The sequence below is a fragment of the Mesorhizobium sp. M8A.F.Ca.ET.208.01.1.1 genome, assembly GCF_004791315.1.
Taxonomy (GTDB): domain Bacteria; phylum Pseudomonadota; class Alphaproteobacteria; order Rhizobiales; family Rhizobiaceae; genus Mesorhizobium.
In genome coordinates this window covers 913,240-1,136,689 of sequence record NZ_SRUT01000001.1, presented here as the reverse complement: position 1 = coordinate 1,136,689, position 223,450 = coordinate 913,240, and the positions used below count along the sequence as shown (strand labels likewise).

General features: G+C 62.0%; 227 protein-coding genes, 3 tRNA genes and 3 pseudogenes (2 of these 233 running past the window's edge). 110 read left to right on the top strand and 123 right to left on the bottom strand.

The genetic code is table 11. The features are described 5' to 3' along the window. The 5 genes from EN851_RS05645 to EN851_RS05625 all read left to right on the top strand — a co-directional run. Positions 1-32: the final stretch of a Dabb family protein gene (locus EN851_RS05645; RefSeq protein WP_127280091.1), read on the top strand. Its footprint begins 259 nt before the window's first position; 32 of the gene's 291 nt are visible here — the last part of the coding sequence; the start codon falls outside the window, past its left edge; its stop codon occupies positions 30-32. Positions 33-170: 138 nt separating this feature from the next. Further along, the gene (locus EN851_RS05640) at positions 171-1,058 is read left to right on the top strand and encodes a VOC family protein (RefSeq protein WP_135928750.1); all 888 of its coding nucleotides are present in this window, start codon (positions 171-173) and stop codon (positions 1,056-1,058) included. After that, positions 1,055-1,915, top strand: a complete 861-nt coding sequence (gene kdsA / locus EN851_RS05635) for a 3-deoxy-8-phosphooctulonate synthase (protein ID WP_127869339.1) — start codon at positions 1,055-1,057, stop codon at positions 1,913-1,915. The genes EN851_RS05640 and kdsA overlap by 4 nt, the downstream gene beginning before the upstream one ends. 85 nt (positions 1,916-2,000) lie before the next feature. After that, complete coding sequence (locus EN851_RS05630; RefSeq protein ID WP_127281030.1) at positions 2,001-2,204, top strand: dodecin family protein; 204 nt, start codon at positions 2,001-2,003, stop codon at positions 2,202-2,204. A gap of 83 nt (positions 2,205-2,287) precedes the next feature. Then, complete coding sequence (locus tag EN851_RS05625; RefSeq protein WP_127281031.1) at positions 2,288-2,653, top strand: PRC-barrel domain-containing protein; 366 nt, start codon at positions 2,288-2,290, stop codon at positions 2,651-2,653. A 56-nt stretch (positions 2,654-2,709) separates the two neighbouring features. Here the strand turns inward: EN851_RS05625 and EN851_RS37670 are convergent, their stop codons facing one another. Beyond that, entirely contained in the window at positions 2,710-2,835 is a 126-nt protein-coding gene (locus EN851_RS37670; protein ID WP_127281032.1) for a hypothetical protein, read from the bottom strand. Between the two features lie 201 nt (positions 2,836-3,036). Between EN851_RS37670 and eno the strand changes: the two genes are divergently transcribed. The 12 genes from eno to EN851_RS05560 all read left to right on the top strand — a co-directional run bounded on the left by eno (position 3,037) and on the right by EN851_RS05560 (position 13,619). Beyond that, positions 3,037-4,311 carry a phosphopyruvate hydratase gene (gene eno / locus EN851_RS05615; RefSeq protein WP_135867754.1) on the top strand — a complete coding sequence of 425 codons (1,275 nt, stop codon included), beginning with the start codon at positions 3,037-3,039 and terminating at the stop codon, positions 4,309-4,311. Between the two features lie 152 nt (positions 4,312-4,463). Continuing rightward, positions 4,464-4,787, top strand: coding sequence for a septum formation initiator family protein (locus tag EN851_RS05610; RefSeq protein ID WP_127280535.1), 324 nt, complete (start codon positions 4,464-4,466; stop codon positions 4,785-4,787). A 191-nt stretch (positions 4,788-4,978) separates the two neighbouring features. Beyond that, on the top strand, positions 4,979-6,016 hold the full coding sequence (pdhA, locus tag EN851_RS05605) for a pyruvate dehydrogenase (acetyl-transferring) E1 component subunit alpha (RefSeq protein ID WP_135928749.1): 1,038 nt from the start codon (positions 4,979-4,981) through the stop codon (positions 6,014-6,016). Positions 6,017-6,030: 14 nt separating this feature from the next. Next, positions 6,031-7,431, top strand: coding sequence for a pyruvate dehydrogenase complex E1 component subunit beta (locus EN851_RS05600; protein ID WP_135928748.1), 1,401 nt, complete (start codon positions 6,031-6,033; stop codon positions 7,429-7,431). A 12-nt stretch (positions 7,432-7,443) separates the two neighbouring features. Next, entirely contained in the window at positions 7,444-7,731 is a 288-nt protein-coding gene (locus EN851_RS05595) for a hypothetical protein (RefSeq protein ID WP_127280532.1), read from the top strand. A 3-nt stretch (positions 7,732-7,734) separates the two neighbouring features. Further along, on the top strand, positions 7,735-9,135 hold the full coding sequence (locus EN851_RS05590) for a pyruvate dehydrogenase complex dihydrolipoamide acetyltransferase (protein WP_135928747.1): 1,401 nt from the start codon (positions 7,735-7,737) through the stop codon (positions 9,133-9,135). A gap of 86 nt (positions 9,136-9,221) precedes the next feature. Continuing rightward, complete coding sequence (locus EN851_RS05585; protein ID WP_245520694.1) at positions 9,222-9,563, top strand: hypothetical protein; 342 nt, start codon at positions 9,222-9,224, stop codon at positions 9,561-9,563. A 4-nt stretch (positions 9,564-9,567) separates the two neighbouring features. After that, positions 9,568-10,203: an SGNH/GDSL hydrolase family protein gene (locus EN851_RS05580; RefSeq protein ID WP_135918542.1), complete on the top strand. Its 636-nt coding sequence runs from the start codon at positions 9,568-9,570 to the stop codon at positions 10,201-10,203. 15 nt (positions 10,204-10,218) lie between these two features. Next, positions 10,219-11,664, top strand: coding sequence for a dihydrolipoyl dehydrogenase (lpdA, locus tag EN851_RS05575; RefSeq protein WP_135928745.1), 1,446 nt, complete (start codon positions 10,219-10,221; stop codon positions 11,662-11,664). 99 nt (positions 11,665-11,763) lie between these two features. Next, entirely contained in the window at positions 11,764-12,021 is a 258-nt protein-coding gene (locus tag EN851_RS05570) for a GlsB/YeaQ/YmgE family stress response membrane protein (RefSeq protein ID WP_027142753.1), read from the top strand. 137 nt (positions 12,022-12,158) lie between these two features. Next, the gene (lipA, locus tag EN851_RS05565; protein WP_127872368.1) at positions 12,159-13,124 is read left to right on the top strand and encodes a lipoyl synthase; all 966 of its coding nucleotides are present in this window, start codon (positions 12,159-12,161) and stop codon (positions 13,122-13,124) included. Between the two features lie 36 nt (positions 13,125-13,160). Beyond that, positions 13,161-13,619 carry a type II toxin-antitoxin system RatA family toxin gene (locus tag EN851_RS05560; RefSeq protein WP_135928744.1) on the top strand — a complete coding sequence of 153 codons (459 nt, stop codon included), beginning with the start codon at positions 13,161-13,163 and terminating at the stop codon, positions 13,617-13,619. Here EN851_RS05560 and EN851_RS05555 read toward each other — a convergent pair. Both EN851_RS05555 and EN851_RS05550 read right to left on the bottom strand, forming a co-directional pair. Next, positions 13,595-14,104 carry a CinA family protein gene (locus tag EN851_RS05555; RefSeq protein ID WP_135928743.1) on the bottom strand — a complete coding sequence of 170 codons (510 nt, stop codon included), beginning with the start codon at positions 14,102-14,104 and terminating at the stop codon, positions 13,595-13,597. The genes EN851_RS05560 and EN851_RS05555 overlap by 25 nt on opposite strands. After that, the gene (locus EN851_RS05550) at positions 14,101-15,330 is read right to left on the bottom strand and encodes a bifunctional 2-C-methyl-D-erythritol 4-phosphate cytidylyltransferase/2-C-methyl-D-erythritol 2,4-cyclodiphosphate synthase (RefSeq protein ID WP_135928742.1); all 1,230 of its coding nucleotides are present in this window, start codon (positions 15,328-15,330) and stop codon (positions 14,101-14,103) included. Before EN851_RS05550 ends, EN851_RS05555 begins: the two co-directional genes overlap by 4 nt. A 141-nt stretch (positions 15,331-15,471) precedes the next feature. Between EN851_RS05550 and dusB the strand changes: the two genes are divergently transcribed. The 8 genes from dusB (at position 15,472) to hflX (ending at position 25,598) form a co-directional block, all read left to right on the top strand. Beyond that, a complete protein-coding gene (gene dusB / locus EN851_RS05545) occupies positions 15,472-16,500 on the top strand; it encodes a tRNA dihydrouridine synthase DusB (protein ID WP_135917930.1) in 1,029 nt (342 codons plus the stop codon). Beyond that, complete coding sequence (locus EN851_RS05540; RefSeq protein ID WP_135917931.1) at positions 16,497-17,639, top strand: nitrogen regulation protein NR(II); 1,143 nt, start codon at positions 16,497-16,499, stop codon at positions 17,637-17,639. The genes dusB and EN851_RS05540 overlap by 4 nt, the downstream gene beginning before the upstream one ends. Continuing rightward, positions 17,636-19,096 carry a nitrogen regulation protein NR(I) gene (ntrC, locus tag EN851_RS05535; protein ID WP_027142746.1) on the top strand — a complete coding sequence of 487 codons (1,461 nt, stop codon included), beginning with the start codon at positions 17,636-17,638 and terminating at the stop codon, positions 19,094-19,096. The genes EN851_RS05540 and ntrC overlap by 4 nt, the downstream gene beginning before the upstream one ends. Before the next feature lie 129 nt (positions 19,097-19,225). Further along, the gene (locus EN851_RS05530; RefSeq protein WP_167531435.1) at positions 19,226-21,511 is read left to right on the top strand and encodes a PAS domain-containing sensor histidine kinase; all 2,286 of its coding nucleotides are present in this window, start codon (positions 19,226-19,228) and stop codon (positions 21,509-21,511) included. Continuing rightward, a complete protein-coding gene (locus EN851_RS05525) occupies positions 21,501-22,862 on the top strand; it encodes a sigma-54 dependent transcriptional regulator (RefSeq protein ID WP_015317919.1) in 1,362 nt (453 codons plus the stop codon). Before EN851_RS05530 ends, EN851_RS05525 begins: the two co-directional genes overlap by 11 nt. A 96-nt stretch (positions 22,863-22,958) precedes the next feature. Continuing rightward, positions 22,959-23,822, top strand: a complete 864-nt coding sequence (locus EN851_RS05520) for a D-amino-acid transaminase (protein WP_127279996.1) — start codon at positions 22,959-22,961, stop codon at positions 23,820-23,822. 144 nt (positions 23,823-23,966) lie between these two features. Continuing rightward, complete coding sequence (hfq, locus tag EN851_RS05515) at positions 23,967-24,212, top strand: RNA chaperone Hfq (RefSeq protein ID WP_006202172.1); 246 nt, start codon at positions 23,967-23,969, stop codon at positions 24,210-24,212. Beyond that, positions 24,213-25,598 (top strand): GTPase HflX, encoded by a 1,386-nt coding sequence (gene hflX / locus EN851_RS05510; protein ID WP_135928741.1) that lies wholly within the window; start codon positions 24,213-24,215, stop codon positions 25,596-25,598. Between the two features lie 62 nt (positions 25,599-25,660). On the opposite strand, the gene mazG is transcribed toward hflX, so the two are convergent. After that, on the bottom strand, positions 25,661-26,485 hold the full coding sequence (gene mazG / locus EN851_RS05505) for a nucleoside triphosphate pyrophosphohydrolase (protein ID WP_127872376.1): 825 nt from the start codon (positions 26,483-26,485) through the stop codon (positions 25,661-25,663). Between the two features lie 88 nt (positions 26,486-26,573). Then, complete coding sequence (locus tag EN851_RS05500) at positions 26,574-27,758, bottom strand: amino acid aminotransferase (RefSeq protein ID WP_135929160.1); 1,185 nt, start codon at positions 27,756-27,758, stop codon at positions 26,574-26,576. A 129-nt stretch (positions 27,759-27,887) separates the two neighbouring features. Between EN851_RS05500 and EN851_RS05495 the strand changes: the two genes are divergently transcribed. The 5 genes from EN851_RS05495 to EN851_RS05475 all read left to right on the top strand — a co-directional run bounded on the left by EN851_RS05495 (position 27,888) and on the right by EN851_RS05475 (position 31,706). Continuing rightward, the gene (locus EN851_RS05495) at positions 27,888-28,499 is read left to right on the top strand and encodes a histidine phosphatase family protein (protein WP_135928740.1); all 612 of its coding nucleotides are present in this window, start codon (positions 27,888-27,890) and stop codon (positions 28,497-28,499) included. Between the two features lie 102 nt (positions 28,500-28,601). Then, positions 28,602-29,120, top strand: coding sequence for a sigma-70 family RNA polymerase sigma factor (locus EN851_RS05490; protein ID WP_245520693.1), 519 nt, complete (start codon positions 28,602-28,604; stop codon positions 29,118-29,120). Beyond that, on the top strand, positions 29,117-29,890 hold the full coding sequence (locus EN851_RS05485) for an anti-sigma factor (RefSeq protein ID WP_127872379.1): 774 nt from the start codon (positions 29,117-29,119) through the stop codon (positions 29,888-29,890). Before EN851_RS05490 ends, EN851_RS05485 begins: the two co-directional genes overlap by 4 nt. A 24-nt stretch (positions 29,891-29,914) precedes the next feature. Next, positions 29,915-30,631: a Bax inhibitor-1/YccA family protein gene (locus EN851_RS05480; protein WP_135928738.1), complete on the top strand. Its 717-nt coding sequence runs from the start codon at positions 29,915-29,917 to the stop codon at positions 30,629-30,631. A gap of 190 nt (positions 30,632-30,821) precedes the next feature. Further along, on the top strand, positions 30,822-31,706 hold the full coding sequence (locus EN851_RS05475; RefSeq protein WP_135928737.1) for an aldose 1-epimerase family protein: 885 nt from the start codon (positions 30,822-30,824) through the stop codon (positions 31,704-31,706). 49 nt (positions 31,707-31,755) lie between these two features. On the opposite strand, the gene EN851_RS05470 is transcribed toward EN851_RS05475, so the two are convergent. The 10 genes from EN851_RS05470 to EN851_RS05425 form a co-directional block, all read right to left on the bottom strand. Beyond that, positions 31,756-32,667, bottom strand: a complete 912-nt coding sequence (locus EN851_RS05470; RefSeq protein WP_135928736.1) for an agmatinase — start codon at positions 32,665-32,667, stop codon at positions 31,756-31,758. Between the two features lie 550 nt (positions 32,668-33,217). After that, entirely contained in the window at positions 33,218-33,490 is a 273-nt protein-coding gene (locus EN851_RS05465) for a helix-turn-helix transcriptional regulator (protein ID WP_095773171.1), read from the bottom strand. Positions 33,491-33,584: 94 nt separating this feature from the next. Next, positions 33,585-33,875, bottom strand: a complete 291-nt coding sequence (locus EN851_RS36180; RefSeq protein ID WP_135894015.1) for a DUF983 domain-containing protein — start codon at positions 33,873-33,875, stop codon at positions 33,585-33,587. A gap of 617 nt (positions 33,876-34,492) precedes the next feature. Next, complete coding sequence (locus EN851_RS05455) at positions 34,493-35,032, bottom strand: NADH-quinone oxidoreductase subunit B family protein (protein ID WP_135864840.1); 540 nt, start codon at positions 35,030-35,032, stop codon at positions 34,493-34,495. A gap of 12 nt (positions 35,033-35,044) precedes the next feature. Further along, entirely contained in the window at positions 35,045-36,562 is a 1,518-nt protein-coding gene (locus tag EN851_RS05450; protein ID WP_135929159.1) for an NADH-quinone oxidoreductase subunit C, read from the bottom strand. Positions 36,563-36,572: 10 nt separating this feature from the next. After that, positions 36,573-38,024 carry a hydrogenase 4 subunit F gene (locus EN851_RS05445; RefSeq protein ID WP_135928735.1) on the bottom strand — a complete coding sequence of 484 codons (1,452 nt, stop codon included), beginning with the start codon at positions 38,022-38,024 and terminating at the stop codon, positions 36,573-36,575. Further along, the gene (locus tag EN851_RS05440) at positions 38,021-38,683 is read right to left on the bottom strand and encodes a hydrogenase-4 component E (RefSeq protein WP_127872386.1); all 663 of its coding nucleotides are present in this window, start codon (positions 38,681-38,683) and stop codon (positions 38,021-38,023) included. Before EN851_RS05440 ends, EN851_RS05445 begins: the two co-directional genes overlap by 4 nt. Further along, positions 38,683-39,639, bottom strand: coding sequence for an NADH-quinone oxidoreductase subunit H (locus EN851_RS05435; RefSeq protein ID WP_127278786.1), 957 nt, complete (start codon positions 39,637-39,639; stop codon positions 38,683-38,685). Before EN851_RS05435 ends, EN851_RS05440 begins: the two co-directional genes overlap by 1 nt. Next, entirely contained in the window at positions 39,630-41,648 is a 2,019-nt protein-coding gene (gene hyfB / locus EN851_RS05430; protein WP_127872562.1) for a hydrogenase 4 subunit B, read from the bottom strand. The genes EN851_RS05435 and hyfB overlap by 10 nt, the downstream gene beginning before the upstream one ends. After that, complete coding sequence (locus EN851_RS05425) at positions 41,648-41,962, bottom strand: helix-turn-helix transcriptional regulator (protein WP_127872387.1); 315 nt, start codon at positions 41,960-41,962, stop codon at positions 41,648-41,650. The genes hyfB and EN851_RS05425 overlap by 1 nt, the downstream gene beginning before the upstream one ends. Positions 41,963-42,256: 294 nt before the next feature. Between EN851_RS05425 and EN851_RS05420 the strand changes: the two genes are divergently transcribed. Then, positions 42,257-42,982 carry a fused MFS/spermidine synthase gene (locus EN851_RS05420; protein ID WP_135928734.1) on the top strand — a complete coding sequence of 242 codons (726 nt, stop codon included), beginning with the start codon at positions 42,257-42,259 and terminating at the stop codon, positions 42,980-42,982. Positions 42,983-43,058: 76 nt separating this feature from the next. Here the strand turns inward: EN851_RS05420 and EN851_RS05415 are convergent. Together EN851_RS05415 and EN851_RS05410 are read right to left on the bottom strand one after the other, a co-directional pair. Continuing rightward, positions 43,059-43,799: pseudogene (locus EN851_RS05415) on the bottom strand (YoaK family protein); the annotation flags it as partial. Positions 43,800-43,936: 137 nt separating this feature from the next. Then, positions 43,937-44,209, bottom strand: coding sequence for a helix-turn-helix transcriptional regulator (locus EN851_RS05410; RefSeq protein ID WP_127280787.1), 273 nt, complete (start codon positions 44,207-44,209; stop codon positions 43,937-43,939). 309 nt (positions 44,210-44,518) lie between these two features. Here EN851_RS05410 and EN851_RS05405 point away from each other — a divergent pair. Continuing rightward, a pseudogene (locus EN851_RS05405) lies at positions 44,519-44,596 on the top strand (PhnA domain-containing protein); the annotation flags it as partial. Here the strand turns inward: EN851_RS05405 and EN851_RS05400 are convergent. After that, a pseudogene (locus EN851_RS05400) lies at positions 44,563-44,721 on the bottom strand (agmatinase); the annotation flags it as partial. The pseudogenes EN851_RS05405 and EN851_RS05400 overlap by 34 nt on opposite strands. Before the next feature lie 332 nt (positions 44,722-45,053). On the opposite strand from EN851_RS05400, the gene EN851_RS05395 reads away from it, so the two are divergent. From EN851_RS05395 to EN851_RS37000, 3 genes are all read left to right on the top strand, one after another. Continuing rightward, positions 45,054-45,713, top strand: a complete 660-nt coding sequence (locus EN851_RS05395) for a DUF1629 domain-containing protein (RefSeq protein WP_127872390.1) — start codon at positions 45,054-45,056, stop codon at positions 45,711-45,713. A 144-nt stretch (positions 45,714-45,857) separates the two neighbouring features. Next, entirely contained in the window at positions 45,858-46,256 is a 399-nt protein-coding gene (locus EN851_RS37005) for a hypothetical protein (protein ID WP_245520692.1), read from the top strand. Positions 46,257-46,270: 14 nt separating this feature from the next. After that, entirely contained in the window at positions 46,271-46,633 is a 363-nt protein-coding gene (locus EN851_RS37000; RefSeq protein WP_245520691.1) for a GNAT family N-acetyltransferase, read from the top strand. A gap of 25 nt (positions 46,634-46,658) precedes the next feature. Here EN851_RS37000 and EN851_RS05385 read toward each other — a convergent pair whose 3' ends face one another. The 3 genes from EN851_RS05385 to metG are packed head-to-tail and all read right to left on the bottom strand — an operon-like array spanning position 46,659 to position 49,827. Then, positions 46,659-47,477, bottom strand: a complete 819-nt coding sequence (locus EN851_RS05385) for an MBL fold metallo-hydrolase (RefSeq protein WP_127872392.1) — start codon at positions 47,475-47,477, stop codon at positions 46,659-46,661. Continuing rightward, positions 47,474-48,274 (bottom strand): TatD family hydrolase, encoded by an 801-nt coding sequence (locus EN851_RS05380; RefSeq protein WP_135928733.1) that lies wholly within the window; start codon positions 48,272-48,274, stop codon positions 47,474-47,476. The genes EN851_RS05385 and EN851_RS05380 overlap by 4 nt, the downstream gene beginning before the upstream one ends. Further along, positions 48,274-49,827, bottom strand: a complete 1,554-nt coding sequence (metG, locus tag EN851_RS05375; protein WP_135928732.1) for a methionine--tRNA ligase — start codon at positions 49,825-49,827, stop codon at positions 48,274-48,276. Before metG ends, EN851_RS05380 begins: the two co-directional genes overlap by 1 nt. 408 nt (positions 49,828-50,235) lie before the next feature. Between metG and EN851_RS05365 the strand changes: the two genes are divergently transcribed. Beyond that, complete coding sequence (locus EN851_RS05365) at positions 50,236-51,282, top strand: aminotransferase class I/II-fold pyridoxal phosphate-dependent enzyme (RefSeq protein WP_189521770.1); 1,047 nt, start codon at positions 50,236-50,238, stop codon at positions 51,280-51,282. After that, positions 51,279-52,142, top strand: a complete 864-nt coding sequence (locus tag EN851_RS05360) for a hypothetical protein (protein ID WP_127872396.1) — start codon at positions 51,279-51,281, stop codon at positions 52,140-52,142. Before EN851_RS05365 ends, EN851_RS05360 begins: the two co-directional genes overlap by 4 nt. Positions 52,143-52,203: 61 nt before the next feature. On the opposite strand, the gene EN851_RS05355 is transcribed toward EN851_RS05360, so the two are convergent. From EN851_RS05355 to EN851_RS05340, 4 genes are all read right to left on the bottom strand, one after another. Continuing rightward, on the bottom strand, positions 52,204-53,259 hold the full coding sequence (locus tag EN851_RS05355; protein WP_127872397.1) for a DNA polymerase III subunit delta': 1,056 nt from the start codon (positions 53,257-53,259) through the stop codon (positions 52,204-52,206). Then, positions 53,256-53,930, bottom strand: coding sequence for a dTMP kinase (tmk, locus tag EN851_RS05350; protein WP_127872398.1), 675 nt, complete (start codon positions 53,928-53,930; stop codon positions 53,256-53,258). The genes EN851_RS05355 and tmk overlap by 4 nt, the downstream gene beginning before the upstream one ends. Before the next feature lie 82 nt (positions 53,931-54,012). Next, positions 54,013-55,176, bottom strand: a complete 1,164-nt coding sequence (locus EN851_RS05345) for a D-alanyl-D-alanine carboxypeptidase family protein (protein ID WP_189521769.1) — start codon at positions 55,174-55,176, stop codon at positions 54,013-54,015. A gap of 94 nt (positions 55,177-55,270) precedes the next feature. Beyond that, complete coding sequence (locus tag EN851_RS05340; RefSeq protein WP_135928728.1) at positions 55,271-56,494, bottom strand: septal ring lytic transglycosylase RlpA family protein; 1,224 nt, start codon at positions 56,492-56,494, stop codon at positions 55,271-55,273. A gap of 265 nt (positions 56,495-56,759) precedes the next feature. Between EN851_RS05340 and EN851_RS05335 the strand changes: the two genes are divergently transcribed. From EN851_RS05335 to EN851_RS05315, 5 genes are all read left to right on the top strand, one after another. Beyond that, positions 56,760-56,849 (top strand) — tRNA-Ser (locus EN851_RS05335). 423 nt (positions 56,850-57,272) lie between these two features. Further along, complete coding sequence (locus EN851_RS05330; protein ID WP_135928727.1) at positions 57,273-57,488, top strand: hypothetical protein; 216 nt, start codon at positions 57,273-57,275, stop codon at positions 57,486-57,488. A gap of 50 nt (positions 57,489-57,538) precedes the next feature. Further along, entirely contained in the window at positions 57,539-58,507 is a 969-nt protein-coding gene (locus EN851_RS05325) for a nucleotidyltransferase family protein (protein ID WP_245520720.1), read from the top strand. A gap of 93 nt (positions 58,508-58,600) precedes the next feature. Continuing rightward, the gene (locus EN851_RS05320) at positions 58,601-60,394 is read left to right on the top strand and encodes a radical SAM protein (protein WP_135928725.1); all 1,794 of its coding nucleotides are present in this window, start codon (positions 58,601-58,603) and stop codon (positions 60,392-60,394) included. Positions 60,395-60,409: 15 nt separating this feature from the next. Further along, positions 60,410-61,438 carry a hypothetical protein gene (locus EN851_RS05315; protein ID WP_210234919.1) on the top strand — a complete coding sequence of 343 codons (1,029 nt, stop codon included), beginning with the start codon at positions 60,410-60,412 and terminating at the stop codon, positions 61,436-61,438. On the opposite strand, the gene EN851_RS05310 is transcribed toward EN851_RS05315, so the two are convergent. Continuing rightward, entirely contained in the window at positions 61,435-61,986 is a 552-nt protein-coding gene (locus EN851_RS05310; protein ID WP_135928723.1) for a nucleoside monophosphate kinase, read from the bottom strand. The two genes, EN851_RS05315 and EN851_RS05310, sit on opposite strands and share 4 nt — an antisense overlap. 1,708 nt (positions 61,987-63,694) lie before the next feature. Between EN851_RS05310 and EN851_RS05300 the strand changes: the two genes are divergently transcribed. Next, positions 63,695-63,928, top strand: a complete 234-nt coding sequence (locus EN851_RS05300; protein WP_127872417.1) for a hypothetical protein — start codon at positions 63,695-63,697, stop codon at positions 63,926-63,928. A gap of 98 nt (positions 63,929-64,026) precedes the next feature. Here the strand turns inward: EN851_RS05300 and EN851_RS05295 are convergent, their stop codons facing one another. Then, positions 64,027-64,725: an SDR family NAD(P)-dependent oxidoreductase gene (locus tag EN851_RS05295; RefSeq protein ID WP_245520690.1), complete on the bottom strand. Its 699-nt coding sequence runs from the start codon at positions 64,723-64,725 to the stop codon at positions 64,027-64,029. A 114-nt stretch (positions 64,726-64,839) separates the two neighbouring features. Here EN851_RS05295 and EN851_RS05290 point away from each other — a divergent pair, with 114 nt between their 5' ends. Then, positions 64,840-65,136, top strand: coding sequence for a hypothetical protein (locus EN851_RS05290; RefSeq protein ID WP_135928720.1), 297 nt, complete (start codon positions 64,840-64,842; stop codon positions 65,134-65,136). 42 nt (positions 65,137-65,178) lie between these two features. Here the strand turns inward: EN851_RS05290 and EN851_RS05285 are convergent, their stop codons facing one another. After that, positions 65,179-65,412, bottom strand: coding sequence for a hypothetical protein (locus EN851_RS05285; protein WP_135928719.1), 234 nt, complete (start codon positions 65,410-65,412; stop codon positions 65,179-65,181). Between the two features lie 331 nt (positions 65,413-65,743). Between EN851_RS05285 and EN851_RS05280 the strand changes: the two genes are divergently transcribed. From EN851_RS05280 to rimO, 6 genes are all read left to right on the top strand, one after another. Then, on the top strand, positions 65,744-66,610 hold the full coding sequence (locus tag EN851_RS05280; RefSeq protein WP_135928718.1) for a sterol desaturase family protein: 867 nt from the start codon (positions 65,744-65,746) through the stop codon (positions 66,608-66,610). A gap of 117 nt (positions 66,611-66,727) precedes the next feature. Further along, positions 66,728-67,534, top strand: coding sequence for an alpha/beta hydrolase (locus EN851_RS05275; RefSeq protein WP_135928717.1), 807 nt, complete (start codon positions 66,728-66,730; stop codon positions 67,532-67,534). A gap of 101 nt (positions 67,535-67,635) precedes the next feature. Beyond that, the gene (locus EN851_RS05270) at positions 67,636-68,334 is read left to right on the top strand and encodes a DUF2161 family putative PD-(D/E)XK-type phosphodiesterase (protein WP_135928716.1); all 699 of its coding nucleotides are present in this window, start codon (positions 67,636-67,638) and stop codon (positions 68,332-68,334) included. A gap of 56 nt (positions 68,335-68,390) precedes the next feature. Continuing rightward, positions 68,391-68,798 (top strand): DUF930 domain-containing protein, encoded by a 408-nt coding sequence (locus EN851_RS05265; RefSeq protein ID WP_189521767.1) that lies wholly within the window; start codon positions 68,391-68,393, stop codon positions 68,796-68,798. A gap of 181 nt (positions 68,799-68,979) precedes the next feature. Then, complete coding sequence (locus EN851_RS05260; RefSeq protein WP_135880350.1) at positions 68,980-69,666, top strand: TerC family protein; 687 nt, start codon at positions 68,980-68,982, stop codon at positions 69,664-69,666. 158 nt (positions 69,667-69,824) lie between these two features. Further along, positions 69,825-71,138 carry a 30S ribosomal protein S12 methylthiotransferase RimO gene (gene rimO, locus EN851_RS05255; protein WP_135928714.1) on the top strand — a complete coding sequence of 438 codons (1,314 nt, stop codon included), beginning with the start codon at positions 69,825-69,827 and terminating at the stop codon, positions 71,136-71,138. Between the two features lie 76 nt (positions 71,139-71,214). Here rimO and EN851_RS05250 read toward each other — a convergent pair whose 3' ends face one another. The 8 genes from EN851_RS05250 to EN851_RS05215 all read right to left on the bottom strand — a co-directional run bounded on the left by EN851_RS05250 (position 71,215) and on the right by EN851_RS05215 (position 79,553). Next, on the bottom strand, positions 71,215-72,282 hold the full coding sequence (locus EN851_RS05250) for a BMP family ABC transporter substrate-binding protein (protein WP_135928713.1): 1,068 nt from the start codon (positions 72,280-72,282) through the stop codon (positions 71,215-71,217). A 51-nt stretch (positions 72,283-72,333) separates the two neighbouring features. Then, positions 72,334-73,254 carry an ABC transporter permease gene (locus EN851_RS05245; protein WP_135928712.1) on the bottom strand — a complete coding sequence of 307 codons (921 nt, stop codon included), beginning with the start codon at positions 73,252-73,254 and terminating at the stop codon, positions 72,334-72,336. Next, a complete protein-coding gene (locus tag EN851_RS05240; protein WP_127872425.1) occupies positions 73,254-74,384 on the bottom strand; it encodes an ABC transporter permease in 1,131 nt (376 codons plus the stop codon). Before EN851_RS05240 ends, EN851_RS05245 begins: the two co-directional genes overlap by 1 nt. Then, positions 74,381-75,958: an ABC transporter ATP-binding protein gene (locus EN851_RS05235; RefSeq protein WP_189521766.1), complete on the bottom strand. Its 1,578-nt coding sequence runs from the start codon at positions 75,956-75,958 to the stop codon at positions 74,381-74,383. Before EN851_RS05235 ends, EN851_RS05240 begins: the two co-directional genes overlap by 4 nt. A 216-nt stretch (positions 75,959-76,174) precedes the next feature. Beyond that, complete coding sequence (locus EN851_RS05230) at positions 76,175-77,152, bottom strand: quinone oxidoreductase (protein ID WP_135928710.1); 978 nt, start codon at positions 77,150-77,152, stop codon at positions 76,175-76,177. 27 nt (positions 77,153-77,179) lie between these two features. Further along, complete coding sequence (gene pcsA, locus EN851_RS05225) at positions 77,180-78,022, bottom strand: phosphatidylcholine synthase (RefSeq protein ID WP_127280773.1); 843 nt, start codon at positions 78,020-78,022, stop codon at positions 77,180-77,182. Continuing rightward, complete coding sequence (locus EN851_RS05220) at positions 77,995-78,609, bottom strand: DUF1326 domain-containing protein (protein ID WP_135928709.1); 615 nt, start codon at positions 78,607-78,609, stop codon at positions 77,995-77,997. The genes pcsA and EN851_RS05220 overlap by 28 nt, the downstream gene beginning before the upstream one ends. 14 nt (positions 78,610-78,623) lie before the next feature. Then, positions 78,624-79,553, bottom strand: a complete 930-nt coding sequence (locus EN851_RS05215) for a DUF2182 domain-containing protein (protein WP_135928708.1) — start codon at positions 79,551-79,553, stop codon at positions 78,624-78,626. 71 nt (positions 79,554-79,624) lie between these two features. On the opposite strand from EN851_RS05215, the gene EN851_RS05210 reads away from it, so the two are divergent. Both EN851_RS05210 and hspQ read left to right on the top strand, forming a co-directional pair. Then, a complete protein-coding gene (locus EN851_RS05210) occupies positions 79,625-80,839 on the top strand; it encodes a UbiH/UbiF family hydroxylase (RefSeq protein ID WP_135928707.1) in 1,215 nt (404 codons plus the stop codon). 147 nt (positions 80,840-80,986) lie between these two features. Further along, the gene (hspQ, locus tag EN851_RS05205) at positions 80,987-81,310 is read left to right on the top strand and encodes a heat shock protein HspQ (protein WP_027142695.1); all 324 of its coding nucleotides are present in this window, start codon (positions 80,987-80,989) and stop codon (positions 81,308-81,310) included. A 78-nt stretch (positions 81,311-81,388) separates the two neighbouring features. Here hspQ and EN851_RS05200 read toward each other — a convergent pair whose 3' ends face one another. Next, positions 81,389-82,018: an invasion associated locus B family protein gene (locus EN851_RS05200; RefSeq protein ID WP_015317881.1), complete on the bottom strand. Its 630-nt coding sequence runs from the start codon at positions 82,016-82,018 to the stop codon at positions 81,389-81,391. Positions 82,019-82,250: 232 nt separating this feature from the next. Between EN851_RS05200 and EN851_RS05195 the strand changes: the two genes are divergently transcribed. The 4 genes from EN851_RS05195 (at position 82,251) to mgtE (ending at position 88,785) form a co-directional block, all read left to right on the top strand. Next, the gene (locus EN851_RS05195) at positions 82,251-84,071 is read left to right on the top strand and encodes an extracellular solute-binding protein (RefSeq protein ID WP_135928706.1); all 1,821 of its coding nucleotides are present in this window, start codon (positions 82,251-82,253) and stop codon (positions 84,069-84,071) included. A 16-nt stretch (positions 84,072-84,087) separates the two neighbouring features. Next, a complete protein-coding gene (locus EN851_RS05190; protein ID WP_127278994.1) occupies positions 84,088-84,768 on the top strand; it encodes a DsbA family protein in 681 nt (226 codons plus the stop codon). A 489-nt stretch (positions 84,769-85,257) separates the two neighbouring features. Further along, the gene (locus tag EN851_RS05185) at positions 85,258-87,150 is read left to right on the top strand and encodes an ABC transporter ATP-binding protein/permease (RefSeq protein WP_189521765.1); all 1,893 of its coding nucleotides are present in this window, start codon (positions 85,258-85,260) and stop codon (positions 87,148-87,150) included. Positions 87,151-87,420: 270 nt separating this feature from the next. Next, complete coding sequence (mgtE, locus tag EN851_RS05180) at positions 87,421-88,785, top strand: magnesium transporter (protein ID WP_135928704.1); 1,365 nt, start codon at positions 87,421-87,423, stop codon at positions 88,783-88,785. A gap of 56 nt (positions 88,786-88,841) precedes the next feature. Here the strand turns inward: mgtE and gor are convergent, their stop codons facing one another. The 3 genes from gor to rpiA all read right to left on the bottom strand — a co-directional run bounded on the left by gor (position 88,842) and on the right by rpiA (position 91,697). Next, positions 88,842-90,233, bottom strand: coding sequence for a glutathione-disulfide reductase (gor, locus tag EN851_RS05175; protein WP_135928703.1), 1,392 nt, complete (start codon positions 90,231-90,233; stop codon positions 88,842-88,844). 119 nt (positions 90,234-90,352) lie between these two features. Beyond that, positions 90,353-90,979 carry a DUF2059 domain-containing protein gene (locus tag EN851_RS05170; RefSeq protein ID WP_135864805.1) on the bottom strand — a complete coding sequence of 209 codons (627 nt, stop codon included), beginning with the start codon at positions 90,977-90,979 and terminating at the stop codon, positions 90,353-90,355. Then, complete coding sequence (rpiA, locus tag EN851_RS05165; protein ID WP_135918497.1) at positions 90,966-91,697, bottom strand: ribose-5-phosphate isomerase RpiA; 732 nt, start codon at positions 91,695-91,697, stop codon at positions 90,966-90,968. The genes EN851_RS05170 and rpiA overlap by 14 nt, the downstream gene beginning before the upstream one ends. A gap of 248 nt (positions 91,698-91,945) precedes the next feature. Between rpiA and EN851_RS05160 the strand changes: the two genes are divergently transcribed. The 5 genes from EN851_RS05160 (at position 91,946) to EN851_RS05140 (ending at position 94,828) form a co-directional block, all read left to right on the top strand. Further along, the gene (locus tag EN851_RS05160) at positions 91,946-92,629 is read left to right on the top strand and encodes a phosphoglycolate phosphatase (protein ID WP_127280103.1); all 684 of its coding nucleotides are present in this window, start codon (positions 91,946-91,948) and stop codon (positions 92,627-92,629) included. A 137-nt stretch (positions 92,630-92,766) separates the two neighbouring features. Further along, positions 92,767-92,841: transfer RNA gene (locus EN851_RS05155), tRNA-Val, on the top strand. A 272-nt stretch (positions 92,842-93,113) separates the two neighbouring features. Next, positions 93,114-93,371 carry a PepSY domain-containing protein gene (locus EN851_RS05150; RefSeq protein ID WP_127280102.1) on the top strand — a complete coding sequence of 86 codons (258 nt, stop codon included), beginning with the start codon at positions 93,114-93,116 and terminating at the stop codon, positions 93,369-93,371. Between the two features lie 121 nt (positions 93,372-93,492). Continuing rightward, entirely contained in the window at positions 93,493-94,236 is a 744-nt protein-coding gene (locus tag EN851_RS05145; RefSeq protein WP_135928702.1) for a lysozyme inhibitor LprI family protein, read from the top strand. Between the two features lie 115 nt (positions 94,237-94,351). Next, complete coding sequence (locus tag EN851_RS05140; protein ID WP_135864800.1) at positions 94,352-94,828, top strand: hypothetical protein; 477 nt, start codon at positions 94,352-94,354, stop codon at positions 94,826-94,828. A 3-nt stretch (positions 94,829-94,831) separates the two neighbouring features. Here EN851_RS05140 and EN851_RS05135 read toward each other — a convergent pair whose 3' ends face one another. Beyond that, on the bottom strand, positions 94,832-96,718 hold the full coding sequence (locus EN851_RS05135) for a murein L,D-transpeptidase (protein ID WP_127872444.1): 1,887 nt from the start codon (positions 96,716-96,718) through the stop codon (positions 94,832-94,834). Between the two features lie 211 nt (positions 96,719-96,929). After that, complete coding sequence (locus EN851_RS05130; protein WP_135928701.1) at positions 96,930-97,676, bottom strand: 3-oxoacyl-ACP reductase family protein; 747 nt, start codon at positions 97,674-97,676, stop codon at positions 96,930-96,932. 100 nt (positions 97,677-97,776) lie between these two features. Here EN851_RS05130 and EN851_RS05125 point away from each other — a divergent pair, with 100 nt between their 5' ends. Beyond that, positions 97,777-98,391 (top strand): TetR/AcrR family transcriptional regulator, encoded by a 615-nt coding sequence (locus EN851_RS05125; RefSeq protein WP_135864798.1) that lies wholly within the window; start codon positions 97,777-97,779, stop codon positions 98,389-98,391. Positions 98,392-98,454: 63 nt separating this feature from the next. Beyond that, positions 98,455-98,853 (top strand): rhodanese-like domain-containing protein, encoded by a 399-nt coding sequence (locus tag EN851_RS05120; protein WP_127279940.1) that lies wholly within the window; start codon positions 98,455-98,457, stop codon positions 98,851-98,853. Positions 98,854-98,860: 7 nt separating this feature from the next. Here EN851_RS05120 and EN851_RS05115 read toward each other — a convergent pair whose 3' ends face one another. After that, positions 98,861-99,772, bottom strand: coding sequence for an alpha/beta fold hydrolase (locus EN851_RS05115; protein WP_135928700.1), 912 nt, complete (start codon positions 99,770-99,772; stop codon positions 98,861-98,863). Positions 99,773-99,819: 47 nt separating this feature from the next. Here EN851_RS05115 and EN851_RS05110 point away from each other — a divergent pair, with 47 nt between their 5' ends. Then, positions 99,820-100,272, top strand: a complete 453-nt coding sequence (locus EN851_RS05110) for a MarR family transcriptional regulator (protein WP_135928699.1) — start codon at positions 99,820-99,822, stop codon at positions 100,270-100,272. A gap of 24 nt (positions 100,273-100,296) precedes the next feature. Here EN851_RS05110 and EN851_RS05105 read toward each other — a convergent pair whose 3' ends face one another. Together EN851_RS05105 and EN851_RS05100 are read right to left on the bottom strand one after the other, a co-directional pair. Beyond that, positions 100,297-100,908, bottom strand: coding sequence for a pyridoxamine 5'-phosphate oxidase family protein (locus tag EN851_RS05105; protein ID WP_135928698.1), 612 nt, complete (start codon positions 100,906-100,908; stop codon positions 100,297-100,299). Between the two features lie 63 nt (positions 100,909-100,971). Then, a complete protein-coding gene (locus tag EN851_RS05100) occupies positions 100,972-101,325 on the bottom strand; it encodes a DUF971 domain-containing protein (protein ID WP_135915939.1) in 354 nt (117 codons plus the stop codon). A 192-nt stretch (positions 101,326-101,517) separates the two neighbouring features. Between EN851_RS05100 and moaA the strand changes: the two genes are divergently transcribed. The 14 genes from moaA (at position 101,518) to EN851_RS05030 (ending at position 111,916) form a co-directional block, all read left to right on the top strand. After that, positions 101,518-102,513: a GTP 3',8-cyclase MoaA gene (gene moaA / locus EN851_RS05095; protein ID WP_127279945.1), complete on the top strand. Its 996-nt coding sequence runs from the start codon at positions 101,518-101,520 to the stop codon at positions 102,511-102,513. A gap of 76 nt (positions 102,514-102,589) precedes the next feature. Next, positions 102,590-103,042 (top strand): hypothetical protein, encoded by a 453-nt coding sequence (locus EN851_RS05090; protein ID WP_245520689.1) that lies wholly within the window; start codon positions 102,590-102,592, stop codon positions 103,040-103,042. A gap of 137 nt (positions 103,043-103,179) precedes the next feature. Then, positions 103,180-103,539 (top strand): hypothetical protein, encoded by a 360-nt coding sequence (locus EN851_RS05085; RefSeq protein WP_127279947.1) that lies wholly within the window; start codon positions 103,180-103,182, stop codon positions 103,537-103,539. A gap of 178 nt (positions 103,540-103,717) precedes the next feature. Next, positions 103,718-104,638 (top strand): DMT family transporter, encoded by a 921-nt coding sequence (locus EN851_RS05080; protein ID WP_135928696.1) that lies wholly within the window; start codon positions 103,718-103,720, stop codon positions 104,636-104,638. A gap of 167 nt (positions 104,639-104,805) precedes the next feature. Beyond that, the gene (locus tag EN851_RS05075) at positions 104,806-105,228 is read left to right on the top strand and encodes a hypothetical protein (protein WP_135928695.1); all 423 of its coding nucleotides are present in this window, start codon (positions 104,806-104,808) and stop codon (positions 105,226-105,228) included. 142 nt (positions 105,229-105,370) lie between these two features. After that, entirely contained in the window at positions 105,371-106,003 is a 633-nt protein-coding gene (gene mobA / locus EN851_RS05070; protein ID WP_135880375.1) for a molybdenum cofactor guanylyltransferase MobA, read from the top strand. Beyond that, positions 106,000-106,509, top strand: a complete 510-nt coding sequence (gene mobB / locus EN851_RS05065) for a molybdopterin-guanine dinucleotide biosynthesis protein B (RefSeq protein ID WP_127279909.1) — start codon at positions 106,000-106,002, stop codon at positions 106,507-106,509. Before mobA ends, mobB begins: the two co-directional genes overlap by 4 nt. 158 nt (positions 106,510-106,667) lie before the next feature. Next, entirely contained in the window at positions 106,668-107,453 is a 786-nt protein-coding gene (locus tag EN851_RS05060) for an ABC transporter substrate-binding protein (protein ID WP_135928694.1), read from the top strand. Positions 107,454-107,528: 75 nt separating this feature from the next. Next, positions 107,529-108,245 carry an ABC transporter permease gene (locus EN851_RS05055; protein WP_127872456.1) on the top strand — a complete coding sequence of 239 codons (717 nt, stop codon included), beginning with the start codon at positions 107,529-107,531 and terminating at the stop codon, positions 108,243-108,245. After that, positions 108,242-109,066 (top strand): ABC transporter permease, encoded by an 825-nt coding sequence (locus EN851_RS05050; RefSeq protein WP_135928693.1) that lies wholly within the window; start codon positions 108,242-108,244, stop codon positions 109,064-109,066. Before EN851_RS05055 ends, EN851_RS05050 begins: the two co-directional genes overlap by 4 nt. Positions 109,067-109,190: 124 nt before the next feature. After that, the gene (locus tag EN851_RS05045; RefSeq protein ID WP_135928692.1) at positions 109,191-110,060 is read left to right on the top strand and encodes an NAD(P)-dependent oxidoreductase; all 870 of its coding nucleotides are present in this window, start codon (positions 109,191-109,193) and stop codon (positions 110,058-110,060) included. A 6-nt stretch (positions 110,061-110,066) separates the two neighbouring features. Further along, complete coding sequence (locus EN851_RS05040; protein WP_135918758.1) at positions 110,067-110,771, top strand: DNA alkylation repair protein; 705 nt, start codon at positions 110,067-110,069, stop codon at positions 110,769-110,771. Continuing rightward, a complete protein-coding gene (locus EN851_RS05035) occupies positions 110,731-111,306 on the top strand; it encodes a GNAT family N-acetyltransferase (protein WP_135928691.1) in 576 nt (191 codons plus the stop codon). Before EN851_RS05040 ends, EN851_RS05035 begins: the two co-directional genes overlap by 41 nt. A 46-nt stretch (positions 111,307-111,352) precedes the next feature. Next, complete coding sequence (locus tag EN851_RS05030; protein WP_135918489.1) at positions 111,353-111,916, top strand: DUF3299 domain-containing protein; 564 nt, start codon at positions 111,353-111,355, stop codon at positions 111,914-111,916. A 9-nt stretch (positions 111,917-111,925) separates the two neighbouring features. On the opposite strand, the gene EN851_RS05025 is transcribed toward EN851_RS05030, so the two are convergent. The 4 genes from EN851_RS05025 to EN851_RS05010 all read right to left on the bottom strand — a co-directional run bounded on the left by EN851_RS05025 (position 111,926) and on the right by EN851_RS05010 (position 114,407). Beyond that, positions 111,926-112,417: an Lrp/AsnC family transcriptional regulator gene (locus EN851_RS05025; RefSeq protein WP_006205209.1), complete on the bottom strand. Its 492-nt coding sequence runs from the start codon at positions 112,415-112,417 to the stop codon at positions 111,926-111,928. A 108-nt stretch (positions 112,418-112,525) separates the two neighbouring features. Continuing rightward, the gene (locus tag EN851_RS05020; protein ID WP_127277777.1) at positions 112,526-113,200 is read right to left on the bottom strand and encodes a uracil-DNA glycosylase family protein; all 675 of its coding nucleotides are present in this window, start codon (positions 113,198-113,200) and stop codon (positions 112,526-112,528) included. Further along, positions 113,140-113,751, bottom strand: coding sequence for a glutathione S-transferase (locus EN851_RS05015; protein ID WP_127277776.1), 612 nt, complete (start codon positions 113,749-113,751; stop codon positions 113,140-113,142). Before EN851_RS05015 ends, EN851_RS05020 begins: the two co-directional genes overlap by 61 nt. 32 nt (positions 113,752-113,783) lie before the next feature. Beyond that, the gene (locus EN851_RS05010; RefSeq protein WP_127277775.1) at positions 113,784-114,407 is read right to left on the bottom strand and encodes a thermonuclease family protein; all 624 of its coding nucleotides are present in this window, start codon (positions 114,405-114,407) and stop codon (positions 113,784-113,786) included. A gap of 76 nt (positions 114,408-114,483) precedes the next feature. Between EN851_RS05010 and EN851_RS05005 the strand changes: the two genes are divergently transcribed. Together EN851_RS05005 and EN851_RS05000 are read left to right on the top strand one after the other, a co-directional pair. After that, positions 114,484-116,004 carry an ATP-binding protein gene (locus tag EN851_RS05005; protein WP_127872463.1) on the top strand — a complete coding sequence of 507 codons (1,521 nt, stop codon included), beginning with the start codon at positions 114,484-114,486 and terminating at the stop codon, positions 116,002-116,004. A 52-nt stretch (positions 116,005-116,056) separates the two neighbouring features. Further along, complete coding sequence (locus EN851_RS05000) at positions 116,057-116,584, top strand: GNAT family N-acetyltransferase (protein ID WP_135928690.1); 528 nt, start codon at positions 116,057-116,059, stop codon at positions 116,582-116,584. 20 nt (positions 116,585-116,604) lie between these two features. Here EN851_RS05000 and EN851_RS04995 read toward each other — a convergent pair whose 3' ends face one another. After that, positions 116,605-117,603: a nicotinate-nucleotide--dimethylbenzimidazole phosphoribosyltransferase gene (locus EN851_RS04995; RefSeq protein ID WP_135928689.1), complete on the bottom strand. Its 999-nt coding sequence runs from the start codon at positions 117,601-117,603 to the stop codon at positions 116,605-116,607. A 198-nt stretch (positions 117,604-117,801) separates the two neighbouring features. On the opposite strand from EN851_RS04995, the gene EN851_RS04990 reads away from it, so the two are divergent. After that, complete coding sequence (locus tag EN851_RS04990; protein WP_135928688.1) at positions 117,802-118,032, top strand: DUF1289 domain-containing protein; 231 nt, start codon at positions 117,802-117,804, stop codon at positions 118,030-118,032. Between the two features lie 10 nt (positions 118,033-118,042). Beyond that, positions 118,043-118,747, top strand: a complete 705-nt coding sequence (locus tag EN851_RS04985) for a TIGR02281 family clan AA aspartic protease (RefSeq protein ID WP_135928687.1) — start codon at positions 118,043-118,045, stop codon at positions 118,745-118,747. A gap of 2 nt (positions 118,748-118,749) precedes the next feature. Here the strand turns inward: EN851_RS04985 and dusA are convergent, their stop codons facing one another. The 9 genes from dusA to EN851_RS04940 form a co-directional block, all read right to left on the bottom strand. After that, positions 118,750-119,838, bottom strand: a complete 1,089-nt coding sequence (dusA, locus tag EN851_RS04980) for a tRNA dihydrouridine(20/20a) synthase DusA (protein ID WP_135928686.1) — start codon at positions 119,836-119,838, stop codon at positions 118,750-118,752. A 318-nt stretch (positions 119,839-120,156) separates the two neighbouring features. Then, positions 120,157-120,459: a DUF982 domain-containing protein gene (locus tag EN851_RS04975; RefSeq protein ID WP_127276844.1), complete on the bottom strand. Its 303-nt coding sequence runs from the start codon at positions 120,457-120,459 to the stop codon at positions 120,157-120,159. Positions 120,460-120,600: 141 nt separating this feature from the next. Next, the gene (locus EN851_RS04970; RefSeq protein WP_135928685.1) at positions 120,601-121,587 is read right to left on the bottom strand and encodes a dipeptide ABC transporter ATP-binding protein; all 987 of its coding nucleotides are present in this window, start codon (positions 121,585-121,587) and stop codon (positions 120,601-120,603) included. 8 nt (positions 121,588-121,595) lie between these two features. Further along, the gene (locus EN851_RS04965) at positions 121,596-122,555 is read right to left on the bottom strand and encodes an ABC transporter ATP-binding protein (protein WP_127276848.1); all 960 of its coding nucleotides are present in this window, start codon (positions 122,553-122,555) and stop codon (positions 121,596-121,598) included. Continuing rightward, complete coding sequence (locus EN851_RS04960; RefSeq protein ID WP_135928684.1) at positions 122,552-123,523, bottom strand: ABC transporter permease; 972 nt, start codon at positions 123,521-123,523, stop codon at positions 122,552-122,554. Before EN851_RS04960 ends, EN851_RS04965 begins: the two co-directional genes overlap by 4 nt. Continuing rightward, on the bottom strand, positions 123,523-124,539 hold the full coding sequence (locus EN851_RS04955; RefSeq protein WP_135928683.1) for an ABC transporter permease: 1,017 nt from the start codon (positions 124,537-124,539) through the stop codon (positions 123,523-123,525). Before EN851_RS04955 ends, EN851_RS04960 begins: the two co-directional genes overlap by 1 nt. A gap of 39 nt (positions 124,540-124,578) precedes the next feature. Then, positions 124,579-126,240 (bottom strand): ABC transporter substrate-binding protein, encoded by a 1,662-nt coding sequence (locus tag EN851_RS04950; protein WP_135928682.1) that lies wholly within the window; start codon positions 126,238-126,240, stop codon positions 124,579-124,581. A 17-nt stretch (positions 126,241-126,257) separates the two neighbouring features. Next, the gene (locus EN851_RS04945) at positions 126,258-127,163 is read right to left on the bottom strand and encodes a proline iminopeptidase-family hydrolase (protein WP_135928681.1); all 906 of its coding nucleotides are present in this window, start codon (positions 127,161-127,163) and stop codon (positions 126,258-126,260) included. A gap of 39 nt (positions 127,164-127,202) precedes the next feature. After that, on the bottom strand, positions 127,203-128,717 hold the full coding sequence (locus EN851_RS04940) for a leucyl aminopeptidase (protein WP_127278962.1): 1,515 nt from the start codon (positions 128,715-128,717) through the stop codon (positions 127,203-127,205). Positions 128,718-128,978: 261 nt separating this feature from the next. Here EN851_RS04940 and EN851_RS04935 point away from each other — a divergent pair, with 261 nt between their 5' ends. Beyond that, complete coding sequence (locus EN851_RS04935) at positions 128,979-129,881, top strand: LysR substrate-binding domain-containing protein (RefSeq protein ID WP_135928680.1); 903 nt, start codon at positions 128,979-128,981, stop codon at positions 129,879-129,881. A gap of 251 nt (positions 129,882-130,132) precedes the next feature. Next, the gene (locus EN851_RS04930) at positions 130,133-131,590 is read left to right on the top strand and encodes an NCS1 family nucleobase:cation symporter-1 (protein WP_135928679.1); all 1,458 of its coding nucleotides are present in this window, start codon (positions 130,133-130,135) and stop codon (positions 131,588-131,590) included. Between the two features lie 93 nt (positions 131,591-131,683). Here the strand turns inward: EN851_RS04930 and EN851_RS04920 are convergent, their stop codons facing one another. The 5 genes from EN851_RS04920 to tpiA form a co-directional block, all read right to left on the bottom strand. After that, positions 131,684-132,223: a DUF1697 domain-containing protein gene (locus EN851_RS04920; protein WP_135928677.1), complete on the bottom strand. Its 540-nt coding sequence runs from the start codon at positions 132,221-132,223 to the stop codon at positions 131,684-131,686. A gap of 8 nt (positions 132,224-132,231) precedes the next feature. Beyond that, positions 132,232-133,869, bottom strand: a complete 1,638-nt coding sequence (locus EN851_RS04915; RefSeq protein WP_127280485.1) for a CTP synthase — start codon at positions 133,867-133,869, stop codon at positions 132,232-132,234. Between the two features lie 269 nt (positions 133,870-134,138). Continuing rightward, complete coding sequence (locus EN851_RS04910; protein ID WP_127280484.1) at positions 134,139-135,269, bottom strand: L,D-transpeptidase; 1,131 nt, start codon at positions 135,267-135,269, stop codon at positions 134,139-134,141. A gap of 212 nt (positions 135,270-135,481) precedes the next feature. Then, the gene (gene secG / locus EN851_RS04905) at positions 135,482-135,958 is read right to left on the bottom strand and encodes a preprotein translocase subunit SecG (RefSeq protein ID WP_127280483.1); all 477 of its coding nucleotides are present in this window, start codon (positions 135,956-135,958) and stop codon (positions 135,482-135,484) included. A gap of 167 nt (positions 135,959-136,125) precedes the next feature. After that, positions 136,126-136,896, bottom strand: coding sequence for a triose-phosphate isomerase (gene tpiA, locus EN851_RS04900; protein WP_135928676.1), 771 nt, complete (start codon positions 136,894-136,896; stop codon positions 136,126-136,128). A gap of 143 nt (positions 136,897-137,039) precedes the next feature. Here tpiA and EN851_RS04895 point away from each other — a divergent pair, with 143 nt between their 5' ends. From EN851_RS04895 to glp, 5 genes are read left to right on the top strand one after another with little or no spacing between them, the layout of a single operon-like run. Further along, the gene (locus EN851_RS04895; protein WP_135864631.1) at positions 137,040-138,932 is read left to right on the top strand and encodes a peptidyl-prolyl cis-trans isomerase; all 1,893 of its coding nucleotides are present in this window, start codon (positions 137,040-137,042) and stop codon (positions 138,930-138,932) included. After that, on the top strand, positions 138,929-139,939 hold the full coding sequence (gene trpD, locus EN851_RS04890; protein ID WP_127872478.1) for an anthranilate phosphoribosyltransferase: 1,011 nt from the start codon (positions 138,929-138,931) through the stop codon (positions 139,937-139,939). Before EN851_RS04895 ends, trpD begins: the two co-directional genes overlap by 4 nt. Before the next feature lie 3 nt (positions 139,940-139,942). Next, positions 139,943-140,755, top strand: coding sequence for an indole-3-glycerol phosphate synthase TrpC (gene trpC / locus EN851_RS04885; RefSeq protein ID WP_127872479.1), 813 nt, complete (start codon positions 139,943-139,945; stop codon positions 140,753-140,755). After that, positions 140,755-141,237 carry a cyclic pyranopterin monophosphate synthase MoaC gene (gene moaC / locus EN851_RS04880; RefSeq protein WP_127281213.1) on the top strand — a complete coding sequence of 161 codons (483 nt, stop codon included), beginning with the start codon at positions 140,755-140,757 and terminating at the stop codon, positions 141,235-141,237. The genes trpC and moaC overlap by 1 nt, the downstream gene beginning before the upstream one ends. Next, positions 141,237-142,442, top strand: a complete 1,206-nt coding sequence (gene glp / locus EN851_RS04875) for a gephyrin-like molybdotransferase Glp (protein WP_135928675.1) — start codon at positions 141,237-141,239, stop codon at positions 142,440-142,442. Before moaC ends, glp begins: the two co-directional genes overlap by 1 nt. Before the next feature lie 46 nt (positions 142,443-142,488). On the opposite strand, the gene EN851_RS04870 is transcribed toward glp, so the two are convergent. Beyond that, the gene (locus tag EN851_RS04870; RefSeq protein ID WP_135928674.1) at positions 142,489-143,319 is read right to left on the bottom strand and encodes an alpha/beta hydrolase; all 831 of its coding nucleotides are present in this window, start codon (positions 143,317-143,319) and stop codon (positions 142,489-142,491) included. A 310-nt stretch (positions 143,320-143,629) separates the two neighbouring features. Between EN851_RS04870 and EN851_RS04865 the strand changes: the two genes are divergently transcribed. Together EN851_RS04865 and kynA are read left to right on the top strand one after the other, a co-directional pair. Beyond that, on the top strand, positions 143,630-145,255 hold the full coding sequence (locus EN851_RS04865; RefSeq protein ID WP_135928673.1) for an AMP-binding protein: 1,626 nt from the start codon (positions 143,630-143,632) through the stop codon (positions 145,253-145,255). Beyond that, on the top strand, positions 145,252-146,088 hold the full coding sequence (gene kynA / locus EN851_RS04860; RefSeq protein WP_135915912.1) for a tryptophan 2,3-dioxygenase: 837 nt from the start codon (positions 145,252-145,254) through the stop codon (positions 146,086-146,088). Before EN851_RS04865 ends, kynA begins: the two co-directional genes overlap by 4 nt. A 58-nt stretch (positions 146,089-146,146) precedes the next feature. On the opposite strand, the gene kynU is transcribed toward kynA, so the two are convergent. From kynU to EN851_RS04840, 4 genes are read right to left on the bottom strand one after another with little or no spacing between them, the layout of a single operon-like run. Further along, positions 146,147-147,394 (bottom strand): kynureninase, encoded by a 1,248-nt coding sequence (kynU, locus tag EN851_RS04855; protein ID WP_135916028.1) that lies wholly within the window; start codon positions 147,392-147,394, stop codon positions 146,147-146,149. A gap of 19 nt (positions 147,395-147,413) precedes the next feature. Then, positions 147,414-148,337 (bottom strand): ABC transporter permease, encoded by a 924-nt coding sequence (locus EN851_RS04850; RefSeq protein ID WP_135915911.1) that lies wholly within the window; start codon positions 148,335-148,337, stop codon positions 147,414-147,416. A gap of 5 nt (positions 148,338-148,342) precedes the next feature. Then, on the bottom strand, positions 148,343-149,122 hold the full coding sequence (locus EN851_RS04845; RefSeq protein ID WP_135928672.1) for an ABC transporter ATP-binding protein: 780 nt from the start codon (positions 149,120-149,122) through the stop codon (positions 148,343-148,345). A 60-nt stretch (positions 149,123-149,182) separates the two neighbouring features. Further along, positions 149,183-150,169, bottom strand: a complete 987-nt coding sequence (locus tag EN851_RS04840) for an ABC transporter substrate-binding protein (RefSeq protein ID WP_127280509.1) — start codon at positions 150,167-150,169, stop codon at positions 149,183-149,185. Positions 150,170-150,322: 153 nt separating this feature from the next. Between EN851_RS04840 and EN851_RS04835 the strand changes: the two genes are divergently transcribed. After that, complete coding sequence (locus EN851_RS04835) at positions 150,323-151,096, top strand: GntR family transcriptional regulator (protein WP_135915909.1); 774 nt, start codon at positions 150,323-150,325, stop codon at positions 151,094-151,096. A 410-nt stretch (positions 151,097-151,506) separates the two neighbouring features. After that, positions 151,507-152,250, top strand: a complete 744-nt coding sequence (gene lexA / locus EN851_RS04830) for a transcriptional repressor LexA (RefSeq protein ID WP_127280511.1) — start codon at positions 151,507-151,509, stop codon at positions 152,248-152,250. Here the strand turns inward: lexA and EN851_RS04825 are convergent. Further along, positions 152,244-154,700, bottom strand: a complete 2,457-nt coding sequence (locus EN851_RS04825) for a ComEC/Rec2 family competence protein (RefSeq protein ID WP_127872483.1) — start codon at positions 154,698-154,700, stop codon at positions 152,244-152,246. The two genes, lexA and EN851_RS04825, sit on opposite strands and share 7 nt — an antisense overlap. Positions 154,701-154,803: 103 nt before the next feature. On the opposite strand from EN851_RS04825, the gene gltX reads away from it, so the two are divergent. Together gltX and gltA are read left to right on the top strand one after the other, a co-directional pair. Beyond that, a complete protein-coding gene (gene gltX / locus EN851_RS04820) occupies positions 154,804-156,228 on the top strand; it encodes a glutamate--tRNA ligase (RefSeq protein WP_135928671.1) in 1,425 nt (474 codons plus the stop codon). A gap of 183 nt (positions 156,229-156,411) precedes the next feature. Further along, positions 156,412-157,734, top strand: coding sequence for a citrate synthase (gene gltA / locus EN851_RS04815; RefSeq protein WP_135928670.1), 1,323 nt, complete (start codon positions 156,412-156,414; stop codon positions 157,732-157,734). 42 nt (positions 157,735-157,776) lie between these two features. On the opposite strand, the gene lpxB is transcribed toward gltA, so the two are convergent. From lpxB to EN851_RS04750, 13 genes are all read right to left on the bottom strand, one after another. Further along, on the bottom strand, positions 157,777-158,949 hold the full coding sequence (gene lpxB, locus EN851_RS04810) for a lipid-A-disaccharide synthase (RefSeq protein WP_135918466.1): 1,173 nt from the start codon (positions 158,947-158,949) through the stop codon (positions 157,777-157,779). Beyond that, positions 158,939-159,841 (bottom strand): UDP-2,3-diacylglucosamine diphosphatase LpxI, encoded by a 903-nt coding sequence (gene lpxI, locus EN851_RS04805; RefSeq protein WP_245520687.1) that lies wholly within the window; start codon positions 159,839-159,841, stop codon positions 158,939-158,941. Before lpxI ends, lpxB begins: the two co-directional genes overlap by 11 nt. Continuing rightward, positions 159,828-160,661 carry an acyl-ACP--UDP-N-acetylglucosamine O-acyltransferase gene (lpxA, locus tag EN851_RS04800; RefSeq protein ID WP_135918465.1) on the bottom strand — a complete coding sequence of 278 codons (834 nt, stop codon included), beginning with the start codon at positions 160,659-160,661 and terminating at the stop codon, positions 159,828-159,830. Before lpxA ends, lpxI begins: the two co-directional genes overlap by 14 nt. A 13-nt stretch (positions 160,662-160,674) precedes the next feature. Next, positions 160,675-161,142, bottom strand: coding sequence for a 3-hydroxyacyl-ACP dehydratase FabZ (gene fabZ, locus EN851_RS04795; RefSeq protein WP_015317790.1), 468 nt, complete (start codon positions 161,140-161,142; stop codon positions 160,675-160,677). Continuing rightward, entirely contained in the window at positions 161,135-162,190 is a 1,056-nt protein-coding gene (gene lpxD, locus EN851_RS04790) for a UDP-3-O-(3-hydroxymyristoyl)glucosamine N-acyltransferase (RefSeq protein ID WP_135918464.1), read from the bottom strand. Before lpxD ends, fabZ begins: the two co-directional genes overlap by 8 nt. A 73-nt stretch (positions 162,191-162,263) precedes the next feature. Beyond that, a complete protein-coding gene (bamA, locus tag EN851_RS04785) occupies positions 162,264-164,639 on the bottom strand; it encodes an outer membrane protein assembly factor BamA (protein WP_127277855.1) in 2,376 nt (791 codons plus the stop codon). Between the two features lie 217 nt (positions 164,640-164,856). Then, positions 164,857-165,999 (bottom strand): RIP metalloprotease RseP, encoded by a 1,143-nt coding sequence (gene rseP, locus EN851_RS04780; protein ID WP_127277854.1) that lies wholly within the window; start codon positions 165,997-165,999, stop codon positions 164,857-164,859. A gap of 97 nt (positions 166,000-166,096) precedes the next feature. Then, the gene (locus tag EN851_RS04775; protein WP_135918463.1) at positions 166,097-166,912 is read right to left on the bottom strand and encodes a phosphatidate cytidylyltransferase; all 816 of its coding nucleotides are present in this window, start codon (positions 166,910-166,912) and stop codon (positions 166,097-166,099) included. Then, positions 166,909-167,643 carry an isoprenyl transferase gene (locus EN851_RS04770; RefSeq protein WP_127277852.1) on the bottom strand — a complete coding sequence of 245 codons (735 nt, stop codon included), beginning with the start codon at positions 167,641-167,643 and terminating at the stop codon, positions 166,909-166,911. The genes EN851_RS04775 and EN851_RS04770 overlap by 4 nt, the downstream gene beginning before the upstream one ends. Positions 167,644-167,675: 32 nt before the next feature. After that, positions 167,676-168,230, bottom strand: coding sequence for a ribosome recycling factor (frr, locus tag EN851_RS04765; RefSeq protein ID WP_027142617.1), 555 nt, complete (start codon positions 168,228-168,230; stop codon positions 167,676-167,678). Positions 168,231-168,338: 108 nt separating this feature from the next. After that, the gene (gene pyrH / locus EN851_RS04760) at positions 168,339-169,061 is read right to left on the bottom strand and encodes a UMP kinase (protein WP_027142616.1); all 723 of its coding nucleotides are present in this window, start codon (positions 169,059-169,061) and stop codon (positions 168,339-168,341) included. Between the two features lie 152 nt (positions 169,062-169,213). Next, positions 169,214-170,323: an aldo/keto reductase gene (locus EN851_RS04755; RefSeq protein WP_127277851.1), complete on the bottom strand. Its 1,110-nt coding sequence runs from the start codon at positions 170,321-170,323 to the stop codon at positions 169,214-169,216. A 35-nt stretch (positions 170,324-170,358) separates the two neighbouring features. Next, on the bottom strand, positions 170,359-170,886 hold the full coding sequence (locus EN851_RS04750) for a nuclear transport factor 2 family protein (protein WP_135915901.1): 528 nt from the start codon (positions 170,884-170,886) through the stop codon (positions 170,359-170,361). Positions 170,887-171,002: 116 nt separating this feature from the next. Here EN851_RS04750 and EN851_RS04745 point away from each other — a divergent pair, with 116 nt between their 5' ends. After that, positions 171,003-171,938: a LysR family transcriptional regulator gene (locus tag EN851_RS04745; RefSeq protein WP_135915900.1), complete on the top strand. Its 936-nt coding sequence runs from the start codon at positions 171,003-171,005 to the stop codon at positions 171,936-171,938. A 13-nt stretch (positions 171,939-171,951) separates the two neighbouring features. On the opposite strand, the gene tsf is transcribed toward EN851_RS04745, so the two are convergent. From tsf to EN851_RS04720, 5 genes are all read right to left on the bottom strand, one after another. After that, positions 171,952-172,872, bottom strand: a complete 921-nt coding sequence (gene tsf, locus EN851_RS04740) for a translation elongation factor Ts (protein WP_027142611.1) — start codon at positions 172,870-172,872, stop codon at positions 171,952-171,954. A 110-nt stretch (positions 172,873-172,982) separates the two neighbouring features. Continuing rightward, on the bottom strand, positions 172,983-173,765 hold the full coding sequence (rpsB, locus tag EN851_RS04735) for a 30S ribosomal protein S2 (protein WP_023777441.1): 783 nt from the start codon (positions 173,763-173,765) through the stop codon (positions 172,983-172,985). 177 nt (positions 173,766-173,942) lie between these two features. Then, complete coding sequence (locus EN851_RS04730; protein ID WP_135928668.1) at positions 173,943-174,554, bottom strand: LysE family translocator; 612 nt, start codon at positions 174,552-174,554, stop codon at positions 173,943-173,945. After that, positions 174,551-174,829: a DUF4031 domain-containing protein gene (locus tag EN851_RS04725; RefSeq protein WP_127277856.1), complete on the bottom strand. Its 279-nt coding sequence runs from the start codon at positions 174,827-174,829 to the stop codon at positions 174,551-174,553. The genes EN851_RS04730 and EN851_RS04725 overlap by 4 nt, the downstream gene beginning before the upstream one ends. A gap of 36 nt (positions 174,830-174,865) precedes the next feature. Continuing rightward, positions 174,866-175,696 carry a cell envelope integrity EipB family protein gene (locus EN851_RS04720; RefSeq protein WP_135928667.1) on the bottom strand — a complete coding sequence of 277 codons (831 nt, stop codon included), beginning with the start codon at positions 175,694-175,696 and terminating at the stop codon, positions 174,866-174,868. A 138-nt stretch (positions 175,697-175,834) separates the two neighbouring features. Here EN851_RS04720 and EN851_RS04715 point away from each other — a divergent pair, with 138 nt between their 5' ends. The 5 genes from EN851_RS04715 (at position 175,835) to EN851_RS04695 (ending at position 180,242) form a co-directional block, all read left to right on the top strand. After that, a complete protein-coding gene (locus EN851_RS04715) occupies positions 175,835-176,299 on the top strand; it encodes a RidA family protein (protein ID WP_135880413.1) in 465 nt (154 codons plus the stop codon). A 14-nt stretch (positions 176,300-176,313) separates the two neighbouring features. Then, positions 176,314-177,042 carry a glycerophosphodiester phosphodiesterase gene (locus tag EN851_RS04710; RefSeq protein WP_135929158.1) on the top strand — a complete coding sequence of 243 codons (729 nt, stop codon included), beginning with the start codon at positions 176,314-176,316 and terminating at the stop codon, positions 177,040-177,042. Between the two features lie 55 nt (positions 177,043-177,097). Further along, positions 177,098-178,312, top strand: coding sequence for a GNAT family N-acetyltransferase (locus EN851_RS04705; RefSeq protein ID WP_135928666.1), 1,215 nt, complete (start codon positions 177,098-177,100; stop codon positions 178,310-178,312). Between the two features lie 128 nt (positions 178,313-178,440). Continuing rightward, positions 178,441-178,875 (top strand): HIT family protein, encoded by a 435-nt coding sequence (locus EN851_RS04700; RefSeq protein WP_127278897.1) that lies wholly within the window; start codon positions 178,441-178,443, stop codon positions 178,873-178,875. Positions 178,876-178,982: 107 nt separating this feature from the next. Next, on the top strand, positions 178,983-180,242 hold the full coding sequence (locus EN851_RS04695) for a phosphatase PAP2 family protein (protein ID WP_135928665.1): 1,260 nt from the start codon (positions 178,983-178,985) through the stop codon (positions 180,240-180,242). Here the strand turns inward: EN851_RS04695 and EN851_RS04690 are convergent. The 4 genes from EN851_RS04690 to EN851_RS04675 form a co-directional block, all read right to left on the bottom strand. Further along, positions 180,197-180,838, bottom strand: coding sequence for a chloramphenicol phosphotransferase (locus EN851_RS04690; protein ID WP_245520686.1), 642 nt, complete (start codon positions 180,836-180,838; stop codon positions 180,197-180,199). The genes EN851_RS04695 and EN851_RS04690 overlap by 46 nt on opposite strands. A 64-nt stretch (positions 180,839-180,902) precedes the next feature. Further along, complete coding sequence (gene clpA, locus EN851_RS04685; RefSeq protein WP_127872496.1) at positions 180,903-183,371, bottom strand: ATP-dependent Clp protease ATP-binding subunit ClpA; 2,469 nt, start codon at positions 183,369-183,371, stop codon at positions 180,903-180,905. Between the two features lie 6 nt (positions 183,372-183,377). Beyond that, entirely contained in the window at positions 183,378-183,707 is a 330-nt protein-coding gene (gene clpS / locus EN851_RS04680; protein WP_010909565.1) for an ATP-dependent Clp protease adapter ClpS, read from the bottom strand. Between the two features lie 278 nt (positions 183,708-183,985). Beyond that, a complete protein-coding gene (locus EN851_RS04675; RefSeq protein ID WP_095774324.1) occupies positions 183,986-184,315 on the bottom strand; it encodes a phasin family protein in 330 nt (109 codons plus the stop codon). 285 nt (positions 184,316-184,600) lie between these two features. On the opposite strand from EN851_RS04675, the gene EN851_RS04670 reads away from it, so the two are divergent. Continuing rightward, a complete protein-coding gene (locus EN851_RS04670; protein ID WP_135928663.1) occupies positions 184,601-186,049 on the top strand; it encodes a D-alanyl-D-alanine carboxypeptidase in 1,449 nt (482 codons plus the stop codon). Between the two features lie 46 nt (positions 186,050-186,095). On the opposite strand, the gene EN851_RS04665 is transcribed toward EN851_RS04670, so the two are convergent. From EN851_RS04665 to EN851_RS04655, 3 genes are all read right to left on the bottom strand, one after another. Beyond that, the gene (locus EN851_RS04665) at positions 186,096-186,797 is read right to left on the bottom strand and encodes a DnaJ domain-containing protein (protein WP_127280383.1); all 702 of its coding nucleotides are present in this window, start codon (positions 186,795-186,797) and stop codon (positions 186,096-186,098) included. Positions 186,798-187,038: 241 nt separating this feature from the next. Further along, positions 187,039-187,476, bottom strand: coding sequence for a DUF1489 family protein (locus tag EN851_RS04660; protein ID WP_135915894.1), 438 nt, complete (start codon positions 187,474-187,476; stop codon positions 187,039-187,041). A gap of 76 nt (positions 187,477-187,552) precedes the next feature. Next, positions 187,553-188,956 carry an L-serine ammonia-lyase gene (locus tag EN851_RS04655; RefSeq protein WP_135928662.1) on the bottom strand — a complete coding sequence of 468 codons (1,404 nt, stop codon included), beginning with the start codon at positions 188,954-188,956 and terminating at the stop codon, positions 187,553-187,555. Positions 188,957-189,129: 173 nt separating this feature from the next. On the opposite strand from EN851_RS04655, the gene EN851_RS04650 reads away from it, so the two are divergent. Then, positions 189,130-189,849 carry a DUF599 domain-containing protein gene (locus EN851_RS04650; RefSeq protein ID WP_135928661.1) on the top strand — a complete coding sequence of 240 codons (720 nt, stop codon included), beginning with the start codon at positions 189,130-189,132 and terminating at the stop codon, positions 189,847-189,849. Here EN851_RS04650 and EN851_RS04645 read toward each other — a convergent pair. From EN851_RS04645 to EN851_RS04620, 6 genes are all read right to left on the bottom strand, one after another. Then, a complete protein-coding gene (locus EN851_RS04645) occupies positions 189,822-190,619 on the bottom strand; it encodes a YdcF family protein (RefSeq protein WP_127872502.1) in 798 nt (265 codons plus the stop codon). The genes EN851_RS04650 and EN851_RS04645 overlap by 28 nt on opposite strands. A gap of 109 nt (positions 190,620-190,728) precedes the next feature. Then, positions 190,729-192,294 (bottom strand): amidase family protein, encoded by a 1,566-nt coding sequence (locus EN851_RS04640; RefSeq protein ID WP_135880422.1) that lies wholly within the window; start codon positions 192,292-192,294, stop codon positions 190,729-190,731. Then, the gene (locus EN851_RS04635) at positions 192,294-192,749 is read right to left on the bottom strand and encodes a GNAT family N-acetyltransferase (protein WP_135880423.1); all 456 of its coding nucleotides are present in this window, start codon (positions 192,747-192,749) and stop codon (positions 192,294-192,296) included. Before EN851_RS04635 ends, EN851_RS04640 begins: the two co-directional genes overlap by 1 nt. 7 nt (positions 192,750-192,756) lie before the next feature. After that, positions 192,757-193,044 (bottom strand): Asp-tRNA(Asn)/Glu-tRNA(Gln) amidotransferase subunit GatC, encoded by a 288-nt coding sequence (gene gatC / locus EN851_RS04630; protein WP_127280125.1) that lies wholly within the window; start codon positions 193,042-193,044, stop codon positions 192,757-192,759. Positions 193,045-193,132: 88 nt separating this feature from the next. Then, positions 193,133-193,549, bottom strand: coding sequence for a hypothetical protein (locus tag EN851_RS04625; RefSeq protein WP_135880424.1), 417 nt, complete (start codon positions 193,547-193,549; stop codon positions 193,133-193,135). A gap of 24 nt (positions 193,550-193,573) precedes the next feature. Continuing rightward, on the bottom strand, positions 193,574-194,281 hold the full coding sequence (locus EN851_RS04620) for a metal-dependent hydrolase (protein WP_135880425.1): 708 nt from the start codon (positions 194,279-194,281) through the stop codon (positions 193,574-193,576). Between the two features lie 123 nt (positions 194,282-194,404). Here EN851_RS04620 and ruvX point away from each other — a divergent pair, with 123 nt between their 5' ends. Further along, positions 194,405-194,911, top strand: coding sequence for a Holliday junction resolvase RuvX (gene ruvX / locus EN851_RS04615; RefSeq protein WP_127872508.1), 507 nt, complete (start codon positions 194,405-194,407; stop codon positions 194,909-194,911). Here ruvX and EN851_RS04610 read toward each other — a convergent pair. From EN851_RS04610 to EN851_RS04600, 3 genes are all read right to left on the bottom strand, one after another. Further along, positions 194,829-195,170 carry a DUF6105 family protein gene (locus EN851_RS04610; RefSeq protein ID WP_135880426.1) on the bottom strand — a complete coding sequence of 114 codons (342 nt, stop codon included), beginning with the start codon at positions 195,168-195,170 and terminating at the stop codon, positions 194,829-194,831. The two genes, ruvX and EN851_RS04610, sit on opposite strands and share 83 nt — an antisense overlap. Beyond that, on the bottom strand, positions 195,170-195,712 hold the full coding sequence (locus EN851_RS04605; protein ID WP_127872509.1) for a hypothetical protein: 543 nt from the start codon (positions 195,710-195,712) through the stop codon (positions 195,170-195,172). Before EN851_RS04605 ends, EN851_RS04610 begins: the two co-directional genes overlap by 1 nt. Positions 195,713-195,835: 123 nt before the next feature. Beyond that, positions 195,836-197,464: a DNA alkylation response protein gene (locus EN851_RS04600; protein WP_127278351.1), complete on the bottom strand. Its 1,629-nt coding sequence runs from the start codon at positions 197,462-197,464 to the stop codon at positions 195,836-195,838. Between the two features lie 170 nt (positions 197,465-197,634). Here EN851_RS04600 and EN851_RS04595 point away from each other — a divergent pair, with 170 nt between their 5' ends. Genes EN851_RS04595 through dprA form a run of 4 tightly spaced genes read left to right on the top strand, consistent with a single transcriptional unit; the run spans position 197,635 to position 201,670 of the window. Beyond that, on the top strand, positions 197,635-198,615 hold the full coding sequence (locus tag EN851_RS04595) for an aspartate carbamoyltransferase catalytic subunit (RefSeq protein WP_135880427.1): 981 nt from the start codon (positions 197,635-197,637) through the stop codon (positions 198,613-198,615). Further along, on the top strand, positions 198,612-199,898 hold the full coding sequence (locus EN851_RS04590) for a dihydroorotase (RefSeq protein WP_135864586.1): 1,287 nt from the start codon (positions 198,612-198,614) through the stop codon (positions 199,896-199,898). Before EN851_RS04595 ends, EN851_RS04590 begins: the two co-directional genes overlap by 4 nt. Positions 199,899-199,952: 54 nt before the next feature. After that, entirely contained in the window at positions 199,953-200,540 is a 588-nt protein-coding gene (plsY, locus tag EN851_RS04585; RefSeq protein WP_135928660.1) for a glycerol-3-phosphate 1-O-acyltransferase PlsY, read from the top strand. Next, on the top strand, positions 200,537-201,670 hold the full coding sequence (gene dprA, locus EN851_RS04580; protein ID WP_135928659.1) for a DNA-processing protein DprA: 1,134 nt from the start codon (positions 200,537-200,539) through the stop codon (positions 201,668-201,670). The genes plsY and dprA overlap by 4 nt, the downstream gene beginning before the upstream one ends. A gap of 7 nt (positions 201,671-201,677) precedes the next feature. Here dprA and EN851_RS04575 read toward each other — a convergent pair whose 3' ends face one another. From EN851_RS04575 to EN851_RS04555, 5 genes are all read right to left on the bottom strand, one after another. After that, on the bottom strand, positions 201,678-201,890 hold the full coding sequence (locus EN851_RS04575; protein ID WP_127278356.1) for a hypothetical protein: 213 nt from the start codon (positions 201,888-201,890) through the stop codon (positions 201,678-201,680). 16 nt (positions 201,891-201,906) lie between these two features. Further along, positions 201,907-202,689 (bottom strand): trehalose-phosphatase, encoded by a 783-nt coding sequence (otsB, locus tag EN851_RS04570; protein ID WP_135928658.1) that lies wholly within the window; start codon positions 202,687-202,689, stop codon positions 201,907-201,909. Further along, the gene (locus EN851_RS04565) at positions 202,689-204,479 is read right to left on the bottom strand and encodes a trehalose-6-phosphate synthase (protein ID WP_135929157.1); all 1,791 of its coding nucleotides are present in this window, start codon (positions 204,477-204,479) and stop codon (positions 202,689-202,691) included. The genes otsB and EN851_RS04565 overlap by 1 nt, the downstream gene beginning before the upstream one ends. A 106-nt stretch (positions 204,480-204,585) precedes the next feature. Next, complete coding sequence (locus tag EN851_RS04560; protein WP_135929156.1) at positions 204,586-206,748, bottom strand: amylo-alpha-1,6-glucosidase; 2,163 nt, start codon at positions 206,746-206,748, stop codon at positions 204,586-204,588. Between the two features lie 45 nt (positions 206,749-206,793). Further along, positions 206,794-207,855, bottom strand: a complete 1,062-nt coding sequence (locus EN851_RS04555) for a glycosyltransferase family 4 protein (RefSeq protein WP_135864578.1) — start codon at positions 207,853-207,855, stop codon at positions 206,794-206,796. Positions 207,856-208,032: 177 nt separating this feature from the next. On the opposite strand from EN851_RS04555, the gene EN851_RS36175 reads away from it, so the two are divergent. Further along, positions 208,033-208,518, top strand: a complete 486-nt coding sequence (locus tag EN851_RS36175) for a hypothetical protein (RefSeq protein ID WP_189521764.1) — start codon at positions 208,033-208,035, stop codon at positions 208,516-208,518. Between the two features lie 639 nt (positions 208,519-209,157). Here the strand turns inward: EN851_RS36175 and EN851_RS04540 are convergent. Further along, a tRNA-Lys gene (locus tag EN851_RS04540) sits at positions 209,158-209,233 on the bottom strand. A 258-nt stretch (positions 209,234-209,491) separates the two neighbouring features. Between EN851_RS04540 and EN851_RS04535 the strand changes: the two genes are divergently transcribed. After that, positions 209,492-209,959 (top strand): BA14K family protein, encoded by a 468-nt coding sequence (locus EN851_RS04535; protein ID WP_135915863.1) that lies wholly within the window; start codon positions 209,492-209,494, stop codon positions 209,957-209,959. Between the two features lie 72 nt (positions 209,960-210,031). Here the strand turns inward: EN851_RS04535 and glpK are convergent, their stop codons facing one another. The 13 genes from glpK to EN851_RS04470 form a co-directional block, all read right to left on the bottom strand. Beyond that, positions 210,032-211,522: a glycerol kinase GlpK gene (gene glpK / locus EN851_RS04530; RefSeq protein WP_135880434.1), complete on the bottom strand. Its 1,491-nt coding sequence runs from the start codon at positions 211,520-211,522 to the stop codon at positions 210,032-210,034. A 92-nt stretch (positions 211,523-211,614) separates the two neighbouring features. Next, complete coding sequence (locus EN851_RS04525) at positions 211,615-213,342, bottom strand: ABC transporter substrate-binding protein (RefSeq protein ID WP_127278378.1); 1,728 nt, start codon at positions 213,340-213,342, stop codon at positions 211,615-211,617. A gap of 80 nt (positions 213,343-213,422) precedes the next feature. Continuing rightward, the gene (locus EN851_RS04520) at positions 213,423-213,710 is read right to left on the bottom strand and encodes a DUF2160 domain-containing protein (RefSeq protein ID WP_127278379.1); all 288 of its coding nucleotides are present in this window, start codon (positions 213,708-213,710) and stop codon (positions 213,423-213,425) included. After that, on the bottom strand, positions 213,707-214,045 hold the full coding sequence (locus EN851_RS04515; RefSeq protein ID WP_127278380.1) for a hypothetical protein: 339 nt from the start codon (positions 214,043-214,045) through the stop codon (positions 213,707-213,709). The genes EN851_RS04520 and EN851_RS04515 overlap by 4 nt, the downstream gene beginning before the upstream one ends. Then, positions 214,045-214,962: a carbohydrate ABC transporter permease gene (locus tag EN851_RS04510; RefSeq protein ID WP_135864495.1), complete on the bottom strand. Its 918-nt coding sequence runs from the start codon at positions 214,960-214,962 to the stop codon at positions 214,045-214,047. Before EN851_RS04510 ends, EN851_RS04515 begins: the two co-directional genes overlap by 1 nt. Before the next feature lies 1 nt (position 214,963). Continuing rightward, complete coding sequence (locus tag EN851_RS04505; RefSeq protein WP_127280974.1) at positions 214,964-215,830, bottom strand: sugar ABC transporter permease; 867 nt, start codon at positions 215,828-215,830, stop codon at positions 214,964-214,966. Further along, positions 215,831-216,898: an ABC transporter ATP-binding protein gene (locus tag EN851_RS04500; protein WP_135864493.1), complete on the bottom strand. Its 1,068-nt coding sequence runs from the start codon at positions 216,896-216,898 to the stop codon at positions 215,831-215,833. It abuts the gene before it with no gap. Positions 216,899-216,908: 10 nt separating this feature from the next. Beyond that, positions 216,909-217,988: an ABC transporter ATP-binding protein gene (locus EN851_RS04495; RefSeq protein ID WP_135928657.1), complete on the bottom strand. Its 1,080-nt coding sequence runs from the start codon at positions 217,986-217,988 to the stop codon at positions 216,909-216,911. A 41-nt stretch (positions 217,989-218,029) separates the two neighbouring features. Then, positions 218,030-219,556 (bottom strand): glycerol-3-phosphate dehydrogenase, encoded by a 1,527-nt coding sequence (gene glpD / locus EN851_RS04490; protein ID WP_135918450.1) that lies wholly within the window; start codon positions 219,554-219,556, stop codon positions 218,030-218,032. A gap of 138 nt (positions 219,557-219,694) precedes the next feature. Continuing rightward, positions 219,695-220,462, bottom strand: coding sequence for a DeoR/GlpR family DNA-binding transcription regulator (locus tag EN851_RS04485; protein WP_127281059.1), 768 nt, complete (start codon positions 220,460-220,462; stop codon positions 219,695-219,697). A gap of 128 nt (positions 220,463-220,590) precedes the next feature. Then, a complete protein-coding gene (locus tag EN851_RS04480; RefSeq protein WP_135928656.1) occupies positions 220,591-222,003 on the bottom strand; it encodes an aspartate aminotransferase family protein in 1,413 nt (470 codons plus the stop codon). A 115-nt stretch (positions 222,004-222,118) separates the two neighbouring features. Further along, the gene (locus EN851_RS04475; protein ID WP_127280448.1) at positions 222,119-222,850 is read right to left on the bottom strand and encodes a peptidase; all 732 of its coding nucleotides are present in this window, start codon (positions 222,848-222,850) and stop codon (positions 222,119-222,121) included. Between the two features lie 31 nt (positions 222,851-222,881). After that, positions 222,882-223,450, bottom strand: the 3' portion of a protein-coding gene (locus EN851_RS04470; protein ID WP_127872522.1) for a transglutaminase family protein. The gene runs 226 nt beyond the window's last position; only the last 569 of its 795 coding nucleotides appear in the window; the start codon falls outside the window, past its right edge; the stop codon is at positions 222,882-222,884.

The following is a 223,450-nucleotide window of genomic DNA, read 5'->3' as shown; positions in this document are numbered from 1 at the left end:
GTTATTCGGCCGATGTCGTGGCCGGACGCTGATCCGGCGCCTGCTCCAGAAGGTGCCGTTTGCAGCGGCGACTTTCCCGATAGAGCGTGCTGTGCGAACCATGCGCCGCCGCCGGCGGCATTGCGATCAAGTCTTGAACCGACCTTCGGAATGATGCACATCGCGCCTGCATGACCCCAACCACATCAGCCATTCATCCGCTCGATCATCTGGTTCTGCCGACGCAGACCGTCGACACCGCGCGGATCCGGCTCACCGCGCTGGGCTTCGTCGTCGCTCCGACCGGCATCCATCCCTTTGGCACGGAAAACTGCTGCGTGTTCCTTGCCGACGGCACCTATCTGGAGCCGCTCGCGATTGGCAGCGAACAGGCTGCGACGGAGGCTGCCGCCGAGGGCAACGTCTTCGTTGCGCGCGATCGCCTCTATCGCGAAAGCCTTGGTAACGAGGGATTTTCCGCGGTGGTTCTTGGCACTGACAATGCCGATGACGACCATGAACGCTATGTCGAAGCCGGCCTGTCGGCGGGAGACACGCTGAGCTTCTCGCGAGCCTTCACCGACACGGCTGGCAAAAGCGATACCGCCTCGTTCAAGCTCGCTTTTGCTTCGGCCAATCATGCCAGGGACGCTTTTCTTTTTGCCTGCCAGCGCATCAACGCGCCGAAAGTGGACCGCGCGGCCTTGCAGGCTCATCCCAACGGCGTCGATGGGGTCGTCGAGGTGATTGCAATCAGCAGTGCGCCCTCCGAACAGCACAGGCTGATCGCGGTGGCGGTCAATGAACCGTCCGCCGGCGGTCCGGACGGCGCGTTCGCCTTGCCGAACGCAACATTGCGTGTGCTCGATCCCGCGTCTTACGCCGCGCGCTTTGGCATCCCGACCGGCCCGGCGACGGAGCTTCGTTTCGCCGCCGTGGTATTTGCGATCCGAAGCGCCGATGCCGCTGCGAGGCTGCTTGCAGCCAACTCAATCCAGCACGATATAGCGGGCACCGACATTGTCGTGCCGCCGGCAGCCGGCCAAGGCGCGGCTTTCATCTTCCGGGAGACCAAATGAGCAAGTCCCAAGCACCAAATTCGACGGCGCCCAATTCTTCGGTAACGGTCGGCAATGTCATCTTCGACAATGCGGCACCCTTGGCGCTGATCGCTGGCCCGTGCCAGTTCGAATCGCGCCAACACGCCTTCGACATGGCCGGTGCGCTGAAGGAGCTGACCGGCAGGCTCGGCATCGGCCTCGTCTACAAGACCAGCTACGACAAGGCCAACCGCACCTCGCTGTCGGCGACGCGCGGTGCCGGCATGGACGCCGCACTTCCCGTGTTCGACGAGTTGCGAAAGGAATTCTCGCTGCCGGTGCTGACCGACGTTCACACGGAGGAGCAGTGCGCCATCGTTGCACCGCATGTCGATGTGCTGCAGATACCGGCCTTCCTGTCGCGCCAGACCGACATGCTGGTCGCCGCCGCGAGGACGGGCAAGGTCATCAATGTGAAGAAAGGACAGTTCCTCGCCCCCTGGGACATGAAGAACGTGGTCGCCAAGATCACCGGTTCCGGCAATGCCAATGTGCTGACCACCGAGCGCGGTGCTTCTTTCGGCTACAACACACTGGTGTCGGATATGCGCGCTCTGCCTATCATGGCCGAGATCGGCGCGCCGGTGATCTTCGACGCCACCCATTCGGTGCAGCAGCCGGGCGGGCAGGGCGGGTCGTCTGGCGGGGAGCGCCGCTTTGTCGAGACGCTGGCCCGCGCGGCCGTTGCCGTCGGCGTTGCCGGCGTCTTTATCGAGACTCATCAGGACCCCGACAATTCGACCTCCTCCGACGGTCCGAACATGGTGCCGCTGAAAGATATGCCGGCGCTGCTCGAAAAGCTGATGGCGTTGGACCGGGTAGCGAAGGGCCACTAATCCTAGGCTTTCTGCCCGTGCTTGTGGTTGCCAGGGGCCAGTTGTACGCTCGGCAGGCAAATGAGCGTTTTGGCAGGAGGAAGCCATGTCCGTCGCCCGCGTCACCGAAATCACCTCATCGTCGAAGAAGAGCTTTCAGGACGCCATCGAGCAAGGAATCGCCCGCGCCGCCAAAACCCTGAAGAATGTCGAAGGGGCCTGGATCCAGGATCAGAAGATCGTTGTCGTGGACGGCAAGATCGCGGCCTATCGCGTCAACATGAAGGTGACTTTCATCCTCGCGGAGTGATCGGGCAGCCGCCAAAAAGTCGGGAACTTTCGCCCGCGCGCCTCATTGTCAAAGTGCAGATTAACGACAACGAGGAGCAAACAATGACAACGCAAACAGGCCACACCGAAGCCATTGCCGCTTCGCGAGTGATCGGCACTACCGTCTACAATACCCAAGGCGACGGCATCGGCAGCATCGAGGACGTCATGCTCGATAAGACGTCGAACGGCATCATGTTCGCGGTGATCGGATTTGGCGGCTTTCTCGGTATTGCCGAGAAGTACCATGCCATTCCCTGGGCGAGCCTCGACTACGACGAGGACAAGGGCGGCTATGTCGTACCCTTCACCAAGGAACAGCTGAAGGCAGCGCCCGCCCATTCGATCAACGAGTTGGCCGGCGCCGATGGCGAGAGCGTGCGCGACGAGTCCTACGAATATTATAAGGTTACGCCCTACTGGCACTGACGCCACAACCGAAAAGGGGGCCGTTTCGACGGCCCCCTTTTCGATTCGAGGCAACGCTACTCGCTAATGTGCAAGGCCGGCAAAGGCGCAATGGCCTTTGGCGGTGGCTGCTGATTGTCGCACGACGTCAGGAACGCCGCCGCGATCAGGAACAGACTGACGATACCGCTCAACTCGGACATGGCGAAACTCCTCCTGTTTCGCCCCGCGCGACAACAGCCTTAACCCGGAATGCGCCCCTTGTGGCATGACTTATGATGACAGAAACTTGCGCTTCGTGAATCGCGCGGGCGGCAATATTCGGCCAGGGCCCGATTGCCTTTTGCGTCGCTTTGGCTAAGACGGGCGCGACGTTTTCTCCAGATCAAATCGAGGACATCGCAATGACCGCCATCATCGATATTGTCGGGCGTGAAATCCTGGACAGCCGCGGAAACCCGACCGTCGAGGTCGATGTCGTTCTCGAAGACGGTTCAATGGGCCGCGCCGCGGTACCGTCGGGCGCCTCGACCGGCGCCCATGAGGCCGTCGAACTGCGCGACGGCGGCGCCCGCTACCTCGGTAAGGGCGTGCTCAAGGCCGTCGAAGCGGTCAACGGCGAACTGTTCGAGGCGATCGGCGGCATGGAAGCCGAAAACCAGATCCATATCGATCAGATCATGATCGAGCTTGACGGCACGCCTAACAAGAGCCGGCTCGGCGCCAACGCCATTCTGGGCGTTTCGCTGGCGGTGGCGAAAGCCGCGGCCGATGCCGCCGGCCTGCCGCTCTATCGCTATGTCGGCGGCACAAAGGCGCATATCCTGCCCGTGCCGATGATGAACATCATCAATGGTGGCGCGCATGCCGACAATCCGATCGACTTCCAGGAATTCATGATCCTGCCGGTCGGCGCGCCGACGCTGCGTGAAGGCGTGCGCTGGGGTTCGGAAGTCTTCCACACGCTGCGCAAGAAGCTGAAGGATGCCGGCCACAACACCAATGTCGGCGACGAGGGCGGCTTCGCGCCGAACCTGAAGAGCGCGCCGGTGGCGCTCGATTTCATCATGGAATCGATCGAGAAGGCCGGTTTCAAGCCGGGCGAAGAGATCGCGCTCGGCCTCGATTGCGCCGCGACCGAATTCTTCAAGGACGGCAACTACGTCTATGAGGGTGAGAAGAAGACACGCGATCCCAAGGCGCAGGCCAAGTACCTCGCCAAGCTCGCCGCCGATTACCCGATCATCTCGATCGAGGACGGCCTTGCCGAAGATGACTGGGAAGGCTGGAAATACCTGACCGACCTGATCGGCAAGAAGACGCAGCTTGTCGGCGACGATCTTTTCGTCACCAACACGGCGCGGTTGCGCGACGGCATCCGCATGGGCGTTGCCAATTCGATCCTGGTCAAGGTCAACCAGATCGGCTCGCTGACCGAGACGCTCGACGCGGTCGAGACCGCGCACAAGGCAGCCTACACCGCCGTCATGTCGCACCGTTCGGGCGAGACCGAGGATTCGACCATCGCCGATCTCGCCGTCGCCACCAATTGCGGGCAGATCAAGACCGGCTCGCTGTCGCGCTCCGACCGCATGGCCAAATACAACCAACTGATCCGCATCGAGGAAGAACTCGGCAAGCAAGCGCGCTACGCCGGCAAGTCGGTGATCAAGAGCTGATCCGGCCGCGCATCTTTGGTATCGAAAGGGCGGGACATCCCGCCCTTTTTCATTTCAGGCTGGGCTGGGCCGCCGCCCGTAACCGTCCGTTAAGCACAATCAGGCGAAAAAGGCGTCGAGCCGTTTGAGTTCGCGGCCACGGGGAATCGGTCATGTGGACGCGTCAGCACAAGCAGAGAAATACCGGGCGGCTGATCATTCCTTCGCTGTGCGTGGTGTTCCTGGCCTATTTCGGCTTTCACGCTTATCACGGCGAATTCGGTATCAATTCCAAATACAAGCTGGAGGCCGAAACGGTCGCGCTGCAGGGTCAGCTCGAGGCGATCAGGGCGCGCAGGATGGAACTCGAACGGCGGGTCAAGCTCATGCATGATGGCACGCTGGAGAGGGACATGCTCGATGAGCAGGCGCGTAAAGCGCTTAATCTGTCCCAGGCCGACGAGATCACCATCATGCTGCCGGTTTCGGAGAAGTAACCGGTTTTCGGTTAATCAGCAATATTTTCAATGATTTTAATCGCTTAGGCGCATGCCAGCTATGCAATTTCGACATGGCGGAACGCCTTTCTACGTGTTAGCCTCCCATAAATCGAAGGGGAGGGCGATCTCCCCGGAGCAGGTTGATCTTGCTCCAGTGTCCGCAAAGAGACGCCAACAGGGAGTGATGCATGGCCACCGCAGCCAGAAAAGCGCCTGCCAAATCGAAATCCGACGGCAAATCCGGCCTGTCAGCACCCAAGCCTGCTGACTTCACCAAGGACGAAGAGCTTGCCGCCTACCGGCACATGCTGCTCATCCGCCGGTTTGAGGAAAAGGCCGGCCAGCTCTATGGCATGGGCTTCATCGGCGGCTTCTGCCACCTCTACATTGGCCAGGAGGCGGTCGTCACCGGCATGAAGATGGCGCTGATCGACGGCGACCAGATGATCACGGCCTATCGCGATCACGGCCACATGCTGGCGATGGAGCTTTCGCCGCGTGGCGTGATGGCTGAGCTGACCGGACGCCGCGGCGGCTTGTCCAGGGGCAAGGGCGGCTCCATGCACATGTTCTCCAAGGAGAAGCATTTCTATGGCGGTCACGGCATCGTCGGCGCGCAGGTGTCGCTCGGCACCGGTCTGGCCTTCGCTAACCGCTACCGCGACAACAACAATGTCTCGCTGACCTATTTCGGCGACGGCGCAGCCAACCAGGGCCAGGTCTATGAGAGCTTCAACATGGCCTCGCTGTGGAAGCTGCCGGTGATCTACATCATCGAGAACAACCGCTACGCCATGGGCACCTCGGTGTCGCGCTCTTCAGCGGAGACTGACTTCTCGCACCGTGGCGCTTCCTTCAAGATTCCCGGCATCCAGGTCGACGGCATGGATGTGCGCGCGGTCAAGGCCGCCGGCGATCTCGCCACCGAATGGTGCCGCGCCGGCAATGGCCCGGTGATCCTCGAAATGCAGACCTACCGCTATCGCGGCCACTCGATGTCCGATCCTGCGAAATACCGGTCGAAGGAAGAAGTGCAGAAGATGCGCTCCGAGCATGACCCGATCGAGCAGGTCAAGGCGCGGCTGATCGAGAAGAAGTGGGCGACCGAGGACGAGCTCAAGACCATCGACAAGGAGGTTCGCGACATCGTCGCCGACGCCGCCGAATTTGCCCAGAACGATGCCGAGCCGGATCCGTCCGAGCTCTGGACCGATATCGTATTGTAAGGGAGGGCCAGGACATGCCGATCGAAATTCTCATGCCCGCTCTCTCGCCGACCATGGAAGAGGGCAATCTTTCCAAGTGGTTGAAGAACGAGGGCGACAAGGTCGTCGCCGGTGACGTCATCGCCGAGATCGAGACCGACAAGGCGACGATGGAAGTCGAAGCCGTCGACGAAGGTACGCTGGGCAAGATCCTGATCGCCGCCGGCACCGAAGGCGTCAAGGTCAACACGCCGATCGCCGTTCTGCTCCAGGACGGCGAGAGCGCCGCCGACGTCGGCAAGTCCGCGGCGGCTCCCGCCAAGGCCGAAGCACCGGCAAAGGCGGAAGCGCCGGCCGAGGACAAGGCGGAGGTGCCAAAGCCGGCCGCTGCACCAGTCGCGGCCGCACCGAAAACGGAAATCGCCGCCGATCCGGATATTCCCGCCGGTACCGAGATGGTCTCAACCACGGTGCGCGAAGCGTTACGCGACGCCATGGCCGAGGAAATGCGCCGCGACGGCGATGTCTTCGTCATGGGCGAGGAAGTTGCCGAATACCAGGGCGCCTACAAGATCACGCAAGGCCTGCTGCAGGAATTCGGGCCGCGTCGCGTCGTCGACACGCCGATCACCGAACATGGTTTTGCCGGCGTCGGCGTCGGTGCTGCGATGGCGGGCCTCAAGCCGATCGTCGAGTTCATGACCTTCAACTTCGCCATGCAGGCGATCGACCAGATCATCAACTCGGCCGCCAAGACGCTCTATATGTCCGGCGGCCAGATGGGCGCGCCAATCGTGTTCCGTGGGCCGAACGGCGCGGCCGCCCGTGTCGCCGCACAGCACTCGCAGTGCTATGCCGCCTGGTACAGCCACATTCCAGGCTTGAAAGTCGTGATGCCGTATACGGCCGCCGACGCCAAGGGCTTGCTCAAGGCGGCGATCCGCGATCCGAACCCGATCATCTTCCTCGAGAACGAAATCCTCTACGGCCAGTCCTTCGACGTGCCGAAGCTGGACGACTTCGTGCTGCCGATCGGCAAGGCGCGCATCCACAAGACGGGCAAGGATGTCACCATCGTCTCCTTCGGTATCGGCATGACCTATGCGGTCAAGGCGGAAGCCGAGCTGCGCGGCATGGGCATCGACGCCGAGATCATCGACCTCAGGACCATCCGTCCGCTCGATCTCGACACCGTCATCGCCTCGGTCAAGAAGACCAACCGGCTGGTCGTGGTCGAAGAAGGCTACCCGCAGAATTCGGTCGGCGACCATATCGCCAACCAGGTGTCGCAACGCGCCTTCGATTTCCTCGACGCGCCGGTCATCACCATTGCCGGCAAGGACGTGCCGATGCCCTATGCGGCCAACCTCGAAAGGCTGGCATTGCCGAATGTCGGCGAGGTCATCGAGGCCGTCAAAGCCGTCGCATATCGCTAGGGAGCAATGCGGATGCTGTCTTTCTGGACGTTGGCAGCCATCATTGTTCCCACTGTCGTGGTCGCCTTTCTCGTGCGATCGATGACGGGGAAGTTCGATGCGGTTCTGTTGATGCTCAGCGGTGCCGCGTCGCTGGTTCTTGCTATTGTGGCAACTGCTTCCGCAAAGGTCGACCAGACCGGCAGCATGATGACGCTCGAGATGGGCAAGGGTAGCTACCATTTCGGTGTCTTGCCACCTGTGTTCATCGTCGCCACGCTGACCGTCATGCGCGGCCTTTTCAAATTCATCCAGGAGTGAGCGATGCCTATCAACATCACCATGCCGGCCCTGTCGCCCACGATGGAAGAAGGCAATCTGTCAAAATGGCTGGTCAAGGAAGGTGACAAGGTTTCGCCGGGCGATGTCATTGCCGAGATCGAGACCGACAAGGCGACGATGGAAGTTGAAGCCGTCGATGAGGGCACTGTCGCCAAGCTGGTCGTGCCGGCCGGAACCGAAGGGGTCAAGGTCAACGCGCTGATCGCCGTGCTTGCCGCCGAAGGCGAAGATGCGGGCGCTGCCGCGAAAAGCGGTGGCGCACCGGCGAAAGCCGAGGCCAAGCAGGACAGGGCGCCAATCTCCCCACCCGTGGGGGAGATGTCGACGAAGTCGACAGAGGGGGGCGCTGTTCCTCCAGCAGCCAAGAGCGAGGCGCCCCCCTCTGGCCTGCCGGCCATCTCCCCCACAAGGGGGGAGATCAGCCAATCGGCCGAGCGCACCTTTGCGTCGCCGCTCGCGCGCCGCATCGCCAAGGAGGCGGGGGTCGATGTGTCGGCCGTGACCGGCACCGGTCCGCATGGCCGGGTGGTGAAGGCCGATGTCGACGCCGCGATCGCCGGTGGCGGCGCCAAGGCAGCACCGGCAGCCAAGGCTCCGGCTGGTGCGCCTTCCGCTGCTCCGGCTGTAAAGGCAATGTCGGACGATCAGGTGCTGAAGCTGTTCGAGCAAGGCTCTTACGAACTCGTCCCGCACGACAATATGCGCAAGACCATCGCGCGGCGCCTAGTCGAGGCCAAGACCACCATCCCGCATTTCTACCTGACGCTCGACTGCGAGCTCGACGCGCTGCTTTCGCTGCGCACGCAGCTCAATGCGGCGGCACCGGTGAAGAAGACCGACAAGGGTGAGGCGCCTGCCTACAAGCTGTCGGTCAACGACATGGTGATCAAGGCGATGGCCATGGCGCTGAAGGCGGTGCCGGACGCCAATGCCTCGTGGACCGAAAGCGCCATGGTCAAGCACAAGCATGCCGATGTCGGCGTCGCAGTCTCGATCCCCGGCGGCCTGATCACGCCGATCATTCGGCACGCCGATGAAAAGACGCTGTCGGTCATTTCCAACGAGATGAAGGATCTCGCGAGCCGTGCCCGTAGCCGCAAGCTGAAGCCGGAGGAATATCAGGGCGGCACCACGGCGGTGTCCAACCTCGGCATGTTCGGCATCAAGGACTTTGCCGCGGTCATCAACCCGCCGCACGCGACGATCCTGGCGGTCGGCGCCGGCGAGCAGCGGGCGGTGGTCAAGAACGGCGAGATCAAGATCGCCACCGTGATGTCGGTGACGCTGTCGACCGACCATCGTGCGGTTGACGGAGCGCTGGGGGCCGAACTCTTGGTCGCCTTCAAGAAGTTGATCGAGAACCCGATAGGCATGCTGGTCTAGGAAAGGGAAGGGCTGTGCGAATATTCTTCACCAGCCTTTTCGCTTTTTTCATTTCCGGGTTGGCTGGCGGTCTGATCGCGCAATGGTTGGCTGTCGCCACAGTCGCCGAGGAAGAATACATCCTCGTTTTCATGTTCTCGGTGCTGGTGACCTTGGTCGTCACCTTCGTCTTCTTCGTGGCGCAATTGACGAATGATCCGGTCGCGGTCGTGGCGAGGGCGGGCAAATGGACGCTGATTGTTTTTGTGCTGCTGCTCGTCCTCTTGGTCGCGCTGATCCTCTACAGCGACGGCAGCGCCGCGTTGGTCAGGAAAGACATGCCGATGGTTGCCGGTCTCGGTCTGCCGGGCTTGGTGACGATCATCATCCATTGGTTGTTCGTGCGCTGGCGCGTGAAGCGCGGCGTGGCCGACATAAAGGCGGGTTGAACGGATGAAGACGGTTCTTTGTTACGGTGACTCGCTGACTTGGGGCTACAATGCCGAAGGCGGGCGTCATGCGCTGCCGGATCGCTGGCCAAGCGTGCTGCAGGCCGGCCTCGGCGAAGGCGTTCAGGTCATCGCCGACGGCCTCAATGGCCGCACCACCGCCTTCGACGATCATCTGGCCGGAGCTGACCGCAACGGCGCGCGGCTGCTGCCGACGGTGCTGACGACGCATGCGCCGATCGACCTGATCGTCATCATGCTCGGTGCCAATGACATGAAACCATGGATCCATGGCAACCCGGTTGCCGCCAAGCAAGGCATCCAGCGGTTGATCGACATCGTGCGTGGCCACGACTATCCGTTCGACTGGCCGGCGCCGCAGATCCTGATCGTTTCGCCTCCTCTTGTCAGCCGCACGGAGAATGCCGATTTCAAGGAGATGTTCGCCGGTGGCGACGACGCCTCGAAGCAGCTTGCACCGCAATACGCAGCACTCGCCGACGAAGTCGGTTGCGGCTTCTTCGACGCTGGCACGGTGGCGCAAACAACACCTCTCGATGGCGTCCACCTCGACGCCGAAAACACGCGAAACATCGGCAAGGCGCTGACACCAGTCGTGCGCGTCATGCTGGAATTGTGATTGAAGGAGAAAACCGTGGCTGAGAACTACGACGTCATCATCATCGGCTCCGGTCCCGGCGGCTATGTCACCGCGGTCCGTTCCGCCCAGCTCGGCTTCAAGACGGCGATCGTCGAGCGCGAACATCTCGGCGGCATCTGCCTCAACTGGGGCTGCATTCCAACCAAGGCGCTGCTGCGGTCGGCCGAGATTATGCACTATTCGGATCACCTGAAGGATTATGGCCTGAAGCTCGACGGCAAGGTCAGCGCCGACACCGCGGCCGTGGTCGATCGGTCGCGGAAAGTGTCGCTCAGGCTCAATGGCGGCGTCGCCTTCCTGATGAAGAAGAACAAGGTCGATGTCATCTGGGGCGAGGCCAAGTTGTCGAAGCCCGGCGAAATCGTTGTTTCCAAGACGGCCAAGAAGCCGATGGAACCGCAGCCGCCGGTGCCGAAAGGCGTCAAGGGTGACGGCACCTATACCGCCAAGCACATCATCCTGGCGACCGGCGCCCGGCCGCGCGCGCTGCCCGGCATCGAACCGGACGGCAAGCTGATCTGGACGTACTTTGAAGCCATGGTGCCGAAGGAGATGCCGAAGTCGCTGCTGGTGATGGGTTCGGGCGCCATTGGCATCGAATTCGCCTCCTTCTACCGCACCATGGGCGCCGAGGTGACGGTGGTCGAACTGCTGCCGGCGGTCATGCCGGTCGAGGACGCCGAAGTCTCGAAATTCGCGCAAAAGCAGTTCGAGAAGCAAGGCATGAAGATCATCCTCGAGGCCAAGGTGACCAAGGTCGAGAAGGGGGCGAACTCCGTCACCGCGCATGTCGAGATGAAGGACGGCAAGGTCGAGAAGATATCAGCCGATCGCATGATTTCGGCCGTCGGCGTCCAGGGCAATATCGAGAATCTCGGCCTTGAGGCCCTCGGCGTCAAGACCGAGCGCGGCTGCGTCGTCATCGACGGTTATGGCAAGACCAATGTGCCCGGCATCTACGCCATCGGCGATGTCGCCGGTCCCCCGATGCTTGCCCACAAGGCCGAGCATGAGGGCGTCGTGTGTATCGAAAAGATCGCCAATTTTCCCGGTGTTCACGCGACGGACAAGCTCAAGATTCCCGGCTGCACCTATTGCAACCCGCAGGTTGCCTCGGTTGGCCTGACGGAAGCGAAAGCAAAGGCCGAGGGCCGGGATATTCGCGTCGGCCGCTTCCAGTTCGCCGCTAACGGCAAGGCCATCGCGCTTGGCGAGGACCAGGGCTTCATCAAGACCATCTTCGACAAGAAGACCGGTCAGTTGCTCGGCGCGCATATGGTCGGCGCCGAAGTCACCGAATTGATCCAGGGCTTTGTCGTGGCGATGAACCTTGAAACGACCGAGGAAGAGCTGATGCACACGATCTTCCCGCATCCGACGCTGTCGGAGATGATGAAGGAAAGCGTGCTCGACGCCTATGGTCGCGCCTTGAACGCATGATAGATTCGCCGCAGGAGACTCAGCTTCGAAGGCCGCGAGATCGCGACGGCGAGGCAGTTCGTTTCCGGATGCATTTTTACGCGCGCAAGGAGAAGGCATATGCACCTGAACGGCGTGGGCTGGATCGCAGCCATCATCATCGGCGGCCTGGCAGGCTGGCTCGCCGAAATGGTCATGAAGAGCAACACCGGCATATTCATGAACATTATCATGGGCATCGTTGGCGCGGTGGTGCTGAATGCCATCCTACAGGCGCTCAACATCGGCGTGTTCGGCGTCGGCTGGACCGCCTATCTGATCACCGGCTTCATCGGTGCCTGCCTGCTGATCTGGGTCGGTCGCCTGGTGCGCCGCTAGTCGATATCCTTCCCGGCTATGCGAAAACGGTTGTGGCGGCATGCGCCTCCGCAGCCTTTTTCTTTGTGTTGAAAAGTCCTAGATGACGTAAACGTGACGATCGCCGACGGGCGGTCGCGAGAAAAGCCAGGGTTCAGATGGTCACTGTCCTCGACACGATCGCCAACGCGCCGCGGCTGCGGCATCCCGAGAAAGCGCACAAGCCCGACCAGGAGGTGTTGCGCAAGCCGGACTGGATCCGCGTCAAGGCGCCGGTATCGAAAGGCTATGCCGAGACACGCGAGATCGTCAAATCCCACAAGCTGGTGACTGTATGCGAAGAGGCCGGTTGCCCGAACATCGGTGAGTGCTGGGAAAAGAAGCACGCCACCTTCATGATCATGGGCGAGATCTGCACGCGCGCCTGCGCCTTCTGCAATGTCGCCACTGGCATTCCGACCGCGCTCGATCCGGACGAGCCGGCCCGCGTCGCGCATGCCGTCAAGCAGATGGGCCTTACCCATGTCGTCATCACCTCGGTCGACCGCGACGATCTCGCCGATGGCGGCGCGCAGCACTTCGCCGATGTCATCCGTGCGATCCGGGCGGCAACGCCTCTGACGACGATCGAAATCCTGACGCCGGATTTCCTACGTAAGGACGGGGCGCTGGAGATCGTCGTGGCGGCCAGGCCCGACGTCTTCAACCATAATCTCGAAACCGTGCCGTCGAACTATCTGAAGGTCCGGCCAGGCGCCCGTTATTTCCACTCGATCCGGCTGCTGCAGCGGGTCAAGGAACTCGATCCCTCGATCTTCACCAAGTCCGGCATCATGGTGGGACTGGGTGAGGAGCGCAACGAAATCCTGCAGTTGATGGATGATCTGCGTTCGGCCAATGTCGACTTCATGACCATCGGCCAGTATCTGCAGCCGTCGAAGAAGCACCACCCGGTGATCCGCTTCGTCACGCCGGAGGAATTCAAGTCCTTCGAGACGATCGGCAAGACCAAGGGTTTCCTGCTGGTGGCGTCGAGCCCGCTGACGCGCTCGTCGCATCACGCCGGCGACGATTTCGCCAGGCTGCGCGCGGCGCGCGAAGCACAGCTCGCGAAATCGCTCTGATGCGTCTTCGACGCGACGCCCTCTAGAGCCGGGTTCATGCCGAAATTCGAAGCCACCCGCCGCGTTGCTCACACGCCGCAGCAGATGTTCGCGCTGGTCGCCGACATCGAAACCTATCCGCAATTCCTGCCGCTTTGCGAGGCGCTGACGGTCCGCTCGCGCAAGGAACGGGATGGGCGCACCATCCTCGTCGCCGACATGAGCATCGGCTACAAGGCGATCCGTGAGACCTTCACGACCCAGGTGCTGCTGAAGCCCGACGAAAACGCCATCGATGTGAAGTACATCGATGGCCCGTTCAAATATCTGAGCAATGTCTGGCGTTTCGAGCCAGACGGCGCCGGCTGTGCCGTGCGCTTCTTCATTGACTATGAATTCAAGAGCCGCATCCTGGGCGCGCTGATGGGCACGATGTTCGACCGTGCCTTCCGCATGTTCGCCGAGGCTTTCGAAAAGCGCGCCGATGTCATCTACGGCAAGACACCGGCGGCCTGACTCTCGCCAAGCGCCCGCAAGCCAAGCTCGAGTGCATGGTTGACCGTTTCGCGGCGGATGAAGTCGCGACCATTGTCGGCAAACAGCCTTCGTTCAGCCGTCACGGGTTGGCCGTTCACGGCAACGCCGAACCAGACCAGCCCGACTGGCTTTTCCGCAGAACCGCCGCCTGGACCGGCAATGCCGGTGACGGCCAGGGCGAGGCCGGCGCGCGATCGGGCAAGCGCACCGGCTGCCATCTCGATCGCCGTCTCGCGGGACACCGCGCCATGCCTGTTGAGCGTGGTGACGCGAACGCCGAGCATGTCCATCTTGGCCTCATTGGAATAGGTGATGAAGCCGCGATCGACCACGGCGGAGGAGCCGGCAATGTCGGTCAGCGCGGCAATGATCATGCCGCCGGTGCAGCTTTCCGCCGTCGCCAGCATGATGCCGCGCTCGCGGCAGACCTCAAACAGGGCGATTGCCAGTTCGCTGTTGGTCATTCCGGAACCTCGCCGGGAAACACCACGCTGGCTGTGGCGATCGCCGCTATGCCTTCCTCGCGGCCGACAAATCCGAGCTTCTCGTTGGTCGTCGCCTTGACCGAGATGCGGTCGGCGGAAATGCCCAGCATCTGCGAAAGGACTGACGTCATCGCCTCGCGGTGCGGGCCGACGCGCGGTGCTTCGCAGATTAGCGTGATGTCTGCATTGGCGATGCGCCCGCCGCGCTCGCGCACTAGTCTTGCCGCATGTTCGACGAATATCCGCGACGCAGCGCCTTTCCACTGCGGATCGGACGGCGGAAAGTGCGTGCCGATGTCGCCGGCCCCGCAGGTCGCCAGCAACGCGTCGGTCAGGGCGTGCAGGCCGACATCGGCGTCGGAATGGCCCGACAATTTCCTGTCATGCGGGATGGCCACGCCACAGAGCGTGACATGGTCGCCGGGCTCGAAAGCATGGACATCGTAGCCATTGCCGGTGCGGATATCGGGGAAGTGTGCCCGTTCGCTGGAAAGCCGCTGGTGTGCCATGGCGATGTCCCGTGCCCAGGTGAGTTTGACATTGTCCGGCGAGCCGGGAACGAGCTTTACCGGCATTTGCATCCATTCGGCGATCGATGCGTCGTCGGTAAAGTCGGTCTTGCCTCTGTTGTAGGCTTCCTCATGCATCATCATGATCGCGAGGAAGGGAAAGCCTTGCGGCGTTTGCGCCGCGTGCAGCCCGCTCCTGGGGACTGTTTCGCCGACGGTGCCGGTGGCCGATTCGCGTTTCAGCGTGTCGGCGACGGGCAGGGCGGGAAGCGCGCCCTCGCGTTCGCCGATCGCCGCGATGGTGCGGTCGATCAGATCCATGTCGACAAAGGGGCGCGCGGCGTCGTGAATGAGGACCTTGTCGGGCGCGTAGCTTCTCAGCGCCTGCAGCCCGAGCCGAACCGAATCCTGCCGGGTCGCGCCTCCGGCGATTGCCGTCACCCGATCGGCATCGGTGCCCACGGCTTGCCGAAAAAGCTCGCGGTCCTCCGCATGAATGGCCACGACGATCCGGCCGATGAGCGGGTGCGCGAGAAAAATATCGATGACGCGCGCGATGACGGCGCGCCCGCCAATTCGTTGATATTGCTTCGGGCCATCGGTCTGTCCGGCGCGCGCGCCGCGACCGGCCGCGACGATAACCACCGCGACTTTACCACCCGGATCCGAAGCCTGATTTTCAGTTGCGCCAATCATCCAAGTCTGGTCCTAGTCGCGGCCAAGGCCGAAGGCCAGCATTTTCCCAATTGCGCCTCAATGTGGCGTCATTCCGCGTTGCACATTTCTCTCGATCTGGCTAGAGAATGTGCAACGAATGGACATGCTTGGTTTTTGTGCATGGTTAACTTGATCAGATTGGCCGCGCCTCTCGACGTCGGCGGCGTGAGAATCCGCAACCGCGTCTTCCTCGCGCCGATGTCCGGGATTACGGATGAGGCGTTCAGGCAGCGCGCCCATTCGCACGGCGCCGGCCTGGTCGTATCCGAAATGGTTGCCAGCGGCGAACTCGCCAAGGGCAGGGCTGGCTGCGACCTGCGCATACGTCATTCCGGCCTGCCCGTCCATATGGTTCAGCTTGCCGGCCGAGAGGCGATGCATATGGCCGAAGGCGCTCGAATCGCCGCCGGCGAGGGCGCCGACATCATCGACATCAACATGGGCTGCCCGGCCAAGAAGGTCACCGGCGGCTATGCCGGCTCGGCATTGATGCTGGACCTCGACCACGCGCTCTCGCTGATCGAGGCCGTGGTCGGCGCCGTCAAGGTGCCGGTGACGGTCAAAATGCGGCTCGGTTGGGACGAGGCGGCACTCAACGCTCCCGTCCTTGCGCGCCGCGCCGAGCAGGCGGGCGTCAGGATGGTCACGGTCCATGGCCGCACACGCTGCCAGTTCTACCAGGGCAAGGCGGACTGGCGTGCCATCGCTCGCGTCAAGGAGGCCGTTTCCATCCCGGTCGTCGCCAATGGCGATGTCTGCTCCCCGGCTGAAGCCTCGGTCATTCTCGAACAGTCCGGCGCCGACGCGGTGATGGTCGGCCGCGCCCACTATGGCGCGCCGTGGGTCGCCGGCAGCATCGCTACGGCCGCCGCTGGGACATTTTCGCCCGGCGTTCCCGAGACCCGCCAGGCGCTCTCCGACTATATCATTGCTCATTACCAGGACATGCTGGCGCTTTACGGCATCGAGAGCGGCCTGCGCCAGGCGCGCAAGCATCTGGGCTGGTATCTCGATCGACATGCCAGGGGTGTCGCTGGCGACAGTAGAAAAGCGATAATGACCGCGTTCGAACCCGCTCGCGTCATTGCCTTGCTGCGCGATGTGTTTTCGCGCGATCCGCAAACCATGAACCTGCGGAGCGCCGCATGACCGCCACTGCTGGCCAAGGCACCGAAATAGCGGATGCCGCCCAGATCGTGCTGAATACGATCCGTCGCCCGGTGATCATGATCAGCGAGGAAGGGTTCATCATCTTCGCCAACGCCGATGCCGAGGATTTCTTTCGCTCCAGCGCGACCATGCTGGCGCGCAACACCTTGTCCAAACTCATACCTTTCGGCAGCCCGTTGCTGACGCTGGTCGACCAGGTGCGCGAGCGCCGCGCGCCCGTCAACGAATATCGGGTCGACGTCTCGTCACCGCGCCTCGGCATCGAAAAGGTCGTCGATCTCTACGTCGCGCCGGTGCCGGAATTTCCGGGCTCCGTCGTGGTCATGTTCCAGGAGCGGTCGATGGCCGACAAGATCGACCGGCAGATGACGCATCGGGGCGCGGCGCGCTCGGTGACCGGCCTGGCGGCGATGCTGGCGCATGAGATCAAGAACCCGCTGTCCGGTATCAGGGGGGCGGCCCAGCTGCTCGAACTGTCCGCCTCCGATGAGGATCGCGCGCTGACGCGGCTGATCACCGACGAGACGGACCGCATCGTGTCGCTGGTCGATCGAATGGAGGTGTTTTCCGACGAGCGGCCGATCGATCGCTATCCCGTCAACATCCACGTCGTGCTCGATCACGTGAAAGCAATCGCAAAGAACGGTTTCGCGAAGAAAATCAAGATATTGGAGGACTATGATCCATCATTGCCTCCAGTGTTCGCCAATCGCGATCAACTGATCCAGGTGTTCCTCAACCTGGTCAAGAACGCCGCCGAGGCGATCGGTAGCGATCCCCAGGGCGAGATCGTGCTGTCCACCGCCTTCCGGCCCGGCATTCGCGTTTCGGTTCCCGGCACGCAGGACCGCGTATCGCTGCCGCTGGAGTTCTGCGTGCGCGACAATGGTTCGGGCGTCTCGGAAGACATCCTCCCGATCCTGTTCGATCCCTTCATCACCACCAAGCCGAACGGCTCGGGGCTGGGGCTGGCGCTGGTCGCCAAGATCGTCGGTGAACATGGCGGCATCATCGAGTGCGATTCGACGCCGCGCGCAACGACGTTCCGGGTGCTGATGCCGGCCTGGAAGGAAACGGCGCTAGGCGCCGATCAAGACGGCGAAGGAGATCGCAAATGACCGTTCGCGGCAACATTCTCGTCGCCGATGACGATGCGGCGATCCGCACCGTGCTCAATCAGGCCCTGTCGCGTGTCGGTCACGAGGTGCGCGTCACCTCCAACGCCTCGACCCTGTGGCGCTGGGTGGCGGCTGGCGAGGGTGATCTCGTCATCACCGACGTCGTGATGCCGGACGAGAACGCCTTCGACATGCTGCCGCGCATCAAGAAGGCGCGGCCGGAACTGCCTGTCATCGTCATGAGCGCCCAGAACACCTTCATGACGGCGATCCGCGCTTCCGAAACCGGTGCCTACGAATATCTGCCGAAGCCTTTCGACCTGACCGAACTCCTCAACATCGTCAACCGCGCGCTGTCCGAGCCCCGGCGCCCCAAGATCGATGCGCGGCAGGAAGAGCAGCCCGAAACGATGCCGCTGGTCGGCCGTTCGGCGGCCATGCAGGACATCTACCGCATGCTGGCGCGCATGATGCAGACCGACCTGACGGTGATGATCTCGGGCGAATCGGGCACCGGCAAGGAACTGGTGGCGCGCGCGCTGCATGAATATGGACGCCGTCGTGGCGGTCCATTCGTTGCCATCAACATGGCGGCGATCCCGCGCGATCTCATCGAATCGGAATTGTTCGGCCACGAGAAGGGCGCCTTCACCGGCGCGCAGAACCGCTCGACCGGCCGCTTCGAGCAGGCAGAGGGCGGCACGCTGTTCCTCGACGAGATCGGCGACATGCCGATGGAGGCGCAGACGCGCCTGCTGCGCGTCCTGCAGCAGGGCGAGTACACGACGGTCGGCGGCCGCACGCCGATCAAGACCGATGTGCGCATCGTTGCCGCAACCAACAAGGACCTGCGCACGCTGATCAACCAGGGCCTCTTCCGCGAGGACCTCTTCTACCGTCTCAACGTCGTGCCGCTCAGGTTGCCGGCGCTGCGCGAACGCTCCGAGGATGTGCCCGACCTGGTGCGCCATTTCTTCAAGCTTGGCGAGATGGAGGGGCTGCAGACCAAGCGCATCTCTTCCGGCGGCATCGAGCTGATGAAGCGCTATCCCTGGCCAGGCAATGTGCGCGAGCTGGAAAACCTCGTTCGCAGGCTCGCCGCGCTGTATTCGCAGGACGAGATCTCCGCCGAGATCATCGAGGCGGAACTCAAGACAGGCGAGCGCCCGGTGGTACCGGGCGCCGGCAACCTCATTCCCGACGATCTTTCCATCGGCCAGGCGGTGGAGCACTTCCTGCAGCGCTATTTCGCCTCCTTTGCAGGCGAATTGCCGCCCGCCGGTCTCTACGAGCGCATTCTGTCCGAGGTCGAATATCCCTTGGTGCTGGCTTCGATGACGGCAACCCGCGGCAACCAGATCAAGGCCGCGGAGCTTTTGGGCCTCAACCGCAATACCCTGCGCAAGAAGATTCGCGAGTTGGGCGTCAACGTCTACAAGTCCTCCCGCCAGACCTGAGCCCGCGCCAAGCACACGATCTTTTCAGGGGACCGAACGGGGAAAGAGTCCCGCTGCTGTCACACTTGTTGCATAATCGCCACAATGCATTGCATAGATCCGACGCAATCACTGGCTCTAGACGGCGACATGGCTCCGCAGGCACCTGTACTCAACAAACCGCTTTTCAGCGAACCTGGCGCGCGCGACGGGCGCCGGCTGCTGGCGCTGCCCGGCGTGGTGGCGGTCGTCGGTGCCCTGGTCATGGCGGCTATCTCGTTCGCCATCCTGGTCGGAGCGACGCCGATTGCGCCTGACGCCAAGACGACCTGGGCGCTGATCGCGCTCAACGCCGCCTTCGTGCTCGTTCTCATCGCGTTGGTCGGGCGGGAGGTGCATCGCATCGTCATGGCGCGCCGCCATGGCAAGGCGGCTTCTCGGCTGCATGTGCGCATCGTTGCCATGTTCGCGCTGGTTGCCGCCATTCCCGCCATCATGGTGGCGATCATCGCCTCGATAACGCTCGATATCGGCCTTGATCGCTGGTTCGAGATTCGCACCAAGACGATCGTCAATTCTTCACTGTCGATCGCCGACGCCTATGTGCAGGAGAACGCCCGCAATCTGCAGGGCACGACGCTGTCGATGGCCTATGATCTCGATTCGTCCCGCACGCTCTACGGCCTCGATCGCACCGGCTTTCTCGACCTCATGAACAAGGAAGCCGTGGGCCGCTCGTTGGCGCATGCCGCGCTGATCAAGCCCGACGGCTCCTTCGTCATGAGCGCCAAGACCGATGCCGATTTCGCCATGCCGGAACCGCCGGAAGGAGCGGTTGCCACCGCCACAGACGGCAAGCCGGTGCTGATCGAGCCGCGCACGCGCAACATCATGGGCGCCATCGTCAAGCTGCGGGAGATCGAGGGCCTCTATCTCTACACAATCCGACTTGTCGACCCCGAGGTGATCAAGGCGCGGCAGATCGTCAGGTCCAACACCGACGAGTATCGCAATCTCGAGGATAACAGGCGCACCTCGCAAGTGGCATTTGCGCTGCCCTATTTGTCACTCACCTTGATCATCATCCTGTCGGCGATCTGGACCGGCATCGCTGTTGCCGACCGGCTGGTGCGGCCAATCCGTCAGCTGATCGGCGCTGCCGACGAAGTCGCGACCGGCAATCTCGACGTTGCGGTGCCGGTGCGGCCATCCGATGGCGATGTCGCCTCGCTTGGCGATACGTTCAACAAGATGCTGCTGGAGCTCAAATCACAGCGCAACGAGATTCTGTCGGCGAAGGACCTGATCGACGAGAGGCGGCGTTTTTCCGAAGCCGTGCTTGCCGGTGTCACCGCCGGCGTCATTGGCGTCGACCCTTACGGCATCATCACCATCGTCAACCGTTCTGCCGAATCGATGCTGGCCATTTCCGCCAGCGCGGCGCTCGGGCAAAACCTTTCCGCGGTCCTCCCGCATGTCGGCCGTGTCTTCGAGATCGGCCGCAAGTCCGGCAAACCTGTCTATCGCGAGCAGGTGACTTTCTATCGAGCCGGCGCCGAGCGGACCTTTAACGTGCAGGTCACCATCGAGGCAGGCGATGACGGCTCGGAGGAAAAATCCTATGTCGTGACGGTGGACGACATCACCGATCTGGTTCAGGCCCAGCGTTCGTCCGCCTGGGCAGATGTGGCGCGGCGCATCGCCCACGAGATCAAGAACCCGCTGACCCCGATCCAGCTTTCCGCCGAGCGTATCAAGCGCCGCTACGGCAAGGTCATCACCGAAGACCGCGAAGTTTTCGACCAGTGTACCGACACCATCATCCGGCAGGTGGAGGACATCGGCCGCATGGTCGACGAGTTCTCGGCCTTCGCGCGCATGCCAAAGCCCGAGATGAAAGCCATCGACCTGCGCGAATCGCTGCGCGAGGCCTCTTTCCTGGTCGAAGTCAGCCGTGCCGACATCACCTTCGAGCGGATATTCGGCAACGAACCGCTCAAGGGCACTTTCGACAGCCGGTTGATGGCTCAGGCCTTCGGCAATGTGATCAAGAATGCCGCCGAGGCGATCGACGGGCTGGAACAGAAGGACGGTTCGCACGGCATAATCCGGATTCAAGCCGGCCGCCAGAATGGCGCGATTCGCATCGACGTCATCGACAATGGCAAAGGCCTGCCGCGCGAGAATCGCCAACGCTTGCTGGAGCCCTATATGACCACACGTGAAAAGGGCACTGGGCTTGGTCTCGCTATCGTCAAGAAGATCGTGGAGGACCATGGCGGCAGGCTGGAACTCCATGACGCGCCCGCGGATTTCCATGGCGGGCGCGGCGCGATGATCAGCATCGTCCTGCCGCCCGCGACCGGCGCGCCGCCGCGCGGCGAAAGCAGGGCGGACCACGAAAGAGAAACTGAAAAGGTCGGTAATGGCGTCTGATATTCTCATCGTCGATGACGAGGAAGACATCCGTGAACTCGTCGCGGGCATCCTGAGTGACGAGGGTCATGAAACCCGTACGGCATTCGATGCCGACAGCGCCCTGGCGGCCATCGCCGATCGAGCGCCGAGGCTGATCTTCCTGGACATCTGGCTGCAGGGTTCGCGCCTGGACGGGTTGGCGTTGCTCGACGAGATCAAGACCATGCACCCCAACCTGCCCGTGGTGATGATTTCAGGCCATGGCAACATCGAAACGGCGGTTTCCGCCATCCGTCGCGGCGCTTATGACTTCATCGAGAAGCCGTTCAAGGCCGACAGGCTGATCCTCATTGCCGAACGCGCGCTCGAGACCTCGAAATTGCGCCGCGAGGTTTCCGACCTCAAGCTGCGCAGCGGCGAGACCTTCGACCTGATCGGCATGTCGTCGGCGATGAGCCAGTTGCGCCAGACCATCGAGCGCGTCGCGCCGACCAACAGCCGCGTGATGATCGTTGGCCCCTCCGGTTCGGGCAAGGAACTGGCGGCGCGCGCCATCCATACGCTGTCGACCCGCAAGGGCGGGCCGTTCGTGACGCTGAGCGCCGCCAACATCACGCCCGAGCGCATGGAGATCGAATTGTTCGGCACCGAATCGAACGGGGTCGAGCGCAAGGTGGGAGCGTTGGAGGAGGCCCATCGCGGCATTCTCTACATCGACGAAGTGGCCGACATGCCACGCGAGACGCAGAACAAGATCTTGCGCGTGCTGGTCGAACAGCAGTTCGAGCGGGTGGGCGGCACGAAGCGGGTCAAGGTCGATGTCCGCATCATTTCCTCGACCTCGCAGAACCTGGAGGCAATGATCGCCGACGGGCGTTTCCGCGAGGATCTTTACCACCGGCTCGCCGTGGTTCCGGTCATGGTGCCGGGGCTGGCCGAGCGGCGCGAGGACATCCCCTATCTCGTCGACAATTTCATGAAGCAGATCGCCCGCCAGGCCGGCATCAAGCCGCGCCGTATCGGCGATGACGCGCTGGCCGTGCTGCAGGCGCACAACTGGCCGGGCAACGTGCGCCAGCTGCGCAACAATGTCGAGCGGCTGATGATCCTGGCGCGCGGCGAGGACGTCGACGCGCCGATCACCGCCGATCTGCTGCCGTCCGAAATCGGCGACGTCATGCCGCGCACGCCGAACCAGTCGGACCAGCACATCATGGCGCTGCCGCTGCGCGAGGCGCGCGAACAGTTCGAAAAGGACTATCTGATCGCCCAGATCAACCGTTTCGGTGGCAACATTTCGAAGACGGCCGAGTTCATCGGCATGGAGCGTTCCGCCTTGCATCGCAAGCTGAAGTCGCTGGGCGTCTGACGCGGCGTCCATCAGCCGCGCCTGGGCCAAGCATTTGCCGGTTACGGCGGCGGCGGAATCGCATAAGAAAGCCCGAGAATTTTCCAGGGGTCGCCAATGCCGCGCATTGCCTATGTCAACGGGCGCTACGTCGCTCATGCTGACGCTTCCGTGCATATCGAGGATCGCGGCTATCAGTTCGCCGACGGCGTCTACGAGGTCTGCGAGGTGGCGCGCGGCTTCATCGTCGACATGCCGCGCCACCTTGCCCGCCTGAACCGCTCGCTGACCGAGCTGTCGATCGCCTGGCCGGTGACACGCAATGTGTTGCCGCTGATCCTGCGCGAGGTGGTCAACCGCAATCATGTCGTCGACGGTCTGGTCTATGTTCAGGTGACGCGCGGTGTCGCTAGCCGCGATTTCGTTTTTCCGTCGGCGGACACGAAGCCGGCTTTGGTGGTGACAGCCAGGAAGGCGGATCCTGCCGCCGGCACGAAACGAGCCGAGACCGGTATCGCGGTCATTACCGTGCCGGAGAACCGCTGGGACCGTGTCGACATCAAGACCGTCGGGCTGCTGCCCAATGTATTGGCCAAGCAGAAGGCCAAGGAATCCGGCGCCCAGGAAGCCTGGTTCGTGGACACGGATGGCAATGTCAAGGAAGGCGGCTCGTCGAATGCCTGGATCGTTACCAGGGACGGCGTTCTGGTCACCAGGCCGGCCGAACATGGCATTCTGCGCGGCATCACGCGCACCACCATGTTCGAAGTCGCGGCAAAGCTCGGCCTGAAGATCGAGGAGCGTGGATTTTCCGTCGCCGAGGCCAAGGCGGCTCGCGAAGCATTCATCAGTTCGGCGACGACTATTGCCATGCCAATCGTGGCCATTGACGGTGATCCCATAGCCAATGGACACCCCGGCTCAATAACACTTTCGTTGCGGCAAGCCTTTTTTGACATTGCGGAAAAAAGTCCAGCCTGATAACCGCACAGGTGGAATGAACATCAATATATCTCGTTCTGCTTGTCGTTACTGACGGCAAGAGGGTGTTTGCGCGCTTGACATGTGCCCGCTAATTTGGCGCATTGGCTGCAAACCGAAGGGGATCGGCGAAAGACAAAAACAATGGCGGAACGATCGCAAAACCTTCAGGACCTGTTCCTGAACTCAGTTCGCAAGAGCAAGAACCCGCTCACCATCTTTCTCATCAACGGCGTGAAGCTGACCGGCGTGGTCACTTCCTTCGACAATTTCTGCGTCCTGTTGCGCCGCGACGGCCACTCCCAGCTCGTCTACAAGCACGCCATTTCCACGATCATGCCGAGCCAGCCGGTTCAGATGTTCGATGGCGAGGAAAGCCAGGGCGCCTGATTGGCACGTGAGAAGGACGCGGACGGCACGGTTCGCGGAAAACCAGCGCATCATCCCGGGGCGGCCGAAGCCCCGACCCGGGCCGTTGTCATCGTACCGGTGCTTACCCGCCAACCGCGTAATGACGATGACACGAGCCGTCCCCGGCTGACGCGCTCGGCCGAGGCGCGCCACGACGAAGCAGTCGGCCTTGCCCGCGCCATCGATCTTGATCTGATCCATACGGCCGTCGTGACGGTCAACGACCCGCGTCCGGCGACATTGCTGGGCAGCGGCAAGGTCGAGGAATTCGCCGAAATCGTCAAGGAGGGCCACGCGGAAGTGGTCATCGTCGACCATCCGCTGACGCCGGTGCAGCAGCGCAATCTCGAGAAGGAATTCAACGCCAAGGTGCTGGATCGCACTGGCCTGATCCTGGAGATTTTCGGCGAGCGGGCGCGCACCAAGGAAGGCACGCTGCAGGTCGAGCTTGCCCATCTCAACTACCAGAAGGGCCGCCTGGTACGCAGCTGGACCCACCTGGAGCGTCAGCGTGGCGGTGCCGGCTTCCTCGGCGGCCCAGGTGAAACGCAGATCGAATCCGATCGGCGTCAGTTGCAGGAAAAGATCATAAAGCTGAAGCACGAGCTGGAAACCGTGCGCCGCACCCGCGACCTGCATCGCGCCAAGCGCAGGAAGGTGCCGTTTCCGGTGGTGGCGATCGTCGGCTACACCAACGCCGGCAAGTCGACGCTGTTCAACAAGCTGACCGGGGCAGGGGTGCTGGCGCAGGACATGCTGTTTGCCACGCTTGATCCGACATTGCGCCGCGTACGCCTGCCGCATGGCACGCCGATTATACTTTCCGACACGGTGGGCTTCATTTCGGACCTTCCGACGCATCTGATCGCTGCTTTCCGCGCGACCTTGGAAGAGGTGGTCGAGGCCGATCTCGTCATCCATCTGCGTGACATTTCCGATCCCGATACGGCGGCTCAGGCCGAGGATGTCGAGCGCATCCTCGCCGACCTCGGCGTCGATGCCGGCGACACCAAGCGCGTCATCGAAGTCTGGAACAAGATCGACCTTCTGGACGAAGGCAACAGGCACCGGCTGCTTGCCGACGGCGCCGACGGCAGCAAGGAACCGCCAATCGCCGTATCGGCGGTATCTGGCGAAGGCATCGATGTGCTGAAAGCGGTCATCGAAACGCGAATGGCCGGCGAGCTGCAAGACCTGACGGTGACGATCGAGGCCCAGTTTGGCTTGGTCGATTGGCTTTATCGCAATGGTGACGTCGTTTCGCGGACCGACAATGACGACGGCAGCGCCACCATTTCACTGAAGGCCACGCAAAGCGCTCGCGAAGAGATCGAAAGCCGATTGCGGCGCAAAAACAACGGCTAACGCGCAGCAACTCCAGGAAAAGTGTATCGCGGTTTTTCGCCCGGCATTGCCGAGCTATAGGCTTACGTCGCGGTTTTCGCTTCCTGCCAGAGCGCTTCCATTTCCTCCAGGGTCGCTTCCTCCAGCGTGCCGCCGGATTTCTCCACGGCCTGCTCGACGTAGTGGAAGCGTGAGCGGAATTTCTCGTTGGTGCCGGCAAGCGCCGCTTCCGAGTCGAGCTTCAAGTGACGGCCGAGATTGACGACGGCAAACAGCGTGTCGCCGAACTCGTCCTTGATGTCAGCCGTTTCGCCCTTGGCCAGAGCCTCGCGCAACTCCCCGATCTCTTCCTCGATCTTGTCCAGGATGGGAACGGCCTCGCTCCAGTCGAAGCCGACACGGGCAGCCTTTTCCTGAAGTTTCAGCGCTCGCGTCAAGGCGGGCAGGGCGACTGGAACACTGTCCAGGAAGCCTTTGCCATTATCCTCGGGGTCGAGGCCACGCGCGAGGCGGGCTTGCCGCTTCTCGGCCTTCTCCTGCGCCTTGATCTTCTCCCACATGCCCTTGGCCATGCCGGCGCTGCGAGCCTTCTCGTCGCCAAAGACATGCGGATGGCGGCGGATCATCTTGGTGGTGATGGCCTGGACCACGTCGCCAAACGCGAACTCTCCGGCCTCCTGCGCCATCTGCGCGTGGTAGACGACCTGCAGCAGGAGGTCGCCGAGTTCGTCGCGCAGGTCGTCGAGATCGCCGCGCGCGATGGCGTCCGCCACCTCATAGGCCTCCTCGATCGTATAAGGGGCTATGGTCGAGAAATCCTGCTCGATGTCCCACGGACAGCCGGTCTTCGGCGCGCGCAACGCCGCCATGATCTCGATCAGGCGTGAAATGTCTTTGGATGGCGTCATGCGGCGAATGCTATCGCGCGAACCGCCGCGCGGCCAACGCTGTCAGCCGGCGAGGGGACCTTGTCCACAGTTGCACGTACCCGTTTCGTCAGTCCAGCACGGAAACGATCGCCTTGGCGAGGTCATCCATGCCGTCCTCGGGCAGGCCGGCCACGTTGATGCGGCTGTCGCCGACCATGTAGACGGCGTGCTCGGCGCGCAGCCGTTCGACCTGCGCTTCCGTGAGGCCAAGCCGGGAGAACATGCCGCGATGGCTGGCAACGAAGTCGAAACGATCGGAATTGGATTGCCGGCGCAACGCCTCGGCGAACGCGACCCGAAGCCTCAACATACGCAGGCGCATCTCTTCGAGCTCGGCTTCCCAGTCGGCACGCAGCGCGGCGTCTTCCAGCACGATGCGCACCGCGGCCGCGCCATGGTCCGGCGGCATCGAATACATGGCGCGCGCCGCCGACAGCATCTGGCTCATCGCCACGTCGGCCTGCGCGCCGTCCCTGGCCAGCACCATCGCCGCCCCGACACGGTCGCGGTAGACGGCGAAATTCTTCGAACAGCTCGACGCCACGACCATTTCCGGCACCTTCGCGGCCAACAGCCGCAAGCCGAGCGCGTCCGCCTCGAGGCCGTCGCCAAAGCCCTGATAGGCGATGTCGACAAATGGCAGCAGGCCGCGCTCGACGACCAGATCCGTGACGGCCTCCCACTGAGCCGCGTCGAGATTGGCGCCGGTCGGGTTATGGCAGCAGCCATGCAGCAGCACCACGTCGCCGTTGTTGGCGCCCCGTAGCGCGGCCAGCATATCGTCGAAACGAACCGCGCCCGAGGCCGCATCGAAATAGGGATATTCGCGGATCTGCAGGCCGGCGGCACGCATCACCGGCATATGGTTCGGCCAGGTCGGGTCGGGGACCCAGACCGTCGCGTCCGACCGTGTGCGCTTGAGCAGTTCCGCCACCAGCCGCAGCGCGCCGGAGCCGCCAGGCGCCTGTGCTGCCCGGATACGCGACAGGTCGGCACCCGGACCGAAGGCGAGCTTGGCCATCACCGTGTTGAAAGTGGTATCGCCCGCAAGGCCGAGATAGGTCTTGGTATCCTGTCCCTGCAGCAACCGCTTCTCGGCCTCGCGCACGGCGCGCATGACCGGCGTCTTGCCGTCGCGATCCTTGTAGACGCCGACGCCGAGGTCGACCTTGCCAGGGCGTGGATCGGCGCGATAGAGGCCGATCAGCGCAAGAATCTTGTCGGCGGGAGCTGGCTGCAGGTCTTCGAACATCATTATGGTTCCGTTGGCGCGGCGGAGTGATACGCAAATTGGCGACGTTTCACCAGCGGTTTCGGTGCGCCGGCATGAAAGGCGGCACTGTTGGTACAGCTTCCACCCACTTCAGAGAAAGCATGCTCCATGCTCGTCCGCCTGACCATGATCTGCGCCGGCGCCACGGCGGCGACCCGGAACGGATCGTTTCCTTCGGATGACCCGCTGGAGCCACGATCGCTGGCATTGGCAAACGCGATGCGCGGGACGCTGCGTCGCGCCGACCGTGTGTGGACGGCGCCGGCGCTTCGCGCCCGTCAGACCGCGCAGGCGCTATCGCTGGATGCATCTGTCGATCCGGCGCTGGCGGACCAGAACTACGGACGATGGGCAGGCAAGAGCTTTGACGAGGTGGAGGCGCGACAGCCCGACGAGATCGGCGCCTGGCGCACGGATCCGAATGCGGCCCCGCATGGTGGCGAATCGCTGGCCGAGGTTGCCCAAAGGGCGGCTGGATTGATGGATCGATTGATCGCCGAACGTGGTCACACGATCGCAGTAACGCATGCCAGCGTCATCCGCGCCGCGATCCTGCATGTTCTCGGCGCGCCGCTTGCCGCCAGTTGGAAGATCGACGTCGAGCCGCTGAGCATCACGGATTTTCGCAGCGATGGCCACAGGTGGATGCTCCGCGCCTGCGGCGTAACGCTTCCCAAACCGGCAAAACACTTTGGACCAGAGGGCGCCTACGACAACTGAGCGAGGTGAGGGCAGCCGCCGACATATCCTCGAGCGAAGAAAAAATGGCGCCAGCGGGATTAAAGTCCCCACATGCTCCGTAAACAGGGCATGAAACCGTCGATGCCACGCTTTGACATCATAGGACAGCTCGGGTCGCTGCGGCGCTATGCGCGCTCGCTGACGCGCGACGGCGTCGAGGCCGAGGATCTCGTGCATGACGCGCTGGTGCGCGCCTATGAGCGGCGCGGCACCTTCCGCTCGCGAGGAAACCTGCGGGCATGGCTGCTGTCGATCGTCCACAACACCTTCATCGACCGCGTGCGTTCGCGCCGTTCGGAAGCGGCGCGGCTGGAACAGGCCGGATATCTGGCCGACGGCAGCACGCCGGCGCCGCAGGAACATTCCGTGCGCCTGGCGCAGGTGCGCGAAGCCTTTTTCAGCCTGCCGGAAGAGCAGCGCTCGGCGTTGCATCTGGTCGCCATCGAGGGCCTCTCCTACCAGCAGGCGGCAAATGCCAGCGGCGTGCCGCTGGGCACGCTGATGTCGCGTATCGGCAGGGCGCGCGCGGCTTTGCGCCAAATGGAAGAGGCGCCCGCCCGTGGCAAAAATCATCTCAGGATCGTGGGAGGCGGCTCATGACCGCTCTTGTCGACCCGGTTACGGACGCCGATCTCGACGCCTATGTCGACGACCAGCTCGACGTCACCCGCCGCATCGAGGTCGAGGCTTTCCTGGCCGCGCGTCCGGCGGCGGCCGCGCGCGTGATGTCCGATCTGCGCACCCGCGACGAACTGCGCGTGGCGTTGGCTGGCTCCGGTGGCATGGCGCGGCCAGCAACGGCCGATGCCGCACGGCGGCTGGAGAGGGGACTTGGCCGGGGCCGTATCTTCGGCGTGCTGCAACGCGCGGCGGCGGTTGCTGCTTTCGTTGCCGCCGGCTGGCTGGCCAACGGCATCATCGGGCCGATATCGGTGACAAAGGTCGTCGCTTCGCCGCAGCCGCCCGCCTATGTCGACGAGGCGGTACAGGCACATAGGACAACGCTGCTGCGCGAGAACATGCCCTCGCAGACCGAGGCGCCCAATTACAATGCCGGCGAGATCCGCGCCGCCACCGCCATTGTCATGCCATCCCTGCCGACGGACTGGAAAGTCCGCGACGTGCAGATCTATCCGTCGCGCTTCGGCCCGAGTGTCGAGATTGCTGTTGAAACGAAGGAGATGGGCCTGGTGTCGCTGTTCGCAATCCGGCCGGGCACTTTCGATGTGGTCAAACCGACCGTCGCGCCCTCCGGCGATATCTCCTCGGCTTACTTCCAGATCGGCGATGTCGCCTACGCGGTTGTCGCGAAGAGCGAGGTTCATGATCTCGACCGCGCCGCCGAAACGCTCGCCAGAACGCTTTACTGACCGATCCACAAAGGAGACCTGAAAATGAATACGCCGAATCTTGGATACCGCGTGGGCACAGGCGCCCGGACCGGAGCCGTCTACGACGAGGGCCAGCGCCAGCACATGCTGCGCGTCTACAATTACATGGGCCTCGGCCTGGTGGTTACGGGCCTTGTCGCCTTGCTGGTGTCGTCGACGCCGGCTCTCTACGTGCCGATCTTTTCCAGCCCGCTGAAATGGGTGGTGATGCTGGCGCCGCTCGCTTTCGTGCTGCTGTTCTCGTTCAAGATGCAGACCATGTCGGCGGCAAGCGCGCAGGCAATGTTCTGGGCCTTCTGTGCCGTCATGGGCCTGTCGCTGGCCTCGGTGTTCCTGGTCTTCACCGGAACCAGCATCGCGCGCACCTTCTTCATCGCCGCCACCATGTTCGGCGCCACCAGCCTCTACGGCTACACGACCAGGCGCGACCTGACGCAGTTCTCGTCCTTCCTGATCATGGGCTTGATCGGTGTGGTGATCGCCAGCATCGTCAACATTTTCCTCGGCTCGACCGCGCTGCAGTTCGCCATCTCGGTGATCGGCATCGCCGTGTTCATCGGCCTGACCGCCTGGGATACGCAGACGATCAAGGAGCAGTATGCGGAGAATTTCGATGCGGAGTCGCGGCAGAAGCTCGCCGTCTTCGGTGCGTTCTCGCTCTATCTGAATTTCATCAACATCTTCCAGCTGCTGCTGAATTTCACCGGCGAGCGGGAATAGTCCGAACCGTAGCAGGCAACACCTGGCATTCTGCCGTGGCCGGAGGAAACCTCCGGCCACTTTTTCATTCGAGACGACGCTTGGCCCGCGGCGCCGTGGATGTTCATAAATGCAAATGGATCGGCCGCCTTGAGTTCGAGCCCGGCCATTTGCTAGCCTGCTGGCCACACCAGACAAACCGCGAGGACATATGGGACAGGACAGCCTGACGCTCGACGGTGACGGCATATCGGCAACCATCGTCGCGGATGGCGCGGAACTGGTTTCGCTGCGGGATGCACGAGGATTTGAGTTCCTGTGGCAGGCCGGACCGGCCTGGCGACGCCATTCGCCGGTGCTGTTTCCGATCGTCGGCCGGCTGAAGGGCGATCAGCTGCGCCATCGCGGCCAGACCTATCCGATGACGCAGCACGGCTTCGCGCGCGATAAGCCTTTTGCGTGGGCGGAGAGGGGGCCCCGGTCCTGCACGCTGGTGCTCACCGATGACATGGAAACCCGAACGCACTACCCGTTCGCATTTCGCCTGGCCGTGACCTATACGCTGGGCGAGAGGCAGCTCGACATAGGATTAGAGGTCACCAACACTGGCGACGACCCGTTGCCGGCCTCGATCGGGGCGCATCCGGCATTCAACTGGCCGCTTCTGCCCGATGTAGCCAAGGATGCCTATCGCCTGACGTTCGCCGAAGCAGAGCGCGCTCCGATCCGCCGGCTGAAGGATGGCCTGCTCACCGCGACGCCGCAGCCAACGCCTGTCAAAGGCAATATCCTCGAGCTGTCCGAACGGCTGTTTGATGGGGACGCCGTGATCCTGGACCAGCCGGCCAGCAGCAGCGTTCGCTACAGCGCCGATCGCGGTCCGGCGATCGAGGTCTCATGGCAGGGATTTCAAGAACTGGGCATTTGGTCCAAACCCGGCGGCGCACCGTTCCTGTGCATCGAGCCTTGGCACGGCATTGCCAGCCCGCTGGATTTCGATGGCGAGTTCACCGACAAGCCGGGCCTGATGCTGATCGCGCCGGGCGCGAAGCGTTCGCTGAGTTACCGGATCAGGCTGGAGCAGGGGCCTCGGTAAGGTTCCTGCAAGCCGCGGACCGGAGCCGTATTCGACCTCAGGTCGAGGTTCAAACCTGCCGGACCACGGCGCCGATCACATTGACGAGAAGGCGCGCGGCGGTGAGCGCCGACAGGCCGTCAATGTCGGCTGGCGGATAGAGCTCCACAAGATCGAATCCGGCGATCCTCGCCCGCTTGCCGAGGCCTGCGATGAGGTCGATGATCTGCGTATAGGTGAGGCCGCCCGGCGTACGCGCGGCCACGCCAGGCATGATGCCTGGGTCGAGACTGTCGCAGTCGAAGGTGACGACGACCCGCGCGCCTTCCGGAATATGGCGCAGGGCGTCTTCGACACCCAGGGCGTGAACCTCGCGGGCGGTGACGAAACGGCTGCCATAGTGCCGCGCTGCTTCGATTTCCGCGAGGCGTGCGCTGCCGACGCTGCGCAATCCGACCTGCACCATGCCGGCGACATGCGCCATCTCGCTCGCCCGGCGCATCGGGCTGGAGTAGCCGTAGCGCTCGCCATGCACTTCGTCACGCCAGTCGATATGGGCGTCGATCTGCAGGATCCAGACAGGCCCGTGATCCGCGAAGCCGGCGAGGAAGGGACTGACCACGGAATCGTCGCCGCCGAGCAGGATGGGCACGGCCGGCGATGACAGGATCTGGCGCGTCTTCGCCTCGATCCGGGCACGGTTGCCGGCATTGTCATGCATGATGGTCAGGATGTCGCCGGCGTCGACGCAGCAGATCGGCCTGCCGTCGAACAGCGGGCCGCCGAGATCGAAATCCCAGTGCTCGACGAGCGGGGCATCACCCTGGCTCGCAAAGCGGATGGCCTCGGCGGCCAAGGCATGACCGCTGCTGTCTTTGCCGGGATAGGTGCTGCCGTGACCAGTTCCGAAGATTACCGCGCGGGGCGCCGTGCCATCGGCGAGGCGATCGGGCAAGCCTAGAAAGGAAGATCGAGTGGTCATTTCTGATCGCCTTCAGTTCCGCCGACGCATGATGAGTGGATTGGAGCAGGGTGTTGCCTTGTATGCCGGATTCCATCGAGCGCATCCAGATCCATCGCATCCTGCTCGAAGCTGCGCTGATCCGATCCGGATATAGGAACACACATGGAGAGCATCGCGCGGCACCGCCGCGTCATCTACAGTGATATGTTGGGTGCGGGCGGTCCGCAAAACGGATGTATTGTCTTGATCGACGCGCCGGTATCGGCGGCGTGTTCGAAAATCCGCTGCGAGGCCGAAGACCTCAGGAGGTGAGCGGCATTAGTGGGCTTCACTGCCTGGAGCGGACGAGGGTCAGGAGGTCGGGTGAAGATCTATGTTCCGAGTGTAGTGGAGGGGCAGGAATGGGTTCTTCCCGAACAAACCGACCGACCAGCTACCAGTTGGCTCCTGATGTTCTGTGTATCGTCGCTTCATTGGCCCATTGGATGATACGTGTTCATCTTTCCTGCTTCTCAGGTCGAGACCTCGCCGATTGATCGGTGCCGTCCTTACGACGCCGTCGGGGCAATCAATGCGTCCGGCCTGCCAGACCGACAGGATGCGCCAGGCGCACGCCTCGGCCTCCGCCGCCACTGCGCTCATGATCGCCAATCAGCTCGATCCCTGCTGCTCTGAGGGCGATTACGACGTTCTTCTGCATGTCAAACGCGCCGGGTAGATCGCTCTCGCCGGCCTCCATTCGTTGGATGGCTGACAGGGAAATGCCGGCACGCTCAGCTAGGCTTTTCTGGTCGATTCCAAGCAATGCCCGGGCTGCGCGAATCTGCGAAGCGCTAATCACATTTTGGTCTCCAGGCTACGCTGCTCCGCATTGAAACAGTCATCGACCAACGCGACGGCGTATGGAAAGACGGCAATTGTGATCAGTAAAGGGATCATCCCGGCTCGTCGTTTTTAAGCCGCGAAAACCAGAACGCGCTGATCAAAGCGCCTTTTATGCGGGGTAACAAAAGCAGTATCAGCGCTACAATAATAAGAGAGATCAATACCATTGTGACGGCGAAGTATGACAGAAGAAGCCCTTGGAACAAGAAATACAAGGGGGCTGCAAAGACGCCCGCAATGAGGATAGTGAACCAAGGCGCCGCATCGTCAGATTCTATGTCACCAAAGTGTTCTCCACAAACCGCGCAACGCTCCACCTGCTTCAGGTAGGTGCGATACAATTTCCCCTGACCACAGTTAGGGCATCGGCCCACCAAGCCTCGTGAAAGGGCGACTGGCAGAGTCGGCCGTGCAAATATGTCGCTTCCTTTGTCCATCAATGATAATGTATAATACATGACACTCAATGGTTCAACACCTAGATATACACTGTCTGACATGATGCTGCACGGGTCCAGCGTTAGGTTGCGGGGCTGCTGCGCCATCAGATGGACACTGTCTGACCATGCGCGCCTTGCGGACTGTCATTTCAGATGATCGGCCAACTCGTAAGGCCCACTAGGACGCCTGAGCGTTGCACTCAAGCCTGCCGCGGCTATCTCGCCGACAGTTCACGGCGGAGGGCATCGGTTCCGTGAGGAACACCGGAAGCTAGCTGCCCGTCGGGTGATGGTTCCTGCCCGCTTGGCTGATGCAGTCCAGCGCGCTCATCACTTCCTGATCTCGGCCTGCTCCCTTGCAATCTGCGGCAGCCCGTCGACCAGTTTGCCCTGCTTCTGCTTCACGCTGCGATCGTTCAAGGCTCCGTTTTCACATCGAAACCTGGTTAGTCGGGATGCCATTTTAGGCCTGGAGGCTTTTGCTCCCCTTGTGGCGGAAGAGCCCTCCACATCGATAGTCAACTTCGAGCAACGCCAGCCTTTGAACTCACTCCCTCAAGCAAGGCGAGCAGGCCTTTCAGAATTTCGATGGGCGGCGGTGGGCAGCCTGGAATATGCAGGTCGACGGGCAGCGCCTCCGACACTCCGCGCATCACGGCATAGCCGCCGGCGAAACAGCCGCCGTTCTTCGCGCAATCTCCGAGCGCGACCACCCATTTGGGATTAGGAGTTGCGTCGTATGTCCGCTTCAATGCCTCGCGCATGTTTTTTGTGACCGGACCCGTGACGAGCAGCACATCGGCATGGCGCGGCGATGCGACGAACCGGATCCCAAAACGCTCGATGTCGTAGAAAGCGTTGTTGAGCGCATGCATCTCGAGTTCGCAACCGTTGCAGGAACCGGCGTCGACAGCCCGAATGGCCAGGCTTCTCCCCAGCCTTTTGCGAGCGGACCCGTTGAGGGCACGCGCCAATTCCTCGACTGCCGAGTCGCGTGCCACCGGTGGACGCTCGGTGAGAGGGGGGCGTATCAGGCTTTCGAAGAGAAGCTTGCGCATGACGACGTGCCTTCAGAGATCGTGGCCGGAATAGGAGCAGTTGAACGATTTGTTGCACAGCGGGAAGTCGGCGACGATGTTTCCCTCGATCGCAGCCTCAAGAAGCGGCCATTGAAACCACGACGGATCACGCAGGTGACAGCGCTCCACCAAGCCGCCCTTGCCGATGCGCAGCCAGGCCAGAATGTCGCCCCGGAAACCTTCGACAAGCGCCATGCCTTCATGCGGCCCGCCTGTCTGCGCGAAGTCGACACGGATCGGCCCATCTGGCAGTTGTGCCAGGATTTGCTCGACCAGGGATAGGCTCTGTTCAACCTCGTGGATACGAATCCAGACACGTGCGTTCACATCGCCCTCCTGGAGGACAGGCACATCGAAGGCGAGCTTGTCATAGGGTGGATAGGCGACATTGCGGCGGGCATCGAAGTCCCGGCCGGAGGCCCGCCCGACATACCCTCCAGCACGATATTGGCGAGCAAGCTCCACCTTCAGCCGGCCAGTTGCGACTGTCCGATCCTGGAGCGACGCCGTGTTGTCGTAGAGTTCGACCAGTGCGGGAAACCGCCGCCTGATCTCTGCGATCAGAGACCTGACCGCTGTCGCCCCCTCATCGCTGAGGAAGCTTGCCACCCCTCCCGGCACGATGCGGTCGCGCATCAAACGATGGCCGAAGGCTATATCGCTTGCCCGCAACACACGCTCACGCAGCACTCCGCAGTGGGCATGCATCAGGGCGAAGGCGGCGTCATTGCAAATGGCTCCGATGTCGCCCAGATGGTTGGCCAGGCGCTCCAACTCGGCCATGAGCGCTCTCAACCAGATTGCTCGTGAGGGAATCTCGACACCCAGCGCCGTTTCGACCGCGCGGGCAAAAGCCAGTGAATACGCCACGGTGCTGTCGCCAGAGGTCCTGCCCGCCAGTTTGGCTGCACGGTCGATATCGGACCCCGCCATCAAGCCTTCTATGCCCTTGTGCGTGTATCCGAGGCGCTCCTCCAGCCGGACGACCGTTTCGCCGCTCGCTGTGAATCGAAAATGCCCTGGCTCGATGATGCCGGCATGCACGGGCCCGACCGGAATCTGATGCAGGCTTTCCCCCTCGGCTGACAGGAAAGGGTACGGGGACACCGTTGCAGCAGACGTCCGGACGTGGGTATTCAATGGATAGCTGACACCCCAGTGGCCATGATCAAGCCACGGTCGCGTATCAGGCGCGCCTTGTGGCAAGAGGCCGAAAAGGTCAGCGGCCGCACGTTCGAGACGCAATGCCGGCGGATGCAGCCGACCGACCGATGGGTAGCGGCCGTCCGGGCATTTCAGGCTGATAACGCCGATGTTCCCGGCCGTTTCGTCAAGAAGCGCCATGTGGACGACGCTTGGCTCACCCCAAAGACCGAGCAAGCTCCAGTGACTCACGACCAGCTTTTCAACAGCAAAGTTCCATATTTGGGGGGTCACCACGGCGCGTGGCCAGGGGAGATGCTTTTTTACACGTCGGCCATCAAGTATGAGATCGATCAGCTCGGGCATGGTTTTTTTCTCATCCCAGGATACTTGCGACATGCTGGAACCATGTGACCAGCGATGCCGGCAGATAGATGCCGGCGACAAACACCAGCGCCAAGTGGGAATACATCGGAATGTAGGACGCCTCGGCGGGTGCGGTGCTGCCGCGCGGTTCGCCGAAAGCGACGCCGGTCAGTCGAAGCAGCAGGGCTCCGAAAGCGAGCAGAATCCCGAACACCAATGGCATCGCCAAGAGGGGGTGTCTGGCAAATGTCGAACTCACGACCAGGAATTCGCTCATGAAGATGCCGAGCGGAGGGAGGCCGGCAATGGCAACGACCCCGATGACGAGCGCCCAGCCGAGCCCCGGATGCGTCTCCGTCAGCCCCCGGATCTCGGCGATGTTCTGTGTTCCCTTGACCTGGGCAATGTGGCCTACCGTGAAAAAGATCGCGGACTTGGTCAGGCTGTGCATGACCATGTGCAGCAGACCGGCAAAATTGGCGAGCGGGCCACCCATGCCGAAAGCGAACACGATGATGCCCATGTGCTCGATCGAAGAGTACGCGAACAGACGTTTGATGTCGCGGCGGCGGTAGAGCATGAAGGCCGCGAAAACAAGCGACGTCAGCCCCATCGTGATCATCAATGGCCCAGGCGCGATCGCTTCGGGGCTAGCCGCAAGCAGCAGCTTGAAGCGCAGCACGGCATAGAGCGCGACGTTCAACAGCAGGCCTGACAGCACTGCGGAAATCGGCGTCGGGCCTTCCGCGTGCGCATCGGGCAGCCAGGCATGCAAGGGCGCAAGGCCAACCTTCGTACCGTAGCCGAGCAGCAGGAAAACGAAGGCGACATTCAGCAAGGCCGGGTCGAAGTGCGCCGCATGCTCGATGAGCACCGTCCAGACCATGGCATTCGTGCCCTCGCCGACAACCGGCTGCGCGGCCATATAGACGAGGATGGTACCGAAGAGCGCAAGCGCGATGCCGACGCTTCCCAGAATGAAATATTTCCAGGCGGCTTCCAGCGCTTCGTGCGTGCGGTAGATCCCGACCATGAGCACGGTGGTCAGTGTGGCAAGCTCCACCGCCACCCACATCAGGCCGATATTGTTCGACACGAACGCCAGGTTCATGCCGAACATCATGATCTGGTACATAGCGTGATAAAATCGCAAGTTTGGTACGGTCAGCCGCCCTGTCTCGAGCTCGTGCGCAATGTAGGAGGCGCTGAAGACGCTCGTGGTGAAACCGACGAATGCGTTGAGCACGATGAAGACGATATTGAGATCGTCGACGAGCAGGTATTGGCCCGGCAGCGGCCGATCCGTGACGAAGAGCGACACCGCGGCGAGCAAGGTCAGCAAGCTCGCGCCGACATTGAGGCCCGCCGATATCCGGTAGTTCGGCAGCGACGCCAGAAGTGCGGCCGCGCTGGCTGGTATCAGCAAAACGGCAGCCACCGCATCGAGGGATAACGCGGTCAACGGTGTTCTCCCCTGTAATCGTCGAGCGCGCCGACATCCACCGAGTCGAACCGTTCGCGTATACGGAACAGGAAAACCCCGATGACGATGAAGGCGATCAGGATCGAGAAGGCGACACTTATCTCGACGACCAGCGGCATGCCCTTTGCCCCCGTGGCGGCAAGGACCAGACCGTTCTCGAGCGACATGAATCCGACAACCTGGCTCACGGCATTCCGGCGGGTGACCATCACCAGAAGGCCCAGCAGTATGATGGACAGCGCGAAGGCCAGGTCCTCGCGGGCGAGGGGGTCAGCTTCGGGCGTGACGCGTAGCATCAACACCATGGACAGGGCCACCAGGCCTATTCCCGCAAGCATCGTCGGACCGATCCCGACGGCTGTCTCGATGTCGCGATGGATACCGAGCCGCTGGATGATGCGATGAAGCCCGACGGGAATGACGATCGCCTTGAAAACGAGAGCGATCGCCGCGGTGACGTAGAGATGATGGGCGTCCTGAATGTAGGCCTGCCAGGCTACCGACAGCGCAAGCACGACGGCATGCAGCGCAAAGACGTTGATCAGCGCGAAAAGGCGATCCTGATAGAGCATCATGAAGCTGACCAGCACCAGGCCGCCGGCGAGCAAATGAGCGATGTCGAAGGTGAGACCGTTCATCACAGACTCCGCGAGACGAACAGCAGGAGCGTGCCGAGCAGCGCCAGCATGAGTGCGGCGCCCAAAAAATCCGGGACGCGGAAGACGCGCATCTTGGCGATGGCAGTCTCAAACACGGCGAGCAGAATGCCGCAGACGGCAAGCTTGCCGATATAGGCAACGACACCTGGAGCAAGGGATTCCGGTCCTGCCTCGGCGGTCGCCTGTCCCCAAGGTAGGAAGACGCAGCAAATCAGCGACATATAGAGCAGGAGCTTGAGGAAGGCCGCGAACTCGATCATCGCCAGATGGCGACCTGAATATTCCAGCACCATCGCCTCGTGAACCATGGTGAGTTCCAGATGGGTCGATGGGTTGTCCACTGGTATGCGGGCGTTTTCGGCGACCGCCACCATCACCAGGGCGATGAGGGACATCCCGAGCGATACCCGCAGCCCAACTTGCGGCGAGCCCATGAAGGCGGCGACCGTGGACAGCTGCGTCGCTCCGGCAACAAGCGCCAGGCTGAACACGATCAGAAGCATTGCGGGCTCGGCCAGGGAAGCGATCATGACCTCGCGGCTCGAACCTATGCCGCCAAAGCTGGTGCCGACGTCCATCCCCGCCAGCGCCAGGAAGAACCGAGCGCTCCCAAGCAGTGCAACGATGGCTATGAGATCCGCAGTCCAACTGAAGGTGAGCCCGGTAGCGAATGTCGGGATGAGCGCAGCCGCGACCCAGGTCGTGGCGAAGATCAGATAGGGCGTCACGCGAAACAGCCAGGAGGCGTTATCCGCCAGGACGACCTCCTTGCGCATGAGCCGTAGGAGGTCGCGATAGGGCTGGACGAGAGAGGGACCCTGGCGCCGCAGAAGTCTCGCCTTCACTTTGCGCACGAAGCCAGTCAGGAGTGGCGCCAGTAAAAGCACCAGGATCATCTGTGCGCCCTGAACGGCCAACTCAAGGATCAGGGCCATAGTGCGAGCACCAGGAGCAAGACAACGAGAAAGAGAAAGACGAGGGTCAGGTAGCGCCTGATCGTCAGGAACTGGAGATGGTTCAGGTGGTCGGTCGCAAAGTCGAGGGCCTTGCCGATGGGCAAATACAGCGTCTCCCAGATCACATCATGCATTTCGACATCCAGGCGAGCCGGACCGGTTTGGCCGGGGGGCGGCATTTCGACGGTTTCCCTCGCACGGAAAGCGAACGTGCCGAAGACGCGGCGGATAGGCTGTGCGAAGCTGACGGCCGTGTATTGCGAGCTTGGGGTCACATCCGCGAAGCCACAACCCCAGGCAGGACCCCGACGGATTGCATGCGACGCGAAACGGTGGATGACATATGCTGCTGCGGATGCTGAAAACGCAATGAACAGAAACACCAGCAGGCCGTTGTAGGAACTGCGGCTTGTCGCAATCGGCACGATCGACAGCCAGGGCTGCGCCATCTGCACCGGCATCCGGCTGCCAATCAGCGGGAGAGTCACCGATGATAGGCCGTCTATGACAAGGCCTGGAACGATGCCGGCAAGCAGACACAGGGCCGCGAGGCTGAACATTGCAGTCAGCGAGTAGCGGTCGACCTCGTGCGCCGGTTCCACCGCGGCCGAGCGCGGCCTGCCGAGGAATGTGATCCCGAACGCCTTCACGAAGCAGGCCGCGGCCAGCGCCGCCGAGAGTGCCAGCAGACCACCGACGGCGGGCACCATGACCTTCAGTCCCCATTGTGGCAGGTCGGGGCTCTGCAATATGGCCTGGAAGGCTAGCCATTCGGAGACGAACCCGTTGAAGGGTGGAAGAGCCGAGATCGCGACGCAGCCGACGAGAAAGGCAAAACTTGTAAGGGGCATGCGATGGATGAGGCCGCCCAGCTTCTCCATGTCACGCTCACCGGTTGCCGTCAGCACGGCGCCCGCGCCAAAAAACAGCAGGCTCTTGAAGAAGGAATGGTTGAGGACGTGGAACAGCGCGGCGGTGAGCGCCAGCGCCGCGGCCGATGGCATGGCATTCGCCCTGAATGCTAGCGCAAGGCCAAGGCTCACGAAGATGACGCCGACATTTTCAATGGTGCTATAGGCAAGCAGCCGCTTCAGGTCCTTTTCCATCAGCGCGTAGAGGATGCCGAGAACCGCCGTTAGGCCGCCGAGGAAAAGCACAACAACGCCTGACCACCATGCCGGCTCGCCGAGGAGGTCGAAAATAACGCGTATGAAGCCATAGACGGCGACCTTGGTCATGACGCCGCTCATCAGAGCCGAGACGTGGCTCGGCGCGGCCGGGTGAGCGAGTGGCAGCCAAACGTGCAGCGGTACGAGGCCAGCCTTGGAGCCTGCGCCCAGCAGCATAAGAGCCAGGACGAAAGCGGTGGCGAGCGGGGTGGGGGAGGCGGCACGCATCGCTTCGAACGTGTAGTTCCCGCCAGGGCCTGACAGGAGACCGAACGCAAGCAGCAGTGCGAGCGTTCCGAAACTCGCCATCACGAGATAGATGTAGCCCGCCCGCGCATTGTCCTGTTCGCGATGGTGCGCCATGACGAGCGCCCAGGAGGCGAGCGACATGAATTCCCAGGACAGCAGAAAGGTGAAGGCGTCGTCTGCCATCACGACAAGGTTCATTGCGGCAAGGAAGGCCGGGAAGAACGGCAGCACGCGATGCGGCGCGGACTCGTGCCTGCCGTAGCCGAGGCCGTAAAGACTGGCCATGGCGCCGCCGAAATTGACGACGGCAAGGAAGAAAGTCGAGAGCGCATCCAAGCGGAAATGAGCGCCAATCCATGGCAACCCAAGAGGCAGCGCGGCAGTCGACGGGGTGACGGGATCATTGGCGATGCGGCTCGCGAGAACCAGGAGCACGGCCGCCGATATGCCTAGCGTCAAGCCGTAGATCAGGCGTGTTCCCGAGCCAGATCTACGGCTTTCCGAAACCGCAAGCACCGCGGTCCCCAAGAGCGCAGCAACGCCCCACAGGAGGACCGCGGCGCTCGAAATCACGCCACGCTCCTCACGGGGAGTTTGGCGTCCGTATCGATCCCGCCCAGAATTTTGGCGGGATCAAAATCTGCTTTCAGTCGCACGCCGCGCCCACCGATTTGGCTGGAGGCGCCTTCAGCAATCAATTCCACGCCGGCAAGGTCAAGAGCCCCAATCAGCTTCATGAGGGAATCGACGTTGCCTCGGATAATCGACTCACTGGCTTCCATACGTTGAATTGTCGGCACCGAAAGGCCTGATAATTCGGCAAGCCTGCGCTGGTCGATGCCAAGGAGCGCCCTCGCGGCACGCAACTGTGGAGCAGTTATCACGGTCGCATCCCCTTTTCGATCAGCTTTGACGTATTATCTCTAAGCGCTGCAGCATATATTAAAATGCGGCGCATTCAAATAATGATGCGTGACGCATCTGTCTCGAAGTTGTAGAAAACTGGGAGATACGAGTTGGGAGGCGCTGAGCCTCGCCGATTGGGTTGCCCTGCAGCTGGAAGCGGAGCCTGCTGCGATGACGGAGGAATCCCTGGGCTCCGGGTGAGTGCTGACAGAAAGAAAGTTCGTGAAACCGGCGGTACAGCGGACTTAGGAACTCAGCTGTGGTGACAAGGCATGATCCGGGTTGCGAAATATCATACCGATTTCGGCAACATCGAGGTTCTGCGGGCCAAGGACTCCGGTTCGTTCATTTATCGCCAAGGTGGCTGCTATCAAAGTGAGTGCGATCCGAATGGCGTCAGCGTCGTGCCCTACATCCACGCGATCTTTGGCCTCCTCGCGCAAGCGCAGGCGTCCGATGTCTTGATGATCGGTTGTGGCGGCGGCAGCCGGGGGACGATGCTGGATAGGGTTGGCGTGCGTGTCACGATCGTCGACATCAACCCGAAGGCTTTCCAGATCGCCCAGAAATATTTTGGACTACCCCATGGAGTTCGCTGTTGCATCTCCGACGGGCGGGATTTTCTGCGCGCCGGCCGTCATCGCTACGATGCGATTGTTCTGGACGCATATTCCGGGAGGCGCATTCCAGACCACTTGTGTGCCGAGACATTCTTCGGCTTGGCGCAGACGCGTCTCAGCTCGTCCGGTATTCTGATCGGGAACGTTCATGCTCGACACGACCTTGACATCATGCCGGATCGTGTTGCTGCCAAACTCAGTAATATATGGGAGAACGTGAGACTGCTCGACACGCGCGGTATTCCGGATCGCAACGCGCTCGTCATGGCGGGTAAGGTGCGGGACCTCGTCCAGCCAATATTGTTGATACCGCCAGCGGTCGGAGCCGACGAGATCGCAAATGACCTCAGCCAATTGGTGTTCAGGCCTTGGCGCTAGCGCAACAGACAGCGTAATCCTTGGGGTGTGACCGGGCAGGTGCAAAAACTCCGCTGAGCTACTGCCAGAGTTGCTTCATGCGAACGGAGATATCTTCCAGGACTGGCATGGAGGCCAGCACGAGGAGAATGGCTGCGAGAAACAGCGTCGCTGCAAAGCCAATGTGCTTGAAACCCACAGCGCCGATGACACCGCCGACAAAGAACAATGCGACAAGCGATGCAAGCAGTCTCAGCTTTCTTCGATCTGCCTTCACGAACAGCTCGTCCGAGTCACTTCTTGAGATGTTCCAATAAAGCAGCTTGCCGAGTTCGATGCCCATGTCCGTCACCAGGCCAGTGATATGCGTCGTCCGGATTCTGGCTTCCGATAGCTTTGTAATGATGGCGTTCTGCAACCCCATGATGAAGCAAAGCAGCATCACCGTCATTGGTACAAAAAGCGCTTCATGACGCGCGAGATGGCCGCCGAGAAGGCCGAAACAGATCAGCAAGATGGCTTCCAGGACAAGCGGAAACGCATATTCGCTCTGCAGATGCTGCCGTCGCCCCCAATTGATCAGCATCGCTGAACAGGCCGCGCCAGAGACAAACGACAGCAAGGCTCCGAATCCGGAAAGCGCGAGCTCGACGTTGCCGAGTGCCAAGTGATCAGCCATCAACGAAACGATGCCTGACATATGGGACGTATACTGCTGGACCGCCAGAAATCCTCCAGCATTGGCCGCCCCCGCGACAAAGGTCAGGAAACGGGCGAGATGTCGATCGGTCCTGTCGCTCCGTTCCTTCCCGGCAAGCCGACGCAGATAGAGGATCATGGGCGAACCCTGCCTTTCCGTGTGGAAAAGCGGAACCACAAGTTGACGTGCAGGGAGAGGCTCATTGGGTGTTTCTGGAAGGAAAAGGAGACGAAAGACGGTGATTGCGCGGGCGCCGGAGGTCCACTTTGTATGGTCTAGTTCGGCTTGCCCAATAGCGTGTCCGGATGCCGGAACCTCACGCCACGACCACCATCGTCGCTGCGCATATGTTCGCTGAGAAGTTCAACGCCGGCGCGGTTCAGCGCGTTGATCACTTTCATCAAACTGTCGACAACGCCTCGCACATTCCCTTGGCTGGCCTCCATTCGTTGGATCGTTGGCAGCGAGACGCCTGCCATTTCCGCCAGGGTTTTCTGGTCGATGTTGAGAAGGGCGCGAGCGGCGCGAAGCTGGGAAGCCGTGATCATCGAGGAATCATCGTCTTGGTATGAGAAATGATATCCTCTATCGTATCATTGATGCATAAAACATCAATACAGGGCGAAAAAATAATGATTTGATCTTGGCAGGGAGAGCCTTGGCGACTATCCTGTGCCAATGACTCATCGTTACGAACCTTTTCAGGAGCCGACTGGCACCTGGGCCGTCAATGATGCTCGGACCGGGCGGCCCGCCGAGATGGGGAGTCGGACCATCGTTGGAATGAACCGACCCGATGCCGAGGAACTCGCCGATCTCCTCAACGGGCTGAATGCACAAAGGCAGGAAGTGAAACCATGAAGGTCAAAGACAGCAACGGCACACCTCTGAGTGACGGAGATTCCGTGACGCTCATTAAGGATCTCAAGGTCAAGGCGTGACCGCTGCTGTCTTTGCCGGGATAGGTGCTGCCGTGACCAGCACCGAAGATCACTGCGCGGGGCACCGTGCCATCGGCGAGGCGATCGGGCAAGCCTAGAAAGGAAGATCGAGTGGTCATTCTGATGGCCTTCAGTCCCGCCGACGCGTGATGAACGGATTGGGACAGGTAGTTGCTTTGTATGCCGGATTCCATCGAGCGCATCCAGATCCATCGCATCCTGCGACCGGCGGAGGTGCACTGATCCGACCCGGATACAGGAACAGAGCATCGCGCGGCACCGCCGCGTCATCTACAGTGATATGTTGGGTGCGGGCGGTCCGCAAAACGGATGTATAGTCTCGATCGACGCGTCGGTATCGGCGGCGTGCTCGAAAATCCGCTGCGAGGCCGCTGTGCGCAGCGTTAGGGGGGCTTCACTGCCTGGAAGCGTGCGAGGGTCGGGAGGTCGGGTGAAGATCTATGTTCCGAGTGTAGTGGAGGGGCAGGAATGGGTTCTTCCCGAACAAACCGACGACTACCGGCTATTCGCGACCCTCGGCGGCCGGAGCCAGAAGCGATGGCGTTCGCCCCGGATGAAATTCCTGCACGAGCAAGAAGACGGAACACCCCGGTTATATTCGGATTTTCCCTGGCTTGGCGAGCATGTGCTCATTCTGAGGGCCACGGCGTTGAAGTCGCTACGGCCGATTCTCGAACGGTATGGCGAATTCCTGTCGCTTCGTGGTGACGAGCCCATATGGCTCTTCAACGTCACCACTGTGGTCGATGCGCTGGACGAAGAGCGTTCAAGAATCGTCCGCTTTGACGATGGCGGCATCATGACGATCGAAAACCTCGTCCTTCGGGCGGAGGCTATCGGCGGGGCCGAGATATTCAAATTGCCGGAGCGTGCCGATGGCGTGCGAGTATCCGATATCTATCTGCAAGACACCATCGTGCGTCAGATCGGGGAACTCGGGCTCAAAGGCATCGCCTTTGAGTTGGTCTGGAATGACGAAACGGTCGGTCGCGACAGGATCGAATACCGCGGCGTGGAGCGTGCACCTGTCTCATCCGCGAATTCGCTCAGAAGTTTTTGGGCCGGTCTGCGTCGGAAGGCAGGTCTGTAAGGCAGGGCTGCGAGATGGATTCGAGACGCTTTCACGTTGCGACAAAAGTCGCATAAGATAGATTATGGAACTGGTGCATAGGCCCGCAGTTGGAAATTGCGGCTGATTTTCATAGGCTTGAACCATCAATCCGTGTTGCCTTGAGTGGATGGCCAACGCTACGCTGCGCGGATGACAACAGCCAAGCGTGAGCTGGAATCCGCGATCGAGGTGTTCGTGCATGGGTACAGCACCGACAAGAGCCGCACCTTTCCCTACGAGGCCATCCGGGTCGGGCCATTGTGGCTGATGCGCGATGCCGTGCGCAAGAATCCTCGCGATTACCGCAGCGAGGAATGGGTCGTCCACGACGTTGCCGTCCCGAAAGCCGACGCGGTCGTGCGGCGGCATGCGCGGCCGGGTTTCGCCATTTCCGTCGTGATCGCGAACGACGAACCCGATGAGCCGACGCGAACCGCATACAAGGCTCTCGGCTACCGGCTGCTTCGGACGAAGGCTTTTTCATCCAGCGATTGCGCCAGATTCCCAGCCCGCCGGCCATAGTCTCGATCGAACGCGTGCAGACAGTCGAACGCGCGGCGCAATTGGGAAAGATCATGCGCAGGCGTCCGATCGCCGACGATCTGCTCGGCGACGGCGCGCCGTTCCGCCAATATGTGGCGGTCGATGGCGACGATATCGTTGGCCGCGTGCGCAGCGTGGGTGCCACGGGAGCCACGTGGTGCGCGGACATGTATGTCGACCCTTCACACCGACGTCGCGGGATTGGTCAGGCTCTGCTGTCGAAAATGCTGGGCGATGATCGTGCCCATGGATCGAGGTGCTCGGTGCTGACGGCAACCCACACAGGGGCGCTGCTGTATCCTGGCATGGGCTACGAGCGCATTGGCACGCTGCTGATATTCCAGCCGAAGAAGTGAACAGCGGAAGAAACAAGCGTGTTCATCACGCTGATTCATAAGGAGTTTCGATCACCATGCCGTCGTAGGCCGGCACCACGGTCTCCGGCGTCTCAGTCATCACCGTGGCATAATCCAGCGGCACGTGCATATGCGTCAGGACGGCGTGTTTGGGCGCCAGCCGTTCGATCCATTCAAGCGCCTGGCCAAGCGATATGTGGCTCGGGTGGGTCTTGTATTGCAGCGCGTCGATAATAAGCACATCGAGGCCGCGCAGCCGCTCGACGGTGGCATCGGGAAAATCGCTGATATCGGGACAGTAGGCGAGCCCGCCGATGCGGAAACCCAGCGAAATGATGTCGCCATGGATCTGGGGCAGCGGCTCGAAGGTGAGGGCACCCCCCTCTCCTTCGATCACAACCGGCCTGGCATGGTCGATGATGTGGGCATCGACGATCGGCGGATAGGAACTGCCTGGCGGCGTCTCGAAGCAATAGCCGAACGCCTCGCGCAGCCGCAGCATGGTCGGCTCGTCGGCATGGATGGCGATGCGATGCCGTTGTTCCAGCACATAGCCGCGCAAATCGTCGATGCCGTGGATGTGGTCGGCGTGCGGATGCGTGTAGATCACGCCATCGATGCGCCTGACTGAAGCCATCAGCATCTGCTCGCGGAAATCCGGCCCGGTGTCGATGACGACCGTGGTGCGGCCGCCATCGGCGGCAATGCGCTCGACAAGCGCGGCCGTGCGCATGCGCCGGTTCCTGGGATTGGTGGGGTCGCAATTGCCCCAGTCGCCGGTGATGCGCGGCGTGCCTGGCGACGATCCACAGCCGAGAATGGTCAGGCGCAGCCGGTCGCTCATGCCTCGGGCGCCCGCTGGTCCGGGCGTGGCATTTTTCCAAACAGCCGAAAGAAATTGTTGGTCGTCAACGCTGCGATTTCAGCCTCGCTGATGCCAATTGTTTCAGCCAGCACCTTGGCCGTCTGCGCGATATAGGCCGGCTCATTTCGCTTGCCGCGAAACGGTACCGGCGCCAGATATGGCGCGTCCGTCTCGACCAGCAGCCGGTCATGCGGCACATCGGCGGCGATGGCGCGCAATTCGGCTGAGTTCTTGAAAGTCAGGATGCCCGAGAACGACACATAGCCGCCTAACGACACGCCAATTTCGGCGAGCCGCCGTCCCGACGAAAAACAATGCAGGATGAATGGGAAGGCGCCCTTCCCTGACTCGTCCTCGAGAATGGCGGCCATGTCATCGTCGGCATCGCGCGAGTGGATGACGAGAGGCAGCCCGGTCTCGCGGGCTGCGGCGATATGAGCGCGAAAACCCTGCGCCTGCGCCTCGCGAGGTGCCTTGTCGTAGAAAAAATCGAGCCCCGCTTCACCGATCGCCACCACCTTCGGGTGAGCAGACAGGCGGACAAGGTCGGCCGTGGTGACGTCGAGTTCCTCGGCGGCATTGTGCGGATGGGTGCCGACAGAGCAATAGACTTCGTCGAAAGTCTCCGCGATCTCAAGGATTTGCTGAAACCGCTTCACGCGCGTGGAGATCGTCACCATGCGGCCGACACCGGCCGCCTTGGCGCGGGCGACAATGGCCGCCCGCTCCTCGGCAAAGTCCGGAAAGTCCAGATGACAATGGCTGTCGACGAGCATCAGGCGTTCGCGTCCGTCTGTTCGGCATAGCGCGGAAACACGCCCTCCGGCGCAGGCAGCTGCGTGCCGGACACAAGCGCATGGTCGGCGTGGACATGCACGAAATCGCGACTGTCCGCCGGCACCGCCAGGAGGTCGAGCAGCTTGCCGGCCGAGCCCGGAATGAAGGGCTGGCATAGAACCGCCACGCGCCGGACCACTTCGGCCGTCGTCCACAGCACAGTTTCCATGCGCTCCGGATTGGTTTTCTTGAGCGCCCAGGGTTCCTGCCCGGCGAAATACCGGTCCGCTTCCGCAACCACGCCGAAGATCGCCGCCAGTGCCAGATGGATGCCTTGCTCAGCCATTGCCTTGCGCGCGGTGACGAGGGCGTCGATCGCCTGATCCAGGATCACCTTGTCGGCTTCCGCCATATCGCCGCGCTTCGGCACCACGCCGCCGCAATTCTTGGCGATCATCGACAGCGAGCGCTGCGCCAGATTGCCGAGACCATTGGCCAGATCCGCATTGGTGCGGTTGACGATCGCTTCATGGCTGTAGCTGCCGTCCTGCCCGAACGGCACTTCGCGCAGGAAGAAGTAGCGCACCTGGTCGAGGCCGTAATGGTCGACCATGGTGAACGGGTCGATGACGTTGCCGACCGATTTCGACATCTTCTCGCCGCGGTTGAACAGGAAGCCGTGGCCGAAGACACGCTTCGGCAGCGGAATGCCGGCCGACATCAAAAAGGCCGGCCAATAAACCGCGTGGAAGCGCACAATGTCCTTGCCGATGATGTGCGCATCAGCCGGCCAAAAACGCCAATTATCAGCCTTTTCATCGGGATAGCCGACGCCGGTGATGTAGTTGGTCAGCGCGTCGACCCACACATACATGACATGCTTTTCGTCGCCAGGTACCGGCACGCCCCAGTCGAATGTGGTGCGCGAGATCGACAGGTCCTTCAGTCCCGACTTGACGAAGCTCATCACCTCGTTGCGTCGCTCGGCCGGGCCAATGAAGTCGGGCTGGCCTTCGTAAAGCGCAATGAGCTTGTCCTGATAGGCCGACAGCCGGAAGAAGTAGCTCTCTTCCTCGACCCATTCGACCGGCGTTCCCTGCGGCCCGTAGCGGACATTGTCGGGACGGACCTCGGTCTCCTCCTCGCCGTAATAGGCTTCGTCGCGCACCGAGTACCAGCCGGCATAGCCGCCTTTGTAGACGTCGCCGTTGGCGGCCATCGCCTTCCAGATCGCCTGCGAAGCCGCGTAATGCCGCTCCTCGGTGGTGCGGATGAAATCGTCGTTGGAGGCGTTGAGCGCGGTCGCCATGCGCTTGAACTCAGCCGAGTTGCGGTCGGCCAGTTCGCGCGCCGAAATGCCTTCGCGCTTGGCCGTCTGCAGCATCTTGATGCCGTGCTCGTCGGTGCCGGTGAGGAAGAAGACCTGCTTGCCGTCAAGCCGCTGGAAGCGGGCAAGCGCGTCGGTGGCGATCAGCTCGTAGGCATGGCCGATATGCGGCTTGCCGTTCGGATAGGAAATCGCGGTCGTGATGTAGAATGTGTCGCGTGACATGAATGAACCGTCATGAATGTCTGAATGGGAGCCGTGGCGGTGGATATCGCATCGGAATGGCGATTGCCATCCCGAGACCAATGCATGCCGCCCAAAAGCTGCCCCGGTTTTGGGGGCAACGGCATGCACCAAAAAAGGCCGTCACATTCGCATTGCAGAATTCAGGCGGTCGGTCATGGTCGGGGCGTGCTGCTTCTTGTCGAGATTGCAGGGTGTCGGCCTCAGATATAACGTCCAGGGCCTCATGCCAAGTCCAGACCGCTTGCCTGACCTGCGCATTCATCACGATGGTCTGGCGGCAGGCCGTTGCAAAGTCGGGCCACGTTCCCTTAGGGTCGTGACGGGCAAAGGCAGATCCGCATGGCCACGACCACACAATATGATCCGCGACCGAATCTCGATCTGCGCTTGCGCCAGGCCGGCGCGAGCAAAACCGTCTACGCCCTCGTCACCCCCGAGATCGAGGCGGTAAAGGCCGAATTGCTCGGCAACAATACCGGAAATGGCCCTGATCCGGTCCGTGCGGCCTATCTCGATCAGTTTCGCCATGCCTGGACCGGAAAGCAGAACGCGCTGCACAAACGGTTCTTCGACACCTGGCTCGGTTGGGCGAAGCCGATGGCGCCGTTGAACACGGCTGACTTTCCATTCAGCTATCCGACCGCGGGTGCAAGCGAGCCGCTTTTTCACCTGATTGCCGATTACGGCAACCGCGCGCGCCTCGACGGGTTCTCCCCTCGCCTTGCAATCTTTCGTGGCGAGTATGAGGGCTACAGAGCCTATGCTGAAGCCTGCGGCATTCCGGTGACGGAATATGACCGCCACGACTGGCGCGATATGGCCGACACCATCGATCCCCAGCATCTGCTGTGTCTCAGCCAACCCTCGGCCATTGACGGCATGTTATGGCCCGAAGCCAACGCATTTCTTCGCCGGCTCAGCGGGCGCGCGAACCCGGCCCAGGTCGTCTTGGATTTGACCTATGTCGGGGCAACCGCCGAGCCACCGCCGGAAACGATCCTCGCCGACGCCCCTTGCGTGAGTGCCGTGGTGATCAGCCTGTCCAAACCGTTCGGCACCTATTACGACCGCATAGGCGGTGTGTTTTGCCGATCGGAGAATCTCGGCCTGTTCGGCAATCAATGGTTCAAGAACCTGACGTCGCTGCAACTGGGAATCCGGCTGATGGAGCGGTTCGACGTGTTCGCCATGGCGCGCCGCTACGCCGCGGTTCAACATAGCGCTGCGGAACATGCCGGCCAGGCTCTCGGCCTCGCCCTGGTGCCGGCGGACGTCTTCATTCTTGCCCAGGCATCGGCAGGGGCGGACGGGGATTCGGACATGGCCTCCTACCTTACCCGCGCCCCTGGCGCGATCGGTGCTCGGCCCCGCCTGTGTCTCACGCCAGGCATGGCGGAGCGGATCGGCATGGCCCCTCCTGGACCGGTTTCATGAAGCATCTAATCCCGCTGGTCACCCGCGATGACGTCCATGCCCACTGCCTGGCGCACTGGAAAACGGATGTATTCCGATCCTCGCATCGCGAGGGCGGCTACATTCACGACGTCGTCGATCAGTACGCCCGCCTGCCGCGCTTCACCTGCGAGACCACCAACGACCGCCTGGAACGCGCGCACTTCTGCACCTGGTGGGGGCTGACGATGCGCCGGGACGACTATGCCGCTCCGGCCGTCGAGGATCTCTACATTCTGCATGAAATCTGGCACGCCGCGCACATGCCCTTCATACCGGGCATCGGGTTCGAGGCGTTCCACGGCAAGATGGAGCGCAACGAGCTCGAAGCGAGCGTGGCTTCCGAACTGCTGGTCTATTTCAAGATCGATGGACTAAGGGAAAGCGCGTTTCCGCATCCCATTTATGCGGACCGGTTTCTCAATGATCCGGCCATGCGGCTTCTATGGCGCGAGAACGAAGTCGTCGCCACCAACACGCTGCTCGAAGCGCGGCGAAACGTCATGTACTCGAAGCCCGAAGGCGACATGGACCTGAGCGAGCGCTGGATCCGCAAATTCACCATGCAGAACCGGCAATGGTCGATTGTCTGGGCCGACCGCTATCCCGACATCGAGGACCATATGCATCGGTTCCAGCAGATGGCACATGGCGGCGACAGGAAGGGGGCCGCCGACTTCCATATCGACTGGATCGAAGCCGAGGCCGCCAGCGATGCTGTAGACCACATTCCTTTCCGCGACCAGGCGCTGCTGTTCGCCACGATCTATTGGGCCAATCGCGCCAAATATGATGCGGCGCTCAATGGTGCCGCGAGCAAGCCGGCGCGGATGACGGCCTGAATAGCCGGCCGCGATCCTCCAACAGCTGCCAGCGGCGGGCGATTGCCGCCCCAGATGACCGTCACACGCGCATCGCCGAATTCAGTCGATCGATCATGGTCAAGGCATGCTGCTTCTTGTCGAGATTGTAGGTATCGGTTTCCGATATGGCGTCCAGCGCCTCATGCCAGCTGTCCGACAGTGTTTTGGCCCGCGCAAGGTCGCCGGCCAGCGCCGCCTGGCTTGCCGCGTCCGACAGAAGGTCCAGTGCCCGGCGGTTGAAGATGTCGAACTGGATCGCCTGATCTCGGCCCGCGACGGCTTCAGCCAGGCGATAGGCGCCGCCAATATCGCTCTTTCCCTTCGCCACCAGGCCATCGAGCGTCTGTGCGATCTCCAACCCGCCATATTGCGTCAACAGGATCGCGCTGCGGGCGCTTCCCCCTGCCCGCTCGACCAGCGCGGCTCGCGCGGCCGGATCGTCCGGCGGCGGCGGTTCCGCGGTCTCCAGCACCGCCATCAGCTCGTTGGCGTCGAGCGGTGTCAGCCGCACCACCTGGCAGCGCGAGCGGATCGTCGGCAGCAGACTGCCCGGCGCATGGACGATGAGAATGAACAGGGTTCGTGCCGGTGGTTCCTCGAGATTCTTCAGCAAGGCATTGGCCGCATTGGCATTCATGTCGTCGGCCGGATCGACGATCACCACCCGGTAGCTGCCGTCGTGCGACGTCAGCGACAGGAAGCGGCTGACCTTGCGGATTTCGTCGACGGTGACGACGGTCTTGAAGCTCTTGGTCTTGTCGTTCAAGGGGCGGGTCAGGTGCAGCACCCCGGGATGCGCCCCGGTGGCGATCTGGCGAAACAGCGGCGAGGCCGGATCGGGAACCGCCAGGTTGCCGGGTGCCTGGTCGAAGGCCGGGTGCTTCAAAAGATGATGGGCAAGGTGGAAGGCAAGCGTCGCCTTGCCGATTCCGACAGGTCCGGCGAAGATCAGCGCATGCGGCAGCTTTCCCGCGCGATAGGCGGCGGCCAGCATGGCGGCGGCCTGCCCGTGCCCGACCAGACGCGGCGTTTCGGAGGGTTCCGGCACACCGTCCAGCGTATCATGCTGTTCCGGTGCGATGCGTTCGAAGATCATACCGGTGCGACCTGCCTGTTGCGCTCGGGCGCCCTTGCCTCCAGTGCCGCGAACACGGCCGCGGTGACGACGTCCTCCACCGTATCCGGATCGGCGGACGCATCGACGACGATGCAGCGCTCCGGCTCTGCCGCGGCGATCGCCAGGAACGCTTCGCGGCGGGCCTGGTGGATGGCCAGCGTCTCTTTTTCGAAGCGGTCGGCGGCGGCATCGCTGCCGCGCCGCAAGGTCGCGCGCTTCAAACCCTCGGCCGGGTCGATATCGAAGATCAACGTCATGTCGGGCATCATGCCGTTGATGGCGACCTGTTCCAGCATGGCCATGAACGCCGGATCGATCCCGCCCGTAACGCCCTGATAGACACGCGAGGAATCCAGGAAGCGGTCACAAAGAACGATGGAGCCGCGCTCGACGGCCGGACGGATGACCTGCTCGACATGGTCGGAGCGCGCGGCGGCGAAGAGCAGCGCTTCCATCTTCGGCCCGAACGGTTCGGCGGCGCCCGACAGCAGCACATGACGGACCGCTTCGGCGCCCGGCGAGCCGCCCGGTTCACGCGTGCGCAGGACGTCATACTTCTTGGCGCGCATCTTTGTGGCCAGCCGCTCGATCTGTGTCGACTTGCCTGCGCCTTCGCCGCCTTCGAAGGTGATGAAAAATCCGCGCGCCAAACCGAGGGCCTTTTGTTCGTGTTCGAGTGGATTGTTGCGCTCTAGATAGTCCGCGGCAGGGAAAACGTCCATGCCGTCGGTGTTATCGAAGCCAGCCGATAGCCAGTTCCTTGACGGCATCGAGCGCGCGTTGCGGCAACGTGCCGACGCCGATCGTTTCGGCGGCGAACAACGGTGTCTCCTGGCTCAGCGTGTCACCGATCCAGACGCGCAGGGCGCCCACCGGTTGCCCCTCCTCCACCGGAGCGGCGACCGGCCCGGTGTAGACGATTCTCGCCGTCAGCTTGTCGCGGTTGGTGATCGGCAGGAAGATGTCGATCGGACCTTTTGCCTTCAGCGTCACACCGGATTTCGCACCGCCAAAGACCTGGGCCTCTCCGACCACCTCGTCCTTGGCGAAGATCTCGGTCTTCTCGAACGAACGAACGCCCCAATCGAGCAGTTTGCGCGCCTCTTCGGCACGCTCCTTGTCATTGGCCAGCCCGCTCATTGCAGCGATCACCCGCTTGCCGTCGTGGCTGACCGAAGCGACGATGCCGAAGCCGGATGTCTCGCTTGCGCCGACAGCCAGGCCGTCGGCGCCGATGTCCATCGCCAGCAGCGGGTTGCGGTTCCTCTGCGAGATCTTGTTCCAGGTGAAATCCTTCAGGCCATAGTAGCGATAGAAATCGGGGTATTCGCGCCACAGATGGAGCGCGAGCTGCGCCAGTTCGCGCACATTTGTCTGCTGGCCATCGGCCGGCAGGCCGGTCGAATTGACGAAAGTCGAAGTCTTGAGGCCGATCTGGCGCGCGCGTTCGGTCATCTCTCCGGCAAAATTATCCTCCGACCCGGCCATGCCTTCGGCGATGACGATGCAGCCGTCATTCGCGGCCTGCACGGTCACCCCCTGGATCAGGTCCTCGAGCCGGATCGCCGATTTGAGCTTGGCGAACATCGTCGAGGTCCCCGACGGCGCGCCACCTTTGCGCCAGGCGTTCTCGCTGACCACGAACGTATCGTCGAATTTCAGGCGCCCGGACTTGAGGGCGTTGAAAACCACTTCCATCGTCATCAGCTTGGCCATCGAGGCCGGCGGAATGGGTTTGTCGGCATCTTTCGAAAACAGCACCGTGCCGGTGTCGGCATCGATCATGAAGGCCTGTGCGGCCTTGGTTTCGAAAAGCTGCGCTTGGGCCGGCGAAAGCATAAGCAGCAGGCCAAGGAGAAGAAACCCGGCGAAAGGCTGTAGCAAGCGAAATTGCATGAAAAGCGACCCGTTGGCCGGCCCCTCCGGCGTGCCGAAACTATCGGGCTTTTTCGGCGAGGGATCAACTGCCGGCGGCACACCGGCTCTCGGATCAGTCGCGCACGACCAGCGCGTCGGGCGCGCCGTGGGACCATGCCGCCTTCAGCAACTCGTCCAGGTCGCCATGGCCGTCCGGATAGAGGTTGACCGCATACCAGTCATTGCCGTCGAGATCGGAGCGCTGGATTTCTATTCTGCCGAAGGACTTTAGCGCCGAGGCCACACGTTTGGCCTCGGTGGCATCGTCGAACGTGCCGGCGGCGACATAGTTGGAGCTGGACGGCGTCGCTTGGCGATCGGTCTTTTTCCAGGACCGCAGGATGTCTGCGGGTGACATGCCGCTGTCGTCCAGCGCGGCAAACACATCCGCGCGATGGACGCGTTCATCCGCATAGGACAGCGAGGCCATGGCGAACGGCGATTGCGGCGGCAAGCCGATCTCGGGACGTTCCGGCACGATCGGTCCGAAATCGGGCAGCGCCAGATCGCCGAAGGCCGGCGACTGCGCGGACATCTGCGCCTGGACCGGGATCGCGGCATCGGTCAGCTGACCTGGAAACGGCACGGCGGCAGCACCCGCCGGAAGGCTCGGCGACGGTCCGTTCATGGCCACCATGACGCCGGTCGGCAGGCCATCCGATGGATCCGGTATGCGGTTGCCGGGATGGTAAGAGGCCATCAGGTACTGGTCGTCATTGCCGTCGAGCGGCGCGCGGCCGACATATTCGACCTTCACCTTCGCGGTGCCGACCTTGTCGTAGTCGAGCATCTGCGCGGCACGCTCCGAGACGTCGATGATGCGGCCCTCATGGTATGGGCCGCGGTCATTGACGCGCACGATGACCGAACTGCCGGTTTCGAGGTTGGTGACGCGGGCATAGCTGGGCAGCGGCATCGTCGGATGCGCCGCCGTTAGTTGCGCCGTGTCGTAGACTTCGCCGTTGGCGGTCAGCCGGCCATGGAAAGCGTCGCCATACCACGAAGCCAAGCCGACCTTGGCGTAGCGCTTCTCTTCCTTGGGATAATACCACTTGCCGCGCACCTGATACGGCTTGCCGAGCTGGTCGCGGCCGCCGCCGCGCCGCATGAAGGCAGCGCGCGGACTGGCCTTCACTCCATATTCGGTCTCGGCGAAATATTCCTTGGAGCGGGTCTTCTTGTAGACCATGCCCTTCGGCTCGGGCTGCGACGCGCAAGCGGCAAGCAATGCAGCCGACGCCGCAAGCAACGCAACAGTGGCAACGCGACGAAGACGCGGGTGCGTCACAGCCTGCATTCTTGATTGCCCCCTAAAGTCTCGACCAACAACATCGTGTCCGACCATCAGAGAGCCACGCGCTCACTCGACAATGCCAACGACGTCTCGGACCCCGATCCTTTGTGCGCAGGAATTGTTTATCACGGTATTAACCGATTGTGGCCGGAACCGGGCAAGATTGTGACGCTGCTTGTCCTGTCCCGGGGCTTGGAGAAGGGCCGCTTCACGCAAGCCGGTTGACAGGCCTTTGCCGGGCACACTAGAGCAGTGGCCGGCAGTCACCGGAGGGATGGCCGAGCGGTTTAAGGCACCGGTCTTGAAAACCGGCGTGGGCGCAAGTTCACCGTGGGTTCGAATCCCACTCCCTCCGCCATGCCCGCCGATTGCCCTCTATAATACTATATTGCCGCCGATTGCCGCATCCCACCGGGTAGGATAGCGAACCGCCGATTCTACGCTACAGCCCGATATCCTTAGAGTGGCTACGGCAGCTTACGACCCCTGTTCAGACGTAAAACGGCCATCTGAATTGCCTGAAGCCTGCCGTCCGCAGCCGCGGCCTATGCAACATGAAGGGGCAAGCAGCGACCAGCGGGTCTTCGGACGTGAGGCAAGGAAAGCAGACACGCATCAGTGTTCACATTTCTAGGCTAAGGCAGGGATCTGAATAACAGGTGAGCCAAAGACGCAATGCGCCAACGCGCCGGTTAGTTGACCACTGGCACAACGCGTAAGGATGGTGCATTCTACTCGCGCGACTATCGCTCAGTACGTCTTCAATCAAGAGGATACCGTGATGTCAAAAATGCCAAGATACCGAGTCGTCGGACTAAGCCGGGAGCAGTTGGATGAGATCGCCCGCAGTTCGTCGCTGACGATCGAAAAGCTGAATGATGATAAGATATTTGTCCTTGGCGGTCCCGAATTTACTGTTAAGGCAGAGGATAAGGCAGTCAGAACCGCATTAGACATTGCTGGCGGACGCGTTGCAATGTGTAAGGCGATGTTTTGAGAGATAGTTCCTCTTATATTCAGCCAACCGGAGACCTCAATACGGTACGAATGGGGCTTGCGCGAAATTGCGCAGCCCTTCCGCGCGCGTTTTACAGCGCACTAGAACGGTGTGTACTCGGATCCCCAAAGCAGCTGCTAACAGCGTGCAGTAGGTCTCATCAAGTCGGATTACTAGGTGAGTCGCTGGAGCTGTCTAGCTTATCCCAACTAACCCCACCCTGGTTGATGGAGTCGATCGAAAAGATAAACGCAACCAATCGCCTGCTTTTTGACGTTTTTGAGACAACCTGTCTCGAGCTTGAGTACCTGTGCTCGCTGGTGGATTTGACACCTGTGCGCATAAAGGGCTTGTCCGCCTGCCGACGACTATATGCTGACATCGGGAGCCGACCCGTAAGAGATATCGATGTCTTGATCGAGCGTGGCAACGCAGAGGCACTCTACAAGATCGCATTGACACTGGGTTTCGTACAGGGTCGATTTGACAGTCTCACGCAGACAATCGTCCCTGTCTCTACATCTATTGATCTTAACAGCGATTACGAGTTTCCTCGGATGGTCCGAGCGGTTCAGATAGATGGTGACAAGAATGATATTCTTGATGTCTTTAGACATGAAGAAGAATCTAAATATTTTTTTGAAGCAGAAAATCCGCTTGTCGTGTATGTCCCTCTTGAGATTCATTTTGATCTAGATCTTCCAGGGCGAATACCGTGGCGCGGGTCGAAGGAAGTCGATCTACCCGACCAGAAGTGGCATCATCTTCTGGAGGATGACGAAGTTCTATATCTTTGCTTCAAAGCATACGCCGACATTGAAATATATCGCAAGGCAAAGGGCATAAAGCTGATATCGGACATCCACAGACTGTTGCGAAGGTCTAACTGCCACACCGATCAGCCTATGCTCCGCGCGCGAGCCCTGCAACACGGGCTACAGGTACCAGTAGACTGGGTGCTACAGTTTCTCGGAAAGCAGCCTGACGCGACATGTGTTTACGGTGGTTTGGAAAGCTAGAGCGGCCCCTTTTTGTGCCGTCGCGCTTCTCCAAACTAGCTGAGCCTCAAATCTTTATATGAACGGCGCAATAGCTGGCAATGGGAGAAAACCATGGGAGATGGCATCCGAGGGATAGTCGGCCTCGTCCTACCCTTCCTTCCAGAAGGACAGATAAAAAACAGATTCCGGTATCGCGAATGCCTAGCGCTTGGCTACCTCACATCATCCCTAGAAAGGGCAGGCTACCAAGTTGTATCAATTAACGCCGAACTTCGTGATCTCAGTGTCGCTCAGGTGGTGGAAGAGCTTTTATCGCACGCACCGTTCCTGGTTGGCCTGTCGATCAGCTCGCAGCGCGGATACAAAGCCGCTAAGGAACTAGCGCAAGCTGTGAAAGCAGCTGACCGCGACATTCACATAACATGCGGTGGTATATTGCCGTCCTCTTGGAGCTCGTCGATCCTCTCGGACAGCGCTCACATCGACTCAGTGGTACGGGGTGAAGGTGAAGACGCCATTGTCGAATTGGCTGACGCGATTCGCTCTGCACGGCCAATCAATACAGTGCTCGGACTAAGTCACAGAGCTGGCGCATCTATTCAAGAGAATGCGGCACGGCACAGGCAGATGGACCTCTCTTCCGCGCCACCGCCTGCGCGGAATGATTTAGAGTATATAGTCAGCACCGGGAGAACAGTGTCGTCCGCATACATGGTCTCCTCTCGTGGTTGCTATGCGAAATGCAGCTTCTGCTCAATTCACCAGATTTACGGTGACCATCTTGTCGCGCGACGAAAACCTGACGATATTGTCGAGGAAATGCGAACTCTACAGGACCGCTTTGATGTTCACCGCTTCTCATTCGTAGATGATCTCTTTCTTATGCCGTCCCGGGCGGGAATACGCTGGATACATGAGTTTTGTAACAGCCTTGAGCAGGCGAATTTAGGAATTAGATTCTACGCTGAAATACGCGCCGACACCGTTGAACCAATATTGATGCGGCGTTTGATCTCCGTCGGGCTAGATCGCATTTTTTTAGGGCTGGAGGCCGGAGTCGATAGCATACTCGCACGTCTGGACAAGGGGACTACAGTTGCCCAGAACGAAAAGGCGATCGTCGTTCTGCGTGATGAAGTCGGCCTCCGACCTGAAGATATCAAGTGCGGGTATATCATGTTCGAGCCGGAGATGACGTTTGCGGAACTCAAAGACCAGTATCGCTGGATACGTGCGTCTGGAATCTGCCGAGTGCAACATCTTCAAAACCGATTGAATATCTACTGGGGCACACCAATCTTCGAAAAGATGAAGCGCCGAGGGTTGACTGACACGGCGCCCTTTGCGGAACGTTGGTTCTACAATTTTGACGACCATCGTGTAGCGCAATTCGAAGCCTCAACACGTCGGTTCCTACGACAGATGGACCAGGCACAGCTGCTAAACGGCACTATCGCCGCAAAGGCGCGATTTCGAGAAGAGACACTTGAACGAGATCAGTCGGCGACACCGCGGGCCGTGATGGACGTATTTCGTGATGGGCACACCTATCTAGAACAGCAAGAACGCGAATGCTGGTATTTGGCGTTCGACACATTCTTTTCTATTCTCGACCGGAATGTCGAGATAACGCCCAGCGACGAGGCCGCTCTCTGGGATGACCTATCCCAAATACGCCGCACGCTCGTAATTGCTGCGCAAGTCGTGTCTGGCATCGCCGACTTCTTGGCGCAGTGCCGTTCAGTGAGGGTGGGGCAGGAGCAGTCAATAGCGCTGAATTGGAGAATACGCCCTGATCATGCAGTCGAGGTGGCCCTCCGCACACCAGAGGTAACTGCAAATGTTTCGAGCCTGCCGGGATTTGTTCCGCGGGATTGCTTCGACAATTCCTTTCGGATTCACTAGTAGATGGAACCCACATTGCTTACGAAACCCGAATTGGAAACGCCACTCCTCGCCGTGATCAAATCACTGATCACCACTTCTCATGTCATCGACCTCGGCGTTACATCCGTGGAAATTCATGCAAATCGCAACATAGATGAATGTTTGCGGTTCTTCTCACCGCACTCGAAGTGCCGTTATGACGAGCAAGTGAGTTTTCGGCTCTTCTTCATAGATATATCGCTGCCTGACTTCCCTACACATGTTATTCCGATGCCTGATCGTACGTATGCCGGAGGACGATTTGCGAAGGGGTATTATGTTACTGATAACTTCGGTTCGCCGGTGACGTTGGCATCAAGTGGGAACGACTTTTTCGTCTTTGGCAAAGAGTTTGATCGGCTGGTTTGGTCGTACTTTGTGAAGTTATGTCTAACATTGTGGGGCAATCGAAACGGTCACTTACATATCAAAGCGTCGTGCTTCGAAAACGACGGTAAAGGGGTCCTGATAATCGGAAACGGGGGCACTGGAAAGACCGTCATGTTGTCGCAGCTTTGCTTGAAAGGCGGCGCTACTTTCGTTTCAAATACGCACTGCATGGTCAACCGGGACGATGTCGTGGGGGTCGGTACGACGATGAGGGTGCGAAGAGATTTCTATTTTGACACGATTATAGATCGGCTCAAGCTTCCCAGAAGCGTAAACGATGGCGAGTTTCTTCTCGACCCTCAGAAGGTCTTCGCAAAGACATCAACGAAGGCAAAAATAACATCAATACTTCTAGTGGACTATTCCAGAAGTGGCGAATGCCTCATAGAACCGGTCAGTAATATCGACGTGATCGGTTACATGGAACAGTTCAGTATGGCGCTCAATGCGTACTCGTTGAAAAATCAGATGCTCGAGGAGGCCGGCTCTGATCCTCGAGCGTTTGCAAGAGCATGCGCCAGTAGTAGACGCCAACTAGAAGCGCTCGTGGCACAGTCTCTCTGCTGGTTCGTGAGTTGCGACATCACAAATCAGGAGCACATGACCAAGTTATTGGCGAAAATTGGGGGCTAACGGGTGAATTGCCTTATTACCTGAAGAACAGCTTTATAACTTGCTGGATACCTAATCTCGTTGGTCGGAATGCCTTTCAGGTTTTCGAGCATAGAGTCCTCTTGATCTCTGAACGCGAAGATTTTTGCCTTTGCGTGCGCTGGGAGATCATCTGCTCGAGATTCGGTGCGGTATCGAGCGATGAGGCGCGCCACCAAGATAGCATCCGGCACGATAAGTCGATATATCCTGCTTATCCGAAATCGTGCGGCTAGTGACCGCGCCTGTTCTTCGCTCCTTGGCGGCCCATCGATCAGTACGCGCATCGTTGGCTTCTGGCCGAGCGACAATTCATCCAGCGCGAGATTGATGGCCGCAACTGATAGTGGGACCCCAGTCTCAATTGCCACGGTGTCAGCGGCTGATAAGCGGCCTTGTTGAGCAAGCTGCCGGCATTTGTCTCCAACAAAAAACACTTGGCGAAGCTCTCGCGCTTCCACATGCCTCGCGATGGTCGATTTCCCGGCACCTGAAGGGCCAAAAAGCAGCTCTACCTCCAACTGAGTCATTGCCAAAGTTGCTCGACACGTTCGGCCTCATCAAAACCCCGTTGTGATATCATCAGGAATCGTTCTGCCATTGAATTTTGCCCGCCGAGTATACAGTTGCGATCGAGTACCTTAGCTCGATATAGGCACCACAGACCATGACGAAGGGCATAAAGTGGGGCGGATCTTAAGATTGAGGTAAAAAGTGGCTGGATCGCGAGCCCCGTAGCCTCGCTGTAACTGGTAATGAAGAGCTCTCTGTAGCGAGATGTTACGCCCTTGGCCCAATCCCAGGTGTTAAACGCCGATGACATGCACGCCCATAGGTCGAACGTACGTGGTGCAAGGCAAAATGTTTCCCAGTCGATCGCCGTTAGGGAGCTTGAATGGCGATCGTAAAGAAAATTTGATGGCACCGGATCTCCATGGGTACAAACTTCGTCGGATGTAAACCGGCCAAACTCAAGCCTGCATAGTGCCAATAGTTGGAGAAGCCCTTTTATGCGAAGACGCTCGGGGTGGGTCAGCTCCATTGACTCGAGTGTTTGGAACAATGTTTCAGCGTCTCTCACCACGCTCTCTCGGGAATGACGCGCATCGCTCGGAAAGTGCTCTACGATATGCGCGGTATGAAGGGAGGCAATCATTCTCCCCAAAGCCACGGCATGCGCTTTGGAGGAGACTGATGGCATTCCTCTCGCCCAGCTGTATATTATGTAGCCATTGGGAAATCGTACTGTTCTGGGTGCATAGAACCGCAGTGCTGGTACGCGAAGGGTGCTTCTCAGGTGACGAAGAGCGAATGCTTCCCTCTCCGTAGACGCCCATCCACGTGGATCTTGGTATTTTCGACATTTCAAGACGACAGTCTCACCATCGACTGAGATCAAGTAGATGTCGTTAAATGATCCGCTTGCAACGGGCTTTACCGAAATCGCCGCGGGGACGCAGGGTTTACCGAAGAACTCGCGGCCGTATTCACCCGCTTCGTGTTGGATCGATGTCTCCGTTGGCAACCGTCGCACCATAAGGTTGGAAGATAAGGCCTTGCGATATCGGGGACAGAATATGGCAAGTTACAGCCTCCATTCTTGCCTTTCAATTCGGCATCGGGCCATTCACAAGATCGAAGCGATTTTCTTGCATCCATATCGCGTGCGATCTAACGGCGGCAGTTGGTTGTAAAAAAAGGACGGCATCATCAGCGTAAACGATGATGCCATCAGGCTCATAGCTTTCAAAGGTTCAAATGATGAAATTTGGGCGGTGACGACGGCAAAGTGACGCCGCGCACCGCTTCGTCCTCATAAGCGCCCTCGTCCCGGTGCGAAGGGAGGAGCTGCTATGGGGAAGGCGGTTGATTATGGTCCATATCAGGACGCTTTGCGGCTGATGCTCGCTTGCCAGATGAAGGGCAGCTTCTCTGGGATACCCGCCCGAAATCTGCCATTCCGCTTCCCACCCCATTGTTGCCATTCGCTCGTGCCTTAATTTTGGAGGGCTATAGCGTAAACGTAGTTCTCCGTTTCATCGCTCTCGGCCCGCCAGAACGACGGCAATGTACGCCTGTGACCCCTGCCCGGAAAATCGCTTTCGACCAGGTGACGTGGGGGAGCAAAATGCCCGAAATAACGTGGGACGCCGCCGCAAGATGGGCGGTTGAAGTAAGAAAGCCCCCAAAGCGGCCCGACTAACTGGAACATTGTAGCAGGTAGGCGCGTTGTCGCGCATGCTCAAAAATATCGCCTTCGCCGCGCTTCTCATACAAGTCGCTGCCGTCTCGGCATTGACCACCCAAACGCTGCTTTTTTCATCAGCGTCCACGCAGGCATCGAGCGTTCCGCTGAATGAACCTGTCGCCACCGCGAAAGACTGCGCGAAGGCCACCCGGCCGGATTTTCCTGTTCACTGCGTAGAGTACGTCCAGGTCCGAAAGCTCATCGCCATGACGGCGGCTCAATAGGGCTAGATGCAGAAGCCGCCAGCGGTCGCGGTACCACTTTATTTCGTGTGGCCGCGGACAAGCTGGCGCTCGTCGCCGCGCAGGCATCGCGATGGGATTTACCAGGGGACGGTGCGTCCGAGATAGTCGACATAGTGCAATCCCTGGCTTCCCTTCCTGGCAAGCAGAACGTTGACGAGGCTCGGCACGCTTTCCTCGATGCTCAGCCTTCCATCCGGCCATCCCAGCTCCGTACGGACCCAGCCGGGCGCCATCAGCACCATGGCACGCGATGTTGCGGCATGGCGGGCGGCGAAGCTTCGCATGAACATGTTCAGCGCCGCCTTGCTGCCCCGGTAGACCTCACGTTGACCTGTCTCGTTGTTGGAGATGCTCCCCTGCCCGCACGACATCACGCCGATCAGGCCGGTCGCTGGAACAAATGGCGCCAGGCTCTCGAGAACACGCATCGGGCTGAGTGCATTTGTGATCATCACGCGCACGAACTCGTCGGTCGTCACATCGGCGATCGTCTCAGCCGGGTTGTTGCTCACGCCGGCATTGACGAACACTATGTCCAACACCCCGCCCGACAGCCGGTCGCGCAAGGCCGTGACCTGATCGGGTTCGCAGATGTCGACTGTCTCGATTTCGAGCCGGCCTTCGAACGCGTCCGCGAGGTCGTGCAGCTTGGTCCGGCCGCCTTCCCGGACCGTGCCGATGACGTTCCAGCCTTTCCCGAGGAACTCGGCCGCCATTGCATGGCCGAGGCCGCGCGACGCGCCGATGATGAGGACTGTACCTGACGGGGTGTTCAAAACCTTGCGGGCATTGGGCGATCTCTTTCGTTGGTTGGGTGACCGCAGATATGGGCAAGCGGAAGCCATGCGCCGTCACGGGAAGGCAATGTCGCCGAGCCGATCGATGGCGCCTTGCAGAAGCTCGGTCTTGGACGCACCGTCGTGGTTGTCGTGCCCGGCTACCCCGATGCGATACGGATTGTGCGACAGTCGGATCTGGTCGCGACCGTGCCGGGCTCGTGTTTCGGCAGCACAAGTGCAGGCGACCACGCCATCACGGCAGGTCTCGAGAGTTTCGAGCTCCCGCTTCCCATTCCTCAGTTCAAGATATCGGCGATGTGGCATCCTCGCATGGACGCCGACCCGGCCCATCGTTGGCTGCGCGATACCGTGATGTCGGCCTGCCGGGCGGCATATGCGCGGCGATGAGGGCGTGCCGGCAAGCCCACGCCATGCCAAGCGGCGACCGGCTCAGTCCGACTGCTGTGTGCGCTCCGCGATGGCAAATGCCTGCAGGTTCCTGGCCTTGCCGATGTCCTGATCCGCGTTTGCGATGATCGAGAAGAAGGCTGCTCTGGCAATATCCTTCTTCGAGGCCTTGGGGTGGGCCTTCCGGGCGGCTTTGACAAGCTGCTTGGGAGACATGCCGGGCGTGACGATCCTCATGAGGGTGTCGCCGATCGCACTCATTTCACTTGCGTCCATCATGGGCGTCCCTGTGCTGATCGTAATGCCATGATAGCAAGGACAACTCGCGACCGACGATATGGTTCTGGAAATGAAAAACCCCGCCGGCAGGGACCGGAGGGGTTAGTCCTGGGAGGACGCGCGTTGCGCTGCGTTCGACAAGCGCGCGCCGACCAAGTAGCGCCAGCTTGCGACACGGATGTGACACCCGGCGAGCGCGTTTGCCACATGACAAGCGAGGAGCGACACAAGCGGCCAGCATCAAGCCTTTGGAAAGGAGAAATGTGGTTCTGTTCGGGAGCTGAAGCGCGGGGTGCGCTGGGCCAAAGGCAAGGCGATAAGCGGTCGAATGGATATCTTTGGCATCAAGGGGCTGTTGATCTGCGCGCTGATCTTCATTCCGTTCGAGCATCTGTTTGCCGAGCGACCGCAGAAGATCCTGCGCAAGGGCCTGGGTGTCGACCTGATCTACGTGCTGTTCAACGGCCTCGTGGTAAAGGCAGTGATAATCCTGATAGCGGCCAACGCACTCGAAGCCGCTGCAATGCTGATCCCGCGTTCGGTAACGCATGCGGTCGGCGGCCAGCCCATCTGGCTGCAGGTCGCCGAAATCATCCTGATTACCGATATAGGCGTCTATTGGGCACACCGCGCGTTTCACGAAATCCCCGCGCTGTGGAAGTTCCATGCGGTTCATCACGGCATTGAGGAATTGGATTGGCTCGGTGCATTCCACTCTCATCCCGTCGACGCCATAGTCACGAAGGCAATTTCGCTGACACCGATCTTTTTTCTCGGATTCTCCGAAGCCTCGATCGCGGTCTTTTCCGTCATCTACTTCTGGCACACGCTGCTTGTTCATTCGAACTTGCGGATTCCGTTCGGCCCCTTGAGGTGGCTCATCGCCAGCCCGCAGTTCCATCGCTGGCACCACGCCAACCAGCGCGAAGCCTACGACAAGAACTTCGCCGGACAGTTGCCCTTCCTCGACGTGGTGTTCGGCACGTACAATGCGACTGGCAACAAAGTGCCTGAGAAATATGGCGTCGATGATCCAGTCCCCTCCAGCTACTTCGGACAGATCGGCTATCCGCTGCGGCGCCGCAGGACACGATCGAGTAGGGCAGTGCCGGACGGCGAAGCCCTCCACGAAAATCAGCCGGCGCGAAACAACCAGGATCGGGCGACAAGAGGTGCGGTCAATATCGGCCGTTAGGCAATGCAATCTCCTGTCGTGTCGCCTGATGGCAGCAGAGTTTGCCTTGCGGGTTGGTCTCGGCGGGTGCCGGCAATAAACATAAGCGCTGCGCATTTGCCACGAGGCTGTTTCGGCATGGACTATCGCGATGACGACCTCACGAAATTCGAAGCGCAAGGTGCCGCTCCTTTGCCGGCCGCGGCGGACGAAGGCCATGTGGAGCATGAGGGGGCGAGAATCTGGTGCGCCACCTTTGGGGCGGGGTTTCCCGTGATCTTGTTGCATGGCGGCCTTGGCCATAGCGGCAATTGGGGATTTCAGGTCCCATCATTGGTCGAGCGCGGCTATCAGGTCGTCACCATCGACAGCCGTGGCCATGGACGTAGCACCCGCGACGAACGGCCATACAAATACGAGCTGATGGCCTCGGATGTCCTGGCCGTGATGGATCGCCTGCAATTGAACAAGGCCATCGCGGTAGGTTGGAGCGATGGTGCCTGCGTTGCGCTGATCCTTGGCATGAAGGCCGCCGATCGCATCGCCGGTGTGTTCTTCTTCGGCTGCAATATGGATCCCAGCGGCACGAAGGACTTCGAGGCCAGTCCGGTCATCGAGCGATGTTTCAGCCGGCACAAAAAGGACTATGCGGTGCTGTCGGCCACGCCAGATCAATTCGATGCATTTGTCAAAGCTGTCGGCCTGATGATGAAGAGCGAACCCAATTATGGCGCCACCGAGCTGGGAGAGATCCGCGTGCCCGTTGCGGTCGTCCAAAGCGAGCACGACGAGTTTATCAAGGACGAGCACGCCACCTATCTGGCCAGCAGCATACCGGGATCGGAATTGGTGATGCTGCCCGAGGTCAGTCACTTCGCGCCCTTGCAGCGTCCCGACCAGTTCAACCGCGTGCTGTTGGCTTTCCTCGCAGAACTTCATTCCTGAGCCCTGCCTCGCCGCTTCCGGAATCCCCGCTCTGGCCCAGGCACGCGACACACCATTTCGCCTGCGAGGCTTTTCATGTCGAATCGGCTAGACCTTGCGATATGAACGAGACCTCACTCTATGCGCCGGTGAAGCGTTTCCTCGAAAATCTCGACTTCGTCGTGAAGGGGGAAATCGGCGGCTGCGATATCGTCGCGTTGCGCGAAGGGGAGCCGCAGATCGTCGTCATCTGCGAGTTGAAGCTGCAGTTCAATCTCGAACTGGTTCTGCAGGGCGTCGACCGTGCGGCTGTTTGCGATGAAGTGTGGCTGGCGGCGCGCATGTCGGCGCGGGGCAAGGGGCGCGAAAGCGATGCCAGGTTCCGCAACCTTTGCCGCCGGCTCGGCTTCGGCCTGATTGGCGTAACCGCCAATGATCGGGTCGAAGTGCTTCTCAGTCCGATTGCCGTGGCGCCACGCAAGAATGCGCGACGGCGATCTCGCCTTGTCGACGAGCACCAGCGCCGCCGCGGCGATCCTGTCGCCGGCGGCGGATCGCGCGCTCCGATCATGACCGCCTACCGGCAGAGCGCCCTCGCCTGCGCCGCCGCGCTTGCGGACGGCCCCAAGCGGCCGCGCGATCTGAAAGGCCTGATGCCGATCGCGCCGAAGATTCTGCAGCACAATGTCTATGGCTGGTTCGCAAGGGTCGAGCGTGGTCTCTACGATCTCACCGATGCCGGCCGCGCCTCGCTGGTTCGTTGGCCGCAGGTCCCGCATGATGAAGCCCGACACGAGATTTTGATTGCGCCCGGCCTCTGAATACCGGGGTTTGCCGAGCATGAACCGCCCCTGTTGGTTGATTTTTCAGACAAAACATGCTGCTTGTCCCGCCCATGAAGACACTATGCATGATGGCCATTGCGTCCCTGACGCTGGCTTTTCCGGCCAGTGCGATGGACAACGCCTTGCGCTCCGGACTGATGAAACTTGATCCGCAGACCCGCCTCGAGCAGCGTTGCGATGCCGAAGTCCTGGACCGGATCACCCATGATGATCGCAAGTTCAAGGCCGACCGCGTCGTCGCCTACGCCTTCGCGACGCCAGAGATGAGCGCCGACGCCATCCGGAGCCCCGGTGCGGCGTTCCGCAGCAGGGGACAGTGGTACCGGCTGAAGTTCAAATGCCAGACGGGGCCGGATCATATGGAAGTTCTCCAGCTCCGCTATCGGATCGGGGATGAGATCCCGCAAGCCGACTGGCCGAAGTACAATCTCTACGATTAGTTCTCGCGGGCTTGCCCGCATTGGCTTGCCGCCGGCGCATGTTGAGAATCTTCCGTAATTCCACCACCACGAAAATGGTTTTCCAGCGTTGTCCGGTGCTGCGGCTTGACGCCAGCAGACCATGCCTTTAGGCCCGTTCGGACGATCGACGACGAACACTCGACGAAGGGCTTCCAGGTCGATGGAAATATTTACCGCCGCCGGCTTTTCGGCTCTCCTTCAGGTCATCGCCATCGACCTTGCGCTCGCGGGCGACAATGCCATCGTCATCGGCCTCGCCGCTGCAGGCTTGCCGGCCAGCCAACGCCAGCGAGCCATTCTGGTCGGCATCGCGGCGGCCACCGTTCTTCGCATTTTCTTCGCCCTGATCACGCAATGGCTGCTGACCATTGGTCCCATGCTGCTTATCGGTGGCGGCCTGCTTTTGCTGTGGGTTTGCTGGAAGATGTGGCGCGAATTGCGGGTCACCCACGACGAGGAGCGCGACGCCACCGAAGCGCTGTCGAACGGCGACTTCAACAAGGATGGCGTCATTGGCGGCAAGGGGCCGAGCAAAACCTTCTCGCAGGCCGCCTGGCAGATCGTCATCGCCGACGTCTCGATGTCGCTCGACAATGTCCTGGCCGTGGCGGGCGCGGCCATGAACCATCCGACGGTGCTGATTGTCGGGCTGGCGCTGTCGATCGCTTTGATGGGCTTTGCTGCGTCGTTCGTCGCGCGCCTGCTGCACAAATACCGCTGGATTGCCTATATCGGCCTGGTCATCATCCTCTATGTCGCGGTCAAGATGCTGCTTGATGGGGCTGTGCAGCAATTCCCCGATCATTTCGCCTTCCTGTCACCCTGGTTCGGGTCAAGCGGGCACTGACGCACAGGCGGAGCCGCAGGGCTCCGTTTGCCTGATTGAGGAAGCCGTGCTATTGCGCCGCCCGAATTGAGCTCCTGCTAGGAGCCATGCAAACCGTTATATGTCGAGACTGCGGGCCGGATCGATGTTTCCGGTTCGCGTCCATTGGAAAATTGCCCATGTCCGCCCCACGCGTCAGCTTCGTCAGTCTCGGCTGTCCCAAAGCCCTTGTCGATTCCGAGCGCATCATCACGCGTCTGCGGGCCGAGGGCTACGAGATCGCCCGCAAGCATGACGGCGCCGATCTCGTTGTCGTCAACACCTGTGGTTTCCTGGATTCCGCCCGCGACGAGTCACTCAACGCCATCGGCTCCGCGCTTTCGGAAAACGGCAGGGTCATCGTCACCGGCTGTCTGGGCGCCGAGCCGGACGTGATCCGCGAGAAGCACCCCAACGTGCTGGCGATCACCGGACCGCAGGCCTATGAGAGCGTGATGGCCGCCGTCCATGAGGCGGCCCCTCCCTCGCACGATCCCTACATCGACCTCCTGCCGCCGCAGGGCGTCAAGCTAACGCCGCGCCACTACGCCTATTTGAAGATCTCGGAAGGCTGCAACAACCGTTGCACCTTCTGCATCATTCCAGCCCTTCGCGGCGATCTCGTCTCGCGGCCGGCGGCCGATGTGCTGCGTGAAGCCGAAAAACTGGCCAAGGCCGGCGTCAAGGAACTGCTCGTCATCTCGCAGGATACCAGCGCCTACGGCATCGACATCAAATACCAGACGTCCATGTTCGGCGATCGCGAAGTGCGGGCGAAGTTCCTCGATCTCTCGGAGGAACTGGGCAAGCTCGGCATCTGGGTGCGCATGCATTATGTCTACCCCTACCCGCATGTCGCCGACGTCATCCCGCTGATGGCCGATGGAAAAATCCTCCCCTATCTGGATATCCCCTTCCAGCACGCCTCGCCGCAGGTGCTGAAGAACATGCGCCGGCCCGCCCACGGCGAGAAGACGCTCGAGCGCATTCGCGGCTGGCGCGATGTGTGCCCGGATCTCGCCATCCGCTCGACCTTCATCGTCGGCTTTCCCGGCGAAACGGACGATGATTTCGAGATGCTGCTCGATTGGCTGGATGAAGCGAAAATCGATCGCGCCGGCTGCTTCAAATACGAGCCGGTCAGAGGCGCCCGTTCCAACGATCTCGGCCTCGAGCAGGTGCCGCAGGAAGTCAAGGAAGCGCGCTGGCATCGCTTCATGCAGCGCCAGCAGAAGATCTCGGCGACGCAGCTTGCCAGGAAGGTCGGCAAGCGTCTGCCGGTGCTGATCGACGAGGCGCAGGGCACCTCTGCGAAGGGCCGCACCAAATATGACGCGCCCGAGATCGATGGTTCGGTCCACATCCAGTCGCGCCGCCCGATGCGCGCCGGCGACATCGTCACCGTCAAGATCGAGCGCGCCGACGCTTACGACCTCTACGGCTCGGCCGTCTGAGCTCCCGCCAGCTTCTCCATCCAAATGAAAAGGGCGCCTCGCGGCGCCCTCTCCATATCGAAATATGTTCTGCCGTCTATTGCGGCAGCTTGTCATCGACGCCCTTGACGTAGAAATTCATGCCGAGCAGCGTGCCGTCGTCGGCGACCTCGCCGTCCTTGAGCCACGCCGAGCCGTCCTGCTTGGCGATCGGTCCGGTGAAGGGGTTCCAGCCGCCGGCGATCTTCTTTTCGCTCGCTTCGGCCATCGCCTTCACGTCGTCGGGCATGTTGGTGTAGGGCGCGAGCTTGACCGCGCCGTCCTTGATGCCGAGCCAGACATTGTCCGGCTTCCAGCTGCCGTCGATGGCAGCCTGTACGCGGCTGATATAGTACGGACCCCATTCGTCGGTCAGCGATGTAAACTGCGCGTTCGGCGCGAACTTGATCATGTCGGACGACTGGCCGAAGCCGTGCAGCTTGCGCTCTTCGGCCACCTGCAGGGCAGCGGTCGAGTCGGTGTGCTGGACGATGATGTCGGCGCCCTGGTCGAACAGTGCCTTGGCGGCGTCGGCTTCCTTGCCCGGATCGAACCACGAGTTCACCCAGACGATCTTGGCCTTGAAGTTCGGGTTGATCGATTGCGCGCCGAGCATGAAGGAGTTGATGCCCATCACCACTTCCGGGATCGGGAAGGAGACGATGTAACCGGCGACGCCGGACTTCGATTCCTTGGCGGCGATCTGGCCGAGCACGTAGCGGCCTTCATAGAAGCGCGCATTGTAGATGCCGAGATTATCCCCGGTCTTGTAGCCGGTGGCGTGCTCGAACATCACCTTGGGAAACTTCTTGGCGACCTTCACTTCGGCGTCCATGAAACCGAACGAGGTGCCGAAGATGATCTTGCAGCCTTCGCGCGCCAGACGCTCGAAAGCACGGTCGGCGTCTGGGCCTTCGGAGACGTTCTCCAGATAGGCGGTCTCGACCTTGTCGCCGAGCGCCTTCTCGACCTCGAGGCGGCCCTGGTCGTGCTGGTAGGAATAGCCGAAATCGCCGATCGGGCCGGTGTAGACCCAGCACGCCTTCAACTTGTCGGCGGCCTGCGCGGACGCCGCCAGCGACATTGCGGCGGTCGTGGTCATCAGGGCAATAAGCAGTTTTTTCATTGTGTTACCTCTCTGAGTTAAGCCTTGGAGCTTCCCGTCTTGTTCTTGTTGTCAACGATCCGGAACGAATGGCTGCCCCAGGGATGCCGGCGTGTTCATCATCGTCAGACGCTTGTTGCGCGAGATTAGAACGAGAACCACGACGGTTGCCAGATAGGGCAGAGAAGAAAGCATCTGCGAGGGCACCGGAATGCCAAAAGCCTGTGCATGAAGCTGGCCGATCCACACCGCGCCGAAGATGTAGGCGCCGGCCAGCACCCGCCACGGCCGCCAGGATGCGAACACCACCAGTGCGAGCGCGATCCAGCCGCGGCCCGCGGACATGTTCTCGACCCACTGCGGCGTATAGACGAGCGACAGATGCCCGCCAGCAAGACCGGCGCAGGCGCCGCCGAAGATGACCGCGAGGTAGCGATAGCGGATGACCTTGATGCCAAGCGCATGCGCTGACGTGTGGCTGTCGCCGATCGAGCGCAGCGTCAGCCCGGTACGCGTCTTGAACAGGAACCACATCACCGCGGCCGTCAGCGCGATCGAAATATAGAACACAGGGTCCTGGCCAAACAGCAGCTTGCCCACGATCGGAAGCGAACTGAGGCCGGGAATATCAAGGTTGGGTAGCCGGACGCCAGGCTGGCCGACGAAGCGCGTTCCGATCATGCCGGAGAGGCCGAGGCCGAGCAGCGTCAGTGACAATCCGGTCGCCACCTGGTTGGTGGCCAGCGACAGCGTCATGACGGCGAACAGCAGCGAGAATAGCGCTCCCATGATGACTGCCGCCAGGAGGCCGATCCAGGGCGAGCCGGTCAGGTAGCCGGCCCCGAAACCGCCGACGGCCCCCATGATCATCATGCCTTCGACGCCGAGATTGAGCACGCCGGAACGCTCGACCACCAGCTCGCCGATCGCAGCGATCAAAAGCGGCGTCGCCGCCGTGGCGATGGTCAGGAGGATGTTGACGGTAATGTCCATCAGCGGGCTTCCTTCAACTTTGGCGCGGCCTCGAGCTTAGCGGGGACTTCCTGTTTGGTCAGCGCCAGGCCGATCAATCGGATGCGGTAATGAATGAGCGTGTCGCAGCCGAGCACGAAGAACAGCAACATGCCCTGGAACACCCTCGCCACCTTGTCGGAAATGCCGAGCGCGCTTTGCACCGCCTCGCCGCCGAGATAGGTCAGCGCCAGCACCAGGCCGGCGGCGACGATGCCGAGCGGATTGAGGCGACCGAGGAAGGCCACGATGATAGCGGTGAAGCCATAGCCGGGCGAAATCACGGGCTGCAATTGCCCGATGGCGCCTGAGACTTCCGAGATGCCGGCAAGGCCGGCCAGTGCTCCCGACAGCAGGAAGGCAAAGAACACCATGCGGTTGAGGCCAAAGCCGGCGAAACGCCCTGCTCTCGGGCTGGAGCCCAGCACGCGGACCTCGAAACCCTTGAGCATGCGGCCCATCAGGATCCAGATCAGCACCGCGGCAACCAGCGCGAAGATGAAGCCCCAATTGGCGCGCCCGGCATCGGGCATCAGTTCCGGCAGCACCGCCGAGTCGCCGAACTGGATCGTTTGTGGAAAGCCGTGTCCCTGCGGATCGCGCCACGGCCCGCGCACCAGCCAGTCGAGGAAGAGTTGCGCGACATAGACCAGCATCAGGCTGGTAAGGATTTCGTTGGTGGAGAACCGGGTCTTCAGCAAGGCCGGGATCGCAGCATAGGCCGCACCGCCGACCATGCCGAGTAGAAGCATCAGCGGCAGCACCAGCGGGCCTTCGAATTGCGGAAACAGCACCGGAATGATGGAGCCGAAGATGGCACCGAAAATGAATTGGCCTTCGGCGCCGATGTTCCAGATGTTGGCCTTGTAGCAGACCGACAGGCCGACCGCGATCAGGATCAGGGGGGCTGCCTTGATCGCCAGCTCGTGCAATTGCCAGACCTGGCTGATCGGCTCGATGAAGTAGATATGGAACGCGTTGAGCGGGTTGACGCCGAGCAGCGCGAACATAATGGCGCCGGCAATGATGGTCAGCGCGAAGGCGATGAACGGCGACAGCATCGAAAACAGCGCCGAGCGCTGCGGGCGTTTGACGAGTTCGAGGCGCATCATGCCGTCTCCAGCGTATGTTCGGCGTGGCCGGGTTCGGCGCCGCCCATCAGCAAGCCGACCTTCTCGAAAGTCGCTTCGGCGATCGGCATCGGCTTCGAGAGCTCGCCATTGTGCATGACCGCGATCGCGTCCGATATCTCGAACAGCTCGTCCAGATCCTGGCTGATCACCAGTACGGCCGATCCGCTGCGAGAGAGCTCGATCAAGGCCTGGCGGATGTGCGCCGCGGCTCCGGCGTCGACGCCCCATGTCGGCTGGTTCACCACCATCACGCTTGGGCGGCGGTCGAGCTCGCGGCCGACGATGAATTTCTGCAGATTGCCGCCCGAAAGTGCCGCCGCTTCGGGATCCGGCGCGCTCTTGCGCACATCCATCGCTTCGATGATGCGTTGCGATGCGGCGTAGACGGCGCCGCTCTTGACCATGCCGCCGGTGCCGACAAAAGCCTTGCCGTCGGTGGCATGGCGCGACAGCAGCAGGTTTTCCGAGAGTTTCATGCGCGGTGCCGCTCCATGGCCAAGGCGCTCTTCCGGCACGAACGCCGCTCCCAGCAGGCGCCGCCCGGTGATGGTGAGGCCGCCGGCGTCCTTGTCGCGGATGCGCACCGAGGCGGCATCCTGCTGCAAAACCTCGCCGGAGACGGATTCGAAGAACTCGCCCTGGCCATTGCCGGCGACGCCGGCAATGCCGATCACCTCGCCGGCGCGGACATTGAGGCTGATGTTCTTGAGCGGAATGGAAAACGGCGTTGCCGGCTTGCGGCTGAGGCCGCGGATTTCGAGCAGCGGCTGCGTGGTCTCGATCCCCTCGACCGGCGCCCGCACCACGGCCTGCACTTCGCTGCCGACCATCATGCGGGCGAGCGATGAGGCGGTCTCCTCGCGCGGGTTGCAGTGGCCGACCACCTTGCCGTGCCGCAGCACGGTGGCGCGGTCGCAGATGCGTTTGACCTCTTCGAGACGGTGCGAAATGTAGAGGATCGATTTGCCTTCCGCACGCAGCCGCTCCAGCGTCTCGAACAGCTTGTCGGCTTCCTGCGGCGTCAGCACCGATGTCGGCTCGTCCAGGATGATGAGCTGCGGCGTCTGCAGCAGGCAACGGATGATCTCAATGCGCTGGCGCTCGCCGACCGAAAGGTCGCCGACCAGCGATTCCGGATCGAGCGGCAGGCCGTAGCTGTAGGAAAGCGCCCTCGCCTTGGCCGCGATGCTGCTGATCGGCGAGCCGTCATCCAGCGACAGCGCGATGTTCTCGGCGGCCGTCAACGCCTCGAACAGCGAAAAATGCTGGAACACCATACCGATGCCGAGCTTCTTGGCAGCCCCCGGGCTGGTGATCCGCACCGCCTGGCCGTTCCAGAAAATCTCGCCGGAATTGGGCTCGAGCGAGCCGAACAGCATCTTGACCAGCGTCGACTTGCCGGCGCCGTTCTCGCCGAGCAAAGCGTGGATCTCACCTTTGGCGATGTTGAGGTCGATATGGTCGCACGCCGTCAGCGTGCCGAATATCTTGGTCAGGCCACGAACCTCGAGCAGGTTCGCTCCATCATGATTTGCACTCACAGTGCCTCCCATCCGGATTACCGGACATGTTCTGTGTTCCCGCAAGCATCGTATGCGCGGCCGGCTCTCGTGCGAAAGCAGCACCCGACTTGAAAGAGCTTCAAGAATTTCAGCGGAAACTCAAGGGCAAAGATCAGCCTGCCTCGCACAAGCATGTGGCTGGCCGACTTTTCGTGCAAACCAAGCCCGCGGCTGCGGCGGGACGCTGAAAACCAAGGCAGACTATCGTCAGGGAACCAGGATGGTCGTGCCTGTCGTTCTGCGTCCCTCAAGATCCTGATGCGCCATGCCCGCGTCTTTCAGCGCATAGCGCTGATTGATCTTGATCTCGACGGCACCACAGAGCACGACCTCGAACAATGCGGCGGCGGAGGCATCGAGGTCCTCGCGTTTTGCATTGTAGACGAACAGTGTCGGCCGCGTTGCGAACAGCGAGCCCTTCTGCGCCAGCAGCGACATCGAGAACGGCGGGATGGGTCCCGAGGACTGGCCGAAGCTGACGAACATGCCGAGCGGCTTCAGGCAGTCGAGCGAGGCCGGGAATGTGTCGTTACCCACGGAATCGTAGACGACGTCGCATTTCCTGCCGCCGGTGATGGCTGCGACGCCGGCGACGAAATCCTGCTCCTTGTAGTTGATGACATGGTCGAAGCCGTGTGCCTTGGCCAGTTCGATCTTGTCGGCGGAGCTGGCGGTGCCGATGACCGTTGCGCCGAGGTGTTTTGCCCATTGGCCTAGAATGAGCCCGACGCCACCAGCCGCGGCATGAAACAGGATCGTGTCGCCTGCCTTGACCTTGAAGGTCCGGCGCAGGAGATATTCCGCGGTCATGCCCTTCAGCATCATGGCAGCGGCCTGTTCGTCGCTGATGCCGTCCGGCACCTTGACGACCTTGCTGGCATCGATGACGCGCTCTTGCGCATAAGCACCCGTCGTCACGGCGTAGGCAATCCGGTCGCCCGGCTTCAACCAGTCGACGCCCTGGCCGACTTCCAGCACCACGCCGGCGGCTTCGCTGCCGGGAATGAGCGGAAATCCGCCGGGCGGCGGATAGAGGCCCGAGCGATGATAGACATCGATGAAGTTGAGACCGATCGCGGTATGCTTGATCAGGATCTGCCCCGAACCGGGCTGGCCGGGATCGGTGTCCTCGTAAGTCAGGACTTCGGGGCCGCCATTGGCGTGGATTCGGATGGCTTTGGACATGGACAGGATTCCTTGAAGAGCGGCTGATCAGGCCTTTTTGGCGCCGAGTTTTGGAAAGAACTGCATGATGCCGCCAATGCAGGCCAGGTAGAGCCCCGTGATGGTAATACCGATCTTGGTAAAAGTGCTGACCTGCTCACCCAGCACGCCGATCTCGTCGTAGAAGGCGGCGAGCGCCGCCTGCGCAAGCGCAAGCGCGCCGAAGGCGCACCACAACAGCGTCATGCCGAGATTGATCGGCCGCAGCCGCTTCACCCGCACCGGATGGATGAAGTTTATCGGCACAAAAGTCAGAATGCCGGCCACCACCACCACGGCGAACGAAACCCATTGTCCCGGCTCGATGACGAACAGCGTGAACACCACCATGTTCCAGACTACCGGGAATCCCTTGAAGAAATTCTCCTTCGTCTTCATGCCGGTGTCGGCGTAGTAGATCGCGCTTGAGACCACGATGATCGCCGCCGACAGGAACGACAGGCCTTCGCCCATGAAACCGCGCTGATAGAGCGCGAAGGCCGGGATCAGCACGTAGGTCACATAGTCGATAATGTTGTCGAGGAGTTCGCCCGACCAGGTCGGCAGGATTTCCTTGACCTCCAGCTTTCGGGCGATCGGCCCATCGATACCGTCAACGAACAGCGCCAGCCCCAGCCACCAGAACATGGCCGTCCAGCGCTCCTCGCTCGCCGCCACCAGCGACAGGAAAGCCAGGAACGAACCGGAAGCGGTCAGCAAATGCACCGAAAACGCGCGCGCCTGCGGCCAGGTGACCTTCTTCTTCGGTCGCGGAATCCGTTCCGTGATCTTCTCGGCGATCTTGCGGGCCTTTGTGTTCTTCCTCACGGGCCCCGCCAATCCAGCTTGCATATCTCGGCCGAACGGCCGGCGAAATTCCAGTTGCGGCCAAAGGCCCGCATCTTGCTCTTGTCGGACCTGGCCACGATGATCTCCGGCGCGATCCAGTATTCGGAATTCGTGATCACCGTGTCCTTCTCGCGGTCCTTGCCCGCGATTGGCGTGACCGCCCCGTCGATGATCTTCGGTATCTGGAAAATACGCGTCTTGTCGCGTGTCTGGTAGGTGATCGGCACCTGTTCGACGCCCAGGAATTTGCCGACCAGGATCGAGAGCAGCGACGTGGTCCCGCCGGCTTTGCCGGTGAAGATCTTGGTCAAGGCCTTGACCGCGTAGACCGACGCCCTGACGTCGATGAACAAGCCCGCGGTCCAGTTGCCACGGCTCATGTAACCGGGGATTTCCATGATCAGCCCAAGATTGAGTCCGGAGAGGTCGACCTCGCCGAAATGGCCGGCGTCGATACGAAAACCCGCCCAGGTCTGGCAGTAGCCTTCGGTCGGAGGATGGTTGCCAAGCGACAGCACGCAAGGGCAAAAAACCGTGCAATTGCAGGAGAGTACGAGCTCTCCTTTCATTGCCCAGCTCTGCTCTGCCATCGAATTTCCCCCACTCATAGCGAGACTACTAGCAGCGCGGCTGCCCAGACAAGCAGTATCGCACCAGCCAGCCGGGTTGGAAGACTGCCTGTCGTCTGTTTTTCAATCAGGGTGAACACGCCGATCAGCGCCATCCAGAAGACGTTCATCACGCCGACTGCGAACATCACCAGCATCAATGCCCAGCAGCAGCCGAGGCACCAGATGCCTTGCGCGACGCCGAGCCGGAAGACGCGGGCGGCGCTCGTGCTCCAGTTCGCAAACAGGATCGAGAACGGGTTCCGGCACTTCGTCAGGCAGGCCTCCTTGAGGCCGCTGAACTGGTAGAGGCCGGCAACCAGCAAGGCGAGCCCACCGGCAACGCCAAGCACCGGATCGAATATCCCTCCGGAGGCGGCGAATGCGTGGACGGCAAGTGTCAGTGCCGTAAACAGCATCGAGGCGGCAAGCCAGACGCTGAGGTAGCCGGCAACCAGCACCAGCGGATGGACGACTGGCTCCCCCTTGATCCGCGCCGTATCGGCGATCTCGCAATAGGTGCGGATCATTGGCGCCGCGGATGGCAGCATCGCGGCGATCGCCATGAGAAACCACATGAGGATGAGCGCCAGGGTACGTGGGCCGATGCTTGCGTCCAGCGGCGCAGGTGAAAGGCAGAGTGCGAAGAACCGTTCGAGCACGGCCGGTAACGGCAGTTGCGGCAGGTCACGCAACAAAGTGCCGCCTGGCGCGCTGATCTGCGCCTCGGCGCCGCGAATCGCCATCGCGGCAAGCAGCAGCCAGGCCAGGGCGATGCTTGCACCGACGACGACGTTGACCGTCAAGCGCGGCCTGCGCGCGACGTTTGCCGTGGCGCGGCCGGCGCGGTCGAGGTGGCTGAAATCGTCCTGTTGGCCGGTCATGACACTCGAATGGGCCGAATCGCCGCGTTGATCAAGCGGCATGATCTGCCCTATATGCCTCTCTCGACTGGCAGGTCTGATGGCCGCCTCGCATAGCAAGCCGGAAGCCGATCTTGGAGCATCAGGAAACAGCGCGGATACTGATCGCAGGCACTGGGCCGGCGGGATTGATCGCCGCACTCGACTTCGCCGATGCCGGCTTTCCGGTGACGATTGCCGGGCCTGAGGTTTCGGCTCCCGACGGTCGCACCACGGCGCTCATGACGCCTGCCCTGAAAGTGCTCGAACGGCTGGGCGTGCTCCAGGACATCGAGCCCGAGGCCGCCCCCCTGAAGGTGATGCGTATTGTCGATGCGACCGGGAGGCTGATCCGCAGTCCCGTCGTCACGTTCCGCGCCAGCGAGATCGACGAGGAACGGTTCGGCCTGAACCTGCCCAACGGCATCCTTGGACCCGCGCTTGCCGGCAAGGTGGCCGCGAATTCCGGGATCGAATGGCGCAGATCGATGGTGAAGGCCTGGCATCTCGGCGCCGCCAAAGCTCATGCCGCGCTGGTTGACGGCAGCGAGATCGATGCGTCGCTTGCGGTCGCTGCCGATGGCCGCCTGTCGCCGGCCCGCGAGGCCGCGGGCATCTCGACGGCGGCGCGCGCCTACCCTCAGGCGGCGCTCGTCCTCAATTTCGGCCACAGCCGGGAACATGGCTTCACCTCGACGGAGTTCCATACCGAGACTGGCCCCTTCACGCAGGTTCCGCTGCCGGGCAATCGCTCCAGCCTTGTCTGGGTGGTCAAGCCTGAGACCGCCAAGGAGCTTTCCGCGTTGGACGACGCAACGCTCTCGCTGCGGGTCGAACGGCAGATGCAGTCGATGCTGGGCCGGGTAACCGTGGAGCCGGGCCGCCAGATTTATCCGTTGTCGACGGTGACCCCCCTGCGTTTCGCGGCGCAGCGGGTGGCGCTTGTCGGCGAAGCGGCGCACGTATTCCCGCCGATCGGTGCGCAAGGCCTCAACCTGGGCATCAGGGATATCGACGATCTGGTTGGAATCGCGCGGGAAAATCGTGAGGATCCGGGGGCTGCCGCTGCCCTTGCCGTATACGATTTCAAGCGCCGGCCCGATATTCTGGCGCGCAGCAGCGCTGTCAATCTGCTCAACATATCGCTGCTTTCGGACATGTTGCCCGCACAGATGGCGCGCGGCGCCGGTCTCGGTGTGCTCGGCGGCTTTGCACCGCTGCGCGCTTTCTTCATGCGCGAAGGGCTTCGTCCCGGCAGCGGCTTTGCGGCGCTTGCAGGTGGCCTTCGGAAGCCGACGCGGCAGCGGTAGCCATTCTGGGATTTTGCCGCGGTATCGCGACGTTCATCAAAAACCTTTGTTGCGCATTCCGCGTATTTTGAAGGCGCTCAGACGCTTGGGATTGAATTGATGCGGAGTCTGCGCCAAATAAAGTCAAGGAATTCAGTGGTGAGTGCGATGAAAACGGCCAAATTCGCGATCGGACAGGTGGTTCGCCACCGGCTGTTCCCGTTCCGAGGCATCATTTTCGACGTCGATCCGCAATTCGCCAACACCGACGAATGGTACGAAGCCATCCCCGCAGACGTACGGCCGCGCAAGGACCAGCCGTTCTACCACCTGCTCGCCGAGAATTCGGAAACCGAATACATCGCCTATGTGTCCGAGCAGAATTTGCTCGAGGATCAGTCGGGAGAACCCGTCCGCCATCCGCAGATCAAGGAAATGTTCGACAAGAAGCCGGACGGGCGCTACGCGCCGAAACGACAGTCCAGGCACTGACTTCCGGCATACCGGGTACGGCCAGAAATGAAAAAAGCGGGGCATGACCCCGCTTTTTTGACACGACCCGACGCCTGATCAGTTGGCGGTCTTCGCCTTGTCCTGCTCGTCCTTGAGCTTCTTGGCGAAATCCTGGTTGTTCTTGGCGACGAAGTCCTGGAGCTTCTTCTGCCGGTCCTCGATGTCCGACTGCTGCAGCGGGGGGCCGTCATAGGCGCCGCTGAAGCCCTGCAATGCGATCTTGATCGGGTTGGCCTGGTTCTGGAAATTGATCGAGGTCAGCGTGATCCCCTGACCCTTCTTGAACGAGGCGACGAGCTGGTCGGTCAGCGGCACTTCCGCCACGCAACGATCCGGGAAGCAGATGACATAGTCGAGCTTCTGCGCCTTGCCGGTGTCGATCTGCAGGCCGATGCCGGGAGGCACGAGGCGACCGGTCGGGACCGTCACCTGGAACACCTTGCGGTTCACCTTGCCCTTGAGCTCGATCAGGCTGACGCCGGTGACAAGCTGGCCATTGCCAGCGGTGACGATGTTCTGGACGTTGCAGATGTCGACGTCTTCCTGCTTGGTGCAGGCCTTGAACCAGCCCTGCGGTATCTGCGGCTGCTGCTGGGCGGAAGCAGAGGGAAGTCCTGCGCCGAGAAAGCCAACCACGCCTGCGGCCATGACCGACAGGCGGTACGCGTTGCTGTTCAGGCTCGTCATGTCGTGCACTTCCTCTCAATGATCCCGGGACCGGCTTTTTCGTGCCGTATGGTCCAGCTACCTGTTGCCAAAATGAGGCAACAGAATGACTTCGGACGGCGTGTTACACTGCAAGCGGCGTCGAATCCAGCCCGCTCACTTGTAATTCTTGACGACGCCATTGGCCGCCACGCAGTTGCCCCATGCTAGGGTGCGGACCGAATCATCAAGCCGACCTGTTAAGGAGACGGTCATGGGCCGCGTTCTTGTTTGGCTGGTCACCGCACTATCGTTTTTCACCCTGTCGTCGCCACCGGCGTTGTCGGAGCCGAAATACGCGATTGCGATGCAGGGCGAACCGGTCCTGCCGCCGGACTACACCCATTTCAGCTACGTCAATCCCGACGCGCCGAAGGGTGGCAGCATCACCTATTGCGTCGTCGGCAGCTTCGACAATCTCAACCCCTTCATCCTCAAAAGCCTGCGCACGACGGCGCGCGGCATGATGGACACGATCTTCGGCAATCTGGTGTTCGAGCCGCTGATGCAGCGCAGTGCCGATGAGGCTTTTACTCTCTACGGACTTCTGGCTGACACCGCCGACATGGATCCCGAGCGCAGGAGCATCGAGTTCCATCTCGACCCAAATGCCAAATGGTCGGATGGTCAACCGGTGACGCCGGAAGACGTGCTGTTCACTTACGATGCCTATACGCAGAAAGGCCGGCCACCCTACAGCGACCGCATGGCCAGGATCGCCAAGCTCGAAAAGACCGGCGACCATAGCGTGCGCTTCACCTTCAACGACAAGGCCGATCGTGAGTTTCCCCTGATCATCGCGCTGACGCCGATCATCCCCAAGCACGCTTTCGACATCGATACTTTCGACAAGACGACACTGAAGCCGTTGATCGGCAGCGGTCCCTACAGGATCGCACAGGTGACGCCCGGCCAGCGCATCGTCTTCAAGCGCAACCCCGACTACTGGGGCAAGGACGTTCCCGCCAAGCGCGGTTTCGACAACTACGACCAGATCACCATCGAGTATTTTCTCAACGCCAACGCCAAGCTCGAAGCCTTCAAGAAGGGGCTTTGCGCCATCGACGACGACGGCGACCCGGTGAAACGCGAGCGCGATCTCGACTTTCCCGCCTTCCATAGAGGCGACGTGATCTCTGAAACCTTCGACACCGGCATCCCGCCCGTCGTGACCGGGTTCCTGTTCAACACGAGACTGCCGAAATTTTCCAACCCGGTGGTTCGGCGCGCACTCGGCATGCTCTATGATTTCGAATGGGCCAACAAGAATTTGTTCGGCGGCAAGTACACCCGCACGATGAGCTATTGGCAGAATTCCGAGCTTTCAGCGCTCGGCCATCCGGCTGACGACAGGGAAAAGGCGCTTCTGGCCCCCTACCCCGGCCGCGTGCCGGCCGACGTCATGGACGGCACCTGGAAACCGCCGGTGACGGACGGTTCTGGCCAGGACCGCAAGGTGCTGAAGACCGCTTTCGATCTTCTGAAAAGCATCGGCTACCACGTGAATAATGGCACGATGCTCGATCCCGACGGCAAACCTTTCGGCTTCGAGATACTGACCGCATCGCAGGACGAAGAGCGCCTGGCCGGCATCTATCAGCGTACACTGGAGAAGATCGGCATCAACGTCAGCATACGCAGCCTGGACGGCGACCAGATCCAGTCGCGCAAGCAGCGTTTCGATTTCGAGGTGCTGATCGGCTCCAGCGGTTTCAACAACTCGTTGTCCCCCGGCATCGAGCAGATCGGGCGCTGGTCGTCCGCAGCGGCCAGGACCGAAGGATCGTTCAATCTCGCCGGCGTCGCCGATCCGGCGATCGATGCGGCCATCGACGCAATGCTGCGAGCCCGTTCGAAGGAGGATTATGTCGCCGCTGTCCGCGTGCTCGACCGGCTGCTGATCTCCGGCAATTACCTGGTGCCGATGCAGTACAACACGCAACAGTGGCTTGCTTACTGGAATTATCTGGAACATCCGCGAAAGACGCCCATATTCGGTTATCAGCTGCCGACCTGGTGGCGCAAACCGAACTGAAGATCCGGAGATAGAGATGAGCGAAGCGAACGCCATAACCGTCGATGTGGTGTCGGACGTCGTCTGCCCGTGGTGCTTCATCGGTCAGAAGCGGCTGGACAAGGCGGTGGCGGCTGCCGGTGATGTCGAAGTGCACATACGCTGGCGGCCGTTCCAGCTCGATCCGACCATTCCGCCGCAAGGCAAGGACCGCCAGGAATACATGCTGGCCAAGTTCGGCAGCGACGAGCGCATTCGCGAAATTCACGCCCGCATCGAACCGCTTGGCGAAGCCGAGGGCATTTCCTTTGCCTTCGATGCCATCAAGGTGGCGCCGAACACGCTCGATGCGCATCGGCTGATCCGCTGGGCCGGGGCCGCCGGCGAGGACGTCCAGAACCGGCTGGTGCGCCGCCTGTTCCAGTTGAATTTCGAGGAAGGCGCCAACATCGGCGACCACACCGTGCTGGTCGAAGCCGCCCGGGAGGCCGGCATGGATGCCTCTGTTGTTGAAACGCTGTTGCCGAGCGATGCCGATGTCGAAGCGGTTCGCACGGAAATCGCCACCGCGTCGCGCATGGGCATCACAGGCGTGCCGTGCTTCCTGATCGAGGGCAAATATGCCGTGATGGGCGCGCAGGACGCGGACACGCTGGCTGATGCGATCCGCCAGGTGGCGGCCGCCAAGGCGCGTGGCGAGTTGGAGAAGGCCGGCTGAGCCAGCCATCCCCGCGCCGATAGCAAGAGCAGGGTTGCGTGAGCAAACTGAGCTCCGACGCCATGAATCAGACATCAAGGACGGCGTGTTTCGGGAATTCTGGTCAGTTCCCGATAAGAAACTCGGCCGGCCCAAACGATTTTTGAGTCACAAAACCGTGTCCGGATCTTCCCTTGGGGAAGATTTGTCGCGGCAATTTATGCAGAGTCTAAAAGACTGAAATAAATAGAGATTTTCTAGTTATTGCCAGGCGTTCGGATGGCGATCCAGCCATCACTATGTTGCCTCAGGGCAACGGCTGCGGACGCAATCTCGCATGCCCGCTTTAAAAATTAATGGAAAATGATCAATTGGTGTTACCATCCGTAACAAAACAAAGAAGGTTTGGGCGGGATCGTGATTCGGATCGGCAGACGATCGCAAGAGTCAGTACCGGATGGACTACAAGGCGGTGCCTCAGGGCGGTCGCATCTGACGCCGGTATCCTCGATGCGCAATTTTTGGGGCCTCGTGCGAGCCTACTGGGTCTCGGACCGCTGGAAGGAAGCCTGGACGCTGACGCTGGTGATCGCGTTGCTCACCGCGCTGTCCAGCAAGGCCAGCGTGTGGTTCGCCATGGCTTCGGGCGAATTGGTGAATTCGATCGCCTTCCTGCACGATGCCGCCAACACTCGCCCGCTGGAGACAATCCTGACCAACGCCGGGGTGCTGGTGCTGCTGGTCCTGCTCAAGGATGCCGGCTTCACCGGTATACGCAATCTCGTCTCGGCAACCTTGCACCGCAAATGGCGTGGCTGGCTGAACGACCAATTCAACCAGGCCTTGCTCGACGGCAACCATACCCATTTCCATGCTCAACATGGTTCCGCGGACGGCGGCATCGTTGCGCCCGACAACGTTGACCAGCGCATCCAGGAATCGATCAAGGACATGACCGGCGGTGCGATCGGCCTCGCCATGGGCGTGCTGGGGCTGGCGACCTCGCTCTACTTTATCGGCCAGAACCTGTTGCAGTCGTCAGTTGAGGTCAAAGGTCTGGAGTTCCTTGGCAGCTATGGCAGCGCCGTTCTCGCCCTTCTTGCCGTTGCCACTTACGTGCCCCTAAACACCTGGATCGCCGTCAAGCTCGGCAGCCTGCTGGAACGTCTCAATATTCGCATGCAGAAGGCCGAGGGGAGCTATCGTAGCGAACTTACGACATTTCTGCGCCGCAGCTTCCATGTCGCCGCCTCACATGGCGAAGGCGTGCAGAAAGCGATGCACGACCGGCTCTATGTCGACATTGATCGTACCTGGGGACGGCTGAATGTCGTCAACACCAGCTATATGTCGTTCGAACTAATCTACAATTTCATCGGCGCCCGCATGGTAGCCTATGCTCCGGGCCTGGTGCCGTTCATCCACAGTCGCCTGGACTATAAAGGCTATATCACCGGCTCCGAAATGGTTGCCCAGCTCATCAGCCAGTGTTCGTGGTTCATCCATGTCATGCCCGCCATCGCCACGCTTCGCGCCAACAGCCAGCGTGTGACTGAGCTCGCCAACGCGATCGAGAATGTCCAGCACCCGCAGGAATTCTACAGCCAGAGCGGCCGTTCCGACTTCCACTACGCCAACCAGAATCCGGTTTTCGGCCTGACCATCCAGAAGCTGGAGTTGGCGCACCAGGGCGAGGACGCGACGCCATTCCTCAGTTCCGCCAACTTGCGCTTCCGGCGCGGCGAATGGACCTTCCTGAAAGGCGAATCCGGTTGCGGCAAGACCTCGCTGATCAAGGCGATCAACGGCTTGTGGCCCTACGGCCGCGGCACCATCGTCTTCCCCGAGGGCGTGAAGAGTTTTTATGCCGCCCAGGAGGTCAAGCTGCCGCAGGTGTCGCTGAAACAGCTGGTCTGCCTGCCCGGCTCCGAGCGCGACCATGGCGATGCCCAGGTTGCGTCCGCGCTGCACAAGGCTGGCCTTGGCGATTTCATCGAACACATGGCCAATGAAAGCCGCGAGGGTAAAAGCTGGGATCAGGTTCTGTCGGGCGGCCAGAAGCAGAAGCTTGTGGTGGCTCGTATCTTACTGCAGCAGCCGGGGCTGCTGTTCCTCGACGAAGCGACCGGTGCTCTCGATCCTGACGGCAAGATTGCCTTCCACCAGGCCATCAAGGACAACTGCCCCGATGTGACGGTGATCAGTGTCATGCACGAAGCCGTGGCGCCGAGATCGGCTGCGGGGACCGAGTTCTACCACTCGATGGTCTTGATTGCCGACGGTGTCGCCACCAAGAAGCCGCTCGCCCCGAGCCTGCCCGTCGAACTCACCACGATCCTGGTCCAACCAAGGCCGGTCGAGGACAAATGGACGCGGTTCTCGCGCCGGCTGAAGCAGAAATAACGACGACGTAACGGGAACTTCCGCGTCAACCGGCGCGCCGTGATCACAGTCTCGCGATCAGGGCCGTTCGGGACTGTTTTCCCTCCTCACCGCGATTGACTCGGCAAGGCTCGCTCCTATGTTGCGCCGGCTTGCAGACAGTCAAAAGCGAACCCGCAAGCAGAAAGGTCACCGCGCCATGCCTGGCGATAGTCACAGTCGAACGCAACCGCCGTCCGCCTAGACGTGACCTGAATGGTTCACGTCCTGCCGGACGGCAAGGAGTGAACCATGAACGATTTTTTCCCCGTAGCGGACGATGAGGCCGTCGCCATCGCCCGCATCCTTGCCAACGACCATGTCGCCGACGTTGTCGAGGCGCTCAATCATGAGTCGCGCGAAACCGCGACGGAGCTGCTTTGCGCCGTGCCCTTCGAACGGCTGGTCGAGATTTTCGACCAGCCTGAGCTCGAAAGCGCGCCCGAATTGGCGGAGGCCCTGCCACGCCCCAAGGCGAGCAAGCTGCTCACCGCCATGTCCGTCGACCGCGCGGCCGACATTCTGCGCGAACTCGACGAGCCGGCACGCTCCGAACTGCTCGGCGCATTGGCCCCGCCACTGCGCGCGACCCTGCTTTCCATTCTGGGCTATCCCGAAGGCAGCGCCGCCTCGATCATGACGACGGAGTTCGTCAGCGTTCCCTCCGACTGGACCGTGGGGCGCACGCTCGATTACATCCGCAAGGTCGAGCGGACGCGCGAGACTATCTACGCAATCTACATCGTCGATCCGCAAACACACCTCCTGGTGCGGTCGACGGGCTTGCGGCGGCTCATCACCGGTGAGCCGGGCGACTCGATCCTGTCGGTTGCGCCCGACCGCATGCCGGTGACGGTCAGCCCGCTGACCGATCGCGAAAACCTGGCGCAGACGATCTCCAAATACGATCTGCTCGCCGTCCCGGTCGTCGACCACGGCAAGATCCTCGGCATCGTCACCATCGACGACATCATCGACACGATGATCGAGGAGACCACGGAGGACGTGCATCGGTTCGGCGGCATGGAGGCTCTGGACGAGCCGTATATGAAGATGAGCTTCCTCGCCATGATCAAGAAGCGTGGCGGCTGGCTTTGCGCGCTGTTCATCAGCGAGATGCTGACGGCCAATGCGATGCAAAGCTACGAGGGCGAGCTGGAGAAAGCGATCGTGTTGACGCTGTTCATCCCGCTGATCATGAGCTCCGGCGGCAATTCCGGCTCACAGGCTACCTCGTTGGTCATCCGGGCGCTGGCGTTGCGCGAGATCGGCCTTCGTGACTGGTGGCGGGTGGCGTTGCGCGAATTGCCCACCGGTCTCGTGCTCGGCGCCATGCTCGGCGTGGTCGGCGTCTGCCGGATCGCGCTCTGGCAATATATGGGCTTCTACGACTATGGCCCGCACTGGCCGCTGATTGCCGCAACGGTTGGTGCTGCACTGGTCGGCATCGTCACGTTCGGCTCGCTCTCGGGGTCGATGCTGCCTTTCGCCCTGAAACGGATCGGTTTCGACCCAGCCAGTGCGTCAGCGCCGTTCGTCGCCACGCTGGTCGATGTCACCGGACTGGTGATCTATTTCTCGGTGGCGCTCGTCATCCTGCGCGGCACGTTGCTATAGCGGTTTGACTGCCGCCGCCGGCCAGGGCTGGTGGCGGCGCGCCGGTAGGCGAGGCGTCAGATGCGCTCGCCGTCCTTCACCCGATAGGTCGGCTTGTACATGGTGACGAGCTCTTCTGCCGCGGTCGGATGCACGGCCATGGTGCGATCGAAATCGTCCTTGGTCAGCCCCGCCTTCAGTGGGATCCCGAGCAGCTGCGCCATTTCGCCGGCATCCGGCCCCAGTATGTGGGCGCCGAGAACCTTGCGCGAAGCGCCGTCGACGACCAGCTTGATCAGCATCTTTTCGTCACGGCCCGACAGCGTGTGCCGCATCGGCCGGAAACTGGCGCGGTAGATTTCGATATCGCCGAAGCGCTTGACGGCTTCGTCCTCTGACAAGCCGACCGTGCCGATTTCCGGCTGCGAGAAGACGGCAGTCGCGATCGTGTCGTGATCGGGCGCGGTCGGATTGTTCTTGAACGCCGTTTCGACGAAGCACATGGCTTCGTGAATCGCCACCGGCGTCAGCTGGACACGGTTGGTGACATCGCCGATCGCCCAGATATTGTCGATGTTGGTGCGGGAAAACCGGTCGACCTTGATCGCACCCGTCGCGGCGGTCATCTCGATGCCTACGCCTTCCAGGCCCATATTCTCGGTGTTGGGGATGCGGCCGATGGCCAGCATCACGTGGTCGACCGTTAGCACCTGCCCGCTCGTGAGCTGCGCGTCGAGCCGCCCGTCCGGCCGCTTGCTGACCGATTCGGAGACGGCATGGCAAAGGATTTTTATTCCCTTCTTTTCCATCGTCTCATGCAGCGTGCGCCGCAGGTCCATGTCGAAACGGCCAAGGATTTCCTTACCGCGATAGACCAGCGTGGTGTCTACGCCGAGGCCGTGAAAGATGTTGGCGAACTCGACCGCGATATAGCCCCCGCCCTCTATCATGATCGCCTTCGGCAGCTCCTTGAGATCGAAAGCCTCGTTGGAAAAGATACAGTGTTCGTGGCCGGGCAGTGCCGGATGGGCAGCCGGACGGCCGCCGGTGGCGATCAGGATCTGATCGGCGGTGACGGTGCGGTCCTCGCCCAGGAGATGGATCACGTGCGGGTCGACGATCATCGCCCGCGAATGAAAGGTCTCGCCACCCGAGCCCTCGACATTCCTCTTGTAGATCGCTTCCAGGCGGCTGATCTCGCGGTCCTTGTTGGCGACCAGCGTTTGCCAGTCGAAGCTGGCTTCCGGCACCGTCCAGCCATAGCCGGCGGCGTCGGCAAAATGCTCGGGAAACTGCGAGGCATAGACATAGAGTTTCTTCGGCACGCAGCCCCTGATGACGCAGGTGCCACCGAAACGGTATTCTTCGGCGATACCGACGCGTTTGCCGAGTGCTGCCGCGACCCGCGCCGCCCTCACCCCGCCGGAGCCGCCGCCGATGACGAAGAGGTCGTAGTCGTAACCGGCCATGAAGCGGCTCCTTGAACGTCGAAAATGTGAGTGACAGGTAGGCCGCAAACCATCAAAAGAAAAGCCCGGACAGGCCGGGCTTTACAGATGGCCGCAAGGGCCGCGTTTGAAATGCAGGATCAGTTCTGCGTGCCGTCGGCGGGAGCCGATCCGTCCGCGGGGGCGGCGCCATCCGCCGGGGCCGCATTGTCTGCCGGAGCGGCGCCATCGGCGGGCGCGGGCGTAGGCGCAGCCACCGCCTTCGCTTTTGCCGCCGCCGCCAGAGTTTCGCCGACCTGCTGGGCAAGATCGCGGGCTACGCCGTTCTGCCAGATGTCGGCGGCCTTGACGAGGTCACGCGTCACGGTCGGGCCGCTGTCGAGCAGCTTCTTGCCGGACTCGGAACTGTAGAAGGCCGCGATGTCGGTGAGCTCCTTTTCGGAAAACACCTTCGCATAGGCAAGAGCCGCTTCCTTCTCGAGGTCCGCGCGGCGCGAGGCCAGCGCCAGCGCCTTCTCGTTTATCGTCTTGCCGATCAGCTCCTGCATGTCAGGGTTCTTCTGGATGAGCTGCGATTCGAGCGCCGCGGCGGCCTGCGGCAGGATGTTGTCGAACGGGTCGGTCGCGTGGATCGCGGCGACCGCGGCGCGTGCGGCCTTCAGATGCGATTCCGTGACGTCCTGCGCGAAGACAGGCGAGGAGAACGCGAAGACAGCCGAAGCCGCCACGAGAACTGAAAGACGGCGAACCCGGTTATGCAACATCATGATCGGTAGAACTCCCTGGTTTTCGGGCGGCATGGACGGTTTGGATACCGTCGCCGCCGGCGATGATGGCCGCTGACGCCAGCCCGATGAAAAGACCATGCTCGACCACGCCAGGAATGGCGTGGAGAGCATTCGAAAGCGCTCTTGTATCCGGAATGCGGCCAAAAGATGCATCGAGGATAAAATGGCCGCCGTCTGTAACAAAAGGCTGGCCTCCCGTCATCCTCAATGTCACCGGACCGGAAAGGCCGAGATTTCGGGCCACCACGGCCACGGCGATCTCGGTCGAGCGCAGGCCGAACTGATTGACTTCGATGGGAAGAGGAAACCGGCCGAGCGTCTCGACCATCTTCGAACGGTCGGCGATGACGATCATGCGCTGCGAAGCCGCGGCCACGATCTTCTCACGCAGCAGCGCACCGCCGCCGCCCTTGATCAATGTCAGCTCACCGTCGACCTCGTCGGCGCCGTCGACGGTGAGATCGAGCTCGGGTGTTTCCTCCAGCGTCGACAGCGGCACACCGAGTTCGCGGCACAGCGCGGCGGTGCGTTCCGAGGTCGGCACGCCGATAATGGTCATGCCTGAGGCAACCTTGTCGGCGAGCAGCCGCACGAATTCCTCGGCAGTGGTGCCGGTGCCGATGCCGAGCCGCATGCCGTCGGTGACATGGGCAAGAGCCGCCCGCGCGGCCTCGACCTTCAATTGCCTCGCATCCATGCTGCTTGCTGCCCCGAAACCTGATGCACGTCGCCCAACAGTGACCTCGGTTTGGGAACGACATGCATGAAACAAAACCCAAGGCGTGTCGCATGGGTCCGTTTCGATGCGACGCGCTTTGGCGTTTGGGCTCCTAGCATTTTTGCTGGCCGGGTCAAAGCCCTTGGCGGCTGCGCCACCAGTTTGCTTGCCTTAAAGCGTCGCAGCCGCTATCGCCTGCCGATGCGCAAACCTGCTCAGGATGGATCATGAGTCGCCCGATCATCGTGTTCGACCTCGACGGAACGCTGATTGACACGGCGCCGGACTTGCTCGACAGCCTCAACCACAGCCTGGCGGCCAGCGAACTGGCGGCCGTCGACGAAGCCGGCTTCAAACGCTTCGTCGGCCATGGCGGCCGGGTGATGATCGAACGGGCGCATGCCGCGCAGCAACGATCCCTCAAGGTTGAGGAGCACGACCGGCTGCTGAAACTGTTCCTTGATCACTACACCGACAACATTCCGGGCAAATCCCGCCCCTACCCCGGCGTGATCGAGGCGATTGCCCGCTTTGAGAAGGCCGGCTATCTGCTGGCCATCTGCACCAATAAATACGAAGCCAATTCGCTGGCGCTGATCGAGGCGCTCGGCCTGACCAGGCATTTCGCGGCAATTGCCGGACAGGATACGTTCGCGTTTCGCAAACCCGATCCGCGCCACCTGATCGAAACCATCAAACTGGCCGGTGGCGATCCGCACCGCGCCTTGATGGTCGGCGATTCGCAAACCGATATCGACACTGCCAAGGCCGCCGGCATTCCTGTGGTCGCCGTCGATTTCGGCTACACCGATCGTCATGTGCGCGAGTTCGAGCCCTCGGCGGTGATATCGCATTTTGATGCATTGACGCTCGATCTGGCACAAGGGCTGATCGGCGCCGCCGCACACTGAGCGCCGGGGACGAAATCTCTCCGGAACGGGCCAGCCGGGACCGCAAATCCGATCTGTGTGAGAACACCAGACACTGCCTTGACTTAACCGGCCGGCCTCCCTTATATCGCGGCTCGCTTGGCCTTCGGGCAACGAGCGGGCGATTAGCTCAGCGGGAGAGCACACCCTTCACACGGGTGGGGTCGCAGGTTCAATCCCTGCATCGCCCACCATCCAACCTGAAGAAATCGTTGGATGTTCGGCCGCAATCAAATTCTCTTGAAAGCTTACTGGCGCGTAGGACAAGGCTTGCTGGCGCGTAAGCAAATGTAGGCCAGTGCAAAATCATGGTCGGAAACTCGACGTTCCAAGTCGTGCGAAAACACGACGGGTTTAGATGTCTTTCGTCGGCGCGGTCACGCTTCTTTTGGGCCAACAGTTGCCTGCCTCCGGAACCAACCAATACACCAGCGAGTTTCCCTCCGTCGAAACCTGAGGGAAAACCATGTCCAGATTTCTGCTGGCGACCAGCGTCGCCGTTCTTCTTACCAGCGGATCGGCCTTTGCCGCGGATGAAGCCCCCCTGCCGCCACCCAATGCCAAGAAGCTGTCGGAGATCATCGCGAAGGTCGAGCAACGCGACGGCTTTCGCTACGTGAAAGAAGTCGATTGGGACAAAGACGGCTACACCGTCACCTACTACACCTCGGACAAGGCAAAAGTCGAAATCGACTTCGATCCTGTGACGGCCGAACCAAAATAAGGTTCGCAGGGACCTCGTCGCCAATGCGCTGCCTCCGAGCATTCTCAGCGACGAAACGCGCGCCCACATTGTCCATCCTGGGGTATGTTATGCCTTGGACAAACCTGTTGGCTTGGGGGCTATGATGCGATGTTTCGCTGGAACCTATTTTCTGTCTGTACTCGCCATCATCCCAGCCGACGGCTTCCTTGCCGTTTCTCCCGCGCGAGCCGATGGCCAGTCCTTCGACTGCGCCAAGGCTGCAGTGCTCGCGGAAAAAGCGATCTGTGCCGACCCGCGGCTGTCGGCGATCGATCTGCTGGTTTCGAAGGCGTTGAAGGGATTCGAGCCGGCGTTCGGCGGCGACAAGCGCAGGATTGCCCGCGGGCTGATCGCCGACCGCAATGCCTGCGAGAGCGATACGGCCTGTATCGTCAGCGCCCTCAACAACGCCTTGCAGACCTATGGCAATGCGCCTTCCTGGATCCAGGACTACAACATCGCGCTGATTGGCAAGAAGGCGCTCGAAGCCGCCGGGCGAAACCCCGGGCACGTCGATCAGCCCCTACCTTCGGCTATCGGCCAATGCGCATCGACGCACATCAAGACGCTTAGCGCCCGGCTCGGCGACGATCCGCTGGAAACGGCCAGTCCCGAAGCGGGCAGCGCGACCACGTTCACCAATGGCGGCGGGGCTGTCTCCTATGATCACGAGGCCGGCTTGGCCGCCTCGAAGGTCGGAGAACCGGTCGTCATATGCCTGATCTCGATTCCCAGGGACTGCCCCAAGGACGACGACCGTGGCCGGGTCTATTATTCCGTCGACCTCGTCTCGAAAGGCTCCTGGGCTCTGCCGGATTCGCAGCATATGTGCGGCGGCGCCTGAACGGCGGGTTTCGTCCGTCCGCGTCGGGCCAAGACGCTGACAGTCTCTGTCTCCCCTTGCGTCAATTCGCCATTGATGGCTGATTGTGGAGTGACCGGGCTTCACGGGGGTGGGCATGTCGACTGCGAAGCACTTGATGAAGCGCGTCCTGATGATGCTCGCCGGCTATTTTGTCGCGATACTGGTTGGCCTGATCGCCGTGGTGGCGATCTATGCCGCGCTGAGCGCCCTGCCCAACGCGCCGGCCTATTTCGACCTCATGGGCGTCTCGCCGATCGCGGCCTTGGTGGTACCGCCGCTCGGCATGTTCATCTATTTCCTGACGGTTGTGGTGACGGCGCCGCAGACGCTGATCTTCGCGCTGATCGCCGAGTTCTTCTCCCTGCGCAACGCCCTGCTGCACATGTTCTTCGGCGCCGCGGCAGCGGCCGGCGGCTTCTTCCTGATCTGGCCGAGCGCGGCGGAGGACGTGGATCTGGAGCGCTGGGCCGACATCGGCATCATAGCCGCCGCTGGTCTTGTGGCCGGGCTGGTCTATTGGCTGATCGCCGGGCGCGACGCCGGTTTCCGGCGCCCGCTGTCGGAGCGTTGACTGTTAGCTCGACGGTGAGCGCACCGCCTCGGTCGCGTCCAGGGCCTGCTTCAGCCGCGAGTCGCGGTCATAGACGTCGCTGAAATACTCGACCTTGCCGGACATGTCGGGCCATGCCGTGAAATAGGCGACATAGACCGGGATCTTGCGCGTCACATCCTCGGTCGAGTGTCCGTGCTTCAGCTTCTCCGCGATATAATCGACAGAGGTGCCAAGCACCGCCGCTGCCATTCCTCGCGGATCCTGCAGGCGTACACAGCCATGGCTGAGCGCGCGCATGTCTTGCTTGAAGAATGATTTCTGGGGCGTGTCATGCATGTAGATCGCATGCTTGTTGGGGAACAGGATCTTCAATTCTCCCAGCGCATTGGCCTCGCTCGGCTGCTGGCGCACGCTGTAGGGAATGTTGGCGCCATAATCGCCCCAGTTGATCGCCGACGACGGAATGCGCTTGCCGCGTGAATCCGTCACCTCATAGCCGGCACGGTCGAGATAGCCGGGATCGCCACGCAATCTCGGCAGCATTTCGTTGACGATGATCGACTGCGGCACGCCCCAGTAGGGATGGAAATCGACCTGCTTGATCTGGTCGTAGAAGAAGGCCGTCTGGTTGGTGACACGGCCGACGACGGCGCGTGTCTTCAGCTTTTCCTGGCCGTCGTCAATGTAGCTTGCGGTGAAGGCGGGCTGGTTGATGAAAACACGCGGACTGCCGAGATCGGAAGGCAGCCAGCGCAGTTCCTCCAGCGCCACCTGAACCTTGAGCAGCCTGTCGGCCTTCGACGTCCCCGCCAGCAAGGCGACGGTGCGCGGTCCAATGACGCCGTCGCCCTTCATGCCCTCCTTCTGCTGCACCGCCTTGATCAGAGGGACCAGTTCGGGAACATAGACTTCGCTGGTTGCCAGCCGCGACAGAACCTCGCCATAGGTGCCGCCCATCTCGTCATCGAGATTGCGCGCGATCAGCGACAGGAGCTTCGGCAGTTCGGGGCTGGTTTCGCCCGGCTTCAGCAGCAGTTTCGGATCGACGACGATCTCGTTCTCGGCGCTCGCCTGCAGTGACTCCAGTTCGACGCGCAGCGCCTGGTATTCCGCATTCTGCGGATGGCGCGATTCGAGGTAGGTGCGAACTTCCTGTGTATGCGCCAGTGTTTTCAGCACGCCCACCATGTCGAGCGGCTTGGCCGGGAAATCGTAGTAGCCGGTCATGCGGTTGGGCTCGACACGGCCGCTCTGGGCGTCATGGGCGTAACGCAGGACACGCGCGGAAAGCGCCATCTCGAAACGGACGAGTTCCTTCAACTTGGCTGCGTCGTCCGCCGAGGTCGAACCGAGCGCTGGCACATCGACCGTGTAGTCGGCGGGCGTGAGGCCGTAGCTGGCAGCCTCGCCAAGCACCCGCACGGCATCTTGCGCACGGTTGTTGGGGCTTGTCCCGCCTACCCAAATGAAATCCGGGTTGGCAGAGTAGTAGGCGATCAGCGCCTTGGCGATGTCGGGCTCGGCATAGAGTTCGTAGTCGCTGAGGCCGGCAATGGCATCGTGGAAAGCAGCACCCGTGGCCGAGGGAACGAAAGCGGCATCTTGCGGCGCCGCCGGCTGCGGCGCGGTGGCCAGCGTCGAGAAGTCGACGCGCACCAGTCTGTCGGCCTTGTAAGTATAGTAGGACGGACTGCTGATCCTCGCACCGCCGCCGTCGCCACCGGCCGGCGCCTTCGGCTTGTGCTTTGGCGGAGGAGGCGGAAACTCGCCGTTCGGCTCATGCCTGATGCCGCCGCCGAACAGCATGTCGAAAAGCCCTTGGGCACCTGCCTGAGGCGTGCCGAAAGCCAGCGTCGCCGTAATCGCCACCAGCGGCATCACGGTTGCTTTTTTACCGAGGAAGTTCATGGATCACCCGCTCCGGCCGCAACCGGTTCCCGTTCCGCACGCTAGACCGTCCCGCTAACCGCATGGCGGATGTAAGGCGCGACTATACCGATTCATACCGATTTCGTTAAGCTTTCATAAATTTCGGCGGGCCTGTTGCAGAACGGTTTCACAAGATCGTGACGGCCGGGGCGACCTTTGGGTCGCCCCGGCCGCGGGGATCCCTGCGTCTTCAGGCGTTTGCGCCACCGTCGATGGTCAGCGCGGCTCCGGTGACGAAACGGCCCTCTGGACCTGCGAGCCAGGCAACCATGCCGGCGATGTCCTCCGCCTTGCCGAATCGCGGAGTTGCCATCTTCTTTCGCTGATGTTCGGCATGCGGGCCGTCGGCCGGGTTCATGTCGGTATCCGTCGAGCCGGGATGGACGACATTGGCGGTGATGCCGCGTGCCCCGAGGTCGCGGGCCAATGCCTTGGTCAGGCCGACCAGCGCCGCCTTGCTGGTCGAGTAGGCTCCCAGGTTGGTGTCGGTGACCCGTTCGGCCAGATTGCTGCCGATCGAGATGATCCTGCCGCCCTCGCCCATGTGTCTTGCCGCCGCTTTCGAGGCGATGAACGGCGCCCTCAGATTGACCGACATGGTTTCGTCGAAATCGGCAAGCGACAGCATATCGATGGGTGCGGCGCGCCAGATGCCGGCACTGTTGACCAGGATGTCGAGCCGGCCGAAGGCGGTCATCGCATCGGCAACCGCCTGGTCTATGGCTTCGGCGTCGCGGTTGTCGGCCTTGATCGCGATCGCGCGACCGCCCTTGGTCTCTATCTCGGCGACGACCGAGCGGGCCTGGTCCTCGCCATGCACATAGGTCAGCGCGACATCGGCCCCCTCCGCCGCGAGCCTTCGCGCGATTGCCGCGCCGATGCCGCGGCTGCCTCCGGTGACGAGTGCCGCCTTGCCGTTCAAATTCCTGGATGCCATCGGTTTCTCCATTTATGTAGTGATTGATACATAAATATCTGCCAGCCTTGCCTGATTGCGTCAACTCATTTATGTATCGATCAACACAGAAATGAACGTCATGTCGGAAAGAGGCCGTCCCCGCACCTTCGATCGAAACGCGGCCCTGCGGCGCGCGATGGATGTGTTCTGGGCCAAGGGCTATGAAGGCGCGTCGATCAGCGACCTCGCGGCGGCGATGGGCATCAATTCGCCGAGCCTCTATGCCGCCTACGGCAGCAAGGAAGCCTTGTTCCTCGAGGCGACGGATCTCTATTCCCGCGTGGAAGGTGCCGATATCTGGCTCGCGCTCGAAGAGGCGCCAACGGCGCGCCTTGCGATCGAGCGGTTCCTGCGTCGGACCGCAAAGGCCTATTCGCAGACCGATCGCCCGCAGGGCTGCCTGATCGCGCTGGGTGCGCTGCACGAAGATTCGAGCCGGGGCGCGATCTGCGCGGATTTGCGGCGCCGCCGCGCCGAGAATCTAACCGCCCTGAAGAAGCGTCTCGAGCGCGGCGTGGCCGAGGGTGAACTGCCTGCCGACTTCAATTGCCGTGCCGCCGCGACCTTTTTTGCAACGGTCCAGCACGGCATGTCGATCCAGGCGCGCGACGGTGCTTCCCGTGCCGCCCTGCTGGCGACGGTGGCCGGGGCAATGGCCGCCTGGAAGACCATGGCCGACACCGCCGAGGCGTGACAAACACCGTTCGTTGTGCTCGAAATTCGACTTGCCAGCAAACCTGCGGCCGGGAGGGACGACGTGAAAAAAGGGTATCGCGAACTGCTGGATGAGGCCAACGCCGAGATCGAAGTGGTTTCGCCCGAGGAAGCGGCAGGACTGCTTGAAGACGAAAGCACCATTTTCGTCGATCTTCGCGACCCTCGAGAGATCGAGCGTGACGGCAGAATACCCGGCGCCCAGCATGTCACCCGTGGCATGCTGGAGTTCTGGATCGATCCCGAAAGCCCCTACCACAAGCCCTTCTTCGCTTCCGGAAAAAGCTTCGTCTTCTTCTGCGCCGGCGGCTGGCGTTCGGCGCTGGCCACCAAGACGGCGCAAGACATGGGGCTTTCGCCGGTCAAGCATATTCTCGGCGGCTACACGGCTTGGAAGGCAGCCGGATTGCCCGTCGAGCCGGGTGAAAAGAAGAAAGCCTGAACGCCGCTCAGTGGACCAGCGACGCCCCGCGCTGCGTGGTCACGAAGCCGACGGCGCGTTCAACCACGCCCTTGTCGGCCAGAATGCGGCGATGGCCAAGCCCATCGGCCCAGTGAAGTCGCACATGGTCGCCTGCGCCGGCATAGCGTCGTGCGTGTTCAGCCGGCACTTCACGGTCATCGGGGGCATGAATGACCAGCGTCGGCACGGGCGCCTGGGCGAGCTGGCGGTCACCGGTGAATTCATGCAGTGGCCGGCCGGAGAGATATTCGACACGGTCCGCCATGGCGACCTGCGAGCGGGGACCGACATTGAGCATGCGGCTGAAGTCGGCGAAGATCGCCGGCAGCGAGCTTGGTGCCGCGATCAGCACGAGGCGTGCGGCCGCCAGCGGCGGGATGTCCTTGACGGAACCGGCGATGGCATTGGCGGCGACGGCGCCGCCGAAGGAATGGCCGACGGCGGCCACGAACGGCCCGAACCATTCGCCGGCCACTCTTGCGGCTTCGACAGCGTTGACCATGTTCAGGTGCCTGCCCTGCGAATGGCCGTGACCGGGAAGGTCGAGCGAGACGACCCTATAGCCGGCAGCGCGAAAACCTTCGATCAGGGCGCGCATGTATTCGGTACGCGAGCGCCAGCCATGGATGACGAGGACGGTGCCGGCAGGCTCGCGGCCCGGCTCGGGACGAAATTCATGCACCATGACGCAGCCGGTCGCGGTTTTCAGCCGGTGATGCCGCGCCTCAGCCATGAACTCCGCGGCGCGGTCGATGGCGCGGCGCTCGCCGTCGGTCAATGTCCTGGTGCTCGGCGTACGGCAGAACAATTCGAAAGCCGCGCGTCCGGTGATGCGCGGCGCGACATGTTCGGCCGCTCCAAACACACCTCGGATGACCTTCAGCCCGAATGATGCCATAGTCAGAATCCATCCATACGTTCAAGCATGAACATAATAGTTCAAAGATGAACAATAAACAAGAGCTACCCTGGGACAACCCGCGTTTTCGCAACTGGGTCGCGGTGGCGCGCGCGTGCCATGTGCTGGAGCGCACGCTGGCGGTGAAACTCGCGCCGCTCGACCTGAAGCCGGCGCAGCTCGACGTGCTGATGAACCTCTATCGCCATCCAGGCATGTCGCAGCACGACCTTGCACGCAAGCTGCTCGTCGGCCGCTCCAACATCACCATGCTGTTGCCGCAGCTCGAGACGCGTGGCCTGCTGCGGCGGGAAGGCGATGAGAAGGACAAGCGCATCTTGCGGCTTACGCTGACCGAAGGCGGCGAGGCGCTGCTGATGCAGGCGCTGAAAGTGCATATGGCGCTGATCGAGAAGGCGATGAGCCAGTCGACGCCGGAACAATGCGACATGATCGGCGAGCAGATGCGCAAGATCTATGACGTGCTGAACGAGGCGTGATCGGCCTTTGCGCCCCTCAACTCACTACCACATCGATTTTTTAGCCCGCTCCGGCCATTCCCTGTCGTAGGTTTCGCCGTCGATATTCTTGCGGCTGGTGATTTCCAGGATCTTTCCGGGTGTCGGCAGCGATTTCGGATCGACATGTCTCTCCGGATTCCACAGTTCCGACCGCACGATCGCCCGGGCGCACTGGAAATAGACCGAATCGACATCGATCACCGTGACCGAACGCGCCGGCTTGCCGTCGACCAAGAACGACGCACACAACGCCGCATCCGTGGTGATATGCGCCCGGCCATTGACGCGCAGCGTCGTGCCGGAGCCCGGCACCAGGAACAGCAGGCCGACGCGCGGGTCGCGGATGATGTTCTTCAACGAATCGGCACGGTTGTTGCCGCGCCGGTCCGGCATCATCAGCGTTTTCGCATCGACGATACGCACGAAGCCCGCGAGATCGCCGCGCGGCGAACAGTCCAGCCCCTCTGGGCCGCTGGTCGCGAGAGCGACGAAGGGGGACGCTTCGATAAAGGCGGCGTATTCGGGAATGACATGGTCGAGTTCCTTGACCACGGAGGCTTCGCCGGGCAGTCCGTAAAGGGCTTCGAGTTGTTCGATTGTGGTGATGACCGACATTTTCCGTCTCCCGATCCGCCGCCCCTACTCCCGACACGTGACGTTTTGACGACGCAATGGCGGCTAACGATCGCGGCTCAGGCCCTTCTCGGCGAGTTCCGCGAGATAGACGCTCCAGCGTGCGTCCTTCTCGTGGCCGAGCGTGTGCAGGTAATTCCAGGTGAAGATGCCGGTGTCATGGAAATCATCGAAGGTGATGCGCACGGCGTAATTGCCGACCGGTTCGATCTTCAGGATGGCCACATTGCGTTTGCCGGGAACCGTCACCCTTTGTTCCGGCGAATGACCCTGCACTTCCGCGGAAGGCGACGCCACGCGCAGCAATTCCGCGGGCAGCTCGAACGGCTGGTGGCCCGGAAACGTCACGGTGAGCAGCTTGCGGTCCTTGGAGACCCTCAGTTCTTTCGGCGCCGTCATGGTCGATCCTGCTTGAATTCCCCTTCCCTACGCTGCTTCGCTCCGTACGCAAAGGCGTCAACGGTGTCCGACACGCAATGTCGGTCGGGGAATGTTACCAAAGATCAAGGCAAGCTATCTTGAATGGCGGGTTGGATCGTATCACATAGCTGTATATAACGACGCCGTTAACGGCCACGGAAACGCTCGAACATGAACATGATCGACCCCTTCGGTCGCACGATCAGCTATCTCAGAGTGTCGGTCACCGACCGCTGCGATTTCCGCTGCACCTATTGCATGGCCGAGGATATGGCCTTCCTGCCCAAGAAGGACCTGTTGTCGCTGGAAGAACTCGACCGGCTCTGCACCGTGTTCATCGAAAAGGGTGTCAAACGGTTGCGCCTCACCGGGGGTGAGCCGCTGGTGCGCAAGAACATCATGCACTTGGTGCGCCAGCTTTCGCGGCACCTCGAAAGCGGCGCGCTGGAAGAGCTGACGCTGACCACCAACGGCTCGCAGCTTTCGCGCTTCGCCGCCGAACTCGCCGATCGTGGTGTCAAGCGCATCAACGTTTCGCTCGACACGCTCGATGCCGACAAATTCCACGCCATCACGCGCTGGGGCAATCTCGGCAAGGTCATGGCCGGCATCGACGCGGCTCAGGCGGCCGGATTGAAAGTCAAGCTCAATGCGGTGGCGTTGAAGGATTTCAACGACGTCGAACTGCCCGAGATGATGCGCTGGGCGCATGGCCGCGGCATGGACCTGACCGTCATCGAGACCATGCCGATGGGCGAGATCGACGCCGACCGCACCGACCAGTATCTGCCGCTGTCGCTGCTGCGCGCTTCGCTTGAGCGCCAGTTCACGCTGACCGATATCCCCTTCAAGACCGGTGGCCCGGCCCGTTATGTCCATGTCGCCGAGACCGGCGGAAAACTCGGCTTCATCACGCCGATGACGCATAATTTCTGCGAAAGCTGCAACCGGGTCAGGCTGACCTGCACGGGCACGCTCTATATGTGCCTTGGCCAGGAGGATGCGGCCGATCTGCGCGCGCCGTTGCGCGCGTCCGAAGGCAACGAACTTGTCGCTGACGCCATAGACGAAGCCATCGGCCGCAAGCCGAAAGGTCATGACTTCATCATCGACCGCCGCACCAGCCGCCCTTCGGTGTCACGCCATATGAGTGTCACGGGCGGCTGACCTTCTCGTCTGTCTGTGCAAGAATTGCCCCGCAATCATCGGCTTCGGGTCAGACATGCGGTGGCTCTATTCAATCGTGACATCTCTAGCCGTGGTCTCGGCGACCACCGCTATTGCCGCGCAATCCACCTATGTGAACGAGCGCTTCGGCACCGTCTGCACCTTTCCCGGCGATATCTTCACCGATCGCCAGCCCGAGCCTGAAAATGGCGACGGCCAGATGTGGCTGAGCGCGGACGGCGCCAGCCTGACCTGCTCCGGCATATTCAATGTCGATGACGAGACGCCGAAGGGGTTCATTGCCGGCGAAAAGGCGAGCAATGAACCAGGGTACGAAGTCACCTACAGCAAAGCCGGCAAGGACTGGGCGGTGCTGTCGGGCGTGAAGGATGGAAAGATCTTTTATGAGCGGCGGCTGTTTGGCAGGGATGGCGTCATCCGCACGGTCTGGATCGATTATCCGCCGGCGCTGAAATCGAAATATGACCTGTTGGTCGGCGTCATCGCCGGCAGCCTCAGGGGGCCATGAGCCGTAGGCGGCCATCAGCATTTTAGCCACACCGCAAACAAATCTTTGTCCGCAAATATCCGTCTGATTTACTGGTGACGGTTTCCCGCCTAGCCTCCGTTCCGTAGCGGTTCTTCGCTGTCTCGGGGGATTACATCATGCGCGAACTTCTTCTTTCCTTCGCCCTGCTCGGCCTGGCCGCCCTGCCCGCGGCTGCCCAGTCGATCGGCGGCACTTACACCGTCGCCGGCACCAATTTCGACGGTTCGGCCTATGATGGCGAAGCCACCATCACACTGACCAGCGGGACCACCTGCGCGATCCATTGGGAGACGGGCGGCTCGTCTTCGGATGGCATCTGCATGCGCAACGACAATGCATTCTCCGCCGGCTACGTCATGGGCAAGGATATCGGCCTCGTCGTCTACAAGGTCGAGGATGACGGGTCGCTGCATGGCCTGTGGACCATCGCCGGCAAGGACGGCAACGGCACCGAGGTGCTGACGCCGAAGAAATAGACGTCGCCTCGGCTGTACAAGTGTCGGGAGGCGACGCCGCCTTCCGACCGAATTCGTGCCTGATCCGGGATGATTTCACGCCAGCGACGATGGGTATCCGGTGCTGGCCCAGCCCTTGCCATTGCTGTTTCGTGGCGGGCTGTTACAGGCTTGCTTGCTCAGGCAATCGGTAGGTGTCTTGCCCCTTTCCCCAAATCTTCGCGGCGCGTTGTTCATGGTGGTGGCGATGGTTGGCTTCACGCTCAACGACGCCATTACCAAATACTCGTCGCAGTCGATGAACATGGCGCAGGTCATGCTGATCAGAGGAGCGTTCGCCTCGCTCTTCGTCGGCCTGCTGGCCTGGCAACGTGGCGCGCTTTTCCGGCCTCGCCTGATGGTGCAGCCGCTGGTGGCGGTCCGCGTGCTGGGCGAAGCGGGCGCCACGGTGTCCTTCCTGGTCGCTCTCGCGCATTTGCCGATTGGCAGCGTTTCGGCCGTTCTGCAAGCACTGCCGCTGGCGGTGACGATGGGCGCGGCGCTGTTTTTCGGCGAAGCGGTCGGCTGGCGGCGCTGGCTGGCGATCGCTATCGGTTTTGCCGGGGTCATGATCATCGTGCGGCCGGGTTTCGAGGGCTTCAGCGTTTACTCGCTGGTGGCGCTGGCATCGGTCGCGTGCTGCACGGTGCGGGACCTCGCCACCAAACGCATCCCCCAGGCCATCCCGACGATGCTGGTCTCGACCGCCACCGCGCTTGCCATGACCGTCGTCGGCGCCTTCCTGTTGACGCCGATGGGTGGCTGGACCCCGATGACCGGCAAAGGCACGGCGCTGCTGGCATTGGCCGCGGTGCTGGTGCTGATCGGCTATCAATTCATCATCATGGCGATGCGTTCGGGCGAGATCTCCTTCATTGCGCCGTTCCGCTATACCGCGCTCCTCTGGTCGATCCTGCTTGGCTTGATCATCTTCGGTGACGTGCCGGACATGCCGATGATCGCCGGTGCGGCAATAGTCGTCGGCTCGGGTCTCTATGCGCTTTATCGCGAGCGCGTCGTCGGTCGGCGAAGGATCGTCGCCGAAAGCACTGGGCCGGCCATGGCGCCGGACGGAATCTAGCCGCGCCCGTGGGTAATGCATCAGTTTGAAAATGGCGGGCCTTGAATATGTTGTGTGAAAAAGGCAGTTATCCCTAGCTCTGGCGGGGCGATGCGGCTCGATACGCCATCTGGACATCAAGCCCTAGGATGTCGCACCCTCTTCTTGGAACAAGGGGGAGATCTGCAATGGCCAGCAAAGTCAGGGCTATCTCAGTTTACACTGCCAAGGATTATCCTCGCATCCGCCAGCTTCCTGGTGCCGATGACATGCCGGCGACTTGGGAAGAGTGGCACGCCGATTTCGAAGCTTCCAAGGCGGAACGGCTACACCGCCGCGACTTCACCCACGCCAAAGTCCTCATAAGACCCGGCAAGTTCAAAGCGTGGCTAGACGAAAACTCACTCTCGGCCTCGGAACATGCGAGACAACTCTACGCTCAGGAGCGCCTGGATTCAAAGCCGGCAACGGGGGAAGGGCGCCGCGAGTTGGAGCAAATGCTAATCGTCTCACAACGGCAAATGTTATCCTATTATCGGCCGCCACGGCTACGCGTGGCGCACCATAAGCCCATGCCCAAAGGTCCGGTCGCTTTATCTATGCGGCCATAGCCGGATTGTACCTCGCGTGGCTGGCTCATCATTGGCTTGGTTGAAGGCCTCGCGCGCGTAAAGCGCCGGATTTCAAACTGATGCACTACCCGCCCGTGAAGTCGCTTGCGATTTCACGGGGTTGGCGTACAGGCTGGGCAGAATGAATCGGGATGTCGCAGGGATCATTCTGGCGGGTGGCCAATCGAGACGGATGGGCGGTGGCGATAAAAGCCTTTTGCCGCTTGGCGACGGCTGTGTGCTTGACCAGATCCTGTCGCGGTTTGGCCCGCAGTTCGAGACCCTGGCGCTTAGCGCCAATGGCGACCCGGCGCGGTTCGCCCGTTTCGGGCTACCGGTGCTCGCCGATACCGTCGAGGGCTTCGCCGGGCCGCTCGCCGGAATCCTCACCGGCCTCGAATGGGCCGCTGCCCGCACACCTTGCACGGCGATCGTCACCGCTGCCGGCGACACGCCATTCCTGCCGCTGGATCTCGTCGATCGTCTGGAGGCGGCGGCCGGCGAACGTCCCGGTTCGATCGCGGTCGCTTGCTCGGCAGGCAGGCTGCACCCGACCTTCGCGCTATGGCCGGTCGGATGCCGCGACGCCTTGCGGCATTTCCTGGTCGATGAGCACAACAAGCGGGTTTCGGCCTTCATCGAGCAGCACGGCCATGTCGAGGTCGAATTCCCGATCCTGCAATCCGCCGGACAATCCATCGATCCTTTCTTCAACATCAATGTGCCGGACGATCTTGCCCAGGCCGCGCGCCTGTTGCAGAGCATGACGTCATGAACAGACGCGTCTTCGGCATCACCGGCTGGAAAAACTCCGGCAAGACCACACTGACCGAGAAGTTGGTCGCCGAGCTCGTGCGGCGCGGCTGGAAGGTATCGACGGTCAAACACGCCCACCATGATTTCGACATCGACAAGCCAGGCGCGGACAGCTTCCGCCATCGCCAGGCCGGCGCCACCGAGGTTGCGATCGTGTCAGGCAATCGTTGGGCGTTGATGCACGAGTTGCGCGGCGAGGATGAGCCGCCGCTGGACGCCATCCTCTCGCGGCTCGCCCCATGCGACATCGTGCTGGTGGAAGGCTACAAGCGCGAACCCCACCGCAAGATCGAAACGAGGCGACTGGAAGCAAAGGAGCGGACGCCGCTTGCGGCGGGTGATCCCAATATTGTCGCCATCGCCGCGGATTTCGCCATCACCGGCCAGAGCTTGCCGGTGTTCGACCTCGACGACACGAAATCCATAGCCGACTTCATCGAGCGAACGACCGACCTCGTTGCTTGAGAAGTAACGTAACGGCAGAAGCCCATTGCCGATTTTGGCGGTTTTGCAGTTGCTTTCTTCTTGGAAAGAGTGGGAGTATCGGCCCAGCGGGCGGTCAAAAGCACCGCCCCACAGAGCCGTTTCGGAACGACGGCCGGGACCATAAAGAGAGGACTATCATGCGTATTGCACTGCGTATCGCGCTCGCCGCATCGGCTGCGCTGCTGACGCTCGGCGTAGCCCAGGCCCAGGAAAAGACCCTGAGGATCGGCACCGAGGGCGCCTACCCCCCATTCAACAACCTCACCGCCGATGGCCAGCTTGTCGGCTTCGACATCGACATCGCCATCGCGCTTTGCGATGAGATGAAGGTCAAGTGCACCTTCGTGGCCCAGGATTGGGACGGCATCATTCCCGCACTTCAGGCCGGCAAGTTCGACGCCATCGTCGCCTCGATGTCGATCACGCCGGAGAGGAAGGAGAAGGTCGACTTCTCGCACAAATACTACAATACGCCGTCCGCAATCGCCGTGCCGAAGGATTCGCCTCTGAAGGGCGTGACCAAGGAAGACCTCGCCGGCAAGAACATCGGTGTGGCCACCACGACGACGCATTTCAACTATGCCTCGAAGACCTACACCGACAGCACCGTCAAGGGCTATCCGAGCAGCCCCGAGGAGCAGGCAGATCTTGCCAATGGCCGTCTCGACGCCATCGAGGACGATATCGTCGTGCTGCAGCAGTGGCTTGATTCGCCAGACGGCGCCTGCTGCAAGATCCTCGGCCAGCCCTCGCCGCAACCGGTCGAAATCTTCGGACCCGGCGCCGGCATCGCCGTTCGCAAGGGCGATACCGACTTGGTCAACAAGCTGAATTCCGCCATAGACGCCATCCGTGCCAACGGAAAATATAAGGAAATCAACGACAAGTACTTCAAGTTCGACGTCTACGGCGCCGAGTCCTGATAGTCTGTTGCCAAGGCGGCAGGGGTCCCCTGCCGCCTTGTTCATCTCGGGAGCGCCGTGGAGTAAGACCAGTCAATGCCAGCCCAAAGCATATGGACACTGCTGAGTTGGGGACCCGAGGGCTGGAGTGACGATATTGCCTATGGCGCGTTGGTCACCATCGCGCTTGCCCTTGCCACGCTGCCGATCGGCCTGACGATCGGCTTTTTCGTAGCCTGGGCCAAGCAATCCGAAGAACCGTCGCTGCGGGTGGCCGCCAACATCTACACCACCGTGTTTCGCGGCCTGCCGGAACTGGTGACGCTGTTCCTGTTCTTCTTCGGCATGCCCATCCTGCTGCAATACGTCATCCGCCTCTTCAAGCCCGAGGCGACGATCGACGTCGACAGCTTCATCGCCGGCATGATCGTGCTGTCGCTGATCTTTTCCTCCTATGCCAGCGAGGTGTTTCTTTCCGCCTTTCGCGCCATTCCCAAGGGCCAGTATGAGGGCGGCTACGCGATCGGCCTGTCGACATGGCTGACCATGCGCAAGGTGATCCTCCCTCAGCTGCTCCGCATCGCCTTTCCCGGCCTCGAGAATTGCTGGCTGAGCCTGCTCAAGGACACCGCACTGGTCTCTGTCGTCAACCTCGCCGAAACCTTGCGCAACGCCGGCGTGGCGGCGCGTGTCACGAAACACGCCTTCCTGTTCTACAGCGTGGCCGCGCTGGTTTTCCTCGCTCTGGCGATCCTGTCATCGATCGCGACCGGGTTCATCTTGCGCTCGCTGGGACGGAGGGAGGCACGATGAGCCTCAGCCAAGCCATCTCCGTCGACCGGCCGCCGCCGCGGGCACGCGGCTGGCCGCGCACCCGTATCGTCGGGTACGCGCTCGTCGGCCTGTGGATTCTCTTCGGCCTCGGTATCCTCGCCTATCTCATCTATGCCTGGAATGGCGAGTTCTTTGCCAGATATGCGCCAGCCTATCTGCAGGGCCTGTGGGCGACGCTGTCGCTGGTGGCGATTTCGATGGTGGTCGGCGCGATCTTTTCGTTGCCCGTCACCTATGGCCGCATGTCGAAGAGCCGCTTCCTGTCCGGCCTTGCCTACTGCTACGTCTACTTCTTCCGCGGCACGCCACTGCTGGTCCAGGTCTACCTCGTCTACTATGGCTTGGGCTCTTTCCGGTTGCAGCTTGAATCCGTCGGGCTGTGGTGGTTCTTCCGCGAGGCCTTCAACTGCGGCGTCTTCGCCTTCGCGCTCAACACCGCGGCCTACCAGGCCGAGATCCTGCGCGGCGCCATCGAAAGCGTGCCCAGGGGCCAATGGGAAGGAGCTGCTTCGCTCGGCCTGCACAAGCTGCAGACGCTGCGCAAGGTTGTCCTGCCGCAGGCGTTCATCGTGGCGTTGCGGCCCTATGGCAATGAACTGGTTCTGATGATCAAGGCCTCGGCCATCGTCGCCATCATCACGGTCTATGACCTCATGGGCAATGCGAAGCTCGCCTACGCCAAATCCTTCGACTTCCAGGCCTATGTCTGGGTCGCCATCGTCTATCTGGTGATGGTCGAGATCCTGCGCCATGGCGTCGAATGGATCGAGCGTCGGATCACCATCCATCTGCATCGCTGACGCATCGCCGAACCGTTCCTGATCGGCCTGTGCCAGTCGATGCGGCGGCGCGCGCCTTGACGAATTCGTCGCATGGCCTAGAGCTTCCGCAACTGAAATCTCTGTTTCGCCGGAAGGACAAGGCATGGCATCGGTGGCATTTCTCGGTCTGGGCGTCATGGGTTATCCCATGGCCGGACACCTGAAGAACAAGGGCGGCCACGACGTCACCGTCTACAACCGCACCCAAGCCAAAGCCGAACAATGGGTCGCTCAACATGGCGGCAACCTTGCCACGACGCCTGCGCAGGCCGCCGAGGGCAAGGATTTCGTCTTTTCCTGCGTCGGCAATGACGACGATTTGCGTTCGGTGACCACAGGGCCTGGAGGCGCCTTCAAGGCGATGAAGAAAGGCTCGGTCTTTATCGACAACACCACGGCTTCGGCGGAAGTCGCGCGCGAACTGGCGGAAGCCGCACAGGCGAGCGGGTTCTCATTCCTCGACGCGCCGGTCTCCGGTGGCCAGGCCGGCGCCGAGAATGGCGTGCTGACCGTGATGGTCGGCGGCGATGAGGCTGCGTTCGACCGGGCCAGGCCGGTCATCGACGCCTTTGCCCGCATGGTCGGGCTGATGGGGTCGGCGGGTGCCGGCCAGCTCACCAAGATGATCAATCAGATCTGCATCGCCGGACTGGTGCAGGGCCTGTCGGAAGGCATCCATTTCGGCAAGAAGGCCGGGCTCGACATCGAAAAGGTGATCGAGGTGATTTCCAAGGGGGCGGCCGGCTCCTGGCAGATGGAAAACCGGCACAAGACCATGAATGCCGGCAAATATGATTTCGGTTTCGCCGTCGACTGGATGCGCAAGGACCTCGGCATCTGCCTAGCGGAGGCCGACCGCAACGGCGCCAGGCTGCCGGTGACAGCGCTTGTCGACCAGTTCTACAAGGATGTGCAGGCGATGGGCGGCAAGCGCTGGGACACGTCCTCGCTGCTGGCGCGGCTGGAGAGGTAGGTGACGATGCCCCTGCCCGCTCCAGGCTGGACCGCGCAGGACATCGTCGCTCATCTGCGTTCGATTGGCACAGAGAAAAACCGCGCCGGCATGGCGCGGTTCGGCATCAACAACGCGACCGCGCTCGGCATCGGCAATGCGGACTTGCGGCCCTTGGCGCGCAAGGTGAAGCGCAACTATGAACGGTCCCTCGCGCTATGGGACACAGGCATTCGCGAGGCGCGGCTGATGGCGGCCTTCACCGGCGAGCCGAAAAAGATCGCCATCGAAGAGTGCCGCCGCTGGGCCGGCGATTTCGACTCATGGGAGATCGTCGACACCGTCTCCGACCTGTTCGTGGACACCCCGTTCTGGCGCCAGCTGGTCGAAGAGTTCGCCGCCGACGAGCGCGAATTCGTCCGCCGTACAGCCTTCGCCATGCTGGCATGGGCAGCCGTGCATCTGAAGAAGGAATCGGACGCGACGTTCCTGCCTTACCTGCCATTGATCGAATCCTATGCCGGCGATGAGCGAAACTTCGTCCGCAAAGCGGTCAATTGGGCGCTGCGGCAGATCGGCAAGCGATCGATGGGCCTGCATGCCCCCGCCCTTGCCCTGGCTCGGAAACTTGCGACCTCCCTGGACAAGACCGCCCGCTGGATCGGCAAGGACGCCGCCAATGAACTGTCGGATGCCAAAACGCTTGAACGCCTCGCCGCCAGGAAAGTTTGACGGCGCCGATATCCTTTTCACCGAGGTGACACGGGCAACACGCGCCAGCTTCGAAACGTTGTTCGAGCAGCCGGGTGCGCCAAAATATTGCTGGTGCATGGCTTGGCGCCACAGCCCCGAGCCCGCCCAGACCGACGAGAAGAAACGCCAGATGATGGCGCTCATCGATGCTGGCACGCCGGTCGGCATCCTCGCCCATATCGGCGGCAAGGCCGTAGCCTGGTGCTCGGTCGCGCCGCGAGAGACCTATCGTAAGCTATCGAAACAGCAGGACGACGGCGAGACAGGTGTGTGGCCGATCGTCTGCTTCTATGTGCCAAGGGCCTTGCGCGGCGGTGGCCTTGCTACGGCATTGCTCGATGCTGCCATTGACCATGCCTTCGCCAATGGTGCGCGCATCATAGAAGCCTATCCGGTAGACGAGGCCTCGCCGAGCTACCGTTTCATGGGCTTTCACGACATGTTTGCCAGCCGCGGTTTCCACGAGACCGGCATGGCCGGTTCTCGCCGCCATGTGATGCGGCTCGAGCATTGACGCCGCCAACAGCAGTGTCTTTACTTGCCCGCAAAGGGATGCGGCCATGAACCATTTCAAGTCGATCATAGCGCTTGCGGCCGCGCTTGCCCGCTCCACCGCCGGCGCCTCGGCCGAGACCACGCACATCCTCTGGAAGGATTTGCGCCCGGTCACCCAGGCGGTCGCCGAAGACGCCGGCCTGCCGATGATCGCGGCGAAACTGCCGGATCACGGCGAGACGCTGTCGGTCGCCCTGCAGGACAAAACGATACAATTAGCCGGCTATGCATTGCCGGTCGATCGCGACGGCGATCTCGTTTATCAGTTCCTGCTGGTGCCTTGGACCGGCGCGTGCAGCCATATGCCGACGCCTCCTCCCAACCAGATCGTGCTGGTCACGCCTGCCCGTCCCTACAAGATGTCGCAAACCTACCAGCCTGTCGCCGTGACCGGTGACTTGAAGCCGGACATGGAGAAAAGCCAGTTGTTCATTCTCGACGGCGTCAGCGTCATCCAGTCCGGCTATACCGTACGCAAAGCCGATGTCGTGGGCGTCGACACGGTTCCGGACTCCGTCATATTGCCGGTGAACTCGCCCTGGAGTTTCCTCAACAAGAAGAAGAATTGAACGGCGCGATCAGGCCGCGTTCGCGCCCGACTCCTTGTCCAGCACCATGTAGTCGAGCGGGATTTCGGTCGTGTACTTGATCTGCTCCATGGCGAAGGACGACGACACGTCCCGGATCTCGATCTTGGCGATCAGCCGTTTGTAGAAGGCGTCGTAGGCGGCGATGTCGGGCACCACGACGCGCAAGAGATAATCGACGTCGCCGCTCATGCGATAGAATTCGACCACCTCGGGAAATTCCTGGATGACCTCGGAAAACCGGCGCAGCCATTCATGGCTGTGCGAATTGGTGCGGATCGACACGAAGACCGTGACCCGCACATTGACCTTTTCGTGGTCGAGAATGGCGACGCGCCGCTTGATGACGCCCTCTTCCTCGAGCTTCTGGATGCGCCGCCAGCACGGTGTGGTCGACAGGCCGACCTTCTTGGCGACGTCGGCGACCGCAAGCGTCGCGTCCTCCTGCAGGAGGCGGAGAATTTTTCGGTCAAGGCGATCCATCGGAAGCTCCTGGTGGAATGGTTTCGCTATATTCCCTTTTGTTTAGGCCATTCACAAGAAAGAAATTCTGCCACTTGCGTCGAAAGCGAGTGATTTCTTGCTTAATGCCTAGCCTAGGCGATAGCGGATTTCCGACCGCAGGAAAGGCAGCAAATCCATTTCAAACCACGGATTCTGCTTCAACCAGCCAGTGTTGCGCCAGGACGGATGCGGCAGCGGCAGCACTTTGGGGCCGACAGAATTCTCCCAGATGGCGCGCCAGTTCATCACCGTTTCCGTCAGCGAGGGGCGGCGCGCCGCGCCCATGTGCCAGGTCTGCGCATAGATGCCGATCGTCAGCACCAGATCGATCCGCGGCATCAGCGCCATCAAGGGCGAGCGCCAGGCCGGAGCGCACTCACGCCTCGGCGGCAGATCGCCGCCCTTGGAGTCTTGTCCGGGAAAGCAGAAGCCCATCGGTACGATGGCGAATTTCTCGATGTCGTAGAATTCGTCGCTGCTCACATCGAGCCAGTTGCGCAGGCGGTCGCCGGAAGCGTCGGTGAATGGCATGCCCGACAGATGCACCTTGGTCCCCGGAGCCTGGCTGGCGATCAGGATGCGGGCGCTGGACGAGGGTCGCAGCACCGGACGCGGCTCATGCGGGAGCGGTTTGCCGACGGGATTGTCGACGCAGATGCGGCAAGCGCGGACCGTCGCGGCGAGCCTGTCGAGTTCGACGCTCAAGCGGCGGCACTCGGCCGGCTCGAGACAGCCTGATGCCAACGCAGCACATTGGTGCATTCCTCCGGCACCTTGATGCGTGCCGGCTTCATGAAATCGATCGCGATCAGGCCGGTGATGTCAGCGATCGAATAGCTGTCGCCGGCGGCGAATTCACGGTTGCCGAGTTCAGCGTCCAGCAGCCGGAGAAACTCCACCGCCTTCGGCTTGTTGGCCTCGCCCCATTCGGGAATCTGCGGGATTTCCCATTCCTTCATGGCCGGATGGATGTGGCGGAAAGCCTGCGCGACGCTGCTGAGCAGGTTGAACTCCATCCGCCTCTGCCACATCTCGACCTGTGCCTTGCCAAGCGAGCCGCGCCCGAACAATGCCGGCTCGGGGTAAAGCTCCTCGAAGTAGCGGCAGATTGCGACGGATTCGGTGAGGATGGTGCCGTCATCGAGCTCCAGAACCGGCAGGCGCCGCAGCGGATTGCGCGAACTGACTGACTGCTGCTTGTGTTCCAGAGCGCCCATGTCGACGGGCACCAACGGAACCGTGATCCCTTTTTCGGCGAGGAAAACGCGAACCCGGCGTGGGTTGGGCGCACGACCGCCGTCGAACAGCTTCATTTCGATCCTCCTTTTCTTTCCGCAGACGCGCTTCACCAGAAGCGAAATATCTCGCGCGCCGCGTCGCCGATCGACGCCAGCGTGCCATGTTTTCGCTCCACGACATCGCCGTGGTGGCTGTCGCGCCAGTCCTGCGGCTGGTCGAACGTGCCCGCCCAGATACCGACTTTTGCCGCGCGGGCGGTCGCTTCCACGCCTTCGAAGTCGCCATAGGCGACGGCCCAGCCCGCTTCGACCTGGGCACGGTTGAGGTCGGTGGCGCCTGCCTTGCAGTCGCCGAGCAACCGGCCATAGCGATCGCGCTGCCAGCCGCTGCAGGTGACCGGCCTGCCGCCGATCAGGCGCACCAGTGATTGGCGCGCCAGCGTGCCACAGGCATAATCGGCGCCGTTCTTGCGGCAGGTCTGGGTGTATTCCGGGGCGTCGATGCCGCGCATGCGGATGCGCTCGGTGCCGAGCGTGATCGAGTCGCCGTCATTGATGATGGCGCCACCCTGCGTCTTGCGCGTCTCCACTCGATCGAGACGCGCCGCAAGCAGGATCAGCAGCCCCAGAATGATGACGGCCAGCCCGTAGTCCAGCAGCTTGCGCCACGGGCTTGTCGGGCGCGGCGCCGCGTACCGCGGGCGCGACCTTGGCGACCAGGAACGGCTCATATGGCAAACGGTTGGTTAATCATTCGAACGTAGCTTAACACCTTGAAATCGCTGCGCGCATAAATTGAAGCTCTTGATGCCCTTGCAACGCTCGAACACAGCGGACAAGTTCATAGTGGACCGCAGGAAACGGCATCGCAACAGCGATGTCGCGCGCGCGGTGCGCAAGACGCGCGACCGTCTTTCGCAGCAGGCCGGCAATCCCGATTTCGACCGTGAACTGCTGAAGCTGCACGCCCGAGCCATGACAAGCGGCGCCGTGGTCATCCCGTTGCTCGTCCTGGCGATCGCCGCGGCCGGCCGTCTGGCCGGCATCGGCAATGAGATCGGGCTCTGGGCGTTGTTTACGCTCACCTGCTATACGACAGTCGTCTTCATGGCGCGGCGCATCGAGCGTACGGAAGCTTCCGAGCTCAACTCATTGCAAACGCGAAGGGAATTGCTGGTCGGCCATTTCCTTTGCGGTCTGGGCTGGGCCTGGTTCGTCTGGCTGGGCTGCGGCGCCTGCGAGGTCGACCAGTTCCAGGTGATCAAGGCGGTGGTGCTGTTGTTTGCCATGGCAGGGACCGCACTGATGGCCTCATCCCTGAGCGGAGCGCTGCTGGCGACCTTCGCGGTTCCGGTGGCGCTCTACGCCTATGCCGCGGCCAAATCGTGGATGCCGGTCGAGGCGATCATGGCCGGGCTGCTTGTCCTGTCGCTGCCTTTCTTCACCTATATCGCCAGTCACCTCAATCGCTTCTCCCTGCTGCTCTTGTCGTTCCGCTCCGAAAAGGACGCGCTGATCGCCGAGGTGGAGACGGCGAAATCGATGTCGGACGAGGCGCGGCGGCGGGCCGAGGACGCCAACCTTGCAAAATCGCGTTTCCTCGCTTCGATGAGCCATGAATTGCGCACGCCGCTCAACGCCATTCTCGGTTTTTCCGAGGTGATGGCGAACGAGGTGCTGGGGCCGATGAGCAATCCCACCTATCGCGACTACGCCCATGACGTGCATGATTCAGGCCAGCACCTGCTTGACCTGATCAACGAGATCCTCGACCTGTCGCGCATCGAGGCCGGCCGCTACCAGCTCAACGAGGAGCCGGTGATGCTGCTCAACATCGTCGAGGATTGCTGCCACATGATGGAGCTGAAGGCGCGCAACAAGGACATCCGCGTCGTCCAGGATTTCGAACAGACATTGCCGCGCCTGTTCGCCGACGAGCGCGCCGTGCGCCAGATCGCGCTCAACCTTCTGTCCAACGCCATCAAATTCACCGCCACCGGCGGCGAGATCCGCGTGCGGGTCGGCTGGACGGCGGGCGGCGGCCAATACATTTCGATCAAGGACAACGGCCCCGGCATTCCCGAGGACGAGATTCCGGTCGTGCTTTCAGCCTTCGGCCAGGGTTCGATCGCCATCAAGAGCGCCGAGCAAGGCACCGGGCTTGGCCTGCCGATCGTGCAAGGGCTGCTCGCCATGCATGGCGGCGAGTTCGAGCTTCACTCCAAGCTGCGCGAGGGCACAGAAGCGATCGCCATCTTCCCGCTAAGCCGGGTGATGGAGGAACTGCCGGCGCTGCCGACCGCGGCGGTGGCCGCGCGGCGGCGGTAGTACCCCTGCAAACCTGCGTCGACAAGGACTGGAAGAAGGCACGCAGACCGCAATGACGGCAGATTGGGATGCCAGTGGCGTCGAAATCAAATCGGAGCGACTTCGTCTGAAGCTGTTCACGTCCGACGATGCCGCGGAAGTCTTTGCCGCCATCACTCCCGCGATCACTCGTTTCATGCAGTGGGAACCACCTCGATCACCAGCGGCCTTTGCCGAGGTATGGCGATCCTGGCTTGCCCCGATCCTTGACGGATCGGATTTGCATTTCGTCGCGCGTTCGTTGGCGGACGGTCGCTGCCTGGGACTTGTCGGCCTTCACGCGGCCAGGACTGCCTGTCCCGAGATCGGAATTTGGATAAGGGAGGATGTACATGGAAACGGCATCGGCCGTGAGGCCGTTGCCGCCGTTGCGGCATGGGCGTCTGAGGAATTCAATCCGGATTGCCTCGAGTATCCTGTCGCAGAAGAGAACGTCGCGAGCAGAAGGATCGCGGAAGGCCTTGGCGGTTCGATAGTCGAGACACGCTCGAATTCGAAATATATCTCGGTCGTCTACCGTATCCCCAATCTCAGACGTTGAGACGTCGAGGCGCGAACGCTCTAGCCCCGAACAGCCGCCGCCATGCCTGAACTGGTCAGTGCCGCTGCCTTGACGAGCCCGGCCGCCAGGGCCGCTCCCGCACCTTCGCCATGACCGATGCCGAGATCGAGCAGCGGACGCAGCCCGAGGTGCTCTGCGGCCCTTGCATGCGCAGGCTCCGGCGACAGGCTGGCGAGAAGACAATGATCAAGCGCTGCGGGGTTTGCTGCATGCAGCACAGCCGCGGCTGCCGTTGCCGCGAAGCCATCGAGCAGTACCGGTATCTGCTGCATCCGCGCGGCGAGGATTGCGCCAGCTATCGCCGCGAACTCGCGGCCGCCAACCCGGCGCAGGGCCTCCAGCGGATCTTCGAGATGGTGGCCGTGAAAGGCCAACGCCGCATCGACCACCTCTGCCTTGCGCACCTGCATCGCCGCGTCGGCGCCGGATCCCGGGCCGACCCAGTCGGCGCCCCTGCCGCCGAACAGCGCGGCGAACAGGGCGGCGGCGACGGTGGAATTGCCGACGCCGAGATCGCCGAGGCAAAGCAGGTCGGTGCCGCCGGCAATCGCTTCCATGCCGAAGGCCATGGTGGCCGCGCATCCGCGCTCGTCAAGCGCCGCATCCTCTCTGATGTCGCCGGTCGGGATGTGCAGGGCAAGATCGAACACCTTCAACCCCAGATCATAGGCAATGCAGATCTGGTTGATCGCGGCACCGCCGGCCGCGCAAAGCTCGACCGCGTTGGCGGTGGCCGCAACCGGACGCGGCGAAATACCATGTCGGGTCACGCCGTGGTTACCGGCAAAGACAGCCATCAAGGGCCTTGTCACCGCAGGCGGAGCCCGGCCACTCCATGCGGCGAGCCATGCGGCGATGTCCTCGACGCGGCCAAGCGAATTCCGAGGCTTGTCCGCCTTGGCAAACAGCGTGCGCACGCGCGCCTCGGCTTTGAGGTCGGCTTCCGGCAAATTGTCGAGCAGGTTGCGGAAATCGTCGAAAGGCAGTGCAGTGGTCATGTCGTGACAATCATTCCTGGAGTGGAGGAGCGGCATAGCCGCCTTGCGTGATCGGCACAACCTCCCCGATCGTCCTTCCCGACTTGCCGCAAAGGCGGCCACGGAAGGCGCTATCGCGAGGGCTTGCATTGGCTTCGCCGTTGCACCATGTGGAGAAGGAAGAGCGGATTTCCGAATGGAGTTCCTCCAGAGAAAGTCATGACGGCCATCGAATCTCCCTGCATCCTGGTCTGCTCGATCGATATGAAAACCGGCTTCTGCTTCGGTTGCGGCCGCACGCGCGAGGAGATCGGCGCCTGGATGGGGATGACGCCCGAAACGCGCCGCGGCGTGATGACCGAACTGCCGGCCCGGCTGGAAACCGTCGAGCGCCGGCCGCGCCGCGAAACACGCCGTACCCGCATGGCGCGCGAACGCGACGCACTCTAGCGAGGGACGGATGAGCAGCCGGCTGTTCTGGATTGTGATGGCGGTGATCGGCGTGGGGGCAGCCCTGCTCATGCTCAACGATTCCGCCGGCAGCACGCTCGGCGTCGAGAATTACGATTTTGGCCGGCTGATCTGGCTTGGGGCTTTCGGCGCCCTTATCGGCGCGGGCTTGCTGCGGTCAGCTCCGCTGGGAGTGATGGCACGCAACCTCAGCGCATGGGCGGCTATCGTGCTCGCGCTGATCGCCGGCTACCAATATCGTTACGAGCTGCAGGACGTCGCCAGCCGCGTGACCGCGGGCCTCGTTCCCGGCAGTCCGCTGGCGCTCGGCGTCGAAGATGGACATGCGACGGTGACCCTGGACAAGGCCGACAACGGTCACTTCGAGGCGCGCATCCTGGTCAACGGCAATCCGGTGCGGGCCGTTGTCGACACCGGCGCGACCAGCACCGTATTGACTTCGGAGGACGCTCAGGCCGCAGGCTTCAATCCGGCGGCGCTCAACTACACCATACCGGTTTCGACCGCCAACGGCATGGCGCGCGCCGCGGCGGTCAAGACCGGCGAGCTGGCAATCGGCGGCATCGTGCGCAAGGATATGCCGGTGATGGTCGCCGCTCCCGGCATGCTGAGCCAAAGTCTGCTTGGCATGAACTTCATCGGCTCGCTGTCGGGTTTCGACGTGCGTGGCGACCGCATGATCCTCAGGGACTGAGATCAGGCCGCTTCGGCGGCCCCTCCACCGAATTCGACCGCCGCGAAAGCCGTCTTCAGCACGTCCGGCCCGGCCCCGGGCCGCGTAGCGTCGGTAGACAGGATCTGGCGGTAGCGGCGCGCGCCGGGCAGCCCGTGAAACAGCCCGACCATGTGGCGCGTGACATGGCCAAGCCGCCCGCCCTGTTCGATGTGGCGTGCCGCGTAGTCCGCCATCGCATCGATCAGCGCGGCGAAATCGAACGCCTCCGGCCGCGCGCCGTAGAAGGCGGCGTCTACACCAGCCAGAATGCCCGGTGTGTGGTAGGCGGCGCGGCCAAGCATGGCGCCATCGACATGACCGAGATGCACCCGCGCCTCGTCAAGGGACTGAATACCGCCATTGATGCCGATGAATTTGCTCGGTTTTCCGGCCTTCAGCCGATACACTCTGTCATAGTCGAGCGGCGGGATGTCGCGGTTTTCCTTGGGGCTCAACCCTTCCAGCCACGCCTTGCGTGCATGCACCCACAAGGCATCGGCGCCGGCATCGAAAACCCCATTTGCAAGCGCATCGAGCGCCGGCCCGGGATCCTGTTCGTCGACGCCGATGCGGCATTTGACCGTGACCGGCACCGCCACCGCCGTTTTCATCGCGGCGACGCAATCGGCGACAAGGTCGGGTACTTTCATCAGGCAGGCGCCGAACGTGCCGGACTGGACGCGGTCGGACGGGCAGCCGACATTGAGATTGATCTCGTCATAGCCGAAGGCCTCGCCAATGCGCGCCGCCTCTGCAAGTTTTGCAGGATCCGAGCCGCCAAGTTGCAGGGCGACGGGATGTTCCACCTCGTCGAAGCCGAGCAGCCGCTCGCGTGCACCGTGGATGACGGCGTCGGCCACCACCATTTCGGTGTAAAGCAGCGCACGGCTCGTCAACTGGCGATGGAAGAACCGGCAATGCCGGTCAGTCCAGTCCATCATCGGCGCAATGGCGAGCCTGTTCAACATACTGATTTTATTCGTTTCCTTCGGCGAGCTGGATCTATCCAACTTCGGCGACCGGTAATCTGCGGTTTTTTTTGCACTTAGTTTGAATCGGTTTAGAGTCATAATCTATTTCACAATGCAATAGGCATATTGAATTATCCACAAATTGGAGTAGTGTTTTAGGAATTGCTAATAAAGGGAGGATACGCACGTTCATGCGTGCGTATCTCGGGAGGGGTCATCATCATGGCCTATTTGCTGCCTTACAGCGCAAAACGCTTCCGGCACGCCGTTTTCCACCACGGTTGGCGTCGCCCCTCGGCAAGCAGATGGACCCTGGCGACTGTGTCGATTGGCGACGGATGACCTGGGTAGGTGCAAGCACCACCACTGCCGCTCCCCGCAGCGGGCGCGGACCAGCAACAAAGGGGTTGGGGGCTGCTAGCGCCGTAGCGCGTGTACGCTCGCCATGCTGTCGCCGCCCATCGGCAATGCCATGTCGTCGTCGAGAAGCCGCGTAATTCGGGCAAAGCCGGTGAAGGCCTTCCTTGCTTCCTCTGCCGACATCTGGCCCGACAGGGCGGCCGAGCAGCAATTCAACGCGCACTGATACACTGGCCCACGTCGTCCCGTCGGCCATTTGCGCAAGAAAACCATCGCCTCGGCGACACTATCCACTTCTTCTACAGGATGCCCCTGCCCGCGCGATATCCGCACGGGCGAAAAGAAATGCAGGTAGTCCATTGTTTCCTCCCGTCGATCGAGATGCGCTCGATCGAACCCAATCAAACGCGCCGCACGTCGGTTGGTTCCATGCGGACAACTGAATTTTTGAAGAATTTTCCGACCGGATGCGGCCCTCCGGGTACAAGGCGCGATGTTTGCTTATACCGTCGGAAAGTGGCACGCCACCTTGCGGCCGGGCCTATACTGTTTCAACTCAGGCCGCTCTGTGCGGCACCGCTCCGCCGCTATTGGGCATCGGGGATGGAACCGGCAGCCGGATGGCGGGTTGAGCGGGCTCGGTACATCGCCCGTGAGGACAATGCGCTTGCGCATCCCGTTGGGCGTCGTCTCCACCACGGGAACCGCCGAGATCAGCGCCTGGCTGTAAGGATGGGCGGGGGCTGAAAACACCTCTTCCGCTGGTCCCTCCTCCACGATCGAGCCGAGATACATGACCGCGATGCGGGTCGAGACCTGGCGCACCACGGACAGGTCGTGGGCGATGAAGACATAGGTGAGATCCAGCTTCTCCTGAAGGTCGGCAAGCAGGTTGACGATCTGCGCCTGTACGGACACGTCGAGCGCGGAGACCGGCTCGTCGAGAACGACGAGATCGGGATTGAGGGCAATGGCGCGCGCTATGCCGACACGCTGGCGCTGCCCGCCCGAGAATTCATGGGGGAAGCGCATGACATGGTCCGGCAACAATCCAACGAGGTCGAACAGTTCCGCGACGCGATTGGTGATCTCGCGCGATGAAAGCTTGCCATGGATACGCAGCGGTTCGGCCACGAGATCGCCGACGCGCCGGCGCGGATTGAGCGAGGCCGACGGGTCCTGGAACACCATTTGCAGGCGCCGCCGCAGCGGCCTCAGTTCAGACAGCGACTTCGACGTGATGTCGTCGCCTTCGAACAGAAGCTCACCGTCCGAAATGTCGTAGAGCCTGACCAGGCAGCGCGCCAGCGTGGACTTGCCACATCCGGACTCCCCGACCAATCCGACGGTTTCGCCGCGCCGCACCGTCAGCGAGACATTGTCGACCGCGTGAACGGTCCGCCTGCCTTCAGCGGAAAAACGGGTGCCGATCGAGAAGCGCTTGCCGAGCGAGCGTGTTTCGAGGATTGGACGGTCTTTGTCGATCATCGGTCCGCTCATACCTGCGCCACCCGAAAGCAGGCCGCAGCGTGCGTGGCGGCGCCAAGATCGGGCTTGTCGGTTAGACAAGGCTCGTACCGGACCGGACAACGCGGCCCGAAGGCGCAGCCTTGCGGCAATCGCAGCAGCGACGGCGGTGACCCGGGAATAGCCGGCAGGCGGCGGGGTTTCGCACCGGTCAGCGGCGGGATCGAACCAAGCAATGCGCGCGTATAAGGGTGTCGCGGGTCGGAAAATAACTCCGTGCGGCTGCCGCGTTCGACGATGCGGCCCGCATACATGACCATGACCCGATCGGCGAGTTCGGAGACCACGCCCATGTCATGCGTGATGAAGACGACGGCCGATTTGTGCGTCGAGCGCAGCTTGCGCACGAGATCGAGAATTCCGGCCTGCACCGTTACGTCGAGCGCGGTGGTCGGCTCATCCGCCACCAGCAGCGCCGGGTTGCAGGACAACGCCATCGCAATCACCGCCCGCTGCCGCATGCCGCCGGAGAGCTGGTGCGGGTAGCGCGACATCGCTTCGTGGGGGTTGGGAAAATTCACCTCCGCCAGCAGTTCCTCGACGCGCTCCATGGCCCTGGATTTGCTGATGTTGCGGTGGGCACGGATCTGCTCGGCGATCTGCCAGCCAATCGTGTAGACCGGCGTCAGAGCCGTCATCGGATCCTGGAAGATCATCGCGATCTCGTTGCCCCGCAGGCGCCTGAGTTCGCGCGGAGGCAGTCCGACCAGCTCGCGGCCCTTGTAGCGGATCGAGCCTTCGATGATCGCGTTGGGGTCGGTGATCAGCCCCATCACCGCCAGCAGCGACACTGTCTTGCCGGAGCCGGACTCGCCGACGACACCGAGAATTTCGCTTTCCGCGAGATCGAAGGAAACGCCATCGATGGCCCTCACCAGGCCGTCGTCGGTCCGGAAGGACACTCTAAGGTCGCGCACCGACAATATCATGATGTCCTCAGGCGCGGATCGAGAAGGATGTAGACGAAATCGACAACCGCATTGGCGATGACCACGAACATGGACGCATACATCACCGTTGCCATGATCATCGGCAGATCCAGGTTCTGCAGCGCGTCATAGGTGAGCTTGCCGATACCATGCAGCCCGAACACCACCTCGGTCAGCAGGGCCGAGCCGCCCACCAGTGCGCCGAAATCGAGGCCGAACAGGGTGACGAAGGCGATGAGCGATGTGCGCAAGGCGTGGCGCAGCAGGATACGCGTCTCCGACAGGCCCTTGGCCCGGGCCGTGCGGATATAGTCTTCCTGGATGGATTCGATGATTGCCGCGCGCAACACCCGCCCGTAGATGCCGATGTAGAGAATGGCCAGCGTGATCCAAGGTATGACCAGCGTCAGGAACCAGCCTTTCGGATCGTCGGAAAAATTCTTGTAGCCGAGCGGGGGCACCCAGGAGAACGCCCAGCTGTCGTGGTAGCGGCTCTGGGTGATCAGGTTCATCACCTCCCCCAGCCAATAGACTGGCATGGAAATGCCGAGCAGACCCAACGCCATCAGCAGCTTGTCCAGCCAGCTGTCGCGGGTGGCGGCGGCGACGATGCCGATGGCGATGGAGACAACCACCCACAGAATCGCCGCTCCGAACACCAGCGAGAGCGTGACAGGGATCGAATCCATGACTGCCGGCACCACCTTCCAGCCACGATTGACGAAGGAGGTCAGGTCGCCAGTGACGAAGATCTTCTCCATCATTTTCACATATTGAACGTAGAGTGGCCGGTCGAAGCCGAAGCTGTGGCGCACCGCCTCCAGCACCTCGGGCGATGCATTGCGGCCGGCGATGCGCGCCGCAGGGTCGGCCCCAGGTGTCGCGAAGAAGATCAAAAAGACGATGACCGAGATGCCGAACATCACGAACAGCATCTGACCGAAACGGCGCAGGATGGCATAGATCATCAGTCGCGCCCCAGCCGAACCTTGGAGCGCGGGTCGAGCGCATCGCGCAGGCCGTCTCCGAAGACGTTGAGCGCCATGACGGAAACCGCGATCGCCAGGCCCGGTACCAGCGCCACCAATGGCCTGGTGTAAAGCAGCGCCTGGCCGTCCTGGATGATGGTGCCCCAGCTCGCGGCTGGTGGTTGCACGCCGATCGAAAGGAAGGAAAGCGCCGATTCCGTCAGCATGTTCAGTGCCATCATCAGCGGCACGAAGACGATCAGCGTGGTGGTGATGTTGGGCAGGATGTCGCGCCACAGAATCCGCGGCCCCGGCACCCCCAGATTGATCGCGGCGAGCACGAACTCGCTGTGGCGCAGCGACAGGACTTGCCCGCGTATCGGGCGCGCCACATAGGGTATGTAGACGATACCGATGATGATGACCGGCAGCCACAGACTGCCGGACTCGATCTCGATCGGCCCGATCGAGATGCCTTGCGCGATGGTGACGATGGAAAGCGAAATCGCCAGGAGATAGATCGGAAACGCCCAAAGCACATCCAGCAAGCGCGACAGCACCGTGTCGGTGACGCCGCCGAAATACCCCGCGATCAATCCCGCCGCCGTGCCGAGGATCAGGGTGAAGATGGTGGCCGCACCGGAGATCAGCAGCGAACTCAGCCCGCCATAGAGCATCCGGGCCATGACATCGCGTCCCTGGCTGTCGGCGCCAAGGAAATAATTGCCGAGCCGCCAGGTCGGCCCAAGCGGCGTGTAGCCGAGCCCGAGCCCCTCTGTCGATTGTTCCATCACAGGAACGTCGGCGCCGTCGATCTGGATGACGGCGTCGAGCGTCGAGGCGAATGGGTCCGTTCCTGCCCATTTCGCGTAGAGAGGCGCGCTGAGGCAGGCGAAGACGATGAGGAGGAACACGGCCAGGGACGCCATGGCGGCCCTGTCCGTTGCCAGCTTCGCAAACGCGACGGCCCAAGGCCCTCGCGTCTTGCGCGGCATGGCGACAGCTTCGTTCGACACGGACGTGCCCCTCCGCGGTTCGTTACTTTACCCAGGCCATTACTGTACCCAGGATTGGGTGATCATCCAGTTGAACTGCCGGTTGAACTTGAAATTGCCAACGCGTTTGCTGACGAAGTCGAGCCGCTTGGGCGTGAAGAGGCCGACGGCCGGCGCCTTGTCCGTGACTTGCTTGTCGATTTCAGCCCACAATTTGTCGGCGGCTTTCTGGTCGGTCACGCCGAGGTCCAATGCCTTCTGCATCTTGGCGTCGATATCCTTGTCGCAGAAGCCGGCGATGTTGATTGAAGCGTCCGAACCCTCGCGGAACGAGGCACAGCTGAACAGGATGTTCAGGAAGTCCGAGGCCGCAGGATAGTCCTTGTACCACTGGGTGACGGACATCTGCACTTTGTTGTTGGTGTTCTGGATGTAGGTGAACTGGATGTTGGACGAGATCGGCTTGACGTCGGCGACGTAGCCGATGGTGGTCAGCACGCTCTGCAGATAGACGCCGATGGACCGGGAAATGGCCGTGTCCTCGACGATGATGGTCACCTTCTGGCCCTTGGTGCCCGATTCCTCGACGAGTTGCTTTGCCTTGTCGAGGTCAGGCGCCGACCATTTGGCGCCGGGGTTCTTGGTGAAGGGGCAGTAGTCCTCGTGGCCAGGGAAATCCGGAGGCAGAACCTGGCATACCGGCGAGGCGAGCACCTTGCCGCCGAACAGCTTGACCAGCGTGTTGCGGTCGATCGCATAGGCAACGGCCTGACGCGCCTTTTCGTTGTCGAACGGCGCCAGACGATTGTTGAGCGGCGCATACCACCACGCCGAAAGCGGCGAGATGTGCAACTGGTCCATGGCCTTGGTGCCGAGTTCGCCAAGGCGGTCGCTCGGCAGCGCGTCGAACATCCAGTCGGCTTCCCCATTCTGGATCGCGGTGACGGCGGCTTCCTCGGAGAGGCCGAAATCATATTGGACGACGTCGGGGTAGCCGTCGGGCTGGGCTTCCTCGCTCCACTGTTTGAAGTTGGGGTTGCGGGTCACCGTCATCCCTTTGTTGGGATCGAAGGCGGAGATCATATAGGCGCCGGTGCTGGGGATAGGCTTGGAACCCATGTCTTCCGCGGGCGTCTCCGCCGGCAGGACGACGGCGTGCGGCAAGGCAAGCTTGTAGAGAATCTCGGCGTCCGGCTTGGTCAGGTTGACGGTGATCGTGCCGGCCGCCTCGTCGCCGACAACGCCGCCTTCCAGCGTGCAGCTCTTGGTGTCGGCAAGGCATTTGTCGGCACCGACGATGCCAGCATAGAAGGTACCGGATGTTGGTCCGGAGACCTTGAAGATGCGCTGGAAGGAAGCAACGACGTCCTTCACGCCGAGATCCTTGCCGTCGGAGAACTTGATGCCCTTGCGCAGTTTGAAGGTAAACGTCTTGCCGTCATTGCTGACCTGCGGCAGCGCCTCGGCGAGATCGGGGACGATGGTGAAGCCGTCCATGCCCTCGGCCTTGCGGAAGGCGACCAGCCCGTCATAGATCGGCTGATACATTTGCCAGCCCTGGTCGGTGTAGTTGATATGCGGATCGAGCGTTCCGGCCGCCGAGCGCGCCAGCAGGCGAATGGTGCCGCCGCGATGTTCCTTGAGGTACTCGGCCTGCGCCGGAGCCAGCCACATGCCGGCCAGCAATGCCGCGGCCGATGCCGCGAGAAGCAGTTTCTTCATGTCGTAGTCCCCTTTTCTCAGTTGTCGTTGTCGTCCAGGAAGTCTCCCACCACCCGCATGCATAGATCCTGCTCTTCGACATGCGGCATATGGCTGGAATGCTCGAATACCTGCCAGCGCGATCCCTTGATGCCGTCCTTGAAGGGCTGCACGGTCGCGGGCGTGGCTTCGTCGTGACGGCCGGAAATGATCAGCGTGGGAACATCGATGGCGGGTAATCGGTCGATGATGCTCCAGCTCTTCAGCGTTCCGATGACGTGGAATTCGTTCGGACCATTCATGAGATGATAGACGGTCGGATTGCGTGCGACCTGGGCGAAGGTTTCCGTCACCTCGGGCGGGAACGGAACGACCCGGCAGACATGCCGCTCGTAGAACACCATCGTCGCCTCTTGATAGGCCGGATCGTCCGTCGTGCCGGCCTGTTCGTGCCTTGCCAGTGTCTCCTGCACATCGCTCGGCAGGGCGGCGCGCAACCGGTTGGCCTCTTCCACCCACAGCTTCATGGAAGCCGGTGAGTTGGCGATGGTCAGCGACTTCAGACCCTTTGGCCGCGTCACCCCATATTCAGCGCCCAACATGCCGCCCCAGCTCTGTCCGAGCACGTGGAAGCCGCCGCGGATGCCGAGATGGTCGACGAGGTTTTCAAGTTCATCGATGAACAGCCTGGGCGTCCAGAAATCGGCGCCTCTGTCAGGCAGCAAGGTGGAGTTGCCGCAGCCCAATTGGTCGTAGTGGATGACGGCACGGCCCGTTCGAGCAAGAAGCTTGTACGCATCGACGTAGTTGTGGGCGGCACCTGGCCCGCCATGCAGGATGACGACCGGAGCCTTGTCGGCGTCGAGTTCGCCGCTGACCCGATACCAGGTTTCGTAGTCGCCAAAGCCGGCCCGCCCTTCCCTGGTGGCGATTTCCGATGACATCCCCGCTCCATGCGTGATTGAAGACATGTTGCTTTGTCCCTAGTTCGTGACCCGGCTGGCCTGAACCCATTCTTCCAGCATCTGCACGCCGAATGCCGTGGCGCCTTGCCTGCCAAGGGGCCGATCCGCATCGGCCAGTTCCTTGCCGGCAATGTCGAGATGCACCCAGGGCCGATCCTCGGTGAAGTGACGCAGGAACGCCGCGGCGTAGGGAGCGTCACCGTCTTCCATGTCCTTGGCGTGATGCCGCAGGTCCGCGAACGGCGATTGCAGCCCCTCGTCGTAAGCCCGGTCGAGTGGCAGCTGCCAAAACCGCTCGCCGACCGCTTCTCCGGCCGCGATCATCCGCGAGGCGATGGCGTCGTCGGTGCTGAAGAGGCCGGCGAATACCGATCCGAGACCGCGCATCACCGAATAGGTCAAAGTGGCGAGGTCGACGATCACCGACGGGTTGAAGCGCGAGGCGGCATAGTAGAGGCAGTCGGCCAGGATCAGGCGTCCTTCCGCATCCGTGTCGAACACTTCCACGGTTTGGCCGGACGCTGTCGTGATGATGTCGCGCGGCTTCAGCGCGGTGCCCGACGGCATATTCTCGGCGATGCCGAGCACGCCGACCACGTGCACCGGACTGCCTTGCCGGGCGAGCGCGATCAGCAGGCCGACCACCGCGGCCGCGCCGCCCATGTCAGCCTTCATATCGAACATCTGCTCGCCGCGCTTGATGCAGAGGCCGCCGGAGTCAAAACAGACACCCTTGCCGACGAAGGCCAGCGGTTGTGCGGGGGCACCCTTGCCGCGATAGCGCAGGACCGCGACGCGCGGGGGACGCACCGAGCCTGATCCCACAGCCAGGATCGCGTTCATGCCGAGTTCCCCGAGCCTTGCCGTATCGAGTATCTCGACGTCGATGCCAGCTTCGCGCAACGGCTCCAGATGATCGTGGAAATTGTCGGGATGGAGATGGTTCGGCGGCAGGTTGACCAGAGTACGCGCATATTCGACGCCATCCGCGATCGCATTGATCCGCGCCAGCGCCGAATTCAGCGCCGGACCGCCGGCCCCGACCAGTTGTACCCGCAGGGTCCGATCGGCCCCCGCTCCCGCGCGCCGGTTGCGCATGTCGAAACGATAGCGCCGCAGCCGCATGCCAAGCGCGACCCTTGCCAGGATTTCCGCTCCCGTCAGACCTATGCCTGCAATGGGATCCAGGACCAGGGTAGCCGCGCATTCCCCTTTGCCTTCCAGATGCGCGGCCAAGAGGCCGCCGGCACGCGTCAAGGAGAGCGCGGTGACGGCCTCGGCCTTGCCCAGGGCAAGGACAATCACGCGCCGGGCCGATACCGCTTTAGGGGCGATGACATCGATGCAAGTGCCGGATTCAGCCAGTACGGCTGCATCGGAACAGGCTCGGGAGAGTATCCCGCTCATTTCCGTGTCCAGTGCCGCTGCCCGAGGGCCAAAACCCGTCTGGGCAGTCTGCAAGATCACGACGACGGAGGTTTCCGCGGAAATCTCGTCCGCCGTTTCAAAAACCGGCACTGGCGATTGAGGCATAGGCGGGCGTTCTCCTCATTGCGGGGGCTTTGGCCGAGGCGTCGCTTGCAGCTCGTGCAATGCTTCGCCCGCCACCGGTGGAAGCCGGTCAAACCGGTCGCCGCCGTTAGTGGAATGGTGCCGAAGTTCCCGAATAGCCGTTTTCGTAAGACGACTTAGTTGCTCTTGCCTCTTGGGTATCCCTGAACGGGCCAAGCGATCAAACGCCAATTTTGTCCAAGTCGATTGACAAAAACTCAACTGACAATTCATGATCGGCCAATGGCCCTACCCTCACTCAACGGCATGCGCGCTTTCGAGGCCGCAGCACGTCTTGGCAGCATCAAGGATGCGGCGGAGGAGCTGCATTTGACGCCCTCGGCGATCAGCCGCCACATCCGTGCACTCGAACGCAATCTCGGCCAGGACCTGTTCGAGCGCGGCTTTCGCCAGATAACGCCGACCATCCGGGGTTCATACTATGCGCGCAGCCTCTCCGAGGCGTTCGAGGCCATCTGGCGCGCCACCGACGATGTCAGTCTCGCCGACGGCCCGAGCCGCGGCAGGACCCAGCGTGTCCGGGTCCTGTGCGTGCCCGCTGTCCTGAACCTTTGGCTGGCGGACCGGTTGCCGAATTTTCGCCGGCAGCATCCGACCGTGGATCTGGAGATCTCGACATCGGGCAAGCGGGCCAATTTCGATTTGGCCATTGTCGACGAGTTCGTCTACAAGGCCGGCCCGGCGCTGACGCTGCTGATCCCGCTGGTTCTGACGCCGGTCTGTGCACCCTCGTTGCTTGAAGGGCCGATGCCACTGCTGTCGCCGGCCGATCTGGTTAATCACCACCTGATCCACGAATGCGAGACCATGCGATGGAAGCGCTGGCTGGAGCAGGAAGGCGTTTTGGACACCACGCCGAAATCCAGCACGACGCTGGATGACTGCACGCTGATCATGCGCGAGGCCATCAATGGCGCTGGAATAGCGCTTGCCGACACGATGATGGCGCAGGATTTGCTTCAGCAAGGCAAGCTGGTCGCCCCATTCAGCGCCCGCCATACCTATCCGGCCGGCATCTACCTGCATCAGCGCCGCAGTATCGGCAACAAGCCGGGTACCGGCCTGTTTCAGGATTGGCTGCTTTCCGAAGTCGAGGACCACAAGCGGATGATGGCCATCGCCTAGGCTGCCGCTCTTGCGTCAGAAGTTGGGAAGACGGGTTTATCCAGTCTGGCGCCGTGGATCGAAAATTCGAATCAACAGACAGGGCGCTTTTCAAAAGCGGTTCACCATCAACGCCCGCCGATAATCGCGGTTCGCATTGAATATCTTTAAGGTCAAAGCCGGCAAATCGGTTGCTTGTCGGTTCCCCTGCGTCAGGCGTAACCTCTGCGGTCAACGCGTGAGGGCGCGTGCTGCAAGAAGGGGATATTGCAATGACGATACAAGGCGCATCGCCTGACCTGTATAATGAAGACCTCGCTCCCGCCAAGGTTCGAAACTGGGGACCGTTCTCGATCTTCAATGTCTGGACATCGGACGTCCATAGCCTGTGGGGCTACTATCTCGCCGCCAGCCTGTTTTTGTTCTGCGGAGGCTTCGTCAATTTCATCATCGCCATCGGCATCGGCTCGCTGATCATCTACGCATTGATGAACATGGTCGGCTATGCCGGTGTGAAAACCGGTGTGCCCTACCCCGTGCTGGCCCGAGCCTCCTTCGGCATCTGGGGCGCCAACATTCCGGCACTGGTGCGCGCCATCGTCGCCTGCTTCTGGTATGGCGCGCAGACTGCCGCCGCCTCCGGCGCCATCGTCGCATTGCTCATCCGCTCGCAATGGTTCGCCGATTTCAACGCCAACACCCATTTCCTCGGCCATTCCGGCCTGGAGGTGATCTGCTTCGTGGTCATATGGGCCCTGCAACTGCTGATCATCCAGAAAGGCATGGAAACGGTGCGCCGCTTCCAGGATTGGGCAGGACCCGCCGTCTGGGTGATGATGCTGCTCCTGGCCATTTATCTGTGCGTCAAATCCGGAACCTTCGCCTTCACCAGCGACATCCCGATGGACGTGCTTCTGGAGAAGACCAGGGATGCCGGCGTGCCTGGAACGCCGGGCTCGTGGACGTCGCTGTTCGCGGTGGCCGCGATCTGGGTGACGTATTTTTCGGCGCTCTATCTCAATTTCTGCGATTTCGCCCGCTATGCCCCCGATCAGGCAGCGCTGCGCAAGGGCAATATCTGGGGCCTGCCGGTCAACCTCATCCTGTTCTCGCTGGTCGCCGGCGTCACCACCATCGCCGCCTACGACGTCTATCATGAAGTGCTGCTGCATCCCGACCAGATCTCGGCCAAGTTCGACAGCTGGTTCCTGGCTGCCCTTGCGGCCTTGACCTTCGCGGTGGCGACCTTGGGTATCAACGTGGTGGCCAACTTCGTCTCACCCGCGTTCGACTTCTCCAACGTCTTCCCGCGTCAGATCGACTTCAAGAAGGGTGGCTACATCGCCGCGCTGATTGCGCTCGTACTCTATCCCTTCGCGCCGTGGGAAGGCAGCGCCGCCTCCTTCGTCAACATCATCGGCGCGACGATGGGACCGATCTTCGGCGTCATGATGGTCGATTACTACCTGATCCGGAAGGGCGAGGTCGACGTCGAGGCACTCTACCGCGAGGACGGCGAATTCCGCTTCCAGGGCGGCTGGCACGTCAATGCCTTCATCGCCGCCGGGATCGGCGCCGTCTTCTCCTCGATCCTGCCGAACTTCACCAACTGGCTGCCGTCCTGGTGGGGCGTCTATGGCTGGTTCTTCGGCGTGGCGATCGCCGGCGTCATCTACTACGTGCTGCGCACCGCGGCCGTGGGCGCAGGCGCCAAGACAGCGAAGGCTTGAAGCAGGCCTTAGGCAGTGGGCGGTAGGGCCTAGGGAACTACTGCCTACTACCTACTGCCTACTGCCTACTGCCTACTGCCTACTGCCTACTGCCTACTGCCTAACCATCTCGGCCAGCTTGCGCACAGTATTCCAGTTGCGCGAGGTGCCAATGCCGAGGCGCCTGTGATTGGCGGCCGCAAGCAGGCGCGAACTTGGCCTCTCGCGCGAAAACACAAGCCATATGTCGCCACCGACCAGAAGCACCTTTTCGTCCCCGGCGGCACGGGTCTGAAGACCCGATATGGCATCTCCGGCTACAGGCTTGCGCATTACGCGCACCGCGACCTGGTCGCCGGCTTCCACCGAGTCAGCCGGGAATGGATTGCTGGTTGCGAGTGTCAGCCAATCCCCGGCACTGCGGACAATGATGTCGACGTGGCGGCCAAAGGCCTTTTCGAAGGCGACCTCAAGGCGTGTCTCAAGCGTGGCGACCGAAATCTTTTCACTCTCGAACACCAGGTTGCCGGTCGCCACCAAGGTGCGGACATTCTTTAGGCCGATGCCTTCCGCCATCGCCTTGAGGTCGGACATGACGACCCGCCGCCCCTCTCCCAGGATGATGCTGTAGAGGAGCGCGACATAGGTCCGCATGGAATCAGTCAGACCAGCCGGCTCTGCTCCACCGCCGCCTCGATGAAGCTGGCGAACAGCGGATGCGGATCGAGCGGCCGGCTCTTCAGCTCGGGGTGATACTGCACGCCGATGAACCAGGGATGGTCGGGATACTCGACCGTCTCAGGCAGCACGCCGTCGGGCGACATGCCGGCAAAGACCAGCCCGCAATCCTCCAGGCGCTGCTTGTAGTCGATATTGACCTCATAGCGGTGCCGGTGACGTTCGGAAATCTGGGTGTCGCCATAGATATCGGCGATCTTCGAGCCCTTGGCGAGCTCGGCCTGGTAGGCGCCGAGCCGCATGGTGCCGCCGAGATCCCCGGTCGCCCGGCGCTTTTCCAGCATATTGCCCTTCAGCCATTCGGTCATCAAACCGACGACCGGTTCCTTGGTCGGGCCGAACTCGGTCGAGGAGGCATGTTCGACGCCGGCCAGGGATCTTGCCGCCTCGATGCAGGCCATCTGCATGCCGAAGCAGATGCCGAAATATGGCACCTTGCGCTCACGCGCGAATTTCGCCGCCAGGATCTTGCCCTCCGAGCCGCGTTCGCCGAAGCCGCCGGGCACCAGGATACCGTGCACCTTCTCAAGCCAAGGCGCCGGGTCTTCCTTTTCGAAGATTTCCGATTCGATCCAGTCGAGCTTGACCTTGACGTGGTTGGCCAACCCGCCATGCGAGAGCGCCTCGATCAGCGATTTGTAGGCATCCTTGAGGCCGGTATACTTGCCGACGATGGCGATGGTGACCTCGCCCTCCGGATTGTGGATGCGGTTGGAGACAGCCTGCCACGGTTCCATGCGCGGCTTGGGCGCCGGGTCGATGCCGAAGGCGGCCAGCACTTCCGAATCGAGACCTTCCTTGTGGTAGGCCATAGGCACGTCGTAGATGTGCGGCACGTCGAGCGCCTGGATGACGGCGCTCTCCCGGACATTGCAGAACAGCGACAGCTTGCGGCGCTCTTCCTTGGGAATGGCGCGGTCGGCGCGCACCAGAAGTATGTCGGGCGCGATGCCAATGCCGCGCAATTCCTTGACCGAATGCTGGGTCGGCTTGGTCTTCAGCTCACCTGCTGTCGGGATATAGGGCATCAAGGTCAGATGCACGTAGACGGCATTGTTGCGCGGCAGATCGTTGCCGAGCTGGCGGATTGCCTCGAGAAACGGCATCGCCTCGATGTCGCCGACCGTGCCGCCGATCTCGCACAGCACGAAATCATAGTCGTCATTGCCGTCGAGGACGAAGTTCTTGATCTCGTCGGTAACGTGCGGGATGACCTGCACGGTCGCGCCGAGATAGTCGCCACGCCGCTCGCGCTCGATGATGTTCTTATAGATACGCCCGGTCGTGATGTTGTCCTGCTGATTGGCGGAACGGCCGGTGAAGCGCTCGTAATGACCAAGATCGAGATCGGTTTCGGCACCGTCATCGGTGACGAACACCTCGCCATGCTGGTACGGCGACATCGTGCCGGGGTCGACATTGAGGTAGGGATCGAGTTTTTTGATGCGAGCGCGATAGCCTCGCGCCTGCAGGAGAGCCCCAAGGGCCGCTGCGGCAATGCCTTTTCCAAGTGAGGAAACCACGCCGCCTGTGATGAATACATATCGCGCCATGGGAGTCATCGCTTAACGCGGCCGGATTGATTCCGCCAGAGAAAAAACCGCCGCGAAGGCTTTTTCCCAAGAAGGCGCTCGGACCATGATCCCTAAAATGGAATCCGGTTTTTTGGACAGGATCCCGACCAAAACGGGTTTTGATCGAGACCTTCCGTCCGGAATTGGCGTAAAAACAAAGACTTAGAGCAGGTCGGCGATTCTATCAAACGTTGAACCGCTCCAAGCAAAACAAAAGGGCCGGCTGAGCCGGCCCTTTCGGCATGATGATGGAAACGTCAGATGATGACGACCTTGGTGCCGACCCGGACGCGGCTGTAGAGATCCATGACGTGCTCGTTCATCATACGGAAGCAGCCATTGGAGGCGCTGGTGCCGATAGACTGCGGCGCGATGGTGCCGTGAATACGCAGATGCGTGTCCTTCTTGCCGTCATAGAGATAAATGGCGCGGGCACCGAGCGGGTTCTGTCCGCCGCCGGCCATGCCATCCTTGTACTGGCCGTAGTGCTTTGGCTCGCGCTTCTGCATGTCGAGTGTCGGGATCCAGCGCGGCCATTCCTGCTTGTCGCCGACCGCGACCGTGCCCTTGAACTGCAGGCCTTCGCGGCCGACCGCGATGGCATAGCGACGCGCGGTCGTGGACGATTCGACGAGATAGAGCCGGCGAGCGCTGGTGTCGATGACGATCGTGCCGGCATCATAGCCCGTAAATTCCACGTCCTGAGGCACGAATTCCGGCTTCACCTTGAACGGCTTCTTGGCGTTTCTCTGGGCAAGTGCCGAATCGAGCGCGCGGGTCTCGGGCAGATAGCTGATCGATGAACCCGATGAAGTTCCACCGAACAGGCCGGCGAACAGGCCGCCACTCGACTGCTTCTGGCCGCCGACGACCTCGCTGCGCAGTTCGCCATTGTTGCCGGTCAAAGCGACATTCATCGCTTCGGCCGGGATAGGCTCAGCCGATTGGATCGGCGTGACGGGTTCAATCGGTTCGATGATCTTGGTGGTCTTCTTGGCTGTGTTGGCCTCGGCCACTTCAGCCGCCGGAGCGCTTTTGCCCTTCTGGGCCAGGAAGGCCTGCCGTGCGGCATCGGCCCTGGCTTTCGCCGCTTCGCGCATCGCCAGCTTCCTGGCCTCGAGCGCCTTGGCCTTGGCGTTCTCCTTGTCGGCAACGATCTTGGCCTCGATCTTCTTGATCTGGGCAAGATCGTCCGGCGTCGGGTTTTTCTTCTTCTTGAGAAGCTTCAACTGCGCCGCATCGCTTTTGGCCGCGACGGGGATGGCGTCGGTTTTCTCAAGCGACACCGGCTGTTGTGCGGCCATGTTTGCCGGCATGGCGGCGAAGGCCGGGGAACTCATGCCGATTGCGGCGCAAAGTCCCAGGAAAATGAAGCTGCGAAGCTGCATGGCGAAGATCCGATCGTTCAATGCTTGTTGCCCACGGCGTCGCCCGGCGTCCCCCAAGGACGCCGAAAATGCCGCGTGCAATCTATAGTCGAATAAGCGCGGATGCCTCAAGCGCGAGACCGCACTGCTGCCCGTCGAATCTTCGTGATCGCGCAGCATTTGCCGCGACTGTGTTCAAACGATCACAGATCGCGGTTTGGAAACGTCGAGGTTTACTGGTTCGGAACCTGGGGCGCCGCCGGCGCTGTGTTGGTGGTTCCATTGGTGGCCGGCGGCGTTGAGCCTGCGGCGGGGGCAGTGGCCGGGGCCGTTGCCGGAGGCTTTGCCGCGGCGTCGTTTCCGGATGGCGGCGTCGGCGTGGTGGTGCCGGCGGGAGCCGGGGTGGTGGTGCCGGGCAGTTGGTTGAGCACGCCCTTGCCAGCACCGTCCGAGGTCACGGGAACCCGGTCGAGAATGTCGATCGGCTTCTCGCCGTAGCGGGCAATGATCGACAAGGTCAGCGACGTCACGAAGAACGCTGCCGCCAGGATCGCCGTCGCCCGGGTCAACGCGTTGGCCGCGCCGCGCGCCGTCATGAAGCCCGACCCGCCACCAATGCCGAGGCCGCCGCCTTCGGAACGCTGCAGCAGCACCACGCCGACAAGGGCGAGCACGACCATGAGATGGATGACGATCAGTACGGTTTGCATAGTTTATCCTGGCAAGGCCTTGCCCGGCCGCGGACACGACCGGTGAATTGGAGGCGGCTCAATACAATGCTTTCACGGCATTTCCAAGCCCGTGGCCGGAATATGGGAAGCAACGTGCCCTTTGCAACGAATTTGGACGAGATGGGACCCGCCCATCGTCGTGGATCTCAGCCTGCAATGCTGCGATAGGCTTCGGCGATACCCAGGAAATCAGCCGCTTTCAGGCTGGCGCCGCCGACCAGCGCGCCATCGACGTTCCTGACGCCCAGCAGTTCGACCGCGTTGGACGGCTTGACCGAGCCGCCATAGAGAATGCGCATCCTGGCAGCGGCGGTCCCCAGCTTTTCCGACAGCTTTTCGCGGATATGCGCATGCGCCTCGGCCGCATCGGCCGCCGTTGGCGTCAGGCCGGTGCCGATCGCCCACACCGGCTCGTAGGCGATAATGGTATTGGACGGCGTGGCGCTCGGCGGCACCGAGCCTTCAACCTGGCGCGAAAGCACCTCCAGCGTGGCGCCGGCTTCACGCTGCTGCTGCGTCTCGCCGATGCATACGATGGCCACCAGTCCGGCACGCCAGGCCGCGGTGGCCTTGGCCTGGACCGTCGCATCGTCCTCGCCGCGTTGTTCGCGGCATTCGGAGTGACCGACAATGACATGGCTCGCGCCCGCGTCCTTCAGCATCTCCGCCGAGATGCAGCCGGTATAGGCGCCGCTTTCCTTGGGGTGGCAGTCCTCACCGCCGGCATGGACAGGCGTGCGCGACAGGATCTCCGCCGCATGGGAAAGCAGCGTCGCGGGAACACAGACCAGTGCTTCGGTCTCGGCGTCGAGCCCGCTCATGAAACCGTTGCCGATCATCCTGAGTTCGTTCAGCGAGGCGCTGGTGCCGTTCATTTTCCAGTTGCCGGCGACAAGCGGGCGAATTCCTGGCGTCATGGTGTGCTTCTCCGGGCGATATCAGGCTCTGGCCCTCACTACCAAAATCAGGCCACAAAGCAATCGACAGTGGACCGGAAGGGCGCTATTGCGCTTGTTTCAGACTCGGCGCATGCGAAAATGCGCATAAATCGGAAGTAACCATGCTTGGTATATTGAGAAGCGCGGCAGGTACCTGGGTCGCGAAGACGCTGCTTTCGCTGCTGGTGGTCAGTTTCGCTGCCTGGGGCATCTCCGGAAAGCTCATGGGCGGCTTTGCGGGCCACGATTCGGTGATAACCGCTGGTGGAACCAAGGTATCGATCAACGAATACCGCCTTGCCTATGACCGCCAGCTCGCCGTCATGTCGCAGCAGTTCGGTCAGCGCCTCACTCATGAACAGGCAAAGGCGCTCGGCATCGACAATCAGGTGCTGGCGCAACTCGTCTCCGGTGCCGTTCTCGACGAACAGGCACGCAAGCTGGGCCTCGGCCTCTCCAAGGACCGGCTGGCTGAACTCACCCGCGAAGATCCGGCGTTCAAGGGCCCTGGCGGTCAGTTCGACCGGCGGACATTCGACTACATGCTGCACGAGGTCGGCATGCGGCCCGAGGATTACCTGAAGAACCGCGCCCAGGTGGCGGTGCGCCAGCAGATCGTCGAGGCTGTCTCGGACGGCCTCAAAGCCCCCGACACGTTCTTCAAGGCAGTCGCGCTCTACCGCGGCGAAGACCGCACCGTCGACTATCTGACATTGCCAAAGACGCTGGTCGAGCCGATCGAGGCGCCGAGCGACAGCGTGCTCCAGGCTTATTTCGAGGCCAACAAGAAAACCTACGCCGCACCTGAGTACCGCAAATTCTCCTATGTCCGCCTGGAACCGGTGGACATCATGGATACGACCGCGGTCACCGACCAGCAGGTCAGTGACGACTACAACAAGAACAAGGCGCGCTACACCACACCCGAAATGCGCACCATCGAGCAGCTTGTGTTCAAGACGCCGGATGCCGCGAAGGCAGCGCTCGATTCGCTCAAGGCAGGTGCCACCTTCGACAAGCTGGTGACCGCCGAAGGCAAGACCCCGGCCGATATCCTGCTTGGCACGCTCGCCAAGGACAAGATCGCCGACAAGGCGGTTGCCGATGCCGCCTTCGCGCTCAATGCCAATGAAGTCAGCCAGGTCGTTCAGGGCACCTTCGGTCCAGTGCTGCTGCGCGTGACCGAGATCAAGCCCGAGGTGGTGAAGCCGCTTGCCGAAGTGTCCGACCAGATCCGCAAGGACCTGGCGCTGGGTGAGGCAAGCCGCATCCTTTTGGATGTGCACGACAATTATGAGGACACCCGTGCATCGGGCAGTTCGCTGGCCGACGCGGCCGCCAAATTGAAGCTCAAGGACATCACCATCGACGCCATCGATCGCAATGGCCTGAGGCCCGATGGCACCATCGTCAAGGACCTGCCGGAATCGCCGTCGCTGATCAAGGCCGTCTTTGATGCCGAACCCAACACCGAAAACGAAGCGCTGACCACGGCGGACAACGGCTTCGTCTTCTATGAGGTTGGTTCGATCACACCGGCTCGCGACCGCACTCTTGATGAGGTGCGCCAGAGGGTGGTCGCCGACTGGACGGCTGCCGAGACCACCAAGCGGCTCGCCGCCAAGGCGGACGAACTCGAGAAGCGGCTCAAGGCCGGCGCCACGCTCGATGTCATCGCCAGTGAACTCAAGCTGGAAAAGCAGACCAAGCGCGGCCTGAAGCGCGAAGCCGATGATGCCGATTTCGGCAAGGAGGGCGCCGCCGTGATGTTCGGCGTCGGCGAAGGCGGCACCGGCTTGATCCCCTCGCCCACCGGCGACGGCCAGATCCTGTTCAAGGTCGCCGAAGTGTTCGAACCGGCCGGCGCCGACGCCAGCTCGGTGCCGGACGACGCGCAGAAATCATTCACCTCCGGCATGTCCGACGACCTGCTCGACCAATTGGTGGCGCAGTTGCAGACGCAATACGATGTCCGCATCGACCAGGCCGCCGTTGCCCAAGCCTCGACAAGATGAGCGCGCTGAAAACCCATATCGCCAAGGTCGCGACCGGCACCGCCCTGTCCTTCGAGGAGGCGTGCGAGGCCTTCGACATCATCATGTCGGGCGATGCGACCCCAGGGCAGATCGGCGGCTTCCTGATGGCGCTGCGCGTGCGCGGCGAGACGGTCAGCGAGATTTCAGGCGCCGTCGCCACGATGCGTGCCAAGATGCTGCGCGTCGATGCCCCTGACGGCGCCATCGACATCGTCGGCACCGGCGGCGATAATTCGCACTCGGTCAACATCTCGACAGGATCAGCCTTCGTCATTGCGGCCAGTGGCGTGCCGGTCGCCAAGCACGGCAATCGCGGCCTGTCCTCGCTGACCGGTGCGGCCGATGTCCTGATCGCGCTCGGCGTCAAGATCGACCTCTCGCCCGAGTTCATCGGCCGTTGCATTCGTGAGGCAGGCGTCGGCTTCATGTTCGCCCCCGCACACCATCCGGCGATGAAACATGTCGGCCCCACACGCGTCGAGCTCGGCACCCGCACCATCTTCAACCTGCTCGGTCCCCTGTCCAATCCGGCGGGGGTGAAGCGGCAGATGGTCGGCGTGTTCCTGCCGGAATGGATCATGCCGGTGGCCGAGACGCTGAAGGCGCTCGGCACCGAGCACGCCTGGGTCGCCCATGGCGACGGCTATGACGAGATCACCACCACCGGGCAGACGCAGGTTGCCGAACTGGTTGGCGGCGAGATACGCAGCTTTACGCTGACCCCTGAAGAGGTTGGACTGAAGCGCCATACCAAGGACGAGCTGCGCGGCGGTGACGCCGCCTACAATGCCAAGGCCTTGCGCGATATGCTGGGCGGCGCCGCCGGCGCCTACCGCGACACAGTCTTGATGAACGCCGGCGCCGGACTGGTGATTGCGGGCAAGGCGACGACGCTGGGTGACGGCATCGCCATCGCCGCGCAGGCGATCGACAGCGGCCGGGCGCTGCAGGTGCTCGACCGGCTGGTCGAAATTTCGAACGGGTGAACCGTGTCTGACATTCTGCGCAAGATCGAAGCCTACAAGCGCGACGAGATAGCCGCCGCCAAGGCACGCGTACCGCTGGCAGAGATCAAGGCGCACGCAAAAGACGCCGACGCACCGCGCGGCTTTCTCGCGGCGCTCGACGCGAAACGCAAATCCGGCGATTTCGCCCTGATCGCCGAAATCAAGAAGGCAAGTCCCTCCAAAGGGCTGATCCGTGCGGACTTCGATCCGCCGGCATTGGCGAAGGCCTATGAGAAAGGCGGCGCCGCCTGCCTTTCCGTACTGACGGACGAGCCGTCCTTTCAGGGGGCGCCGGAATTCCTCACCAGGGCAAGGGCAGCCGTCGCCCTGCCCGCGCTACGCAAGGATTTCCTGTTCGATTCCTACCAGGTCCATGAAGCTCGCGCCTGGGGCGCGGACGCTATCCTGATCATCATGGCCAGTGTTGACGACGACTTGGCGCATGAGCTGGAAACGACCGCGTTCGAACTCGGCATGGATGCGCTGATCGAGGTCCACGACGAGGCCGAGACGGAGCGCGCGTTGAAATTGTCGTCGCGGCTGATCGGCATCAATAACCGCAATCTGAGAACGTTCGAGACCAGCCTTGAGACCTCCGAGCGGCTGGCGGCCATGGTACCTGCCGATCGCCTGCTGGTTAGCGAGAGCGGCATCTTCACCCATGACGATTGTCTCAGGATGCAAAAGAGCGGCATCGGCACCTTTCTCGTCGGCGAAAGTCTGATGCGGCAACAGGACGTCGCCGCCGCGACGCGCTTGCTCCTGACGGGCAAGGCAGTAGCCGAGGCGATCTGATCGTGGCCAACCTCACGCACCTTGGCGCGCAGGGCGAGGCCAACATGGTCGATGTCGGCGACAAGGAAGAGACGACGCGCACCGCGATCGCCGAAGGCTTCGTCTCCATGCAGCCCGAGACATTGAAGACCATTCTCGCCGGCAACGCCAAGAAAGGTGACGTGCTTGGCACCGCGCGCATCGCCGGGATCATGGCGGCCAAGAAGACGCATGAGTTGATCCCGCTCTGCCACCCTCTGCTGCTGACCAAGGTTTCCGTCGACATCGAGCCAGACCATGCTCTGCCCGGCCTCAGAGTCACGGCGCTGGCGCGCGTTACCGGCAAGACCGGCGTCGAGATGGAAGCATTGACCGCCGCGTCCGTGGCCTGCCTGACCATCTACGACATGGCCAAGGCGGTGGACCGCGCCATGGTCATCTCCGGTATCCGGCTGGCCGAAAAGACCGGCGGCAAGTCCGGCGACTACAAGGCAGGTGCCTGATGGTGCTGGTTCCGGTCGCCGAGGCGCTCGAACGCCTCCTCGACGGCGCCGTGCCGCTGGCCGGCGAAAGCGTCCCCCTCATCGAGGCTGTCGATCGTGTGCTGGCCGAAGCGGTGGTGGCGCTTCGCACCCAGCCGCCCTTCAACGCTTCTGCCATGGACGGCTATGCGGTGCGAGTCGCCGACGTGGCGTCGGTGCCGTCGAAACTCTCGGTGATCGGGATGGCGCCGGCCGGGCGTGGCTTTGACGGCGCGGTCGGCCAAGGACAAGCCGTGCGCATCTTCACCGGCGCACCGCTGCCTCATGGTGCCGATACCATCGTCATCCAGGAGAATGTCAGGGATCTCGGCGGTGGCAATATCGAAGTGGTCGAGCCCACCGCCGAGTGGCGCAACATCCGCCGCGTCGGCCTCGATTTTTCCAAGGGCGACGTGCTGCTGGAGAAGGGGCGCTTGCTCGACCCGGCTGCACTGTCGCTGGCGGCATCGGCCAACCACCCCCGAGTGAGCGTGGTGAAACGGCCGTTGGTCGCCATCATCGCCACCGGTGACGAGCTGTTGCAGCCCGGCAGCGAACTCGGGCCGGACCAGATCATCTCGTCCAACGCTTATGGCGTCGCCGCGGCAGCACGGTCGGTCGGTGCCCGCGCGCTCGATCTCGGAATCGCCGCCGACCGCAAGGACGCCATCGCCGCCCTGGTCAGGAAAGCGGTGGCCGCCGGCGCCGATGTTATCGTCACGCTGGGCGGTGCCTCGGTGGGCGACCATGACCTTATCCATGACGTGCTGACCAGCGAAGGCATGACCCTCGGCTTCTGGAAGATCGCCATGCGTCCTGGCAAGCCGCTGATGTTCGGGCGCCTCGGCGATGTCAGATGCATCGGCCTGCCCGGCAATCCGGTGGCAAGCCTGGTCTGCTCGCAATTGTTCCTGAAGCCGCTTCTGGCAAGGCTCGGCGGTCGCGATCATCGTCAGGATATCCGCCAGGCGCGGCTGGGCGCCGCAATGGCGGCCAACGATCTGCGCCAGGATTATGTGCGGGCGGTGGTCCGGGAAGACGGCAGCGGGTTGGTGGCGACGCCGTTCGGCATCCAGGATTCTTCAATGCTGAGGATGCTTGCCGATGCCAACGGATTGGTCGTGCGCGCGCCTTTTGCTCCCGCATCTGTTGCCGGAGACCCTTGCAGCGTTCTGATGTTGCGTTGAAGAATTATCTCATAAATAGCTGATAACAGGACAAAAATAATCTCGGCTATTCCGAGATCAAAGTCCGCGTCAAGGCGTGCGCTGGATCGGCAAGGCCATCGACAACATCGTAATGATGCCGATCCGGTTCGACCACGGCGTTGGTAATTGCGCCAAGTCCGGTCCAGATGTTGGCGAGCAACGCATTCTGGCGCAAGAACTCGGAACGCTCCCCGCCGCCGGCCCAGCAGGTGATACGGACACCATCCAGGGGGCGCAGCAGTGCCGGGCTTTCCATCTGCGCCTCATGCTCATCGATTTTCAGCGTCGCGTTCATGTCCGTGCGCATCAGCGGGCGCAAATCATGCAAGCCTGAAATCGAAACGACATGGCGTATGCGCCGCGCGACACCGGCAGCCAAAGGCGTGGTCACCGTCACCATGCGGCTGGCGAGATGTCCACCGGCCGAATGTCCGGTCAGAATCAATGGCCCGTCGACCATTGCCGCGGCCCTGCTGATAGCCGTCCCGATTTCGGTGACGATGCCGGCGATGCGTATGTCCGGGCACTGGGTGTAGGACGGCATCGCCACGGCAAAACCGCTGTCGACCGCGCCGCCGGCGAGGTGCGACCACAAGCTCTTGTCGGTCTCCATCCAATAGCCCCCATGGATGAACACCACGAGGCCCCTCGGCGCGGCCTTGGGCAGAAAGAGGTCGAAGCGGTTGCGCGGACGATCGCCATAGGCAATGTCGATACGTGCCCGGCCCTGTGCCGATAGCGCATCGCGGAACGCCTGCGCGGGTTCCGCCCATGCGGCCGGCCAACGGTCACTGCCGGCGATATTGGCGCCGTTGGCGTAGGCATTGTCCCAGTCGGCAATGCGATGGTCTGGCATCGGCACCCTCCCCCGAAGCGGCATCGTTTCTGCACTAGCAATGGCCGCCGCCACGTCATGCGTCAATGCTCCGGCAAAAACATTTTAGGCTTGAAACAAATTTCGACTGGTGCGATCATGCCTGCGGAACAGTCGACAATGGGAGGTCCGCTGTGCTGTCCGAATCTGCCAATCGTCACCTTTCCGGCGACATGGTCGACAAGGTGTAGCCGGTTGCACGAAGCCTTCCGCGAAAGATGGGAATTCAGATCCACCGCCTCCGGCCAGGGGCCCCCACGCTGGCCGGGCAGCAGACAGGGACAGCGGCGACATGCTTGGGCCTTCAGCGCATACCGACACGTTCACGCGCGATCATCTGCCGCCGCCCGAACAATGGCCCGACTTCCTGCTCGACGGCCTCGACTACCCCGAACATCTCAACGCCGGTGTCGAATTGACCGACCGGCTGGTCGAGAAGGGTCTCGGCGACCACACCGCCCTGATCGGCAATGGCCGCCGCCGCACCTACAAGGAACTGTCCGACTGGACGAACCGGCTCGCCCACGCGCTGGTCGAGAATTATGGCGTCAAGCCGGGCAACCGGGTGTTGATCCGCTCCGCCAATAACCCAGCCATGGTCGCCTGTTGGCTGGCCGCCACCAAGGTCGGCGCCGTCGTCGTCAACACCATGCCGATGCTGCGTGCCGGCGAACTCACAAAGATCGTCGACAAGGCCGAGATCACGATCGCGCTCTGCGACACCAGGCTGATGGACGAGATGACCGCCTGCGCCAAGGACAGCGCGTTCCTGAAGCAGGTGATCGGCTTCGACGGCACCGCCAACCATGATGCCGAGCTCGACCGCGCCGCCCTCGACAAGCCCGTCACCTTCACCGCCGTCAGCACCGGCCGCGACGATGTCGCCCTGCTCGGCTTCACCTCGGGCACGACGGGCGTGCCGAAGGCGACGATGCATTTCCACCGCGACCTGCTGATCATCGCCGATGCCTACGCCCGCGAAGTCCTGCAGGTGACGCCGGACGACATCTTCGTCGGCTCGCCGCCGCTCGCCTTCACCTTCGGTCTTGGCGGGTTGGCCATCTTTCCCCTGCGCTTCGGCGCGGCGGCGACCCTGCTGGAACAGGCGACGCCACCCAACATGATCCACATCATCGAGACCTACAAAGCGACCATTTCCTTCACCGCGCCGACCGCCTACCGAGCCATGCTGAAGGCCATGGATGAGGGTGCCGACCTGTCATCGCTGCGTGTTGCCGTTTCCGCCGGTGAGACGTTGCCGGCTCCGGTCTTCGAAGAGTGGACACGAAAGACCGGCAAGCCGATCCTCGATGGCATCGGCGCCACCGAAATGCTGCACATCTTCATCTCCAACCGCTTTGACGACAGGAAGCCCGCTTCGACCGGCAAGCCGGTCGGCGGCTACGAGGCTCGCATCGTCGACAACGACATGCGCGAAGTGCCGCGTGGCGAGACCGGACGGCTGGCGGTGCGCGGGCCAACCGGCTGCCGCTACATGGCCGATGACCGACAGAAGGACTATGTGCGCGACGGCTGGAACCTCACCGGCGACACCTTCACGCAGGATGAGGACGGCTTCTTCCACTTCGCCGCGCGTTCCGACGACATGATCGTCAGCGCTGGCTACAACATCGCCGGACCCGAGGTCGAGGCGGCGCTGCTTTCGCATCCCGATGTCGCCGAATGCGCTGTCATCGGCGCCGAGGATGGCGAGCGCGGCCAGATCGTCGAGGCGCATGTCGTGCTTGTGCAAGGTGTTTCGCCGGACGCAATGACCGTCAAGCGCCTGCAGGACCACGTCAAGGCAACCATCGCGCCTTACAAATACCCTCGATCGGTCAAATTCATCGCCGCGCTGCCCAAGACCCAGACCGGCAAGATCCAGCGCTTCCGCCTGCGCACGGAGAAAGTCAATTGAGCGAGCCCTACGATCCGGCGTCCGAAGGCGCACAGATGTCGTTCAACGAACGCATGTCCTACAGCGACTATCTGCACCTGGAGAAAGTACTCGACGCGCAGGCGCCGCTGTCGTCGGCGCATGACGAGATGCTGTTCATCATCCAGCACCAGACATCGGAACTCTGGATGAAGCTCGCCTTGCACGAGATTGGCGCCGCGATCCGCTCGATCCGTGCCGACCGCCTCGAACCGAGCTTCAAGATGCTGTCGCGCGTCGCCCGCATTTTCGAGCAGCTGAACAACGCCTGGGACGTGCTGCGCACGATGACGCCCAGCGAATACACCGACTTCCGCGACGCGCTCGGCCAGTCCTCGGGTTTCCAGTCCTGGCAGTATCGCGCCATCGAATTCATGGCCGGCAATCGCAACCTCGCCATGCTCGGGCCGCACAAGCACCGGCCGGACCTTACGGACAGGCTGGAGGCGATCCTGACCCAGCCGTCGCTCTACGATGAAGCGCTGCTGCTTCTGGCACGCAACGGGTTCGACATCGGCGCCGATGCCAGGCGCACGGACTGGCGAGAGACGCGCAGCGAAAACGAAGAGGTCCTCGTCGCCTGGCAGACCATTTACCGCGATCCGCAGCGCTACTGGATGTTCTATGAACTGGCCGAGAAACTGGTCGACTTCGAGGACTACTTCCGCCGATGGCGCTTCAACCACGTCACCACGGTCGAGCGCATCATCGGCCTGAAGCGCGGCACCGGCGGCACATCCGGTGCCTCCTATCTCAAGAAGATGCTCGAGGTCGTCTTGTTTCCGGAACTCTGGAACGTCCGTACCCGGCTCTGAGCTCCTTGGTGCGGACTGGAAAACGGCGCGGCACTCTTCCTGGAATTGCGCCGACTTTTCAGGTCACCGCGGTCTTGACCGCGAAGCGCGCGTCCTTCCACGCGCCGGTGCGCAAGATATCTTCCAACACCTCGACCGCCTGCCATACATCGGCGTAACCGACATAGAGCGGCGTGAAGCCGAAGCGGATCGTCGATGGCGCACGGAAATCGCCGATCACGCCGCGTTCGATCAGCGCCCGCATTACTTGGTAGCCGTTGGGGTGGAGGAACGAAACCTGGCTGCCGCGCTGCTTGCCATCGCGCGGGCTTTCCAGCTCCAGGCCGTAGGCGCTGCATCTGGTCTCGACGAGTTGGATGAACAGGTCGGTGAGCGCGATGCTCTTGTTGCGCACCGCCGCCATGTCGACATCGTCCCAGATATCCAGCGCCCCCTTGAGCGCCCGCATCGACAAGACCGGTTGCGTGCCGCACAGGAAGCGACGGATGCCGCTGCCGGCCGCATAACCCTGCTCGAAGGCGAAGGGCCGCGCGTGGCCCCACCAACCGCTGAGCGGCTGCTGGACTTTGTCGTGATGACGCGTGGCGGCGTAGATAAAGGCTGGCGCGCCCGGACCACCATTGAGATATTTGTAGGTGCAGCCGATGGCGAAATCGGTATTGGCGCTGTCGAGTTCGACCGGCAAGGCGCCGGCGGTATGGCAGAGATCCCAGACGATCAGCGCGCCGACCTGATGGGCCTTGCATGTCAGTGCCGCCATGTCGCGCAGCTGGCCGGATTTGTAATTGACATGGTTGACCAGGATGACGGCGACACGCTCGTCGATCAGTTCCTCAATGGTCGGCGCGTCGACGCCCTCGAGCCGCAAGACGGTGCCGGGTCGCGTCGAGGCCACGCCTTCGGCCATGTAGAGATCGGTTGGAAAGCTGTCGCCCTCGGCGACGATGACCGACCGGTCCGGCCGCATGCCGAGTGCGGCATGCAGCACCTTGTAGATATTGATCGAGGTCGTATCGCACACCACGGTCTGGCCGGGCGCGGCGCCGACCAGCCGTCCGAGCTGGTCGCCAAGTGCCAGCGGCATGTCGAACCAGCCGGCAGTATTCCAGGCGCGGATGAGATCCTGCGCCCATTCCTGGGTGGCGGCGTTCTGTAGCTCGTTGAAGACGGCGGGTGCCGCGGCCCCAAGCGAATTGCCGTCGAGATAGATGACGCCTTCCGGCAAAATGAACCGGTCGCGCATGGCACGCAGCGGGTCCGCCGCATCCATGGCCTCGACGGCTGCGAAATCGAGCGGCGCACGCATCATTTGTGACATTCCCTGGTTATTCACGGATCGCTTCGCGTGCCGGCGCGGACCCGCGGCTACGCTTGAGGCTGGGCAAGGCAAGCATGGCGAGCACGAACAGACCCGTGGCAAGCTTCAGGTCGGGCGGCGGCATGCCGGCGGCAAGGCAGAACGACACCAGCTGGTAGTAGATGATCGCGCCGGCGAAGGGCGCCAGCAGCTGGCGCCAGACCGTCTGCTTGCCGACGACGGCCTCGCCGATCATCAGCGCGGCAAGGCCGTTGATGAGGATCCCCAATCCCATATTGACGTCGGCAAATCCCTGCGACTGCACCATCAGCGCGCCGCTTGAAGCCGAAAACGCGCTCGCCAGCCCGACGCCGCCTATGGTCGCGGCCCAGACATTGATGCCTTGCGCCTCGGCCATGTCGGGATTGGCGCCCACGGCACGCACGGCCGTCCCCTTCTCGGTCCTGAAGAACATGTAGAGCAGCATCAAGGCGATCAGCGCGAGAAGGCCGGCGACGACGATCTTGCTGGCGGGAAAACCCGGCCGAGCGAACGGCACCCAGTCGAACACCGTCGGCGAGCCGAAGACCGAGAGATTGGACTTGCCCATGATGCGAAGGTTGATGCTGTAGAGCATCGTCATCATAAGGATGCCCGCCAGAAGCGTGTGGATGCGGAAGCGCAGATGGATGAAGGCGGTGCAGCAGCCCGCCGCGAAGCCGGCAACGAGGGCGGCGGCGATGCCGACCAACGGCGATGCGCCGGCGGCAAGGAGGACGCCGCAGATGCAGCCGCCCAGCGGAAAGGCGCCCTCGCTGGTGAGATCGGGAAAATTCAGCATGCGAAACGGAATCATGATCCCGAGCACGACAAAGGCCAGGATCAGGCTTTGCGCCAGCGTGACCGGCATGATCGCGACGAAGCTGGTGAGAACGTCCTGAATAAAGCCCATGACGATCAGCTCGCCAGCAACATGCGGTCGGTCTTGACTGAGAAATGGCCGATCAGATCGATAACCGTGATCCTCGCCTTCTCTTCGCCTGTGACCTCCAGGAGGACGCGGCCAGCGTCGAGCATGATCACCCGGCTGCCGTAGTCGACGGCATGCTGCATGTTGTGGGTCACCATCAAAGTCGTCAGCTTCAGCGCGCTGACAGCGCGCACCGTTGCCTGCATGACGATCTCGGCCGTGCGCGGGTCGAGCGCCGCGGTATGTTCGTCGAGTAGCAGCAAGTCGGGCGATCCGCTGACCGCCATGATCAGCGACAGGGACTGCCGCTGCCCACCCGAAAGCAGGTCGACGCGGGTGTCCAGGCGGTTTTCAAGGCCGAGGCCCAGTATCGACAGGCGTTCCTTGTAGGACGCGAGCCGGGTGGGGTTCAGCCCCTGGCGCAAGGTGCGCTTGCTGCTGCGCAAATCAGCCAGCAGCATGTTTTCCGCCACCGTCATGCTGGCGGCGGTGCCGCGCATCGGATCCTGGAAGACCCGCGCCAATCTTGCGGCACGCTTGTGCACGGGCATATTTGTCACGTCGGCGCCGTTGATCAGGATCTTGCCGGTATCGAGGATCAGAGCGCCGGAAATGGCGTTGAGCATGCTGCTCTTGCCCGCCCCGTTGGAGCCGATGACGATGCCGAACTCGCCAGTCGCCAATGACAGGCTGAGGCCGTCCAGCGCGATCTTCTCGTCGGCCTGGCCCCTGTAGAATACTTTGCGCGCGGATCGGATCTCGAGCATCGTTCCTCCCTGACATGAAAAGTGACGGCGCCCGCGCCGTCACCTTCATGCAGCCTGATGTCAGTCGACGATGCAGCCGCAATCTGCCATCGAGGCCGGTATCTCGATGCCGAACGCGGCCATCGCCTTGCGGGAAATCGTTGCCATGTGATCCTTGTAGGCCGGGCGCGACGGCGCGATCGTCTTGGGATCCTTGCCCTTGAGTATCTCTGCGGCGATGTCGCCGGCGTTGATGCCAACCTGCGTGTAATTGACCGCGAAGCTCGCCGGCACAGTGCCGTTGCGGACCGCGCTGTCATCGGAGTTGACGACCGGGATACCGGCCTGGCGGGCGGCGGCGGAGACAGCGGCGATCGCCGGCTGGATCAGGTTCGAGGCCGGGCCGTAGATGACGTCGGCCTTGCCGGCGAGCGAAGCGATACGTTGCTGGATGTCATTGACGTTGTCGATGCCGACCTCCACCACCTCGAAACCAGCGGCGGGCGCCGCCGCCTTGATCTTTTCGACCAAGGCAACGTCATTGGCCTCGCCCGGATTGTAAGGCACGCCGAAGCGCTTGGCGTTCGGCAGCAGCTTCTTGGTGAAGGCCATCACCGCGGCGACGTCCTGCAGATCGCTGGCGCCGGTCATGCCTTCGTCACCTGAATCCCACGACGGCACCAGCTTGGCCGCCACTGGATCGGTGACCGCGGCAAAGACGATTGGAATGCCGGAACCGGCGAGCGCCTTCTTGGCGATCTGCGAGACCGGCGTGGTGATGGTGTAGATCAGCTTGGGCTGCTCCGCCTGCAGCTTGGCGATCATCTGCGGCACCAGCGATGCATCGAAATTGGTATGGCTTTCCGTATAGACGACGTCCTTGCCCTCGACGAAGCCATTGTCCGTCAGCGCCTTCTTGAAGCCGGCTATGGCGGCATTGAGCTGGGGGTGCTCGCCGAAATTGGCAATGCCGATGCGTATCTGGTCGGCGGCGGCACTGCCGGCGCTCACCATCAACGCGCTAGCCATGAACAAACCCGACAACCAAGCGGATTTCGACTTCAACATCATTTCCTCCCAGATTTGATCAGCGCCGCTTGCAGCGCGGCTACTGCAAACGATCATGGTCAGTCCGCCGGCTTGTGTCAAACATTATATATAATTCTTGCCATGCCCCTACATCATATATAATTTTCCCTGCCAGACGACGGATGGACCGCGATGCAGGATCAAACGAGCTCCACAAAGACGGAGGCAGCCTATCAGCTGTTGCGGCGCGATATCCTGACCACGCGCCTCATGCCCGGCGCCCCGCTCAAACTGAGTGCACTGCGCGGCACCTATGGAGTCGGCTGGACGCCATTGCGCGAAGCCTTGTCGCGGCTTGAGGCCGAACGCCTGGTCACCGCCATCAGCAATCGCGGTTTTACCGTGGCTCGGGTGTCGCGGGCCGAACTGGAGGACCTGGCGCGCGCCAGGATGGTGGTCGAGATCCCCCTGTTCCTCGAATCGATGGAGAAAGGCGGCAAGGAATGGGAAGATGCCGTGGTCACCGCCCACTACCGGCTCTCCCGTTGCAAGACCGCCGTCGACGATCCGTCGGATGCGGCGGTCGACAAATGGGACGAGAATCACGAGGCTTTCCATGCGGCGCTGCTGAGTGCCGCCACATGCGATTGGCTGTTGCGTTTCCGCTCGACGATCTCGGATCAATTGCGCCGGCATCATCGCTTTCTTGGTCTGGCGCCGACATTGCGGGCCGCGGCCGGCCTCAAGGATGGCTACGAAGAGGCGATGGAGGCGCTGCGCGAAGCGATTGCGATCGAACACCATACCGCGATCATGGAAGCGGCACTCGATCGTGACGTCGAGCGGGCCAAGGCGCTGATGGTGGCCCATATCGGCTACACCCTGCACGTCTATGTCCACAGCGAAGACAGCGGCGCGACCAAATACGCCGCCCGCGCCGGCAGCTTGAAAGCTGGTTCGGGATGACTCCGGCGCTTCCGCGACACCTATTCGCACGCGTTGGTCGGAGTGGGGCCGGACGCCTGGGTCCATCGCTGCCCCGAAGCTGCCAGTCGTTGGCGTTTTGGTTTCGTTTCGTTCCGCGAATAATGGACCGATAAATTATACAATCCGCCCGGGGAAAGCCTTCCGAACGGCTGACGCCAAACTCGGGAGCGGATGGGCCACAGGCCATTAACCATAACGATTTCAATGGGCCTGCCGATGGCGGAAAAGGTCGGCTTCTGCCCGCCGTAGCGGACAAAAAACATCCGCAGCCTTAACAAATTCATTAAACTTTAAACGGTTGCGGAACACAACTGGAACAGATAGTGTTTGTTCTGGGTTTGTTTTTTCGATTCTGGTTCAGACCTTCGTTCAATGCCTTGGGGGCCGCCATGCTGACACGCAAGCAACATGAACTGCTGATGTTCATCCACGAACGGCTCAAGGAAAGCGGGATACCGCCCTCCTTCGACGAGATGAAGGAAGCGCTCGATCTTGCCTCCAAATCCGGGATTCATCGCCTGATCACGGCGCTGGAGGAACGCGGCTTCATTCGCCGGCTACCCAATCGGGCGCGCGCGCTGGAGGTGCTGCGGCTGCCGGATTCGATCGCGCCCGGCCTGAACGCGGCAAAGAAATTTTCGCCCAGCGTCATCCAGGGCAGCCTTGGTCAAAACAATCTTGGCCGCCAGCTCAAGCCGGCGACGGCGCCTTCGCGTCTGCCCGCGGCCGGCAATGACGACGATGTGGTTTCAGCCGTGTCCATCCCGGTCATGGGCCGTATCGCCGCCGGTGTGCCGATCGATGCCATCCAGCATCAGACGCATTCGATCTCGGTGCCGCCGGATATGATCATGGGCGGCGAGCACTATGCGCTGGAGGTCAAGGGTGACTCGATGATCGAGGCTGGTATCTTCGACGGCGACACGGTCATCATCCGCAATGCCAACACGGCAAGTCCGGGCGAAATCATCGTGGCGCTGGTCGACGAGGAGGAAGCGACGCTGAAGCGGTTCCGCCGTAAAGGCGCCTCGATCGCGCTCGAAGCCGCCAATCCAGCCTACGAAACGCGCATTTTCGGGCCGGACAGAGTCAAGGTACAAGGCAAGCTGGTCGGGCTGATCAGGCGCTACTGAGCCGGTTTGCCATCGGACTTGTCTGGCTTTTTATAGGGCGGCAGCCCCCTCGCCTCGCGTGAGAATTTTCGCTGCTCGTGCCAGGGCCGGTATGGTCCGTCGACAGCGAATTCGATCACAGCCGGGGTTGTGGCCGACTGGGGATCGAAGAAGACGGCAGCACTTCCCTTGCGGGCGAGCTGCCGTTTCGTGACGACGACAACCAGCGGATTGTGGCAGGCGTCATAGGCGGTCGCGTCATTGACGACGATCAGGTCGGCGAAGGCGCAGGCTTTCCAGGTGTTCTTGCGATCCTCGACATAGGCGACGATCGCGCCGGAAGGGTGCCTGGCAAGGCAAAGGCCTTCGCGGCAATAGAACGGCGATCCCTGCGGCAGGTCGGTGGGAGCGGCAATATCGAATTGCCCGTCCGCCTTGTCGAACATTTCCGGTTTGACGATTGTTTCGGAGACCAGAGCGCGTTTCCAGTTGTCGGCCGCGAATTCGTTCGGACGTTCCCGGTTGACGGCCAGTTCGCCATTGCCGATCGGCAGTGCGACCAGCCGTGCGTCTTCCGAGATCAGCACATCGGGCGTGCGTATGTCCGACACAGTCAACAGACCGGCAAGTGCGAATGGCAGTGCCGCGAGCCGCAGCCAGGTCGTCGCCATCGTCGCGATGACCAGCGCGACGGCCACCAGCAGCACGGATTGCTGCGAGATCAGACCTACCCCATCGATCGGCGAGCGCTCCGATATCCATGACGATACGGCGATCATCGCTGTCAGGCCTTTGCCCATCACGTAGAGAAACGGGCCGTCGGCGCCGAAGGGCATCGCCAGCGAACTGAGGACCGCAAAAGGCATGACGACCACCGACACGATCGGCATGACGGCCAGATTGGCGAACAGGCTGAGCGGCGATACACGCTGGAAATGCCAGATGGCAAACAGCGCCGTCGCGCTGCCGGCAATGATGGAGGTCATGGCCAATCCACCTGTCGCCAGCAGGAATTTTCGCGTCAGGAACCCGGGTAGTGACCGCTTTGGCGACGGTGGCCTCGTCTTACCAGCGCGGTGGTCCGCCCAGCCGGCATAGGCGCCAACAAGGGCCGCGGTTGCCGCGAACGACATCTGGAAGCTCGGGCCGACGACCTCGTGCGGGGAAACCAGGATAACGGCGATCGCCGAGATGGCCAGGTTGCGCATGGTGAGCGCCGCGCGATCGAACAAGACGGCAATCAGCATCACCGCCAGCATGATGAAGCTGCGTTCGGCCGCAACGACGACACCGGAAATGACGAGATAGGCGGCGATCGAGAAAAGTGCGGCGGCGGCCGCATATTTCTTCACCGGCCGGCGCGCGGAAAAGTCTGGAAACAGCGCGAAGGCACCGCGCAACAGACCCATGATGGTGCCGGCGACCAGCGCCATATGCAGTCCCGAAATGGAAATGATGTGATAGATGCCGGTACGCCGCATCGCTTCGTTGATTTCATCGGGAATGCCGGCGCGCACGCCGACGATCAGCGCCGCCGCGATCTCGCCTTCGGCGCCGCCGATGCTGCCCCTGATGTGGTCGGCGATGGCTTCGCGGGCGTTTTCGATGCTTGAAAAAAGACGGGCTGGCAGCGACATCTCACCATCGTCGGTAGCGACAACCGTTGGATTGCCGAGAAAGAAGCCGCTGCCGCCGATGCCTGCGAAATAGCTGTCGAAGGAGAAGTCGTAGCTGTCCGGCCGCACCGGACCGGTCGGCGGCAGCAGTTTGGCGTAGCCTGTGATAAGCGAGCCAGCGGTCATTTCCGGCGGTATCTTGCGTGCCGAAAGCCGGACCCTTTCCGGCGCATAGCGCAATTTCGGCCGGGCGGTCGAAATCACGTCCATGGTCAACCGGATACGGCCGCTCTCCATCTCCTCGAGCGAGACCACGCGGCCGGTCAATTGAGTCGAGATTTCCGAACCCAGCATCCGGGTTCCTGCTCGCCATGTTTCGACCTTCGCCGCGAGCAGGCCCAGCGCGCACAACAGCACTGCCATGAAACACAGATGGGTTTTCGGCCAGGAACGCGAGACGAATGCACAGGTCGCCGCCAGCACCATGACCGCGACAGGCTTTGCAAAATCGGGCTCGGTCGCCAGCGAAAAGTAGCCGATCGCCCCAACCGCCAGGCAGACCGGCACCAGCAGGAAGGCGATGCCCCGGTCAAGTTCCAGCTCCGCCGCCTTGGCCAAGCCGTGGCGCAGGCGAAGCAAGGATATCCGGCCGATTTGCCGGCGCGCGCGCACGATCCTGCGTGCGGCAGGAGACGGAGTTGGCGCCGGCAAGCCCGCTTGCAACGGCTGGGTTGCGGGCGCAGCCACGAGCGGCGATGGCAGCGGGATCGCCGGAGGCGTCGCAAACAGGGACCGTTCGCTGACGCCGACAATGGCGCCCTCACCCCGATCCGAGCCCCGGCCTCGTCCAGTCATCGGGTCTGCCCCTTGCGCCCTCGACACCCTATGCTACATGAACGCGCGAAGCGCGAAAGTCCGCGCCCTCCGCACCCAGCTTCAGACGTTTTCCGAGAGTTCCATGTCCGACAAGGTCATCACCCGTTTTGCCCCCTCGCCGACCGGCTATCTGCACATCGGCGGCGCGCGCACGGCACTGTTCAACTGGCTCTATGCCAAGCATACCGGCGGTACGATGCTGCTGCGCATCGAGGACACCGATCGGGAGCGTTCGACCGATGCGGCCACATCAGCCATTCTCGACGGCCTGACCTGGCTCGGCCTGTCATGGGACGGCGATGCGGTTTCCCAATTCGAGCGGGCGCCGCGCCATCGTGAGGTGGCCGAGGAACTGGTGCGGCTGGGCAAGGCCTATTACAGCTACGAGACTTCAGCCGAGCTCGAGGCGATGCGCGAGGCAGCACGCGCCAAGGGCCTGCCGCCACGCTATAACGGCCACTGGCGTGAGCGCGATCCGTCGGAGGCACCCGCCGGCGTCAGGGGCGCCATCCGCATCAAGGCACCGACCGAGGGCGAGACGGTGGTGCAGGATCGGGTCCAGGGCGAGGTGCGCTTCCCCAACAAGGATCTCGACGACTTCATCATCCTGCGCTCGGACGGCAACCCGACCTATATGCACGCCGTCGTCGTCGACGACCACGACATGGGCGTCACCCACATCATCCGTGGCGATGATCACCTGACCAACGCCGCCCGCCAGACCGTGATCTACAACGCCATGGGCTGGGACGTGCCTTCGATGTCGCATATCCCGCTGATCCATGGCGCCGACGGCGCCAAACTGTCGAAGCGCCACGGCGCGCTTGGTGTCGAGGCCTATCGCGCCATGGGCTATCTGCCGGAGGCCCTGCTCAATTACCTGGCACGTCTGGGCTGGAGCCATGGCGACGACGAGATCATGTCGATCAAGGACATGATCTCGTGGTTCGACATCGGCGACGTCAACAAGGGCGCGGCGCGCTTCGATTTCGCCAAGCTCGAGGCGTTGAACGGCGTCCATATGCGCCGCATGGCCGATTCCGAATTGTTCGACATTTTCATCGCCACCTTGCCTTATCTGGAGGGCGGCCCGGCGATGGCGGCGCGCCTCGACGAGAAGAACAAGGCGCAGTTGCTGGCAGCCCTTCCGGGCCTGAAGGAGCGCGCCAAGACGCTGGTCGAGCTCGTCGACGGCGCTGCCTTCCTGTTTGCCGCGCGGCCGCTGCCGATCGACGACAAGGCCGCGCTCCTGCTCAATGACGATGCCCGCAAGATCCTGCGCGGCGCTCACGAAGCTTTGAAGTCGCTGTCGGGTGAGTGGACGGCGGCCACGGCCGAGGCCGCTATCCGCGACTACGCCCTGGCTGGCGGCCATAAGCTTGGTGCCGTGGCCCAGCCGTTGCGGGCTGCTTTGACCGGCAAAAGCACCTCGCCGGGCGTATTCGACGTGCTGGCCGTGCTGGGGCGTGAGGAAAGCCTGGCCCGCATAGCGGATCAAATCGATTAGGAGCAAACTGGCCCAAGAAGATTGGCATTGAAAGGCGCGTTTCGCAGTGCAACATTATGTCTTGGCCCAATCTGGCACGCACCTCCTAGAATGCGGTGGCGAAGACGCGCATTGCGGTGATTTCGACGTGTCGCTGTGCGGAATTTGCCTTTGCCGGCATGAGGAAACAAGAAGGAGTTTGCAATGACCGAAGCTGCGAAAAAACTGGATGTGGGCGGCCAAGAGGCCACGGCAACGCTCGAATTCGCCGGCAAGACCCACGAATTCAAGGTGCGAAGCGGCTCGGTCGGACCTGACGTCATCGACATCGCCTCGCTCTACAGCACCACCGGCGCTTTCACCTATGACCCCGGCTTCACCTCGACGGCAAGCTGCGAGTCGGAAATCACCTTCATCGACGGTGATGCCGGCGTCCTCCTGCATCGCGGCTACCCGATCGACCAGTTGGCCGAACATGGCGATTTCCTCGAAGTCTGCTATCTCCTGCTCTACGGCGAACTGCCCACCAAGGCGCAGAAGGACGATTTCGACTACCGTGTGACGCGCCACACCATGGTGCACGAGCAGATGTCGCGCTTCTTCACCGGCTTCCGCCGCGACGCGCACCCGATGGCGGTGATGTGCGGCGTGGTCGGCGCGCTGTCGGCCTTCTATCACGACTCGACCGACATCTCCGACCCGTACCAGCGCATGGTTGCGTCCATGCGCCTGATCGCCAAAATGCCGACGATCGCGGCCATGGCCTACAAGTACCACATCGGCCAGCCCTTCATTTACCCGAAGAACGATCTCGGTTTCGCGGCAAACTTCCTGCATATGTGCTTTGCCGTGCCGTGCGAGGAATACAAGATCAACCCGGTGCTGGCGCGCGCCATGGAGCGCATCTTCATCCTGCACGCCGACCACGAGCAGAACGCTTCGACCTCGACCGTTCGTCTCGCCGGCTCTTCGGGCGCCAACCCCTTCGCCTGCATCGCCGCCGGGATCGCTTGCTTGTGGGGCCCGGCCCATGGCGGCGCCAACGAAGCGGCGCTCAACATGCTGGGCGAGATCGGCCATGTCGATCATATCCCGGAATTCATCGCCCGTGCCAAGGACAAGAACGATCCGTTCCGGTTGATGGGCTTTGGCCACCGCGTCTACAAGAACTACGATCCGCGTGCCAAGATCATGCAGAAGACGGCGCATGAGGTCCTGGGCGAGCTCGGCATCAAGGATGATCCGCTGCTCGACATCGCCATGGAGCTGGAAAAGATCGCGCTGACCGATCCCTATTTCATCGAGAAGAAGCTCTATCCGAACGTCGACTTCTACTCCGGTATCACGCTGAAGGCGCTGGGCTTCCCCACCACCATGTTCACCGTGCTGTTCGCGGTCGCCCGCACGGTCGGTTGGATCGCGCAGTGGAAGGAAATGATCGAGGATCCGCGCCAGAAGATCGGTCGCCCGCGCCAGCTCTACACCGGCGCGCCGGAGCGCGACTACGTACCGATTGCGAAGAGATGAGGCAATAGGGATTGGGCAGTAGGGAATAGGCCTGCCCACTGCCTACTGCTTGCTCTTGATGCACCCCATCACCACCTCCGCAGCGATATCGCCGGAGGGCCTGTCGGTCGCCATGCGCCTTGCCACTTCCGCAAAGCCGTCCTTCTGCCAGGCTCGGTAGCCGGTGTCTGAAAACAGCGCCTCGAGCTGCCGCGCCAGATAGCGCGGCCGCACATATTGGTTGTAGTGCTCCGGCACCACGATCTGGTCGGCAATCAGATTGGGCAGGGCCGCACTCCACACCGTGACCAGCCCCTGGACCATGCGCATCACCGGATCGAGCCGGTAGCACGAGATCATCGGCACACCGGACAGCGCCAGTTCCAACGACACTGTTCCCGAGGCGATCAGTGCCGCATCGGCTTTGCCGAAGGCCTGCCATTTGCGCTCAGGCTCAAGGATGATCTCAGGCTTTTCATCCCAGCGAGCAACCGATGTTTTGATCAGGTCAGCGACATGCGGCACCGTCGGCAACAGCAGGCGCAAGCGATGTCCGCGCGCCCGCAATGCCGAGACCGTCTCACCAAACGGACCAATAAGCCGGCTCGCTTCGCCGCGCCGCGATCCCGGCAGGACGAGCAGCGTCTTGACACGATCGCCCGAGAGATCGCGCGGCTGGCCTTGCGCCTTGGCCGCGCCAAGTACGCCGGGATCATGCGTCAGGCGATGTCCGACATAGGTGCCGGGCGGGCCACCGAGGCGGCTGAGTTCCTTCACTTCGAAAGGCAGGATGCACAGTATGTGGTCGACGTAGGGCTTCATCGCCGCCGCCCTGCCCGGCCGCCACGCCCAGACGCTCGGGCAGACATAGTGGACGATCGGGATGTTCGGATCGGCGGCTCGAACCTTTTTGGCGACGCGCAGCGAAAAGTCAGGGCTGTCGATGGTGATGAGGCAGTCGGGCTTTTCAGCGGCGACGGCACTTGCCGTCTGGCTGATCCGCCGCATCAGGCGCGGCAGGTCGCGCAGGATGGCGCTGAGCCCCATCAGTGCGATCTCTGATCCGTCGAACAGCGGCGCCAGCCCAAGCGCCCGCAGATGCCGCCCGCCAATGCCGACGAGGCGCACCTCGCGCCCGGTCATGCGTTTCAGGGCCTGGACGATGTCGGCGCCAAGCAGGTCGCCGGATTCTTCGCCGGCGACGATCGCGATCTTCAGCGGCTTCTCAGCTGCCATGGGCAGGCCCCGCGGCCGGCAGGCCGATCACGAACAGACCGAGCGCATTGGCGCGCGCAACGACAGTCGGCCCTTCGAGGATCAACGAGCGGCCGGCTTCGACGGCAATGCCGGCAAGGCCGGCTTCATGCGCCGCCTCGACCGTTTGCGGGCCGATAGAGGGAAGATCGGCGCGCAGTTCCTGGCCGGGCTTGGCGCATTTAACCAGGACGCCGCGCGTTTTGCCGGCGAGCCTGCCATGGCCACGCAGTTGCTGCGTCCGCTCGAGCAGACCGCCGGTGCCCTCGATGCCTTCCAGGGCAATGACGCGACCGCCGATCGCAATAGCGGCCTGGCCGATGTCGAGCGCGCCGATGGCCTTTGCCGCCGCATGCGCCGCCTCGATGTCGCGCCAGTCCGACTTTCGCGGCACTGCCTTGGTCAGCGGCCCCTCAGTCGCGACAAGTTTCGGCACGACTTCGTGCGCGCCGACGACCTTGATGCCGCGCGCCTCCAGGCCTCGGGTCAATATCTTCAACAGGCCGTCATCGCCGCGCGCAAGCGCCATGGCGGCGGAGGATATCACAGCCAGCAGGCCGAAGCTCGGGCGCATGTCGATCAGACGCGGCCTGCGCCTGATCTCGCCGGCAAGCACGAGATGGCTGATCCGCCGGCGCCTCAGCAAGGCAGCCAGCGAGCCGATGTCTTCCAGGGCAAGGCTTTCATGCTCATAGACCGTGAGCTCGGACAGACGGTCGGCCTGGCCTTCGACCAAGATGATGACGGGCGGATGTCCGCCCTCCGCCAGCCCTTCGGCGACTTCGACCGGCAGGCTGCCGCCGCCGGCAATGATGCCGACCCTGGCGCCCCGCGCGAGAACGAAGCCTGCCGAGCTGGCCTCAGCCTTCGTCATCGGTGACGTCGCCATCGCCGCCCTTTAGCGATGGCACCGCATAGTGCCGCTTGCCGCGACTGGTGATGAAATCGATGATCTTCATTGCAGTCGGTGACGAGGCGAACTCGGCCTTGGCGAACTCGATATTCTCACCGACGGTGCGGGAGCGGTCGAAGATCGTCTTGTAGGCCTTGCGCAGCAGATAGATTTCGGAACGCGGCAAACCGGCGCGCTTGAGGCCGATGATGTTCAAGCCGCGCAAGCTGGCGCGGTTGCCGACCGCGATGGCATAGGGAATGACATCACCAACAAAAGCCGAGCACCCGCCAAGAAAGGCGTTGTCGCCAACGCGCACAAATTGATGGACGGCGCTGAGGCCGCCAATATAGACGTTGTCACCGATTTCGCAGTGTCCGCCCAGCGTCGCGCCGTTGGCGAAGGTGGCGTTCTTGCCGACGGCGCAATCATGGGCGATATGGGCGTAGGCAAGGAAATTGCCATTGTCGCCCACCGTCGTTTCGCCGCGGCTGGTGTCGGTGCCGACATGCATGGTCACGCCTTCGCGGATGGTGCAGTTGGCGCCGATGACGAGTGTGGTGCGGCCGCCCTTGTGCTTGGTGTTCTGCGGCGGTGCGCCCAAGATCGCCATCGGATAGACCTTGGTCGACGCCCCGATAGTGGTCGCGCCCATCACCGAGACATGGCTGACCAGTTCGACACCGTCGCCGATCACGGCATCGGCGCTGACATGGCAGAACGGCCCAATGCGCACACCCTGGCCGATCTGGGCGCCTCCTTCGACGACGGAGGAAGGATGGATTGACGTCTTGATTTTCATAGGCACTCGATCGTCAGTCGCCGGTGACCATCATGGCTGAAATCTCGGCCTCGGCCGCCTTGGTACCTTCGACCAGGGCTTCGCAGGCGAATTTGAGCAGGTTGCCGCGCTTCTTGATTTTCTTGACATGGATCTTCAACTGGTCGCCGGGAACGACCGGTTTGCGGAATTTTGCGTTGTCGATGGTCAGGAAATAGACCAGCGACGGTTTCGACGCCCCGAGGCTGCGAATGCAGATGGCGCCGGCCGTCTGCGCCATGGCCTCAACGATGAGCACGCCCGGCATCACCGGCTGCTCCGGGAAATGCCCCTGAAAATGCGGCTCGTTTATGGTCACGTTCTTGATGCCGATAGCGGAGTCGTCACCATCGATGTCCACGATGCGGTCGATCATGAGGAAGGGGTAACGGTGCGGCAGGAGCTTCATCAGCCCCAATATGTCAACCGCTTCCAGCGTTGTCGCCGCCACCATGTCAGCCATTGTCCTTGCCCTGCTTGCGTGCTCTGGCCATCGTGCGCAACATGGCTATCTCTCGCATGGCTTCCGCCATCGGCTGTGCCGGATAGCCACCCCATATCTCGCCGGCGGGAACATTGCTCATAAATCCACTTCTGGCGGCAAGCTTGGCACCTGTACCAATCGTCAGATGATCCGCAAGCCCGACGCCGCCGCCCATAGTGACATTGTCACCCACCACCACGGAACCGGAAATACCCGAAAGCCCGGCCACTATGCAATTGCGACCGATGCGGACGTTATGGGCGATCTGCACGAGATTGTCGATCTTTGTGCCTTGCCCAATGATCGTATCGGACATCGCGCCGCGATCGACTGTGGAATTGGAGCCGATCTCGACATCATCCTGGATGACGACGCGTCCGATTTGCGGGACCCGTTCCGGGCCCTTGGCGCCGCCGACAAAGCCAAAGCCGTCCTGGCCGATCCTGGCCCCACCATGGATGATGACCCGATTGCCGATCAGTGCGTACTGGATGCTGGCGCCCGGGCCGACATATCCGTCACGGCCGATCTGGCAGGACTGTCCGATGACGGCGTTCGGCGCAATGACGGTGCCGCTGCCGATCGAGACGCCAGGCCCGACGACGGCGCCGGCCTCGATGACGACGCCGGCTTCGACATGCGCGGTCGGGTCGACATGGGCATGCGGCGAAACGCCGGTTTCGCCAGTCATCGGCCCCGGCGTGGCGGCTGTCGGGAACAGCAGGCGCCCAACCAGCGCGAAAGCCTGTTGCGGCCGCGGATGGATCAGGACGGCGATGCCGGCAGGCGCCTTGTTCGCGAATTCCGCCGGACACAGCACCGCAGCCGCCCGCAGCGACGGCATCAGCGCGGAATTACGCCTGCCATCGACGAAGACGAGCGCGTTGACGCCGCCTTCACTGGCTGGCGCCAACGCTTCGATCGAAACGTCGGATTGGCCCGAATCGACAAGCACCGAGCCAGTCAGATTCGCGACTTCGGCCGCCGTATACCGGCGTGATGGCGCGAAGAACACCGGATCGGTCATTCCAGAAGCTATATCCAGCTAGGTCGGAACATTTCTCCCGGATCCAAAACCCGGGAGCATCGTTGGCCGCCGATCAGAAGCGGGTCGATATGCCGAAGTTGAATTCCTGCACGTCGTCGCTCGCCTCTTTCCTGACCGGGATCGCATAGTCGATACGGATCGGGCCGAAGGGCGAGGCCCACATCAGGCCGAGACCGACCGAGGCGCGCAACTTCATGCCGGTAGAATCTTGATCGACCAGCCCAGTCGCAAGCTTGCTGCCATAGAGCGTCGCCGCATCGGCGAACACCGCGCCACGCAAGCCGAAGCTCTCCGGAACAACCGGCAGCGGGAACTGGGCTTCGGCCGAAGCGTTGAAGTAGGTCGTGCCACCCAGGTGGTCGCCGCTGGTGTCGCTGGCAACCGGGCCGATACCACCATAGGCAAAGCCGCGGATCATGCGGTCGTTGCTCTGGAAGTGATCGAAGATGCGCAGGTCGCCGTTGCCATATCCCTCGACATGACCGGCCCCGCCCGAAAGGAGCCCGACAAGGTCAAGCTGTTCGGACAGCGTCTGATAGATGCTGCCCCGTCCGGTGATCTTCACGAATTTGGCATCGCCACCGAGACCCGCGACCTCCACGGTCGTGTTGGCGTAGATCCCCTCATGCGGGTTCTTCATGTCGTCGATCGTGTTGTAGACCAGCCCCAGGCTGACCGAAGACTTGATCCAGGGACTCTGCTCGATGCCGTCCAGAATGGCCTGTGAGATGTTACAGCTGCCGTCGGGATCTCCGATGGAGGTAGGACCGCAACTATCGTCGACCTTATATTTCTCCTGCGAGATATTATACGCCAACTGGGTCGTGATGCTGTTGGTGATCGGCAGCCCGAAGCGGATCGTCGCGCCGGTGGTGTCGCTGTCGTAGTTGTTGTTGTATTCCCGCGTCGACCTGTAGATGTCGAAACCGGCAGCGATGCGCCGCCCGAGAAAATAAGGCTCGGTGAACGACAGGCTGTAGTCACGCGAGTTCTTGCCGCCGCCGGCCGACAGCTTGATGAACTGGCCACGGCCGAGGAAGTTGCGCTCGGTGATCGATCCTTCGACCGACGGTCCGGCCGCGTCGCCACCGGTCGAATAGCCGGCGCCGATCGAGAACTCACCGGTCGACTTCTCGACCACGTCGACGACGAGCACAACTTGGTCAGGGGCCGAGCCAGGCACGGTCGAAATGTCGACTTTGTCAAAATAATTCAGGTCTTCCAGGCGCTTCTTCGCGCGCTGGATGAGCACCTGGTTGAACGCGTCGCCTTCGCTGACATCGAATTCGCGGCGGATGACATAGTCACGCGTACGATCGTTGCCGCGGATCTCGATGCGCTCGACATAGGCCTTGGTGCCCTGGTCCACCGTGTAGACAACCGAGATCGTGTGGTTCTCGAAGTTGCGGTCGCCGCGCGGCGTCACCTGCGCAAAGGCATAGCCGGAACCGGCTACCTTTTCCGTCAACGCGATGATCGAGTCTTCGACATCCTTGGCGTTGTAGACATCACCCTTGCGGGTTTCGACCACCGATTCCAGCGACTTGGAGTCCACTTCCGGGATCGTGCTTTCGACGCTGATGTCGCCGAAATTATAGCGATCGCCTTCCTGGACGGTGATGGTGACCGTGTATTTGTTGGTCGCATTGTCGAGTTCGCCGACGGCGGACACGACCTGGAAATCGGCATAGCCGTGATTGTAGTAGAAACGGCGCAGCAATTCCTGGTCGGCGCGCAGCTTGTCTTCGTCATAGACGTCATCGCGCAGGATGAACGAGACCCAGGATGAACGCTTGGTGTTGATCACGTCCGACAGGCGGCGGCTGGAATAGGCGCTGTTGCCGACGAAATTGATTGCCGCAATCTGCGTGCGATCGCCTTCGGTGACGTGGAAGACCACGTTCACGCGGTTGTCGCCGAGCTCCATGACCTGCGCGGTCACGCCGGCATCGTCACGGCCGATGCGCCTGTAAGCGGCCTTGACCGCCTCGACGTCCGAATCGAGCGTGGCCTGCGAGAACGTGCCGCGCGGCTTCAGCTGAACCGCTGCCTGAAGCGCGTTGTCCTTGAGCTTCTTGTTGCCCTGGAACAGCACCTGGTTGACGACCTTGTATTCCGAAACCTTGACCACCAGGGTCGAGCCGACCTGATTGATCTGGACATCCGAGAACAGGCCGGTGCCGAACAGCGCCTTGACCGCGGCGTCGACATCGGAGCTGGAGAAGGCCTTGCCCGGCTTGATGGTGATGTAATTGCGGATGGTATCGGCGTCGACACGCTGGTTGCCGCTCACCTCAACCCTGCTTACGACAGCGGCTTCGGCCGCCGATGTGGCAACGAACTGCACTGCGAACGCACCTGGTACGACCAGAGCGGCGGACAGTGCCGCCGCTGACGCGGCGTTTAGAAACTTGGATGCTGCCTTCATCGGGCTTAATAACCTTTTCTCGTAGTCCCCACGGCGAGAAAACCGGACGTGCGGTCATTTCCCCTACCGTATTAACCGGATTTTCCCTACACGCAAGGCTTCTGGTTAATTTGTATTTACTTAACCCTGTTGCGTGGCTTTCGCGTCACTCATATCCCCGTGCATGGTAAACGGCGTCTCAACATCGCCCATGCCCAGGCCAAATTCCTTCATGATTTCAGCACCCAAAGAGATCGTTCCAGAACACGAACCCCATGAAGCACAGCACCACAAGCAGACCAGCCCGATAGGCCATTTCCATCATCCGTTCCGACACTGGCCGGCGGATGACGGCCTCCACCCCGTAGAACAACAGATGGCCGCCGTCGAGGGGGGGAATCGGCAAAAGGTTTAGAATGCCTATCCCCACGGACAGCAGCGCGACAAGCTGCACCAGCCACTCGAAACCGAGTTTGGCAGCCTTGCCGGCCATGTCGGCGATCTTGACCGGGCCACCCAGCTGGCACTTGTCCTCGCGCCCGACAGCGAAGCGCTGCAGGAACTGTCCGGTGCGCTCGATGACATGGCCCGTTTCCTCAACCGCCGCCGCGACCGCCCCAACGGGGGTGTAGGTGATGAGACGGGGCTGGCCGAGTTCCTTGTTATTGACGACGCCGATCACCGCAACCTTGACCTTGTTGCCGAGCGCGTCCTCCTGCTCCATCAGCCGCGGCGACGCGGTCACCGTGACCTCCTTGCCGTTGCGCAGCATGACAAAGGTGATGGTGTCGCCGGCCCGGCCCGAAACCAGCCGCTGCACGTCTCCGAAAGTTTCGACCTTGCTACCGTCGACGCTGACGAATCGGTCGCCAGGCAAAATGCCGGCCTTGGCCGCCGGGCTGTCGGCGGTAACCTCCGCCACCATGGGCTCCGCGACATAACGCCCATAGGAGGCAAACAGCACGGAAAAGACCACGATCGCCAGCAGGAAGTTGAACAGCGGCCCGGCCGCCACCGTTGCCGCGCGCTTCCAGATCGCCTGGGTGTGGAAGGCAACCTTGCGTTCCTCGTCGGTCAGCGTTTCGAGCTCTTCCGATGTCGGCTGGCTGGAGGTGGCGCTCATGTCGCCGACAAACTTGACATAACCGCCGAGCGGTATGGCGCAAAGCTTCCAGCGCGTGCCATGCCTGTCGTTGAAGCCGATGAGCTCCGGACCGAAGCCGATCGAGAAGGCCTTGACCCCGATGCCGCACCAGCGGCCAACGAGGTAGTGGCCCATCTCGTGAACGAACACCACCACGGTGAGCACGAAGAGAAACGGCACGAGCGTGCCGAGAAAGAGGCCTTCGGTGCTGAAAATCGCGTGAAGAATCTCGTTCAACTCAGGCCCTCAAGTTCTTCCGCGGTCGCGGCGTGACTGTGACATCAATCCAGGCGAATCCAAGGCACGTCGGCGCCAGATCGTGGCATGACAGCATTCAAATGGGAAACAGCCCCTGTGCCGGATGGTCGGCGCCCGCAGAAATCCAACCGATGACGTATAGGGCAAGAGCGGCCGCGACAAGCCCGTCGACACGATCCATGATGCCGCCATGGCCAGGAATGAGCACGCCGGAATCCTTGCAGCCGTGCCGCCGTTTGACCCAGGATTCGAACAGGTCGCCCGCTTGGGCGACAACTGACAGCGCCAGCGCCACAAGGCCGAGCAACGCCAGGTTGCCGGCGCCGGCAATGGCTGCCAGCAGAAGTCCCGCGACGACGCCACCGACCGCCCCGCCGAACGCGCCGCTGCGCGTCTTGCCTGGCGAAATCGACGGCGCCAGTTTAGGCCCGCCGACGGCGCGTCCGACGAAATAGGCAAAAATGTCGGTTGCCCAGACGACCGCGAACAGGAACAGGATGGCGACGAGGCCCGAATGGTCGCCATCGCGCAGCAGGGCAAGCGACAGGCCCGACACGCAGGCATAGGCAAGGCCGCCAGCGTCCCACTGGCCGATCTTGCGAAGTCCCGCGGTGGTCGCCGTTATCGCAACCAGAATCACGACCAGCGGCAGCAGCCACAATGCGGACAGGCCAGCGATCAAGGCGCCGACGAAAATGACCATCAGCGCTTCCGGCAGCAAACCAAGCCCGTCGGCCGCGGCGGGCCGCGACATACGTGTCCACTCATAAAAGATCATTGCCGACATGACCGCGCACAGCAGCCGGAAAGGCAGGCCGCCAAGCCAGGTCAGGCCAAGGGCGACAATGGCGAGCACGACCGCCGAAATCACACGCAGCTGAAGGTTGCTCATCCCGCGGCCGGTCGCGAAGCGACGTCTTGCGGGTCCAGTCCGCCGAAGCGGCGCTCGCGGCCGGCATATTCGCGCAAGGCCTCGGCGAGGTGCTCGCGATTGAAGTCCGGCCAGTAGCAGGGCAGGAAGACGAGTTCGCTGTAGGCAGCCTGCCACAAGAGGAAGTTGGACAGGCGAAGCTCGCCGCTGGTGCGGATGACCAGCTCCGGATCGGGAATGCCTTGCGTGTCGAGAGAGCCGGCAAAGCTTTCGGCGGTGATCGCCTCGCTATCGATTTCACCGCGCGCCACGGCCAGGGCAAGCTTGCGCGCGGTGCGGACGATCTCGTCGCGCCCGCCGTAATTGAAGGCGATCACCAGCGTCAGCGAGGTGTTGTTGATCGTCAGCGATTCGGCTTCCTCGAGCAGTCCCCTGATGTCCGCCTGCAGCCCTGCCCGGTCGCCGATGATCCTGACCCGCACGCCGCTCTGGTGCAGCTCGGCAAGGTCGCGACGGATGAACAGCTTCAACAGACCCATAAGGTCACTGACCTCGGACTTCGGCCGCGACCAGTTCTCCGACGAGAAAGCATAGACGGTCAGGAAGGAGATGCCGAGACCGGGGGCGGCGCGCACCGCCTTGCGCAGCGCCTCGACGCCGGCGCGATGACCCGCGAGCCTCGGCATGCCGCGCGCCTTGGCCCAGCGTCCATTTCCATCCATGATGATCGCGACATGCGCGGGCGTTGTCATGATCTCGCTTTCGGATCAGCCAAGGGCCAACCCTAAACCTGCATGATTTCAGCTTCCTTGTCGGAAAGCAGATGATCGATGGTGCTGATGGTTTCGTCGGTAAGTTTCTGGACCTGGTCGGAACGCTTGCGCTGGTCGTCCTCGCTGATGTCGCCGTCCTTCTCCGCCTTCTTCAGGAAGTCCATGCCGTCGCGCCGCACATGGCGCGCGGCGACACGCGCGTTCTCGGCATAGCCGTGCGAAATCTTGACCAGCTCCTTGCGGCGCTGTTCGTTGAGCTCCGGCAGCGGAATCCTCAGATTGGTGCCGTCGACGATCGGGTTGAAGCCCAGATTGGATTCCCGGATCGCGCGGTCGACCGCGCCGACCATCGACTTGTCCCAGACCGAGACCGAGATCATGCGCGGCTCCGGCACGGTGACGTTGGCCACCTGATTGATCGGCATGGTGGTGCCATAGGCTTGCACCTGGATCGCGTCGAGCAGGTTGCTGGACGCGCGGCCGGTCCGCAGCGAGGCCAGATCATGCTTGAACGCCGCGATTGCCCCATCCATGCGCCGCTTGAGATCGTCGTACTCACCACTCATTTTAGTCTCCTCGACCCGTCTGCCGCGGGTTCACTGCTTCGGGGCAAGGCCCCGTGTTCGAGCCTGATTTCGAAACCCGGCTTCCCTTCTTCGGGATCAGGCCCCGGATCACTCGTCCGCGACGACCGTACAGCGGCCGCCGCCCCTCAGAATATCCCCGAAACCGCCCTTTTCGTGGATCGAATAGACGATTATCGGAATGTTGTTTTCGCGCGCAAGTGCAATCGCAGCCGTATCCATGATCGAAAGGCCGCGATTTATGACTTCGGCGTGGCTGATGCGCTCGAAACGCGTCGCGCTGGGGTCCTTTTTCGGGTCGGCCGAATAGACGCCGTCGACCTGCGTGCCCTTGAACAGCGCGTCGGCGCCGATTTCGGCCGCACGGAGCGCGGCAGCCGAATCAGTGGTGAAGAACGGATTGCCGGTGCCGCCGGCGAAGATCACGACCTTGCCCTGGTTCATGTAGGCGGTCGCCTGGCGCTGCGAAAAGCTCTCGCAAAGCTCGGGCATGGCGATCGCGGACAGCACGACGGCGTCGACGCCGATCTTGTTCAGCGATGTGCGCAGCGCCAGCGAATTGATGACCGTGGCAAGCATGCCCATATGGTCGCCGGTAACGCGGTCCCCGCCCTTGGAGGCGACGGCCACGCCGCGAAAGATATTGCCGCCGCCAATGACGACACCCACCTCGATGCCCAGCGCGCGCGCCTCGGCGATGTCGCCGGCAATGCGGTCGACGACCGAGACGTCGATGCCGAAATGCTGTTCGCCCATCAACGCTTCGCCCGAAGCTTTCAGCAGAACACGTCGGTAGAGGGGCTTCACCGTCATCTGGTTCCTCGAAAATCCCGGCGCGGCAAGCTCCGAAGGCGAAAAAGGCCTCCTGCTTCGCCCGGCGGTGCTGTCATGACGGGTTGACCGGATACACGAAGGGCGCAGCGATGTCACGCCGCGCCCTTGTGCAAAATTCCAGGCTTTTTGGATCAATTGCTGCTGATGGCAACGGCCTCGCCTTCGACCACCACCGGCAATGCATAACCGGACGGCTTGTCGCCGGTCACGACACCGCCGGCGACACGGACCTGGATCTCGGGACCGAAATAGGAATGCGGGAACGGCGCCGGCGTGCCGCTCACCTTGTCCAGCCGCTGGCGAAGCGCGGGCGGTATGGAGAAATCGAGCGCCGCGAGATTGTCCTGCAACTGCGAAAGCCTCGTTGCTCCAAGGATGACGGTGGCAATTCCTGGCTGTGTCGCCACCCAGTTGAGCGCCACCTGAGCCATGCCGCGGCCGAGCTCGGCGGCGACCTTCTCCAACTCCGCCACAACAGCCCAGTTGTGCTCGGTAAATTTCTGGAAGCCTGGATGGGTGGTGTTGCGGAAGCCGTCGAGCCGGCCGGCATTGCCCGCTTGCGCCGGGCGGTATTTGCCACTCAACAGCCCGCTGGCCAGCGGGCTCCAGACCATGATGCCGGCGCCATGGCGCGTCCCGAACGGCACGAATTCATGCTCGATGGCACGCTCCGCCAGGGAGTATTCGAGCTGCAACGCCGAGATCGGCTCATAGCCGCGCAGTTCGGCGATCGCCTGAGCCCGTCCGGCATACCAGGCCGGCACGTCGGACAGGCCGATGTGACGTATCTTGCCCGCCCGAACCAGATCGTCGAGGGTCCGCAGCACTTCCTCGGCCGGCGTCAGCCTGTCCCAGATATGCATGAGATAGAGATCGATGTAGTCGGTGCCCAGCCGCTTCAGCGAGGCGTCGACGGCACGCATGATGTTCTTGCGGCCATTGCCGCCGGCGTTGGGATTGCCGGGGTTCGAGTTCATGGTGAATTTGGTGGCGATCACCGCCTTGTCGCGCAAGCCTCGCTCGGCCACGAATTCACCGAGCCAGGTCTCGGCTGTGCCGCCGGTATATAGGTCTGCGGTGTCGAAGAAATTGCCGCCAGCCTCGACATAGGCGTCGAACATCGCGCGCGCCGTGTCCCGGTCCGCGCCCCAGCCCCATTCCGTGCCGAAGGTCATCGTGCCCAGCGCCAGCCGGCTGACGCGCAGGCCGCTGTTGCCGAGTGTGTAGTAGCTCATCGTCATTGTCTTTTCCGATCCTGATCCGGTTGGTGCGGGCGTCATTGGCCCGGGGTCGCCTTGACCCAGGGATTGCCGCGTTCATGCGTCATGCGGAAGGTGAAGCCATCGACTTTCCAGACGGAGCCAGAACGTGTCAGGTGGTGCTCATACGTGCCCCAGACTTCCCACAGCGGATCGCCATTGCCCTCCATCCGGTTCCAGGCATAGCCGTTCGACAGAACGGTCGCGCTGTCCGCCTCGAGAACGACCTGGTGATTGGTGCGCAGGTGCAGGCTGGTCTTGCTGCCCTTGAGATTGCCGGCCCAGGCGCCGATCAGATCGTCGGACGCAATGTTGGCCGCGGGCTGCCCGGACAGGCTGCTGAAGTCGGCGGCGACCCGATCCGCGAAATAGAAGCGCGCGCGCTTCCAGTCCTGCGCGTCGACGGCGCGGTCGATGGCATCGGCGATGCGGATGACCGCGCGTTCGTCCGCGAGCGCTTGCCAGCCGGATGGTTCCGCCCCGCCGGCATCGACCGGTGACAGCGCCACGCCGGCCGCGAAAGTTACGTGCTTCAACGCATTCATGTCTCTTCTCCTCAATGCCATCAGCCAACCGCGGATGTGTCGGCGACAATATGGATCGGTGTCTTGGCATCGATTAGATTGCATTGTTCGCAAGGACCATGCGATATCATTCATGAATGGATCGGGATCTGCTCTCTCATCTGCCTGTCATCGTCGCCGTTGCCCGGCGCGGCGGCTTCGCGCTTGCGGCGGCCGAACTCGGTATGAGCCCGTCGGCGGTCAGCCATGCGGTGCGCCTCGTCGAGGAGCGGATCGGCCAGCCGCTGTTTGCGCGCACGACGCGCAGCGTTTCGCTCACCGAGGCCGGCAAGGCGCTGGTGGAAACGGCCGCCCCTGCCCTCCAGGACATTGCCGAGCAGATGGACCGCATCCGCAGCGTCAAGGGCAGGCCGTCTGGCCTGCTCAGGATCAATGCCTCCAACATCGCGATCCCATTGGCGGTGACGCCGGTCGTCGCCGCGATGGCCGAGCGCTATCCCGACATTACGGTGGAGGTTTTTGCCGATCAGGGATTGGTCGACATCGTCGGCGAAGGTTTTGACGCCGGCATCCGGCTCGGCGAGATGATCGCGCAGGACATGGTGGCCATCCGACTGACGCCGCCCTTCAAAGTCGTCGTCGTCGCCTCTCCCGCCTATATCGGACGACGTGGGCGTCCGCGCAGCGTGGCCGATCTCGCGAACCACAATTGCATCGGGTACCGGCTTGTCCGCTCGGGTGCCCTCTATCGCTGGGATTTGACCTGGGATGGCAAGGATGTGGTCATGGAAACCAGCGGTACGGCCATCGTGACGGACTCGCTGGCCGCCATTGATCTGGCGCTCGCTGGCGTCGGCCTCGCCTATATGTTCGAGCCGCTGGCGCGCGCGGATCTGGCGGCCGGGCGCCTGGTGCAGGTTCTGCCGCAATCTGCGATCGAGGAACCCGGCCTTTTCCTCTACTTCCCGCGCCGCGCCGCGATGGCGCCGAAGCTCAGGGCCTTTATCGACACCGCAAACGAAATCGGCCTGACATCCTTGCGGACATCAGGCCGAAAAACACAGTCGCAATAATGCGGTAGGACGCTTACTTCTTGACCGCCGCAGCGACTTCCGCGGCGAAATCGGACTCTTCCTTCTCGATGCCCTCGCCAAGCGCGAAGCGCAGATAGGCCGTGATCTTGGCGGGCGCGCCGATTTCCTTTTCGGCATCCTTCAGCGCCTTCTCGACGGTGATGTCGGGATTGAGCACGAAGGCCTGCTTCAAGAGCACGACTTCTTCATAGAACTTGCGCAGGCGACCCTCGACCATCTTCTCGATGATCGCTTCCGGCTTGCCGGACTGGCGCGCCTGGTCGGAGAAGATGGCCTTCTCGCGCTCGACAGCGGCCGGGTCGATCTGCTCGGCGGTCAGCGCCATCGGGTTGGTGGCGGCGACATGCATGGCGACCTGGCGGCCGAAGGCATTGGCGGCATGCTCGTTGCCGGTGGTCTCGATCGCGACCAGCACGCCGAGCTTGCCAAGGCCATCGGCAACCGAATTGTGGACGTAGGTCGCAACCGCGCCATGCGGAACGGTCAGCTTGGCCGAGCGGCGGAAGCCCAGGTTCTCGCCAATGGTGCCGACAGCGTCCTTGATGGTGTCGGTGACCGACTTGTCGGAGCCCGGATACTTCGCGGCAGCCACAGCCTCGGTCGTGCCGTAGGCAAGCGCCACCTTGGCGACGTTGGCGACGATTTCCTGGAAGGCGGCGTTGCGGGCGACGAAGTCGGTCTCGGAATTCACCTCGACGACGGCAGCTTCGCGCACGCCATTGTCGACGCCGATCAGGCCTTCGGCGGCAGTGCGGCCGGCCTTCTTGTCGGCTTTGGAAATGCCCTTCTTGCGCAGCCAGTCGACGGCCTCTTCCATGTTGCCGTTGGTCTCGTTCAACGCCGCCTTGCAGTCCATCATGCCCGCGCCGGTCAAGTCGCGGAGTTCTTTGACCTGTGCAGCCGAAATGCTCATTGTCGCCTCTTTGTTTCAAATGCGCCGACGCACCATCGAATCTCGACGGTGCGTCTGTTTAGCGTGCCAAAATATGAGAAAGATGAAGGCCGCAAGCCGGCCTTCGATTATCAAGCCTCTGGGGCTTCCGACGCCGGAGCCGGATCGAGCGCCGGTTCGACCGGAGCTTCGACCGAAGCGCCGATGTCGACGCCGAGCGCGCCCTGCTGACGGGCGATGCCGTCGATCGCAGCCTTGGCGATCAGGTCGCAATAGAGCTGGATGGCGCGGGCCGCGTCGTCATTGCCGGGGATCGGGAAGTCGATCTTGTCCGGGTCGCAGTTCGAATCGATGATGGCGACGACCGGGATGCCGAGACGCTTCGCCTCGAGGATGGCAATCGCCTCCTTGTTGGTGTCGATCACGAACATCAGGTCGGGCGTCGAGCCCATGTCCTTGATGCCGCCGAGCGCCTTGTCGAGCTTCTCGCGCTCACGGTCGAGGTTCAGGCGTTCCTTCTTGGTCAGGCCTTGCGCCTCGCCGGCCAGCATCTCGTCGAGCTTGCGCAGCCGCTGGATCGAGTTCGAGATCGTTTTCCAGTTGGTCAGCATGCCGCCGAGCCAACGCGAATTGACGTAGTACTGGGCCGAACGCTGTGCCGCATCGGCGACGATGTCGGACGCCTGCCGCTTGGTGCCGACGAACAGCACGCGGCCGCCCTTGGCAACGGTGTCGGAAACCTGCTTCAGCGCCTGGTGCAGCAAAGGCACCGTCTGCGAGAGGTCGATGATGTGGATGTTGTTGCGGGCGCCGTAGATGTAAGGCGCCATCTTCGGGTTCCAGCGGTGGGTCTGGTGGCCGAAGTGAATGCCAGCTTCCAAAAGCTGGCGCATGCTGAAATCAGGCAGTGCCATTCTCATTTCCTTTCCGGTTAGCCTCCACGGACACAGGCATTTGTGGACCGAAATCCTCGAACGCCACCGGAGGTCTCAGCCGGATTTCTCCCGGGCAGACACCAAAGTCCGTGTGTGGAATGAGCGCGCATATAGAGGGGAAGTGCTGCAAACGCAAGCCGTGTAGCGCTTTAACGCCTAGCGTGCGGCAATCAGCGCTCCGGTGCCGATCATGGCGCTGCCGCCAAACCTGTTCATCAGCCGCATGCGCCTGGGCGTCCTGAACCAGCCCGAAGCCCGGCCAGCAAGCCCGGCATAGACACCCATGGTGAGGATATTGACGCTGATGACCACGGCCACCACCAGCAGGCCGTCGACAAATGTCAGCGTGTCGAGATTGAGAATCAATGGCATGATCGAGGCATGGAACAGAATCGCCTTCGGGTTCCCCAGCGCAATGGACGCACCAAGGAAGAAGAAGCGCGACAATCTCGTCCGTGCCGTCTGCGGCTCATTCGTTTGCGCGGTCGAGGCCCTCCACATCCTGACGCCGAGAAAAATCAGGTAGGCGGCGCCTGCATATTTCAGCAGGAGGAAGATCCATTCGAATGTCTGGGCCAGGGCCACCAGCCCGAGCAGGGCCAGGGTGACCAGTACGGCATCGCCGGCGGCGACCCCAACGCCGGCTATGAAGGCGCGGAGGAAACCACGCGACACGCCATTGGTGATGACGGCGAACATCGCGGGTCCCGGTGTGGCGGCGGCGAGCGTGACAGCGGCGCAATAAGCCAGAAATGCCGTTAGTGTCATAGTTTGGCCTTTCCGTTGGGCACCCGCACGCGCCGGAAGATCGCGACGATCTCCTCGCGGCTGCATTCGATGGCGCCGAGCCGTACCGCGCGGTCGCGCTCGAAGCCGGTTATGTCATAGTGTGGCGCCGATGTCCTGGGCGGCCCCTGATAGGACGAGCGCTTCACGCCAAGCCGCGATGCGAACCGGTGCAGCTCGTCGGTGTCGTCGGCCATCAGGTGGCACCAGCGATGGCCGGCCCACTTCCAGATCGCCGCATCGACATAGACCGCCATCAAGCCCGCCACGGCCAGCTCACTCGCGCATCGCCGCTATTTCGATACCGGGCAAGGCTTTGTCTGATCGAACAGCGACAGATTGACCAGCTTGCCGGTCATCGAGAAGTCGCCATAGTCCATGACGAGATCACGGGTGATGCCGTTCTCGTGCAGCTTGAAGCTGATCCGGTATTCCGGCACTTCCTCGCCGTTCTGGGTGCTGTCGTCGAAATAGGCGATGTCGACCGGCCAATATTTGTCGGCGGCAAGCTTCGCCAGTGCCGGCGCTTCCGGATCGGCCTTGTCGGCCTCGGTCTTCTTGCCGACGACAACCGTGGTCGTCATCACCTTGTTGGCGTCCTCCGAGCCATCGAACAGGTTGGTCTGGTAGAAGTTTTCGCCTTTTTCGGCCTTGCCGATCAGCTCGACCAGATGTTGGGTCGGGAACTGGGTGGCAGCGAGTTCGAGACTATTCTTCTCCGGCTTGTCGATATCGACCTTCAGGCCCTCGGCATTCTTTGTCGCGACGCCCTTGACCTCCTTGTCGAGGTTCTGGTCGACGAAGGACTTCGTCACGAAGGAAAACATCTTGCCTTCCGCGTCCTCGAACGTGGTGGTCTGCTGGTCGGTCAGCTTCGTGTTGTCGTTGGTCGCGATCTGGGTGACGAAACGGAATTTCACCGTATAGCCTTCGCAGGCCGAGCCGTTGAACTCGTAGACCATGCGGCCGGTGATGCCGGTGATGCCGGAGCGATCATCCGCCTTCTTGAGGGTGAGATCGTAGACGGCGCGATGCGCCTGCAGCGCCGGTACGGCGAAAGCGGAGCCCACGGGGAACAGCGCCGACAACAGAACGGCGTGGAATGCAAGGCGCGTTGCGCGCATGAGGTACTCCAATCGTCGCGGCTGATGGCAGGCCGCAGGGAAAGATGGTCCAGCTTAAAAAAAGTCGTGGCGGAAGCGAGGCAAAAATAGCAATTTCGGCCCGGCCAGCGCGGCACCTTCCAGCAATAGGGAAAAGCAATGAGTGAAACAATCGAAAAGCGGCTAAGTGATCTCGGCGTGACGCTTCCTGTTGCCGCCGCGCCCGCCGCCAACTACGTGCCCTATTGCAGGACCGGCAATCTGCTGTTCACGGCGGGACAATTGCCGCTCAAGGACGGCAAGCTGCAGGCGAGCGGCCTGCTTGGCCGCGACGTCGACACGGCAAGCGGCAAGGACGCGGCGAAATACTGCGCCATCAACATCCTGGCGCAAGCCAAGGCGGCACTTGGCGACCTCGAGAAGATCCGCCGCCTGGTGAAGATCACCGTCTTCGTGGCGTCGGCCCCCGATTTCGTCGAGCAGCATCTGGTCGCCAACGGCGCCTCCGATTTCCTGGTTGCCGCGCTCGGCGAAGGCGGCAAGCACGCCCGCTCCGCCGTCGGTACCGCCTCCCTGCCGCTTAATGCCGCGGTGGAGATCGAAGCGATCTTCGAAGTCGAATGAGTGAAGGTGCAGACATGACCGACCTCTCCTGGCTGACTGCCCGGCCGGTTGCCCATCGCGGCTTTCACGACATGAACAAGACGCGCTGGGAAAACACGCTTTCCGCCTTCGCAGCCGCGGCCGAACGCGGCTACGCGATCGAATGCGACGTGCATCTGTCGTCGGATGGCGTTCCCATCGTCATCCATGATGATGATCTGCAAAGGTTGACCGGGAAGGACGGGTTCGTCTGGCAACGGAGCGCCGCCGAACTTACCGCGCTCAAGGTTGGCGGCACGGCGGATCACGTGCCGACGCTGCAGGGAACGCTCGACCTCGTCGACGGCCGTGTACCCATGGTCGTCGAGCTGAAAGGAACTCCCGGTCGCGATGAAGGCCTGGTGGCACGCGTCGGCAAGATGCTGAAGCGCTACAAGGGCAAGGCTGCGATCATGTCGTTCGATCACTGGCTGATCCGCGATTTCCCCAAACACGCGCCCGGCATTCCGGCTGGATTGACCGCCTATGGCAAGGACGCCAAGCTGATCGAAGCGCATTTCTCCATGCTGGCGCACGAGCTCTCCTTCACCTCCTACGCCGCCGGCGATCTGCCGAACCCGTTTGTCAGCTTCGTGCGCGAAAAGCTCAAAATGCCTGTCATCACCTGGACGGTGCATGACCAGCCGGCGGTCGACCTGACCTTTAGATATGCCGACCAGATGACGTTCGAAGGGTTCGAACCCGACTTGGTCAAAGTCGCCTGAAGAGGGTGCCCGAAACGTGACTTGTAGCGGCCCGAATGGAGCTTAAATAAGCCTCATGGATCAGGGCGACGACGGCGACGGACAAACGGCGAATGCGGACTATGCGATCCGCATCGCCGCCGGTATAGGCGCCTTTACCTGCGATGAATGGAATGGCTTTGCCGGGACCACGCGCGGCGACGCGGAAGTCGGCTATAACCCGCTGGTTTCATTCGCTTTTTTGAGCGCTCTGGAGGATTCCGGCTGCGCCGTTCGGCGCACTGGCTGGCAAGGCCATCACCTGCGGCTGGAGACTGCGCAAGGCAGGCTGCTCGGTGCGGTTCCCTGCTATCTCAAGTCGCACAGCCAGGGCGAATATGTGTTCGATCATGGCTGGTCGGATGCCTTCGAGCGCGCCGGCGGCCGTTACTATCCCAAACTGCAAAGTGCCGTGCCGTTCACGCCCGTCACCGGCCCTCGCCTGCTGGTCGGCAAAGGCGAGGATCAGGATGCAGTGAAGGCCGGCCTTGCCGCCGGGCTCAAAATGGTGACCGACAAGCTCGGCGTATCCTCGGCACATGTCACTTTCGCGCAGGAGAGCGACGTCGCGACGCTTGAGGCTGCGGGCTTCCTGCATCGCACCGACCAGCAATTCCACTTCTTCAACGAAGGCTTTTCCACTTATGACGACTTCCTCGCCACGCTTGCCTCGCGCAAGCGCAAGGCGATGAAGAAGGAACGGCGCGAAGCGCTCGCCGATGGCATCACGATCGACTGGCTCACCGGCAAGGACCTGACCGAAAAGGCCTGGGACGACTTCTACGCCTTCTACATGGACACTGGCAGCCGCAAATGGGGCCGCCCCTACCTGAACCGCCAGTTCTTCTCGTTGATCGGCGAACGCATGGCGGACGACATTCTGCTGGTGATGGCCAGGCGCAACGGGCGCTACATTGCCGGCGCCATCAACTTCATCGGCTCCGATGCGCTCTACGGCCGCAATTGGGGCTGCATCGAGGACCACCCCTACCTGCATTTCGAGGTCTGCTACCACCAGGCCATCGAGTTCGCCATCGAACGCAAGCTGAAGGTGGTCGAGGCGGGTGCGCAAGGCGAACACAAGCTGGCGCGCGGCTACCGGCCTGTGACCATGCATTCGGCGCACTACATTGCCCACCCCGGCCTGCGCAAAGCGGTCGCCGATTATCTCGGGCGCGAACGGCGCGAGGTGGAGCGGATGGGCGAGTATCTGGAGGAGCATACCCCGTTCCGCAAAGATCTCGAGGAATAGCCGGCCTCATCGCGCGCTCGTCGAGGCCGGCATGGTCGATCTCGATCGATCTCCCCGCAGCTTCGTCTTGCCGCTCGGAGGCGGCTTCGTTACACCGGACGGCAAAGGCACACTCCGGAGCGTTCGCCATGACTGAGGCCTATGACACCGACAACATCTTCGCCAAAATCCTGCGCGGCGAAATACCCTCGCACCGTGTGTACGAGGACGAGGCTGTCGTGGCTTTCATGGATGTGATGCCGCAAGGACCAGGCCATACGCTGGTGGTGCCGAAAGCGCCGTCGCGCAATCTGCTCGACGCCGAGCCCTCGACATTCGCCCTCCTTTTCACGGTCGTTCAGAAAGTGGCACAGGCGGTCAGGAAGGCTTTCAATGCCGACGGCGTCACCATCATGCAGTTCAATGAGCCTGCATCCGGACAAACCGTCTATCACCTGCATGTCCATGTCATCCCGCGCTTCGACGGCATCCCCCTGAAACCGCACACGGGCCCGATGGAGAATCCGGAAGTGCTGGCGCGGAACGCAGACAAGATCCGCGGCGCCCTCCAGAGCGGATTTTAATCCTTTATAAACCGGCAGATCATGGTGTCGCCTGTATTACAGCCTGCGATTACTTTGTTCATACCTTTGCAAGCCTTTCCGGGGCATGTTTTCGCGGAGGACGGGCGATGCGGGATATTTCGGAAACTTTAGGCAGGCAGCCTGGCGCCAGCGCGAGCGGCGCCTTCGTGCATCTTTTGGCCGAATCATTTTATCGCCACCGCGCTATTCATGCGGTCGCCCTGTTTACACTCGGACTAAGTTTCATGATTGGCGCCCGGGTCGGCAACCGGCCGGATTTTGGACTGCTTGTCGAATACGGCTTCTACCTGGGGGTGTATTCCTGGGTTGTCGGATGTGTCTACGCGGCATTCCGCCTGTTATGGCTGGCCATTGTCGACGGCGCCACCTCGCCGCTCCGTCTTTTCCTGAATTCATTCTGGGAGTTGCTGTCTGATCGAAGGCGCATCGCCAACGGCGTGAACGGGCTGGTCGCGATCATGGCTTTTATATCCGGCTTCACGGTACTGAAAGGAGCGATCGCGTTGCTGGCGCCTTTCTCCTGGGACCAAGCCTTTGCACAATTCAGCGTCGGCCTGCATTTCGGCCGCCCTACTTACCAATGGGTCTGGTGGATCGTCGAAAGCCCCCTGGCCGTTCATTTTCTCAATCTTTGTTACAATCTTTGGTTCGTGGTGCTGCTCTCGGCGATCTTTTCAAGCGTCGCGGCGGCTCGCGATTCCCTGCTGCGACATCAGTTTCTGCTCAGCTTCATGCTGGTCTGGCTGATAGGCGGCTTCGGCATTGCCCTGATATTCTCATCGGCCGGCCCTTGCTATTACGCCAGGCTCGGCCTTGGCGATCTCTATCAACCGTTGATGGACGCACTTCAATCGGCAAATCGGCAGTATCCGATCTGGGCCCTTTCCCTGCAGGACAGGTTGTGGGACGGTTATCAGGGTTTGCCTTCGGGCAGCATGGGCATATCGGCATTTCCCTCCATGCATGTCGCGTCGGCCGTGCTCATTGCCCTCTATGCGACCAGGCTGTCGGTCAGCCTTGGCACTTTGATGTGGATATTCGCGGTGCTCATCATGCTCGGTTCGGTGGTCCTTGGCTGGCACTATGCCATTGACGGCTACGCCGGCGCGCTTATTGCCCTTGCGATCTGGAAAATCACCGGCGCGGCGTTGTCCCGGGCGGACGCAAGAACTGTTACCGTTTTGGAAGAGCTGTCCGGCCTCGGCGCGCTGCCACTCATTTGTTTAACGCCGCAACCGGCCGATGGCCTGGCCATGGCCGACGGCGCTTATCCACGCCAAATCATTTGCGGACAATTGGATCAGGAAGACCGGAGCGCCGCAAAAGCCGGATCCGAAAGCCTCTGAAACGCCGTTGGCGCCACCACTCCCTTCAGAAACTGCTGGCGGATCGCATCCGCGCATTGCCCGGCACCGAGGCGTGACGTATCGACTTCCAAATCATACACGCCAGGCCGGTGCACCTCTCCCTGCCACAGGCGTACAGGCAAAGGCACGGGATCACTGGGCGCGCCGGTAACGTAGTTCCCGCCCGCGGCGCTGGCGGCGCGCCTTTCCATGATGACCTCGATCGGGCAGCGAACGCCAACAAACAGGACCGGCAGGCCGGCGAGCCGCCTCGCGCAATCGGCCAGGATGTGGAGCGGTTTCGAATAAGCGTCGTGGTGGCCGACATCCGCAACGACATTCAGCCCCAATCGACTATGCGCCGCGATCGATTCATAGAGGGCCGCATAGAAGCGCGGCACGAAAACTTCCAGATCGGGCCGCTCGCCGCCAGGGCGCAGGCCTATTCCGGGACGATATCGCGGCGGCGTGATCTGCTCATGGCTGTCAACGCCCAGATTCATCCATGGACCGTCAAAGCTCTCCCCGATGGCCTCGGCTATACTCGACTTTCCCGAACGCGGCGCGCCGTTGAGGATGATGATTTGCCCGGCCACGCGCCACCTCATTGTTCCCATGAAAAAAGCCCCGTTTCCGGGGCTTTTTTGACTTTCGCCAGGCTCAGCCCTTTCTGGGCAGTTGCGGTACAAGGCTGCGCTTGCCGCCGTCCTTGCCCTTGGGCTCCGATTTCTGCGCCACGACCTTCTTTGCCGCGGGCTTCCTGGCCACGGCTTTGGGTGGCTTCGGCGCGTCTTCCGGCTCTTCCTTCTTCGGCTTCACCGGCGCCTCGTCGGCAAGCGATTCGAGCTTGAGGCCGGTCTCGCCGGTTTCCTTCTTCTCGACGGTGACGCGCACCGTGCCGCCCTTCTTCAGCTTGCCGAACAGCACCTCGTCGGCCAGCGGCTTCTTGATGTGCTCCTGGATGACGCGGCCGAGCGGACGCGCACCCATGCGTTCGTCATAGCCCTTGTCGGCGAGCCAGGCGATCGCGTCCGGCGACAGGTCGAAGGTGACGCCACGCTCTGAAAGCTGGGCTTCCAGCTGCATGACGAACTTCTGTACCACCTGGTGGATGACCGGCACCGGCAGCGAGCCGAACGGAATGATCGCATCGAGGCGATTGCGGAATTCCGGCGTGAACAGCCGGTTGATCGCCTCGACATCGTCGCCTTCGCGCTTGGTCGAACCGAAACCGATCGCCGCGCGCTGCGCATCGGATGCGCCCGCATTGGTGGTCATGATCAGTATGACATTGCGGAAGTCGATCTGCTTGCCGTTGTGGTCGGTCAGCTTGCCGTGGTCCATAACCTGCAACAGGATGTTGAACAGGTCCGGATGCGCCTTTTCGACCTCGTCCAGCAGCAGCACGCAGTGCGGATGCTGGTCGACACCGTCGGTCAAAAGGCCGCCCTGATCGAAGCCGACATAGCCGGGAGGCGCGCCGATCAACCGCGAGACGGTGTGGCGTTCCATGTATTCCGACATGTCGAAGCGGATCAGTTCGACGCCCAGCGAGGCGGCCAGCTGCTTGGCGACTTCCGTCTTGCCGACACCCGTTGGCCCAGAGAACAGGTAGGAGCCGATCGGCTTCTCCGGTTCGCGCAGACCGGCACGTGCCAGCTTGATCGCCGAGGTCAACGCGGTGATGGCGGTGTCCTGGCCATAGACGACGCGCTTGAGCTCGATGTCCAGGCCCTGCAGCACCTTCTCGTCATCGGCCGAAACCGTCTTCGGCGGGATGCGCGCCATGGTAGCGATCGTCGCTTCGATTTCCTTGATGCCGATCGTCTTCTTGCGCTTGGCTTCCGGCACCAGCATCTGCGAGGCGCCGGTCTCGTCGATCACGTCGATCGCCTTGTCCGGCAGCTTGCGGTCGTTGATGTAGCGCGCCGACAGCTCCACCGAGGCCTTGATCGCCTCGTTGGTGAACTTCACCTTGTGGAATTCCTCATAATAGGGCTTCAGGCCCTTCATGATCTCGATGGCGTCCTCGATGGTCGGCTCGTTGACGTCGATCTTCTGGAAGCGTCGCACCAGCGCACGATCCTTCTCGAAGAACTGACGGAATTCCTTGTAGGTGGTCGAACCGATGCAACGTATTGCACCCGACGACAGAGCCGGCTTCAACAGGTTCGACGCGTCCATCGCGCCGCCCGAAGTCGCGCCGGCGCCGATCACCGTATGGATCTCGTCGATGAACAGCACCGCGCCCGGATAATCCTCGAGCTCCTTGACGACCTGCTTCAGCCGTTCCTCGAAATCGCCGCGATAGCGCGTGCCGGCCAAAAGCGTGCCCATGTCGAGCGCGAAGATGGTGGCATTGTGCAGCACTTCCGGCACGTCGCCCTCGACGATGCGCTTGGCCAGGCCTTCGGCGATCGCCGTCTTGCCGACGCCGGGGTCACCGACATAGAGCGGGTTGTTCTTGGAGCGGCGGCACAGCACCTGGATGGTGCGGTTGATCTCGCTCTCGCGGCCGATCAGCGGATCGATCTTGCCGGCCTTGGCCTTGTTGTTGAGGTTGACGCAGTAAGCCGTCAGCGCGTCCTGCTGCTGCTTCTTCTTGCCGCCTTCCTCCTGCGGCTCGGCGCCGTTCTGGCCGCCCTGCTCGTCGTCGGCGCCGCGCGGGGTGCGGCTCTCGGACGCGCCCGGGCGCTTGGCGATGCCATGCGAGATGTAGTTGACCGCGTCGTAGCGGGTCATCTGCTGTTCCTGCAGGAAATAGGCGGCATGGCTTTCGCGCTCGGCGAAGATGGCGACGAGCACGTTGGCACCCGACACTTCCTCGCGGCCGGATGACTGCACATGGATCACCGCGCGCTGGATCACGCGCTGGAAACCGGCCGTCGGTTTGGAATCCTCATCGTAGCCGGTGACCAGATTGTCGAGCTCGGTATCGATGTAGGTCAGAACGGTATGCTTCAGCTCGTCGAGATCGACGTTGCAAGCGCGCATGACGGCGGCCGCCTCGGTGTCGTCGATAAGCGCGAGCAGCAGGTGTTCAAGGGTTGCATATTCATGGTGCCGCTCGTTGGCGAGCGTCAGCGCTTGATGAAGCGCCTTTTCCAGGCCTTGGGAGAAAGCCGGCATGTTACCTCACTTCTTCTCCATCACGCATTGCAGCGGATGCTGATTCTGTCGGGCGAAATCCATGACCTGGGACACTTTGGTCTCGGCCACCTCGAATGTATAGACCCCGCACTCGCCCACTCCATGATTGTGAACATGAAGCATGATGCGTGTGGCGGCTTCGCGGTCCTTCTGGAAAAAACGTTCCAGCACGTGAACCACGAACTCCATCGGAGTGTAGTCGTCGTTGAGGATGAGGACCCGGTAAAGGCTGGGCTTCTTGGTCTTGGTTTTGGTGCGCGTGATAACGGCCGTCCCGCGGCCGGCCTCATTGCCGTCGCCGCCGCCGTTTTGCATCCGCGCCACTCGTCTCGTGGCAGTCAAACCGATCGTCACGTAATCCTGCCTCTTCGAATCCTCATGCGAGTTCGACATGTAGGTGTTCGATGGACGATTTTAAGCCCTTCTGGTTAGCTGACAATATGGCTAGGTGACCAACTTGGCGGATTTTCGCATTCGTGAAGCGCTACGCTGTCGCGGATCGGAAACTGGCATGAAAAAACCCGGTCGCGTTTCCACGACCGGGTTCTGCCCCACCCACGAAGGGCCGGATCTTGAAAATTGTCGGGCGAAAATTACTTCGCCTTGGCAACGATCGATTCGAACGGCTTGTAGGCTTCCTTGGCGAGTTCGGCATAGAGGTCGCCAATCTTGGTGGCCTCGGCGACGAACGCCTCGTAGGACTGCTTGGCATAGTCGGACTGGATCTCGATCGCCTTGTCCAGCGACTTGGCCGAGAACAGCTTCTCGAACGCGGCGCTGCCGGCTTCGAAGCTCTTCTTGGTGTATTCGCCGGCCTCGGTGGCGATCGCCTGCGCGCCCTTGGACAAAGAGGCGAAGCTCTTCAATCCGGTGTCGGCGAACTCCTTGCCGTACTTGCTGAAGTCCTCATAGGTCTGGGTCATTTCATACTCTCCCTGGACGGTTGAAGCGCCCTGCCCCGAGCGCCGTTGTGCAATGCATGATAATATATTGTGCGCCGCACAAAAGTCAAGAATTCAAGGGCTCGCCACCCCGCCGGCACCGGCAATGGCTAAAATTCGAATAAAGGAAGGCTCAAACCACCAGAAAATGGTGAACGCGGCGGTTACCATAAACGGATTGGTAACGCTGCCCCGCTAGCTTGGCCGGAAGCGAGGCAGGATCCCTTTGCCGCCTCCAGCGCAACGAGAAATTCAAAGGAACTACCAGTGCGTCAGGCGTTGTCGGGCATCGTTTCCAAATCCGCGTCCCCTCTCAAAACGATCATGATCCTCGCCATGGCGATGACATTCGTCGTCGCGGATGCGGCATCGTCGCTCGCGGCAAAGTCAGCGGCCATCGTCGTCGACGCCAAGACCGGCAAGGTGCTCTATTCGGCAAACGCGGATGGCCGGCGCTATCCTGCCTCGCTGACCAAGATGATGACGCTCTATCTGACCTTCGAAGCGATGGCGAAGGGCAAGATCAGCAGAAACTCGCCAGTCGTGTTTTCGGCCCATGCCTCCGCCGAGGCACCGACCAAACTGGGCGTAAAGCCGGGCGGATCGGTCACGGTCGAGACGGCGATCCTGTCGATAGTCACCAAGTCGGCCAACGACTCGGCGACCGCGCTTGGCGAAATGATCGGCGGCAACGAAACCAATTTCGCCCGCATGATGACGGCCAAGGCGCGGCAGCTCGGCATGGACGGCACCGTCTTCCGCAACGCCAACGGCCTGCCGGATCCGGGGCAGTTCACCACCGCGCGCGACATGGCCACGCTCGGCATCGCGCTGCGGGAACATTTCCCCCAGTACTACGGCTATTTCGCGCAGCGGTCCTTTCTCTACGGTCGCCAGCGCATCAATGGCCACAACCGCCTGCTCGGGCGCATCAAGGGCGTCGACGGCATCAAGACCGGCTATACCCGCGCCTCCGGCTTCAATCTCGTCTCGTCCGTTAATGACGGCAACCGCCGCCTTGTCGCCGTTGTCATGGGCGGCACGTCGGGCGGCAGCCGCGACAACCAGATGGCTGGCTTGATCAACACCTACCTGCCGAGGGCCTCGACACGCGGTGGCGGCGATCTGGTCGCCAAGGCGGACAGCAATCCAATCAAGGCACTTGCGAAGGTTCTCCTGCCCAAGCACGACGCGCCGACCCCGGACGAAAAGCCGGTGGCCGTCGCGGACGCCGATACGGCTGTCGCGGACGACACGACCACGGCTGTCGCGGACGACGCCACAGTTGCCCAGGGCGACAGCGAGGACGAGGATACAGCCGAGGCAGAGGCGCCCAAGCTGGTTGTTCCGGCAAAGAGGGTGAAGACGGTCATCGTCTCCGCCCCCAAGGTCGCCACCGCGCAGGTCGTGGCCGCCTATGCCGAGCCCGCCCTGGCCGCCGTCGATCCGGTCAGCACCGCTTCGGTTCCGTCAGGCTGGGCCATTCAGGTTGCCTCCTCGCCCAACCAGTCCGAAGCTCAGGCTTTCCTCGACAAGACCACCAAGCAGGCTCCCAAGGTGCTGGCCGACGCTTCCGGCTTCACCGCCGCTTTCGACAAGGGCGGCGTCACTTACTACCGCGCCCGTTTCGGCGGCTTTGGGTCGAAGGACGCCGCCTGGAAGGCCTGCACCGCTTTGAAGAAGAAGAAAATCGAGTGCTACGCCGTCCAGCAATAGGACTGCGTGGAAGATTTCTCCCGGAAGAATATTGCGTCGAAGGAGACTAGTTGTGATTGGAGAGCAAGACGTCCTTGGCTTCGTTAATCCGCGCCGCCAGGAAAGACGTGCCGCCGATGTCGGGGTGCAGGCGCTGCATCAGGCGGCGGTGCGCCTTGCGGACATCCGCCGCGGCGGCCCCCGCTTCAAGACCAAGGACCTTGTAGGCCTCCTCCTTAGTCATGGCGCCCGGACCTGGCGCAACACCCAGCCCTTCGCCACCGTTCGTCTCAGCGTTTTTGCGCCAGACGGGAAATCTGCCGTCAAGATACGTCTCTAGCAGCTGGCGGCTCTCCGGATCGCCGGAGAGCTCGCGGTAGAGATGCTGCAATTCCGCCTGGGTCATCGAGCCAAGCATCTTGCCATCGTGGCGGCCGGCAAGAACCAGCCCTTCAAGGCCGCCCGTATCGTGATCGAGTTCCATCTCGAGTGCCGCTGTCCGCACGGTTGAGCGTTTTCCAGCAATTGGCCTGGCATTTGGGCGCCCGGTACGCGTGGCGCCATACCAGGCGATTGCCACGAACAGGATAATGCCGCCGATGCCTTGACGCCCGACCACGAGCACGGCGCCGCCGATCAGCGCCAGCAGGATCGGCCCCAAGGTTCTCATCCCGCTTGCGAGTTGCGCCGGATCCGCACGGAGAAAGGCCATGGCCAACCCCAGGAGCACCAGCAACAACGCGACCACAACGATAATTGCGCCTAACATTTCCCATCGCCCCGCAGATATCCTGTCCGCCTGGACAGCCGCGTGATGTCCTTCAACACTTTTTCTGCGCCAGAATCATGGCCTTTACCCCCGCTGGAAGAGGACCATCATACGAGCTGATTCTCCAACGCCGCGGCCTGTGTCGACTTCGACAGTTCTTCCTCGCGCATGGATTTCAAGATGTGGCGTCGTCGCGTCGCTTGCAAGTCCAGTGCGAAGCAAGTTTGAGGGCCAGAAATGTCTAGAGCAGGCCGAGATCGGCGAGTTCGCGCCTGAGTTTCGGCGGCATCTCGACCAGCCCCGCCTTGCCCTTGCCGAGATCCGCCGGGGCGTCCGTTGGCTTCAGATAACGCCAGCCCTGGAAGGCGCGGCGCGGCTGCCAGTCGGTGCGCACCACCTCGGGATCGAGCATCAAATGGCAGCGGCCGATGCCATCGTCATCGGTGAACGGCCGGATCTCCGTGATCAACTGCCGGCATTGCACGCTGCCCTTGATCACCCAGTAGAGCGAGCCGCCATCGGTGACCTCGTCGCCACGTGTCGGCACCATGCGGGTGGTGTGCCAGTGTTCGGCTGGTTCGCCGGCACGGCGGCGCTCGTCGAGACGGAAGGCGATCCAGTCTTCGAGATCCTCGACACTGTCGCAGCCGACGCAAAGCTTTAGGAGATTGAGAGCCATGCGCCAAGGTTAGCCCGGGGCGCCAGGACGTCAACGGCCTGGCGGACTTCTCCACAGTGCCGGTTTGGGCCAGATCTCAACACTCAACGACATTGACGGCAAGACCGCCAAGGCTGGTTTCCTTGTACTTCTCGTTCATGTCGAGGCCGGTCTGGCGCATGGTCTCGATCGCGGCGTCGAGCGGCACGAAATGCACGCCGTCGCCCTTGATCGCCAGGGACGCGGCCGTGACCGCCTTGACGGCACCCAGCGCGTTGCGTTCGATGCACGGCACCTGCACCAATCCGCCGACCGGGTCGCAGGTCATGCCGAGATGATGTTCGAGCGCGATTTCGGCGGCGTTCTCGACCTGTTCGGGCGTGCCGCCCATGACGGCGCACAGGCCGGCGGCCGCCATCGCCGAAGCTGAGCCCACCTCGCCCTGGCAGCCGACCTCGGCGCCGGAGATGGACGCATTGGACTTGATGATGCCGCCGACGGCCGCTGCCGTCAGCAGGAAATCGCGGATGCTCGGCTGGTCGGCCTCGGGATGGAAATGCAGCCAGTAGCGCAGCACCGCCGGCAGAGTGCCGGCCGCGCCGTTGGTCGGCGCGGTGACGACACGCCCGCCGGCCGCATTCTCTTCGTTCACGGCCATCGCGTAGATCGACAGCCAGTCATTGGCGAGCAGCGGGTTCGGCCGGTTCTGCTGCCACTGCTCCTGCAATTTGTCATGGAGCTGCCTGGCGCGCCGCCGCACCTTCAGCCCGCCCGGCATTATTCCGTCCTGCGACAGGCCACGGTCGATGCAGCTCTTCATCGCGCCCCAGATGGCATCGAGGCCGGTGTCGAGCTTCTCGCGCGACATCTGCGTTTCCTCGTTGGTGCGCTTCATGTCGGCGATGGAAAGGCCGCTCTTGGCCGCCATCTTCAGCATCTCGACCGCGTTCTTGAAGGGATACGGCACTTTCTTGCCCTCGGTCGTGACCGAGCCCTTGACCTTCATCCGTTGCAGCTCTTCTTCCGAAACCACGAACCCGCCGCCGATCGAATAGTAGATGCGCTTGAGCAGCAGCCGGCCGGCCGCGTCGTAGGCATGGAACGCCATGCCGTTGGCGTGACCGGTGAGCGGCGTCTTGCGGTCGAGCACCAGATCGGTGGCCGGGTCAAAATGGTAGGAGGGGTGACCGGGCGGTGAAATCAGCTTGTCGGCAGCGATGCGGCTGATGATGCCGTCGGCCTGGTCGGGGTCGACCGTTTGCGGCGTCTGGCCGGCAAGGCCGAGAATGACGGCACGGTCGCTGCCATGGCCGACGCCGGTATAGGCGAGCGAGCCATGCAGGCTGGCACCGATGCGGTCGACCTTGGCACCGGCGGGGCGCGGCCAGTCGTCGCCCGCGACCTCGTCGAGAAAGCGGCGCGCGGCCGTCATCGGACCCATCGTGTGCGAGCTCGAAGGGCCAATGCCGATCTTGAACAGGTCGAAAACGGAAAGGAACACGCTGTCTCCTGGGTCACGTCGAGGACTACATATAGGAATTCCCGGGATGTTTCCGCTCTTTTGACAATCGCGGCGCAGCACCTGCCGACCTTGTTTGCTCCGGCAGCGACATTGATTGTCTGTCGCCGTATGCGGCGATCGAAGCGATCGTGCGGGATATGGTAAACTCAACCATGGGCGATTCCTCTTATCTGTCGGCGGCCGATCTCGCGGCGCTGGGCTTTTTCCTCCTTGTGTGGGTGCTGCACACGCTCGCGTCCGATGGCAGGCTGGTTAGCCGCATGTCGCTGACGACCGCCATGAATGCGCAGCGCGAGGCCTGGATGCGCACCATGGCCGAGCGTGAGATCCGCATCGTCGACACCGCCATCATGAGCGGCCTGCAGCAGGGAACCGCCTTCTTCGCCTCCAGTTCGCTGATCGCGCTCGGCGGCTGTTTCGCCCTGCTTGGCGCGTCGGACCGCGTCATCGAGGTTCTCAGCGACCTCCCGCTGGGCGGCGTGCCGGATCGAGCCGCTTTTCAGATCAAGGTGCTGGGCCTGGTGCTGATTCTCGCCTTTTCCTTCTTCAAGTTCGGCTGGGCCTACCGGCTGTTCAACTATTGCTCGATCCTGATCGGCGCGGTGCCGATCCCGCATGGCGAAGCCTCGCGCAATCCGGTCACGCAAACGGCCGTGTGGCGCGCGACGCAGATGAACATGCTGGCCGGCAAGCATTTCAACTCGGGCCTGCGCGGCGTGTTCTTCTCGATCGGCTATCTCGGCTGGTTCGTCGATCCCCTGGTGTTCGTGCTGTCGACGCTTCTGCTGCTGGCCGTCCTGGTGCGGCGCCAGTTCTTCTCGGCAGCGCGGCGCGCCGTCATCGGTCAGCCGCCCGGCGCCGGAAACGGCTGATCGATGCGCCCGGAAAGCCAATAGGCCAAAAGTCCGATCCACTCGCGAACCGCCATCGTGGTCGCCTGCAGCGAGTCGGACGGGTTGTCTCGGAACAGGCCGATGCCTTCCTTGCCCGAGGTACGATAGTCGACCGGCCATGGAACGGTTGGAAAACCGGCCTTGTCGAACAGCGCCTTGGCGCGGGGCATGTGAAAGGCTGATGTCACCAGCAGCCATGTCTCGCCCGGCTTGGGTTTGACCAGTTCGCGGCTGAAGACCGCGTTCTCGTAAGTGTTACGGGATTTGTCTTCGAGGATCAGACGGTCAGCCGGTACACCCAGCGCCTCGAGCAGGCGTGGCGCCGTGTCGGCATCACCTTCGCCATCGAAGAACAGTGAGCCGTTTCCACCGGAGACCACCACTTTTGCCTGCGGGAAACGCCGGGCGAGGATTGCGGTCTCGACCATGCGATCGCCGCTGCTGTTCAATTCATGGCCGCCGCGCACGAGGTTGATAGCGCCCTCGAAGCCGCCGCCGAGCACGACGATGCCGTCCACCTTCTCCGGCAGCGGCGGCTTGGGAAAGCGTTCTTCCAACGGATTGAGCATCATGGCGCCGAGCGACGTCCAGGCCGATAGCGCAAGGATCAGGAACGCCAGCACACTGCCGGTGACGGCAAGCCGCCGCCGGCCGATCATTCCCGCGATCAGCCCCGCCAAAAGCAGGAAGATTGTCAGGTTGAGTGGCTGGATGAAGAACCAGAAGACCTTGGAAAGATAGTAGAACATCGCTCCACCCTTACAGCGTCAAGGACGCCGTAATGCTTCAGTTTCACGCATGATCCTATCCGAAAATCGATCGCGATTTTCGGGGGCATGCGTCAGACGAGCGATACCCTTACCACCACTTCTCCGGCTGGAATGTGCCGGCCGCCTGCTCGATGACGGCGGCGGTCTGGAACAATGTCTCTTCCTCGAACGGCCTGCCGATCAATTGCAGGCCGAGCGGCAACCCCTTGGGGTCGAGCCCGGCGGGCACGGCAATGCCGGGCAGACCGGCCATGTTCACGGTGACGGTGAAAATGTCGTTGAGATACATCTTGACCGGATCGGCCGCCATGTCCTCGTCGGCGATGCCAAAGGCGGCGGACGGGGTCGCGGGCGTCAGGATGACATCGACACCGGCGGCGAAGACGTTTTCGAAGTCGCGCTTGATCAGGTTGCGCACCTTCTGCGCCTGTAGGTAGTAGGCGTCATAATAGCCGGCCGACAGCACATAGGTGCCGATCATGATACGGCGCTTGACCTCGCGGCCGAAGCCGGCGGCACGCGTCTTCTCGTACATCTCGACAATGTCCTTGCCCGGCACGCGCAAGCCGTAGCGGACGCCGTCATAGCGGGCGAGGTTGGACGACGCCTCGGCGGGAGCCACGATGTAATAGGCCGGCAGCGCGTATTTGGTGTGCGGCAGGGAGATGTCGACGATCTCGGCGCCGGCATCCCTGAGCCAGGCAATGCCCTTCTGCCACAGGGCCTCGATCTCCTCAGGCATGCCCTCGACGCGGTATTCCTTGGGAATGCCGACCTTCATGCCCTTGATCGGCTTGCCGATCGCAGCCTCGTAGTCCGGCACCGGCCTGTCGACTGACGTCGTGTCCTTCGGATCGACCGAGGCCATGGATTTCAAAAGAATGGCAGCGTCGCGCACGTCGCGAGCGATCGGGCCGGCCTGGTCGAGCGACGAGGCGAAGGCGACGATGCCCCAGCGCGAGCAGCGACCGTAGGTCGGCTTGATGCCAACCGTGCCGGTGAAGGCGGCTGGCTGGCGGATCGAGCCGCCGGTGTCGGTCGCCGTCGCACCGGCACACAGGAAGGCCGAGACGGCAGTCGCCGAACCACCGGAAGACCCACCCGGCACCAGCTGTGCATTGTCGAGGCTACGCTGGGTCTTCGTGCCGCCGGCCGACACGAAGCCGCCATCCCCCTGATGTGTCGTCGGCATCACCACCGTATCGAGGCGCGAACGCCGCCACGGGTTGATGACCGGGCCATAGTAGGAGGTCTCGTTGGACGAGCCCATGGCGAACTCGTCCATGTTGAGCTTGCCCAGCATGACCGCGCCATCGGCCCACAGATTGGATGTGACGGTCGATTCATAGCGCGGCTTGAAGCCGTCGAGCACATGGCTGCAGGCCTGGGTATGGACGCCTTCAGTACCGAACAGGTCCTTGATCCCAAGCGGAATGCCTTCCAGAGCACCGCCCTCGCCCTTGAGCAGCCTGGCGTCCGACGCCTTGGCCATCTCGCGCGCCTTGTCGCCGGTCACCGCGACATAGGCATTGAGCGTGCCATTGGCGCGATCGATCGCCGAGAGATAGCTTTCCGTCAGCTCGGTCGCGGTGATTTCCTTGGCGCGCAGCTTGGCGCGGGCCTGCGAAATCGTCAGTTGGGTCAGGTCGCTCATCATAGGCTCTTTTCGTAAAACACCGACCACTCGGAATCGGGATAATCGAGCACCGGCCCGCAGCGCGAGAACCCGGCACGTTCATAGACGGTCCAGGCGGCCGGATGGCGGTCACCGGTCTCCAGCACCAGCCGCTTCAATCCTTCATCGCGCGCCAGCGCCTCAAGCCGCTCGACGATCCCAGCGCCGATCTTGCGGCCGCGATGGGAAGGCCTGATATACATGCGCTTGACCTCGCCGATGGCTTCGCCATGCCGCTTCAGGGCGCCACAACCAATGGCGACGCCATTGTCGCGAGCGATGAAAACCGTCGTGTCCTGCCCCGCCATCTGCTCGACAGTCAGATGGTAGCAATGCTCCGGGGGCGTCAATTCGAGCAAGGTTTCGTCGAGTTCCCTGACCAGGCCGCGCACGTCGTCCTGCAGCGGCGTCTCGGTGGCGATCTCGATTGCCATCGGCGCCTTACTCCACGACCTTCGGCACGAGGAAGAAATTCTCGTCGGTCGCCGGCGCGTTGGCGACGATGTCGGCCGCCTTGTTGCCGTCGGTGACGGCATCCGCGCGCTTCTTCATCTCCATCGGCGTCACCGAGGTCATCGGTTCGACACCGGAAACATCGACCTCGTTCAACTGTTCGACGAAGCCCAGAATGGCGTTCAACTCGCCGGTCATGCGCTCGGCATCTTCCTCACTCACCGCGATGCGGGCGAGATGCGCGACGCGCTTCACTGTCTTGACATCAACGGACATGCATTTGCCTCGGGAAAAACCAGTCCGGGCTATAGCGGCGCGGCGCGCGGCGCGCAACATGCGCCGGCCGACAATCGGGCAAACAGCTTCATGGCAGGGCAACGCCCTCGCACAGATAATAGCTGCCGCTGTTACCGCTCGCCTCGCTCTCATCGTCGATGGGTCGGACCGAGACGAGATCGAGCTGCGTCGGGCTGATCCGCGTCACCGACAGGACATCCGGAAAGACGTAGCCCGGTTCCTGGCAGATGGCCGTCACCGCCCAGCTCGGCGAGCGCGTCGCCTTGCTGACTTGAACGAACTCGCAGCTATACTCGACGCCCTGCAGGCCATGCACCGAAAGCACGATGTTGCCGGCATCGACAAGCGTCTGCAGCGTCTCCTTCCTGGCCTGTCCACAAAGCTCCTCGGACTGCAGATAGACGCCGTCGATGAAATCATCGGCGGCGAGCGCGGGCGACGCCGCGACAACCATCGAAACGCAAAGAGATCGCCCCAACGCCATGGATTTGTTCCGCTTTCGTTGTTTCTAGATCGTAATCGCTTGGCCGATTTTCGGCAACGCGACCTTGACGCCGGACCCTTCCAAGCCGGCTTCGAACTTCTCAGGCGTCGGATCGATCATCGGAAACGTGCCGAAATGGCAAGGGACAACCGTGTCGAACTTGAAGAAGCGGCGGCAGGCAAGGGCCGCCACCGCGCCGCCCATGGTGAAGCGGTCGCCGATCGGGACAATGCCGATCTTCGGCTCGTGCAGCTCGTTGATCAGCGCCATGTCGGAAAAGATGTCGGTATCGCCCATATGATAGAGCGTGCGGTCATCCGGGAAATGCAGGACGAGCCCGCCCGGATTGCCGAGATAGACGTTCCTGCCGCCATCTTCGCCAAACGAGGAGGAGTGCAGCGCCTGGACAAAGGTGGTGGTGAAGCCGCCGCAATCGACCGTGCCGCCGATGTTGCCGGGATTGATCTTCTTGTCGCTGACGCCCTTGCCGACTAGGTACATGCAGATTTCGAAATTGGCGACCAGTTGAGCGCCACTCTTGCCGAGCACTTCCAGCGCGCCGCTGATGTGGTCGCTGTGCCCGTGTGTCAAAAGAACATGCGTGATCCCTTCGGCAGGCTCTTCCCAACCGCCGGTCCAGGACGGGTTGCCGATCAAATAAGGGTCGATCAGGATTTTCGCGGCACCGGTTTCGATGCGGAACGCCGAGTGGCCGTACCAGGTCAATTTCATCAATGCATTTCCTCGATTTTTGTCGAGCCAGAGGATAGAACGCCGCTAGCCCCGAGATCAAAGGGTATAGTGTCCGCCGCGCATTCGAAAAGACGCGTGCTACCGAAAAGACGAGGGAAACCGTTGGCTGTCATCACGATTGAGCAATTGCCGGCGCGCCTCGCCGACGGCAGGACCCTGGCAGGGCTCGATCTCGGCGACAAGACGATCGGTGTCGCGGTTTCCGACCGGGGGTTCTCCTTCGCTCATCCCCGCCCGGTCATCCTCAGAAAGAAATTCTCGCTCGACGCGGCCGTCCTTCTGACGTTGCTGGAGAAGGAGAATGTCGGTGCGGTGGCGATCGGACTGCCGATCAACATGGACGGATCCGAAGGCCCACGCGCCCAGAAATCGCGCGCCTTCGTGCGCAACATGGCGCAACTGAGCGACCTGCCCTTCGTGTTCTGGGATGAGCGGCTATCGACGGTCGCGGCCGAACGGACGCTGATCGAAATGGACTTCTCGCGCGCCAAACGCGCCGGCAAGATCGATTCGGCGGCAGCCGCCTTTATTCTGCAGGGAGTTTTGGACCGGCTTCAGTCGCTCGATGCAGCCGATCGAACCGAACCGGACCCGTCCAGCGCCGGCTGACCCAGCCCAAAATCTCGCGACGCCTGCGGAACGCCCACAAGGCCATCAGCAGAAGCCCGTCGAAGACGCAAGTCTTCGCTACCATTCCGGGGATGATCGATGGGTCGATGCCCAGAATCTGGCCGTAGAGTTGGAAGAAGAAGTCGTGCGTCTGCCGGCTGAACATGACGTAGCCGAAATTGATGTCGTTGGCCGATAGATAGAACCAGCCCCAGAAAATTGCCATCGGGGCGGCCCACATTCCGAAGATGTAACGCATCAGAGACCTCCCTTGCCCTTCGGGCGGCCCGATATCAGGGAGAGCAGCGAATTATGCGCCGCAGCCTTCGCCATGCTGTGCGCCGTGGCGTGGAAATCGTCCTCATCCAACCCGACTGCCGACCGCCGCTCGGCGAGCATCGCGACATAAGAGGCCAGAAGTGCGGCCAATTGCACCGCCACCACCATGAACAGACCGTTGATGCCTTGGGCAGCGCCGCCGATCAGGATCATCGACATCACGCCGGAAGCAGAAATAAAGGCGATGCGAACGACGCTGTCGGCACCCGGGCTGGACGCGTCGTTGATCAGCGTATCGACAAAGGCCCAGAAGAACAGCACCGCCACGACCAGCAATGCGGTCGCCAGCGGAGCGACCACGACGATGTTCTCCAGATTGATCAATCGGGCGCTCTCGACGGTCACGCCGAGTACGCCAAGAGCCGCCGCCACACCTCGATTTCCATCGATACAGATCAGCGCGAGCAGAGCGAAAACGATCGCCCAGTGCACCGACAGAAAGGAGGTCAATACGTGTCGCATCATGATTCCTGCTTCGACAGGAATGACAGTGGGCTTTGCGGTTCGTCACCGCAACGGAAACCATTTGTTAAGGTTAACGACGACGGTGGGGGTCGGCAACGCCCTCGGCGAACGACATCTCCTTCAATTCACCGGCGGATAGAGCGTATCGATGATCATGCGCGCATCGTGACGCGAATCGAGCATACCGTAGGTATTGCGCCACTGGCCCGCGAGCCGCGTCTCGACGAAAGCATCGGCGATCCGCCCTGCCCCCAGTCGGCGTAACTCGGCGGCCGCCGCCGACAGCGCAAGCTGTTCCGTAAGCAGCCGGGCCGAGCCCTCGTCGGTCGAAGCCACCTGCATGGCCGCCTTCAGAACACCGATCGTGCCGCGCCCGCCGGCGCCGAGGTCGCGGTCGATGCCGCCCAGCACCTCTTCGAAAAGGCCAGGCGCGCGGCCAAGCACGCGCAGCACGTCGAGCGCCATGACATTGCCCGATCCTTCCCAGATCGCGTTGACAGGCGCTTCACGGTAATAGCGGGCGAGTGGAGCTTCCTCGACATAGCCATTGCCGCCAAGGCATTCCATCGCCTCGTAAAGCAGCGGCGGCGCGATCTTGCAGACCCAGTATTTGACGACCGGCGTCATGGCGCGGGCGAACGCCGCCTCGCCGCGGTCGCTCGCCGCCTCGTCGAAGGAACGCGCCAGCCGGAATGACAGCGCGGTCGCCGCGGCGACATCGAGCGCCATGTCGGCCAGCACGCGCTGCATAAGCGGTTGCTCGATCAGGTTGGTTCCGAACACCTGGCGATGGCGGGCATGATGGATCGCTTCGGCCAGCCCCGCCCGCATGATCGCCGAAGACGCCACCGCGCAGTCGAGCCGGGTCAACGTCACCATGTCCATGATCGTCTTGACGCCGGCGCCGGGCTCGCCGACCATCTCGCCGATGGCGTTGACGAACTCGACTTCGGAAGACGCGTTGGAGCGGTTGCCGAGCTTGTCCTTCAGCCGCTGGAAGCGAAAGCCATTGCCCGACCCGTCACCGAGCACACGTGGCACCAGGAAGCACGACAGCCCCTCCGGCGCCTGCGCCAGCACCAGGAAGGCATCCGACATCGGCGCCGACATGAACCATTTGTGTCCCGACAGGCGGTAGAACCCGCTTCCGACGCGTTCCGCCCTGGTCACATTGGCCCGCACATCCGTGCCGCCCTGCTTCTCGGTCATGCCCATGCCGAGCGTCAGTCCGGTCTTCTCGACCGGCGGCTTCTGGCTCTGGTCGTATTTGCGGGTCGTCACGCGCGGCGCCCATTCGCGAAACAGTTTTGGGCTGGCCATCAATGCCGCCAGCGAGGCGCTGGTCATGGTGATGGGGCACAGGTGCCCGGTCTCGAGTTCCGCCGTCAGGTAGAAACGGGCGGCCCGCACCTGATGGCGGCGGCCAATCTCGGCGTCGCCATTTTCCCAGACCGAGGAGTGCAGGCCGTTGGCCACCGAACGGCGCATCAAGGCGTGGTAGGCCGGATGGAACTCGACCAGGTCGATGCGCCGTCCCTGGCGATCATGCGTCCTGAGTTTAGGCGTCTCGACATTGGCGAGGCGCGCCAGTTCCTGCGCTTCTTGCGTGAGCACGAAACGGCCAAGCCCGTCGAGATCCTTGCGCACCGGATCGGAAAAGCGCTCGGCAAGCTGGATCAGCAACGGATCGCCTCGCCAGGCGTTGCCGCCCGTCAGCGGCGGCGGCTGGTTCGTTACGTCGTCGGTCACACCCAATCCTTCTAGAAAGGCCTTATCGTTGGAAAGCCTCGAATCCGAGGCCATCGGCTAGATATAGCCAAGCGTTGCTGCGCGCGCGACGAAAATACCGGGGAGAACGGCGTCAATGCAAAGCGGGTGCTTGCGGGCGCGAAATCCGCACCCTATAGCAGCCCCTTGAGATGACCGACGCTTCGTCCCTGCCACTCTATCCTCACCGCCATCTTCTGGGCATCAGCGATCTTTCGCCCGCCGACATCGAGCTGTTGCTCGACAGGGCGGATCGGGCAGTCGCGATCTCGCGGCAGTCCGAGAAAAAGACCTCGACGCTGCGCGGCCGCACCCAGATCAACCTCTTCTACGAAGCCTCGACCCGCACGCAGTCCTCGTTCGAACTGGCTGGAAAGCGGCTTGGCGCCGATGTCATGAACATGTCGGTGGCGAGTTCCTCGGTGAAGAAGGGCGAGACGCTCATCGACACCGCGATGACGCTGAACGCCATGCGGCCCGACATATTGATCATCCGCCACCAGTCGGCGGGCGCGGCGGCCCTTCTGGCGCAGAAGGTCGGTTGCTCGGTGGTCAATGCCGGCGACGGCGCGCATGAACACCCGACACAGGCGCTGCTCGACGCGCTCACCATCCGCCGCGCCAAGGGTCCGCTGTCGAAGCTGATCGTGGCGATCTGCGGCGACATCCTGCATTCGCGCGTGGCGCGCTCCAACATCATGCTGCTCAACGCCCTCGGCGCACAGGTGCGGGTGGTGGCACCCTCGACGCTGCTGCCCTCGGGCATCGACAGGATGGGCGTGATCGTCTGCCGCTCGATGGCGGAAGGCCTGAAGGACGCGGATGTGGTGATGATGTTGCGCTTGCAGCGCGAGCGCATGGAAGGCGCCTTCGTGCCGTCGGTGCGCGAATATTTCCGCTATTTCGGCCTTGATACCGATAAGCTGAAGGCGGCCAAGGATGACGCGCTGGTCATGCATCCCGGCCCGATGAACCGAGGTGTCGAGATCGCCTCCGAAATCGCCGACGGCCCGCAAAGCGTCATCCAGGAACAGGTGGAAATGGGTGTCGCCGTGCGCATGGCGGTCATGGAAGCGCTGCTTGATCCCCGTCGTAATCAAGAGGGCCGCAATCAAGAGGGTCGCGGCGCATGAGCACGACTGTCTTTGAACGCGCTCGCATCGTCGACCCTTCGCGCGGCATCGACGAAGTCGGCTCCGTCATAGTCGATGGCAAGAAAATCGTTGCCGCGGGCAAGGCGGCGCTGAACCAGGGCGTCCCCGAAGGCGCCACGGCAATCGACTGCGCCGGCAAGGCGATCATGCCAGGTTTGATCGATGGCCGGGTCTTCATCGGCGAGCCGGGCGGCGAGCATCGCGAAACCATCGCTTCGGCGAGTGTCGCCGCGGCCGCCGGCGGAGTGACGTCGATCGTCATGATGCCCGACACCGACCCGGTGATCGACAATGTAGCGCTGGTCGAATTCGTGTTGCGCACCGCCAAGGATACGGCCGTCGTCAACATCTTTCCGGCCGCAGCCATCACCAAGGGCCTCCACGGGCGCGAGATGACGGAGTTCGGCCTGCTGCGCGAGGCCGGCGCGGTCGCCTTCACCGATGGCCGGCATACCATATCGAGCGCGCTGGTGATGCGCCGCGCGCTGACCTACGCGCGCGATTTCGGCGCCACCATCGTCCATGAAACGCAGGATGCCGACCTTGGGTCATCGGGCGTCATGAATGAAGGCCTGTATGCCAGTTGGCTCGGCCTTTCCGGCATTCCGCGTGAAGCCGAATCCATCCCGCTCGAGCGTGACCTTGCGCTGGCGCGGCTGACGCGGGGTTCGTACCATGCCGCGAAGATCTCGACGGCAATGGCGGCAAGCGCCATGGCACGGGCGAAGGCCGACGGAGCGGCAGTGACATCGGGCGTGTCGATCCACAATCTGTCGCTCAATGAAAACGACGTCGGCGAGTACCGCACCTTCTTCCGCCTGACGCCGCCGCTGCGCGCCGAGGAAGACCGGCTGGCTGTCATCGAGGCGGTCAAGGACGGTACGGTGGATGTCATCGTCTCTTCGCATGATCCGCAGGATGTCGACACCAAGCGCCTGCCCTTCGCCGACGCCGCGGCCGGAGCCATCGGCCTCGAAACCCTGCTGGGCGCCGCCTTGCGCCTCTACCACAATGGCGATGTGCCTTTGCTCCGGCTGATCGAAACCTTGTCCACCGCGCCGGCGAGGCTGTTCGGATTGCCCGGCGGCACGCTGAAGCCGGGCGCGGCAGCCGACCTGGCGCTTGTCGATCTCGATGAACCCTGGATCGTCAGTGAAAGCGGCATCCGCTCGCGCTCGAAAAACACCTGTTTCGAAGGCGCACGCCTGCAAGGCAAGGTCTTGCAAACGCTGGTGGCGGGCCGCACAGTGTTTTCCGCCTGAGCCGGCAATAGCCATGCGACATCGAGCATGGCCGGGGGAAATGCGGGGGAAACAATGACTTATGGCCTGATCCTGGCGTTGGTGTTCGGTTATCTGCTGGGCTCAATTCCGTTCGGCCTGCTGCTTACCCGCGCGGCCGGCCTCGGTGACGTGCGCAAGATCGGCTCCGGCAATATCGGCGCCACCAATGTGCTGCGCACCGGCAACAAGGGACTTGCCGCCGCGACCTTGCTGCTCGATGCTCTGAAAGGCACGGCCGCCGTGCTGATAGCAGGCCATTTCGCGCCTGAAACAGCGGTCTGGGCCGGCCTTGGCGCTTTTCTGGGGCACCTGTTTCCGGCATGGCTGGGGTTCAAAGGAGGCAAGGGCGTCGCGACCTATCTCGGCGTGCTGATCGGCCTCGCCTGGCAGGTGGCGCTGATCTTTGCCGTTGTCTGGCTGGTGATGGCTTTTCTCTTTCGCTTCTCCTCGCTGGCAGCGCTGACGGCGGCCGTCGTCGTCCCGATCGCCCTCTACTTCATGAGCACACCCCAGGTTGCAGCGCTGTTCGTGGGGATGAGCATCATCGTTTTCATCAAGCATAGGGCCAATATTTCGCGGCTGATGGCCGGCACCGAAGGCAAGATCGGAGCCAAGGGGTGAGCGAACCGGCCGCCGGGCCGCGTCTCACCGATCGCCAGCGGCTGAGTTGGTTGCGGCTGATCCGCACCCAGAATGTCGGCCCGGCCTCCTTTCGCGACCTGATCAACCGTTTCGGTTCGGCCGAGGTCGCGTTGGAAATGCTGCCGGAACTGATGATTTCCGGTGGCGCCAACCGGATGGTGCGCATCCCTTCGCTGGCCGAAGCCGAGGCCGAGATGGAGGCCGCGCGGCGGATCGGTGCACGCTTTGTCGGCATCGGCGAGGCAGACTATCCGCCGCTGCTGCGCAGCATGGACAATCCGCCGCCGCTGCTGGCGGTCAAGGGTAACGCCGCGGTGTTCCGGTTGCCGGGGATTGCGATCGTCGGCGCCCGCAACGCGTCGCTTGCCGGCATCAAGATGGCGCGCATGCTGGCAGCCGATCTCGCAGGAGACGGCTATGGCATCATCTCCGGCCTGGCGCGCGGCATCGACACGGCGGCGCATCAGGGCAGTCTCTTGACCGGCACGGTCGGAGTGCTCGCCGGTGGCCTCGACCTGCCCTACCCGCCCGAAAATACCGGCCTGTGCGATGACATTACCGAGCGTGGCGCCATCATCTCGGAAATGCCGTTCGGCTGGCAGCCACGCGCCCAGGATTTCCCGCGCCGCAACCGCCTTGTCGCCGGTGCCGCCCTTGGATTGGTCGTGGTCGAGGCTGCGCAGCGCTCAGGCTCGCTGATCAGCGCCAGGCTTGCCGGCGAGATGGGCCGACTGGTCTTTGCCGTGCCTGGCTCCCCGCTCGATCCACGCGCCGCCGGTACCAACGGCCTGCTCAAGGATGGAGCGACGCTGGTCACCGAGGCTTCGGACATCTCCAGGGCGATCCTTCCGCTGACCGGCATGCGAACACCTGATCCGCCGCCGTTTGAAGACCCGCCCGACTTTTCGGCCACGGCGCCACCAGGCGAGAGCGACCGGGCCAAGGTGATCGAAGCGCTGGGGCCGACGCCGGTGCCGGTCGACGAGATCATCCGTCACACCGGCCTGCACCCCGCCCAGGTTTTCATGGTGCTGCTTGAACTCGACCTCGCCGGCCGCCTTGAACGCCACGCCGGCGGCAATGTTTCGCTGGTTTTCGGGGACGGCTAACCCGCCCTCAGTGGCGGTCGGTCTTTTTATCCTCCGCCTCGGCGTGATCCTGTGTGTCGGCGCCAAAGAGATCCTTTTGGACAAACTGGCGCCAGACCTCGTCCGCGTCCCGCGGGCGCGACGGATCCAAACTCGGCTCGCTCTCGTGCGCATTCGGGACCGAGCGCCGGCGTAGCCAAGCAGGCATCATCTCCTGGATGAGACTGGTGAATTGGGTCATCGCCGACTCCTTCGGTTCAGGGATGGATCAGACCGGTCGATCCATCCAAGTTGCTCTGGCTCACCGCACCCAGCCAAGCCAAAGCCTCGCCGACGTCGGCCAGCGCATGGCGCGCCGCTGTCGGTCCGCGCGGTTTTATCCGGATCGAAATGCCGTCCATCTCATTGACGGCCTCGAAACCATTCTCGTCGGATGTGTCGTCGCCCAGAAACACCGGCCGCCTCCCCTCGAAAGCCGGCAGATCCAAAAAGCGCCTGATTGCCGCTCCCTTCGCCGCCTCCAACGGCATCAATTCGACGCCGGCATTGCCGGCCAGCACCCGATACCCCACGGGCAACCTGTCCAGCGCCTGCTCGATCAGTTGCGTCGCGCGCTGCAACAAGTGCGGTGCCGCTCGTGTGTGGATTGCCAGGATCGGACCCTTGCGCTCGATATAGACGTCCGCACTATCCAGCTCCGCTTCGATCTCCTCGGCAAGTGCGGCAATGTCGGCCGGCTCTCCCGCCGCCTCGACCGGCCCATCACGCGCGAGCCTGTGCTCAAGGCCGTAAAGCCCGGCGGCGCGCAATCTGAGGGGCTGGAAAAGATGGTCGACAGCGGCGATCGACCGTCCCGTGATGAACGCCAGAGCTCCGTCCAATTGCAATTCGAGCCCCGCCAACAGCGTCCGCAACTCGTCGCCGACTACCACCGCATCGGGATGCGCGGCATGTTCGAGAAGCGTGCCGTCGATATCGAGGAACAAGGCCCAGGCATCCTGCGGGACGTTGGGTTCGGTCAAGTTTGACAATGTCGACATCACAGCGCTGCCACGCGCTTGCGGTCGAGCAGCGATATGACATTGCCGGGAGAACCGGGGCCAGGAGAACGGGGAGCGGCGCTAACGGCACGATCGACCGCATCCCGCTTGCGCAGGCGCGCTGCATCGAACAGCATGCTGCCCGCCCATCGATAGACATTGTTTTCGCGCACGACCTCGCGCAGGCGTCGCATGCGCTGACGTTGCTCTTCCGGTGACATGGTCAAGGCCTGCAGCAGGGCGTCGCCCATCATCGCCGCGTCGTAGGGGTTGACGATCAGCGCCTCCAGCAACTCCTTCGACGCGCCGGCGAACATGCTGAGCATGAGCACGCCCTGTTCATCCTCGCGGGCCGCGACAAACTCCTTTGCAACCAGGTTCATGCCGTCGTGAAGGCTGGTGACCATGCAGACGTCGGCGGCCCGGTAAATCTCGTAGACCTGCGCTTGCGAGTGATGTTCGGTCACCAGCACCACCGGGGTATAGCCTTCACGACCATGGCGCTGGTTGATATCCTCGGCATGGCGCACACATTCCTCGTACAATTGTTGATAGGCAGGCAAGGTGCCGCGGCTGGGCGCGGCGATCTGCAGGAACGCGACCTTGCCGATCCATTCCGGATACAGTGTCAGCAGCTCATCGAGTGCGTTGAGACGATCGAGGATGCCCTTGGTGTAGTCGAGGCGTTCGACGCCCACGCAGAGCCTGACGTTCTCGGCTAGGCCGAATTTTTCGCGAATGAGCTGGCGACATGCTGCAACGGCAGGCAGTTGGCTCAGATGCGGCGGCTCCCATTCGATTGAAATCGGATAGGCGTGAACCAGGCTGATCTGGCCGCCATAGGAGATGGCGGAATCCTCACGCTCGATCCTGCTCTCCAGGAAGCGGTCGACGCTATCGATGAAGTTGTTGCAATGGAACTGCGTGTGAAAGCCGACGATTGAACTGCCCAGCAGCCCTTCGAGAATCTTCTCGCGCCATGGACAGATGCTGAACACCTCGGAATTCGGCCACGGAATGTGCCAGAAGGTGATGATGATCGCTTCCGGGAGGCGCTCCCGGATCATCCGCGGCAACAGCGCGAAGTGATAGTCCTGGACCAGCACGATGGGCCGCTCGTTGCGGGCCTCCGCGACGACGGTGTCGGCGAATTTGCGGTTGACCGCCTCATAGGCCTCCCAGTCGGAGGCGCGGAATATCGGCCGGGTGAAGGCTATGTGGCACAGCGGCCAGAGCCCTTCATTGGCAAAGCCGAGATAATAGCCTTGCTGTTCTTCCTCGCTCAGCCAGACGCGGCGCAACGTGTAGGAAGGATTTTCAGGCGGCACCTCGACGCGGTCATTTTCATCGACGACAAGCGCATCGGCCGAACCACCGCCATAGGCGATCCATGTGCCGGCGCAGGCGCGCGTAATCGGCTCCAGCGCTGAAACCAGCCCGCTGGCAGGCACGACCAGCTGGATATCGTCCCCCTTGCGGTTATGAATGTAGGGTTCGCGATTTGAAACCACGATCACCTGCGCATCGGGAAGTTCCTTCGCCAAAATGTGACGCAGAGTTTCCGGCGACCATTGGACGAGCGCGGCGGTCGCGGATTGCCCGTTCTTTTCGAATTCCGGCAATGGACCGCGAACGGGTCCTGGTTCGAGACTGGCGCGCTTCGTGTTTCTGGCCCGATGCGCCCGTGACACCACCACCGCCAGCGCAATGCATAAAATACCGACAATTGCGAGAATGGAGAGCCACAGTGCGGCCGAAGGGACGACCAGGTACGAACTGTTGTCGGGCATTTCGAATTGATTACCTTTCAATGGAATACGGCAGGTCCACCGACAGGAACTCCGGCATCCTTGGCGTGGTGATCCAACGTTCCGCACACATGATGGTTCCGATTTTTCAACTCCTGACCACCAGAGGCACCAGTCCCTCATGCGCATCCGCAAGGAAGGCGCCGACACGATCTCCCACGCGTTGAAACGTCAGATCCACCGCCACATGTCCTACCGAGAGATGACGAATGACGAGATTGTCGATACCGATCGGCAAGCGCGGCTGGGTCACGTGAATTTCGTTCGTCCCACCATCGATCTGAAGGCCGAGGCAGGCCTGCATGAGCATGAAGGCGGAACCTGCGGACCAGGCCTGCGGCAGGCAAGCCACTGGATAGGCAATCGGCGCTTCGCCGGCCGCGCGCGTGAACCCACAGAACAGTTCGGGCAGCCGCATGTTGAAATGAACCGCGGATTCGAAAGTCCCGCTCATCAACCGCACCACGCTGTCGCGGATGCCGTAGCGCGCCAGTCCGGCGGCGCAGATCGCGGTGTCGTGCGGCCAGATGGACCCGTTGTGATACGACATCGGATTGAAGAAGATCGCGTCGTCAGCCAGCGTCCTCAGCCCCCAGCCGGAATGGAATGAAGCCGACAGCAGCTGGTCGGCGACCATGCGTGCGCGATCCGGATCGGGAAGGCCGACATACAGCAGGTGACCGGCGTTGGACGTGCGTACCTTGCAGGGTTGGCCATCGCCATCGATCGCCAGCGCATAGTAGCTGAGGTCCTCGATCCAGAAATGGCGTTCGACTTGTTGGCGAATGACATCGGCGCGCATTTCCCAATTTTCGGCCCGCTCCTCTTCGCCGCGCAGCCGTGCAAGCTTTGCCAATCCCTGGAACGCTGCAAAGACGTAGCCCTGCACCTCGACCAGAGCGATCGGTCCTTTCGGAATGCGGCCATCGGCATGGAAGACGGAATCGAAACTGTCCTTCCATCCCTGGTTGGCAAGGCCGGACTCGGCGGCGCGCTGGTAGGTAAGGAACCCTGTCGAACGACTGGCTGTCTCGATCCACTCGGCGGCGGCGCACAGCGATGGCCACAGGCCATCGATGAAAGCCGTGTCTCCCGTGCGGTCCGCATAGGCGCAGGCGAGATGGATGTAGAGCGGCGTCGTGTCGACGCCGCCATAATAGCGGCCGAACGGCAACTCACTCAGCGCCGCCATCTCGCCCTTGCGGGTCTCGTGCATGATCTTGCCGGGCTCGGAATCGCTGAAGGGGGAGGTCTCGGTCGCCTGGTGCTGGGCGAGAAAGGCAAGCACACCACGAGCCAGGCCGGGATTGAGCCAAAGCATCTGCAGAGCTGAGATCACGCCGTCCCGGCCGAAGGCGGTGGAGAACCATGGAATCCCGGCATAGGGGTAAGGGCCGGTCGTCAATTCCGTCGTGAGCAACGCCACATCGGCGCGGGCCCGCTCCATCCAATCATTGAAGACGCGGCCCGAACTGTGCAGTGTCGCCCCGTGCCGGCGCTTGGCGCGCATGCCGAAACGGGCACGGGCGGCGGCAGCCCGGAACCGCCGGCTTTCGGGGCGGTCTGGCGTCTCGCCGCCCACTTCCACGTAAAGCGTCTGGCTGCTTCGCTTGGTAATCGCGATGAAGAAATCCGCCCGCTCGGAGGTCAATTGATCGGGCGTCTGCGAAAACGATATCGCGGAGGTCCGTACCACCTTGTCCAGGCCTTCGTAGCGGAGCACGACCGAGTTCCGATCGATCTCGGCCGTGTGGGCGGTGCCGCGTTTGGAGCGGGTCGAGCCACGGACTTCGAACATGTCGCGAAAATCGGCACCAAAGCGCAGCGACACCAGGACCGTCGAATGCTCCCGGCTGTAGTTGGAGAGCGTGATGCGTTCATACAGCCTTTCCTCCCACAGAAGCCTGGCGCGCTCGATATGGATCGCACCCTGCGGAATCTGGCGGCTCGCGGTGCTCTCGATCGGCAGATTGGTCAGGTTGGTGGTGAACAGGACGTTGTCCTGGCTGAGCGATGCGCCAAGCAACGACAGCGACCGCCCGCCAACAGTCAGGCGAAATTCTGAAAGCACACGCGTGTCGTCGCGGAAGAAGCCGTCGCCGGCGCCACGTATGTCGCCATAGGCATCGGCGACCGCAAAGCAATCGCCATGCTTGAGAGCATAAAGCCGATGCGGCTCCCTGGGGGCGGTTTCGTCCAGGGAAGCCAGTGCTATGGCAGGATCGAGCTTGCGCTCGTCGAGTTGGGTAATGGTCAAGAAGATTGTCCCGTGCTGGTTTCCGAACGGGTTGAAGGTCTACGAGGCTCTGCTCTGCTCGACGCCATTGCTCAGCCGCGAATACGCCGCGACATAATCCCTGGCCATTCTGTCGGCGGAAAACCGCCTTTCGAAGACCGCTCTTATTCTTCGCCTGTCGAGTTGCAGGAGAGCGGGCATCGAGGCGACGGCATCTTCGATGGTTTCGACGACAAAGCCGGTGACCCCATAATCGATGATCTCTGGCATGGCCCCGCAACTCCAGGCCATGACTGGGGTTCCGCAGGCCATGGCCTCGATCACCGCAAGCCCGAAGGGTTCGGGCCAATCGATGGGAAACAGCAAAGCGGCCGCATTGCCCAGAAACCTGCCCTTCTGGTCCTCGTCGATCTCGCCGACATACTCGACCCGGTCGCCATCGATCAGCGGCTGCACGACTTCCTCGAAATAGGCGCGGTCGCCATCGCCGATCTTGGCGGCGAGCTTCAGTTTCAGGCCGGTGCGGCGAGCGATCTCGATCGCCCGGTCCGGCCGCTTGTCGCGCGACATTCTGCCGAGGAACGCCAGATAGGCGCCATCAGTGCCTGCCTCGAAATCGGGCTCATAAAGCCCAAGCGGCAGCCCATGATGGATTGTCGCCAGCCAATTCGCGGACGCGAACCGCGCCCGCTGGCTGCGGGATATGGAAATCATGGGAAACCGCGGAAACCGGTCATAGGCCTGCGCAAGGTCCGCGTAATCCAGCCTGCCATGCGGGGTCGTCACCGTGCGCTGCGGCATATCACGGAAAAACGGAAAATGCAGGAAATGGCTGAGATGGAAATGGACGACATCGAAATCGTCGGCCCGTTTCCTCACTTCATCGAGCATCGACAGATGCGCCGCGATCTCGGACTTCAGCGGACGGGGATCGAGACGAAGCGCCCTTTCGCGGCACGGCACCAGTCTGGCGGAGGTCTTCGTGTCGCCACTGGCGAACAACGTCACGTCGTGGCCGAGGCCGACGAGAGCTTCGGTAAGATATGAGATGATGCGTTCGGTGCCCCCGTAGAGTCTTGGCGGCACCGACTCGTAAAGTGGTGCGACGTGGGCAATCTTCATGTCCCGGCGTCCCTCAATGAGCTGGTCATAGAGCCAAAATGCATCAGGGCCGGGATCGTTCCTGAATCATTGGAAGATGCGTCGAATGATCGATCCGTCCCCTGTTTGATTCGACCAGCCGCCCTATTTCCTGTCGGTAATGCCGGCCTGCGCTTACCGCAGCCGAAGGAGGTCCAGATGCAGCAACCCAGGGATATCGCAGCCCGGCGCCTGAGCATGATCGTCGAACAATATGTCGAGGCCAGAAAACGGCACTTTGGCTTTGTGTCGACGGACCAGGCTGCCCGAGTGATCCGCAGAACCCTGAAACCCGATCCTTCGGAGCCAGCACTTTCCGATCACGAACTTGACGACATGGTCGCCGCCCTCGCCGTGAAGAACGGCCTGGCCGTCATCTTCGACCGGGGTGTGCGGGGACCGGCCGACGGCGCCGAGGCCGAGCTGAACAGAAAGGAACCGATCATGCGAGCACCGACGGACACACCGGATGTTGCCGGCGCGGTGGATGCCATCCTGAGCGGTCGGACCGCCCAGCTTTCGATGAGCGCGGTGATCTCCCTGCTGCGCGAACGAACCGGCACCAAGCGATCCGACGCGGATGTGGAAGGACTGATTGCCAAGAAGGCTGCCGTTCTGGACGTGCATTTGTCGCGCAGCGTCTGAGGCGTTGCTGCTCGTCGGGCGTCTCGTCGCTTATAGCGCAGTCCAGTCCTTGACCGCGAGCACCTTCTCTGCGGCCATATGCCCGGGCTTTACGCGGTCTGAAGCCGGTTCACGGAACCTTCGCTGGATATTGTAATCAGCCGTGCAACGGCAAACGCGGCCAGAATTATGAAAAACGCCGTGATGTTCAAGAACATCGTCGACGCAAAGATGCTCGCGCTCTGGTCATAGCAGCTTGCGAATTCCATGACGCTTTACCCTTCAAACCTGTTGCATCATGATCCTGCTTCAGAAGAAATTCAAGCAGATGCTAAAATACGTGGACAGGGTTCAAATGCGACAGCCAATTGCTTGTCCGGCTCAGCGACGAGTGCAAGGCTGCAGGGGACGCTGACGGTCAACAATGCCGTACGCCGTGGCCCCTCAGTCCCCGGTTAATGAAAAACCCGCCACAGGAGCGACCTGCGACGGGCTTTTGGAGTGGCTACATCCCTGAAGGAATCGACCGCTTGTAGTTTTATTGTGAACTGTGTGATCGCGTTAGCCTATGGTGTGATCGCGGAAAGCCTTGGGCCTGCCCGCCTCAATTTGCGAACACCGAGCGGACACAGATTTACGGATACCGAGACCTGATGCATTTGGTGAGCGCGATGGGATTCGAACCCATGACCTACTGATTAAAAGTCAGTTGCTCTACCGGCTGAGCTACGCGCTCCCGCGGGCTCGAAAAGGGCGCCCCCGAAATTGCGCGGAACATAGGGAGAGTGCCGCGACCGGTCAACCGGAAAAGATGGGTTCCAAACCCGCTCTTTGCCCTAAGTCGCTGCCCCTTGCTTTTGTTCCCCGGGCTGAGGTGAGCAGCCCGGCGGATTTGGTTTCGGTCGGGCAGCGGCTGCCAACACGGCGGAACAAATCCGACGCGCCATCGTTTTTCGCCAAAGGGACGTACGCCAAACCCCTGAGGAGAAGACCGATGAATAGAATCACAACGGGCCTGCTTGCCGCCACGCTTTCCGCCACATTCGTCGCGGCGGAGGTGGTTCCGGTCAACGCTCAGCCCGCCTACGTGCCTTTGTCCCAGGCGGCAACGCCGGATGTGCAGACAGTGCAATATCGGGAGTGGAGGAGAAACCGCTCCTTCGACCGCAATTTCTCGCGCAATCGCAGCTTCAGTCGCAACAGTGACATGTATTGGAATGGTCATCGCGGCTATCGGGAATATCACCCCGGCTACCGCCGTCATGGCGATTACTGGTTCCCGCTCGCTGCCTTCGCGACTGGCGCACTGATCACCGGCGCGATCGTCAACGAGAACAACCGCGTCTATGAAGGCAATGCCCATGTGCAGTGGTGCTACAATCATTATCGGAGCTACCGCGCTTCGGACAACACTTTCCAGCCAAACAATGGCCCTCGTCGGGAGTGCCGTTCGCCTTACTGATCCCCAAAGTGAGTATGAGTGGCCTGAAAGTGTGAGCTCCAGGCCCGCGTCGGAAACGGCGCGGGCCTTCCTTTATGCGCTCAGTGTCCTGCGCACCGCATCACGCCAGCCTGCTAGTTTCGCAGCACGATTGGATGCGTCCATATCAGGCTTGAACCGTCGCTCGAGCGCCCAGCTTTTCGCGAACTCCTGCGCCGCGGGCCACACGCCCGCCTTCGAGCCGGCGAGCCAGGCCGCCCCCAGCGCGGTCGTCTCCAGGATTGTCGGCCGATCGACCGGCGCGTCGAGGATGTCGGCGAGGCGCTGCATGGTCCAGTCCGACGCCACCATGCCGCCATCGACCCTGAGCACGGTCTTTGCCTTGGCGCCCTTCCAATCCTTGTGCATGGCATCGAGCAGGTCGCGGGTCTGGTAAGCGACTGATTCCAAAGCCGCTCGGGCGAACTCGGCAGGACCGGAATTTCGGGTCAGCCCGAAGATGGCGCCGCGTGCCTCGGCGTCCCAATGCGGCGCGCCAAGCCCGACAAAAGCAGGAACCAGATAGACGTTCTGCGTCGGATCGGCCTCGGCAGCCAGTTTGCCGCTCTGCTCGGCCTTGCCGATCACCTTGATGCCGTCCCGCAGCCATTGCACCGCGGCACCCGCAATGAAAATCGAGCCTTCCAGCGCATAGGTGGTCTTGCCGTTCAACCGGTAGGCGATGGTCGTCAACAGCCGGTTCTTCGAGCGCACCAGATCGCTGCCGGTGTTGAGCAGCGCAAAACAGCCGGTGCCGTAGGTGGATTTCATCATACCCGGCTCGAAGCAGGCCTGCCCGATGGTTGCGGCATGCTGGTCGCCGGCAACGCCGAGGATTCTTATCTCGGCGCCAAACAGATTTTTCTCTGTGATTCCATAATCATCAGAACAATCCTTGACCTCCGGCAGCATCGCGGCCGGGATGCGCAGGATGGAAAGCAGTTCCTCATCCCAGGCATTCTTCTCGATATTGTAGACAAGCGTGCGTGAGGCGTTGGTGGCGTCGGTGGCATGAACCTTGCCGCCGGTCAGCCGCCAGATCAAAAAACTGTCGATGGTACCCGCCAGCAATTCGCCTCTCCCGGCGCGCCGCCTTGCCCCTTTCACCTTGTCCAGCATCCAGGCGATCTTGGTGCCCGAGAAATAGGGGTCGAGCAGCAGCCCTGTCTTGCGGGTGAATTTCTTCTCGAGCCCCTGCTTCTTGAGCTTCTGGCACAGCGGTGCGGTGCGCCGATCCTGCCACACGATGGCGTTGTGGACCGGTTTGCCCGTCGCCCTGTCCCAGACGACGACGGTCTCGCGCTGGTTGGTGATGCCGATGGCCACGACATCAGCAGCCGTACGGCCGGCCTTTTTCAGTGCGGCCTTCACGGTGGTCACGACGCTTGCCCAGATTTCTTCCGGGTCGTGCTCGACCCAGCCCGACGCCGGATAATGCTGGCTGAATTCCTTCTGGCCGGTGCCCGCGACCTTCATCCGGTCATCGAACAGTATCGCCCGGGTCGATGTCGTGCCCTGGTCGATCGCCAGCACAAAACCACTCATTCCGAAGTCCTCCGCCTCGACACAAACAGGGGAGACGGCAACGCGCCGCCTCCCCCAATTTCACACGGGCGCGAACGCCCGCATGGACAGTCTCACTTCTGCCAGCTCTTCACCAGTTCGTCGTAGTTGATGGTGATCGGCTTTTCCTTCTCGTTCTCGATCTTCAACTGAGGCGCGAGATTGCCCTTCTTGACCGCGTCGGCATTCCAGTAGGCGAGGTCATGCTCTTCGGCCATCTTCGGGCCGATATCGCCCTGAACGCCCGACTTCTCGATGCGGCTCATGACCTTTTCCTGCTCGCCGCAGAGCGAGTCCATCGCTTCCTGCGCCGTCTTGGCGCCGGACGAGGCATCGCCGATCGCCTGCCACCAGAGCTGTGCCAGCTTCGGATAGTCAGGCACGTTGGTGCCGGTCGGCGACCACTGGACACGGGCCGGCGAGCGGTAGAACTCGATCAGGCCGCCGAGCTTCGGCGCGCGTTCGGTGAAGCTCTTGTCGTGGATCGTGCTCTCGCGGATGAAGGTCAGGCCGACATGGCTTTTCTTCACGTCCACGGTCTTCGAGGTGACGAACTGCGCGTAGAGCCATGCGGCCTTGGCGCGGTCGGTCGGCGTCGACTTCATCAGCGTCCAGGAACCGACGTCCTGATAGCCGAGCTTCATGCCGTCCTTCCAGTAGACGCCGTGCGGCGACGGGGCCATGCGCCACTTCGGCGTGCCGTCGTCATTCAGCACCGCCTTGGCGCCGGCGTCGACCATCGAAGCGGTGAAGGCGGTGTACCAGAAGATCTGCTGCGCGACCGCGCCCTGCGCCGGCACAGGGCCGGATTCCGAGAAGGTCATGCCTTGCGCTTCGGCCGGCGCGTAGGCCTTCAGCCAGTCGAGGTACTTCTGGATCGAGTAGACGGCCGCCGGTCCATTCGTGTCGCCGCCCCGCGCCGTGCAGGAGCCGACAGGACGCGAATTCTCGTCGACCTTGATGCCCCATTCGTCGACGGGCAGGCCGTTCGGCAGGCCCTTGTCGCCATTGCCGGCCATCGACAGCCAGGCATCGGTGAACCGCCAGCCGAGCGACGGATCCTTTTTGCCATAGTCCATGTGGCCATAGACCTTCTTGCCGTCGATCTCGCGGCCGGTGAAGAATTCGGCGATGTCCTCATAGGCCGACCAGTTGACCGGCACGCCGAGGTCGTAGCCGTATTTGGCCTTGAAGTCGGCCTTGTTCTTCTCGTCGTTGAACCAGTCGTAACGGAACCAGTAGAGGTTGGCGAACTGCTGGTCGGGCAGCTGGTAGAGCTTCTTGTCGGGAGCGGTGGTGAAGGAGGTGCCGATGAAATCCTTCAGGTCGAGGTTGGGATTGGTGACATCCTTGCCCTCGCCCGCCATCCAGTCGGTCAGGTTACGCACCTGCTGGTAGCGCCAGTGGGTGCCGATCAGGTCGGAATCGTTGACCCAGCCGTCATAGAGGTTCTGGCCGGTCTGCATCTGGGTCTGGATCTTCTCGACGACGTCGCCTTCCTGGATGACGTCGTGCGTGATCTTGATACCGGTGATGGCGGTAAAGGCCGGCGCCAGCACCTGCGATTCATACTGGTGGGTGGCGATGGTTTCCGACACCACCTTGATGTCCATGCCGGCGAAAGGCTTCGCGGCATCGATGAACCACTGCATCTCGGCTTCCTGGTCGGCGCGCGAGAGCGTCGACAGCGGGCCGATCTCCTTGTCCAGGAACGCTTTCGCCTCGTCCATCCCGGCATAGGCGTTGCCTGCCCCGAGCAACAGGACAATGGCGGTCGTTGATGTTAAAAATTGACGTCGCATTAGTTTCCTCCACAGTTTCAAGGTTTCAAGTGCGATCTGGAGCGGTCGCCGGCACGCGGCCGCTCCAACAGTTTCCCCCTCTATACGTAGCGGAACACGCCGATGGCGTAGACCACGGAGAGAGCGAGAGCCCACCACAGGTTGGATCCGACAAGACCCAGCCAAGCGAGATGGATAAAGGCGCTGCCAAGCAGCGACAGGAAAAGACGGTCGCCGCGCGTCGTCTCGAAGCGCAGGATGCCGACGCGCGGATTGCCGCCCGGCGAGGCGTATTCCCAGGCGGCCATGCCGCACAGCAGTAGCAGAATGGTCGCGAAGAAAGCCGCGGTCGGCCACGTCCAGGCCATCCAGGAGAGGTCTAGATTCATTGCCGCGCCTCCATTGCCGCAGACTTCACGAGCTCACCGTTTTCAGCGGCATAAGCGACCAAGTTGATCAAACCGGCGAGGTGCATGAATGCGTGCCACGAGATCGTTTCGTCTTCTCGAGCTTTGTCGACTTCCGCACGTACATCGTTGAGGTCGTCGTACACGTCCCCCATGACACAAGTCGGAGTTTCGGCTTGGAACGCATCGGTGAAATAGACCTTCCAGTATTGGCTTTGCGCCACATGGATGCTGTCAATGCCTTGATCTTCAAGACCATCAAACAGACTGTTGGTCAGTTGGCGCAGCTCGGAGATTTTGACGTCACCCGCGACCATTATACCCTCCCCAGGGCAAAGCCCTTGGCGATGTAATTGCGGACGAACCAGATGACGAGCGCGCCGGGGATCAGCGTCAGCACGCCGGCGGCGGCGAGCAGGCCCCAATCCATGCCGGCGGCCGAGACCGTGCGGGTCATGGTGGCGGCGATCGGCTTGGCGTCGGTGGTGGTCAGCGTGCGCGCGATCAGCAATTCCACCCATGAAAACATGAAGCAGAAGAAGCAGGCGACGCCGATGCCGCTGGCGATCAGCGGCATGAAGATCTTGAGGAAGAAGCGTGGGAAGGAATAGCCGTCAATATAGGCCGTCTCGTCGATTTCCTTCGGCACGCCCGACATGAAGCCTTCCAGGATCCACACCGCCAGCGGCACGTTGAACAGGCAGTGCGCCAGCGCCACCGCTATGTGCGTGTCGATGAGGCCGAAAGCCGAATAGAGCTGGAAGAACGGCAGCGCGAACACGGCCGGCGGCGCCATGCGGTTGGTCAGCAGCCAGAAGAACAGATGCTTGTCGCCAAGGAAACGATAGCGCGAGAAAGCGTAAGCCGCCGGCAGAGCCACCGACACCGAAATCACCGTGTTCATGACGACATAGGTGATCGAGTTGATGTAGCCGGAATACCAGGCCTTCTGCGTGAAGATGGTGACGTAGTTGGCGATCGTCGGCGCGTGCGGATAAAGCGTCAGCGAGTTGACGATCTCGGCATTGGTCTTGAAGCTCATGTTGATGAGCCAGTAGATCGGCAGCAGCAGAACGATGATGTAGAGCGTCGGTACGATCCACCACCAGCGCGACTCCTCGCCGCGCCGGCGCATCCGCCTGTCGAGTTCGCTCTGTGAGAGCGAACTGGCGAGCCCTTCGGCGGCGGTCCCGTTCATTGCATTGCGCTCGGTGCGTTCGTTGGCGCCAGCCATTTCAGCGCTCCGCGTCGTAGTTGGTCATCACGGTGTAGAACACCCACGACAACAACAGGATGATGAGGAAGTAGACCAGCGACATCGCCGCCGCCGGGCCAAGGTCGAACTGGCCGAGTGCCGTCTTGACGAGGTCGATCGACAGGAACGTCGTCGAGTTGCCCGGACCGCCGCCGGTGACGACGAAGGGCTCGGTGTAGATCATGAACGAGTCCATGAACCGCAGCAGAACGGCGATCAGCAGCACGCGTTGCATCTTCGGCAACTGAATGTAGCGAAAGACCGCCCAGCGCGACGCACCGTCGATCTTGGCCGCCTGGTAGAATGCGTCGGGGATCGAGACCAGGCCGGCATAGCAGAGCAGCACGACAAGGCTGGTCCAGTGCCAGACGTCCATGACGATGATCGTGACCCAGGCGTCGAACGGATCCTGCACATAATTGTAGTCGATGCCGATGGCGTTGAGGTAGTAGCCCATCAGGCCGATGTCGCTGCGCCCGAACACCTGCCAGATGGTGCCGACCACGTTCCACGGTATCAGCAGCGGCAGCGACATCAGCACCAGGCACACCGGCACGCCCCAGCCCTTTTTAGGCATGTTGAGCGCGATGAAGATGCCAAGCGGCACCTCGATCGCAAGGATGATGAAGGAAAAGACCAGGTTGCGGACCATCGCTTCCCAGAATCGGCTGGATGAAAGCAGTTCCTCGAACCACTCCGTACCTGCCCAGAAGAAGACGTTGTTGCCGAATGTGTCCTGCACCGAATAGTTGACGACCGTCATCAGCGGGACGACGGCGGTGAAGGCCACCAGCACAAGCACCGGCAGCACCAGGAACCAGGCCTTGTTATTCCAGGTCTTGTCCATCTATGCCCCCATCTCGACACGCCAGGAATCGGCATAGATGTTGATGCCGGCCGGATCGAACCGCACCTTCGGTTCGGCCGGAACGGTTTCGTCCTCCCCGATGACGGCCGCGATCTCGCGGCCCTCCAGCTTGGCGCGCACCACCTTGTGGCGGCCTACATCCTCGACCTTGGTGATTGAAACGGCCATGCCGTCGCTGCCGAGCCGTACATATTCCGGGCGGATGCCAAGCTCGACGGCCCCGGCGCTGGCCTTGGGCACTCCAGGCAATTCGATCCGTTGCGAGCCGAGCGTCGCCGTCCTGCCTTCGATTGCCACCGGCACGACATTCATGCCTGGCGAGCCGATGAAATAGCCGACAAAAGTGTGACGCGGCCGCTCGAACAGTTCCGCCGGCGTGCCGATCTGCACGATGCCGCCATCATACATGACGACCACCTGGTCGGCGAAGGTCAGCGCCTCGGTCTGGTCGTGCGTGACATAGACCATCGTGTAGCCGAAGCGGCGATGAAGCTGCTTCAACTGCGAGCGCAGCACCCATTTCATGTGCGGATCGATGACGGTCAGCGGTTCGTCGAACAGGATGGCGTTGACGTCCGAGCGCACCAGGCCACGGCCGAGCGAGATTTTCTGCTTCTGGTCGGCGGTCAGGCCCCTCGCCTTCTTCTTCGCCCATGAGGCCAGGTCGATCATCTCCAGCGTCTCGCGCACCTTGCGGTCGACGTCGGCCTCCGGCACGCCGCGATTGCGCAGCGGGAACGCCAGATTGTCGTAGACCGTCATGGTGTCGTAGATGACCGGGAACTGGAACACCTGCGCGATGTTGCGCTCCTGCGTCGACAAATTGGTCACGTCCCTGCCGTTGAACAGCAACTGGCCATGCGAGGGATGAAGCAGCCCTGAAATGATGTTGAGCAGCGTGGTCTTGCCGCAGCCGGACGGCCCAAGCAGTGCATAGGCGCCACCATCCTCGAAGGTATGATGCACTTCGCGCAGCGCGAAATCGGCATCCGTGCGCGGGTTCGGCAGATAGGAATGCCTGACGTGGTTGACGTCGATGCGTGCCATATCGCCCCTCCTAAGCCGCCAGCTTCGGCGCGGTCATAGCCCGGCCGTGCTCGTCGAAGACCATGATGTGACGCGGATCGATGAACACTTCGACCACCGCGTCTGTCTCGAAATCCCTGATGCCGTGGGTCAACATCACCCAGCGGGCATCGGCAAAGTCGAGATGGATGAAGCTCTCGGACCCGGTGATTTCGGTGATGGTGACCTTTGCCCGTACCGGCACCGCGGCGGCATTGGGTCGGTCGAGCGAAAGATGGTGCGGCTGAAAGCCGATCGTATAGTTCGTATCGGCGATGCCGACGAGTTCGGCGGGCACCGGCAGCTTGACGCCGCCCTCGAGCAGAAAGTCCGCGCCCTTCTTGGCCAGCACGATGCTGTTGAGCGGCGGATCGGCGAAGGTCCTGGCCGTCACCAGATCAACCGGCTTGCGGAATACGTCGATGGTCGGCCCGAACTGGGTGATGCGGCCTTCCGACAGCGTTGCCGTGTTGCCGCCGAGCAGCAGGGCCTCATGCGGCTCGGTGGTGGCGTAGACGAAGATTGTGCCGGCAGCGGCAAAGATCCTCGGCAGTTCGGCCCGCAATTCCTCGCGCAGCTTGTAGTCGAGGTTGGCAAGCGGCTCGTCGAGCAGCACCAGGCTGGCATTCTTGACGATGGCGCGCGCCAGCGCGGTGCGCTGCTGCTGGCCGCCCGACAGGCTGAGCGGGGTGCGGTCGAGATAGGGCGTCAGCTTGAGGAGAGCTGCCGCCTCGCGCACCTGGCTGTCGATCTTGCCCTGCTCTACACCGGCCACCCTGAGCGGCGAGGCGATGTTGTCATAGACCGTCATCGCCGGATAGTTGATGAACTGCTGGTAGACCATGGCGATCTTGCGCTTCTGCACCGGCGTGCCGGTGACATTCTGGCCGTCGAACCAGACCGAGCCGGATGTCGGCACATCGAGGCCGGCCATCAGCCGCATCAAGCTGGTCTTGCCGGAAAGCGTGGGCCCTAGCAAAACGTTGAGCGAGCCGTGCTGAAGCGTCAGCGACACTTCGCGGATGTGCTCGACCGCACCGACCGTCTTGGTGACGTTCCTCAGTTCCAGCATGACGCCTCCTCCCAGGCTTTCCGCATCAGCTCAAAACCTCTTCATTCGGCGGCCGCGACATGCTGCCGGCTTATGCCGCGCATGAATTCATCGAGTACCGAGACCTGCTCGCGGCTAAGATGCAGGCCGCGCTTGGTCCGTCGCCACAGCACATCTTCCGCCGTGACGGCCCATTCGTTTTCAACGAGATAGCGCACCTCGGCCTCGTGCAGATCGCCACCGAAATTGCGGCCGAGATCGGCAATCGACTTGGCCAAGCCGAGCAGAACCTGCGCACGCGTCCCGTAAAGCCTGGTCAACCGGCGCGCCAAACGCTGGTCGAGGAAAGGGTAGGCGCTTTTCAGCTTCGCCACCTGCGCATCGAAACCGGTGGCCGGAAAATCGCCGCCAGGCAGCGGCGCATCAGATGTCCACGGCTTGCCGCGCTTGCCGAGAAAACCTTCGATCTTCTCCAGCATTGATTCCGCCAGCCGGCGGTAGGTGGTGATCTTGCCGCCAAACGCGTTGACCAGCGGTGCGGCGCCCTCGCCGCCATCGGCCTTCAGCACGTAGTCGCGCGTCGCTTCCTGCGCCTTGGAGGCGCCGTCATCATAGAGCGGACGCACGGCCGAATAGGTCCAGACAATGTCCGAACGCTTGACGGGAACCGCGAAATACTCGCTCGCCGCGGCACAGAGATAGTCGATTTCGGTGTCGCTGATCTTCACATCGTGCGGATCGCCGGGATAATCCCGGTCGGTGGTGCCGATCAGCGTGAACTCGTCCTCGTAGGGAATAGCGAAGATGATGCGGCCATCCCTGTTCTGGAAGAAATAGGCGCGCGGATCGTCGAACTTCTTGGCGATGACGATGTGGCTGCCCTGCACGAGGCGGACGTTGTGAACGTCATTCTGCCCGACGACGCCGGACAGCACGTGGTCTACCCAGGGCCCCGCCGCATTGACCAGCAACCGTGCCTTGACCTCTTCGGTCTCGCCGGTTTGCAGGTTCTCGATCTTTATCGTCCAGATCCCGCCTTCGCGGCGGGCTCCAACCACTTTCGTGCGGGTCCGGATGGTTGCGCCCCGGTCAGCAGCGTCACGTGCATTCAGCGCCACCAGCCGCGCATCGTTGACCCAGCCATCGGAATATTCGAAGGCCTTTTTGAACAGCGGCTTCAAAGGCTTGCCCGCCGGGTCGCTTGCCATGTCGAGCGTCCTGGTCGCCGGCAGCAATTTGCGCCCGCCAATGTGATCGTAAAGGAACAGGCCAAGCCGGATCAGCCAGGCGGGTCGCAGGCCCCTGGCGTAGGGCAGCACGAAGCGCATCGGCCAGATAATGTGCGGTGCGTTCTTCCACAGAACCTCGCGCTCCATGAGCGCCTCGCGCACCAGGCGGAATTCGTAGAATTCGAGATAGCGCAGCCCGCCATGGATCAGCTTGGTCGAACCGGACGAGGTTCCGCTGGCGAGGTCATTCATCTCGGCGAGAAAGACCGAAAACCCGCGGCCAACGGCATCACGAGCGATTCCGCAGCCGTTAATACCGCCGCCTATGACGAAAATGTCCCGGACTGAAGATGGGTCCACTTAATTCCTCCACGATTTCGCACTGCACCATTTTGGGTCTTTTGCGAAACCGTAGCGGAATTATTTCGAACTCATAACGAATGTCAAACGAAATATCACAAGCCGGTGAACAAGCCGGCGAGAAGACGATAAAAGACCTCAGGCGGGCGACGTCTCGATCAGCTGAACCTCGGCCTCCTGGCAGATCTTGCGCACCGAAGCGATCTCGCAGCGATCGGTGATGAAGGTGTTGACCTGCGACAGATGACCGATGCGTACCGGCGCCGTACGCTCGAATTTGGTCTGGTCGGATACCAGGATGACATGCCTGGCATTGGCGATGATCGCTTGCGCCACCTTCACCTCGCGAAAATCGAAGTCGAGCAGCGCTCCATCATGATCGATCGCGGAGGCACCGATGACAGCATAATCGACCTTGAACTGCCTGATGAAATCGACCGCCGCCTCACCGACGACACCCCCGTCCGAGCCGCGGACCACACCACCGGCAATCACCACCTCGATCGAAGGATAGATGCGCATCCTATTGGCAACATTGATGTTATTGGTGATGACCATCAGGCCGTTATGATCGAGCAACGCCTTGCTGACCGCCTCCGTCGTGGTGCCGATGTTGATGAACAGCGAGGCGTTGTCGGGGATCAGCCTCGCCGCCGCACGGCCAATCGCTTCCTTCTCGTCGGCCGCGATCTTGCGCCTGGCTTCATACTCCATGTTCTCGATGCCCGACGGGAACAAGGCGCCGCCATGGATGCGCGAAAGCAGCCGCTGGTCGCACAAATCGTTGAGGTCCTTGCGTATGGTCTGCGGCGTCACATTGAAATGCGTGGCCAGATCGTCGACCAGCACGCGGCCGTTGTCCTTAGCCATCTGGATGATCTCGGCATGGCGCGGCGACAGATACATCAAGCAAGCTCCCGTTTTCGTTTTTCTTGCTTATAGTCGAAAACGAAACCGATGAAAAGGCACAAGCCGGCTAACGAAATCCGATGATTGTACGAGGGAACCTCGGCGCGACCTTGATCCAGCCTTTTTCAGGCCACGGCGCGTGCAATTTCGGTAATGGCGGTGAAAGCCGCGTCGACGTCTTCCGCCGTCGCATCGAACTGGCCCACCTGGAAGCGGATCGCCACCCTTCCATCGACTTTCGTTTGCGTCAGGTAGATGCGGCCATCGTCGTTGATCGCATTGACCAGCCGCAGATTGTGCTCGTCGGCATCGGTGTCCGAAGCCGCCTTGTGCCGGAACGAAAACAGCGACAGCATCGGCTCGCTGACGATCTCGAAATCCACCTCCCTTGCCAGACGCGTGGCGAGGCCTTCGCTCCAGGCGACATGGTTGCGGATCATGGTTCGCAGGTTTTCCAGTCCATGGGCGCGCAGCAGGAACCACAGTTTCAGCGCGCGGAAGCGCCGGCCGAGCGGCACCGACCATTCCGAGTAGTTGATGATGCCGTCATGGCCGTGCGTCTTGAGATAGTCGGGCTTGATGGCCAGCGTCCTGACATGGCTCGAGGGGTCGCGCAGGAACTGGATCGAACAATCGAACTGCGCGCCCAGCCATTTGTGCGGATTGAAGACGATCGAATCGGCGCCTTCGACGCCAGACCAGAAATGCCGGTATTCCGGGCAGATCATCGCCGACCCGGCCCAGGCGGCATCGACATGCAGGTAGAGCCCGTGCCGCCTGGCAACCTCCGCAACCGCTGCAATATCGTCCGTGCCGCCGGTGCTGGTGCCGCCGACACAGGCGATAATACCGGCAGGCAGCATGCCGGCTTTCCGGTCGGCAATGATGGCTGCTTCCAGGGCTGCCGTGTCCATGGCGCGAAAACGGCCGGCGACCGGAACGCGCACGAGATTGTCCTCGCCGATGCCCGAGACCCAGATCGCCCGGTCGATCGACGTGTGCACCTGGTCGGAAGAATAGATGCGCAACCGCCCCTGCCCGGCCAAGCCCTTTTTGTTGCCTTGCCAGTCCAACGCCCGCTCGCGCATGGTCAGCACGGCATTGAGTGTCGCAGACGAGGCCGAATCCTGGATCACGCCGGAAAAGCCCTCCGGCAGGCCAAGCGCCTGGCGCATCCAGTCGACGGTGCGGGTTTCAAGCTCCGTCGCCGCCGGCGACGTTTGCCAAAGCATGCATTGCGCGGCCATCGCCGACACCAGGTATTCCGCCACCACCGAAACCGGCGCCGCGTTGGCCGGGAAATAGGCGAAGAAGCGCGGGTGCTGCCAATGTGTCATCCCCGGCACGATCTTGGCTTCGAAATCGGCGAAGATTCTGTCCATCGGTTCGGCGTCTTCGGGCGGCGACACCTCGATGCTCCTGAAAATGTCGCCCGGCTCGACCAATGGCCGCACCGGCCGCTCACGCAAATGGTTGCGATAGTCGGCACCCCAGTCGGCGGCGCGTTGCGACCATTGCCGGAAATCGTCATTGTTCATCTTGTTCCTCCCGACATGATCTTTCGTGGCCGGCGGCAGCCGCCCGATCTTCAAGATCATATTAATTAACATGTGAAATATTTGCAACCGCCGTCGAATGGCGAGATAGGCAAAACTAGCCGGGGAAATCCGGCAGGCTGGCGAACGCCGTCTTCAGGGCATTCGACCATCCATCGGAGATCGTGCGGTAATACTGATCATCCTGGCCGATCCGCTTTTTCAGGCCGACCTGAAAGGCGTCACGTTCCAGGAAAAGCAGGTCGAGCGGCAAGCCGACCGACAGGTTCGATTTCAACGTCGAATCGAACGACACCAGCAAGAGTTTAACCGTCTCGGCGAGGCTCATCGTCTTTTCATAGGCGCGGATGATGATCGGCTTGCCGTATTTGGTCTCGCCGATCTGGAAGAACGGCGTGTCGTCGGTCGACTCGATGAAATTGCCTTCGGGATAGATCATGAACAGGCGTGGCGGGCTGCCCTTGATCTGCCCACCGAGGATGAAGGAGGCATTGAAATAGGAATCGGCCTTCTCGCCGGCGGGCGACGATTGCGCGATCACCTCTTTCACCGTGTCGCCGACCAGCCGCACCGTCTGGTACATGGATGGCGTTTCGAGCAGCTTCTCATGGCGGTCGGTCACCGCCTTGGTGCGCTCGTCGAGTAGGCTGACCACGGCCTGTGTCGTCGCCAGATTGCCGGCCGACATCAAGACGATGACGCGCTCGCCCGGCTGCTCCCACACATGCATCTTCTTGAAGGTCGAGATCGAATCCATGCCGGCATTGGTGCGCGTGTCCGACATGAACACGAGCCCGCGATCGATCTTGAGGCCGACGCAATAGGTCATAGAATCTCTTGAGGCAGCAATCCTGGGGGGATTACTGCTCTACCGTGACGGTGACCGCAAGCAGTTCTTCCGCCTGTCCCATCCGAATTCCCGACACCGGCGAAGCGTCACGGTAGTCGCGGCCGGTAGCCACCTTCACATAGCGTTCATCGGGAGAAATACCGTTGGCCGGATCGAAGGCAACCCAGCCGAGGCCCGCGACATGGGCTTCGGCCCAGGCGTGGCTCGCCGCCTGCTCCACCGCCGCATCCATCATCAGATAGCCACTGACATAGCGGGCCGGAAATCCCATGGCGCGCGCGGCGGCGGCAAAGATGTGGCTATGGTCCTGGCAAACGCCGGTCTTCAGCGCCAAGGCTTCCTCGGCCGCGGTCGTCGCATTGGTGGCGCCGGGCGTGTAGGCGACGCGCTCGCCGATTGCGGCCATCAGCCGATGCAGCCTTTCAAGATCGGTCCCCTTGCCGACCGCCTCGGCAAGATCACGGATGCCGCCGCCTATGGTGGTCAAGGCAGTCTCCTGCGCGAACAACCAGAGTGGCGCGAAACCTTGGTGTGGCCCGCAAACGCCTGACGTATCGCGCGTCACCACCTCGCCCGAAG

What these genes read in the sequence shown, in the direction of transcription:
- glpK (WP_135880434.1), bottom strand. Translation starts at nt 211,522, where the DNA reads ATGAGTGGTTTTGTGCTGGCGATCGACCAGGGCACGACATCGACCCGG.
- EN851_RS04975 (WP_127276844.1), bottom strand. Translation starts at nt 120,459, where the DNA reads ATGGACTACCTGCATTTCTTTTCGCCCGTGCGGATATCGCGCGGGCAG.
- EN851_RS05300 (WP_127872417.1), top strand. Translation starts at nt 63,695, where the DNA reads ATGCTCAAAAATATCGCCTTCGCCGCGCTTCTCATACAAGTCGCTGCC.
- metG (WP_135928732.1), bottom strand. Translation starts at nt 49,827, where the DNA reads ATGTCACGCGACACATTCTACATCACGACCGCGATTTCCTATCCGAAC.
- EN851_RS04510 (WP_135864495.1), bottom strand. Translation starts at nt 214,962, where the DNA reads ATGGCTGGCGCCAACGAACGCACCGAGCGCAATGCAATGAACGGGACC.
- EN851_RS05435 (WP_127278786.1), bottom strand. Translation starts at nt 39,639, where the DNA reads ATGGCCCTGATCCTTGAGTTGGCCGTTCAGGGCGCACAGATGATCCTG.
- EN851_RS05250 (WP_135928713.1), bottom strand. Translation starts at nt 72,282, where the DNA reads ATGAAAAAACTGCTTATTGCCCTGATGACCACGACCGCCGCAATGTCG.
- EN851_RS04715 (WP_135880413.1), top strand. Translation starts at nt 175,835, where the DNA reads ATGAGTGAAACAATCGAAAAGCGGCTAAGTGATCTCGGCGTGACGCTT.
- EN851_RS04845 (WP_135928672.1), bottom strand. Translation starts at nt 149,122, where the DNA reads ATGCTCGAGATCCGATCCGCGCGCAAAGTATTCTACAGGGGCCAGGCC.
- EN851_RS05045 (WP_135928692.1), top strand. Translation starts at nt 109,191, where the DNA reads ATGGCATCGGTGGCATTTCTCGGTCTGGGCGTCATGGGTTATCCCATG.
- dusB (WP_135917930.1), top strand. Translation starts at nt 15,472, where the DNA reads ATGGTTAACTTGATCAGATTGGCCGCGCCTCTCGACGTCGGCGGCGTG.
- EN851_RS04480 (WP_135928656.1), bottom strand. Translation starts at nt 222,003, where the DNA reads ATGAACAATGACGATTTCCGGCAATGGTCGCAACGCGCCGCCGACTGG.
- EN851_RS05640 (WP_135928750.1), top strand. Translation starts at nt 171, where the DNA reads ATGACCCCAACCACATCAGCCATTCATCCGCTCGATCATCTGGTTCTG.
- EN851_RS05050 (WP_135928693.1), top strand. Translation starts at nt 108,242, where the DNA reads ATGAGCCTCAGCCAAGCCATCTCCGTCGACCGGCCGCCGCCGCGGGCA.
- EN851_RS04675 (WP_095774324.1), bottom strand. Translation starts at nt 184,315, where the DNA reads ATGACCCAGACCTATGAGGACTTCAGCAAGTACGGCAAGGAGTTCGCC.
- EN851_RS05240 (WP_127872425.1), bottom strand. Translation starts at nt 74,384, where the DNA reads ATGATGCGCCTCGAACTCGTCAAACGCCCGCAGCGCTCGGCGCTGTTT.
- EN851_RS04990 (WP_135928688.1), top strand. Translation starts at nt 117,802, where the DNA reads ATGACGGCCATCGAATCTCCCTGCATCCTGGTCTGCTCGATCGATATG.
- plsY (WP_135928660.1), top strand. Translation starts at nt 199,953, where the DNA reads ATGACTTATGGCCTGATCCTGGCGTTGGTGTTCGGTTATCTGCTGGGC.
- EN851_RS04575 (WP_127278356.1), bottom strand. Translation starts at nt 201,890, where the DNA reads ATGACCCAATTCACCAGTCTCATCCAGGAGATGATGCCTGCTTGGCTA.
- EN851_RS04945 (WP_135928681.1), bottom strand. Translation starts at nt 127,163, where the DNA reads ATGTCATCGGAAATCGCCACCAGGGAAGGGCGGGCCGGCTTTGGCGAC.
- EN851_RS04920 (WP_135928677.1), bottom strand. Translation starts at nt 132,223, where the DNA reads ATGCGGACCTATGTCGCGCTCCTCTACAGCATCATCCTGGGAGAGGGG.
- rpsB (WP_023777441.1), bottom strand. Translation starts at nt 173,765, where the DNA reads ATGGCACTGCCTGATTTCAGCATGCGCCAGCTTTTGGAAGCTGGCATT.
- EN851_RS04595 (WP_135880427.1), top strand. Translation starts at nt 197,635, where the DNA reads ATGACCGACGCTTCGTCCCTGCCACTCTATCCTCACCGCCATCTTCTG.
- EN851_RS05075 (WP_135928695.1), top strand. Translation starts at nt 104,806, where the DNA reads ATGGCCAGCAAAGTCAGGGCTATCTCAGTTTACACTGCCAAGGATTAT.
- EN851_RS04850 (WP_135915911.1), bottom strand. Translation starts at nt 148,337, where the DNA reads ATGGGCTTTATTCAGGACGTTCTCACCAGCTTCGTCGCGATCATGCCG.
- EN851_RS05150 (WP_127280102.1), top strand. Translation starts at nt 93,114, where the DNA reads ATGTCCAGATTTCTGCTGGCGACCAGCGTCGCCGTTCTTCTTACCAGC.
- EN851_RS05570 (WP_027142753.1), top strand. Translation starts at nt 11,764, where the DNA reads ATGCACCTGAACGGCGTGGGCTGGATCGCAGCCATCATCATCGGCGGC.
- EN851_RS05125 (WP_135864798.1), top strand. Translation starts at nt 97,777, where the DNA reads ATGTCGGAAAGAGGCCGTCCCCGCACCTTCGATCGAAACGCGGCCCTG.
- EN851_RS05010 (WP_127277775.1), bottom strand. Translation starts at nt 114,407, where the DNA reads ATGAGCCGTTCCTGGTCGCCAAGGTCGCGCCCGCGGTACGCGGCGCCG.
- bamA (WP_127277855.1), bottom strand. Translation starts at nt 164,639, where the DNA reads ATGAAGGCAGCATCCAAGTTTCTAAACGCCGCGTCAGCGGCGGCACTG.
- EN851_RS04505 (WP_127280974.1), bottom strand. Translation starts at nt 215,830, where the DNA reads ATGGACAAGACCTGGAATAACAAGGCCTGGTTCCTGGTGCTGCCGGTG.
- mobA (WP_135880375.1), top strand. Translation starts at nt 105,371, where the DNA reads ATGAATCGGGATGTCGCAGGGATCATTCTGGCGGGTGGCCAATCGAGA.
- EN851_RS05385 (WP_127872392.1), bottom strand. Translation starts at nt 47,477, where the DNA reads ATGAGCGACCGGCTGCGCCTGACCATTCTCGGCTGTGGATCGTCGCCA.
- EN851_RS05590 (WP_135928747.1), top strand. Translation starts at nt 7,735, where the DNA reads ATGCCTATCAACATCACCATGCCGGCCCTGTCGCCCACGATGGAAGAA.
- EN851_RS04650 (WP_135928661.1), top strand. Translation starts at nt 189,130, where the DNA reads ATGGGCGATTCCTCTTATCTGTCGGCGGCCGATCTCGCGGCGCTGGGC.
- EN851_RS05475 (WP_135928737.1), top strand. Translation starts at nt 30,822, where the DNA reads ATGGGACAGGACAGCCTGACGCTCGACGGTGACGGCATATCGGCAACC.
- kdsA (WP_127869339.1), top strand. Translation starts at nt 1,055, where the DNA reads ATGAGCAAGTCCCAAGCACCAAATTCGACGGCGCCCAATTCTTCGGTA.
- EN851_RS05480 (WP_135928738.1), top strand. Translation starts at nt 29,915, where the DNA reads ATGAATACGCCGAATCTTGGATACCGCGTGGGCACAGGCGCCCGGACC.
- rpiA (WP_135918497.1), bottom strand. Translation starts at nt 91,697, where the DNA reads ATGGATGCGAGGCAATTGAAGGTCGAGGCCGCGCGGGCGGCTCTTGCC.
- EN851_RS05325 (WP_245520720.1), top strand. Translation starts at nt 57,539, where the DNA reads ATGGGGCTTGCGCGAAATTGCGCAGCCCTTCCGCGCGCGTTTTACAGC.
- EN851_RS04555 (WP_135864578.1), bottom strand. Translation starts at nt 207,855, where the DNA reads ATGAAGATTGCCCACGTCGCACCACTTTACGAGTCGGTGCCGCCAAGA.
- lpxD (WP_135918464.1), bottom strand. Translation starts at nt 162,190, where the DNA reads ATGACCGATCCGGTGTTCTTCGCGCCATCACGCCGGTATACGGCGGCC.
- EN851_RS04835 (WP_135915909.1), top strand. Translation starts at nt 150,323, where the DNA reads ATGCAGGATCAAACGAGCTCCACAAAGACGGAGGCAGCCTATCAGCTG.
- EN851_RS05330 (WP_135928727.1), top strand. Translation starts at nt 57,273, where the DNA reads ATGTCAAAAATGCCAAGATACCGAGTCGTCGGACTAAGCCGGGAGCAG.
- lpxI (WP_245520687.1), bottom strand. Translation starts at nt 159,841, where the DNA reads ATGACGAAGGCTGAGGCCAGCTCGGCAGGCTTCGTTCTCGCGCGGGGC.
- EN851_RS05200 (WP_015317881.1), bottom strand. Translation starts at nt 82,018, where the DNA reads ATGACGAGCCTGAACAGCAACGCGTACCGCCTGTCGGTCATGGCCGCA.
- EN851_RS04940 (WP_127278962.1), bottom strand. Translation starts at nt 128,717, where the DNA reads ATGCCTCAATCGCCAGTGCCGGTTTTTGAAACGGCGGACGAGATTTCC.
- EN851_RS04660 (WP_135915894.1), bottom strand. Translation starts at nt 187,476, where the DNA reads ATGGCTCTCAATCTCCTAAAGCTTTGCGTCGGCTGCGACAGTGTCGAG.
- EN851_RS05035 (WP_135928691.1), top strand. Translation starts at nt 110,731, where the DNA reads ATGCCAAAACGCTTGAACGCCTCGCCGCCAGGAAAGTTTGACGGCGCC.
- gltA (WP_135928670.1), top strand. Translation starts at nt 156,412, where the DNA reads ATGACCGAAGCTGCGAAAAAACTGGATGTGGGCGGCCAAGAGGCCACG.
- EN851_RS05630 (WP_127281030.1), top strand. Translation starts at nt 2,001, where the DNA reads ATGTCCGTCGCCCGCGTCACCGAAATCACCTCATCGTCGAAGAAGAGC.
- gatC (WP_127280125.1), bottom strand. Translation starts at nt 193,044, where the DNA reads ATGTCCGTTGATGTCAAGACAGTGAAGCGCGTCGCGCATCTCGCCCGC.
- EN851_RS04930 (WP_135928679.1), top strand. Translation starts at nt 130,133, where the DNA reads ATGACGATACAAGGCGCATCGCCTGACCTGTATAATGAAGACCTCGCT.
- otsB (WP_135928658.1), bottom strand. Translation starts at nt 202,689, where the DNA reads ATGTCGACATTGTCAAACTTGACCGAACCCAACGTCCCGCAGGATGCC.
- EN851_RS04870 (WP_135928674.1), bottom strand. Translation starts at nt 143,319, where the DNA reads ATGCCAGACCATCGCATTGCCGACTGGGACAATGCCTACGCCAACGGC.
- EN851_RS05625 (WP_127281031.1), top strand. Translation starts at nt 2,288, where the DNA reads ATGACAACGCAAACAGGCCACACCGAAGCCATTGCCGCTTCGCGAGTG.
- EN851_RS05265 (WP_189521767.1), top strand. Translation starts at nt 68,391, where the DNA reads ATGCTGCTTGTCCCGCCCATGAAGACACTATGCATGATGGCCATTGCG.
- EN851_RS05320 (WP_135928725.1), top strand. Translation starts at nt 58,601, where the DNA reads ATGGGAGATGGCATCCGAGGGATAGTCGGCCTCGTCCTACCCTTCCTT.
- ntrC (WP_027142746.1), top strand. Translation starts at nt 17,636, where the DNA reads ATGACCGTTCGCGGCAACATTCTCGTCGCCGATGACGATGCGGCGATC.
- EN851_RS04620 (WP_135880425.1), bottom strand. Translation starts at nt 194,281, where the DNA reads ATGAAATTGACCTGGTACGGCCACTCGGCGTTCCGCATCGAAACCGGT.
- EN851_RS04495 (WP_135928657.1), bottom strand. Translation starts at nt 217,988, where the DNA reads ATGCTGGAACTGAGGAACGTCACCAAGACGGTCGGTGCGGTCGAGCAC.
- EN851_RS05110 (WP_135928699.1), top strand. Translation starts at nt 99,820, where the DNA reads ATGAACAATAAACAAGAGCTACCCTGGGACAACCCGCGTTTTCGCAAC.
- EN851_RS05280 (WP_135928718.1), top strand. Translation starts at nt 65,744, where the DNA reads ATGGATATCTTTGGCATCAAGGGGCTGTTGATCTGCGCGCTGATCTTC.
- tpiA (WP_135928676.1), bottom strand. Translation starts at nt 136,896, where the DNA reads ATGACGCCAGGAATTCGCCCGCTTGTCGCCGGCAACTGGAAAATGAAC.
- EN851_RS05495 (WP_135928740.1), top strand. Translation starts at nt 27,888, where the DNA reads ATGCTCGTCCGCCTGACCATGATCTGCGCCGGCGCCACGGCGGCGACC.
- EN851_RS04590 (WP_135864586.1), top strand. Translation starts at nt 198,612, where the DNA reads ATGAGCACGACTGTCTTTGAACGCGCTCGCATCGTCGACCCTTCGCGC.
- pdhA (WP_135928749.1), top strand. Translation starts at nt 4,979, where the DNA reads ATGGCCACCGCAGCCAGAAAAGCGCCTGCCAAATCGAAATCCGACGGC.
- EN851_RS05540 (WP_135917931.1), top strand. Translation starts at nt 16,497, where the DNA reads ATGACCGCCACTGCTGGCCAAGGCACCGAAATAGCGGATGCCGCCCAG.
- EN851_RS04695 (WP_135928665.1), top strand. Translation starts at nt 178,983, where the DNA reads ATGCGGGATATTTCGGAAACTTTAGGCAGGCAGCCTGGCGCCAGCGCG.
- EN851_RS05420 (WP_135928734.1), top strand. Translation starts at nt 42,257, where the DNA reads ATGATCCGGGTTGCGAAATATCATACCGATTTCGGCAACATCGAGGTT.
- EN851_RS05085 (WP_127279947.1), top strand. Translation starts at nt 103,180, where the DNA reads ATGCGCGAACTTCTTCTTTCCTTCGCCCTGCTCGGCCTGGCCGCCCTG.
- pyrH (WP_027142616.1), bottom strand. Translation starts at nt 169,061, where the DNA reads ATGACGGTGAAGCCCCTCTACCGACGTGTTCTGCTGAAAGCTTCGGGC.
- EN851_RS05580 (WP_135918542.1), top strand. Translation starts at nt 9,568, where the DNA reads ATGAAGACGGTTCTTTGTTACGGTGACTCGCTGACTTGGGGCTACAAT.
- EN851_RS04775 (WP_135918463.1), bottom strand. Translation starts at nt 166,912, where the DNA reads ATGAGCAACCTTCAGCTGCGTGTGATTTCGGCGGTCGTGCTCGCCATT.
- EN851_RS04645 (WP_127872502.1), bottom strand. Translation starts at nt 190,619, where the DNA reads ATGTTCTACTATCTTTCCAAGGTCTTCTGGTTCTTCATCCAGCCACTC.
- EN851_RS04895 (WP_135864631.1), top strand. Translation starts at nt 137,040, where the DNA reads ATGCTTGGTATATTGAGAAGCGCGGCAGGTACCTGGGTCGCGAAGACG.
- pcsA (WP_127280773.1), bottom strand. Translation starts at nt 78,022, where the DNA reads ATGCAAGCTGGATTGGCGGGGCCCGTGAGGAAGAACACAAAGGCCCGC.
- EN851_RS04995 (WP_135928689.1), bottom strand. Translation starts at nt 117,603, where the DNA reads ATGACCACTGCACTGCCTTTCGACGATTTCCGCAACCTGCTCGACAAT.
- EN851_RS05055 (WP_127872456.1), top strand. Translation starts at nt 107,529, where the DNA reads ATGCCAGCCCAAAGCATATGGACACTGCTGAGTTGGGGACCCGAGGGC.
- EN851_RS05525 (WP_015317919.1), top strand. Translation starts at nt 21,501, where the DNA reads ATGGCGTCTGATATTCTCATCGTCGATGACGAGGAAGACATCCGTGAA.
- EN851_RS05275 (WP_135928717.1), top strand. Translation starts at nt 66,728, where the DNA reads ATGGACTATCGCGATGACGACCTCACGAAATTCGAAGCGCAAGGTGCC.
- EN851_RS05440 (WP_127872386.1), bottom strand. Translation starts at nt 38,683, where the DNA reads ATGAACGGTCTCACCTTCGACATCGCTCATTTGCTCGCCGGCGGCCTG.
- EN851_RS05230 (WP_135928710.1), bottom strand. Translation starts at nt 77,152, where the DNA reads ATGTCCAAAGCCATCCGAATCCACGCCAATGGCGGCCCCGAAGTCCTG.
- EN851_RS04825 (WP_127872483.1), bottom strand. Translation starts at nt 154,700, where the DNA reads ATGACTGGACGAGGCCGGGGCTCGGATCGGGGTGAGGGCGCCATTGTC.
- EN851_RS04915 (WP_127280485.1), bottom strand. Translation starts at nt 133,869, where the DNA reads ATGACTCCCATGGCGCGATATGTATTCATCACAGGCGGCGTGGTTTCC.
- EN851_RS37670 (WP_127281032.1), bottom strand. Translation starts at nt 2,835, where the DNA reads ATGTCCGAGTTGAGCGGTATCGTCAGTCTGTTCCTGATCGCGGCGGCG.
- EN851_RS05015 (WP_127277776.1), bottom strand. Translation starts at nt 113,751, where the DNA reads ATGAAGCTGTTCGACGGCGGTCGTGCGCCCAACCCACGCCGGGTTCGC.
- EN851_RS05485 (WP_127872379.1), top strand. Translation starts at nt 29,117, where the DNA reads ATGACCGCTCTTGTCGACCCGGTTACGGACGCCGATCTCGACGCCTAT.
- EN851_RS05105 (WP_135928698.1), bottom strand. Translation starts at nt 100,908, where the DNA reads ATGTCGGTCATCACCACAATCGAACAACTCGAAGCCCTTTACGGACTG.
- EN851_RS04725 (WP_127277856.1), bottom strand. Translation starts at nt 174,829, where the DNA reads ATGGCGGTCTATGTCGATGCGGCGATCTGGAAGTGGGCCGGCCATCGC.
- EN851_RS05470 (WP_135928736.1), bottom strand. Translation starts at nt 32,667, where the DNA reads ATGACCACTCGATCTTCCTTTCTAGGCTTGCCCGATCGCCTCGCCGAT.
- EN851_RS04950 (WP_135928682.1), bottom strand. Translation starts at nt 126,240, where the DNA reads ATGAAGAAACTGCTTCTCGCGGCATCGGCCGCGGCATTGCTGGCCGGC.
- EN851_RS05195 (WP_135928706.1), top strand. Translation starts at nt 82,251, where the DNA reads ATGGGCCGCGTTCTTGTTTGGCTGGTCACCGCACTATCGTTTTTCACC.
- EN851_RS04565 (WP_135929157.1), bottom strand. Translation starts at nt 204,479, where the DNA reads ATGCCCGACAACAGTTCGTACCTGGTCGTCCCTTCGGCCGCACTGTGG.
- EN851_RS05135 (WP_127872444.1), bottom strand. Translation starts at nt 96,718, where the DNA reads ATGAACTTCCTCGGTAAAAAAGCAACCGTGATGCCGCTGGTGGCGATT.
- moaA (WP_127279945.1), top strand. Translation starts at nt 101,518, where the DNA reads ATGAACATGATCGACCCCTTCGGTCGCACGATCAGCTATCTCAGAGTG.
- EN851_RS05355 (WP_127872397.1), bottom strand. Translation starts at nt 53,259, where the DNA reads ATGATCTTCGAACGCATCGCACCGGAACAGCATGATACGCTGGACGGT.
- EN851_RS05490 (WP_245520693.1), top strand. Translation starts at nt 28,602, where the DNA reads ATGCCACGCTTTGACATCATAGGACAGCTCGGGTCGCTGCGGCGCTAT.
- clpS (WP_010909565.1), bottom strand. Translation starts at nt 183,707, where the DNA reads ATGCAAAACGGCGGCGGCGACGGCAATGAGGCCGGCCGCGGGACGGCC.
- EN851_RS05550 (WP_135928742.1), bottom strand. Translation starts at nt 15,330, where the DNA reads ATGATTGGCGCAACTGAAAATCAGGCTTCGGATCCGGGTGGTAAAGTC.
- EN851_RS05000 (WP_135928690.1), top strand. Translation starts at nt 116,057, where the DNA reads ATGACGGCAGATTGGGATGCCAGTGGCGTCGAAATCAAATCGGAGCGA.
- EN851_RS04520 (WP_127278379.1), bottom strand. Translation starts at nt 213,710, where the DNA reads ATGAATCTAGACCTCTCCTGGATGGCCTGGACGTGGCCGACCGCGGCT.
- EN851_RS05595 (WP_127280532.1), top strand. Translation starts at nt 7,444, where the DNA reads ATGCTGTCTTTCTGGACGTTGGCAGCCATCATTGTTCCCACTGTCGTG.
- eno (WP_135867754.1), top strand. Translation starts at nt 3,037, where the DNA reads ATGACCGCCATCATCGATATTGTCGGGCGTGAAATCCTGGACAGCCGC.
- EN851_RS04640 (WP_135880422.1), bottom strand. Translation starts at nt 192,294, where the DNA reads ATGAGCGACCTGACCCAACTGACGATTTCGCAGGCCCGCGCCAAGCTG.
- EN851_RS04840 (WP_127280509.1), bottom strand. Translation starts at nt 150,169, where the DNA reads ATGTTGAAGTCGAAATCCGCTTGGTTGTCGGGTTTGTTCATGGCTAGC.
- EN851_RS04935 (WP_135928680.1), top strand. Translation starts at nt 128,979, where the DNA reads ATGGCCCTACCCTCACTCAACGGCATGCGCGCTTTCGAGGCCGCAGCA.
- lipA (WP_127872368.1), top strand. Translation starts at nt 12,159, where the DNA reads ATGGTCACTGTCCTCGACACGATCGCCAACGCGCCGCGGCTGCGGCAT.
- EN851_RS05100 (WP_135915939.1), bottom strand. Translation starts at nt 101,325, where the DNA reads ATGACGGCGCCGAAAGAACTGAGGGTCTCCAAGGACCGCAAGCTGCTC.
- EN851_RS04635 (WP_135880423.1), bottom strand. Translation starts at nt 192,749, where the DNA reads ATGGCAATCGAGATCGCCACCGAGACGCCGCTGCAGGACGACGTGCGC.
- EN851_RS05345 (WP_189521769.1), bottom strand. Translation starts at nt 55,176, where the DNA reads ATGCAATTTCGCTTGCTACAGCCTTTCGCCGGGTTTCTTCTCCTTGGC.
- EN851_RS04515 (WP_127278380.1), bottom strand. Translation starts at nt 214,045, where the DNA reads ATGGTCGCGGGTGACGTCAAAATCTCCGAGCTGCGCCAACTGACCAAC.
- EN851_RS04605 (WP_127872509.1), bottom strand. Translation starts at nt 195,712, where the DNA reads ATGCGACACGTATTGACCTCCTTTCTGTCGGTGCACTGGGCGATCGTT.
- rimO (WP_135928714.1), top strand. Translation starts at nt 69,825, where the DNA reads ATGTCCGCCCCACGCGTCAGCTTCGTCAGTCTCGGCTGTCCCAAAGCC.
- trpD (WP_127872478.1), top strand. Translation starts at nt 138,929, where the DNA reads ATGAGCGCGCTGAAAACCCATATCGCCAAGGTCGCGACCGGCACCGCC.
- EN851_RS05610 (WP_127280535.1), top strand. Translation starts at nt 4,464, where the DNA reads ATGTGGACGCGTCAGCACAAGCAGAGAAATACCGGGCGGCTGATCATT.
- EN851_RS36175 (WP_189521764.1), top strand. Translation starts at nt 208,033, where the DNA reads ATGCAGCAACCCAGGGATATCGCAGCCCGGCGCCTGAGCATGATCGTC.
- EN851_RS04960 (WP_135928684.1), bottom strand. Translation starts at nt 123,523, where the DNA reads ATGATCTATGCCATCCTGCGCCGTTTCGGTCAGATGCTGTTCGTGATG.
- EN851_RS04625 (WP_135880424.1), bottom strand. Translation starts at nt 193,549, where the DNA reads ATGGCGTTGGGGCGATCTCTTTGCGTTTCGATGGTTGTCGCGGCGTCG.
- EN851_RS04910 (WP_127280484.1), bottom strand. Translation starts at nt 135,269, where the DNA reads ATGCAGCTTCGCAGCTTCATTTTCCTGGGACTTTGCGCCGCAATCGGC.
- mobB (WP_127279909.1), top strand. Translation starts at nt 106,000, where the DNA reads ATGAACAGACGCGTCTTCGGCATCACCGGCTGGAAAAACTCCGGCAAG.
- EN851_RS05220 (WP_135928709.1), bottom strand. Translation starts at nt 78,609, where the DNA reads ATGGCAGAGCAGAGCTGGGCAATGAAAGGAGAGCTCGTACTCTCCTGC.
- EN851_RS04755 (WP_127277851.1), bottom strand. Translation starts at nt 170,323, where the DNA reads ATGACGATGAGCTACTACACACTCGGCAACAGCGGCCTGCGCGTCAGC.
- hfq (WP_006202172.1), top strand. Translation starts at nt 23,967, where the DNA reads ATGGCGGAACGATCGCAAAACCTTCAGGACCTGTTCCTGAACTCAGTT.
- gor (WP_135928703.1), bottom strand. Translation starts at nt 90,233, where the DNA reads ATGGCCGGTTACGACTACGACCTCTTCGTCATCGGCGGCGGCTCCGGC.
- gltX (WP_135928671.1), top strand. Translation starts at nt 154,804, where the DNA reads ATGTCCGACAAGGTCATCACCCGTTTTGCCCCCTCGCCGACCGGCTAT.
- lpxB (WP_135918466.1), bottom strand. Translation starts at nt 158,949, where the DNA reads ATGGCAGCTGAGAAGCCGCTGAAGATCGCGATCGTCGCCGGCGAAGAA.
- EN851_RS05115 (WP_135928700.1), bottom strand. Translation starts at nt 99,772, where the DNA reads ATGGCATCATTCGGGCTGAAGGTCATCCGAGGTGTGTTTGGAGCGGCC.
- EN851_RS05020 (WP_127277777.1), bottom strand. Translation starts at nt 113,200, where the DNA reads ATGCACCAATGTGCTGCGTTGGCATCAGGCTGTCTCGAGCCGGCCGAG.
- EN851_RS05060 (WP_135928694.1), top strand. Translation starts at nt 106,668, where the DNA reads ATGCGTATTGCACTGCGTATCGCGCTCGCCGCATCGGCTGCGCTGCTG.
- EN851_RS05360 (WP_127872396.1), top strand. Translation starts at nt 51,279, where the DNA reads ATGAAGCATCTAATCCCGCTGGTCACCCGCGATGACGTCCATGCCCAC.
- mgtE (WP_135928704.1), top strand. Translation starts at nt 87,421, where the DNA reads ATGAACGATTTTTTCCCCGTAGCGGACGATGAGGCCGTCGCCATCGCC.
- dusA (WP_135928686.1), bottom strand. Translation starts at nt 119,838, where the DNA reads ATGACTCTAAACCGATTCAAACTAAGTGCAAAAAAAACCGCAGATTAC.
- glp (WP_135928675.1), top strand. Translation starts at nt 141,237, where the DNA reads ATGGTGCTGGTTCCGGTCGCCGAGGCGCTCGAACGCCTCCTCGACGGC.
- EN851_RS04865 (WP_135928673.1), top strand. Translation starts at nt 143,630, where the DNA reads ATGCTTGGGCCTTCAGCGCATACCGACACGTTCACGCGCGATCATCTG.
- EN851_RS04535 (WP_135915863.1), top strand. Translation starts at nt 209,492, where the DNA reads ATGAATAGAATCACAACGGGCCTGCTTGCCGCCACGCTTTCCGCCACA.
- EN851_RS05310 (WP_135928723.1), bottom strand. Translation starts at nt 61,986, where the DNA reads ATGACTCAGTTGGAGGTAGAGCTGCTTTTTGGCCCTTCAGGTGCCGGG.
- EN851_RS05145 (WP_135928702.1), top strand. Translation starts at nt 93,493, where the DNA reads ATGATGCGATGTTTCGCTGGAACCTATTTTCTGTCTGTACTCGCCATC.
- EN851_RS04720 (WP_135928667.1), bottom strand. Translation starts at nt 175,696, where the DNA reads ATGCGCGCAACGCGCCTTGCATTCCACGCCGTTCTGTTGTCGGCGCTG.
- EN851_RS05520 (WP_127279996.1), top strand. Translation starts at nt 22,959, where the DNA reads ATGCCGCGCATTGCCTATGTCAACGGGCGCTACGTCGCTCATGCTGAC.
- secG (WP_127280483.1), bottom strand. Translation starts at nt 135,958, where the DNA reads ATGCAAACCGTACTGATCGTCATCCATCTCATGGTCGTGCTCGCCCTT.
- EN851_RS05005 (WP_127872463.1), top strand. Translation starts at nt 114,484, where the DNA reads ATGCCCTTGCAACGCTCGAACACAGCGGACAAGTTCATAGTGGACCGC.
- EN851_RS04610 (WP_135880426.1), bottom strand. Translation starts at nt 195,170, where the DNA reads ATGCGTTACATCTTCGGAATGTGGGCCGCCCCGATGGCAATTTTCTGG.
- EN851_RS05040 (WP_135918758.1), top strand. Translation starts at nt 110,067, where the DNA reads ATGCCCCTGCCCGCTCCAGGCTGGACCGCGCAGGACATCGTCGCTCAT.
- EN851_RS04970 (WP_135928685.1), bottom strand. Translation starts at nt 121,587, where the DNA reads ATGATCGACAAAGACCGTCCAATCCTCGAAACACGCTCGCTCGGCAAG.
- EN851_RS05285 (WP_135928719.1), bottom strand. Translation starts at nt 65,412, where the DNA reads ATGGACGCAAGTGAAATGAGTGCGATCGGCGACACCCTCATGAGGATC.
- EN851_RS05235 (WP_189521766.1), bottom strand. Translation starts at nt 75,958, where the DNA reads ATGGGAGGCACTGTGAGTGCAAATCATGATGGAGCGAACCTGCTCGAG.
- EN851_RS05215 (WP_135928708.1), bottom strand. Translation starts at nt 79,553, where the DNA reads ATGCCGCTTGATCAACGCGGCGATTCGGCCCATTCGAGTGTCATGACC.
- EN851_RS05410 (WP_127280787.1), bottom strand. Translation starts at nt 44,209, where the DNA reads ATGATCACGGCTTCCCAGCTTCGCGCCGCTCGCGCCCTTCTCAACATC.
- fabZ (WP_015317790.1), bottom strand. Translation starts at nt 161,142, where the DNA reads ATGGCTGACATGGTGGCGGCGACAACGCTGGAAGCGGTTGACATATTG.
- EN851_RS04770 (WP_127277852.1), bottom strand. Translation starts at nt 167,643, where the DNA reads ATGACAACGCCCGCGCATGTCGCGATCATCATGGATGGAAATGGACGC.
- EN851_RS04665 (WP_127280383.1), bottom strand. Translation starts at nt 186,797, where the DNA reads ATGTTAGGCGCAATTATCGTTGTGGTCGCGTTGTTGCTGGTGCTCCTG.
- EN851_RS04750 (WP_135915901.1), bottom strand. Translation starts at nt 170,886, where the DNA reads ATGAATGCGTTGAAGCACGTAACTTTCGCGGCCGGCGTGGCGCTGTCA.
- EN851_RS05600 (WP_135928748.1), top strand. Translation starts at nt 6,031, where the DNA reads ATGCCGATCGAAATTCTCATGCCCGCTCTCTCGCCGACCATGGAAGAG.
- EN851_RS04985 (WP_135928687.1), top strand. Translation starts at nt 118,043, where the DNA reads ATGAGCAGCCGGCTGTTCTGGATTGTGATGGCGGTGATCGGCGTGGGG.
- clpA (WP_127872496.1), bottom strand. Translation starts at nt 183,371, where the DNA reads ATGCCGGCTTTCTCCCAAGGCCTGGAAAAGGCGCTTCATCAAGCGCTG.
- EN851_RS04705 (WP_135928666.1), top strand. Translation starts at nt 177,098, where the DNA reads ATGGATCAGGGCGACGACGGCGACGGACAAACGGCGAATGCGGACTAT.
- tsf (WP_027142611.1), bottom strand. Translation starts at nt 172,872, where the DNA reads ATGAGCATTTCGGCTGCACAGGTCAAAGAACTCCGCGACTTGACCGGC.
- EN851_RS05025 (WP_006205209.1), bottom strand. Translation starts at nt 112,417, where the DNA reads ATGGATCGCCTTGACCGAAAAATTCTCCGCCTCCTGCAGGAGGACGCG.
- EN851_RS05260 (WP_135880350.1), top strand. Translation starts at nt 68,980, where the DNA reads ATGGAAATATTTACCGCCGCCGGCTTTTCGGCTCTCCTTCAGGTCATC.
- EN851_RS05500 (WP_135929160.1), bottom strand. Translation starts at nt 27,758, where the DNA reads ATGTTCGAAGACCTGCAGCCAGCTCCCGCCGACAAGATTCTTGCGCTG.
- EN851_RS05140 (WP_135864800.1), top strand. Translation starts at nt 94,352, where the DNA reads ATGTCGACTGCGAAGCACTTGATGAAGCGCGTCCTGATGATGCTCGCC.
- EN851_RS05190 (WP_127278994.1), top strand. Translation starts at nt 84,088, where the DNA reads ATGAGCGAAGCGAACGCCATAACCGTCGATGTGGTGTCGGACGTCGTC.
- lpxA (WP_135918465.1), bottom strand. Translation starts at nt 160,661, where the DNA reads ATGAAAATCAAGACGTCAATCCATCCTTCCTCCGTCGTCGAAGGAGGC.
- frr (WP_027142617.1), bottom strand. Translation starts at nt 168,230, where the DNA reads ATGAGTGGTGAGTACGACGATCTCAAGCGGCGCATGGATGGGGCAATC.
- EN851_RS05160 (WP_127280103.1), top strand. Translation starts at nt 91,946, where the DNA reads ATGAGTCGCCCGATCATCGTGTTCGACCTCGACGGAACGCTGATTGAC.
- hspQ (WP_027142695.1), top strand. Translation starts at nt 80,987, where the DNA reads ATGAAAACGGCCAAATTCGCGATCGGACAGGTGGTTCGCCACCGGCTG.
- EN851_RS05130 (WP_135928701.1), bottom strand. Translation starts at nt 97,676, where the DNA reads ATGGCATCCAGGAATTTGAACGGCAAGGCGGCACTCGTCACCGGAGGC.
- EN851_RS05340 (WP_135928728.1), bottom strand. Translation starts at nt 56,494, where the DNA reads ATGCAGGCTGTGACGCACCCGCGTCTTCGTCGCGTTGCCACTGTTGCG.
- EN851_RS04525 (WP_127278378.1), bottom strand. Translation starts at nt 213,342, where the DNA reads ATGCGACGTCAATTTTTAACATCAACGACCGCCATTGTCCTGTTGCTC.
- EN851_RS05455 (WP_135864840.1), bottom strand. Translation starts at nt 35,032, where the DNA reads ATGCGCAAGCTTCTCTTCGAAAGCCTGATACGCCCCCCTCTCACCGAG.
- EN851_RS05560 (WP_135928744.1), top strand. Translation starts at nt 13,161, where the DNA reads ATGCCGAAATTCGAAGCCACCCGCCGCGTTGCTCACACGCCGCAGCAG.
- EN851_RS05450 (WP_135929159.1), bottom strand. Translation starts at nt 36,562, where the DNA reads ATGCCCGAGCTGATCGATCTCATACTTGATGGCCGACGTGTAAAAAAG.
- EN851_RS05380 (WP_135928733.1), bottom strand. Translation starts at nt 48,274, where the DNA reads ATGCTCGTCGACAGCCATTGTCATCTGGACTTTCCGGACTTTGCCGAG.
- EN851_RS04730 (WP_135928668.1), bottom strand. Translation starts at nt 174,554, where the DNA reads ATGACACTAACGGCATTTCTGGCTTATTGCGCCGCTGTCACGCTCGCC.
- EN851_RS04500 (WP_135864493.1), bottom strand. Translation starts at nt 216,898, where the DNA reads ATGGCACGCATCGACGTCAACCACGTCAGGCATTCCTATCTGCCGAAC.
- EN851_RS04485 (WP_127281059.1), bottom strand. Translation starts at nt 220,462, where the DNA reads ATGTATCTGTCGCCGCGCCATGCCGAGATCATCCAGATGGCTAAGGAC.
- mazG (WP_127872376.1), bottom strand. Translation starts at nt 26,485, where the DNA reads ATGACGCCATCCAAAGACATTTCACGCCTGATCGAGATCATGGCGGCG.
- EN851_RS04965 (WP_127276848.1), bottom strand. Translation starts at nt 122,555, where the DNA reads ATGATATTGTCGGTGCGCGACCTTAGAGTGTCCTTCCGGACCGACGAC.
- EN851_RS04475 (WP_127280448.1), bottom strand. Translation starts at nt 222,850, where the DNA reads ATGACCTATTGCGTCGGCCTCAAGATCGATCGCGGGCTCGTGTTCATG.
- EN851_RS05530 (WP_167531435.1), top strand. Translation starts at nt 19,226, where the DNA reads ATGGCTCCGCAGGCACCTGTACTCAACAAACCGCTTTTCAGCGAACCT.
- EN851_RS04700 (WP_127278897.1), top strand. Translation starts at nt 178,441, where the DNA reads ATGACTGAGGCCTATGACACCGACAACATCTTCGCCAAAATCCTGCGC.
- kynU (WP_135916028.1), bottom strand. Translation starts at nt 147,394, where the DNA reads ATGCGTGCGCCGCTCGATTTCGCAGCCGTCGAGGCCATGGATGCGGCG.
- EN851_RS04710 (WP_135929158.1), top strand. Translation starts at nt 176,314, where the DNA reads ATGACCGACCTCTCCTGGCTGACTGCCCGGCCGGTTGCCCATCGCGGC.
- EN851_RS05245 (WP_135928712.1), bottom strand. Translation starts at nt 73,254, where the DNA reads ATGGACATTACCGTCAACATCCTCCTGACCATCGCCACGGCGGCGACG.
- EN851_RS05185 (WP_189521765.1), top strand. Translation starts at nt 85,258, where the DNA reads ATGCGCAATTTTTGGGGCCTCGTGCGAGCCTACTGGGTCTCGGACCGC.
- EN851_RS05555 (WP_135928743.1), bottom strand. Translation starts at nt 14,104, where the DNA reads ATGACCAACAGCGAACTGGCAATCGCCCTGTTTGAGGTCTGCCGCGAG.
- EN851_RS05270 (WP_135928716.1), top strand. Translation starts at nt 67,636, where the DNA reads ATGAACGAGACCTCACTCTATGCGCCGGTGAAGCGTTTCCTCGAAAAT.
- EN851_RS04745 (WP_135915900.1), top strand. Translation starts at nt 171,003, where the DNA reads ATGGATCGGGATCTGCTCTCTCATCTGCCTGTCATCGTCGCCGTTGCC.
- EN851_RS05170 (WP_135864805.1), bottom strand. Translation starts at nt 90,979, where the DNA reads ATGATGTTGCATAACCGGGTTCGCCGTCTTTCAGTTCTCGTGGCGGCT.
- lexA (WP_127280511.1), top strand. Translation starts at nt 151,507, where the DNA reads ATGCTGACACGCAAGCAACATGAACTGCTGATGTTCATCCACGAACGG.
- EN851_RS05030 (WP_135918489.1), top strand. Translation starts at nt 111,353, where the DNA reads ATGAACCATTTCAAGTCGATCATAGCGCTTGCGGCCGCGCTTGCCCGC.